General features: G+C 63.7%; 214 protein-coding genes, 2 tRNA genes and 1 pseudogene (2 of these 217 cut by a window edge). 102 read left to right on the forward strand and 115 right to left on the reverse strand.

Features of this window, described 5'->3' with window-relative positions; translation table 11 throughout:
• Positions 1–1,101, reverse strand: the beginning of a protein-coding gene (locus tag C793_RS0110945; protein ID WP_017430987.1) for an LPS-assembly protein LptD. Its footprint begins 1,344 nt before the window's first position; the window shows 1,101 of its 2,445 coding nt (coding positions 1–1,101); its start codon is at positions 1,099–1,101; the stop codon falls past the left edge of the window.
• Between the two features lie 70 nt (positions 1,102–1,171).
• Between C793_RS0110945 and C793_RS0110950 the strand changes: the two genes are divergently transcribed.
• Genes C793_RS0110950 through C793_RS0110960 form a run of 3 tightly spaced genes read left to right on the forward strand, consistent with a single transcriptional unit; the run spans position 1,172 to position 3,314 of the window.
• Entirely contained in the window at positions 1,172–2,188 is a 1,017-nt protein-coding gene (locus tag C793_RS0110950; RefSeq protein WP_017430988.1) for an aminoglycoside phosphotransferase family protein, read from the forward strand.
• A complete protein-coding gene (gene murU / locus C793_RS0110955) occupies positions 2,185–2,844 on the forward strand; it encodes an N-acetylmuramate alpha-1-phosphate uridylyltransferase MurU (RefSeq protein WP_017430989.1) in 660 nt (219 codons plus the stop codon). Before C793_RS0110950 ends, murU begins: the two co-directional genes overlap by 4 nt.
• A gap of 47 nt (positions 2,845–2,891) precedes the next feature.
• Positions 2,892–3,314: an OsmC family protein gene (locus C793_RS0110960; RefSeq protein ID WP_017430990.1), complete on the forward strand. Its 423-nt coding sequence runs from the start codon at positions 2,892–2,894 to the stop codon at positions 3,312–3,314.
• Positions 3,315–3,328: 14 nt separating this feature from the next.
• On the opposite strand, the gene lpxL is transcribed toward C793_RS0110960, so the two are convergent.
• From lpxL to ftsB, 10 genes are all read right to left on the reverse strand, one after another.
• Positions 3,329–4,243, reverse strand: coding sequence for an LpxL/LpxP family Kdo(2)-lipid IV(A) lauroyl/palmitoleoyl acyltransferase (lpxL, locus tag C793_RS0110965; protein WP_017430991.1), 915 nt, complete (start codon positions 4,241–4,243; stop codon positions 3,329–3,331).
• 70 nt (positions 4,244–4,313) lie between these two features.
• Positions 4,314–5,432: an alanine racemase gene (gene alr, locus C793_RS0110970; RefSeq protein WP_017430992.1), complete on the reverse strand. Its 1,119-nt coding sequence runs from the start codon at positions 5,430–5,432 to the stop codon at positions 4,314–4,316.
• 42 nt (positions 5,433–5,474) lie between these two features.
• Entirely contained in the window at positions 5,475–6,458 is a 984-nt protein-coding gene (gene rpoS / locus C793_RS0110975; protein ID WP_017430993.1) for an RNA polymerase sigma factor RpoS, read from the reverse strand.
• A 244-nt stretch (positions 6,459–6,702) separates the two neighbouring features.
• Positions 6,703–7,743, reverse strand: a complete 1,041-nt coding sequence (locus tag C793_RS0110980) for a peptidoglycan DD-metalloendopeptidase family protein (RefSeq protein ID WP_017430994.1) — start codon at positions 7,741–7,743, stop codon at positions 6,703–6,705.
• Positions 7,744–7,759: 16 nt separating this feature from the next.
• Entirely contained in the window at positions 7,760–8,761 is a 1,002-nt protein-coding gene (locus C793_RS0110985; protein WP_017430995.1) for a DUF368 domain-containing protein, read from the reverse strand.
• Between the two features lie 4 nt (positions 8,762–8,765).
• The gene (locus C793_RS0110990; protein ID WP_017430996.1) at positions 8,766–9,452 is read right to left on the reverse strand and encodes a protein-L-isoaspartate(D-aspartate) O-methyltransferase; all 687 of its coding nucleotides are present in this window, start codon (positions 9,450–9,452) and stop codon (positions 8,766–8,768) included.
• Positions 9,453–9,628: 176 nt separating this feature from the next.
• Entirely contained in the window at positions 9,629–10,777 is a 1,149-nt protein-coding gene (gene truD / locus C793_RS0110995) for a tRNA pseudouridine(13) synthase TruD (RefSeq protein WP_017430997.1), read from the reverse strand.
• The gene (gene ispF, locus C793_RS0111000) at positions 10,774–11,256 is read right to left on the reverse strand and encodes a 2-C-methyl-D-erythritol 2,4-cyclodiphosphate synthase (protein ID WP_017430998.1); all 483 of its coding nucleotides are present in this window, start codon (positions 11,254–11,256) and stop codon (positions 10,774–10,776) included. The genes truD and ispF overlap by 4 nt, the downstream gene beginning before the upstream one ends.
• Before the next feature lie 86 nt (positions 11,257–11,342).
• Positions 11,343–12,071, reverse strand: a complete 729-nt coding sequence (gene ispD, locus C793_RS0111005) for a 2-C-methyl-D-erythritol 4-phosphate cytidylyltransferase (protein ID WP_017430999.1) — start codon at positions 12,069–12,071, stop codon at positions 11,343–11,345.
• Entirely contained in the window at positions 12,068–12,445 is a 378-nt protein-coding gene (gene ftsB, locus C793_RS0111010) for a cell division protein FtsB (protein WP_245550224.1), read from the reverse strand. Before ftsB ends, ispD begins: the two co-directional genes overlap by 4 nt.
• A gap of 386 nt (positions 12,446–12,831) precedes the next feature.
• On the opposite strand from ftsB, the gene C793_RS0111015 reads away from it, so the two are divergent.
• From C793_RS0111015 to C793_RS0111030, 4 genes are all read left to right on the forward strand, one after another.
• On the forward strand, positions 12,832–15,417 hold the full coding sequence (locus C793_RS0111015; protein ID WP_017431001.1) for a GAF domain-containing protein: 2,586 nt from the start codon (positions 12,832–12,834) through the stop codon (positions 15,415–15,417).
• 50 nt (positions 15,418–15,467) lie between these two features.
• The gene (locus C793_RS0111020) at positions 15,468–17,210 is read left to right on the forward strand and encodes an EAL domain-containing response regulator (protein ID WP_017431002.1); all 1,743 of its coding nucleotides are present in this window, start codon (positions 15,468–15,470) and stop codon (positions 17,208–17,210) included.
• Positions 17,211–17,233: 23 nt separating this feature from the next.
• The gene (gene hexR / locus C793_RS0111025) at positions 17,234–18,118 is read left to right on the forward strand and encodes a transcriptional regulator HexR (protein WP_017431003.1); all 885 of its coding nucleotides are present in this window, start codon (positions 17,234–17,236) and stop codon (positions 18,116–18,118) included.
• A gap of 83 nt (positions 18,119–18,201) precedes the next feature.
• Positions 18,202–18,585, forward strand: coding sequence for a YkvA family protein (locus tag C793_RS0111030; protein ID WP_156805046.1), 384 nt, complete (start codon positions 18,202–18,204; stop codon positions 18,583–18,585).
• 116 nt (positions 18,586–18,701) lie between these two features.
• On the opposite strand, the gene C793_RS0111035 is transcribed toward C793_RS0111030, so the two are convergent.
• The 5 genes from C793_RS0111035 to C793_RS0111055 all read right to left on the reverse strand — a co-directional run bounded on the left by C793_RS0111035 (position 18,702) and on the right by C793_RS0111055 (position 23,194).
• Complete coding sequence (locus C793_RS0111035; RefSeq protein ID WP_017431005.1) at positions 18,702–19,505, reverse strand: 3-hydroxybutyrate dehydrogenase; 804 nt, start codon at positions 19,503–19,505, stop codon at positions 18,702–18,704.
• 97 nt (positions 19,506–19,602) lie between these two features.
• Positions 19,603–20,931 (reverse strand): TRAP transporter large permease, encoded by a 1,329-nt coding sequence (locus C793_RS0111040; protein WP_017431006.1) that lies wholly within the window; start codon positions 20,929–20,931, stop codon positions 19,603–19,605.
• On the reverse strand, positions 20,928–21,431 hold the full coding sequence (locus C793_RS0111045; RefSeq protein WP_017431007.1) for a TRAP transporter small permease subunit: 504 nt from the start codon (positions 21,429–21,431) through the stop codon (positions 20,928–20,930). Before C793_RS0111045 ends, C793_RS0111040 begins: the two co-directional genes overlap by 4 nt.
• A 104-nt stretch (positions 21,432–21,535) precedes the next feature.
• Positions 21,536–22,639, reverse strand: coding sequence for a TRAP transporter substrate-binding protein DctP (gene dctP / locus C793_RS0111050; protein ID WP_017431008.1), 1,104 nt, complete (start codon positions 22,637–22,639; stop codon positions 21,536–21,538).
• Positions 22,640–23,109: 470 nt separating this feature from the next.
• Positions 23,110–23,194: transfer RNA gene (locus C793_RS0111055), tRNA-Leu, on the reverse strand.
• Positions 23,195–23,339: 145 nt separating this feature from the next.
• Between C793_RS0111055 and queA the strand changes: the two genes are divergently transcribed.
• The 5 genes from queA to secF all read left to right on the forward strand — a co-directional run bounded on the left by queA (position 23,340) and on the right by secF (position 28,981).
• Positions 23,340–24,392 (forward strand): tRNA preQ1(34) S-adenosylmethionine ribosyltransferase-isomerase QueA, encoded by a 1,053-nt coding sequence (gene queA, locus C793_RS0111060; protein WP_017431009.1) that lies wholly within the window; start codon positions 23,340–23,342, stop codon positions 24,390–24,392.
• A gap of 93 nt (positions 24,393–24,485) precedes the next feature.
• Positions 24,486–25,604, forward strand: coding sequence for a tRNA guanosine(34) transglycosylase Tgt (gene tgt, locus C793_RS0111065; RefSeq protein WP_026106256.1), 1,119 nt, complete (start codon positions 24,486–24,488; stop codon positions 25,602–25,604).
• 96 nt (positions 25,605–25,700) lie between these two features.
• Positions 25,701–26,033 carry a preprotein translocase subunit YajC gene (gene yajC, locus C793_RS0111070; protein ID WP_017431011.1) on the forward strand — a complete coding sequence of 111 codons (333 nt, stop codon included), beginning with the start codon at positions 25,701–25,703 and terminating at the stop codon, positions 26,031–26,033.
• Between the two features lie 132 nt (positions 26,034–26,165).
• Positions 26,166–28,019: a protein translocase subunit SecD gene (gene secD / locus C793_RS0111075; protein ID WP_017431012.1), complete on the forward strand. Its 1,854-nt coding sequence runs from the start codon at positions 26,166–26,168 to the stop codon at positions 28,017–28,019.
• A gap of 35 nt (positions 28,020–28,054) precedes the next feature.
• The gene (gene secF, locus C793_RS0111080) at positions 28,055–28,981 is read left to right on the forward strand and encodes a protein translocase subunit SecF (RefSeq protein WP_017431013.1); all 927 of its coding nucleotides are present in this window, start codon (positions 28,055–28,057) and stop codon (positions 28,979–28,981) included.
• A gap of 135 nt (positions 28,982–29,116) precedes the next feature.
• Here secF and C793_RS14520 read toward each other — a convergent pair.
• A pseudogene (locus C793_RS14520) lies at positions 29,117–30,470 on the reverse strand (IS3 family transposase).
• Between the two features lie 148 nt (positions 30,471–30,618).
• Complete coding sequence (locus C793_RS0111095) at positions 30,619–31,413, reverse strand: inositol monophosphatase family protein (RefSeq protein WP_017431014.1); 795 nt, start codon at positions 31,411–31,413, stop codon at positions 30,619–30,621.
• Between the two features lie 267 nt (positions 31,414–31,680).
• Between C793_RS0111095 and trmJ the strand changes: the two genes are divergently transcribed.
• The 14 genes from trmJ to der all read left to right on the forward strand — a co-directional run bounded on the left by trmJ (position 31,681) and on the right by der (position 45,448).
• Positions 31,681–32,457, forward strand: coding sequence for a tRNA (cytosine(32)/uridine(32)-2'-O)-methyltransferase TrmJ (gene trmJ / locus C793_RS0111100; RefSeq protein ID WP_017431015.1), 777 nt, complete (start codon positions 31,681–31,683; stop codon positions 32,455–32,457).
• A gap of 78 nt (positions 32,458–32,535) precedes the next feature.
• A complete protein-coding gene (gene cysE, locus C793_RS0111105; RefSeq protein ID WP_017431016.1) occupies positions 32,536–33,426 on the forward strand; it encodes a serine O-acetyltransferase in 891 nt (296 codons plus the stop codon).
• A 74-nt stretch (positions 33,427–33,500) separates the two neighbouring features.
• Complete coding sequence (locus C793_RS0111110; protein ID WP_017431017.1) at positions 33,501–33,968, forward strand: Rrf2 family transcriptional regulator; 468 nt, start codon at positions 33,501–33,503, stop codon at positions 33,966–33,968.
• Positions 33,969–34,010: 42 nt separating this feature from the next.
• Complete coding sequence (locus tag C793_RS0111115; protein ID WP_017431018.1) at positions 34,011–35,195, forward strand: aminotransferase class V-fold PLP-dependent enzyme; 1,185 nt, start codon at positions 34,011–34,013, stop codon at positions 35,193–35,195.
• Positions 35,196–35,264: 69 nt separating this feature from the next.
• Entirely contained in the window at positions 35,265–35,591 is a 327-nt protein-coding gene (locus C793_RS0111120) for a HesB/IscA family protein (protein ID WP_017431019.1), read from the forward strand.
• Positions 35,592–35,751: 160 nt separating this feature from the next.
• Complete coding sequence (gene ndk, locus C793_RS0111125; RefSeq protein ID WP_017431020.1) at positions 35,752–36,177, forward strand: nucleoside-diphosphate kinase; 426 nt, start codon at positions 35,752–35,754, stop codon at positions 36,175–36,177.
• 82 nt (positions 36,178–36,259) lie between these two features.
• Complete coding sequence (gene rlmN, locus C793_RS0111130) at positions 36,260–37,444, forward strand: dual-specificity RNA methyltransferase RlmN (RefSeq protein ID WP_017431021.1); 1,185 nt, start codon at positions 36,260–36,262, stop codon at positions 37,442–37,444.
• A gap of 143 nt (positions 37,445–37,587) precedes the next feature.
• Positions 37,588–38,337 carry a type IV pilus biogenesis/stability protein PilW gene (pilW, locus tag C793_RS0111135; RefSeq protein ID WP_017431022.1) on the forward strand — a complete coding sequence of 250 codons (750 nt, stop codon included), beginning with the start codon at positions 37,588–37,590 and terminating at the stop codon, positions 38,335–38,337.
• Positions 38,338–38,365: 28 nt separating this feature from the next.
• The gene (locus C793_RS0111140; RefSeq protein WP_017431023.1) at positions 38,366–39,514 is read left to right on the forward strand and encodes a RodZ domain-containing protein; all 1,149 of its coding nucleotides are present in this window, start codon (positions 38,366–38,368) and stop codon (positions 39,512–39,514) included.
• Positions 39,515–39,522: 8 nt separating this feature from the next.
• Positions 39,523–40,638: a flavodoxin-dependent (E)-4-hydroxy-3-methylbut-2-enyl-diphosphate synthase gene (ispG, locus tag C793_RS0111145; protein ID WP_017431024.1), complete on the forward strand. Its 1,116-nt coding sequence runs from the start codon at positions 39,523–39,525 to the stop codon at positions 40,636–40,638.
• 31 nt (positions 40,639–40,669) lie between these two features.
• Positions 40,670–41,989 carry a histidine--tRNA ligase gene (gene hisS / locus C793_RS0111150; protein ID WP_017431025.1) on the forward strand — a complete coding sequence of 440 codons (1,320 nt, stop codon included), beginning with the start codon at positions 40,670–40,672 and terminating at the stop codon, positions 41,987–41,989.
• A 104-nt stretch (positions 41,990–42,093) separates the two neighbouring features.
• On the forward strand, positions 42,094–42,870 hold the full coding sequence (locus C793_RS0111155) for a tetratricopeptide repeat protein (RefSeq protein WP_017431026.1): 777 nt from the start codon (positions 42,094–42,096) through the stop codon (positions 42,868–42,870).
• Complete coding sequence (gene bamB, locus C793_RS0111160; protein WP_017431027.1) at positions 42,867–44,048, forward strand: outer membrane protein assembly factor BamB; 1,182 nt, start codon at positions 42,867–42,869, stop codon at positions 44,046–44,048. The genes C793_RS0111155 and bamB overlap by 4 nt, the downstream gene beginning before the upstream one ends.
• Positions 44,045–45,448, forward strand: a complete 1,404-nt coding sequence (der, locus tag C793_RS0111165) for a ribosome biogenesis GTPase Der (protein ID WP_017431028.1) — start codon at positions 44,045–44,047, stop codon at positions 45,446–45,448. Before bamB ends, der begins: the two co-directional genes overlap by 4 nt.
• Here der and C793_RS0111170 read toward each other — a convergent pair.
• The 3 genes from C793_RS0111170 to C793_RS0111180 form a co-directional block, all read right to left on the reverse strand.
• On the reverse strand, positions 45,445–46,146 hold the full coding sequence (locus tag C793_RS0111170) for a glutathione S-transferase N-terminal domain-containing protein (RefSeq protein ID WP_017431029.1): 702 nt from the start codon (positions 46,144–46,146) through the stop codon (positions 45,445–45,447). The genes der and C793_RS0111170 overlap by 4 nt on opposite strands.
• A 63-nt stretch (positions 46,147–46,209) precedes the next feature.
• On the reverse strand, positions 46,210–46,581 hold the full coding sequence (locus C793_RS0111175) for an MliC family protein (protein ID WP_169330554.1): 372 nt from the start codon (positions 46,579–46,581) through the stop codon (positions 46,210–46,212).
• A gap of 55 nt (positions 46,582–46,636) precedes the next feature.
• Entirely contained in the window at positions 46,637–47,563 is a 927-nt protein-coding gene (locus C793_RS0111180; protein WP_017431031.1) for a LysR family transcriptional regulator, read from the reverse strand.
• Between the two features lie 182 nt (positions 47,564–47,745).
• On the opposite strand from C793_RS0111180, the gene wrbA reads away from it, so the two are divergent.
• The 3 genes from wrbA (at position 47,746) to C793_RS0111195 (ending at position 50,134) form a co-directional block, all read left to right on the forward strand.
• Entirely contained in the window at positions 47,746–48,345 is a 600-nt protein-coding gene (gene wrbA / locus C793_RS0111185; protein ID WP_017431032.1) for an NAD(P)H:quinone oxidoreductase, read from the forward strand.
• A gap of 96 nt (positions 48,346–48,441) precedes the next feature.
• Positions 48,442–49,404, forward strand: coding sequence for a glutathione S-transferase family protein (locus tag C793_RS0111190; RefSeq protein ID WP_017431033.1), 963 nt, complete (start codon positions 48,442–48,444; stop codon positions 49,402–49,404).
• Between the two features lie 40 nt (positions 49,405–49,444).
• Positions 49,445–50,134 carry a pirin family protein gene (locus C793_RS0111195; RefSeq protein ID WP_017431034.1) on the forward strand — a complete coding sequence of 230 codons (690 nt, stop codon included), beginning with the start codon at positions 49,445–49,447 and terminating at the stop codon, positions 50,132–50,134.
• Positions 50,135–50,335: 201 nt separating this feature from the next.
• On the opposite strand, the gene C793_RS0111200 is transcribed toward C793_RS0111195, so the two are convergent.
• Positions 50,336–51,211, reverse strand: coding sequence for an ATP-binding protein (locus C793_RS0111200; protein WP_017431035.1), 876 nt, complete (start codon positions 51,209–51,211; stop codon positions 50,336–50,338).
• Positions 51,212–51,367: 156 nt separating this feature from the next.
• Between C793_RS0111200 and C793_RS0111205 the strand changes: the two genes are divergently transcribed.
• Together C793_RS0111205 and C793_RS0111210 are read left to right on the forward strand one after the other, a co-directional pair.
• Positions 51,368–52,195: a M48 family metallopeptidase gene (locus C793_RS0111205; protein ID WP_017431036.1), complete on the forward strand. Its 828-nt coding sequence runs from the start codon at positions 51,368–51,370 to the stop codon at positions 52,193–52,195.
• Between the two features lie 41 nt (positions 52,196–52,236).
• On the forward strand, positions 52,237–52,497 hold the full coding sequence (locus C793_RS0111210) for a hypothetical protein (protein WP_017431037.1): 261 nt from the start codon (positions 52,237–52,239) through the stop codon (positions 52,495–52,497).
• Between the two features lie 9 nt (positions 52,498–52,506).
• Here the strand turns inward: C793_RS0111210 and aroE are convergent, their stop codons facing one another.
• The 5 genes from aroE to C793_RS0111235 form a co-directional block, all read right to left on the reverse strand.
• Positions 52,507–53,328: a shikimate dehydrogenase gene (gene aroE / locus C793_RS0111215; protein WP_017431038.1), complete on the reverse strand. Its 822-nt coding sequence runs from the start codon at positions 53,326–53,328 to the stop codon at positions 52,507–52,509.
• Positions 53,329–53,332: 4 nt separating this feature from the next.
• A complete protein-coding gene (gene hemF / locus C793_RS0111220; RefSeq protein WP_017431039.1) occupies positions 53,333–54,271 on the reverse strand; it encodes an oxygen-dependent coproporphyrinogen oxidase in 939 nt (312 codons plus the stop codon).
• 58 nt (positions 54,272–54,329) lie between these two features.
• Positions 54,330–54,911 carry an L-threonylcarbamoyladenylate synthase gene (locus tag C793_RS0111225; protein WP_017431040.1) on the reverse strand — a complete coding sequence of 194 codons (582 nt, stop codon included), beginning with the start codon at positions 54,909–54,911 and terminating at the stop codon, positions 54,330–54,332.
• Between the two features lie 112 nt (positions 54,912–55,023).
• A complete protein-coding gene (dprA, locus tag C793_RS0111230) occupies positions 55,024–56,133 on the reverse strand; it encodes a DNA-processing protein DprA (protein ID WP_017431041.1) in 1,110 nt (369 codons plus the stop codon).
• Positions 56,134–56,304: 171 nt separating this feature from the next.
• Positions 56,305–57,396 (reverse strand): LysM peptidoglycan-binding domain-containing protein, encoded by a 1,092-nt coding sequence (locus C793_RS0111235; RefSeq protein WP_017431042.1) that lies wholly within the window; start codon positions 57,394–57,396, stop codon positions 56,305–56,307.
• 207 nt (positions 57,397–57,603) lie between these two features.
• Between C793_RS0111235 and def the strand changes: the two genes are divergently transcribed.
• The 7 genes from def to C793_RS0111270 all read left to right on the forward strand — a co-directional run bounded on the left by def (position 57,604) and on the right by C793_RS0111270 (position 65,718).
• Positions 57,604–58,116, forward strand: coding sequence for a peptide deformylase (gene def / locus C793_RS0111240; RefSeq protein WP_017431043.1), 513 nt, complete (start codon positions 57,604–57,606; stop codon positions 58,114–58,116).
• A gap of 159 nt (positions 58,117–58,275) precedes the next feature.
• Entirely contained in the window at positions 58,276–59,280 is a 1,005-nt protein-coding gene (gene fmt / locus C793_RS0111245; protein ID WP_017431044.1) for a methionyl-tRNA formyltransferase, read from the forward strand.
• Positions 59,277–60,674, forward strand: coding sequence for a 16S rRNA (cytosine(967)-C(5))-methyltransferase RsmB (gene rsmB, locus C793_RS0111250; protein ID WP_017431045.1), 1,398 nt, complete (start codon positions 59,277–59,279; stop codon positions 60,672–60,674). The genes fmt and rsmB overlap by 4 nt, the downstream gene beginning before the upstream one ends.
• A gap of 4 nt (positions 60,675–60,678) precedes the next feature.
• Positions 60,679–62,052 carry a Trk system potassium transporter TrkA gene (trkA, locus tag C793_RS0111255; RefSeq protein WP_017431046.1) on the forward strand — a complete coding sequence of 458 codons (1,374 nt, stop codon included), beginning with the start codon at positions 60,679–60,681 and terminating at the stop codon, positions 62,050–62,052.
• A gap of 51 nt (positions 62,053–62,103) precedes the next feature.
• A complete protein-coding gene (locus C793_RS0111260) occupies positions 62,104–63,552 on the forward strand; it encodes a TrkH family potassium uptake protein (protein ID WP_017431047.1) in 1,449 nt (482 codons plus the stop codon).
• Between the two features lie 36 nt (positions 63,553–63,588).
• Positions 63,589–64,824, forward strand: coding sequence for a TraB/GumN family protein (locus C793_RS0111265; protein ID WP_017431048.1), 1,236 nt, complete (start codon positions 63,589–63,591; stop codon positions 64,822–64,824).
• Positions 64,825–64,827: 3 nt separating this feature from the next.
• The gene (locus tag C793_RS0111270; RefSeq protein WP_017431049.1) at positions 64,828–65,718 is read left to right on the forward strand and encodes a DMT family transporter; all 891 of its coding nucleotides are present in this window, start codon (positions 64,828–64,830) and stop codon (positions 65,716–65,718) included.
• Positions 65,719–65,734: 16 nt separating this feature from the next.
• On the opposite strand, the gene C793_RS0111275 is transcribed toward C793_RS0111270, so the two are convergent.
• Together C793_RS0111275 and C793_RS0111280 are read right to left on the reverse strand one after the other, a co-directional pair.
• The gene (locus C793_RS0111275; RefSeq protein ID WP_017431050.1) at positions 65,735–66,697 is read right to left on the reverse strand and encodes a bile acid:sodium symporter family protein; all 963 of its coding nucleotides are present in this window, start codon (positions 66,695–66,697) and stop codon (positions 65,735–65,737) included.
• 53 nt (positions 66,698–66,750) lie between these two features.
• Complete coding sequence (locus C793_RS0111280) at positions 66,751–67,467, reverse strand: tRNA-uridine aminocarboxypropyltransferase (protein ID WP_017431051.1); 717 nt, start codon at positions 67,465–67,467, stop codon at positions 66,751–66,753.
• A 192-nt stretch (positions 67,468–67,659) separates the two neighbouring features.
• Here C793_RS0111280 and bioB point away from each other — a divergent pair, with 192 nt between their 5' ends.
• The 8 genes from bioB (at position 67,660) to C793_RS0111320 (ending at position 75,610) form a co-directional block, all read left to right on the forward strand.
• Complete coding sequence (bioB, locus tag C793_RS0111285) at positions 67,660–68,718, forward strand: biotin synthase BioB (protein WP_017431052.1); 1,059 nt, start codon at positions 67,660–67,662, stop codon at positions 68,716–68,718.
• Between the two features lie 106 nt (positions 68,719–68,824).
• Entirely contained in the window at positions 68,825–69,907 is a 1,083-nt protein-coding gene (gene bioF, locus C793_RS0111290; protein ID WP_017431053.1) for an 8-amino-7-oxononanoate synthase, read from the forward strand.
• Entirely contained in the window at positions 69,904–70,650 is a 747-nt protein-coding gene (locus tag C793_RS0111295) for an alpha/beta fold hydrolase (RefSeq protein ID WP_017431054.1), read from the forward strand. Before bioF ends, C793_RS0111295 begins: the two co-directional genes overlap by 4 nt.
• Positions 70,647–71,465, forward strand: coding sequence for a methyltransferase domain-containing protein (locus tag C793_RS0111300; RefSeq protein WP_017431055.1), 819 nt, complete (start codon positions 70,647–70,649; stop codon positions 71,463–71,465). Before C793_RS0111295 ends, C793_RS0111300 begins: the two co-directional genes overlap by 4 nt.
• Positions 71,462–72,169: a dethiobiotin synthase gene (gene bioD, locus C793_RS0111305; protein WP_017431056.1), complete on the forward strand. Its 708-nt coding sequence runs from the start codon at positions 71,462–71,464 to the stop codon at positions 72,167–72,169. Before C793_RS0111300 ends, bioD begins: the two co-directional genes overlap by 4 nt.
• Positions 72,166–73,455: an adenosylmethionine--8-amino-7-oxononanoate transaminase gene (bioA, locus tag C793_RS0111310; RefSeq protein WP_017431057.1), complete on the forward strand. Its 1,290-nt coding sequence runs from the start codon at positions 72,166–72,168 to the stop codon at positions 73,453–73,455. Before bioD ends, bioA begins: the two co-directional genes overlap by 4 nt.
• A gap of 133 nt (positions 73,456–73,588) precedes the next feature.
• Complete coding sequence (locus tag C793_RS0111315; protein WP_017431058.1) at positions 73,589–74,434, forward strand: AAA family ATPase; 846 nt, start codon at positions 73,589–73,591, stop codon at positions 74,432–74,434.
• A 3-nt stretch (positions 74,435–74,437) separates the two neighbouring features.
• Positions 74,438–75,610, forward strand: coding sequence for a vWA domain-containing protein (locus C793_RS0111320; protein WP_017431059.1), 1,173 nt, complete (start codon positions 74,438–74,440; stop codon positions 75,608–75,610).
• On the opposite strand, the gene C793_RS0111325 is transcribed toward C793_RS0111320, so the two are convergent.
• The gene (locus C793_RS0111325; protein WP_017431060.1) at positions 75,605–76,537 is read right to left on the reverse strand and encodes a prenyltransferase; all 933 of its coding nucleotides are present in this window, start codon (positions 76,535–76,537) and stop codon (positions 75,605–75,607) included. The two genes, C793_RS0111320 and C793_RS0111325, sit on opposite strands and share 6 nt — an antisense overlap.
• A gap of 349 nt (positions 76,538–76,886) precedes the next feature.
• Between C793_RS0111325 and C793_RS0111330 the strand changes: the two genes are divergently transcribed.
• On the forward strand, positions 76,887–78,029 hold the full coding sequence (locus tag C793_RS0111330) for a NapC/NirT family cytochrome c (protein ID WP_017431061.1): 1,143 nt from the start codon (positions 76,887–76,889) through the stop codon (positions 78,027–78,029).
• Positions 78,026–80,491 carry a molybdopterin guanine dinucleotide-containing S/N-oxide reductase gene (locus tag C793_RS0111335; RefSeq protein ID WP_017431062.1) on the forward strand — a complete coding sequence of 822 codons (2,466 nt, stop codon included), beginning with the start codon at positions 78,026–78,028 and terminating at the stop codon, positions 80,489–80,491. The genes C793_RS0111330 and C793_RS0111335 overlap by 4 nt, the downstream gene beginning before the upstream one ends.
• Before the next feature lie 103 nt (positions 80,492–80,594).
• On the opposite strand, the gene C793_RS0111340 is transcribed toward C793_RS0111335, so the two are convergent.
• Together C793_RS0111340 and aceK are read right to left on the reverse strand one after the other, a co-directional pair.
• On the reverse strand, positions 80,595–81,323 hold the full coding sequence (locus C793_RS0111340) for an SIR2 family NAD-dependent protein deacylase (RefSeq protein WP_017431063.1): 729 nt from the start codon (positions 81,321–81,323) through the stop codon (positions 80,595–80,597).
• Positions 81,324–81,423: 100 nt separating this feature from the next.
• A complete protein-coding gene (gene aceK, locus C793_RS0111345; protein WP_017431064.1) occupies positions 81,424–83,190 on the reverse strand; it encodes a bifunctional isocitrate dehydrogenase kinase/phosphatase in 1,767 nt (588 codons plus the stop codon).
• Between the two features lie 295 nt (positions 83,191–83,485).
• On the opposite strand from aceK, the gene C793_RS0111350 reads away from it, so the two are divergent.
• A complete protein-coding gene (locus C793_RS0111350) occupies positions 83,486–84,103 on the forward strand; it encodes a class I SAM-dependent methyltransferase (RefSeq protein WP_017431065.1) in 618 nt (205 codons plus the stop codon).
• 47 nt (positions 84,104–84,150) lie between these two features.
• Here C793_RS0111350 and C793_RS14885 read toward each other — a convergent pair whose 3' ends face one another.
• The gene (locus C793_RS14885) at positions 84,151–84,741 is read right to left on the reverse strand and encodes a phenylacetic acid degradation protein PaaY (RefSeq protein ID WP_017431066.1); all 591 of its coding nucleotides are present in this window, start codon (positions 84,739–84,741) and stop codon (positions 84,151–84,153) included.
• A 1,080-nt stretch (positions 84,742–85,821) separates the two neighbouring features.
• On the opposite strand from C793_RS14885, the gene C793_RS13910 reads away from it, so the two are divergent.
• Entirely contained in the window at positions 85,822–86,700 is an 879-nt protein-coding gene (locus C793_RS13910; RefSeq protein WP_017431068.1) for a DcaP family trimeric outer membrane transporter, read from the forward strand.
• A gap of 330 nt (positions 86,701–87,030) precedes the next feature.
• Positions 87,031–88,230, forward strand: a complete 1,200-nt coding sequence (locus tag C793_RS0111370) for a DcaP family trimeric outer membrane transporter (RefSeq protein WP_017431069.1) — start codon at positions 87,031–87,033, stop codon at positions 88,228–88,230.
• A 169-nt stretch (positions 88,231–88,399) separates the two neighbouring features.
• Here the strand turns inward: C793_RS0111370 and C793_RS0111375 are convergent, their stop codons facing one another.
• The 4 genes from C793_RS0111375 to C793_RS0111390 form a co-directional block, all read right to left on the reverse strand.
• Positions 88,400–88,618 carry a hypothetical protein gene (locus C793_RS0111375; RefSeq protein WP_017431070.1) on the reverse strand — a complete coding sequence of 73 codons (219 nt, stop codon included), beginning with the start codon at positions 88,616–88,618 and terminating at the stop codon, positions 88,400–88,402.
• Between the two features lie 64 nt (positions 88,619–88,682).
• A complete protein-coding gene (locus C793_RS0111380) occupies positions 88,683–88,898 on the reverse strand; it encodes a DUF1653 domain-containing protein (protein WP_017431071.1) in 216 nt (71 codons plus the stop codon).
• Positions 88,895–89,785 carry a tRNA cyclic N6-threonylcarbamoyladenosine(37) synthase TcdA gene (gene tcdA, locus C793_RS0111385; protein WP_017431072.1) on the reverse strand — a complete coding sequence of 297 codons (891 nt, stop codon included), beginning with the start codon at positions 89,783–89,785 and terminating at the stop codon, positions 88,895–88,897. The genes C793_RS0111380 and tcdA overlap by 4 nt, the downstream gene beginning before the upstream one ends.
• A gap of 174 nt (positions 89,786–89,959) precedes the next feature.
• Entirely contained in the window at positions 89,960–91,039 is a 1,080-nt protein-coding gene (locus tag C793_RS0111390) for an alpha/beta hydrolase (RefSeq protein WP_156805049.1), read from the reverse strand.
• Between the two features lie 220 nt (positions 91,040–91,259).
• Between C793_RS0111390 and sodC the strand changes: the two genes are divergently transcribed.
• The gene (gene sodC, locus C793_RS0111395) at positions 91,260–91,820 is read left to right on the forward strand and encodes a superoxide dismutase family protein (protein WP_017431074.1); all 561 of its coding nucleotides are present in this window, start codon (positions 91,260–91,262) and stop codon (positions 91,818–91,820) included.
• Between the two features lie 77 nt (positions 91,821–91,897).
• Here the strand turns inward: sodC and bfr are convergent, their stop codons facing one another.
• The 5 genes from bfr to lptF all read right to left on the reverse strand — a co-directional run bounded on the left by bfr (position 91,898) and on the right by lptF (position 95,766).
• Positions 91,898–92,383, reverse strand: a complete 486-nt coding sequence (gene bfr / locus C793_RS0111400) for a bacterioferritin (protein WP_017431075.1) — start codon at positions 92,381–92,383, stop codon at positions 91,898–91,900.
• 325 nt (positions 92,384–92,708) lie between these two features.
• Entirely contained in the window at positions 92,709–92,915 is a 207-nt protein-coding gene (locus C793_RS0111405; RefSeq protein WP_017431076.1) for a (2Fe-2S)-binding protein, read from the reverse strand.
• A 71-nt stretch (positions 92,916–92,986) separates the two neighbouring features.
• Positions 92,987–93,559: an RDD family protein gene (locus C793_RS0111410; protein WP_017431077.1), complete on the reverse strand. Its 573-nt coding sequence runs from the start codon at positions 93,557–93,559 to the stop codon at positions 92,987–92,989.
• Between the two features lie 69 nt (positions 93,560–93,628).
• Complete coding sequence (gene lptG / locus C793_RS0111415) at positions 93,629–94,693, reverse strand: LPS export ABC transporter permease LptG (protein ID WP_017431078.1); 1,065 nt, start codon at positions 94,691–94,693, stop codon at positions 93,629–93,631.
• The gene (lptF, locus tag C793_RS0111420) at positions 94,693–95,766 is read right to left on the reverse strand and encodes an LPS export ABC transporter permease LptF (RefSeq protein WP_017431079.1); all 1,074 of its coding nucleotides are present in this window, start codon (positions 95,764–95,766) and stop codon (positions 94,693–94,695) included. The genes lptG and lptF overlap by 1 nt, the downstream gene beginning before the upstream one ends.
• Positions 95,767–95,966: 200 nt before the next feature.
• Between lptF and C793_RS0111425 the strand changes: the two genes are divergently transcribed.
• The 12 genes from C793_RS0111425 to C793_RS0111480 all read left to right on the forward strand — a co-directional run bounded on the left by C793_RS0111425 (position 95,967) and on the right by C793_RS0111480 (position 112,416).
• On the forward strand, positions 95,967–97,487 hold the full coding sequence (locus C793_RS0111425; RefSeq protein ID WP_026106259.1) for a leucyl aminopeptidase: 1,521 nt from the start codon (positions 95,967–95,969) through the stop codon (positions 97,485–97,487).
• 211 nt (positions 97,488–97,698) lie between these two features.
• On the forward strand, positions 97,699–98,835 hold the full coding sequence (locus C793_RS0111430) for a branched-chain amino acid aminotransferase (RefSeq protein ID WP_017431081.1): 1,137 nt from the start codon (positions 97,699–97,701) through the stop codon (positions 98,833–98,835).
• 38 nt (positions 98,836–98,873) lie between these two features.
• Complete coding sequence (locus C793_RS0111435) at positions 98,874–99,317, forward strand: DNA polymerase III subunit chi (protein WP_017431082.1); 444 nt, start codon at positions 98,874–98,876, stop codon at positions 99,315–99,317.
• 23 nt (positions 99,318–99,340) lie between these two features.
• Positions 99,341–100,519 carry an MFS transporter gene (locus tag C793_RS0111440; protein WP_017431083.1) on the forward strand — a complete coding sequence of 393 codons (1,179 nt, stop codon included), beginning with the start codon at positions 99,341–99,343 and terminating at the stop codon, positions 100,517–100,519.
• Positions 100,520–100,625: 106 nt separating this feature from the next.
• Entirely contained in the window at positions 100,626–103,526 is a 2,901-nt protein-coding gene (locus C793_RS0111445; protein ID WP_017431084.1) for a valine--tRNA ligase, read from the forward strand.
• A 210-nt stretch (positions 103,527–103,736) separates the two neighbouring features.
• On the forward strand, positions 103,737–104,777 hold the full coding sequence (locus C793_RS0111450) for an aminoglycoside phosphotransferase family protein (protein ID WP_017431085.1): 1,041 nt from the start codon (positions 103,737–103,739) through the stop codon (positions 104,775–104,777).
• A 26-nt stretch (positions 104,778–104,803) separates the two neighbouring features.
• The gene (locus tag C793_RS0111455; RefSeq protein WP_017431086.1) at positions 104,804–106,039 is read left to right on the forward strand and encodes an ABC transporter substrate-binding protein; all 1,236 of its coding nucleotides are present in this window, start codon (positions 104,804–104,806) and stop codon (positions 106,037–106,039) included.
• A gap of 2 nt (positions 106,040–106,041) precedes the next feature.
• Entirely contained in the window at positions 106,042–107,751 is a 1,710-nt protein-coding gene (locus C793_RS13915) for an ABC transporter permease (protein ID WP_017431087.1), read from the forward strand.
• Entirely contained in the window at positions 107,744–108,448 is a 705-nt protein-coding gene (locus C793_RS0111465; protein WP_017431088.1) for a TIGR04283 family arsenosugar biosynthesis glycosyltransferase, read from the forward strand. Before C793_RS13915 ends, C793_RS0111465 begins: the two co-directional genes overlap by 8 nt.
• Positions 108,438–109,127, forward strand: coding sequence for a TIGR04282 family arsenosugar biosynthesis glycosyltransferase (locus tag C793_RS0111470; protein WP_017431089.1), 690 nt, complete (start codon positions 108,438–108,440; stop codon positions 109,125–109,127). The genes C793_RS0111465 and C793_RS0111470 overlap by 11 nt, the downstream gene beginning before the upstream one ends.
• Complete coding sequence (locus tag C793_RS0111475) at positions 109,124–111,289, forward strand: dihydrolipoyl dehydrogenase family protein (RefSeq protein ID WP_017431090.1); 2,166 nt, start codon at positions 109,124–109,126, stop codon at positions 111,287–111,289. Before C793_RS0111470 ends, C793_RS0111475 begins: the two co-directional genes overlap by 4 nt.
• Positions 111,286–112,416 carry an FAD-dependent oxidoreductase gene (locus C793_RS0111480; protein WP_040475453.1) on the forward strand — a complete coding sequence of 377 codons (1,131 nt, stop codon included), beginning with the start codon at positions 111,286–111,288 and terminating at the stop codon, positions 112,414–112,416. Before C793_RS0111475 ends, C793_RS0111480 begins: the two co-directional genes overlap by 4 nt.
• On the opposite strand, the gene C793_RS0111485 is transcribed toward C793_RS0111480, so the two are convergent.
• The 9 genes from C793_RS0111485 to rho all read right to left on the reverse strand — a co-directional run bounded on the left by C793_RS0111485 (position 112,413) and on the right by rho (position 120,360).
• Entirely contained in the window at positions 112,413–112,904 is a 492-nt protein-coding gene (locus tag C793_RS0111485) for an META domain-containing protein (protein ID WP_017431092.1), read from the reverse strand. The two genes, C793_RS0111480 and C793_RS0111485, sit on opposite strands and share 4 nt — an antisense overlap.
• 21 nt (positions 112,905–112,925) lie before the next feature.
• Positions 112,926–113,366 carry a lactoylglutathione lyase gene (gene gloA / locus C793_RS0111490; RefSeq protein ID WP_017431093.1) on the reverse strand — a complete coding sequence of 147 codons (441 nt, stop codon included), beginning with the start codon at positions 113,364–113,366 and terminating at the stop codon, positions 112,926–112,928.
• Positions 113,367–113,438: 72 nt separating this feature from the next.
• Positions 113,439–114,203 (reverse strand): MliC family protein, encoded by a 765-nt coding sequence (locus tag C793_RS0111495; RefSeq protein ID WP_017431094.1) that lies wholly within the window; start codon positions 114,201–114,203, stop codon positions 113,439–113,441.
• 27 nt (positions 114,204–114,230) lie between these two features.
• Positions 114,231–114,746 (reverse strand): DUF3087 family protein, encoded by a 516-nt coding sequence (locus C793_RS0111500; protein ID WP_017431095.1) that lies wholly within the window; start codon positions 114,744–114,746, stop codon positions 114,231–114,233.
• Positions 114,747–114,804: 58 nt separating this feature from the next.
• On the reverse strand, positions 114,805–115,905 hold the full coding sequence (locus tag C793_RS0111505) for a 3-deoxy-7-phosphoheptulonate synthase (RefSeq protein ID WP_017431096.1): 1,101 nt from the start codon (positions 115,903–115,905) through the stop codon (positions 114,805–114,807).
• Between the two features lie 573 nt (positions 115,906–116,478).
• Entirely contained in the window at positions 116,479–116,604 is a 126-nt protein-coding gene (locus tag C793_RS14795; RefSeq protein WP_017431098.1) for a hypothetical protein, read from the reverse strand.
• Between the two features lie 129 nt (positions 116,605–116,733).
• On the reverse strand, positions 116,734–117,471 hold the full coding sequence (locus tag C793_RS0111520) for an FAD-binding oxidoreductase (RefSeq protein ID WP_026106264.1): 738 nt from the start codon (positions 117,469–117,471) through the stop codon (positions 116,734–116,736).
• A 48-nt stretch (positions 117,472–117,519) separates the two neighbouring features.
• Positions 117,520–119,022, reverse strand: a complete 1,503-nt coding sequence (gene ubiD / locus C793_RS0111525) for a 4-hydroxy-3-polyprenylbenzoate decarboxylase (RefSeq protein WP_017431100.1) — start codon at positions 119,020–119,022, stop codon at positions 117,520–117,522.
• Positions 119,023–119,100: 78 nt separating this feature from the next.
• Positions 119,101–120,360 carry a transcription termination factor Rho gene (rho, locus tag C793_RS0111530; protein WP_017431101.1) on the reverse strand — a complete coding sequence of 420 codons (1,260 nt, stop codon included), beginning with the start codon at positions 120,358–120,360 and terminating at the stop codon, positions 119,101–119,103.
• A gap of 526 nt (positions 120,361–120,886) precedes the next feature.
• Between rho and C793_RS0111535 the strand changes: the two genes are divergently transcribed.
• The gene (locus C793_RS0111535) at positions 120,887–121,909 is read left to right on the forward strand and encodes a Ppx/GppA phosphatase family protein (RefSeq protein WP_017431102.1); all 1,023 of its coding nucleotides are present in this window, start codon (positions 120,887–120,889) and stop codon (positions 121,907–121,909) included.
• Here C793_RS0111535 and tilS read toward each other — a convergent pair.
• From tilS to rpsB, 18 genes are all read right to left on the reverse strand, one after another.
• Entirely contained in the window at positions 121,845–123,158 is a 1,314-nt protein-coding gene (gene tilS / locus C793_RS0111540; protein WP_026106265.1) for a tRNA lysidine(34) synthetase TilS, read from the reverse strand. The two genes, C793_RS0111535 and tilS, sit on opposite strands and share 65 nt — an antisense overlap.
• On the reverse strand, positions 123,139–124,095 hold the full coding sequence (locus C793_RS0111545; protein ID WP_017431104.1) for an acetyl-CoA carboxylase carboxyltransferase subunit alpha: 957 nt from the start codon (positions 124,093–124,095) through the stop codon (positions 123,139–123,141). Before C793_RS0111545 ends, tilS begins: the two co-directional genes overlap by 20 nt.
• 117 nt (positions 124,096–124,212) lie before the next feature.
• The gene (gene dnaE, locus C793_RS0111550; protein WP_017431105.1) at positions 124,213–127,713 is read right to left on the reverse strand and encodes a DNA polymerase III subunit alpha; all 3,501 of its coding nucleotides are present in this window, start codon (positions 127,711–127,713) and stop codon (positions 124,213–124,215) included.
• 81 nt (positions 127,714–127,794) lie between these two features.
• Positions 127,795–128,442: a ribonuclease HII gene (gene rnhB, locus C793_RS0111555; protein WP_017431106.1), complete on the reverse strand. Its 648-nt coding sequence runs from the start codon at positions 128,440–128,442 to the stop codon at positions 127,795–127,797.
• A complete protein-coding gene (gene lpxB / locus C793_RS0111560; RefSeq protein ID WP_017431107.1) occupies positions 128,439–129,620 on the reverse strand; it encodes a lipid-A-disaccharide synthase in 1,182 nt (393 codons plus the stop codon). The genes rnhB and lpxB overlap by 4 nt, the downstream gene beginning before the upstream one ends.
• A 23-nt stretch (positions 129,621–129,643) precedes the next feature.
• The gene (gene lpxA, locus C793_RS0111565; protein ID WP_017431108.1) at positions 129,644–130,411 is read right to left on the reverse strand and encodes an acyl-ACP--UDP-N-acetylglucosamine O-acyltransferase; all 768 of its coding nucleotides are present in this window, start codon (positions 130,409–130,411) and stop codon (positions 129,644–129,646) included.
• Positions 130,408–130,851, reverse strand: a complete 444-nt coding sequence (gene fabZ / locus C793_RS0111570) for a 3-hydroxyacyl-ACP dehydratase FabZ (protein ID WP_017431109.1) — start codon at positions 130,849–130,851, stop codon at positions 130,408–130,410. Before fabZ ends, lpxA begins: the two co-directional genes overlap by 4 nt.
• A 138-nt stretch (positions 130,852–130,989) precedes the next feature.
• Positions 130,990–132,033 (reverse strand): UDP-3-O-(3-hydroxymyristoyl)glucosamine N-acyltransferase, encoded by a 1,044-nt coding sequence (lpxD, locus tag C793_RS0111575; RefSeq protein ID WP_017431110.1) that lies wholly within the window; start codon positions 132,031–132,033, stop codon positions 130,990–130,992.
• Positions 132,034–132,079: 46 nt separating this feature from the next.
• The gene (locus C793_RS0111580; protein WP_017431111.1) at positions 132,080–132,589 is read right to left on the reverse strand and encodes an OmpH/Skp family outer membrane protein; all 510 of its coding nucleotides are present in this window, start codon (positions 132,587–132,589) and stop codon (positions 132,080–132,082) included.
• A 103-nt stretch (positions 132,590–132,692) separates the two neighbouring features.
• Positions 132,693–135,038, reverse strand: a complete 2,346-nt coding sequence (gene bamA, locus C793_RS0111585) for an outer membrane protein assembly factor BamA (protein WP_371827782.1) — start codon at positions 135,036–135,038, stop codon at positions 132,693–132,695.
• A 99-nt stretch (positions 135,039–135,137) separates the two neighbouring features.
• Positions 135,138–136,526: an RIP metalloprotease RseP gene (gene rseP, locus C793_RS0111590; protein WP_017431113.1), complete on the reverse strand. Its 1,389-nt coding sequence runs from the start codon at positions 136,524–136,526 to the stop codon at positions 135,138–135,140.
• 33 nt (positions 136,527–136,559) lie between these two features.
• Positions 136,560–137,765, reverse strand: coding sequence for a 1-deoxy-D-xylulose-5-phosphate reductoisomerase (gene ispC / locus C793_RS0111595; protein WP_017431114.1), 1,206 nt, complete (start codon positions 137,763–137,765; stop codon positions 136,560–136,562).
• Positions 137,762–138,574, reverse strand: coding sequence for a phosphatidate cytidylyltransferase (locus C793_RS0111600; RefSeq protein WP_017431115.1), 813 nt, complete (start codon positions 138,572–138,574; stop codon positions 137,762–137,764). The genes ispC and C793_RS0111600 overlap by 4 nt, the downstream gene beginning before the upstream one ends.
• Positions 138,567–139,388: a polyprenyl diphosphate synthase gene (gene uppS / locus C793_RS0111605; RefSeq protein WP_017431116.1), complete on the reverse strand. Its 822-nt coding sequence runs from the start codon at positions 139,386–139,388 to the stop codon at positions 138,567–138,569. The genes C793_RS0111600 and uppS overlap by 8 nt, the downstream gene beginning before the upstream one ends.
• 48 nt (positions 139,389–139,436) lie before the next feature.
• Positions 139,437–139,994 (reverse strand): ribosome recycling factor, encoded by a 558-nt coding sequence (frr, locus tag C793_RS0111610; RefSeq protein WP_017431117.1) that lies wholly within the window; start codon positions 139,992–139,994, stop codon positions 139,437–139,439.
• Between the two features lie 16 nt (positions 139,995–140,010).
• Complete coding sequence (gene pyrH / locus C793_RS0111615) at positions 140,011–140,805, reverse strand: UMP kinase (protein ID WP_017431118.1); 795 nt, start codon at positions 140,803–140,805, stop codon at positions 140,011–140,013.
• A gap of 118 nt (positions 140,806–140,923) precedes the next feature.
• Positions 140,924–141,793 (reverse strand): translation elongation factor Ts, encoded by an 870-nt coding sequence (tsf, locus tag C793_RS0111620; protein WP_017431119.1) that lies wholly within the window; start codon positions 141,791–141,793, stop codon positions 140,924–140,926.
• A 91-nt stretch (positions 141,794–141,884) separates the two neighbouring features.
• Entirely contained in the window at positions 141,885–142,646 is a 762-nt protein-coding gene (rpsB, locus tag C793_RS0111625) for a 30S ribosomal protein S2 (protein ID WP_017431120.1), read from the reverse strand.
• A 387-nt stretch (positions 142,647–143,033) separates the two neighbouring features.
• Between rpsB and map the strand changes: the two genes are divergently transcribed.
• From map to C793_RS0111650, 5 genes are all read left to right on the forward strand, one after another.
• The gene (gene map / locus C793_RS0111630; protein ID WP_017431121.1) at positions 143,034–143,825 is read left to right on the forward strand and encodes a type I methionyl aminopeptidase; all 792 of its coding nucleotides are present in this window, start codon (positions 143,034–143,036) and stop codon (positions 143,823–143,825) included.
• Positions 143,825–146,533: a [protein-PII] uridylyltransferase gene (locus tag C793_RS13920; protein ID WP_017431122.1), complete on the forward strand. Its 2,709-nt coding sequence runs from the start codon at positions 143,825–143,827 to the stop codon at positions 146,531–146,533. The genes map and C793_RS13920 overlap by 1 nt, the downstream gene beginning before the upstream one ends.
• A 118-nt stretch (positions 146,534–146,651) precedes the next feature.
• Positions 146,652–147,677, forward strand: coding sequence for a 2,3,4,5-tetrahydropyridine-2,6-dicarboxylate N-succinyltransferase (dapD, locus tag C793_RS0111640; protein WP_017431123.1), 1,026 nt, complete (start codon positions 146,652–146,654; stop codon positions 147,675–147,677).
• Positions 147,664–148,836: a succinyl-diaminopimelate desuccinylase gene (dapE, locus tag C793_RS0111645; protein ID WP_017431124.1), complete on the forward strand. Its 1,173-nt coding sequence runs from the start codon at positions 147,664–147,666 to the stop codon at positions 148,834–148,836. Before dapD ends, dapE begins: the two co-directional genes overlap by 14 nt.
• Entirely contained in the window at positions 148,836–149,213 is a 378-nt protein-coding gene (locus C793_RS0111650) for a hypothetical protein (RefSeq protein WP_017431125.1), read from the forward strand. The genes dapE and C793_RS0111650 overlap by 1 nt, the downstream gene beginning before the upstream one ends.
• Before the next feature lie 103 nt (positions 149,214–149,316).
• Here the strand turns inward: C793_RS0111650 and C793_RS14800 are convergent, their stop codons facing one another.
• From C793_RS14800 to radC, 6 genes are all read right to left on the reverse strand, one after another.
• Positions 149,317–149,886 (reverse strand): cold-shock protein, encoded by a 570-nt coding sequence (locus tag C793_RS14800; RefSeq protein ID WP_026106266.1) that lies wholly within the window; start codon positions 149,884–149,886, stop codon positions 149,317–149,319.
• A gap of 239 nt (positions 149,887–150,125) precedes the next feature.
• Positions 150,126–151,316, reverse strand: coding sequence for a class I SAM-dependent rRNA methyltransferase (locus tag C793_RS0111665; protein ID WP_017431128.1), 1,191 nt, complete (start codon positions 151,314–151,316; stop codon positions 150,126–150,128).
• A gap of 46 nt (positions 151,317–151,362) precedes the next feature.
• Positions 151,363–152,184, reverse strand: a complete 822-nt coding sequence (mutM, locus tag C793_RS0111670; protein ID WP_017431129.1) for a bifunctional DNA-formamidopyrimidine glycosylase/DNA-(apurinic or apyrimidinic site) lyase — start codon at positions 152,182–152,184, stop codon at positions 151,363–151,365.
• 196 nt (positions 152,185–152,380) lie between these two features.
• On the reverse strand, positions 152,381–152,536 hold the full coding sequence (gene rpmG, locus C793_RS0111675) for a 50S ribosomal protein L33 (RefSeq protein WP_017431130.1): 156 nt from the start codon (positions 152,534–152,536) through the stop codon (positions 152,381–152,383).
• 91 nt (positions 152,537–152,627) lie between these two features.
• Positions 152,628–152,864 carry a 50S ribosomal protein L28 gene (rpmB, locus tag C793_RS0111680; protein WP_017431131.1) on the reverse strand — a complete coding sequence of 79 codons (237 nt, stop codon included), beginning with the start codon at positions 152,862–152,864 and terminating at the stop codon, positions 152,628–152,630.
• Positions 152,865–153,208: 344 nt separating this feature from the next.
• On the reverse strand, positions 153,209–153,883 hold the full coding sequence (gene radC, locus C793_RS0111685) for a RadC family protein (protein WP_017431132.1): 675 nt from the start codon (positions 153,881–153,883) through the stop codon (positions 153,209–153,211).
• A gap of 111 nt (positions 153,884–153,994) precedes the next feature.
• On the opposite strand from radC, the gene coaBC reads away from it, so the two are divergent.
• From coaBC to slmA, 5 genes are all read left to right on the forward strand, one after another.
• Positions 153,995–155,260, forward strand: a complete 1,266-nt coding sequence (coaBC, locus tag C793_RS0111690; RefSeq protein ID WP_017431133.1) for a bifunctional phosphopantothenoylcysteine decarboxylase/phosphopantothenate--cysteine ligase CoaBC — start codon at positions 153,995–153,997, stop codon at positions 155,258–155,260.
• A 57-nt stretch (positions 155,261–155,317) separates the two neighbouring features.
• Positions 155,318–155,782: a dUTP diphosphatase gene (dut, locus tag C793_RS0111695; RefSeq protein ID WP_017431134.1), complete on the forward strand. Its 465-nt coding sequence runs from the start codon at positions 155,318–155,320 to the stop codon at positions 155,780–155,782.
• A 102-nt stretch (positions 155,783–155,884) separates the two neighbouring features.
• The gene (locus C793_RS0111700; RefSeq protein WP_017431135.1) at positions 155,885–157,291 is read left to right on the forward strand and encodes a phosphomannomutase/phosphoglucomutase; all 1,407 of its coding nucleotides are present in this window, start codon (positions 155,885–155,887) and stop codon (positions 157,289–157,291) included.
• Positions 157,292–157,393: 102 nt separating this feature from the next.
• Positions 157,394–158,293 (forward strand): acetylglutamate kinase, encoded by a 900-nt coding sequence (gene argB / locus C793_RS0111705; protein WP_017431136.1) that lies wholly within the window; start codon positions 157,394–157,396, stop codon positions 158,291–158,293.
• A gap of 17 nt (positions 158,294–158,310) precedes the next feature.
• A complete protein-coding gene (slmA, locus tag C793_RS0111710; protein ID WP_017431137.1) occupies positions 158,311–158,919 on the forward strand; it encodes a nucleoid occlusion factor SlmA in 609 nt (202 codons plus the stop codon).
• 112 nt (positions 158,920–159,031) lie between these two features.
• Here the strand turns inward: slmA and rpoH are convergent, their stop codons facing one another.
• The 4 genes from rpoH to ftsY form a co-directional block, all read right to left on the reverse strand.
• A complete protein-coding gene (gene rpoH / locus C793_RS0111715) occupies positions 159,032–159,904 on the reverse strand; it encodes an RNA polymerase sigma factor RpoH (protein ID WP_017431138.1) in 873 nt (290 codons plus the stop codon).
• Positions 159,905–160,073: 169 nt separating this feature from the next.
• Complete coding sequence (ftsX, locus tag C793_RS0111720) at positions 160,074–161,099, reverse strand: permease-like cell division protein FtsX (RefSeq protein WP_017431139.1); 1,026 nt, start codon at positions 161,097–161,099, stop codon at positions 160,074–160,076.
• Positions 161,096–161,767, reverse strand: coding sequence for a cell division ATP-binding protein FtsE (ftsE, locus tag C793_RS0111725; protein WP_017431140.1), 672 nt, complete (start codon positions 161,765–161,767; stop codon positions 161,096–161,098). Before ftsE ends, ftsX begins: the two co-directional genes overlap by 4 nt.
• The gene (ftsY, locus tag C793_RS0111730; protein ID WP_017431141.1) at positions 161,764–162,975 is read right to left on the reverse strand and encodes a signal recognition particle-docking protein FtsY; all 1,212 of its coding nucleotides are present in this window, start codon (positions 162,973–162,975) and stop codon (positions 161,764–161,766) included. Before ftsY ends, ftsE begins: the two co-directional genes overlap by 4 nt.
• Before the next feature lie 180 nt (positions 162,976–163,155).
• Between ftsY and rsmD the strand changes: the two genes are divergently transcribed.
• Together rsmD and zapB are read left to right on the forward strand one after the other, a co-directional pair.
• Complete coding sequence (gene rsmD / locus C793_RS0111735) at positions 163,156–163,764, forward strand: 16S rRNA (guanine(966)-N(2))-methyltransferase RsmD (RefSeq protein ID WP_017431142.1); 609 nt, start codon at positions 163,156–163,158, stop codon at positions 163,762–163,764.
• Between the two features lie 122 nt (positions 163,765–163,886).
• Positions 163,887–164,072 carry a cell division protein ZapB gene (gene zapB / locus C793_RS0111740; RefSeq protein WP_017431143.1) on the forward strand — a complete coding sequence of 62 codons (186 nt, stop codon included), beginning with the start codon at positions 163,887–163,889 and terminating at the stop codon, positions 164,070–164,072.
• Positions 164,073–164,142: 70 nt separating this feature from the next.
• Here the strand turns inward: zapB and C793_RS0111745 are convergent, their stop codons facing one another.
• The 7 genes from C793_RS0111745 to C793_RS0111775 all read right to left on the reverse strand — a co-directional run bounded on the left by C793_RS0111745 (position 164,143) and on the right by C793_RS0111775 (position 170,687).
• Entirely contained in the window at positions 164,143–164,616 is a 474-nt protein-coding gene (locus C793_RS0111745) for a GNAT family N-acetyltransferase (RefSeq protein WP_017431144.1), read from the reverse strand.
• A complete protein-coding gene (locus C793_RS0111750) occupies positions 164,609–165,442 on the reverse strand; it encodes a hypothetical protein (protein ID WP_026106268.1) in 834 nt (277 codons plus the stop codon). The genes C793_RS0111745 and C793_RS0111750 overlap by 8 nt, the downstream gene beginning before the upstream one ends.
• Before the next feature lie 11 nt (positions 165,443–165,453).
• Positions 165,454–165,762: a BolA family protein gene (locus tag C793_RS0111755; protein WP_017431146.1), complete on the reverse strand. Its 309-nt coding sequence runs from the start codon at positions 165,760–165,762 to the stop codon at positions 165,454–165,456.
• A 191-nt stretch (positions 165,763–165,953) separates the two neighbouring features.
• On the reverse strand, positions 165,954–166,340 hold the full coding sequence (locus C793_RS0111760) for a hypothetical protein (RefSeq protein ID WP_017431147.1): 387 nt from the start codon (positions 166,338–166,340) through the stop codon (positions 165,954–165,956).
• A 120-nt stretch (positions 166,341–166,460) separates the two neighbouring features.
• Positions 166,461–167,972 carry a lysine--tRNA ligase gene (gene lysS / locus C793_RS0111765; RefSeq protein WP_017431148.1) on the reverse strand — a complete coding sequence of 504 codons (1,512 nt, stop codon included), beginning with the start codon at positions 167,970–167,972 and terminating at the stop codon, positions 166,461–166,463.
• A gap of 87 nt (positions 167,973–168,059) precedes the next feature.
• Positions 168,060–169,158, reverse strand: a protein-coding gene (gene prfB / locus C793_RS0111770; RefSeq protein ID WP_156805053.1) for a peptide chain release factor 2 whose coding sequence is annotated in 2 segments (ribosomal slippage) — positions 168,060–169,082 and positions 169,084–169,158 — 1,098 coding nt in all. Because the reading frame shifts where the segments join, the coding sequence is not laid out codon by codon here.
• 155 nt (positions 169,159–169,313) lie between these two features.
• Positions 169,314–170,687, reverse strand: coding sequence for a TonB-dependent receptor domain-containing protein (locus C793_RS0111775; protein ID WP_017431150.1), 1,374 nt, complete (start codon positions 170,685–170,687; stop codon positions 169,314–169,316).
• A gap of 467 nt (positions 170,688–171,154) precedes the next feature.
• Between C793_RS0111775 and C793_RS0111780 the strand changes: the two genes are divergently transcribed.
• Entirely contained in the window at positions 171,155–171,568 is a 414-nt protein-coding gene (locus C793_RS0111780) for a MerR family transcriptional regulator (protein ID WP_017431151.1), read from the forward strand.
• Positions 171,565–174,168: a heavy metal translocating P-type ATPase gene (locus tag C793_RS0111785; protein ID WP_017431152.1), complete on the forward strand. Its 2,604-nt coding sequence runs from the start codon at positions 171,565–171,567 to the stop codon at positions 174,166–174,168. The genes C793_RS0111780 and C793_RS0111785 overlap by 4 nt, the downstream gene beginning before the upstream one ends.
• A 114-nt stretch (positions 174,169–174,282) precedes the next feature.
• On the opposite strand, the gene C793_RS0111795 is transcribed toward C793_RS0111785, so the two are convergent.
• The 12 genes from C793_RS0111795 to ffh all read right to left on the reverse strand — a co-directional run bounded on the left by C793_RS0111795 (position 174,283) and on the right by ffh (position 187,385).
• On the reverse strand, positions 174,283–175,479 hold the full coding sequence (locus tag C793_RS0111795) for an MFS transporter (RefSeq protein WP_017431153.1): 1,197 nt from the start codon (positions 175,477–175,479) through the stop codon (positions 174,283–174,285).
• Positions 175,480–175,504: 25 nt separating this feature from the next.
• The gene (locus tag C793_RS0111800) at positions 175,505–176,821 is read right to left on the reverse strand and encodes a nucleobase:cation symporter-2 family protein (protein ID WP_017431154.1); all 1,317 of its coding nucleotides are present in this window, start codon (positions 176,819–176,821) and stop codon (positions 175,505–175,507) included.
• A gap of 162 nt (positions 176,822–176,983) precedes the next feature.
• The gene (locus C793_RS0111805) at positions 176,984–178,780 is read right to left on the reverse strand and encodes a single-stranded-DNA-specific exonuclease RecJ (RefSeq protein WP_017431155.1); all 1,797 of its coding nucleotides are present in this window, start codon (positions 178,778–178,780) and stop codon (positions 176,984–176,986) included.
• On the reverse strand, positions 178,777–180,168 hold the full coding sequence (thrC, locus tag C793_RS0111810; protein WP_017431156.1) for a threonine synthase: 1,392 nt from the start codon (positions 180,166–180,168) through the stop codon (positions 178,777–178,779). The genes C793_RS0111805 and thrC overlap by 4 nt, the downstream gene beginning before the upstream one ends.
• Positions 180,169–180,172: 4 nt before the next feature.
• Entirely contained in the window at positions 180,173–181,489 is a 1,317-nt protein-coding gene (locus C793_RS0111815; protein WP_017431157.1) for a homoserine dehydrogenase, read from the reverse strand.
• A gap of 98 nt (positions 181,490–181,587) precedes the next feature.
• A complete protein-coding gene (locus tag C793_RS0111820) occupies positions 181,588–182,340 on the reverse strand; it encodes a DsbC family protein (protein ID WP_017431158.1) in 753 nt (250 codons plus the stop codon).
• A gap of 10 nt (positions 182,341–182,350) precedes the next feature.
• Positions 182,351–183,232 (reverse strand): site-specific tyrosine recombinase XerD, encoded by an 882-nt coding sequence (xerD, locus tag C793_RS0111825; protein ID WP_017431159.1) that lies wholly within the window; start codon positions 183,230–183,232, stop codon positions 182,351–182,353.
• 139 nt (positions 183,233–183,371) lie between these two features.
• Positions 183,372–183,725, reverse strand: a complete 354-nt coding sequence (rplS, locus tag C793_RS0111830; RefSeq protein WP_017431160.1) for a 50S ribosomal protein L19 — start codon at positions 183,723–183,725, stop codon at positions 183,372–183,374.
• 181 nt (positions 183,726–183,906) lie between these two features.
• Complete coding sequence (gene trmD, locus C793_RS0111835; RefSeq protein ID WP_017431161.1) at positions 183,907–184,704, reverse strand: tRNA (guanosine(37)-N1)-methyltransferase TrmD; 798 nt, start codon at positions 184,702–184,704, stop codon at positions 183,907–183,909.
• A 2-nt stretch (positions 184,705–184,706) separates the two neighbouring features.
• The gene (rimM, locus tag C793_RS0111840; RefSeq protein ID WP_017431162.1) at positions 184,707–185,276 is read right to left on the reverse strand and encodes a ribosome maturation factor RimM; all 570 of its coding nucleotides are present in this window, start codon (positions 185,274–185,276) and stop codon (positions 184,707–184,709) included.
• A gap of 33 nt (positions 185,277–185,309) precedes the next feature.
• A complete protein-coding gene (gene rpsP, locus C793_RS0111845; protein ID WP_017431163.1) occupies positions 185,310–185,558 on the reverse strand; it encodes a 30S ribosomal protein S16 in 249 nt (82 codons plus the stop codon).
• 402 nt (positions 185,559–185,960) lie between these two features.
• On the reverse strand, positions 185,961–187,385 hold the full coding sequence (gene ffh, locus C793_RS0111850) for a signal recognition particle protein (protein WP_017431164.1): 1,425 nt from the start codon (positions 187,383–187,385) through the stop codon (positions 185,961–185,963).
• A gap of 486 nt (positions 187,386–187,871) precedes the next feature.
• Here ffh and C793_RS0111855 point away from each other — a divergent pair, with 486 nt between their 5' ends.
• On the forward strand, positions 187,872–188,669 hold the full coding sequence (locus tag C793_RS0111855; protein ID WP_017431165.1) for a cytochrome C assembly family protein: 798 nt from the start codon (positions 187,872–187,874) through the stop codon (positions 188,667–188,669).
• Positions 188,670–188,776: 107 nt separating this feature from the next.
• Positions 188,777–190,060, forward strand: coding sequence for an HlyC/CorC family transporter (locus tag C793_RS0111860; protein WP_017431166.1), 1,284 nt, complete (start codon positions 188,777–188,779; stop codon positions 190,058–190,060).
• 19 nt (positions 190,061–190,079) lie between these two features.
• Here C793_RS0111860 and C793_RS0111865 read toward each other — a convergent pair whose 3' ends face one another.
• Together C793_RS0111865 and C793_RS0111870 are read right to left on the reverse strand one after the other, a co-directional pair.
• The gene (locus tag C793_RS0111865) at positions 190,080–190,772 is read right to left on the reverse strand and encodes a 1-acyl-sn-glycerol-3-phosphate acyltransferase (RefSeq protein WP_017431167.1); all 693 of its coding nucleotides are present in this window, start codon (positions 190,770–190,772) and stop codon (positions 190,080–190,082) included.
• Entirely contained in the window at positions 190,769–191,383 is a 615-nt protein-coding gene (locus C793_RS0111870; RefSeq protein WP_017431168.1) for a TetR/AcrR family transcriptional regulator, read from the reverse strand. Before C793_RS0111870 ends, C793_RS0111865 begins: the two co-directional genes overlap by 4 nt.
• A gap of 262 nt (positions 191,384–191,645) precedes the next feature.
• Between C793_RS0111870 and C793_RS0111875 the strand changes: the two genes are divergently transcribed.
• Both C793_RS0111875 and C793_RS0111880 read left to right on the forward strand, forming a co-directional pair.
• Positions 191,646–192,320, forward strand: a complete 675-nt coding sequence (locus tag C793_RS0111875) for an SOS response-associated peptidase (protein ID WP_017431169.1) — start codon at positions 191,646–191,648, stop codon at positions 192,318–192,320.
• Between the two features lie 31 nt (positions 192,321–192,351).
• Positions 192,352–195,228: an insulinase family protein gene (locus C793_RS0111880; RefSeq protein WP_017431170.1), complete on the forward strand. Its 2,877-nt coding sequence runs from the start codon at positions 192,352–192,354 to the stop codon at positions 195,226–195,228.
• A gap of 192 nt (positions 195,229–195,420) precedes the next feature.
• On the opposite strand, the gene sbcB is transcribed toward C793_RS0111880, so the two are convergent.
• From sbcB to minC, 4 genes are all read right to left on the reverse strand, one after another.
• On the reverse strand, positions 195,421–196,914 hold the full coding sequence (gene sbcB, locus C793_RS0111885) for an exodeoxyribonuclease I (protein ID WP_017431171.1): 1,494 nt from the start codon (positions 196,912–196,914) through the stop codon (positions 195,421–195,423).
• 111 nt (positions 196,915–197,025) lie between these two features.
• Positions 197,026–197,277, reverse strand: coding sequence for a cell division topological specificity factor MinE (gene minE, locus C793_RS0111890; RefSeq protein WP_017431172.1), 252 nt, complete (start codon positions 197,275–197,277; stop codon positions 197,026–197,028).
• The gene (gene minD, locus C793_RS0111895) at positions 197,274–198,092 is read right to left on the reverse strand and encodes a septum site-determining protein MinD (RefSeq protein ID WP_017431173.1); all 819 of its coding nucleotides are present in this window, start codon (positions 198,090–198,092) and stop codon (positions 197,274–197,276) included. The genes minE and minD overlap by 4 nt, the downstream gene beginning before the upstream one ends.
• A gap of 96 nt (positions 198,093–198,188) precedes the next feature.
• Positions 198,189–198,941, reverse strand: coding sequence for a septum site-determining protein MinC (gene minC, locus C793_RS0111900; protein WP_017431174.1), 753 nt, complete (start codon positions 198,939–198,941; stop codon positions 198,189–198,191).
• 282 nt (positions 198,942–199,223) lie between these two features.
• On the opposite strand from minC, the gene C793_RS0111905 reads away from it, so the two are divergent.
• Together C793_RS0111905 and C793_RS0111910 are read left to right on the forward strand one after the other, a co-directional pair.
• Complete coding sequence (locus C793_RS0111905; protein WP_017431175.1) at positions 199,224–202,139, forward strand: DUF349 domain-containing protein; 2,916 nt, start codon at positions 199,224–199,226, stop codon at positions 202,137–202,139.
• A 37-nt stretch (positions 202,140–202,176) separates the two neighbouring features.
• Positions 202,177–202,253 (forward strand) — tRNA-Met (locus tag C793_RS0111910).
• Between the two features lie 260 nt (positions 202,254–202,513).
• Here the strand turns inward: C793_RS0111910 and C793_RS0111915 are convergent.
• Positions 202,514–203,881, reverse strand: coding sequence for a YjiH family protein (locus C793_RS0111915; RefSeq protein WP_017431176.1), 1,368 nt, complete (start codon positions 203,879–203,881; stop codon positions 202,514–202,516).
• A 211-nt stretch (positions 203,882–204,092) separates the two neighbouring features.
• Positions 204,093–204,989: an AraC family transcriptional regulator gene (locus C793_RS0111920; RefSeq protein WP_017431177.1), complete on the reverse strand. Its 897-nt coding sequence runs from the start codon at positions 204,987–204,989 to the stop codon at positions 204,093–204,095.
• A 289-nt stretch (positions 204,990–205,278) separates the two neighbouring features.
• Here C793_RS0111920 and C793_RS0111925 point away from each other — a divergent pair, with 289 nt between their 5' ends.
• Positions 205,279–206,655 carry an NAD-dependent succinate-semialdehyde dehydrogenase gene (locus tag C793_RS0111925; RefSeq protein ID WP_017431178.1) on the forward strand — a complete coding sequence of 459 codons (1,377 nt, stop codon included), beginning with the start codon at positions 205,279–205,281 and terminating at the stop codon, positions 206,653–206,655.
• Between the two features lie 225 nt (positions 206,656–206,880).
• Here the strand turns inward: C793_RS0111925 and C793_RS0111930 are convergent, their stop codons facing one another.
• Positions 206,881–207,435, reverse strand: coding sequence for a cytochrome b (locus C793_RS0111930; protein WP_017431179.1), 555 nt, complete (start codon positions 207,433–207,435; stop codon positions 206,881–206,883).
• Positions 207,436–207,672: 237 nt separating this feature from the next.
• Positions 207,673–207,951 carry a hypothetical protein gene (locus C793_RS0111935; protein WP_017431180.1) on the reverse strand — a complete coding sequence of 93 codons (279 nt, stop codon included), beginning with the start codon at positions 207,949–207,951 and terminating at the stop codon, positions 207,673–207,675.
• A 203-nt stretch (positions 207,952–208,154) separates the two neighbouring features.
• Between C793_RS0111935 and C793_RS0111940 the strand changes: the two genes are divergently transcribed.
• From C793_RS0111940 to C793_RS0111970, 6 genes are all read left to right on the forward strand, one after another.
• Entirely contained in the window at positions 208,155–208,817 is a 663-nt protein-coding gene (locus tag C793_RS0111940) for a response regulator (RefSeq protein WP_017431181.1), read from the forward strand.
• Positions 208,814–210,220 carry an ATP-binding protein gene (locus C793_RS0111945; RefSeq protein WP_017431182.1) on the forward strand — a complete coding sequence of 469 codons (1,407 nt, stop codon included), beginning with the start codon at positions 208,814–208,816 and terminating at the stop codon, positions 210,218–210,220. The genes C793_RS0111940 and C793_RS0111945 overlap by 4 nt, the downstream gene beginning before the upstream one ends.
• A gap of 288 nt (positions 210,221–210,508) precedes the next feature.
• A complete protein-coding gene (locus tag C793_RS14360) occupies positions 210,509–210,916 on the forward strand; it encodes a PepSY domain-containing protein (RefSeq protein WP_017431184.1) in 408 nt (135 codons plus the stop codon).
• Positions 210,917–211,034: 118 nt separating this feature from the next.
• Positions 211,035–211,511, forward strand: a complete 477-nt coding sequence (locus C793_RS0111960; RefSeq protein ID WP_017431185.1) for a DUF2271 domain-containing protein — start codon at positions 211,035–211,037, stop codon at positions 211,509–211,511.
• Positions 211,512–211,539: 28 nt separating this feature from the next.
• Positions 211,540–213,765 (forward strand): PepSY domain-containing protein, encoded by a 2,226-nt coding sequence (locus tag C793_RS0111965; protein WP_017431186.1) that lies wholly within the window; start codon positions 211,540–211,542, stop codon positions 213,763–213,765.
• 277 nt (positions 213,766–214,042) lie between these two features.
• Positions 214,043–214,477, forward strand: a complete 435-nt coding sequence (locus C793_RS0111970) for a universal stress protein (RefSeq protein ID WP_017431187.1) — start codon at positions 214,043–214,045, stop codon at positions 214,475–214,477.
• A 269-nt stretch (positions 214,478–214,746) separates the two neighbouring features.
• On the opposite strand, the gene C793_RS0111975 is transcribed toward C793_RS0111970, so the two are convergent.
• The 3 genes from C793_RS0111975 to C793_RS13925 form a co-directional block, all read right to left on the reverse strand.
• Positions 214,747–215,079 (reverse strand): monooxygenase, encoded by a 333-nt coding sequence (locus C793_RS0111975; protein WP_017431188.1) that lies wholly within the window; start codon positions 215,077–215,079, stop codon positions 214,747–214,749.
• Between the two features lie 16 nt (positions 215,080–215,095).
• The gene (locus C793_RS0111980) at positions 215,096–215,572 is read right to left on the reverse strand and encodes a PACE efflux transporter (RefSeq protein WP_017431189.1); all 477 of its coding nucleotides are present in this window, start codon (positions 215,570–215,572) and stop codon (positions 215,096–215,098) included.
• 110 nt (positions 215,573–215,682) lie between these two features.
• On the reverse strand, positions 215,683–216,021 hold the full coding sequence (locus tag C793_RS13925; RefSeq protein WP_017431190.1) for a PepSY domain-containing protein: 339 nt from the start codon (positions 216,019–216,021) through the stop codon (positions 215,683–215,685).
• Positions 216,022–216,238: 217 nt separating this feature from the next.
• Between C793_RS13925 and C793_RS0111990 the strand changes: the two genes are divergently transcribed.
• The 8 genes from C793_RS0111990 (at position 216,239) to C793_RS0112025 (ending at position 222,807) form a co-directional block, all read left to right on the forward strand.
• Positions 216,239–216,898: a response regulator gene (locus C793_RS0111990; RefSeq protein ID WP_017431191.1), complete on the forward strand. Its 660-nt coding sequence runs from the start codon at positions 216,239–216,241 to the stop codon at positions 216,896–216,898.
• Positions 216,898–218,238 carry a sensor histidine kinase gene (locus C793_RS0111995; protein ID WP_017431192.1) on the forward strand — a complete coding sequence of 447 codons (1,341 nt, stop codon included), beginning with the start codon at positions 216,898–216,900 and terminating at the stop codon, positions 218,236–218,238. The genes C793_RS0111990 and C793_RS0111995 overlap by 1 nt, the downstream gene beginning before the upstream one ends.
• 140 nt (positions 218,239–218,378) lie before the next feature.
• A complete protein-coding gene (locus C793_RS0112000) occupies positions 218,379–218,654 on the forward strand; it encodes a PepSY domain-containing protein (RefSeq protein WP_017431193.1) in 276 nt (91 codons plus the stop codon).
• Positions 218,647–219,198, forward strand: a complete 552-nt coding sequence (locus C793_RS0112005) for a cytochrome b/b6 domain-containing protein (protein ID WP_017431194.1) — start codon at positions 218,647–218,649, stop codon at positions 219,196–219,198. Before C793_RS0112000 ends, C793_RS0112005 begins: the two co-directional genes overlap by 8 nt.
• A gap of 322 nt (positions 219,199–219,520) precedes the next feature.
• Positions 219,521–220,036 (forward strand): iron transporter, encoded by a 516-nt coding sequence (locus C793_RS0112010; RefSeq protein WP_017431195.1) that lies wholly within the window; start codon positions 219,521–219,523, stop codon positions 220,034–220,036.
• Positions 220,037–220,135: 99 nt separating this feature from the next.
• The gene (locus tag C793_RS0112015; protein ID WP_040475455.1) at positions 220,136–220,492 is read left to right on the forward strand and encodes a cupredoxin domain-containing protein; all 357 of its coding nucleotides are present in this window, start codon (positions 220,136–220,138) and stop codon (positions 220,490–220,492) included.
• A 27-nt stretch (positions 220,493–220,519) separates the two neighbouring features.
• A complete protein-coding gene (locus C793_RS0112020; RefSeq protein ID WP_017431197.1) occupies positions 220,520–221,383 on the forward strand; it encodes an FTR1 family iron permease in 864 nt (287 codons plus the stop codon).
• Positions 221,383–222,807 (forward strand): 4Fe-4S binding protein, encoded by a 1,425-nt coding sequence (locus C793_RS0112025; protein ID WP_017431198.1) that lies wholly within the window; start codon positions 221,383–221,385, stop codon positions 222,805–222,807. The genes C793_RS0112020 and C793_RS0112025 overlap by 1 nt, the downstream gene beginning before the upstream one ends.
• 107 nt (positions 222,808–222,914) lie before the next feature.
• Here the strand turns inward: C793_RS0112025 and C793_RS0112030 are convergent, their stop codons facing one another.
• The 3 genes from C793_RS0112030 to C793_RS0112040 form a co-directional block, all read right to left on the reverse strand.
• A complete protein-coding gene (locus tag C793_RS0112030; RefSeq protein WP_017431199.1) occupies positions 222,915–223,796 on the reverse strand; it encodes a glycine betaine ABC transporter substrate-binding protein in 882 nt (293 codons plus the stop codon).
• 87 nt (positions 223,797–223,883) lie between these two features.
• Positions 223,884–224,552, reverse strand: a complete 669-nt coding sequence (locus tag C793_RS0112035) for a cysteine hydrolase family protein (RefSeq protein WP_017431200.1) — start codon at positions 224,550–224,552, stop codon at positions 223,884–223,886.
• Positions 224,553–224,601: 49 nt separating this feature from the next.
• On the reverse strand, positions 224,602–225,168 hold the full coding sequence (locus tag C793_RS0112040; protein WP_017431201.1) for a GbsR/MarR family transcriptional regulator: 567 nt from the start codon (positions 225,166–225,168) through the stop codon (positions 224,602–224,604).
• Between the two features lie 267 nt (positions 225,169–225,435).
• On the opposite strand from C793_RS0112040, the gene C793_RS0112045 reads away from it, so the two are divergent.
• Complete coding sequence (locus C793_RS0112045; RefSeq protein ID WP_017431202.1) at positions 225,436–226,008, forward strand: hypothetical protein; 573 nt, start codon at positions 225,436–225,438, stop codon at positions 226,006–226,008.
• A gap of 25 nt (positions 226,009–226,033) precedes the next feature.
• The gene (locus tag C793_RS0112050; RefSeq protein ID WP_017431203.1) at positions 226,034–227,482 is read left to right on the forward strand and encodes a phospholipase D-like domain-containing protein; all 1,449 of its coding nucleotides are present in this window, start codon (positions 226,034–226,036) and stop codon (positions 227,480–227,482) included.
• Positions 227,483–227,529: 47 nt separating this feature from the next.
• Here C793_RS0112050 and C793_RS0112055 read toward each other — a convergent pair whose 3' ends face one another.
• Positions 227,530–227,976, reverse strand: partial view of a vWA domain-containing protein gene (locus C793_RS0112055; RefSeq protein ID WP_017431204.1) — the end only. Its footprint extends 825 nt past the window's final position; the window shows 447 of its 1,272 coding nt (coding positions 826–1,272); its start codon lies off the right edge, out of view; it ends in the stop codon at positions 227,530–227,532.

A 227,976-nucleotide genomic window follows, 5' to 3' on the forward strand; every position in this document is an offset into this window, starting at 1 on the left:
CATGCGGTTGCGCTCGCTTTCACCGAAATTGCCGCTGAAGTCGTTGAAATAGCGCCCGTCGCTGGCCGCGCCGTAGCGCAGCCGATAATCGCTGCGCGAACTGACACGGCCGGTATGCCGGGCATCAATATACCAGCGGTCGTCGCCTTCGTAGCGATTGGCATCACCGCCGGAGCCGCCGCGGTCATTGCCGAGCCAGGCGCCTTCGACACTGCCCTTTCCGTTATCCATGAGGTAGCGGTACTCGCCCCCCAGCAGCAGACCCCGGTCGCTGACCCAGCGCGGGGTAATGGTGGCATCGCGATCGGGCGCGATGTTCCAGTAAAACGGCTGGGCATAGTCCAGCTGGTCGCTGGAAAAGCCGATCGTCGGCGTCAGCAGACCGGTGTGGCGGCGATCGTCGATGGGAAAACGCAGCCACGGCGAATAAAAGACCGGCACGTCCTTGACCTCCAGACGCGCATTCCGGGCGGTACCAAAACCGCTGGCCTGATCCAGGCGAATGTCACTGCTTACCAGCTGCCAGGTGTTGGCCCCTGGCGCGCAGGTGGTAAAGCTGGCATCGTGCAGACGATACTGCTGCTCGCCGGTTTGCTCGAGCCTGTCGGCCTGACCGCGCAAGCTCTCGTCGTAGAGCACGTAATGGCTGTTTTCGACTTCGCCGCGGTCGCTGTTCAGCGACAGCGTGGCTTCGCTGCCACGCACCAGAGCACGGCCGTCGCGCAGGGCCAGGTCCCCCCGCGCCTCGACCCGTTCGCGGTTGGCGGGTACGAAAATGCGCTCGGCTTCCAGCTGGGTGTCACCGCGTCGCAGCACCACGTCACCGCGCAGCAGCGCTTCGCCGTCGGTCGAATAGTTCGATTCGCGGGTAGCAGCAGTCAGTTCCCGAGGGTCGCGGTTGGCCGGCAGGCGGTAATCCGGCATGACGTAGCGCCCGCCGCAGACATGCCCGGCGGCCTGTTCATCGTCCCAGGGCTGCCAGTCCAGGGCTTCGGCCGGCAGCATCTCGCCGTCCGCCTGCACCGGCAGCACCGCCCCCATCAGCAGCATGGCGGCGAGCGTCGGCGTAATTGGCGCGGTGCGCATCAATCGCTTGCCCATCTTCATTATCCTTGGCGTCGAGAAGGCGTATTATACAGCCCGCATGATGCCCGACCAGCAAGGAGCTTGCATGTCCCCCGACCGGTTTGATGCCCTGATTCGCTGGGCAGCCGCGCATATCGGCCTGGCGCCGGAAAAAATGGATGTACCTACCGTAAGCGGCGACGCCAGCTGTCGCCGCTACTTCCGTCTGAGGCTTCCCGATGGCAACAGCCGCATTGTCATGGATGCCCCGCCCGAACAGGAGGACAGCCGCCCCTTTGTGGACATGGCGCGGCGACTCGCTGCCGCCGGCCTGCCCGTGCCCGTGGTTCACGCGGCCAGCCTCGCGGACGGCTTTCTACTCCTGGACGATCTCGGCGACACGCCACTCCAGACGCGGCTGACCCACGAAACCGCCGTGCTGGCGGAATACGACGCGGCTCTCGAATTGCTCGCCGAGCTGCAAAACCGCGTCGCCCCCGACAGCCTGCCGGCCTACGAGACAACACTATTGAACCGCGAACTGGCGCTGTTTCCCGAATGGTGCCTGCGTGCCTGGCTGGGCATCGAGGCACCGGACGGCTGGGACTCATTGTGCCGAACGCTGCTTGACCAGGCGCTCGCCCGGCCGACCGTTACCGTCCATCGGGACTTCGATGCCATGAACCTGATGTGCCACCGCGACACACTCTACATGATCGACTTTCAGGATGCCGTGGCCGGCCCGCCGAGCTACGACCTGGTGTCACTGCTGCGCGGGCGCTACTGGCGCCTGACGCCCGAGCAGTTTGCCCGCCTCACCGGGCAGTTTTACCGCCAGGCCCGCGCCGATGGCCGGCTGCACGGCCATATCAGCGAGAGCGCTTTTCTATACCAGGCCAATGCGGTGGCCGCCCAGCGCTCGCTCAAGGTACTGGGAATTTTCTGCCGGCTGACGCTGCGCGACGGCAAAAGCGGCTACCTGGCGCGGCTGCCCCATTTCCTCGACCATCTGGCCGATAGCCTGGCGGCACTGCCCGAGCACCGGAACATCGCAGGCTGGGTCGACACCACGCTGCGCCCGGCGATCTTGAAGCAGCTGACCGCCAGCGAGGCGCCGACATGAAAGCCATGATTCTGGCCGCCGGGCGGGGCACGCGCATGCGCCCGCTGACCGACACCTGCCCCAAGCCACTGCTGACAGCCGGCGACAGGCCGCTGATTGAGCATCACCTGCAGCGGCTGGCAACGGCCGGCATCAGCGAAGTGATCATTAACGTCAGCTACCGCGCCGAGCAGATTGTTCGCGCGCTGGGCGATGGCCGGCGCTTCGGTCTGTCGATCCGCTACAGCCGCGAGGCCACCCCGCTGGAAACCGGGGGCGGCATCCAGGCAGCGCTGCCGCTGCTGGGAGACGCGCCGTTTCTACTCGTCAACGGCGACGTCTGGTGCGATGCGCTGCCCGAGCCGAGCGCGCTGCATGACGGTGACCTGGCGCACCTGCTGCTGGTAAATAATCCCGACCATCATCCGACCGGCGATTTTGCCCTGAGCCAGCGCCGGGTCAGCGCCTCGGGCTCCCCCCGGCTGACGTTTTCCGGTTTGAGCCTGATCGATCCGGCGCTGGTCAAGGATCAACCAGCCGGCGCCTTTGCCCTGGCCCCGCTGCTCAGGGCCGCCATGCAGCAGGGGCGCGTCAGCGGCGAATCCTTCAGCGGCCGCTGGATCGACGTGGGAACCCCCGAACGGCTGGCCGAACTGGATGCACATCTGCAAAGCTGATGAACCCAATCAATCGCTACAAATCCACGATGCAAACGGAGAATGACATGCAAGCACGGGTAAAATGGACCGACGGCCGCCAGTTTCTGGCGGAATCCGGCAGCGGGCACAGCGTCGTCATCGACGGCCCACCCGACCACGGCGGACGCAATACCGGCGCGCGCCCCATGGAAATGCTGCTGATGGGCACCGGCGGCTGCAGCGCCTTCGACGTGCTGAACATTCTCGAAAAGGCCCGCGCCGATGTCACCGACTGCGTGGCCGAGGTCAACGCCGAACGCGCCGACACCACGCCATCGGTGTTCACCCGGATTCACCTGCACTTTATCGTCACCGGCCGCGCGCTCAGGGAAAAACAGGTGCAGCGTGCCGTGGAGCTGTCCGCCGACAAATACTGCAGCGCCTCGATCATGCTGGCCGGCGGCGGTGTCGACATCACGCACTCGTTCGAGATTATCGCAGCCGACTGAGCGCCAGGCGCAGGTCAGTAAACGCTCGCCTCGCCTTCGGGGCGGGTCTTGAAACGCCGATGAAGCCACAGGTACTGCTCGGGCTGCCGACGAATCGCCTGCTCGATAATGGCATTGATACGCGTCGCATCGGCGACATCATCGCCGGTGGGGAAATTCTCCAGCGCGGGCAGCGCTTCGAGGGTATAGGTGGCGTTATCCGGGTTGCGATGAAACATCAGCGGGACCACCGGCGCGCCGGTCATGCGGGCAATTTTCGCCGTGAGCTTGATGGTCGCCGCCTGGTGGCCAAAAAACGGCGCGAACACGCTGGCCTCGCGGCCGAAATCCTGATCCGGGGAATACCACACGGCATGGCCGGCCTTGAGCCGCCGCACCACGCCGCGCAGATCGTGGCGATCAATCGTCGCGCCAAAAATGCGCTGGCGTGCACGGGTCATGAAGCGCTCGAACAGCGGGTTGTCGTGGGGCCGGTACACCGCATCGGCGGGGAAAAACAGCGAGTGCAGGGCGCCGCCCATATCCAGCGTCGAGAAATGAATACCGATAATCAGCACGCCCTTGCCCTGCGCCCGGGCACGCGCCATGTTGTCCTGCCCCAGATACACCGCACGATGGCGCAAGGCGTCGGGGTTGGTACACCAGGCGGTAGCGGTCTCGATCAGCCCGATCCCGTTGGCGATAAACGCCTCTTTAACCAGTCGGCGCCTGTCTTCGGCGCTTTTTTCGGGAAAGCACAGTGCAATGTTGCTGGCCGTAATATCCCGACGCCGCCGGGCAAAACGCCACGCCAGCCGACCAATGCCGCTGCCCAGCCACATTTTCAGCCGCCACGGCAGCCGCGCCGCCGCGTGCATGGCAGCAATCGCCAGCCAGGTGGGCCAATAGCGCGGATGAGCAAACGAGCGGGGATACTGCGATTTTGCCATTGAAAGTTAAACGCCTGTAGAAAATCCTGACGCTGCGCATCAGCGATGCGAGCAGAACGCCGTGTTGACATCAGGGAGCCGGCGCGGGCTGCCGGAGCGAATCGTGATAGCGCCGTGGCACCCGGGGCAGCACACCGGTGAGCAGCGTATAGCTGATGGTATCGCAATGACGCGCCACCTCATCCACGGATAGCACCGCGCCGTTTGTCGCCCGGCCCCACAGGACCACTTCGCTGCCGATGTCGACGCCGTCCAGGTCGGTCACGTCGACAGTCAGCATGTCCATGGACACCTTGCCCGCCAGGGGCGCACGCTGACCGTTGACCAGTACCGGGGTGCCGTCGGCCGCGTGGCGATCGTAGCCGTCGCCGTAGCCGGCCGCGACCACCGCAATGCGTGTGGGTCGATCGGTACGAAAGCGGCCGCCGTAGCCCACCACCTCGTCGGGGTCAATGTCGCGCAGGGCGATCACCGCCGAGCACAGCGTCATCACCGGTGCCAGCGATGCCGATACGGCATTGCCCTTTTCCAGCGGATCACTGCCGTAGAGCATCACCCCGGGCCGATTGAACGCCGCGTGGGCATCCGGATGGGCCAGGGTGGCCGGCGAATTCGCCAGGCTCAGGGGCGCGCCCAGCCGCCTGGCCAGATCGTGCACGCAGGCCAGTTGGCGAGCGTAATGCTCGCTGTGGCGGGCATCGGCGGTGGCCAAGTGGCTCATCAGGTGCAGCTCACCCGCCTGGGGCGCTTCGCGCAACATCGCCCAGGTGCGATCGGCCTCGTCGGGCGTAAAGCCCAGCCGATGCATGCCGGAATCCACCTTGAGCCATACCGGAATCGGCGCGTCCGGGGTGAACGCCAGCAGCGCGTCCAGCTGCCAGCGGCTGTGCACCGCCATCCACAGGCGATAGGCATCCACCGCCGCCAGCTCATCGGCGCTGAAGATACCCTCCAGCAGCACAATCGGCGCCTCGATGCCGCCGTGGCGCAGGACGAGAGCTTCTTCCAGGCTGGCCACGGCAAATGCGGGGGCATGGACTTCCAGCGCCCGGGCACACGCCAGCGCGCCGTGACCGTAACCGTCGGCCTTGACCACCGCGACGGACCGGCTTTGCGGGGCACAGTCACACGCCAGGCGGTAATTCTGCCGCAAGGCATCAAGGTCAATATGGGCGATCAGCGGGCGCATGGGAGGTTCTCGACAGGTTGACGCGGAGAATCAGCAGTGGCGTCAACTTTCAAAAATGGATTCAAGTGAAAGCCCTTGTTTTTCCAGCAATCGGCGCAGTTTCTTCAGCGCCTCGACCTGAATCTGGCGCACGCGTTCACGCGTGAGGCCGATCTCGGCGCCGACGTTTTCCAGGGTGGCCGCATCGTGGCCGCGCAGGCCAAAGCGCCGCACAACGACCTCGCGCTGTTTGTCGTTCAGCGACTCCAGCCAGTGATCGACGTGCTCCTTGACGTCGCCGTCCACCAGCGACCCCTCGGGGCCGATCTCATCGTTGTCGGCCAGGGTATCCAACAGGGGCTTGTCGCTGTCGCCGCCGACGGGATAATCCACCGACGATACCCGCTCGTTGAGCCCGAGCATTTTCTTGACCGTGGCGACCGGCTTGTCCAGATGCTCGGCAATTTCCTCGGCCGTGGGTTCGTGGTCAAGCTGCTGGGTCAGCTCGCGGGCGGCACGCAGGTAGATATTGAGTTCCTTGACGACGTGAATCGGCAGGCGAATCGTGCGGGTCTGGTTCATCAGCGCCCGCTCGATGGTCTGACGAATCCACCAGGTCGCATAGGTGGAAAAGCGGAAGCCGCGTTCAGGATCAAACTTTTCCACCGCGCGAATCAGCCCCAGGTTGCCTTCCTCGATCAGGTCCAGCAGCGTCAGCCCACGATTGAGATAGCGCCGGGCAATCTTGACCACCAGCCGCAGGTTGGACTCGATCATGCGCGAGCGCCCCAGGGCGTCCTGCTGGCGCGCCAGGCGGCCGTAGTAAACCTCTTCGTCGGGGGTGAGAAGCGGCGAAAACCCGATTTCATCCAGATACATCTGGGTCGCATCCAGACTCTGGTGGGGGTTCTGCGACCGGTTTTCGCGCCCCAGGGCCTTTTCAAAGGCATCGTCTTCGGCGGCCGTCTGCTTTTCATCCAGCTCGCTTAGCGCTTCTTCCACCTCATGCAGGTCGACGTCCTGCAGCTCCTGCTCCAATGTGCTCATCGCTATTGCTTCCCCCTGAACCCACCAGTCGCTTTCCGGCCCGGTTGCGGCCCTGTTCCGGCGCTTGCCACGCTGGACAAGGACGCTGCGCGGTTACGCACGCCGACCGGGTGAAAAAGCGGGATTGTTGGCGAGCCGGACAGCTCGCCTTGTTGTTGTATGTCCGGGTTGTTGCCTGTTGGCGCCGCTGACCGGCACCGTCAGCCGTGCGTCGGGCACGGCTGTCAGGGGCGCAAAGTACGGTTCAGCGCGAAGGCAGATACGTCATCGGGTCCTGAGGCTCGCCGTCCTTGCGCACTTCAAAATGCAGCTTGACGCTGTCCGCATCGCTGTCGCCCATGGTGGCAATCACTTCTCCCGACCGGATGACGTCGTTTTCGCTGACGTTGAGGCTGTCGTTGTGCGCGTAGGCAGACAGGAAACGGTCGTTGTGCTTGAGCAACACCAGCTTGCCGTAGCCGCGCACACCGCTGCCGGCATACACCACGATGCCGGGGCCGGCCGCCTTGACAGACTGCCCCTTTTCCCCGGCGATATCAATGCCCGCGGTGATACTGCCCTTCTCGTCAAACTGCGCTGCCAGCTTGCCGTCAGCGGGCCACTGCCACTCGATATCCTCGGCGGGCTCGTAGCTGCGATCCTGCCGCTGTTTTCCGGTGTCGCCGGCCGCGGCGGTGTTGTCCGCCTTGTCCCGGGAATCCGCTCCGGCAACCCCGGTCTTGTTCGACGCTGGGTTATCGGTCTCGCTGCCGGTTTCGCTGCCTTTGTCATCGCTGCCGGCATCCGCTGATGCGGTACCGTCGGCGCTGCTTTTTTGATCCTTGGATGTGTCACCGCCGGCTTTATCGTCGTCTGCCGTGTCTGCCGGCTCGTTGGGCAGCAGCCAGTCAACCTGCTGAGAGTCGCTACCGCCCTGCCCGGCAGACTTTTGCCCCTGATTGAGGCCGGCGGCCACCGCACCGCCGGAGACCGCGGCGGTTTGCGTCCGGTTTGCCTCATCGCTGCCGTTCGGCTCAATGCCGCCCGGCTGCAGGCGAATTTCCTGGCCCGGATAGATGTTGTACGGCGCGTCAATATCGTTGATCTCGGCCAGATCGCGATAGTCGCGGTTGTGCTCCCAGGCAATACCGTAGAGGGTATCTCCCGCCTTGACGGTGTAAGACGGCACACTCTCGGCTACCCCGGGGGTATCGCTCAGATCACGCACTTCGGGGCGGGAATCCTGCTGGTTGGCGCAACCGGCAATGGCCAACGCCAGCACCGACATCACAAAAATCCTGCGCATGGGACTATGTCTCCTGTTATTCCGCGCTTGTTGGGGTAGCGTTTGATGTGGAGCGAAGCGTGCGGCGTTTGGTCTGGCGATGCAATGCCACCACCAGCACCGCGCCGACCAGCATCAGCGCCAGCACGCCCAGTGTCTGCGCTGACCCACCGATCAGCGTGGCGTAGTCGCCGGGCAGCAGATAACGGTGCGCCAGCGGGATCCGCTGCCCGTCCGGGCCCAGCTGGTAGCGTACCAGCTCGCGCCAGGGCCAGAGAAGCGGCAGCGCGCCGAGGATAAACCCCAGCAACAGCTGCATGGTGGCCGCATGATAGCGATCCAGCAGCCATGATAACAGGCGCGAAAACAGCATGATCCCAACGACACAGCCGCCCCCGAACAGCGCCATGACCTGAAGATCGAGACCGCGTACGGCCTGCATGACCGTGCCATAAAGTCCCATGGTCAACAGCAGAAAGCTGCCCGAGACGCCCGGCAGCAGCATCGCACCAATCGCTATACTGCCGGCCAGCACCAGCGCCAGCGACGAGCTGCCGACCTGGAGCACCAGCGGCATCAGCGACGGCAGCGCCTGCGCCAGCCACAGCCCCAGCCCCAGCGCTATCAGATAGCGCCACTTGAAACGCTCGCGGGCCTCATTGACCACCAGCGCCGAGGCCGCTACCAGGCCGAAAAAGAAGCCGTCCAGCAACAGCGGCCAGGTATCCATCAGCCAGACGGCAAGATGGGCAACGCTAAAGGCAGCCAGCGCTACCCCGGCCAGCAGCGGGATGAGAAAGGCCAGATTCAAGTGGCGACACAGCCCCGCCAGCCCCTGGCGCCGCCAGACGCCCAGCGCCCCGGGGCCAAAGCGGCGCAGGGTGTGAATCAACTCGGTATAAAAACCGCTGATAAAGGCAATGGTGCCGCCGGAAACACCGGGCACGGCATCGGCGGCGCCCATACCCGCGCCGGTCAGAAAAACACGCCATGTGCGACGCTGGCCCCCTGGTAAGCTCACGGCATTATCCTGTTCCATAAGTTTATCCTGTGCCTTGCACGACGCCTTCGAGCAGGGGCACAAAGCGCACGGGTTCAAGACGCTGCTGCTCAAGGGTATGGCCGTGGCGGCGCACCCGGGTCAGCCACTGCTCGCCGTCGGCCGTTGCCAACGGAGCAATCAGCACGCCACCATCGCTGAGCTGTTCCAGCAGCGCCGAGGGCAGCGCGGAAGCGCAGGCGGTCAGCAAAATAACGTCAAAGATTGCCGCACCGGGCCAGCCCCGGCGACCGTCGGCGGCGCGCAGCCGTGCCGGCGCGCCCAGCGACTCAAGGCGCCGGGCCGCGCGCTGATACAGCGCCGGAATCCGCTCCACGGAATGCACGCCGGACACCAGCCGCGACAGAATCAGCGTCTGATACCCCGAGCCGGTTCCCAGCTCCAATACGCGCCCGGGCGCTTCTCGATGCACCAGCTCGCTCATCCGGGCCACGGTGACCGGCCGCGACAGCGTCTGGCCAAAACCCAGAGGCAGCGACGTATCCTCATAGGCGCGATGCGCCAGCGCCTCATCCACGAACAGATGACGCGGTTCTTCCGCCATGACCGCCAGCACGCGCTCGTCGACAATGCCCTGATCCGCCAGGCGTTCCACCATGCGGTCCCGGGTTCGCTGCGAGGTCATGCCCCGGCCGCGCCGTGCCCGATGGGTCATGTCAGACGCCAGCATCCGAGCCGTCCCGGGTGTGGTGGCAAAAGCGTCTCATGTATCTTTCCTTACCCAACATTCGTCCTTGCCCAAAATTTCGTCCTTGTTCAGTATTCATCGTTGTCCAACATCCGTCTTTGTACACATCCGTTAAGCCGCATCCCGCGGTTCCGGACTGCCGTAGAGCCCGCTGATGCTCATTGCCGCGCCGAGCTGTCAGCCACGGTGACAGGGGCAAAATCCGGGTGGTCGATCAGCTCGCGCAGCACCGCCGTGGCAAAGCTGCCTTTCGGCAGGGAGAATGTCAGCTGCATGCCGTTGTCCAGCGGCACCCGCTGAGGGTCGCCCAGACGCAGCCGCAGTGCCCGACGAGCCGGTTTGGCGCCGGCCTGTTCAATGCCGTCGCAGAGAGCCGGATAGTCGCGGCGGAGCTGCTTCTCAAAGCGCTCGGCCGGGGCCACGGTGTCGCTGTCAGCGTCGTCAGCCGAGATGCCTTGCGTCACTGAGCCACCATTGACTCCTGGGCCAGCCTTGCTCCCCGACGCATCCCGGCCCCATAAAAGTCCCGCCGGGTGGAGATCCAGCTCGGCGGCGCGACGCTGCAATGCGCCGTCGATGTGTTCGGCGGTAAAAAGGCTTTGAGTTCCGTCGAGCATCAGGGTGTCGCCGTCCAGCGGGGTCGCCCAGCAGCCCGCCGCCATACGCGCACTCAACAGCTCGTTGAACAGAAAACTCCGCGCGCTCGACAGCAGCATGCCCTGGCGGTCATCGCGCTTGCGCCAGCCCCGGGCAAACAGCGCCTGCGCCCGTAGCAGATTGCGCCCGCCGGCACCGAAGCGCTGGGGGCCAAAATAGTTGGGTACGCCATGCTCGCACAGCGCCTGCCAGCGGGCGTCAAAGTGGCCTGACTGCACCGCTTCGCCGGTCACTTTGAGGCAGAAGCGGTTGGCACGATGCACGCCGCGCTTGAGCTTGCGCGGGTGACGCGCCTGCTCCAGCACCCGGCACCCCAGGGCGTCCAGCCGCTTTTCCAGCGCCGGCGGCGCGTCAAGACCGGGCAGATGCACGCTGAGCCATTGGCGGGTAATCGCCGAGCGGTCTTTCATGCCCGAATAGCCCACGTCCCGGGGCGTCACATCGCACAGTCGCGCCAGCGCTCTTACCAGATCCCGGGTGGTTTGGTCACGTTTCTCGATACGCAGCCAAAGGTGCTCACCGTGGCCTTCCGGAGTGAAATCCAGCACTTCATCGACGACGAAGTCCTCGGGCACGGCACGATAGCCCCCGGGGCGCGGCGGGCCGAAGTCCGCCGTTAGGCAGCGCTTCCCGTCGAGTACCAGGCTCATGAGCCGCTGCGGCGCGTCAGCAGCACCACCGCTTCGGCGGCAATACCCTCACCGCGGCCGGTAAAGCCCAGGCGCTCGGTAGTGGTCGCCTTGAGGTTGACCTGGCCCGAGGACAGCCGCAGATCGTCCGCCATGTTGGCGCGCATGGCCGCCAGATGCGGCGCCATTTTTGGTGCCTGAGCTATCAGGGTGGTATCCAGGTTCACCGGCGCGAAGCCTTCGCTGTCTACCAGCATCAGCACTCGGCGCAGCAGATCGCGGCTGTCTGCGCCCTGCCACGCCGGATCGGTATCGGGAAAGTGGTAGCCGATATCACCCAATGCACAAGCGCCCAGCAAGGCGTCACATAGCGCGTGCAGCAGCACATCGCCGTCGGAGTGAGCGACAAACCCTCGATCAAACGGCAGCTGCACGCCGCCGATGGTCAAATGATCGCCGGGGCCGAAGCGGTGAACGTCAAAGCCGTGGCCGATGCGCATGGCAAACTCCTGGTAGCCAAAAAGGATGCGAAATCCTGTCACAAAAAAGGGCAAAAATCCTTGCGGGCCGCGAATGGCCGGGTAACTCAGCCATTGGCGGTACCGGCCGCCGCATGATGCTCCGGCAGCTCCTGTGACGCGAGAACAGCCGCCGCCAGGGCCAGGTCGTCGGGATGGGTCACCTTGAGGTTGTCCCGCCGCCCGCTGACCAGTCGGGGCCGGCCCCCGAGCGATTCTACCGCCGAGGCTTCATCGGTCACCAGGGTGCCGTGGGCGCGCGCGTCTTCCAGCGCCCGGCGCAACACGCCGCAGCGGAATCCCTGGGGCGTCAGCGCGTGCCAGAGGCCGTCGCGGGGCTCGGTGCCCGCGCAGTCACCGCCGGACGTGGCGCGTTTCATGGTATCCGCCACGGGCATGGCCAGCAGGGCGCCATCGACGCTGTCGTGCGCCGCAGCGGCAAGTGCGCCAACGTCTGCCGGCATCACACAGGGGCGGGCAACGTCGTGGACCAGCACAATGTCGTCATCGTCGGCGGGTAGACTGCGCAGCGCATTGAGTACGCTATCCATGCGCTCGGCTCCGCCGGTCACTCGCTGCCAGCGGGCAAAGGGCACCTGCTCCGGGGTAAAACGCGCGTCGTCTTCATCCAGGCATAACGCCAGCCGAGCGTCGGGCAGCGCCAGATGCAGGCGCTCAAGGGTCCGCGCCAGCATCGTCTCACCGGCCAACGGCAGGTATTGCTTGGGCCGGTCGGCGCCCATGCGCCGGCCCTGCCCCGCCGCCGGCACCACCAGCCAGGTCGTCACGGAACTCATGAGCCCTCCCCGCCGGAAGTTGACGCCTCCGGGTTGGGGGGCGCCGTTGTGTCGTCTGCGCTGACGCCCGGCACCCAGAAAAACTGCTCGTCGGCGCGCACCATGCCCATGTCGCTGCGGGCACGCTCTTCCACGGCATCCAGGCCGGTCTTCAGGTCTTTCACCTCGGCCGCCAGGCGGGCATTTCGCTCGCGCATCGGCGCATTGGCCGCCTCCTGCGCTTCCACCCGGGCGCTGACCTGTTCGAGTTCCTGCCAGCCACCGCGCCCCAGCCAGAGCTTGTACTGCAGCAGTATCAGCAGAGCCAACGCCCCCAGCGCGAGCCATTTGCGAAACGGCCAGACACCGGTTCCGTTCTTCATTGCACGCGTCATTACACACGGACTCCCTGCATCGGTATTCGCGGCACTCGCCCATTCCCTCCGGCCCCATCAGCCCACGAGCGGCCAGCGCCGCGCTCGGATCAAAGCCCGCCGGTAGGGTGAAAACCCGTTATTATGCCATCAAGCACCTGGGTGGGACCACGCCGTTTGCGGATTATCCCCGGGCCGGCGGATATCGAGTTCAGTCACGGGCTCAAGCCGGCGATCAATCTGCCGTTATTGTAGGGAGTCTTTATAGTAGAGGGTCTTTATAATAGAGGAACTTTATGTTGCCAGGTGCCAGCAGCCCCGAGCTATAGCCCTTGTTGCCCCGGCATTTATTGCCCCACCCTTTGTTGCCACAACATTTGTTATCCAACCACTTGCCGGAGATGCCCATGCAAGCGCCCGATCAACCTGCCAATGAAGCCCGGCGCTTGCAGGCGCTGCGCAACCTCAGGGTGCTGGATACCCCGGCAGAAGAAAGCCTGGATCACCTGACCGAGCTGGCACGGGAGCTGTTTGGCGTCCCCGTGGCGCTGGTATCGCTGGTGGATGAAAACCGCCAGTGGTTCAAGGCCAAAGCCGGCCTTGACGTCTCCGAAACCGGTCGCGACGTCTCCTTTTGCGGGCACGCCGTCGCCGCCAACGATGCGCTGGTGGTAACCGATACGCATACCGACCCTCGCTTTGCCGACAACCCCCTGGTGCAGGATGCGCCCCACATCCGCTTTTACGCCGGCCACCCGTTACGCCCGCTGGACAACATGCCGGTGGGCACCCTGTGCCTGATCGATTATCGGCCACGCTCGTTCAGCGATCGCGAACGGCGCCTGCTGGCGGGGCTCGCCGGCCAGGCCGAGGCGCTGCTGCGTGAAACCCGACTGACCGCCGAAATGACCTACACGGCCAAGCGTTTTGAAACCATTTTCTTTACCAGCGCCACCGCCAAGATCCGTATTGACCGCCACGGGCGAATCATCGCCATCAACCCCTTCGCTCTCAACCTGCTGGGCTATGAGGAGGCGGACGTCGTCGGCCATAACGTGGCCATGCTCGCTCCGCCCGATATCCGGCCGCACCACGACGGCTACATCGACCGCTACCTGGCCGGCCACGAGCCCCGGGTGATCGGCAAGGGCCGCGAAGTCGACGCCATGCACAAGGACGGGCACCTGATCCCCGTCCACCTGGCGGTCAACGCGATTCATGACGACAACGGCCAGGTGGACGAATTCCTCGGCGTGCTGACCGACCTCAGCGAGATTCAGGCCGCCAATCGGCGCACGCAGAAGGAGCAGGAGCTGCTCAGCGTGCTGCACCAGGGCATTACCGACTACCAGGCACTGATGTCGGGCAAAAAGCTCTGGTCGTTTCTGATGGAGGCCCTGCGCGACCTGACCAACAGCGACTACGCCCTGATAGGCGAAGTGCTGCACGGCAATGAGGGCAACGCGCTGAAAATCCACGCGATTACCGACCTCTCCTGGAATGCGGCGTCGCGCCGGCTGATGGAGCAGCTGCGCAGTGGCGACATGACGCTGAGCCGCGCCGATACGCTGCTGGGCCGTGTGTTCGCCCACGGTGAAGTGGTAATGACCGACGACCTTTACCACCATCCCAAGCGCGGCGGCTTCCCGCCCGGCCACCCTCGAATCGATAACTATCTGGGCGTGCCGATTTACAGCGGCAACGACCTGATCGGCATGTACGCGATTGCCAACAGCCACCAGGCCCCGGATGAGGCACTGCTCGAATGGCTGGCGCCGTTTACCGCCACCTGTGCGCTGTTGATCAACCTCTACCGGCAAATGGCCGAGCGCGACCGCAACCTCGAAGACCTGGCCCTGGCCAACGACCAGGCCCAGCGCGCCAACCGGGCCAAGAGCGAGTTCCTCTCGTCCATGAGCCATGAGCTGCGCACCCCGCTCAACGCCATTCTCGGCTTTGCCCAGCTGCTGGCCAGCGGCCGACGTAACCCGTTGAGCGACAAACAGACGCGTCAGGTCGGCCAGATCGAAAAAAGCGGCCAGCACCTGCTGAGTCTGATCAACGAAGTGCTCGACCTGGCAAAAATCGAATCCGGGCGCATGACGCTGTCGCTTGAAAGCATGTCACTGGCGCATGTCATGGAAGATGTCTGTCAGACCCTCGAACCCAACGCCGACGCGTCGGGTATCCGCATTCTCTTCACCCCGCCGCCGCCGGAATGGCAGATCCACGCCGACTACACCCGCGTCAAGCAGGTGCTGTTCAACCTGATCTCCAACGCCATCAAGTACAACCGCGCCGACGGTCAGGTGGCCGTGTCCGCCACCGAGCACGACGACGCGCTCTGTATCAGCATTGCCGACACCGGCCCGGGCATTGCCGAGCACCGTCAGCACGAGCTGTTTGAGCCGTTCAACCGGCTGGATGCCGAGAACGGCGCCGTCGAAGGCACCGGTATCGGGCTGGCCATTACCCGGGAACTGGCCGAACGCATGGATGGCAGCATGGGGGTGGAAAGCACGCCGGGAGAGGGCTCGACGTTCTGGTTTACCCTGCCCCGCAGCTACCGGGCATCCACGGCGGATAGCGGCGATGATACCCGACAGCCGGCCGGCGACTTTCAACAGCAAACGCTGATCTACGTCGAAGACAACCCCGCCAACCAGCGGCTGATGGAAGACATCATCGACGACGTCGACGGTCTCTCGCTGCGCATTGCGCCCAGCGCCGAAATGGGGCTGGAAATGCTGCGCACGACTACGGCCGCGGTGATCATCATGGACATCCACCTGCCGGGCATGGACGGCTACGAAGCGCTGGCCGCGCTCCGCCGGGACCCGGTGCTGGCGCACCTGCCGGTGATAGCGCTGTCCGCCAGTGCCACGCCGCGCGACATCAACAGGGCGCTGGACGCGGGATTCAACGACTATCTCACCAAGCCGCTGGAAATTGTTAAACTCATGGAAACGCTGGAACGTTACGTTGTTACCTAGAGGCCGGCAGCCGATGCACACCGCGCCCGCAACCCAACCAGGGAAGAACCATGACGCTCGCTACCAAACACCTTCTTGTCGTTGACGATAATCCCGTCAACGTGGAGATGATGCAGGATCTGCTGGATGACCACGGCTTTGACCACGTTCATGGCCTCAGCGATCCGCGCGAGGTGCTGGGCTATTGCCGATCAGCACGACCCGACCTGCTGCTGCTCGACATCCGCATGCCGCACCTTGACGGCTACGGCGTCATTGAACAGCTGCGCGACCACTTCGGTAACGACATGCCCCCGATCATCGTGCTGACGGCGCAGGTTGACGACGCCACTCGCCACCGCGCGCTGGCCATGGGCGTGCGTGACTTCCTGACCAAGCCGTTCAAGCACGACGAGGTGCTGCAGCGCATCCGTAACACCCTCAACGTTGAAGAGCGTTTCAGCATTCGCGATCAGCAGGCGGCTACCCTGGAGCAGATGGTGGCCAGGCGTACCCGAGAGCTCGATCGCGAATCGCACACCGACCCGGTGACCCGGCTGGCCAACCGCCGCGGGCTGGCGCGGACGCTGAGCGAAGCGGCCTCAAACGCCGACCCGACGGGGCTGCTGTTTCTCGCCGTGGACGGCATTGACGACGTTATCCGCCTGCACGGCTATGGCGTCGTCGAGCGCCTGCTCGAACGGCTGGGCAACGCCCTCCACCAGACGCTCGACAACCCTCGGGAAGTCGGGCTCTGGGGCGGCAGCGAATTTCTCGTGGTAGCGCCGGGGCTGGCCGGCGACGAGCTCGATGAGCTGGCCACCGAGCTGCTGCGGATCTTCGAGCAGAGCCTGCCCGTGGACGACCTGCTGCTCAACGTTACCGCGCGCATCGGCATCAGCGAATCCGCCGGGCATTTCGACCCCGACCGGCTGGTGCAAATGGCCGCACTGGCGATACCGCAAGGCGATGGCGACCACGTTCAGCACTACAGCCAGGATCTGGAAGACCAGCAACGCCAGCGGCTGAAGGTGCAGCGTGCGCTGCGGGGCGCGCCGGCGCGCGAGGAAATGTCGCTGGCGTTTCAACCCAAGATCTGTTCCCGGGAAAACCGCATCATGGGCGCCGAAGCGCTGCTGCGCTGGTACCACCCCGAGCTGGGCCAGGTGTCGCCGGGACTGTTCATTCCCATGGCCGAGGCCAGCGGTGACATTTTGGCCATCGGCAGCTGGGTCATCGAACAGACGCTGGGTTACCTGGCACAATGGCAGGCAGGCGGCTGGCTATCGCCGGATTTCAACATTGCCATCAACGTCTCGGCGCACCAGCTCAGCCGCCCGGACTTTGCCGACACCCTGCTCGCGCGGATACGGCAGCACGGCGTCGCCCTGAGCCATCTGAGTATCGAAGTCACCGAGTCCGGCCTCATGAGCGACCTGCACAACGCCCGCCGACAGCTGGAGCAGCTCCACGACGCCGGCATTGCCGTGGCCGTGGACGACTTCGGTACCGGGCACTCCTCGCTGACCTATCTGAAAACCCTGCCGCTCTCGACGCTCAAGATCGACCGCGCCTTTGTCATGGATCTGGAGCAAAGCCCCGTTGATCGCCAGCTGGCCCTGACCATCACCCAGCTGGCTCACGGGGTGGGCTGCAACGTCGTCGCCGAAGGCATTGAAACCCGGGAACAGGCCGACTACCTGGGCTCCATTGGCTGCGAAATCATGCAGGGGTACTACTATGCCAAACCGCTGCCCGCCCCCGACTTTGTCGAGCTGTGCCACCGTCGCGATGACGCTCCCCGACCCGCCTGACGCCCACCGCTATGGAGACCCCGATGGCCCACGACCTGCTTGACCGCGTACGCCAGCGTCAGGAAGACCTCAACCGCTCGGAACGCAAGGTCGCCTGCGTGATAATCGACGACCCGGCCGCCGCTACGAGCCTGAGCATTGCCAGCCTGGCTCAGGCCGCCGGCGTCAGCGAGCCCACCGTCAACCGCTTCTGCCGCAACTTCGGCGCCAAGGGCTACCCGGACTTCAAGATCAAGCTGGCGCAGAGCCTGGCCGGCGGCACGCCCTACGTCACTCGCGCGGTCGAGCCCGGCGACAACGCCAGCCAATACACCAACAAGATTTTCGGCGCCACCATTGCCGCGCTGGACGAAGCCCGCCGCGACATCAACATGGACGCCGTTGAACGCATGGTGGACTACCTCACCCAGGCCAAGCAGATCCACTTTTTCGGCCTCGGCGCCTCCGGTGCCGTCGCCCAGGATGCGCAGCACAAGTTCTTCCGCTTCAACCTGCCGGTGATGGCCTACGTCGACGTGCTCATGCAGCGTATGGTGGCCGCTGCCTGCCACACCGGCGACGTTGTGGTGGTGATTTCCTACACCGGCCGCACCCGGGAGCTGGTCGACATTGCCCGAGTGGCCCGCGAAGCCGGCGCGGTGGTATTGGGGATTACCGCGCCCCGCTCACCGCTGACCCACGAATGCAGCGCCACCCTTGATGTTGCGACGCCCGAAGACACCGACCACTACATGCCCATGACCTCGCGCATGATCCAGCTGGCGCTGGTCGACACCCTGGCCACCGGCGTTACCCTGCGCCGGGGTGAGGTATTTCTGCCTCACTTGAAAAAGATCAAGGATAGCCTGCGCGATACCCGCTTTCCGGCGGAGAAAGCGCGTCAGGACACACAGCCGCCGAACGGCTGATCCCGGAGTGCCATGCCGGCAAGGGCCAGCAACGGCGCCTGCCGGCCGTACCAGCGGAGGTTCACCGAATGCCGGACGATAAAATGACGGACTCAGCTCGCTGTACCGACCAGGAGGCATCACTGGACGACACCACTCGCGCCTATCAGGCCGAGTATTCGGACAGAGGCTTCTGGCGGAAAGTCGCCCAACACGCACAAAAGGCGGGCAAAGCCACGCTGTCGCCCGCCCTGACGCTGTATTACGCGGCACAGGACGCGGACACCCCTGTCTGGGTCAAAACCACGATTTACGGCGCGCTGGGCTACTTTGTCTCGCCCATCGACGCCATTCCCGACGTGATCCCGATCACGGGGTATACCGACGACATGGGCGTTCTGGCCGCGGCCATCTGCGTGGCCGCCGCGCATATCAAGCCGGAACACCGGCACAAGGCGGGGCAGTCGCTAAAACGCTGGCTGGGATAGGTCACCCAGGCAGGGAAGAATTACCGTGCTCAACCCCGCCTACTGCTCACCCATCAGTGTGAAGCAGCAAACGGGGCAACATTCATCCGGAAACGGTCGCATCCGGAAAACAGGCGTTACTGGCATGTCCAGCCACTGTCTATGGGTATGGCAGTACCCGTAACATTGTCGGCCACATCACTCGCCAGGTAAGAAGCCAGCCCAGCGATGCGCGATGGATCAATCAGCGTTCCACTAGGCTGCTTTTCAATCACCAGGTCATATATGGCTTCATCTCTTGAAACACCCAGCTCTTCTACCCTGGCATTAATTTGTGGTTCGAGCAGCGGAGTTTCCGTCCAGCCGGGGCAAATGGAGTTGGCAGTAATACCCTGCTTGGCATTTTCCAGTGCAACGACCTTGGTCAACCCTACTACGCCATGCTTGGCAGCGACGTAAGCGGCTTTATGGACTGACCCTACCAGACCATGTGCAGAAGCTATATTAATGATGCGTCCCCACTGGCGTTTTTTCATGGCAGGAACAACATGATGAATACAGCGATACACGGCTGTCAGATTAACGCTCAGCACACTGGACCATGTTTCGGCATCAAAGTCTTCGATGGGCATTGTTTTTTGTATACTGGCGTTATTAACCAGAACATCAACTGAAACACCATCTTTATCAAGGCCGTGGAACATGGAGTCAATATCATCCATGGAGCTCAAGTCGGCCTTGCAGTATCGTACTAAAGAAGCACCCTGCTCCTTCAACGTATGCAAAAATGAAGTAACTGAACCCGACGTCTCCTCATGGATATCATGAACAACAACCGAAAAAGCCTGCCTGGCAAACATGCTGCAAAGAGCTTGCCCGATGCCGCCCATCGCACCGGTTACCAGAACTGTACTCGCATTACCTTTTACTTCTTTATTCATACCTACCTCACGATATATTCAAAAGTTCGCGACGTTTTTCGTGAAACTCCAAGCCAGAAACCAAGCTTCGGCCATCTGATCATACTTAAAGTTAACATTATCGGCTCAGCAACACGGATGGTAAGCCAGTAGCCAAAACAGGGAAGAAAGCGATAAGCATACAAGCCAGGACTATCAGCAGACAAAACGGCACTACTGCGCGGTAAAGATCAAGCGTTTCCACACCATCGGGTGCCACTCCTTTCAGATAGAAAAGTGCGTAACCAAAAGGTGGAGTAAGGAAAGATGTTTGCAGCACGACTGCCACCATAACCACAAACCAAAGCATATCCACGCCCATGCTCTCTATTATCGGCAACATGATAGGAAAACTCAGCAGCACAATGCCTGTCCAATCCAGAAACATTCCGAGAATAAAGATCAGGAAAAACATTAGAATCAATGCACCGACATTACCGCCAGGCATTGCCATTACCACCGTATGGATAACATCCATGCCCCCGCCTATGGAAAATACGCCGGTAAAAGCCGTAGCACCAACCAGCACCAACATAACCATAGTGGTAGTTTTACTGGCTTCAATCATGGTGCGATAGCAAGTTGAAAGCTTTCGATCACCAAAAATCAGAAATAACAGGAAGGCTATGGTCACACCGATGGCCGATGCTTCAGTAGCAGTTGCAATACCGGTAAACAGTGAGCCCAACACCCCAAGAATGAGAGCCATGGGTGGCAACACGTACGTAACCAGCATTTTCAACAACTTGCCTGAACTAATTTCAGCCTGTTCTTCGGCAGGCACCAGCGGCCCATACGAAGGTTTTATATGGCAAATAATCAAAACGTAGAGTGCATACATAAAGCCCAACATCAAGCCGGGCACCAACGCTCCCGCAAAAAGCTCACCAACCGATACAGGTGAGTAGCTAGCCATTAATATAAGCATGATACTCGGTGGGATAAGAATACCCAGGCAGCCACTGGCCATAATAACACCAGCACTCAGGTGTTTGTTGTATCCATATTTAAGCATGGGAACCAGAGCAATCATCCCCATCACAGCAATTGATGCACCAACAATGCCTGTTGTAGCAGCTAAAAGCACCGAGACAATAACGACAGTAAGCGCCAGGCCACCTCGAAGATTTGCCAGCAGCAAACGCATTGTTTCAAACATCTTCTCTGTCACGCCCGAATCATTGAGAAAGCGTGCCATAAGAATAAACAACGGTATTGCTACCAAAACGTAATTATCCATGGCATTGCCATAAATATTGTTAATAATTATCCCAAGCGTCTTGGCACCAGGGCCCAGCCAGGCGCCAAGTACGGCCACACCCCCGAGTACAAAAGCAAGCGGATGGCCCATAAAGAGCCCCAAAAGCAAACCACTGAACATGAAAAGTGTCAGAATTTCAGGGCTCATACAGCCTCCTCTTCACGCAGCTTCTGTAATGCACGAATAACAACTGCGAAGGCCTGGAGAAGTAGCATTATGGCAGTCAGTACCAGTGCTGCTTTAACCGGATATACCGGAATGGCCACCATGCCGTAGGTGGTTTCACCTCGACTGAAGGAACGCTCGAAGAAAGCCCAGCCGTAGGTAAGCAACATCCAGATAAAAGGAACAAAGAAAATCAGATAGCCTGCAAGCTCAATACCGGCCTGTTTACGGCGCGTTAGCAGGCGTTTCAGAACATCTACCTCAACATGCACATGATGACGGAGCCCATAAGCTGCCATCAGCATGAAGTGGACACCAAAGAGCATTTTGGTCACATCAAAGGCCCAGTCACTCGGTCGTCCGAGAAAAAAACGCAGAGCGATATCATATACAACAATTCCGGCAATTATGGCAACAAGAGGAGCCACAAGACGGCCAAATGCTTCATTAAGTGCATCAATAGCCTTTGCAATAGCATTCATGAGCAAGACTCTCTTGAATCAACTATAAATTTCTTATCGCCCCTGTCAGGGAGAAAGATTGAACCCACAAAACGAGGCCCTCTAAAAGAGGGCCTGAAAGTAAGTTACATGCAATCTTCAATCTTTTCGAGTGATGGCAAATCGTCAGTAACGCGACTCATATTGTAAGGCACTGAAAGGTCGCGCCAATTGGAGTAGTTTTGCAAATAGCTGATCATCGAATGATAGACTTCCGCCTGCATGGGATTTTCGCAGGAACCCTTGACTATCATTTCGTTTGTTACGCTCTGAATTTTTTCAAGATCCTCATCAGATAGCTGATTGATCTCTGTACCATCCTCAATGAACTTTACGGTTCCCTGAGTGGACTGACGCTCTGACCATGCTATCGACCAGCTCATGGTGGCCTGAGCAGCAATTTTCAGCTTCTCCTGTGTTTCTTGAGAAAGTGCATCCCAGGCATCCTGATTAATCATTACGCCGAAGACACTGGCAGACTGGTGCCAGCCTGGAACGGACCAGTAGTCAGCGACTTCGGAAAACCCTGCCTTGTAATCTACACCCGGCGTTGAAAACTCGGCCCCATCCACGACACCTCGTTCAATACCCTGATATATCTCACCACCAGCCAGAGTCACCTGAGTACCGCCCAGCTCTTCAAGAACGCGACCCTGGTCACGTCCTGAAAGCCTAAGGCGCAAACCTTCCAGGTCAGCTATGCTTTCGATAGGAGTGTTTCCCCGGAAGCCCGACTCATTGTTGGTAATACCATACGGCAAGTAGACCATGTTATACTTGCCATAAACCTTTTGATAAAGCTCAAAGCCTCCCCACTCATTTATCCAGTTTAGATAGTCAACACCATTAAACAGGCTGGTGGTAGTTGCTAATGGCGAGAATGCAGAACTTCGACCTGCCCAATAACCGGGCCAGTCACCTGCTGCTTCAATGCTACCGGTTTCGGTGGCATCAAACACTTCCGTACCCGGCATCAACGTACCACCGGCACGGAAATTGATCTTTACATCATCACCGGCAAGTTTGTTAACCAACTCGGCCCAGTGGCGATCAATCTGAATCAGGTCAAGATTATCCGGCCATGTGGTAGTCATGGTCCACTGATCTTGGGCTTGTGCGCTGGACACCATGCCGATCATGGCAACGCCTGCCGCAAGACCAGTTAAAGCAAACTGGTTAAGCCTTTTCATTGCATTGCTCCTTGTAAGTATTGTTGTTCTTACTGAAGCCTCGCATGGAGCGCTCTTCAACACCGACTGGACGTTTTTATTCTGGGTTTTTGAGCGGCCGAGGACAAAACGATCTATAGCATGGCCATATTTTTTGAGTCAAACGATAAATGACCTTTCCATACCTGCAACCATGACAGGAAACATGGCTTTTCATCCAGCCAAAAATACCGAAAAAGGCTTTCTCCCCCACACCACATATACGTTCTGCCTCTCCCTGCGCTAACAGCCCGGTGGCGAACTACCTGCTCGTCCTGTTGGGGATCCTGAGCTCAGGGAGTCTATGCCACTCCATATGCTCTCGGCACCCTACCGGCACGGCTTGGCACGATAGGCAGGCCTATCATTTTGCTCATGACCTCAGGCATGGTGCGCCCAGCCACAAAAAAAGGCCCGACGCCTGAAGCGTCGAGCCTTTTTCGGATATTCAATGGTGCCGGTGGCCGGACTCGAACCGGCACGCCCGAAGGCGGCGGATTTTGAATCCACTGCGTCTACCAATTCCACCACACCGGCAACAGCCGCGCATTATACGCTGCCCACTTATCAGGTCAATTATTCCGCCTGACTTTATCGCTCTGACGCGCTATCCTGTGCGGCCGATTTTAGAACGCCGCTGTGCGTTCCGCGACGCCTTCCCGAATGACAGACGAGCCTTGCCATGCAGCGTGCCGACTTTGCCTACGAGCTACCCGAAGAGCTGATTGCCCGCTACCCGTCGGAAAAGCGCAGCGACTGCCGCCTGCTGTGTGCCGGCCCGGATGGCGACGTGGCCCACCGCCGCTTTCCCGACCTGCTGGAGCTGCTGGAGCCCGGGGATTTACTCGTTTTCAACGACACCCGGGTCATTCCCGCCCGGCTGCACGGCCACAAGACAAGCGGCGGGCGCGTGGAAATGCTGCTGGAGCGCCCTCTGGATATCCACCGCGGGCTGGCCCACCTGCGCGCGAGCAAATCGCCCAAAGCGGGCACCGAGATCGTTTTTGAAGGCGACGTTCACGCCGTGGTAGAAGGCCGCCAGGGCGCGCTGTTTGAGCTGCGCTTTACCGGCGATACGCCGATGATCACGCTGCTGGAACGCCACGGGCACATGCCGTTGCCGCCGTATATCACCCGGGACGACGAAAGCAGCGACCGCGAACGCTACCAGACGGTGTACGCCCGCCGGGACGGCGCCGTGGCAGCCCCCACCGCCGGCCTGCATTTTGACCAGCCGCTGCTGGACGCCCTGGCGGCGAAGGGCGTGGAAAGTGCCTTTGTCACCCTGCACGTGGGCGCCGGCACCTTTCAGCCGGTGCGCGCCGACGACATACGCGACCACAGCATGCACAGCGAATGGATCGACGTTGACCAGACCGCCTGCGCCAAAGTTCGCGCGGCGCGTGCTGCGGGCAGGCGCGTGATCGCCGTGGGCACCACCGCCGTGCGCTGCCTGGAAAGCGCCAGCGAGCAGGCAGCGCACGGCGAGATCACACCCTATCGCGGCGAAACCGCTATTTTCATTTATCCCGGCTATGAGTGGCGCTGCGTGGACGCGCTGATTACCAACTTCCACCTGCCGGAATCCACGCTGTTGATGCTGGTCTCGGCGTTTATCGGCTATGAGGCCACACTTGCTGCTTACCGTAAGGCGGTGGCCGAGCGCTACGCCTTTTTCAGCTACGGCGACGCCATGCTGCTGTCCCGCCACCGCGCTCCAACGCCCGCCGGATAGCACGCTGCCGAATGGGCCGGGTACGCTTTTTAGTCTCCGTTTTCTCCACGAGTTTTTGTCATGCAAAACCCCTACAAACGCAACGAATGCGCCATGCGCTTTGAGCATCTGGCCAGCGATGGCCGCGCCCGCCGCGGGCGGCTGCAATTCCCCCGAGGCGCTGTGGAAACCCCGGCCTTCATGCCGGTCGGCACCTACGGCACGGTCAAGGGCATGACACCGCAATCCGTCCAGGACATCGGCGCCGATATTATCCTGGGCAACACCTTCCACCTCTGGCTGCGCCCCGGGGTCAAGGTCATCGAAACCCACGGCGACCTGCACGACTTTGCTCAGTGGGACAAGCCCATTCTCACGGACTCCGGCGGTTTTCAGGTATTTTCTCTGGGCAAGACGCGCAAGATCACCGAAGAAGGCGTGCATTTTCGCTCGCCGGTGGACGGCGCCAGGGTCTTCATGGGGCCGGAAGAGTCCATGGCCGTACAGCGCTCGCTGGGCTCCGACGTGGTGATGATCTTTGACGAATGCACGCCCTACCCCGCCACCTACGTTGAAGCCGAGCGTTCCATGGAGCGCTCGCTACGCTGGGCGCAGCGCTCGCGCGATGCCCACGGCGACTCCTCCTCGGCGCTGTTCGGAATTATCCAGGGTGGCATGCACGCGGATCTGCGTGAGCGCTCGCTCAAGGGGCTTCTGGATATCGGTTTTGATGGCCTGGCCATCGGCGGCCTCTCCGTGGGCGAGCCCAAGGAAGACATGCTCGCGGTGCTCGACTACCTGCCCGGCTGGATGCCCGACGATACTCCCCGCTACCTCATGGGCGTGGGCAAGCCCGAGGACCTGGTGGAAGGCGTGCGCCGCGGGGTGGATATGTTCGACTGCGTCATGCCCACGCGCAACGCCCGCAACGGCCACCTGTTCAGCGCCGAAGGTACGGTCAGAATCCGCAACGCGACCCACCGCTTCGACACCCGGCCGCTGGAAGACGACTGCGACTGCTATACCTGCCGGCACTTTTCCCGGAGCTATCTGCATCACCTGGACCGCTGCAACGAGATGCTCGGTTCAATGCTCAATACCATCCACAATCTGCGCCATTACCAACGCCTTATGGCTAATTTGCGCGCGGCAATCGAAGCGGGTACATTGACGCCCTTCGTGGAGACATTCTACGCCAGGCGTGGCCTGCCCGTACCTCCGGCGCCAGACTGACCGGCCACTCGGCACGTCATTCCCGCATGACAGTTTTATCGGCCTGTTGTCAGGCCAGTCCAATGCTTGTTTATCGTCAAATCAGGAGTGCTTTGAATGCTGGACTTCCTTATCTCCCAAGCCCACGCCCAGGACGCCGGTGGCGCTGCCGGCGGCGGGATCGCCCAGATTGTCATGCTGGTCGGTTTCGTGGTGATCTTCTACTTCCTGCTCTGGCGTCCCCAGGCCAAGCGGGCCAAGCAGCACAAGCAGCTGATCGGCAACCTCGACACCGGTGACGAAATCGTCATCGGTGGTGGCCTGGTGGGCCGTATCACCAAGGTCAGCGACGAGTTTCTGACCATGGAAGTGGCGGACGACACTACCGTCAACGTGCAGAAAAGCGCCGTTGCCGCCGTGCTGCCCAAGGGCACCATCAAGTCCATCTAACCACCGTTCTGCCCCTGCCGGACACCGCCTTCACCCCGGCGGGGATGCCAGGGTAAACGATGGCACGCCTTGCTGCGCGCTGCACCGACTGCGGCGCGCAGCGTTCCGTTCGTTATTCAAGGCAGGGCTTACATGCTCAACCGTTACCCCCTGTGGAAGTATTTACTGATTGTGGCTGTTTTACTGACCGGCCTGATTTACTCGCTTCCCAACCTCTTTCCCCAGGACCCCGCCGTTCAGATCAGCACCCAGGGCGACAGCGCGCTATCCCAGCGCCGGGTCGAGCGCATTACCCAGGCCCTGAAAGACCGCGAGATTCCCGTCAAGGGCGTGGAAAAACAGGGCGATCAGTGGCTGCTGCGGCTTGAAAGCACCGACGATCAGTTACCTGCCCGCGACCTCATCAGCGACCGGCTGGGCAACGACGCGACCGTTGCGCTCAACCTGGCCGAAGCCACTCCGGGCTGGCTCGAAGCGTTCAACGCCTCGCCCATGACCCTGGGGCTGGATCTTCGCGGCGGTGTCCACTTCCTCCTCGAAGTCGACATGGACGCGGCTCTGACTCAGCGCCTGGAAGTCAACGCCAGCGCCATGCGCGAGCTGCTGCGCGACGAGCGCATCCGTTATCGCAATACCGAGATCAACGACCGCTCGCTGTCTCTCGAGTTTACCGGCGCTGACGACCGCGACACCGCGCGTGGGTTGATCCGCCGCGAGTTTCCCGACTTCGACTACCAGAACGACGGCGAGGGGCGCGGCGCACGCCTGGTCATGACGCTGACCGACCAAAAGGTCAAGGAAATCCAGGACTACGCCGTCGAACAGAACCTCACCACGCTGCGTAATCGCGTCAACGAGCTGGGCGTGGCCGAACCCAAGGTTCAGCGCCAGGGCCCCAGCCGCATCGTGGTCGAGCTGCCCGGCGTTCAGGACACCACGGCGGCCAAGCGCATCGTGGGTGCCACGGCCAACCTCGAGTTCCGTCTGGAGGCGCGCTCCGATACCCCCGAGCGCGAGACCGAAACCATCGCCTTTCGCAACAACCCGCAGCGCGACGCCACGCTGCTGCGCGACGTGATCATCACCGGCGACAGCGTCTCCAGCGCCAACCAGAGCTTCGACAAGAACGGCGGCCCCCAGGTCAGTATCGACCTCGACGGCACCGGCGGCACGCTGATGAATCGCGCCACGCGGAGCAATATCGGGCGCAGCATGGCGGTCGTGTTCATCGAGCATAAAAGCCGCGACCGTGTCGAGGAAGACCCCGAGACCGGCGAAAAAACCACCGTCCGCGACACCTACGTCGAGCGCGGCATCATCAGCCTGGCGACCATCCAGAGCGCCTTCGGCAACAGCTTCCGCATCACCGGGCTGGACTCCACCTCGGAATCCTCGGAGCTGGCCCTGCTGCTGCGCTCGGGCTCGCTGGCCGCACCGATCTACTTTGCCCAGGAACGTACCATCGGCCCCAGCCTCGGACAGAAGAACATCGATCGCGGCCTGCTCTCGGTACAGCTGGGTCTGCTGCTGGTCGTGGCCTTCATGCTGGTGCGCTACAAGGTGTTCGGCATTTTCGCCAACATTGCGCTGGCCTTTAACCTGACGCTGCTGGTGGCGGTGATGTCGATGCTGGGCGCGACGCTGACGCTACCCGGCATTGCCGGTATCGTGCTGACGCTGGGCATGGCCGTGGACGCCAACGTGCTGATATTCGAGCGCATCCGCGAAGAGCTGCGCAACGGCCTTTCGGCCCAGCAGGCTATCCATGCCGGCTACGAGCGCGCCTTTACGTCCATCATCGATGCCAATATCACCACGCTGCTGGTCGCGGTGATTCTCTTCTCGATCGGCACCGGGCCGGTCAAGGGCTTTGCCGTTACGCTGTCCATCGGCATCCTGACCTCCATGTTCACAGCGCTTCTCGTCTCGCGCGCCATGGTCAATCTGACCTACGGCGGCAAGCCGGTGAAAAAGCTCCGGATCTGACTCCCGGCGCATAGCCCAGACTTCAAGAGGTGGTAATGAAATCCCTGACAAACCGGCATATCGACTTCATGGGGCGGCGCCAATGGGCGCTGACCCTCTCGGGCATCATGCTGCTGGTGTCGATTGGTGCCATGATTATCCAGCAGCTCAACCTGGGGCTGGACTTTACCGGCGGCACTCTGGTGGAAGTTCGCTACGCCAACGCGCCGTCGCTGGATACCGTTCGCCAGGTGCTGGAGCAGAACGGCTTTCAGGACATCGCCGTGCAGACCTTCGGCGCCACGACCGACGTGCTCATCCGGCTGAAACAGGCCTTTGACGCCGAGGTCGGCCACAATATCGTCGCCCTGCTGCGAGACAGCGGTGCCAGCGTTGACCTGGTGCGCGCCGAATTCGTCGGCGCCCAGGTAGGCGATCAGCTGCGCGACCAGAGCGGCCTGGGCATGCTGGTAGCGCTGGGCGTGGTCATGCTCTACGTGGCATTTCGCTTTCAGTACAAGTTTGCCATCGGCGCGCTTTTGGCCCTGGTACACGATGTCATCATCGTTATCGGCCTCTTTGCGCTGTTCGGTCTCGAGTTTGATCTGACGGTGCTGGCCGCGATTCTGGCGGTGATTGGCTACTCGCTTAACGATACCATCGTGGTTTACGACCGTATCCGCGAAACCATTCGTACCTCGCAGATCACCGACATGGGCAAGATCATCAACGAGTCGATCAACGCCACGCTATCGCGTACCCTGGCCACGTCAAGCACTACCCTGCTGGTGCTGCTCGCCCTGCTGTTTCTGGGCGGCGACATGATCGAGAACTTTGCCATCGCCCTGCTCATCGGCATCGTGGTGGGCACCTTCTCCTCGATCTACATCTCCGGCGCGCTGCTGATTCCGCTCAAGCTGGGCCGCGAAGACCTGATTCCGCCGCAGAAACCCAGGGACGAAGAAGAGGAAGAGCTGCCATAATCCGGCCCGCTTTTTGATACAGCGCCTCCCTGTAGCACCAAAAAGCAAAAGAGCACCAAAAAGCAAAAGAGCACCAAAAAGCAAAAGCCCCTGCCGATATATAATGAACTGACCCCATAAAGTTGGACGGTTCATTTAGCTGGCACCCAAGGCCTGAGTCCTGTACTGCACAGGGCTCAGGCCTTTTAGCGTCAACTTAATGCGTTCGTGATTATAGTAGTGGATGTAGTGGTCGAGTCCTCGCTGCAGTTGCTCAAGCGTCTCGAAACCGATTCAGATAAAAGTACTCGGCCTTGAGGGTGCCAAAAAAGCTCTCCATCGCTGCATTGTCCAGGCAGTTGCCTTTACGTGACATGCTTTGAATCAGGGATCGCTCCTTCAGCAAGCGCCGGTAAGCCGGGTGCTGATAATGCCAGCCTTGATCGGAGTGCAGCTGCGGCTTGTCCGCTGGCTCCAACCGAGTCAACGCCTTGTGCATCATATCGATCACCAGGGAGAGCACGGGGCGCTTGCCGGTCTGGTAGGCCACGATTTCGCCGTTATAGAGATCCATGACCGGCGATAGATAGAGCTTCTGGCCGTTGACGCTGAACTCCGTGATATCGGTGACCCACTTCTGGTTCGGACGTTGTGCCTGGAACTGACGATCGAGCAGATTGGGCGCGATTCGTCCTGCGCTTCCTCGATAGGATCGGTATCGTTTTCGGCGTACCAGTGACCTCAGGCCCAGACTCTTCATCAGTCGCTGCACGGTCTTGTGGTTGACTGTCTCGCCCGCCTGTTTCAAGGCCGCGGTGATGCGACGGTAACCGTAACGCCCCGATGGTGGTCGTAGATTTGGCGTATACGCGTTTTCAGAGCCGCGTATTTGTCACCGGTGTTCTGGGCCTTGCGTTGATAGTAAAACGTGCTGCGCGAGAGACCGGCCGCTCGCAGCAGCAAGGCGAGGGTGTGCTCATGCCTTAATCCCTGGACGACTTGCGCTTTTTGCCTCGCGCCACGTCCTGCTCTGCCTGGATCAAGGCATCGAGCTTTTTAGATAGGCGTTCTCGGCACGCAGGTAGGCGAGTTCTTTCAGCAACGCCTCTTGAGAGCGCTCTTTATCAGGTAGGGGCGGTGAAGGAGGCTTCTTTGACATCGGGCGGCGTCCTTTGCGCTGAGGTTCCAGGGCAGTCAGACCCCCACTATGGTACTGACGCTCCCATCTGCCAATAGCGCTGCGCTCACGGATATCGAACAGGGCCGCAGCCTGGCGTTGTGACAAGCCATCCCGCCACATTCGCTCAAGCACCTCCCGCTTGAAGGCCGCACTGTGGTGACTGTACTTCTTGCGCAGGCCCGACACGCCATGCTGTCGATAGGTTGCCAGCCATTGCCGGATGGTGGACACATCCACGCCATACTGGCGAGCCACTTCCCCCTGGCTGATGTCCTCGCGTAAACACTGCTGAATAACCCGCAGCTTGAAGCTCTCGTCATATTTCGCCATCAAAAACACCCCGAAGGTTGGATGATGTCCAACTTTCGGGGTGCAGTTCATAATCGACAGGGGCTTTTTAATGCGACGCTTATACGACCCGGCGGATTACAACTATTGGTCGGTTTACGTCTACCGGCGGATCAGGACTACCGGCGGATTAAAAATGCGGCGTCAGCTGCTTGACCAGGGCCTTGTAAAGACGCGGACCGGCGGCCATCAGCACGCCTTCGGGCTTTAGCGCCGGCTGGCCGTCGGGGGTGCCCATCAGCGCGCCGGATTCCTTTAGCAGCAGCATCCCCGGGTACATGTCCGATTCGCTGAGTCCGGTCACAAAGGCGCTGTCCACGCGGCCGGCGGCCACTTCGCAGATATCCAGCAGCCCGCTGCCGGTCGCTACCATGGCTTCGACGGTCGGTCCCAGCTGCTGGGTCAGCGTCATATAAGCGGGCAGATGGCGCTGGCGCAGCCAGGTGGGCGGCAGGCTCAGCGCGGTGCGGGTGCCGCCCAGCGCCGTGGCCTTGCTGACACGCATGCGCTTGTCGTTGTGCTGGGCACCGCCGCCGCGGGTGGCGAGGTACTCATCATCTGAAAACGGGCAGATAATCACCGCGTGTTCAGGCCTGCCTTTAACCCGGCACACAACCGAAATCGCGAAATTCACGCCGGCAACGGCAAGGCTGGAATCGCCGTGCATGGGTTCAATGTGCCAGACGGTATCCTGACCCTCGCCCTCGCCGGCGCGGTACTGGGTAAAGCGGCCGACGATGCCGTGCTGCGGGTAGCCGCGCTCCAGCTGCTGAACGATAGTCGCTTCGGCCTTGCCGGCGGTATCGGTCAGCAGCTGCGTCAGGTTGGTGGCATCGTGAGCGTTTTCAATGCGCTCGCGGATACGGAGAAATTGATCAGCGGCCTTGCGCGTTGCGCGCAGCGTGAACTGAACCATCGGATTCATGGGCGAGCCTTGTGACGGTTAAGGTTAAAGACAGGACTGTTAAAGAACGGTGAAGCCGGGAGCGAACGCGCAAAATACATCGCGGACGCAAACAATAAGGGAATAAAGCACGACGGCGAACGGCGTACTCGCGGCGGGATTCTAGCAGAGCTCGTGCCGGGGTGCCATGCAGACATGATAGACTCGGGCCCTCTCGCACAGCGCTTTTCATTTGTCCGGGCCCGGATTTGTCCGGCAATTTACTGACACTCACTACCGAGTCACCCCATGCTTGAGCGTCTTCGCATCGTCCTTATCGGCACCAGCCACTCGGGCAACATCGGCGGCGTTGCCCGCGCCATGCACAACATGGGGCTGGCCGATCTGGCCCTGGTCGCCCCACGCTGCCAGGTTATCGACCAGGAAAGCATTTCCCGAGCCTCGGGCGCCGACCACCTGCTGCACAGCGCCAGTGTCAGCGAGACGCTGGACAGTGCCGTGGCCGACTGCACCCTGGTCGCAGGTGCCAGCGCTCGCTCGCGCACCCTGCCCTGGCCTATGCTCTCGCCCCGACAGCTGGCCGATCGACTGCCCGCGGAATGCGAGGCAGACAGCGCGCGGGTCGCGCTGGTTTTCGGTCGCGAAGACAGCGGCCTGACCAACGATGAGCTCCACCGCTGTCACGCCCACATCCATATTCCCGTGAACGCCGACTTCAGCTCGCTGAATCTGGCGTCAGCGGTGCAGGTGATCGCGTATGAATGCCGCATGAAATGGCTGGAACAGCCGTCGGCACCCACCGCCGACGCGCCCGACAGCACGCTGCCGCCGGAGCAGCGCCCGGTATCCCATGCGGATCTGGAGCGCTATTTCACCCACCTTGAGCAAACGCTGACAACCATCGGCTTTCACGATCCGGACAAGCCACGCCAGCTGATGGCGCGCCTGCGGCGGCTGTACCTGCGCGCCCGCCCCGAAGCGCTCGAACTCAACATACTGCGTGGCGTCCTGACGGCGACCGAGAAAGCCGCCACCGACCGGGCCAGCCGGCCGCCACGCCCTTGAATCCGGTCATTGGCGCCGCCAGTGTTGACCTGCCGGCACCCTGCCGCCGGACGCCCCACCCATTGAAGGAAAGGCCGCATGTTTCAACGCCTGCGTGAAGATATCAACAGCGTGTTTGTCCGCGATCCGGCGGCACGCAACTTTTTTGAAGTCCTGACCAACTACCCGGGGCTGCATGCGCTGCTCATGCACCGCTGCCATCACTGGCTGTGGAACAAGCGCGCCAGGTGGCTGGCACGCACGCTGTCGACCTTTGCCCGCTTTCTGACCGGTATCGAGATTCACCCCGGCGCCACCATCGGCCGACGCTTTTTCATCGACCACGGCATGGGCGTCGTCATCGGCGAAACGGCGCTGATCGGCGATGACGTGACTCTCTATCACGGCGTTACCCTGGGCGGCACCAGCTGGCACAAGGGCAAGCGCCACCCAACCCTGGGCGACGGCGTGATCATCGGCGCCGGCGCCAAGATTCTGGGGCCGCTGACCCTCGAAGCCGGCGTCAAGGTCGGCTCCAACGCCGTGGTTACAAAGGATGTTCCCGAAGGTGCCACCGTGGTCGGCATTCCCGGCAAGATCGTCAAGAGCGCCGAGCCGGATAGCGAGCAGTCGCTGGACGTGGACCCTGACAGGCGCGAAGCCATGCGTCAGAAGTTCGGCTTTGACGCCTACGGCGTCAGCCAGGACATGCCCGACCCGGTAGCCCGCTCGATGCAGGCCATGCTTGACCACATGCACGCGGTTGACGAACGCGTCGAGCAAATGTGCTCAACGCTCAGTCGGCTGGATACCAGCTACCGCAATGGCGATCTGCCCGAACTGCACAACGAGGATTTTGCCGCCGTGCTGGGCGAAGCCGCGGTCAACTGCGCCGACCACGCCGCCGGCGAGAACCAGCGCCATGATGACAACCCGGCCGACGACAAGCCGGATCATGACAAGGCGGATACCTGCGACGGTAAAGGTTGACCCTGACGCTCGGGCTTTCCCATAATAGCCGTGTTTTCATCTTTAACGCGCTCAGACGAGCGTCGGGGGTCGTCATGCGCTTGACCACCAAGGGCCGCTACGCCGTTACTGCCATGCTGGACCTGGCGATCAACGCCGACACTGCGCCCACCAGTCTGGGCGATATCGCTCGGCGCCAGGGGATTTCGCTGTCCTACCTCGAGCAGCTGTTTGCCCGTCTGCGCCGCTCGGGCCTGGTCAAAAGCATACGCGGGCCGGGCGGCGGCTATCTGCTGACCCGGGCCCCCGATGCCATCAGCGTTTCCAGCATCGTGGACGCCGTGGACGAAAGCGTGGACGCGACCCGCTGCCAAGGACTCTCGGACTGCCAGCAGGGCAATACCTGCCTGACGCATCACCTCTGGTGCGAGCTGTCCGACCAGATTCGCCGGTTTCTTGAAGACGTAACTCTCGAGCAGCTTCGCTCGCGCTCCGATGTTCAGCAGATCGCCATACGCCAGCAGACCGGGCAGGATACCGGCATCCTGGCCTCCGCGCCCTAGCCGGCGCCCTTCCACGCCTTTCCTTACGCGAAGTCAACCGCCATGACCGATGTCACGCCCTCGCTACCCGTTTATCTCGACTATGCCGCCACCACGCCGGTGGACGATCGTGTTGCCGCCGTCATGCAGCGCTACCTGACCGTCGATCAGCTCTACGCCAACCCGGCATCGCGCAGCCACATGCTCGGCTGGCAGGCCGAGCAGGCCGTGGAACAGGCGCGTCGTCAGGTCGCCGATAGCCTTCACGCCGACCCGCGTGAAATCGTCTGGACCAGCGGCGCCACCGAGGCCGACAACCTCGCGCTGACCGGCTTCATGCGCGCCAATCGCGAGCGCGGCATGCACCTGGTGACCTCGATCATCGAGCACAAGGCGGTGGTGGATACCGCCAGCGCGCTGGAGCTCGAAGGCTTCGAGGTGACCTGGCTGACGCCGGGAACCGACGGCTGTATTACCCCGGAGCAGCTGCGCCACGCCATGCGCGACGACACCGCGCTGGTGTCGCTGATGGCGGTCAACAACGAGCTGGGCAGCGTCAACGACATAGCCGCCCTGGCCGCCGTGGCCCACGAGTTCGGCGCCGCCTTTCATAGCGACGCCGCCCAGGCCATCGGCCGCATCCCGCTGGACGTGGAGGCGCAGGGCATTGACCTCATGTCGCTGTCGGCGCACAAGGCCTACGGCCCCAAGGGTGTCGGCGCGCTGTACGTCCGGCGTCACCCGGATATTCGCGTGGAAGCGCTGATTCACGGCGGCGGCCACGAGCGCGGCATGCGCTCGGGCACGCTACCCACGCACCAGATTGCCGGCATGGGCAAGGCTTTTGCGCTCATGGCTCAGGAAGGCGACGCCGACCAGGCGCACATCGCCGGGCTGGCCGAACGTTTTATGGCCGGCATTGCCCAAACGGGTGGTATCTACCACAACGCCGGCGACGGCCACCACGTCCCCAACATCATCAATCTGGCGTTTGACGGCATTGACGGCGAGTCGCTGCTGATGGCGCTGCGCGACGTGGCGGTATCCACCGGGTCGGCGTGCAACTCGGCGAGCGTCGACCCGTCCTACGTGCTGCTGGGCGCGGGTGTGCCGCGCTCGCTGGCGCTGTCGTCACTGCGCTTCAGCTTCGGTCGCTTTACCACCGAAGCCGATATCGACCACGCTCTGGGCGTGCTGCAACACGCCGTAAGCGGCCTGCGGGCGCCTGCCCCCGCAGGCTCCGGATGACGCCGCCAACACTCGGCGTTTTTCACGTTACGTTTTTCACAGCAGGACGGTTTCAACAGGAGGTCACTCATGGCCACACTCAATATCACGCCGGCTGCTGCCGAGCAGATTCAGCATGTGCTTACCGAACGCGGCGAAGGCCTTGGCCTACGCGTATCGGTCAAGCCGTCGGGCTGTTCCGGCTACAGCTACGTGCTTGACTTCGCTGACGATACCGCCGCGGACGACATCAGCTTTGAAGACCACGGCGCCCGGGTGTTTGTCGCTCCGGATGCGCTGGAGATGCTCGACGGCAGTGAAGTCGACTACGTCAACGAAGGGTTGAACCGCTATTTCCGCTTCAATAACCCCAACGTCACCGACGAATGCGGCTGCGGCGAAAGTTTCACCGTTTAACCCCGCCGACGCCGGCAGTATTCACGGCCACGCTGAAACGCTATAATTGCTCCTCCCGCTGCCTGCCGGCCAATGCCCGGCGGGCAGCGGCGCAATTTGTCTGCCGCCCTGCCCGCCGGGGCGGCCTTCTTTTACGTCCCCCAGCTGGAGAATGCTTAACATGGCGAACGAACGTACGCTTTCCATCATCAAGCCCGACGCCGTCGCTCAGAACGCCATCGGCGAGATCGTTGCCCGCTTCGAGAAAGCGGGCCTCAAGGTCGTCGCCAGCAAAATGCTGCACCTGAGCGAAGAAAACGCCGGCGGCTTCTATGCCGAACACAAGGAGCGTCCGTTCTACGGTGCTCTGGTCGGCTTCATGACCTCGGGCCCGGTGATCGTTCAGGTGCTGGAAGGCGAAGACGCCATTGCCAAAAACCGCGACCTGATGGGCGCTACCAACCCGAAAGATGCTGAAGCCGGCACCATTCGCGCCGACTTCGCCGAAACCATCGACGCCAACGCCGTTCACGGCTCCGACTCCGTGGAAAGCGCCGAGCGCGAGATTGCCTACTTCTTCGGCAACGACGAAATCTGCCCGCGCTGATACGCGCCGCAGGGCAACCTTTTCCGTTGCCGGCCATTTTTGCGGGAGCCCGGCTCCCGCCTTTATTCCGACGCTGAGCACCATGACCACTGCCGCCCCCCGAGACGCTACTTCCGCCACCGCCTCCGAGGCTGCCACCGCAACGCCGGAGGCAACCGCCGAGCGGGTCAACCTGCTGGGTATGTCCCGGGCACAGCTGGAGGCCTTCTTTCTCTCCATCGGCGAGAAAAAATTCCGCGCGACCCAGCTGATGAAGTGGATGCACCACGAAGGCTGCGACGACTTTGCCGCGATGACCAACCTGTCCCGGGCGCTGCGGGAAAAGCTGGAACGCCTGGCCGAGGTGCGTGGCCCGGGCGTGGTGTATGAAGGCAGCTCCCGGGACGGCACGCAGAAGTGGGTGCTGGAAGTGGAAGACGGCAGCTACGTGGAAACCGTGCTGATTCCCGCCGACAACGGCAAGCGCCGTACCCTCTGCGTCTCCTCGCAGGTGGGCTGCTCGCTGGACTGCAGCTTCTGCTCCACGGGCAAGCAGGGCTTTCAGCGCAACCTGACCGCGGCCGAGATTATCGGCCAGGTCTGGGTTGCTTCGCGCAGCGATGTTCCCCGCGCCGACAGCCGCCAGCGCCCGGTCACCAACGTGGTGATGATGGGCATGGGCGAGCCGCTGATGAACTACGACAACGTGGTCGCGGCCATGCAGCTGATGCTCGAGGATAACGGCTACGGCCTCTCCAAGCGCCGGGTCACACTGTCCACCTCGGGCGTGGTGCCCAAAATCGACAAACTCAGCGACGACATCGACGTCAGCCTGGCCATTTCGCTGCACGCCGCCAACGACGAGCTGCGCAACGAACTGGTCCCGCTGAATCGCAAGTACAACATTCGGACGCTGCTGGACGCCTGCAGTCGCTATCTGGAAAAAAGCCCGGAAAACCGCCAGGTCACCATCGAATACACGCTGATCGCCGGTGTCAACGACCAGCAGGAACATGCCCGGGAACTGGCCGAGGTTCTGCATGACCTGCCGTGCAAGATCAACCTGATCCCGTTCAATCCGTTCCCCAACTCGGGCTACGAAACGCCGTCGCGCAACCAGGCCGTGCGCTTTCAGCGCTGGCTGGACGAACTGGGTTACACCGCGCCGATCCGCACCGCGCGGGGCGATGATATCGACGCCGCCTGTGGCCAGCTGGTAGGACGGGTCAAGGATCGCACCAAACGCCAGGCGCGCTATATCCAGTCGGTGCAGCTGGATGCGCCCTGATGCTGTCCTGACTTGTGCACGGCCTTGACTGGTGCCTGTCTTGACTTATGCCGAGCACAGCGCTTTGATGAACACCCGCGCCCGGCACCCTGCAACCGATTATCGACGACATTACCACTGACTTCACCGCCATGAGACCCACGATGCGCTTTCGCCGACTGCTGGCAGCTTCCCCGGTTACGCCGGTTATCTGGCTACTGCTGGGCACGCTATCGCTCGGCGGCTGCGCTTCGTCTCCGTCGCTTTCCAGCGCTGACGGGGCCAACGCCAACCGTGCCTACACGCGGCTGGGCGTTGCCTATCTGGAAAACAACAACCTGACACGCGCGCTGGACGCCCTCGACCGCGCCCAGGAGCTCGACGACGACAACGCCGAAACCCTGCAGGCGCTGGCGATGGTGTATCAGCGCCAGGGCGAAAAGCCGCTCGCCCGGGAGTATTTTCGCAAGGCGATTGCCGCCGATCCCGACTTCACCCGGGGGCGCAACAATTTTGCGGCGTTTTTATACCAGCAACAGGATTACCGGGGCGCCTGCAACCAGCTGGAAAAGGCCTCGAAGGATGCCGGATACGAGCATCGCGCGCGGCTTTTTACCAACCTGGGCCAGTGTTATATGGCGCTTGACGAAACCCGCAAGGCCCGGGAGAGTCTGACCCGGGCAAGTCATATTGATCCACGCCATGCCGCCAGCTATTTTCACCTGGCCAAACTGGAACTGTCCCGGAAGCGTTACGACCGGGCCGATGATGCCCTGGCAGAGTTTTTCAAGCTTGCCCGGCCAACCCGCAAGGCCCTGGAGATGGCCGTGGAGCTGGCTTATGCCCGTGGCGATGATGCGCTTGCCGCCGACTACGAGCAAAAGCTTGAGCGCATGAACACCACACGGCCCTGATCACCGTCTTGATGAAGGATGCTCAGCCATGAGCGACACACACACCGACGAACACGCTGACGAGCAGCCTGCCGCTTCCCCCGGCAGGCTGCTGCAACAGGAGCGCGAGCGCCAGGGCATCTCCCTGGACGCTGCGGCGCTGGCACTGCACCTGCGCCAGGCCGTGGTAAGAGGTCTGGAACAGGATGATTACAGCGAAATTCCGGTGGTCACCTACCGCCGCGGCTACCTGCGCACCTATGCCAAGTACCTGGAAATCGACAGCCAGCCGATCATGGAGGCCTATAGCGCGCGCCACGGTGAGCCCGAATCCATACATGAGGTCAAGCCGGTCGCGGTGTCGCGCCCGCCTTCGCGGCTGGGCGGGCTGCTGTTCAAGCTGGTAACCCTGGTGGTCATCGCCGGGCTGATCGGTGTCACCGTGCTCTGGTGGCAAAGTCGCGGCGGCGGTATGCCGCCGGGTCTGGGGGGCGATAGCACCCCGGCCACGCAGGAAGCCCCCGGCGCCGCCGAGCCTTCCCGCGACAGCCTGACGTCCGACGACACCGTGGCAACCTCGGGCCGGGAAGACGCCGACGCGCCGCGCCGGGATGGCAGCTCCCCGGATGACAGCCCCGTGAATGAAAGCGCTCTGGATGAAAATACTCTCGACGATAACGCTATCGACGAAAACGCTCTCGACAAAAGTTCTCGGGACGACGCTGCCCTGAATGAGGCTGCCCCGGACGAGGACGCCCGGAGTGACGGCATCCAGGATAACGGCGCTCAGGACGACAGCGCCCGTAATGACCGCGACATGCCGGCCACCGGCGATGCGGCCGTGGCCGATAACAGCCCCCGTCAGGATGCCGAGGATTCGGCAGACACGGACACCGCCCCGGCCGCCGATAACGACGCCGGGACCGCTGAAACCGTCAACGATGGGGAGGGTGACACCCGCACCCTGTCGCTGACGTTCAGCCAGCAATCATGGACGGAAATATTCGATGCCCGCGACCAGCGCGTCTTTGTTGGCCTGCAACAGCCCGGCACCGAAGCCAGTGTGGAAGGTCAGCCGCCGTTTCGTTTAACCGTCGGCAACGCCAGCGGCGTCGAGCTGCGCTATCAGGGCGAGAATATCGACCTTGCCGAGCGCGCCGGTGCCAATAACGTCGCCCGCTTTATCCTGGGAGAGTGACCCGCCGTATGCACGCGCAATCCCCGATTCAACGCCGCACATCGCGTCAGATCCATGTCGGCAACGTGCCGGTTGGCGGTGGTGCGCCGATCTCGGTGCAGAGCATGACCAACACCGATACGCTGGACGTTGAAGCCACCATCGGCCAGATCCGCCAGCTGGAAACCGCCGGCGCCGATATCGTCCGCGTATCGGTGCCCGACATGGATGCCGCCGAGGCGTTCGGCCGCATTCGCCAGGCGGTCAACGTACCGCTGGTGGCCGATATTCACTTTGACCACAAGATCGCCCTGCGCGTGGCCGAGCTGGGCGTGGACTGCCTGCGCATCAACCCCGGCAACATCGGTCGCGAAGACCGCGTGCGCGCCGTGGTCAGCGCCGCCCGCGACAAGGGCATTCCCATGCGCATCGGCGTCAACGCCGGCTCGCTGGAAAAGTCGCTGCAGCGCAAGTACGGCGAACCCACGCCGGAAGCGCTGGTGGAATCCGCGCTGCGCCATATCGACCACCTTGACCGGCTCGACTTCCCCGACTTCAAGGTCAGCGTCAAGGCCAGCGACGTCTTCATGGCCGTGGACGCCTACCGCGACCTCGCCAGCCGCATCGAGCAGCCGCTGCACCTGGGGATCACCGAAGCCGGCGGCCTGCGCTCGGGCACGGTCAAGTCCTCGATCGGTCTGGGAATGCTGCTGCGCGACGGCATCGGCGACACTCTGCGCGTGTCGCTGGCGGCCGACCCGGTCGAAGAGATCAAGGTCGGCTTCGACATGCTCAAGAGCCTCAAGCTGCGCTCCAAGGGCATCAATTTCGTGGCCTGCCCCAGCTGCTCGCGCCAGAACTTCGACGTTATCGGCACCATGAACCAGCTCGAGGAACGCCTGGACGACGTGCGCACGCCGCTGGACGTGTCGATCATCGGCTGTATCGTCAACGGCCCGGGCGAGGCCAAGGAAAGCGACCTGGGCCTGACCGGCGGCAGCCCCGCCAACCTGGTGTATCTCGACGGCAAGCCGGCGCAGAAGTTGCGCAACGACCACCTGGTCGACGATCTTGAGCGCCTGATCCGCGACAAGGTGCAGGAAAAACAGCGCCGCGAACAGGATACCATCGCCCGCAGCGTGTAAACTGCCGCCCGCGCCCGACAAGGAGTTTTCATTGAGTCCGTCCGCTGACCAACCCGTTAAAAAGATTCAGGCGATTCGCGGCATGAACGACCTGCTGCCCGATGCAAGCCCGCGCTGGCAGTTTCTTGAAGCCCGAGTGCGCGATCTCATGGCACGCTACGGCTTTGCCGAGATCCGCACGCCGATTGTCGAGCAGACGGCGCTGTTTGCCCGCTCCATCGGCGAAGTCACCGATATCGTCGAAAAGGAAATGTACACCTTCGACGACCGCAACGGTGACAGCCTCACGCTGCGCCCGGAAGGCACCGCCAGCTGCGTGCGCGCGGCCATGCAGCACGGCCTGCTCCACAACCAGACCCAGCGGCTTTGGTACCAGGGGCCGATGTTTCGCCACGAGCGCCCGCAAAAGGGTCGCTATCGCCAGTTTCACCAGGTAGGCGTGGAAACCTACGGGCTGGACGGGCCGGACATTGACGCCGAGGTGATTCTGCTTTCTGCCCGCCTGTGGCAGGAGCTGGGGCTGGCCGAGCACGTTACCCTGGAGCTCAACTCGCTGGGCTCGGCCGAGGCTCGCGCGGCCTACCGCGATACCCTGACGGCCTACTTCGAGCAGCACGGGGAGGTACTCGACGACGACTCCCGACGCCGCCTGACCACCAACCCGCTGCGCATTCTGGATTCCAAGAACCCCGAAATGGCCGAGGTCATCGCCGGCGCGCCGCAGCTGATCGACCATCTGGACGAGGCCTCCCGGGAACACTTCGAGCGCCTCAAGGCCCTGCTGGAGGCCGCCGGAATCGGCTATGTGGTCAATCCCCGGCTGGTCCGCGGTCTGGATTACTATTCTCGCACCGTGTTCGAATGGACCACCGATGCGCTGGGCAGCCAGGGCACCATCTGCGCCGGCGGCCGCTACGACGGCCTGGTCGAGCAGCTGGGCGGCAAACCCACGCCGGCGGTAGGCTTCGCCATGGGCATCGAGCGGCTGGTACTGCTGCTGGAAACCCTCGACCTGGTGCCCGCTGAAGCGCTGGGCGGTTGCGATGCCTACCTGGTGCCCATGGACGACGCCTCGACCCCGGAAGCACTGGCGCTCGCCGAATCCTTGCGCACGGCCCTGCCCGGGCTCAACCTGACGCTGCACTGCGGCGGCGGCAGCTTCAAGAGCCGCATGAAAAAAGCCGACAAGAGCGGCGCACCGCTGGCGATTCTGCTGGGCGAGGACGAGCGCGCCGACCAGGCCGTGACACTCAAGTTCCTGCGCGATGATCGCGAGCAGCAGCGCGTGGCACAGTCGGGGCTGGCCGACACCCTGGCATCGCTGACAGAACATCCCCGACACAACACCTGAGCCGCTACCTGCCGGTGCTGATGCGTCAGCTGCCGGCATTTGCCGCCATCGCCGGGAGCCGGCATGGCCGGCGTTCGGGACGCAACATTTCAAGGAGGCCGCCCGTGGCGGAGCTGAGATCCGAAGAAGAGCAGATTGACGCCATCAAGCGCTGGTGGAAGGAAAACGGCACCTCGCTGGTCGCCGGCCTGGTGCTGGCCGGGGCCGGGGTATTCGGCTGGAATGCCTGGCAGGACCACCAGGACAGCAAGGCCGAAAACGCCTCGCTGCGCTATCAGCAGCTGGTCGCCCAAACCGCCGGTCTGGAATCCGCCGACGACAGCAACGCCCAGGCACTGGCCAGCGCCCGAACCGCCGCCGAAGAGCTGGTGGACAAGAACGACGGCTCGCTGTACGCCGAGCTGGCTCTGCTGCTGGATGCACGTCTGGCGGTACAGGAAGACGACACCGACGGCGCCCGCGCCTCGCTGGAGCAGGTGCTCGACGACTCGCCGCGGCAGTACCTCAAAAGTCTGGCTCGGCTACGCCTGGCGCGCCTGGATGTGGCCGCCGACCGCGGCGACGCCGCGCTTGACCAGCTCGACGACAGCCTCGTTGAGCCGCTGGCGGCCCAGCGTTACAACGTACGCGGCGACGCCTACTACGCCCTGGGCCGCGAGGACGACGCCCGGGACGCCTGGCAGCAGGCCCGGCAGCTGGCCGACGACCAGGATCAACCGCTGTACGGCGTGGCGATGAAGCTCGATGACCTGGGCACCCGGGATCTGGATGTCGAGCGTCCGTCTTCCGGCACTCGCCTGCCCGGCAATGCCGCACCCGGCGAATCCCTGCCCGCGGCATCCACTTCCACCCTTCGCGGCACCGACGAGGCAACGCCATGACCGCTCCCCGTTTTTTCCGCACGTCGCTATCGCTGACGCGCCGCCTGACGCTGGGCGCCGGCCTGGTGGCCGTACTCAGCGGCTGCGCCAGCCAGGGCGACCCCGTGTATCCGCCCAGTGAACTCACCGACATTGACGCCTCGTCGAGTCTCGACACCCGCTGGTCGACCGGCATCGGCGACGGCCTCGGGCGGGCGCGCTATCCCGTCGCGCCGGCGCGCGACGGCGACCGGCTGTTTGCGGCCGATGCCCGCGGGCTCGTGGTAGCGCTGGATACGCAAAGCGGCAAACGTGACTGGGAAGTCGAGCTCGACGCGGATGTCTCCAGCGGGCTGTCGGCGGTGGCCGAACACGTCTACCTGGGCACTCGCAACGGCAGGATTATCGCCCTGAACCAGAAAGACGGCAGCGAAGCCTGGCACGCTCGGGTTTCCAGCGAAGTGCTGGCCGCGCCCCAGGCCAACCGCGACCTGCTGCTGGTGCAAAGCACCGACGGCCAGGTAACCGCGCTGGACCGCCGCACCGGCGAATCGCGCTGGACCTATACCAGCAGCACGCCGTCGCTAACGCTGCGGGGCACCGGCACGCCGCGCACCATCAACCCCGTGACCTTTGCCGGCTTTGCCAACGGCCGCCTGGTCACCCTGGACAACCGCAGCGGTGAACCGCTGTGGCAGCAGCAGGTCGCGATTCCCGAGGGGCGTAGCGAGGTTGACCGCCTGGTGGACCTCACCGGCCAGCCGCGGCTCACCCAGGACGGCCGACTCTACGTCACCAGCTACAACGGCCGCCTGCTGGCGCTGAACGCCACCAACGGCGAGCTGATGTGGGAGCGCCCGCTATCCAGCCGCAAGACACCGCTGCTGGTGGGGGATTACCTCTTTGTGGTCAGCGACGACAGCCGCGTCATCGCGCTGGATGCCGGAAGCGGCGACCGCCTCTGGGAAAACGACGACCTCACCGGCCGCTGGCTGACCGCGCCGGCGTTTGCCGACGGTCGCATCGCCGTGGGCGACCATGAGGGCTATCTGCACCTGATCGACGCCCGCAAGGGCGAACTGGTGGGCCGCACCCGCGTTGACAGCTCGGGCATCAGCGTCGCGCCGGTCACCGACGACAGCACCATCCACGTGCTCGCCAACGACGGCAGCCTGGAAACTCTGGACGTTTCGCCATGACGCCGGTTATAGCCCTGGTCGGCCGCCCCAATGTGGGCAAGTCCACCCTGTTCAATCACATGACGCGCTCCCGCGATGCGCTGGTAGCCGATTTCCCCGGGCTGACCCGCGACCGTCAATACGGCAATGGCGTGCTCGGCGGCAAGGACTACACGGTCATCGATACCGGCGGCATCAGCGGTGATGAACAGGGCATCGACGGCGCCATGGCCGAGCAGTCGCTGGTGGCTATCGACGAAGCCGATATCGTGCTGTTCATGGTCGACGGCCGCACCGGGCTCAACGTCGCCGACGAGGCCATTGCCAACCACCTGCGGGTCAACCGCAAGAAAACCTGGCTGGTGGTCAACAAGACCGACGGGCTCGAAGAACACTCGGCCATGGCCGACTTCTGGACGCTGGGCATGGGCGACCCCAATGCCATTGCCGCGGCCCACGGGCGCAACGTCGCCGGACTGATCGACCGGGTGCTGGCGCCGTTTCCCGAACGCGACGAGTCGATCCCCGTGGATACCGGCCACAGCGGCATCCACATCGGTGTGATCGGCCGCCCCAACGTGGGCAAGTCGACGCTGGTCAACCGCCTGCTGGGCGAAGACCGCGTGGTGGTCTACGACGAAGCCGGCACCACCCGGGACGCCATCGAGATCCCCTTCGAGCGGCGCGGCAAACCCTACGTACTGGTGGATACCGCCGGCGTGCGGCGGCGCAAAAGCGTGCGCGAAGCCACCGAGAAGTTCTCGATCATCAAGACGCTGGATGCGATCAAGCAGTGCCACGTCGCCGTCATGGTGCTCGATGCCCGCACCGGGCTGGTCGAACAGGACCTGCATTTGCTCGACTACGTGCTCACCAGCGGTCGCGCCCTGGTACTCGCGGTGAACAAGTGGGACGGGCTGGAAAGCGAAGCCAAGGATAGAATGCGCGCCGAAATCAAGCGCCGGCTGGGTTTTGCCGACTACGCCGAGCTGCACTTCGTCTCGGCGCTGCACGGCACCGCCGTGGGCGATCTGTATCCGTCCATCGAGCGCGCCTTCGAGGCCGCCCACGCCCACTGGTCGACCAACCGGCTGACCACGCTGCTGCAGGATGCCGTCGCCCAGCACGCACCGCCGATGATTCACGGCCGACGCATCAAGCTGCGCATGGCCCACCAGGGTGGCACCAACCCGCCGGTTATCGTGGTGCACGGCAACCAGACCCGCTCGCTGCCCGACGCCTACCGCCGCTACCTGACCAACACCTTCCGCAAGGTGTTGAAGGTGCGCGGTACGCCCATGCGCTTCGAGTTCCGCTCCGGAAAGAACCCCTACGACAACATGGCCGGCGCCAGCGACCAGCGCAAAGCCAAAAAGCGCGAGCTCAACCGCACCAAGGAGGCGCGCAAAAGCCGCCGCTAGGCGGCCCCGACATCGCTGATGCGCCGTGCGTTTCGCCCCAGCCCGCCGTGCCGGTCCAGCATGCGCTCCTGCCAGCCGTGAACCGGGTCGGTCTCTGCGATCAGGTCAGCGTTTGAAGCGCAGCGCGCCCACATAAAGTGGCCGAAAACCAGATAGTCGGCACCAGCGGGGGCCTGTCCGTCGAGAAAAGGCGAGGCCTTTAGCTGGCCCCGGAGCGGTTCCAGCGCGGCATCCAGCTGGCCAACCCCCCTGGCCGGAGAGTGGAATGCTTCCAGCGTGCAGCCAAGGCGCTTTTCCCGATTCTCACGGAAGTAGGCTCGGTCAGCGGGATGGATGGCGCTGAACAGGTCCATCATGATGATCTGCATGATGGACGGAGCCAGGGCACGCTCGGCGTAGTGCTTGAAAAACCGCGCCCGCGCCTCGGTCATGCCTTCTCCCAGCAGCGACGCCTCGGGATAGTGATGATCCAGGTAGCGCATGATGTCGTAGCTATCGGTAACGACTTCGTCTCCGTCGACCAGCACCGGCACCTTGTCGTGGTGAGCAAAGGCCAGCGCCTCCTTCTCGGTGAAACGCCAGGGTCGCGTCTTGACCTCAAGCCCCTTGTGCGCCAGCGCATAGCGAATTCGCCAGCAGAAAGGCGAAAAACGCAGCGCGTCTTCGATACCGCAGAGTTCATAGAGTAGCCGGGCCATACGCCCTCCTGTGGTTCTGTCTGTATGCTGCGATGACTTTCACGGCCCCAATTTCCTATCGGCTCAAGAGGCCGTACAGAGCTCCATCCGCTCGCCGGTGGTGCCGTCCGCCTTGTGCTGGAAAAGAACGCCCTCGGCCCCAGATCCGGCTCCCTTTGTCCACCATTCCAGCTCGTCACCGACGTAACGCGCGCCGCTACCGGACACCGCGATTTGCAGGTCGTAACGACGGTTTTCATATTTGACGCGGGCGGTGTCCGCGGTGGGATAGCTTGCGGTGATCGTGGCGCCGCTTTCGCAGCGGTACTGCTGGGCGGACACCGCGCTGGAATCAGGCGCCGGGGTATCGGCGTTATCCGGCGGCGCGCCGGCGCAGGCAGAAACGAGCAGGGCACAGGCAAGCGTGACAAACGCCGGGCGGATCATGGAGGACATGGGACCTTCCGATTCGGTAGTACGTAAAATAGCGCAATAGCGCGGGTAAAAAATATCAGCTTGGCGTGCAGCGTAACATGGCATTTTGCCACTGCCGTCCGGCCGTTTGCAGGGTTGTGGCCAGCGCCTGGGTCGCCGGGCCTGCGGCATTGCGGTCGGCATGCACCAAAAACAGCTTTTCCTGGCGCTGGCCGCCTTCTACCAGCGGGAGCGGCTTTAGGCTGCCCGCCTCCAGCTCCCGACGAATATGCTCATACGGCAGCCAGGCAAACCCCAGCCCGTCGGTGGCAAACTGAATCGAGGTGCTGAGTTGGGACACGGTCCAGCGCTGCTCGGCGTCAAGCCAGCCCGCATCCTGGCGCCGCTTGAGCCCTGAGTCCCGCACCACAAACTGGCGATGCGCGCGCAGATCGTGATGGGTCAGCTCACGCTCAAGCTGATGCAGCGGATGCTCGGGGTGCGCTACCGCCAGAAACGACACGTCAAGCAGCGGCTGGCCGAGAAAACCGGGCGGAGGACGGTGGGTAATAACCAGATCCGCTTCCCCGTTAAGCAGGGCCTCCTGAGTGCCGGACAGCACCGACTCGATGAGCTGCACCCTTGACGCCCGGCTCTCGGGCACAAAGGCGGCCAACGCCTGGCTCAGCAGAGCGGTGGGAAAGATGGCTTCTACGGCCAGCCGAATTTCGGTTTCCCAGCCTTCGGCCAGGTTGCTGGCCAGATACTCAAGGCTCAAGGCGTCATCGACCAGGGCGCGGGCCTGCCGCAGCAGCGTTTTGCCCGCCGGCGACAGCGTTGCCTTGCGCCCCTGCATGGTCAATACCTCCACCGGCAGCTGCTCCTGCATGCCTTTCAGCACATAGCTTATCGATGACGGGCTGCGGCTGAGCGCCTCGGCGGCCCTGGCGTAGCTGCCTTCATCCACTACCGCCTGCAAGACGGCCCACTGCTCCAGGCTGATACGGGGAATTCTTTGGGTCATGTCATCCTCTTGTAGCGATACACCCGGCCGGCGTTAGCCCCCGAGAACGGCCGAACGTTACGCGATCAATCTAATTATTCGTTCTTTTTGCGCTAAATAATGCCATTTTTTAGCGCAATAAAACAGGTAAGGTATTTTCTGTAAACCAAACAGCGGGGGATATTCCCCGGGAGGCAGCAACAATGACCAGGGTACTGGTGCTTTATCATTCCATGTACGGCCACATCGAAACCATGGCGAACACCGTCGCCGAAGGCGCGTGTCAGGTAGACGGCGTCGAGGTTACGGTCAAACGCGTTCCGGAAACCATGCCGGCTGACGTCTTTGAATCGGCCGGCGGCAAAACCGATCAGGAGGCCCCGGTCGCCTCACCAGCGGAGCTTGCCGAGTACGACGCGATTATCTTCGGTACGCCGACCCGCTTTGGCAACATGTCCGGCCAGATGCGTACCTTCCTTGATCAGACCGGCGGCTTGTGGGCCAGCGGCGGTCTGGTGGGCAAGGCAGCCAGCGTATTTACCTCGACCGGCACCGGCGGCGGTGAAGAAACCACCATCGCCTCTACCTGGACCACACTTGCTCACCACGGCATGGTGATTGTGCCGATCGGCTACGCGACTTCCGAGCTTTTTGATATCTCCCAGGTGGGTGGGGGCACGCCTTACGGCGCCTCGACTATCGCTGCCGGCGACGGCTCGCGTCAGCCCGACGAGCGCGAGCTTACCATTGCCCGCTTCCAGGGCGAGCACGTAGCCAGGGTGGCGGCAAAGCTCAGCCGCTAAGCCCGACGGGCGGAGGGAGGGCTGCGCTCTCCCTCTCCTTCGCTGGCTCTGGCCTGATATCCCACGCAGCTGATTTTGCATACGGAGTGAATCATCATGGGTCTTTTGATCAACGGCGAATGGCACGACCAGTGGTACGACACCAAAAAGCACGGCGGTGAGTTTGTGCGCGAATCCGCAAAGCTGCGCGACTGGGTGACCGCCGAGGCGGATCGTTTTCATCTTTACGTTTCGCTTGCCTGCCCCTGGGCGCACCGGTTGCTGATCATGCGCAAGCTGAAGGGCCTGGAAGGTCTGATCGGCGTCTCCCACACCAGCCCGCTGATGCGGGAAAACGGCTGGACGTATCACGTCGATGAAGGCTCCAGCGGCGATGCGGTCAACGGCGTTGCCTACCATCACCAGCTCTACACCCTGACCAGTCCGGACTACACCGGGCGGGTAACGGTGCCGGCATTGTGGGACAAAAGCGACGGGCGCATCGTCAACAACGAATCGGCAGAGCTTGTGCGCATGCTCAACGGGGCGTTTGACGAGCTTACCGGCAACCGGCTGGATTTCTACCCCGACGACCTGCGCGAAACCATCGATGCGGTCAACGCCGACGTTTACGATCACATCAACAACGGCGTGTATAAAGCCGGCTTTGCTACCGATCAGGGCGTATATGAAGATCACGTTATAGCGCTGTTTGAGGCGCTTGACCGCATGGAAGCACGGCTCGCCGAGCACCGTTATCTTGCCGGCGAATGGCTGACCGAGGCGGATATTCGCCTGTTTACCACGCTGATTCGCTTTGATGCCGTCTACCACGGGCATTTCAAGTGCAATCTGCGCCGGATTGAAGACTACCCCAACCTGTCGAACTACCTGCGCGAGCTGTACCAGTGGCCGGGGGTCAAGGAGACGGTCAACTTCGACCATATCCAGCGCCACTATTACATGAGCCACGACACCATCAACCCCAACGGCATCGTGCCCAAGGGGCCGCTTCTTGATCTTGACCGCCCCCACGATCGCGATCGCCTGACCGGTCAGGGCGTGCGTGAAAAGGCATGAAAGCCAATAACCAGGCCAGTAGCCAAGAAAGGAGTGTCTCATGCTGATCCGCGCCGGCAATGAACGTGGCTATGCTGATCACGGCTGGCTGCGCTCGCGCCATACCTTTTCCTTTGCCAACTACTTCGACCCTGAACACATGGGCTTTCGCACGTTACGCGTGATCAACGAAGACCGTGTACAGGCAGGCCAAGGGTTTGGCACCCACGGCCATGAAGAGATGGAAATCATTTCTTACGTGCTCGACGGCGAGATGGCCCACAAGGACAGCACGGGCAACGGCGCGGTGATGCGCCCGGGAGATGTCCAGCGCATGTCGGCGGGCACCGGCGTTCTGCACAGCGAGTTCAACCACTCAAGCGAGCAGGAACTTCATTTTCTGCAGATATGGATCATGCCCGCGCGGCACGGCATTGCGCCCAACTACGAGCAAAAAGCCTTTCCGCCCGAGCAGCGGCAAGGCCAGTGGAGGCGGGTACTTTCCCCGGACGGGCGCAACGACTCCGTGAGTATCAACCAGGACGTCAACCTCTATCTGGGCCGCTTTGCAGCCGGTGAACAAGCCGAGCTGCCCCCGGTGCGCCATGCCTGGCTGCATGTGGCCAAAGGAGAGGCGGTCATCAACGGCGAGAGGCTTGCCGCCGGCGATGCGGCCGCCTTCAGTCCCGGCGAGCCGATTGAGGTTGCCGGCCAGCGGGACGCCGAACTGCTGCTGTTTGATCTTGCCTGACCTGGTCTGAGCCGTCAGTTTCGCCTCTCTGAACGTTATTCGGCTTGGCCGTGGGCTGAGCCATCTACCTGAAAGGCAGTGCGCTGAGCAATACTGAAACAAACCCCGCTTTGTTCGAGTCGCGCGAATGCCCCGTTGTTGACGGCCGCCGGGTGATTCAGCATTTTTCGCCGCGGTCGGCCGAGGTGGGCGGCATTCCGATCAACCGGATGCTGCCGCGTGCAAACGCCGGGTGCCGACCCAGTGGTTGGCAAACTGCCAGGCCACGCGACCGCTGCGCCCGCCGCGCAGGGTGGCGTAGCGCACGGCCTCGGCGCGGGCGGCGCTGTCCCAGTCCTGCGGTGAGCCCAGCTGCGATACCCACTGGGCACAGGCCTGGAGATAGACATCCTGCTGAAACGGATGGAACCCCAGCCAGAGGCCAAAACGGTCCGACAGCGAGATTTTTTCTTCCACGGCATCGCCGTGATGCAGCTCATCCCCAACCAGACGCGATGCCTGATTATCGTCCATGGATTCCGGCAGCAGATGGCGGCGGTTGGACGTGGCGTACAGCAGCACGTTATCCGGCGGGCCGGTGAGCGCGCCGTCGAGTACGCTCTTGAGCGCCTTGTAGGCATCGTCGTGGCCCTCGAACGACAGGTCGTCGCAATACACCACAAAGCGCTGCGGCAGATAGCGCAACTCTTCCACCAGCGCCGGCAGCCGGCTCAGGTCGTGGCGGTCAATCTGGATCATGCGCAGCCCCTCGGGAGCCAGCGAGTTGAGCAGCGCGCGCACCAGCGATGACTTGCCGCTGCCCCGAGCGCCCCACATCAGCGCATGGTTGGCCGGCAGACCCTGGAGAAACGCCCGGGTGTTATCCAGCAGCGCGAGCTTCTGGCGCTCGATCCCCAGCAGGTCGTCCAGCGCCACACCGTCGCGCACGGGCACCGGCACCAGCTGCCCGCCCAGCGGATGACGCTGCCACAGAGCGGCAACATGGGTCGTCCAGTCAACCTGCTCCGGCGCGGGCGGCAGCCAGTGTTCCACGCGTTCCAGCAGCTGCATCAATCGCTGCGTCAACTCGGCATCCATCGAAATTCCTCCGTTGTGATTTATACTCGCCATGTCTTTAAAGGCTGCCCTTAAGGACTGTATTCAAGGGCCATGTTCAAGGGCCGTGCTGAAGCGCTATGCTCAACGCCGGTGATCCCGCCGACCTGTCGCCGACTTATCAACCAGGAGACGCTTATGCGAAACGTCCGCTCCCTTGCCGTGACCGCTCTAAGTACCACGCTCATGGGTACCATGATGATAACGGCGCTTGCCGGCTGCGCCACCTCGCCTACCGGGCGCTCGCAGCTGCTGCTGATGTCGGATGACGAGCTCAACCAAATGGGCGACAAGGCGTTTGACCAATACCAGCAGGAGCTTCCTGCCGCCGACGAAAACAGCCAACGCTACGTGCAGTGCGTGGCCCGTTCCATCGTCAACGAGCTGCCCGCCGAGCAGCGCCGGCAAAGCTGGGAAGTGGAAGTCTTCAAGGCGGACGAACCCAACGCCTTTGCCCTGCCCGGTGGCTACATCGGCGTCAACAGCGGCATGCTCGACGTCGCCGACAACCCGGCCCAGCTGGCCACGGTGCTGGGGCACGAAGTCGGCCACGTACTCGCCAACCACGCCAACGAACGCGCCTCGACCGAAAGCGCGACCCAGCTGGGGCTCTCGGCGCTGTCGAGTGCGGCCGGGGTGGAATCCGCCGGCGGCGAGCAGCTGATGGGCCTGCTGGGCATGGGCGCGCAGTACGGCATTCTGCTGCCGTTTTCGCGGCGCCATGAAAGCGAGGCCGACCGCATCGGCCTGCAGCTCATGGCCGGCGCCGGTTTTGACCCGCGCGAAAGCGTGAATCTCTGGCAGAACATGCAGCGCGCCGGCGGTGGCGGCCCGCCCGAATGGATGTCGACTCACCCCAGCGAAGGCCACCGCATCAGCGGACTCCAGGCCGATATGCCCCGGGCGCTGGACGCCTATGAAAACGCCCGCAATCGCGGACACACGCCGGACTGCCCGCGCCCCTGACGCTGCCGGCCCCACCCGCTTCTGCTTAACCGAGGAATGTGATGATACGTCTGGGATTGCTGTTACTGATTCTGCCGCCGCTGCTGATGCTCGGCCTGTACTTCTGGGAGCTGGGAGACGTGCGCGCCTGCCAGCTCGACGGCGGCCACTGGGACTACGTCGCCGGCGTCTGCCGCGAGTCGGCCCAGGAATTTGCGCCCTGGATCGAACGCGCGCCCTTTCTGGTCAACGGCGGCCTGATGGCCTCGGTGATCGGCCTGCTGATGTGCATGGTCGGCCTGGCGCAGCGGCGCCAGGGGTAACGCCACGCTTCAGCCGTCGGCCAGCGCCTGGCGCAGCGAGGCGCGCACGGCGGTTGTGTCCGGGCGCACGCTGCGCCAGAGAAAGAACGACTCGGCCGCCTGCTCCACCAGCATACCCAGCCCGTCGATAGTGCGTGCGCCACGAGCCTCGGCCCAGCGCAGAAACACCGTGGGCTCGGCGCCGTACATCATGTCGTAGGCGCTGGCGCCAGCGGCAAACAGGCCGTCGGGCAGCGGCGGCATATCGCCGGAAAGGCTGGCGCTGGAGCCATTGATCACCACGTCAAAGGCGCCGTCAATATCCTCAAGGCCGCCGCCGCTGACCTGTCCGGCATCGGCGAACGCCTCGGCCAGCGCGACGGCCTTGGCTGCAGTGCGGTTGGCGATCATCAGCTCCCGGGGGCTCTCGGCCAGAAGCGGGGCCAACACCCCGCGTACCGCTCCGCCGGCGCCGACCATCAACACACGCTTGCCTTTCAACGTGACTTCGTGATGCGCGAGATCACGCGCCAGCCCGATGCCGTCGGTATTGTCGCCGTAGGTGCGCCCGTTGCCGCCCATAATCAGCGTGTTCACCGCGCCGGCCCGCTGCGCGCGATGGCTGAGGGTATCGCTCAGCGCAAAAGCGTCACCCTTGAACGGCACGGTGACATTGGCGCCGCGCCCGCCGTCTTGCACAAAGCGCTGCCAGGCGCCGGCAAAATCGTCTTCGGGCGCCTCGACCGTGGTATAGCGCAACGACTGGCCGGTCTGGTCGGCAAAGGCCGCGTGAATCTGCGGCGACTTCGAATGGGCTACCGGATTGCCGAATACGGCATAGCGATCAGCCATGAGATTACTCCTGTACCGAGTCTGCAAAGGGCGTGTCCGAGAGCCAGTCCCGGGGCGTCAGAAAGGCCTCCAGCCGGGCTTCCGCGCTGGCTTCCTGCGGCTGGTAGGCGTATTCCCAGCGGACCAGCGGCGGCATCGACATGAGTATCGACTCGGTGCGCCCGCCGCTTTGCAGGCCGAATAGAGTGCCGCGATCCCAGACCAGGTTGAATTCCACGTAGCGCCCCCGGCGATACAGCTGAAAGTCGCGCTCGCGCTGCCCGTACGGCGTGTCGCGGCGGCGCTCGACAATCGGCACATAGGCATCCAGAAAGCTGTCGCCCACCGCGCGCATGAAGGCAAAGCAGTCGTCAAAGCCGCCGGTGTTCACGTCGTCAAAGAAGAGCCCGCCCACGCCGCGGGTTTCGTCGCGGTGCTTGAGATAAAAATAGTCGTCGCACCAGGCCTTGTAGCGCGGGTAAACATCCTCGCCGAAAGGCTCGCAGGCGGCCCGAGCCACGCGATGCCAGTGGCGTACGTCCTCGAGCACCGGGTAGAACGGCGTCAGGTCAAAGCCGCCGCCAAACCACCATACCGGTGCCTCGCCGTCTTTCTCGGCGATCAAAAAGCGCACGTTGCCGTGGCTGGTGGGAACGTGGGGGTTTTCCGGGTGCAGCACCCAGGAAACGCCCACGGCATGAAAACTGCGCCCTGCCAGCTCGGGCCGCGCGGCGGTAGCCGAGGGCGGCAGCGTCGCCCCGTAGACGTGGGAATAGTTGACGCCGCCCTTTTCAAAGACGTTGCCGTTTTCAATCACTCGGGAGCGGCCACCGCCGCCTGCCTCGCGGTCCCAGCTGTCTTCCCTGAAGGCCGACTGGCCGTCGGCCTCGGCGATGCCGTCGCACAGGCGCTCCTGCAAATCGAGAAGATAGCGTTTTACATCGTCAAGGTGTTCATGCGCCACGGTGTTGCTCCAGGGCTAAAACGGAGGATGGAAAGCCGGGGTTAACAGGTCGGCCGGGTCAGTCACGCAGCACACGGCCGCTGGCCAGATCCCGGATGCTGGAAGGGCGCTCGTGCCCGCCCAGCTCGCCGGCGAGTACCACTGCCGGCTCGTCCCGCTGATCGGTGGCGAACAGGGCGCCGGCTTCGGCAGCGCTCATGGCCGGCGGCTCGCCGGCGCGATTGGCCGAGGTAGACACCAGCGGCCCGCCGAACGCTCTGCACAGCGCCTGCATCCCCGGGTGATCGGTTACCCGCAGGGCGACGGTCGCGTGGTCACCGCGCACCAGCGCATGAGCCGTGCCGTTATCCGGCACCAGCCAGGTCACCGGCCCCGGCCAGCTGGCCAGCAGGGGCGCGTACAGCCGGTAGTCGAGCCCCGCCAGCCAGGCCGTCAGCTGGTCGATATCGGCGGCCACCACGATCAACCCCTTGGCCGGCGCTCGGGTCTTCATGCGCAGCAGGCGGGTCAGTGCCGACGGGTTGTGCGGATTGCAGCTGAGCCCCCAGACAGCTTCGGTCGGGCAGGCAATAACATCGCCGTCGCGCAGCGCGGTCACGGCGTTTTCCAGCGTAGCGGTCCCGGGGATAACCGTCGGCATGAGGAGCTCCTTCGCGGCAGTAGCCAGACACCCGTCGCCGAGCGCCAATAGCAGGCGGCGATCGCGGGCGAGGATTATCGTATCACAGCCGCAGGGGCCATCGGCACGCGCGTCAGCGGCGTACCCAGCCGCCCGGCTGCTGACCGACCAGACCTTCCAGCTCGAGCATCAGCAAGCGCTGCTGAACGTCTCCTACCGTCATTTCGGCCTGCTCGACCAGCACATCCAGCGGCGTGGGCGTGGCACCGAGAGCGCCCAGCAGCGGGTCCGACGGCGGCACCGGCGATGGGGGTTCCGGCGGCGCTGACGGGGGACTGACGGCCCCTGCCCGACAGGCAGCGTAGTGGTCGCCCCAGTGGGCCAGCTCGTCGACAATATCGTCGGCAGTGCATGCCAGACTGGCCCCGGTGCGCAGCAGCTGCAGCGACCCGCGCGCCTGGGCGTTGTGCAGCGAGGCCGGCAGGGCAAACAGCTCGCGCCCCTGCTCAAGCGTCAGGCGGGCGCTCACCAACGAGCCGCTCTTTTCGGCCGCCTCGACCACCAGGGTGCCCAGCCCCAGGCCGGTCACCAGGCGGTTGCGGCGCGGGAAAAACGCCGGATGGGCCCGGGTGCCCGGCGGGTGTTCGGCGAGCAGCAGCCCGCCGGGGGCTGTGGCCAGCTGCTGGTAAAGCTCGCGGTGGCGGGCGGGGTAAATCACGTCGATACCGGTCGCCAGCACGGCAATGCTGGGGCCGCCGGCATCCAGCGCGGCACGCTGGGCCTCGGCGTCAATGCCCAGCGCCATGCCGCTGGTCACGCAAAAACCGCGCTGCGCCAGTTCCCGGGCAAAGGTACGGGCATTGGCGGCTCCTTCGGCCGTGGGCCGGCGGCTGCCGACCATGGCGATGCCGGCCGGGTGCAGCGCGCTCAGGTCACCCTGCGCCCAGAGTATCGCCGGCGGGTCGGCAATCTCTTGCAGAAGCGCGGGAAAGGCCGGATGGTCGGGATGCAGCAGGGTGCGCTCCGGCGCCGCCTCTTCCCAGGCCAGACTCTCTTCGATGGCAGGCGTCAGCGGGCTTTTCGCCGGGTGCTCCAGCCACAGCCGTAGCGCCGCAGCGGCGTTGCGAGGCAACAGCGCCAGCCAGTCGTCGGGCCAGGTCGGCGCCTGTGCCATTACTGCGGCCAGTCGCTGGGGGCCCAGCCCCGGCAGCGCAAAAACGGCCAACCATTCCCTGGCGTTCACTTTTTCATTCCCTGCATTCTATTAGCATACTCTCAACATACTCCCTGAATACTCCCAGCATACTCCCCGCTCAGTCCCTGAGCCCATTCCTTGAGCCCATTCCTTGAGCCTATTCCTCGAGTCCACTCCTTGAGCTCATGACCCTGCCCAATTCTCGAAGAGCCGTCATGTTCAACGCGGCGGGTGCACGCTGTCACCCACTGCCAGGGTGTTGGTGGCGGCCATTACGATGGCATAGCTGGCCCGGTCGTACGGCCGAAACACCACCAGAGACCCCTCCGCTTTCCCCGGGAGCGTAACCGGCTCCTGGGTGCGCGGGTCAATAACGCTTTCGCCCTGCGGCTCGATGCTCAGCACATGCCCCGGCTGAATGCCGTCCTCGGTGCCCAGGTCGATCGCCACGATCTGCATGCGGCCGATAAAGCGCACGCCTCCCGGCACGCCGATAATATGCCCGCTAACATCGCGCTGCGGTACGGCGGGTGTCAGGTTATCGGCTCGTAGGTGCGGCTCCGGCGGCAGCAGGATATCGTCGTTGCGTACTTCCCGGGCCGCCTTGTTGATGCGCAGACTGATGACATCGTCATCGCGGCCGGTGGTAACGCCCTCGCCGATGCCGATCAGTTCTCTGCCCAGCGAGGTGCCGTCCGCGTCATGGTAGTGCTCACCGGTGCGCAAAATGCTCAGCGTCTCGCCCGGCGCCAGCGCGGCACTCGCCGATGCCTCGGTGACACGGGCAAATACCCGATCGCCGGCACCGCTGACCAGCCGCTTGTTGTCGCCGGCGATTACATACGCCAGCTCGTCGGGCGGATTGGCGTCATCCACCAGGCGGTGCTTGCGCAAAAACGCCTGCAGCACGCTCATTGGCAGCGGCGCTATCGCCTTGCGGCGCGGCAGCTTGCGCATCTCGGGGGACAGCTTCACCACGCGGCGGCCGCGCTCGCGGCTGAGACAGGGGCGGCCGCCGCAGCGGTCCAGCGTCAATACGTCGCCGGGATAAATCCGCTGTGGATTGTCGATTTGCGGGTTATTCCGCCAGAGACGCGACCAGTGCCAGGGCGATTGCAAAAACTCGCCGGCGATATCCCAGAGCGTATCGCCGTCCTCGACCGTGTAGCGCGACGGGGCATCGCCGCGCATCTGCATATCGTCGGCCGCAGCGGCCGTGCCCACCAGCGGGGTCAGCATCAGCCCGAGCAGGGCCAGCCCCACCGCCGCCGGGCCCCAGCCCGATCTGCTACGCTGCTTGTGTCGTGCCATGCCGTGTCCTTGAGTCCAGTTGGTGCGGCTGTCGATTGGTGTGACTGTCGATTGGTGCGGCTGTCGGCCTGCCTGACGCCGGGCCGCTGTCGGCACGCCCGGGCGGGCATGATATAATAGCCGGCAGCAAAGCACACAAACCGGTCCCGACTTTTGTGCCCGGTTTGGATGCCCTAACAGAATCAGCATAACGGTAACGATAACGTCATGGCTAAACTACCCATACTCACCTTTCCCGACGATCGGCTGCGCAACAGGGCAGCTCCGGTCGAGCAGGTTGACGACGAGGTGCGCACCCTGGTCGACGACATGCTGGAAACCATGTACGAGGCGCGCGGTATCGGTCTGGCTGCTACCCAGGTCGATGTTCACCGCCGCATTGTGGTGATGGACGTCAGCGAGTCCGGCAACGAGCCGCTGGTGCTCATCAATCCGAGCTACGTCGCCCTGGGTGAGGAAAAGGAACCGCTGTCGGAAGGCTGCCTGTCGATCCCCGAATACTACGCCGAGGTGCCGCGCTACCTGCGCATCCGGCTGAACGCTACCAACCGCGACGGTGAAGACTACGAGCTGGAGGCCGACGACCTGCTGGCCCACTGCATTCAGCACGAGCTGGACCACCTGGAAGGCGTCCTCTTTGTGGACTACCTTTCGCCGTTGAAGCGCGAGCGCGTCGCCAAGAAAATGCAGAAACACCACAAGCCGGTGCAGAACGCCTAGCCCATCCGGCGTTAACCGGGCGGGCAGGCGGAAGCGCCCGGCGCCATTGCGCTGTCGGCCGATCACCTTCTCCGGCGCCCTCTTTTCCGGCGCCCGTTTCATTTCCGGTTGGCTTGCCGGGCGTTTCTTCCAGCGCTGTTTTCTTCAGGGACCCTTTTCATGTCAGCACTGCGCGTTGTGTTCGCCGGCACGCCGGATTTTGCCGCCGATAGCCTCAAGGCACTCCTGCAAAGTCGCCACGAGGTAATCGGCGTTTATACCCAGCCCGACCGCCCCGCCGGCCGTGGCCGCAAACTCACGCCGAGCCCGGTCAAGGCGCTGGCGCTGGATCACGGCCTGGACATCTACCAGCCGACCACGCTGAAAGACGCCGAGGCGCAGGCAGAGCTTGCCGCCCTCGACGCCGACGTGATGGTCGTGGTGGCCTACGGCCTGCTGCTGCCCCGGGCAGTGCTGGACATTCCGCGCCTCGGGTGCATCAACGTCCACGCCTCGCTGCTGCCGCGCTGGCGCGGTGCCGCGCCGATCCAGCGGGCCATCGAAGCCCGAGACGCCGAATCCGGCGTAGCGATCATGCAGATGGATGTCGGGCTGGATACCGGCGATGTGCTCCGGGAGGCGCGCACTCCGATCACGGCGACGACCACTAGCGGCGAGCTCCACGATACCCTGGCCGGGCTCGGCGCCAAGACGCTTACCGAAACGCTTGACGCCATGACCGAGGGCCGCGCCGAGGCCAGCCCCCAGCCGGAAAGCGGCGTCGTCTACGCGGCCAAGCTGTCCAAGGCCGAAGCCGAGCTGGACTTCTCCCGCCCCGCCGCCGAGCTGGCCGCCAAAGTATGCGCCTTCAACCCCTGGCCGGTGGCCTGGTGCGCGCTCGATCAGGACGGCGCCCGCCTGCGGCTGCTGCTGGCCAGCGCCGAGGACACCGCCGGCACGCCACAAACGCCCGGCACGCTGCTCGCGCCGGACGCCGATGCGCTACGCATTGCCTGCGGCGAACGCGGCGATGAAGTGCTGCGCGTTACCCGCGCTCAGCTGCCCGGGGGCAAGGCCCTTTCCGTCCGTGAGCTACTCAACGCGCGCCCGCCGCGCCTGGCCGAGGGCAAACGCCTGGGGTGCCCCGCCGAAGCCTCGAATCAAACGCAGGGAGCTGCCCAATGAATGCCCCACGGGATAACGCCACCGGAACAGCCGTCCGCGCCGCAGCGGCCCGCGCTCTGACACCGGTGCTCAAGGAGCAGGGCTCGCTTGCCGGGCTGGACGAGACGGGCGTCGCCCCGCGCGACCGCGCCCTGCTCAAGGAGCTGTGTTTTGGCACCTGCCGCTACCTGCCGCGTCTGGAAGCGCTGGCCGGCGAACTTTTGCGCCAGCCGCTGAAAAAGCGCGACCAGGACATTCAGGCGCTGCTGCTGCTGGGCATCTACCAGCTGCTGTACATGCGCATTCCCGCCCATGCGGCGGTAGGTGAAACCGCCGGCGCGGCGCGACTGCTGGACAAGGCCTGGGCCACCCGGGTCCTCAACGGCTGCCTGCGCCGCCTGCAGCGGGAGTCGGCCGCCTTGCAGGCAAAAGTCGACCGCTCGCCCGGCAACGCGCTGGCCCACCCGACCTGGCTGCTGACCGCGCTGCGTCAGGCCTGGCCCGAACAGTGGCGCGCGCTGGCCGACGCCAATAACCACCCCGGCCCCATGACGCTGCGGGTCAACGCGCGCCACGGCCACCGAGACGCCTATCTGGCCACGCTCGCCGAGCAGGGCATGAGCGCGCGGCCATGCCCTCATGCACCGGATGGCATTACGCTGGACAGCCCCTGCGACGTAACCGCGCTGCCCGGCTTTGACCAGGGGCGGGTCAGCGTGCAGGACGAAGCCGCCCAGCTCAGCGCCGTTCTGCTGGGGCCGGCGCTGGCCCCGCGCCCCGGCGCCCGGGTGCTGGACGCCTGTAGCGCTCCCGGCGGCAAAACCGCGCACCTGCTTGAGCAGTTCGACGTGGCGCTGACCGCGCTGGATAGCGATAACGAGCGGCTGGGCCAGGTGGACAGCACCCTGGAACGGCTCGGGCTCAACGCCGAGCTGCGCCATGCCGATGCCGCCGGTCAGGGTGACTGGCGCCATGCCGACTTCGACGCCATCCTGCTCGACGCGCCCTGTTCCGGCAGCGGCGTCATTCGCCGCCACCCCGATATCAAGCGCCTGCGCCGCCCCGCCGACATTGCCTCGCTGGCCGGCCTGCAGGCCCGGCTGCTGGACAATCTCTGGCCGCTGCTGGTGGAAGGCGGCACGCTGGTCTACGCCACCTGCTCGGTGCTCCCGGAAGAAAACGCCGACGTCATCCGGGCGTTTCTCGCGCGTACGCCGGATGCCAGGGCGACCACTCCGGACGATGTGGCCTGGGGGCAGGTCAGCGGCGACGGCCGGCAGCTTTTCCCGCAACTTGAAAGCCATGACGGCTTTTTCTATGCTCGTCTGCAAAAGTGCGCCCGCCCCGCCGCTCCGGCTGACGCCGAAGGGTACGCAGCGCCTTCCTCTCCCGGCCCGGTAACGGACCCTCGATAACCCGATGAAGATCATTATTCTTGGCGCCGGCCAGGTCGGTGGCACCCTGGCCGAACACCTGGCGCACGAAGAAAACGATATCACCGTGGTGGATACCGACAGCGAGCGGCTGCGCGAACTGCATACTCGCCTGGATATCCGCACCATTACCGGTCCCGGCTCGTACCCCGTGGTGCAGCGCGAGGCCGGCGGTGAAGATGCCGACATGCTGATCGCGGTGACCAATACCGACGAAATCAACATGATCGCCTGCCAGGTGGCCCATACGCTGTTCCGCACCCCGACCAAGATCGCCCGGGTGCGCACCACCGCCTACCTCACACGCAAGGGACTCTTTGCCCACGAAGCCATCCCCATCGACGTGCTGATCAGCCCCGAGCAGGTGGTCACCGACCATGTGCGCCGCCTGATCGAACACCCCGGCGCGCTACAGGTGCTGGAGTTTGCCGGCGGGCTCGTCCAGCTGGTCGCGGTCAAGGCGTTTTACGGCGGCCCGCTGGTGGGTCAGAACCTCGCCTTTCTGCGCCACCACATGCCCAACGTGGATACCCGGGTGGCGGCGATTTACCGCCGCGACCGGCCGATCATTCCCCGGGGCGACAGCGTTATCGAGGCCGACGACGAGGTGTTTTTCCTCGCTGCCCGGCGCGATATCCGCGCGGTGATGAGCGAGCTGCGGCGCGTGGAACGCACCTTCCGCCGGGTAGTCATTGCCGGCGGCGGCAACATCGGCGAGCGCCTGGCCGAGCATCTGGAGCACAACCACCAGGTCAAGATCATCGAACGCACGCTGAAACGCTGCACCCAGCTGTCCGAGCGTCTGGATCGCACCGTGGTGCTCCACGGCAGCGCCACCAGCAAGCGCCTGCTGGAAGAAGAAAACATCGAGGACTGCGATATTTTCTGCGCGCTGACCAACGACGACGAGGTCAATATCATGTCGTCGCTGCTGGCCAAACGCCTGGGCGCCAAGAAGGTGCTGACGCTGATCAACAACGCCGCCTACGTGGATCTGGTGCAGGGCGGCGAAATCGACATCGCCATCTCGCCCCAGCAGGCGACTATCGGCAGTCTGCTGACCCACGTCCGTCGGGGCGATATCGTCAACGTCCACTCGCTCCGCCGGGGCGCGGCCGAAGCCATCGAGGCCATCGCCCACGGCGATCCGCAGTCGTCCCGGGTGGTAGGGCGCAGCATCGGCGATATCGACCTGCCCGAGGGCACGACCATCGGGGCCATCGTGCGCGGCAAGAACGTGATGATTGCCCGGCGCGATGTCGTCATCGAATCCGGCGACCATGTGATTCTGTTCGTGATCGACAAGCGCCGCATCCGCGATGTGGAACGCCTGTTCCAGGTCGGGCTGAGCTTTTTCTAGCGCCGACAACCGGCATCTGCGCCACCATGACCACAAGGAGCCACGCTGACCATGAGCCTGCGGGTGATTCTGCGTATTCTGGGGCTGTTGCTGATGCTGTTCAGCCTCACCATGCTGCCGCCGATGCTGATATCGCTCTGGTTTCGCGACGGCGTGTGGGATGCCTTTGCCCTGGGCATTGCGATTACCGTGATCACCGGCCTAGCGCTTTACCTGCCCAACCGCCGCGAGCGCAAGGAGCTGCGCATCCGCGACGGCTTTCTGATCGCGGCGATGTTCTGGACGGTACTGGCGCTGTTCGGCTCGCTGCCGCTGATGCTGTTTGGCGACGCGGCGCTGTCGTTGACCGATGCGGTATTCGAGTCGTTTTCGGGGCTGACCACTACCGGCGCGACGGTGATCACCGGCATCGACTTTCTGCCCGAATCCATCCGCTACTACCGCCAGCAGCTCCAGTGGCTCGGTGGCATGGGGATCGTGGTGCTCGCGGTGGCTATCCTGCCGACGCTGGGCGTCGGCGGCATGGCGCTGTACCGCACCGAAATCCCCGGTCCGCTCAAGGATTCCAAGCTCACCCCGCGCATCACCGAGACGGCCAAGGCGCTGTGGTATATCTACGCCACTCTCACCGTCAGCTGTATGCTCGCCTACATGGCGGCGGGCATGGGCTGGTTTGATGCTCTGGGCCACAGCTTTTCCACCGTGGCCATCGGCGGTTTTTCCACCCACGACGCCAGCATCGGCTTTTTCGACAGCGCCGCTATCGAGCTGATCTGCGCGGGTTTCATGCTGATTTCGGCGTTCAGCTTCAGCCTCCACTTCATTGCCTGGCGGGAAAAGCGCCTGCTGCACTACCTTGAAGACCCGGAAGCCCGCTTTCTGATGCTGTTTCTCCTCGGGCTGGTGAGTATTGCCAGCGTCACGCTCTGGCTGACCCACACCTACCAGGGCAGCCTGGGGCTGCGCCACGCGCTGTTTGAGGTCGTCTCGGTGGCCACCACCTCGGGATTTTCCGTGGCCGACTTTTCCACCTGGCCCGGCGCCCTGCCGTTTTTGTTATTTGTGGCGGCCTTTGTCGGCGGCTGTTCCGGCTCTACCGCCGGCGGGATGAAGGTCATCCGCATTATTCTGATTCTCAAGCAGGGCATGCGCGAGATCATGCGCCTGATCCACCCCAACGCCGTTATCGCGGTCAAGATCGGCAAGGTCAGCGTGCCCGACAGTATCGCCCAGGCAGTATGGGGCTTTTTCTCGGTCTACGTGATGCTGTTTTTCCTGATGCTGGTCGGCGTCATGGCCTCCGGCGTCGACCAGGTCACCGCCTGGTCGGCCGTGGGCTCGGCACTCAACAATCTGGGCCCGGCGCTGGGCGAGGCCAGCTCCCACTATGGCAACATGCCTGATCTGGCCAAATGGGTGCTGGTCGTGGCCATGCTGCTCGGTCGCCTGGAGATATTTACCGTGCTGGTGCTGTTTACGCCCGCTTTCTGGCGCCGCTAGCCACCCTTTTCATTTATGGATAATCGAGACTCCTGCATGAGCGAAGACCAGGTTTTATCACCTGCCGACGCAACGCTGCCCGCCACCAGCGGGCCGTTGCAAACCATCAGTGCCGGCGACACCCGCTACACGCTGCTGGGCACCGCCCACGTCTCACGGGACAGCGCCGACGACGTTCAGGCGCTGCTGGATTCCGGCGCCTTTGACGCCGTGGCCATCGAGCTGTGCGACGCCCGCCACCAGAGCATGACCCAGCCCGACGCCATGGGAGAAGAAGACCTGTTCAAGGTTTTCAAACAGGGCAAGGCCGGCATGGTCGCCGCCAGCCTGGCACTGGGCGCCTTCCAGCAGCGCATTGCCGAGCAGTCGGGTATTCAGCCCGGCGCTGAAATGCGCGCCGCCGTGGAGCAGGCCGAGCATCACCGGCTCCCGCTGCTGCTGATCGACCGCGACGTGGGCACCACGCTCAAGCGGGTCTATCACAGCGTGCCCTGGTGGCAGCGCCTGGGCCTGTTATCGGGGCTTTTGGGCAGCGTGATGTCGCGTCAGAAGATTTCCCCCGAAGAGATAGAAAAGCTCAAGGAAAGCGACATGTTGGAAGCCACTTTCAGCGAGTTTGCCGCCGAATCCGAAGCGCTTTACACGCCGCTGATCCGCGAGCGCGACCGCTACATGGCGCTGCGCCTGGCCGAAACCACGCCGCCCGGGCGCTACCGCAACGTGCTGGTGGTTATCGGCGCCGGCCACCTACAGGGCACCGGCGATCACCTATCAGCGCCGCTGCCGGAAAGCCCGGCGGAAGAGCGCGAAAACCTCGAAGCCACGCCGCCGCCGTCGCGGCTGTGGAAGGCGCTGCCCTGGGTAATCTCGTTGCTGGTGATTGCCGGCTTTGCGCTGGGCTTTTCGCGCAATAGCGAGCTTGGCTGGCAGCTGGTCAGCGAATGGTTTCTGATCAACGGCGTGCTCTCCGCCGGGGCTACCGTTGCCGCCCTGGCGCATCCGGTCACCGTGGTGGCAACCTTCTTTGCCGCCCCGCTGACCTCGCTCAACCCCACCATCGGCGCAGGCTTCGTGGCCGCCGGCGTGGAGCTGTATATCCGCCGGCCCAAGGTCCGCGACTTCGCCACGTTGCGCCACGACGTCACCCGGCTGCGGGGCTGGTGGCACAACCGGGTATCGCGCACCCTGCTGGTCTTTCTGCTCGCTACCCTGGGCTCTGCCGTCGGCACCTGGATCGCCGGCTTCCGCATAGCCGGTGCGCTGTTTGGCTAGCGCATGAGCCAGCCGCGTTCCCTGTGGCAGGCCGATGCCCTGCTGCTGTTGACCACGCTAATTGCCGCCGCCGGCTGGCTTTTCTCCAAGGAGGCGCTTGCCGGCATGCCGCCGATCGGCTTTATCGGCATGCGCTTTTTGCTCGCCGGTGCCGTGCTGGCCATGCCTGCCTGGCCGGGTCTACGTCAGCTCTCCACGCCAGCACTTTACCGCGGCTTACTGGTGGGGCTGCTGTTCAGCACGGCCATCGGCTTTTGGGTGCTGGGGCTGGCCCATTCGCATCACCTGGGTGAAAGCGCCTTCATCAATAGCCTGGGTATTCTGCTAGTCCCCGTAGTGGCACTACTTTTGTTTGGTGAGAAACCACCGCGTCCCACCTGGGTAGCGCTACCGGTCGCGCTCGCCGGTTTCGCTCTGCTGTCGTTGAATAACGGCTTTCGGCTCGAATCCGGGCAACTTTTCATGCTGGGATCTGCCAGCTGCTTTGCGTTACTGATCAATGCCAATATTCGCGTGGTACGCCACCTCCCGGCGCTGCCCCTCACCGCTCTGCAGCTGCTGGTGGTCGGTATCGTGCTCACGCCGCTTTCGTTTGCCGTGGAAAACGCCGACTACGCGCTGACACCCGGCATATGGGGCTGGTTTATCGCCAGCGCCATCCCGGCCACCGCGCTGCGCTTTTTCCTCCAGGTTAAGGGGCAAAGCCTGACAACGCCCAGCCACGCTTCGGTGATTCTAATGCTGGAAGCCGTATGGACGGCACTTTTTTCCGCCCTGTGGTTCGGCGAAACCATGACGGCTCTACAGCTTGGCGGCTGCGGACTGATTTTTACCGCCTTGCTGATCAGCCGCTGGCATTGGTTCGCCTCAGCCTTGCGCCGCCGGCAGACGTAGAGCCGGTGCCGGCTATTTATTCGTTTACCTCACCCGACTCGCGGGCATCCGGCTCTTGCACCTCAAGAACGGCACGGCGCTTCCACCAGCCGGCAAGCACCGAGCCCGAGACGTTGTGCCAGACCGAAAAGATCGCCCCGGGCAGCGCCGCCCCGGCGGTGAAAAACTGCCCGGCAAGGCTGACCGCCAGCCCGGAGTTTTGCAGCCCCACTTCAAAGGCAATGGTGCGCGCGGTGCGTTCATCAAAATGCGCCGCCTTCGCCATGCCGTAGCCGCCGGCCAGCCCCACACCGTTGTGCAGCACCACGGCCAGCGCCACCACGGGGCCTAGCGTGGTCAGGCGATCCACATTCAGCGCCACCACGATGGCGATAATCAGCACGATGGACAGCATCGCCAGGGTGGCCAGCACCGGCTCAACCGGCTTTATGCGATCGCCCAGAAAGTGATGCACCACCACCCCGACGGCCACCGGCACCACCACCAGCTGGGCGATGCTCATAAGCATGCCCAGGGTGGGCACATCCACGCTTTGCCCCAGCAGCATCCAGGTGAGCAGCGGCGTGGCAACCACCGACACCAGCGTGGATACCATGGTCATCGACACCGATAGCGCCACGTGCCCGCCGGCAAGCCAGGTCATCACGTTGGACGAGGTGCCGCCGGCCGTGGCCCCCACCAGCACCATGCCCAGGGTGATCTCAGGCGATAGCGACAGCGCCAGCGAGATCAACAGCGCCGCCAGCGGCATAATCAAAAACTGCAGCGCCACGCCTACCAGGATCGGCGCCGGGGATTTCACCACCCGGGCAAAGTCACGCCCGGAGAGCGTCAGCCCCATGGAAAACATGATGACCGTCAGCAGCAGCTGGATCTGGTCGGCAAGTCCGCTGAACCAGTCCGGCACCAGCACGGCAACCGCGGCCAAAAGCACGGCCCAGACGGGGAACAGGCGATTAAAATACGTTAAATAGGACATCGGGGTTCCTTGGCCAGAACGTTGTTGAGCGTATGTTTTAGAACGACAAGCGCTTAAGCAGACGCTTGGCGCGCTAAAAGCCGCTGCATGGCGGGCGTCGGCGTCTCGATTTTACGGTGGCCACGGCTGGCAGCGTAGCTTTGGTTGAACGCCTCGAAGTAGTCGTCGAGTGTGTCAGCCGCGTCAACATCGCCGTTCTGGCGCAGAAGCTCGGCGGCGACTTCGGCGGTGCTTAAATGCTCGGCGGCAGCGGATTTGCGCAGCCGGTAGCGGCTTTGCCGCGCGGTGCGCAGCGGCAGCACCGGCAGGGCGTCGAGATAGGGGCTTTTGCGAAAGATCCGTCGCGCCTGACGCCAGGTGCCGTCGAGCAGGATATACACCGGCACGCGGTCGTCTTCCAGCGCCAGGCCAACCGCTTCGTTACCCACCACGCGGCTGTGATCGTAGTCCGGCTGATCATCGGGAAATACCACAAAGGGCGCGTAGCGGGGGTCTGCCAACAGCGCCAGCAGCTTGGCGTCGGGCTCGGTGCGGTGCCAGGTAAACACTCGGGTGTCATCCAGCACGTCACCGATCAGCCGGCCGGTGTTGGTGGGCTTGAAGTGCTCCATGCGGTGGGTAATCAGCCATACCCGAGCACGGCTTTGGGCGCTTACCCGGTACGGGCAGAGGCAGTTCAGCGCGGGCAAGTTGCAGCCCTCGCAGCGCACCACGAAGCTGCCGCGCGCCTTGAATTCGCCCCGGGTAAAGGTGGCGTCGGGCGTCTCCATATGGCCTCCGAGCGGGTAAAAGGCTGGCAGTATAAAGCAGCTGCCGACCGCTGACGAAGCCTTTGCCCTTTCGCATAATCGTCGTACCTGAAACCACGCCAACCTAGTAAACCATAAACATATTTAAAGTTGACACTAAAGCCGGCGCGTCGCTAAAGTCCCGTCAACTTTAAAAACGAAATAGGTTTACCCGTGTCCGAAGCCGCCCTCCAACGCCACGACTGGTCCATCGACGAGATCAACGCGCTGTTCGCCCTGCCGTTCAACGACTTGCTGCTGCGCGCCCAGCAGACCCACCGCGCCCATTTCGAGCCCAACGCGGTGCAGGTCTCGACGCTTTTGTCGATCAAGACCGGTGCCTGCCCCGAGGACTGCAAGTACTGCCCCCAATCCGGCCACTACAACACCGGGCTGGGGAAGGAAAAGCTGATGGAGGTAGAAAAGGTGGTCACCCAGGCACGCGCCGCCAGGGACGCCGGCGCCAGCCGTTTTTGCATGGGGGCGGCGTGGAAAAGCCCGCGCGAGCGCGATATGCCGGTGGTGGAAGAAATGGTCCGCCAGGTGAAAGCGCTGGGGCTTGAGACCTGCATGACGCTCGGCAGCGTAAGCGATAAGCAGGCCGGCAAGCTCGCCGAGGCGGGGCTCGACTACTACAACCACAACCTCGATACCTCGCCGGAGTACTACGGCGAGATTATCACCACCCGCACCTTCGGCGAGCGGCTGGAAACCCTCGACCACGTGCGCAGTGCAGGGATGAAGGTCTGCACCGGCGGGATTCTGGGCATGGGCGAAAGCGAGCGCGACAGAAGCGCCCTGCTTCAGCAGCTGGCAAGCCTCAACCCGCATCCGGAATCCGTGCCCATCAACATGCTGGTCAAGGTGCCGGGCACGCCGCTGGAAAACGTCGAAGACCTCGACCCGCTGGAATTTATCCGCGCCATCGCCGTGGCGCGGATCATGATGCCCCAAAGCCACGTGCGGCTGTCTGCCGGACGCGAGAACATGAGCGAATCGACCCAGGCGCTGGCGTTTATGGCCGGAGCCAACTCGATCTTTTACGGCGACAAGCTGCTAACCACCGACAACCCCCAGGCCGACCGCGACCGCGCGCTGTTTAACAAGCTCGGCCTGCACCCGGAAACCCGCGACGCCGTCCACGCCGGCGAAGACGACGCCGAGGCCGCCCAGCTGGCCCGGCAGATGCACCTGGCCAAAGCCCGCGAGCTGGCGGTGGACGCCAGTGCCTGAGCCAGTCGCAGAACGCTCAGCCAGTGCCCCACAGCCGTGGCACGACTATTTCGTCGCCGCTAAACAGACGCGCAAGGCCGCCAGCCGCTGGCGCACCCGCTGCGTCATGCTGGATGCCGCGCTGGACTTCGCCGGCAACGACTACCTGGGGCTTACCCAAGACGCACGGGTGCGCGAAGCCGCCGCCGACGGCGCACGCCGCTTCGGTGCAGGGGCTGCCGCCTCGCATCTGGTCAGCGGGCATCTGGCCGTGCACGACACCCTTGAGCAGGAGCTTGCCGAGTGGCTGGGCCGCGAGCGGGCATTGGTATTCTCCACCGGCTACATGGCCAACCTGGGCGTGATTCAGGCGCTGGCCGACCGCGATACGGCGATTTTTCAGGACCGGCTCAACCATGCCTCCCTGATCGACGGCGCGGCCCTGGCCGGCGCGCGCTCCCGGCGCTTTCACCACCGCGACGGCGAAGACCTTGAGCGGCTGCTGTCTCGCAGCGAGGCCATTCGCGATGCCTCTCACGACGCCCCGCGCAAGCTAATCATCAGCGACGGCGTATTCAGCATGGACGGCGATATCGCCAACGTCGCCGAGCTTGCCGCCATCGCACAGCGCCACGACGGCCTGCTGATGATCGACGACGCCCACGGCGTCGGCGTGCTGGGGGAGACCGGCGGCGGCTGCACCGAAGGTATGAGTGCGGCTGAGGTGCCCGTGCTGGTGGGCACCTTCGGCAAGGCGCTGGGCACCGGCGGGGCCTTTGTCGCCGGCGACGCCGCGCTGATCGAGCATATCACCCAGTTCGCCCGCAGCTACGTGTACACCACCGCTCAGCCGCCCGCGGTCACCGCCGCGACCCTTGAGGCGCTGAATATCGTGCGCGGCGAGCCCGAACGCCGGGCGCGCCTTGAGGCCAACGTCGCGCTGTTCCGCCGGGAAGCCGCGCGGCTGAACCTGCCGCTTTCGCACTCTACTACCCCCATTCAGCCGCTGATGCTGGGCGATGAGGCGCGCACCCTACGCTGGGCGGCAACTCTGGACGCCTGCGGCATTGCGGTCGGTGCGATTCGCCCGCCCACGGTGCCCAGCGGCCAGGCGCGGCTGCGCATTACCCTGAGCGCTCGGCACACGGAGGCCGACATCGAGCGGCTGCTGGACGGCCTTGAGCGCTGCCGGCGGGAGGACACCCCATGAGCCACAATATCAACCTCACCCTGCTTCACGGCTGGGGCGTGGACGCCCGAGTCTGGCAGCCTTTGCAGCCCCACTGGCCCGAGGGCGTGCGCATTACCGCGCCCAGCTGGCCGGGCTATTTCGACAATTCTTGTGCCGACAGCGCTGCGGTGGCTGACCCAACAAGCCTTACCGCCACGGCCCACGCCATGGCCGCGAGCCTTCCCCAAGACAGCGTGTGGGTGGGCTGGTCGCTGGGCGGGCTTTTAGCCGTGGCCATGACCGAGCACCTGCCGCCGCCCAGGGGGATTATTCTGCTGGGCGCCGGCGCGCAGTTCTGCTCGCCTGACGGCGTTACCCCCAGAGCCCTTGCCGAGTTTACCTCCGCTTTTGAACGCAGCCCCGCTGCCGCCTGGCGGCACTTTTTGCGCTGGCAGAGCAGCGGCGAGCCCCGAGAAGCCCTGAAGCGGTTGCACGCGCTTTTAGGCAAAACGCCGCCGGCGGATACCGCGACGCTCGCCGCGGGGCTTGGCTGGCTGGAAACGCTGGATAACCGCGCGCGGCTAAACGCACCGCCCTGCCCGGTGGCGGCGCTTGCAGGGGAAAACGACCCTTTCCTAAGTCAGCCGCTCGCTGTTGAGAGGGCATCAAACGAGCGGCTGGCACACGCCGGTCACTGCCCCATGGTGTCTCGGCCCGCGGCGCTGGCTGATGCGCTACGGCGCATCGCCGCCGATATGACCCGGCCGGCGGAGGTTTTATGAGTTCCCTTGCGCTAAGCGATATCAGCCGTAACGCCAGCGACGATGCCTACCATAGCGTGCAAAGCGACTGGCAGGCTCGAGTAGCGCGGGCGTTTTCCCGCGCCGCTGCCCACTACGACCGCCGCGCCAGTGCTCAGCGCCATATCGGCGAGGCACTGTGGCAAATATTGCCTGACGAAGCGGCAAGCGTGGTGGACGTGGGCTGCGCCACCGGCGACTGGACCCGCCGGCTGGCCGCGCGCTACCCCGGGGCCTGCGTCACGGGCGTGGACATCGCCCCGGGCATGCTCGTTGAAGCGCAAAAGCGCGGCGGGCGGGTGAACTGGCGCGAAGGCAGCGCCGAGGCATTGCCGGCGGATGCCCAAAGCGTGGCGCTAATCTTTTCCAACCTCGCCCTGCAGTGGTGCCGGGACATGGACGCGGTCATGGCCGAGTTCGCTCGGGTGCTAGCCCCCGGCGGGCGCGCAGTATTCACCACCTTGCTTGACGGCACTCTTGAAGAAATCGGCGCGGCCTTCCAGCGCCCCGGGGCGCTGCTGGCCTACTCAAGCCAAGCCGACCACCGCCGCGCAGTCCGCGCCGCAGGGCTCAGGGTGACCCGCGAGCACACCCACCTTGAGCGCTTTTACTACCCCGACATGGCCGCGGTGATGGCCTCGATCAAGGGCGTAGGCGCGCAGATCGCCCGCCCCCAAGGCGCGGGGCTGACCCGCCGCGATCTCAAGGCGGCCACCCAACGCATGGAGCAACGGCGCACGCCTGAAGGGCTGCCCGTGAGCTACCGTTGTTTAACGCTGACCCTGGAGCGCCCGTGAACGCCTACTTTGTGACCGGCACCAACACCGACGCCGGCAAAACCCTAGTCACCAGCGCCCTGCTGTACGCCGCCCGCCGCCAGGGCTTGAGCACGCTGGGGCTAAAGCCCGTGGCCTCGGGCAGCGACGCCACCCCCGAGGGCTTGCGCAACGCCGACGCGCTGGCGCTGCAGGCCCAAAGCGCGCCTGGGGTGAACTATGACACCGTCAACCCTCAGGCCTTCGCCCCGGCCATTGCCCCGCACCTGGCGGCGAATGAGGCCGGCTGCACGCTCAGCGCCGGCGGCCTGGCCAACGGCATACACATCACCCTTGAGTGCCACCCACGGGATTTGTGCCTGATCGAAGGCGCCGGCGGCTGGCGGGTGCCGCTCAACGCGGCCGAAGACTTTGCCGACCTGGCCGCGCGGCTGGATATTCCGGTGATTCTCACCGTGGGGCTAACCCTTGGCTGCTTGAACCACGCGCGGCTCACCGCGGAAGCCATCGCCGCCGACGGCCTGACGCTTGCCGGCTGGGTGGGCAGCGTGGTGGATGCCGACTTTGCCGCCGACACGCCGCGCTTTGTCGCCAACCTTGAGCTGCTGGAGCAAAAGCTCGGCGCGCCCTGCCTGGGCGTGATTCCCCATCTTGAAGATCCAAACGCCGAGGCGGCCGCCGGCTACCTTAGCCTTTCTCGTCTGACCTTAAAGGAGCCCGCATGACCTCCCCCGTCTGGCATCCCTATCAACGCCTGAGCCCGCGCACCGAGCAGGACCCCGCCGTGCCCAAAGTCATCGGCGGCGAGGGCGTTTATTTTGAGCTTGAGGGCGGCGAGCGGCTGCTGGACGCCTGCTGCTCCTGGTGGTGCATGATCCACGGCTACCGCCACCCGCGCCTGGTGCGCGCCATCGCCGAGCAGGCGGATACCTTAAGCCACGTAATGCTCGCAGGGCTGAGCCACGACCCCGCCGAAAAGCTTGCCCGAGCGCTGGTACGCATTACCCCCGCGGGGCTGAACCACGTGTTTTTCATCGACAGCGGCTCGGTGGGCATGGAAGTGGCGATGAAAATGGCGCTGCAGTACCACATCCTCACCGGCAGCCCCGAGAAAACCCGCATGCTCGCGCTCAAGCGCGGCTACCACGGCGATACCGGCGGTTGCATGGCGGTGTGCGATCCGGATAACGGCATGCACAAGCTGTTCAGCTCGCTGCTGCCCCAGCACTACTTTGCTCCTGCGCCCACGTCCCCCTTTGACGCCGCCCCCGAAGACGTGGAAGACGACCTCGCCGCCCTGCGCGAGGTGCTGGATGCCCACCATCACGAGATCGCCGCGCTGCTGATGGAGCCTTTATTGCAGGCCGCCGGCGGGCTCAATATGACATCGCCGCACTACCTGCGCGGCGCGCGCGAGCTGTGCGACGAGTTCAACGTGCTGCTGGTGTTTGACGAGGTGGCCACCGGCTTCGGCCGCACCGGCAAGATGTTCGCCGCCGACCACGCCGACGTGACGCCGGATATCATGGTGCTGTCCAAGGGGCTCACCGGCGGCTATATCGGCCACGCCGCAACGCTTGCCACCGACCGGGTCCACGACGCCTTCAAGGGCGAAAGCGACATCCACGCCTTTATGCACGGCCCCACCTTCATGGGCAACCCGCTGGCCTGCCGGGTGGCGCTTGAGAGTCTGGCGGTGTTTGAAGAAGAGAACTATCTGGAAAAGATCGCCCGGCTCAGCCAGGTGCTGACCCGAGAGCTTTGCGAGGACGCCGAGCTTGCCGCCCACCCCGCGGTGGCGGACGTGCGCGTGCTGGGTGCTGCGGCGGTAATCGAAGTCCACGACGCCGCCGCGCTCGACGGCCTGCGCGACTTTGCTCGGGACCGCGGCGTGTGGCTACGGGCGTTCAACCGCTACCTCTATACCATGCCCGCCTACATCACCACCGAGGCGCAAATGACGACCATCACCGATGTGATGAAGGCGTGGTTCGTGGCCTCCGATGCCTGAAGCCGCCAACGCGCGTGCGCTTACCCACCGCCTGTGCCCGGATAATTTGTCCCCGTGACGCGGCTTTCGTACACTTGTTTGACTTCAGCGACATGCCCCGTCATTTTCTGACACTTTAACCGGAATACGATTCATGGCCTTTGATTCCACCGCTACCTATGTAGCGACCGATTCTCTCAAACAGGCGGTTGATGCCGCCGTTACCCTGGCGCGCCCGCTGCTGATCAAGGGCGAACCCGGCACCGGCAAGACGCGGCTGGCCGAGGAGCTTGCCGCTTCGCTGGATACTCGGCTGCTGACCTGGCACATCAAATCCAGCACCAAGGCCACCCAGGGTCTGTACGAATATGATGCGGTGAGTCGCCTGCGCGATTCCCAGATCGGCGTGGAAGGCGTCGAGCACGTCGGCAACTACATCAAGCCCGGCAAGCTCTGGGAGGCGTTCAGCGCCGACAAGCGCGTGGTGCTGCTGATCGACGAAATCGACAAGGCCGATATCGAGTTTCCCAACGACCTGCTGCAGGAACTCGACCGCATGACGTTTTACGTCCACGAAACCGGTGAGACCATCAGCGCCCGGCACCGTCCGATCATCGTGATCACCTCCAATAACGAAAAGGAACTGCCCGACGCTTTTCTGCGCCGCTGTTTCTTTCACTACATCGAGTTTCCCGACCGCGACACCATGCAGGCGATTCTCGACGTGCACTATCCGGAGCTGGCCCCGGAGCTGGCCAGCGAAGCGCTGCAGGTATTTTTTGACCTGCGCGAGGTTCCCGGGCTCAAGAAAAAGCCCTCCACGTCCGAGCTGGTCGACTGGCTGAAGCTGCTGATGGCCGACGATCTGGCCCGGGAAGCGCTCTACCAGCGCGATCCCGGCAAGGCGCTGCCGCCGCTGGCCGGTGCGCTGATCAAGAACGAGCAGGACACCCAGCTGCTGCAACGGCTGGCTTTCATGGTCCGCCGCCGGGGGCGCTAAGCCATGTTTATCGGTTTATTTGACACACTGCGCCGCTACGAGGTGCCGGTTTCCCTGCGCGAGCTGCTGGACCTGCACGCCGCCGTGGCCCAGGGCGTGGTCTTCGCCGACATGTCGGCGTTTTATCAGGTGGCGCGCACGATCATGGTCAAGGACGAACGTCACTTCGACCGCTTCGACCGTTCCTTTTCCAGCTGGTTTGAAGGCATCGAGGACATGGACGCCGCCATCGACGCGCTGATTCCCGACGACTGGCTGCGCCGTGAATTCGAGAAGCAGCTCAGCGAGGAAGAAAAAGCCGAAATCGAGTCGTTGGGCGGCCTCGAAAACCTCATCGAGACGTTCAAGAAACGCCTCGAAGAACAGAGCGAGCGCCACGCCGGCGGTAATAAATGGGTGGGCACCGGGGGCACCAGCCCCTTTGGCGCCTACGGCTACAACCCCGAAGGCATTCGCATCGGCCAGGACGGCTCGCGCCATCGCCGGGCGGTGAAGGTGTGGGACGAGCGCCGCTTCCGCGACTACGATGACGACTGCCAGCTGGATAACCGCAACATCAAGATGGCGCTGCGCCGGCTGCGTCGTTTCGCCCGCTCGGGCGCCGCCGACGAGCTGGACCTCGACGCCACCATCCGCGACACCGCCCGGGACGCCGGCCTGCTCAACGTGCAGATGCGCCCGGAGCGCCACAACACGGTCAAGGTACTGCTGCTACTCGACGTGGGCGGTTCCATGGACGACCACATTCATGCCTGCGAGGAGTTGTTTTCGGCGGCGCGTGCCGAGTTCAAGCACCTGACGCATTATTACTTTCACAACTGCATCTACGAAGGGCTTTGGCAGGACAACGCCCGCCGCTACCAGCGCCCCATACCCACTATGGACGTGCTGCATACCTACGGCGCCGACTACAAGGTGGTGATCGTCGGCGATGCCGCCATGTCGCCGTACGAAATCACCCACCCCGGCGGCAGCGTCGAGCATCTGAACCGCGAGGCCGGCGGCGTCTGGCTCAAGCGGGTGGTCGACGCCTTTCCACACCTGGTGTGGATCAACCCGTCGCCGCCCGACAGCTGGGCGTTGACCGATTCCACCCGGCTGATACGCGAGCTGATTCACGACCGCATGTTTCCCATGACCCCTGCCGGGCTGGAAAACGCCATGCATACGCTATAGGCCCGGCGCGTCGGCCGGCCCCGCCGGCTGACCGCCGCCGATGATCAGCCCCAGGCTTAACAGCGCCAGCGTGCCCAGCAGCGTGGCGACGTTAATCCCCATCCAGAACGGCAGCTGCGACGGTTTCTCGGCGTCGGCAAGGAGACCGCGCCCCAGCCACACTGCCAGCGGCAACGGCAGCAGTGCCAACCCGGCCCACCCGGGAAACCAACCGGCCCACAGGGCCAGCGCCACCACCGCATAGCTGCCCAGCAGCAGCGCCAGCGCCCGACGCGCCGCACGCGGCCGGCCGATTTGAATGGGCAGGTGCCGCCGCCCGTGCCGGGCATCCGCCTCCACGTCCGGAAACTGATTGACCAGCAGCAGCTCGCTGGTCAACAGCCAGGCAACCAGCGAGGCGCAGAGAGTGGCGGCATCCAGCCGGCCGCCCAGCGCCATGACGCTGCCCGCCACCATGACCGGACCAAACCCCAGCCCCGGCGCCAGCAGGCAGAGGACCGGCGAACGCGTCAGCCAGCGGGTATAGGCGATGACCAGCGCGATGCCCAACAGCCCCGGGTAGAGCAGCGCCGCGCCGCGCACCCAGATGAAATAGATGCCGATCAGCACCACGCCCGCCAGGCTCAGCACCCCCGCCGCAAGCACCCAAACGGCCGCTGACGGCACCAGCGGCAGGCTACCGCTGCCGCCGGAAAACGGCGTCCGCGCGGTGGCAAAATCCAGCCCCGAGCGATAGTCATCGTACTCGTTCAGCCAGTTGACCGACGCATGGGCCAGCAACCCTGCCACCATGACCAGCGCCAGCTCGTGCCCGGCCGGGCCGGCATCCTGAGTGATCGCCAGCACCATGCCCAGCATGATGCACAGCGGGGCCAGCACCAGAAAGCTGGGACGCGACGCATGCAGCATCGCGGCAACGTTGTTCATAGGAGTCTCCCTTCCCGGAAATTCACACGAAATTCCCATCATAAGTGAAGCGGCCGTGCCCCGGCCGGCGCCGCGATAATAGCGCTCTGACGCCATTTTGCCAGACAATCCATAGTCGCGGCGCCCTGATATGGATCAACACCGGCGCGCTGACGGGGTGCTACCTTGCCGGTCTGGATACCCGCAACACAGGCGTCATGGCGCAGACAGCAGCACAGACAACCAAGCCGCACAGCAGTGCATACCACGTTTAATACAGCGATCCATATAGCGATCTATATAACTATCCACATAGCTATCCATATAGCGATCTATATAACTACCCATATAACAACGACAGGGGCCGGTGATGAAAACGAGTCGCGCAAGGCGTAAAAGTCTGATCTGGTTTATCGGTATTCTGGCGCTGGGAGCCGGTATCGGTGCAGCCGGTCTGTACGCTACCCAGTGGTCTCTTGACGCTACGTCAACCACGTCATTCTGCGTCAGCTGCCACTCCATGGATGTGCCCCATCAGGAGTGGCAAAACACGCCCCATTTTGCCAACGCCGAAGGCATTCAGGCCGGCTGCGCCGACTGCCATATTCCCCATGAGGGTGTGGCCTACCTGAAAAAGAAAATGACCAGCGGCATCAGCGACGTTATCGCCGAAATAACCGGCGGCATTCCCGATGCCGAGACTTATGAGGCCCGACGCGCCGAGATGGCCAAAGAGGTCTGGGCCGAGATGGAAGCCAACGACTCGCGCACCTGCCGCAGCTGCCACGATACGGATCACTGGGACCTTTACGAGCAAAGCACCAAGGCGGCTGAAAAACACCGCAGCATGGCGGAAAGCGGCGATACCTGCATCAGCTGCCACCGCGGTATTGCCCACTTCCCGCCGGACCTCAGCGAAGAAGCCGACGCCGCCGCCAACGAACTCAGCCAGCTCGCCGACGAGACCCCCGCCGACGCCGATCAGCTCTACCCCGTCGAGCCGCACGGGCTGTTTGCCGCTCAGGGCGACAGCACGCCCGTGGCGCGCATTATGCCCAGTGCGCCGCTGGAGGTCACCGACCGCGAGGGTGACTGGCGCAAGGTCCGGCTGGATGGCTTTCAGCCCCCGGAGGTCGAGCGGGTGATCTACCGCCGCCCCGGCAAACGCATCGTAATGGCCGCCATCGAAGAGCCGGAGTCGCCGCTGCTGACCCACAGCGCCGGCGATAACGCCCCCGGCTGGCAACGCGCCCGCCTTTCCGGCTGGGTCCGAGCCGACGCCATGGTGGCGAGCGCAGCCCCGATCTGGGACTACGGCCGGGAACTCAACAACGCCTACTGTGGCAGCTGCCATAGTATCAAGGAGGCCAGCAGCTACACCGCCAACCAGTGGCCTTCCATGGTCAATGCCTATACCGGCCGCACCTCCATCACCGAGGCCGATAAAACGCTATTGACCTTTTACCTGCAAACCCACGCCAACGACATGCCCGAGCAGGAGGAACAACAATGAATACCAGCTGGAACATGAAGCGGCGCACCTTTCTCAAGGGCGGCAGCACCTTTGTCGCCGCCGCCGCCATCGCCTCGCCGGCCAGCGCGATACGCGCATTTGCCCGGGAGCCCGACAAGACCGTGATCACCGCGGCGCACTGGGGACCGCTTTCGGTCAACGTCGAAGACGGCCGCGTCACGGCCTCCGGCCCGGCTCTCGCCGACCGCCGGGAAAACTACCTGCAAAGCGTGGTTGCCGACCAGGTGCACCACCGCGTGCGGGTCAAGCAACCCATGGTACGCAAGGGCTTTCTCGACAACCTGGACGATATCGAGAACCCTGACGGCCGACGCGGCAAGGACGAATTCGTCGCCGTCAGCTGGGAGCGCGCCTACGACCTCATCGAGGAACAGCTCAAGCGCGTACGCCAGGAGCACGGCGCCAAATCGATCTGGGGCGGCTCCTACGGCTGGCGCTCGGCGGGCAGCCTGCACACCGCCTTCACGCTGATGCAGCGCTTTCTCTGGCTGACCGGCGGCTACGTTGACCATCTCAATAACTATTCCAACGCGGCCATGAGCGTGATCATGCCCCACGTCATGGGCAATGCCGAAACCTCGGTCCCGCAGACCAACTGGCCGGTGGTCCTGGAACATTCGGACGTGGTCATGCTGATGAGCGCCAATCCGATGAATACGCTGGAAATCGCCTGGACCAGCTCGGACGAGGAAGGCCGCCGCTATTTCGAGAAGCTCCGCGACAGCGGCAAGCGCGTGATCATCATCGACCCGATGTATTCGCAAACCGCACGCTTCTTCGGCGACAAGGCCGAGTGGATCGCCCCCAATCCCACCACCGACGTACCCATGATGCTGGGCATCGCCCACGAGCTGATCGCTACCGGGCGCCACGACAGCGAGTTTCTGGACAAGTACACAGTCGGCTTCGAGCGCTTCGCCGCCTACCTCAAAGGCGATTCCGACGGCACGGAAAAAACGCCCGAATGGGCCGCCGAAATCTGTGATGTCCCGGCCGACAAGATCCGCGAGCTCGCCGCGCTGTTCGCCGACAACCGCACCATGCTCATGGGCGGCTGGGCAATGCAGCGCGCCGACAAGGGCGAGCAGACCCACTGGACACTGGTCACGCTGGCCGCCATGCTCGGCCAGATCGGCCTGCCCGGCGGCGGCTTTGGCTTCAGCTACCACTACTCCAACGGCGGCGCACCCGCTCACGAATCCATCGTTGTGCCGGGCATCAGCGCCAGGCCCGACGCGCCGCACCTGGCAGACCGCGTTGAAGATACCAGCGAGTACGAAATTCCCGTCTCGCGGATCGTCTACGCGCTGGAAAACCCCGGCAATCAGATCGACTACAACGGGCGCAAGGTCACCGCGCCGGATATCCGCCTGATCTGGTGGTGCGGCGGCAATCCCTTCCACCACCACCAGGACACCAACCGCCTGCGCCGCGCCTGGCAGAAACCCGAGGCGATCATCGTCTCCGAACCCTACTGGACGGCCACCGCCAAGCATGCGGACATCGTGCTGCCGATCACCACCAGCTACGAGCGCGACGACATCACCATGACCGGTGATTTCTCCAACATGCATATCGTGCCCATGAAAAAGGTCGTTGAACCCCGGCACGAAGCGAAGGATGACTACGAAGTCTTTCGCGCGATGTCGGCCCGCTTTGGCGTCGAGCAGGAATACTCGCAAGGCCGCACGCCAATACAGTGGCTCAAGCACTTCTATGACCAGGCCGCCGAGGTGGCTCAGGCACAGCGTGTTCGCATGCCGCGCTTTCAGCAGTTCTGGGAAGACAACGCCATCGTCAAAAACCCCGTGGACAAAGGCCGCGCGGACTGGATACGCCATGCCGATTTCCGCCAGGACCCGATTCTCAACCCGCTGGGCACGCCGTCGGGCAGGATCGAGATTTTCTCGGAGACCGTGGACGAGATGAACTACGACGACTGCCTCGGGCATCCGTCATGGCTCGAGCCGGTGGAATACCTGGGCAACGCCACATCGGACTATCCCGCGCACCTGATCACGCCGCACCTGGCCTACCGCCTGCATTCGCAGCTCAACTACACCCGGCTGCGCGATGAATACGCCGTGGCCAACCGCGAACCGGCGTTCATCCACCCCGACGATGCCGCCAGCCGCGACATCGCCGACGGCGATCTGGTGCGGGTGTTCAACGACCGGGGGCAAATTCTGTGCGGCGCCGTCCTCGATGACGGCATCAAGCGTGACGTTATCGCCGTGCACGAAGGGGCCTGGTACGACCCGGCCGACGACAGCGACAACGCGCTGTGCAAAAACGGCTGCATGAACGTACTGGTCGTGGATCGCGGCACTTCGAAGCTCGCCCAGGGCAACTGCGGCTATACCGCGCTGGTGGATTTCGAGAAATACACCGGCCCGGTCCCCGAACTGACGGCGTTCGAGCCGCCCGCCGGCGCCGCCTAGCGGTCACTCGGCTTCAACTCAGGAAGCCATGAACCGTTCGATGCAGCCATAAACCGTTGAATATTGCCACGCGCCCGACATCGGGCGCGTTTTTTATCCGCGATCAGCGCATCGTCCCGTCCGGCGGCGCCAGCGCCTGTTCGCGCTGCCACTGATCGACAAGGGCCGGCACGCCTTCGCCGGCCTTCATGTCCACCGGCACCACATCCGGCGGCGCCAGCGCCCGAGCGTCGGGGTCGACCAGCACGCAGGCGGCATCGTCTGCCAGGTAGTCGAGCAGAAAGGCCGCCGGCATCACCGCCAACGACGTGCCCACCACCAACAGCAGATCCGCCTCGGCGACCAGCTCGCAGGCGTCGTCAAACAGCGGCACCGCCTCGCCGAACCACACCACGTCGGGGCGCAGCTGGCTGCCCTTGTCGCACAGGTCACCCAGCGCGATACCGCTTTCAGGCACCGGATAGTGCATTTGCGCATCCACGCTGGAGCGAGCCCGGGCCAGCTCTCCGTGCAGGTGCAAAACGTTACCCGACCCGGCACGCTCGTGGAGGTCGTCGATATTCTGGGTAATCACGCTGACCCGGAATCCGGCACGTTCCAGTTCGGCAATGGCCCGGTGGGCGGGGTTGGGTGCGGCGCGGCGCACCTGCTCGCGGCGATCGTTGTAAAAGTCGAGCACTCGGGCCGGATCGCGCTCAAACCCTTTGGGCGTGGCGACCTCCGCGACCGGATGGTTGGCCCAGAGGCCATCGCTGGCGCGAAAGGTCTCGATACCGCTTTCGACACTGATACCCGAACCGCTGAAGACCACCAGGTGCGGTGCTTTGCTCATGGTTACCTCGTGTTCACGACGTTTGGCTGCAAAACGGGCTGGCGCGGGCCAGCCACCGTGCCCGGCGCCGGTTTCCGGGAGTGACTTCCCGGGGCGGCGCTCAGTGTACCAGGGTGCCGCGCACGCCGTGAAACCGCTGCTTGTTACGGTACGGATACACGTCGATCACGCGCCCGGCGCGTATGTCGTCCTGCAGTCCCTGCCAGTAAGCAGGGTCGAAAATTTCCGGGTGCAGTCGATAAAACTGCTCGCGGCGGGTGGGATTGGCGATCAGGAAGGGGCCGAATTCCTCGGGGAAGATATCGTCCGGGCCGATGGAAAACCAGGGCTCGCCGGCCATTTCCTGCTCGGGATATTGCGGCTTGGGAATCGCCCGGAAGTTGCAGTCGGTGAGGTAGTTGATCTCGTCGTAGTCGTAGAAAATCACGCGCCCGTGGCGGGTCACCCCGAAGTTTTTCAGCAGCATGTCGCCGGGGAAGATATTGGCCGCGGCCAGCTGCTTGATGGCATTGCCGTAATCCTTGAGCGTAGCCAGCTGCTCATCCGGGTCGCAGTCTTTGAGATAGAGGTTCAGCGGCGTCATCATGCGCTCGGTATAGCAGTGGCGAATGATCACCTTGTCATCCTTCAGCGCCACCGTGGATGGCGCCACCTCCAGCAGATGCGCCAGGCAGTCCGGGTCGAAGTGGTCCTGACGCGAGATAAAGTTGGAAAACTCCTGGGTATCGGCCATGCGCCCGACTCGGTCGTGGCGCTTCACCAGACGATACTTATCTCGTACCTGTTCGTGAGTCAGGTCCTTGGCCGGATCAAAGGTATCCTTGATCACCTTGAATACCGTCTGGTGCGAGGGCAGCACAAAAACCGCCATGACCATGCCGCGCACGCCGGGAGCGATGATAAAGCGATCCTCCCGGGTTGCCACCTGATGATTCAGCGCGCGGAAAAACTCGGTCTTGCCGTGCTTGAAAAAACCGATGGCGGCATACAGCTCGCTTTCCGGCTTTTGCGGCATCAGCTCCTGCAGGTAGTCAACAAACTCCCCGGGTACCGGTACGTCGACCTGGAAGTAGGCCCGGGTAAACGAAAACAGAATCGAGACTTCATCGGGTTCGATCAGCACGGTATCCAGATGCAGATAACCGCCGGCGGCTCGGCTTTCGTCCTCGTCGTCGCTGTGCAGCACCGGCAGCACCAGCGGCACCTGCTCACCGCCGCCGCGGATCCGCCCCACCAGATACGCGCCCTTGTTGCGATAAAACACGCTTTGCAGCAGCTCTATTTCCGCGTCCTGCGCGTTCAGAATGGCCGCGGGCAAATACTCGCGCAGAAACGCTGCGCCCAGCCGGGTGTCTTCCTCCGCCTCGGCGAAAGGGTTGTCGAACGGGGCCTCCCGCAACGCCCAGAACAGCGCACGCTGCCAGTCATCATCCACGGCACGCCGGCGGCAAAGCTCAATGCCCGAACGCCGCACGGCGTCATCCCGCGAGCTATACACAAACATCCAGTCATTGCGGATATGGCGATGATGAAAAATCGAGCAAAACAGCGAGTTGAAAAACGTCTCGGCGAGTTCGTAATCCAGCCGCTCGCTGATCAGTTCGGCATAGCGATTGCGTGCTTCGCGCCAGTATTCGCAGTTGGCCAGCACCTCCTGGGTAAAGGTGCGCTGCAGACGAGCCAGGGTACTCTTGACCTTGACGTCGTAGAGGTCGATCCGCTCGGCGCTGACCTGCTGGGTTTCCTGCCAGGCCGCATCGTGGAAGCGTCGCGACGCATCGCGGGTAATCGACTGAAAGCGCGTGCGATATTCATCAAAACCGTGCAGAACGGTCGCGGCAAGACGGTAGGCGGCAGAAAGTTTCACGGGCATCTCCTGAGCGTTTTGCCAAGCCTCGCCCAACACCGGGCTACACGCGAGACGACCTTTGGTGGATGGTGGATGGTGGATGGTGGATGAAGAATGATGAGTGATGGATAGCCAGGCCGGCTTTGGCCCAGACGGCTCGCGGCTTTCCCACCGTGCCCGCCGCCGACCTGACCACCGATCAGCGACGTAAGCGACAATACGCACAGGCCGGTTATCCATCCCGGGGTCGGGTTGACTCGGGCCTGCTTAACCCCGAAAACTGCCTCACAGAGAGCCGCAAAACGGGATAGCCATGTTCAACACCACTCGCTGGAACCGCCGGCGCTACAACGCCTATGCGCCCATATACGACGCGGTCGCGGCGCGCCTGCTGCACGAGCCGCGCCAGGCATCGTTGCGCCAGGTGACGTGGAAGAGCGGCATGCGCGTCCTGCTCGACGGTGCCGGTACCGGGCTGGATCTGCCGTTATTGCCGCGCGATGTCGAGGTTGACGCGACCGACCTGTCAGCGGCGATGATACGGCGCGCTGTCCGCCGAGCAGCAGGTCTCGAGCGCGACGTTGACTGCCGCGTCATGGACGCCGAGGCGCTCGACTATCCGGATGACAGCTTCGACGTCGTGGTCATGCACTTTATCGTCGCGGTAATGCCCGATCCGGCACGCGGGCTTGCCGAAGCCTACCGCGTACTCAAACCCGGCGGCCGGCTCTGCCTGCTGGACAAATTCCAGCCCGACCACCGCCCCGCCGGCACCGGACGGCGGCTGCTCAACGCGATGACGTCGGCGCTGGCCACCGATATTACCCGCCAGGCCACACCGCTACTCGACAGCGCCGGCTTTATCATCGAGCGTGATACCCCGGTGATGCTGGGCTCGGTTGTTCGAGCGATCACGGCGACCAAACCCTGACGCCGCAGGGTAACGCTTCCACATCGCACCGGTCCGTTTTAACCGCGTTACTGCCCCTTGGGCTTGTGCCCGCCCACCTGAAGCGCCGGCCGATCCGCCTCCACTTCGGCAAGCGGCGCGCACGCCTTCATGGTCGCCTGGCTACGCTGCGTCAGCCGCTGGTATTCCCGGGTTCCGCTCTGCTTCCAGCTCACTTCCTCGTGGCTCAGCTGTCGAAGCACCTTGGCCGGTGCTCCCACAATCAACGAGGCGGGATCACAGTGAAAACCGGTTTTCACAAAAGCCGCCGCGCCGACAATCGAACGCTCAGCGATAATCGCCTCGTCCATCACCACAGCGTTCATGCCCACCATCGCGTCTTCCTCGATCACGCAGCCGTGCAATACGGCGCCGTGCCCGATATGACCGTTCCGATGAACCACCGCATCGCGGCCGGGAAACGCATGTACCACACAGGTATCCTGCAGGTTCGACCCCTGCTCCATGACGATGCGGCCAAAATCCCCACGCAACGACGCGCAGGGGCCAATATAGCAATCCGGCCCGACATGCACATCGCCGATCAGCACGGCCGTTGGATGAATATAGGCCGTGGCATCTACCACGGGTGTTACGCCATCAATCTGATAACAATACATAAATCTCCTTGCAGGAACAGCGCTTGCGGGAGCAGTAAATGGTTTGGCGACGGGGCTCTTTTTGCTTTCTCTTTCCCAGGCCTTCCATTTCTTCCAGACCTTCAATTTCTTCCGGATCTTCCATGCCAAGGCCTTTTCGCCATTTACCAGGCAACACGCTTCAACCAAATCATTCAAGCACAGGCCATGCAGAAAGTCTTTTTTATGCGCCTCTGCAACACCTTCCCCAACATGGCTTTTCCCGGAACGGGTTTTGGCTATGCCACTCTGACCGAATAGTTTCCATACCCTGGTTGTAGTATTTCTCTTACACCCCAACCTCGAAGCGTTAATTAATGTACAACATATATACACCGTTTTCATGTCAAACTCTCGACCCGCCGCCTTCCTGCTCTCACTAATTCAAGTTTTTATAGCACGCAGCAAGCCAGTGATTTCGTATAGAATACTGTAAAAAGGCAACTCAAGGCTCTATAAAACAACCCACACTGCATCAGTTTCACTTTTTAAAACTCAGCAGCACCAAAAAAACTGTAGAAAAAGACTTAACGCTTACACCTTATAAAAATATTTACTTACGACTCTCGTCTTACAATCCATCTCTACCAACCCAAAATAAGCAAAACTGCATAAAACCATGTGCAGAAAGTTAGACGCAAAACAATGACCTCTAAAGTAACTAAACAATAGTATTAAACTCCGAATTAGTTTTTGAAAACTTAAAAAAGAGTGGCTCCTTTTATTTCCGGGTTAAACAAAAAGTGAACACAAGGGAATCATTATCATGCCAACGACCAACAATCTGAAATTTGTGATTCAGGCCGCCGCTGCCACGGCAGCACTGGGTGTTGCCGGCCAGGCGAGCGCCGTCGACCTGAACGTTACCGACGACGTTGATGCCAGCATTTACGGCTTCGCTCGCATGAACATGAGTTATGACCTCGACGGCAAAAATGCTGTTTCAACCCGTGCTGGTTCTTTAGTACACTCGACGACGATGACAAGGGTCATTTCGGTGCCGACGTTTACCAAAGTCGTTTGGGCGTCAAGGTTAACCACGCATCCGGGGTATCCGTTACCGTGGAAGGTGACTTCCGCGGTAACGGCGGTGGCGATCTGCGCATGCGCCACGCCTACGGTGAGTACAAGGGCTTTCTGGCCGGCCGTACCTGGTCCAACTACAACAGCTTCGTTGGCAGCACACCCACACTCGACTTTGACAGCCTGGCCGGCACCGCAGTTCTGCAGGATCGTATCGAGCAGCTGCGTTACACCACTGGTCCGGTATCATTTTCCATTGAAAATCCGGGTTCCGGTGACGTGACCAATGGTATTTGTGGTAAATCGAACAATACTTGTAAACCAGGCACATATACCACCATCACAACACGCAAATCAGCACCGGCGTTGACGGCGCGTATTCAGGACTCAGGCGGTAATGTTGCCTATTCAGCTGCCGGCGTGGTCAATCGCCTGACCGCAGAAGGCTCCTCAAATGACGATAGCGCCATGGGCTATGGCGTTTTTGGCGCCATGTCAATTGATATCAGCGATATGTTTTCCATTCAGGGCGCTCTCAACTTTACCGACGGCGCCAACGGCTATCTGTGGCACTCGGGTGAGAACTACTACGCCCCCAGCGCCTACGTGGACGGCAATGATATTGAAACCATCAAGGGTTACGGCGGCTCACTCGGCGCCAGTCTCAAACTCGGCAACGACAACAGCATTAATTTGGGCTACGGCATGACCAAGTTGGACCTGAACGACGCCTATGATGATGGCGCTGTTACCGGCGCGGCAGCCGAGAAAAACCAGAACGTGATGCTGAACTACAAGATGACGCCAATAGATAACATCATGGTGGGTATCGAGTATGCCTACTTCAAGCAGGAACACCAAGGCGGCGAATCCGACGACGCCAACCGCGTGATGTTCGCCACGCAGTACAACTTCTAGCCTGCCAACCAGTCTGTCTCTCTTCTCGCAAGCTCGCATGCCCCGCTTCAGGCGGGGCTTTTTTATGGCCGATTGATGACCGAATGTTCCTCTTATCAGCGTTCCTCAAACCCGTTGCACTCAAACGATACGCAGCCACCTGGCCACTCCAGAAGGCAGCGGAATTTGCGATGCCCCAAAGCTGTTTATAAAGCCAGATTCATAAAAACGAGACGAACGTAGCAATCATGCCGCTCTTTGAAACCCATACGCTTTTGGGTTAGATTGTGCACGTCGCAACCCATAAAAATATAATAAAAAAATCATAAACACCGAAAGGGAACAGCAAAAATGCAAGCAAAAAACACTCTCAGGCTGGCCATTCAGGCAGCCGCCGCTACGACTGCACTGGGCGTCGCCACTCAGGCAAGCGCCGTCGACCTGAACATCAGCGAAGATGTTGACGCCAGCCTTTACGGCTACGCGCAAATGAACATGAGCTACGACTTCGACGGTGACAACGCTGCTACAACTCGCGCCGGCTCTTTCAGCACGCTTGACGAAGATGATGATGACGGTCACTTCGGCGCCGACGTTTACCAGAGCCGCCTGGGCGTCAAGGTCGACCACGCTTCCGGCGTATCCGTTACCGTGGAAGGCGATTTCCGTGGTGGTGAAGGTGGGGATTTCCGCATGCGCCACGCCTTCGGTGAATACAAGGGCTTCCTCGCCGGCCGTACCTGGTCCAACTACAACAGCTTCGTCGGCGCTACCCCGACGCTGGACTTTGACACCCTAGCGGGCACACCGGGTCTGCAGGACCGTACCGAGCAGCTGCGCTATACAACCGGCCCGGTGTCATTCTCGGTTGAGGACTCCGTTCGTGGTCCCAACATTGCCGATGGATCAGGTCCTGATCTCGACACACGCAAGTCGGCGCCGGTACTCACCGCACGCATTGAAGACTCTGCCGGCTCGATCTCCTACTCCGCAGCGGGTCTCGTTAAACGTATTAGTGCCGACGGTAGAGCCCAAAGCGCAAGCCTCAATCCCGACGGCACTACCAGCACAACCCCGGGTAGCGATGTTGATGACAACGCCATGGGCTACGGTGTTTTCGGCGCCATGACGATCGACCTGACCGACATGCTCGCCGTTCACGGCGTGGTGAACTACACCGACGGTGCCAACAGTTACCTTTATCGCTCCGGCAACAACTTCTATGGCACCAGTGCCTATGTAGATGGCGGTGACATTGAAACCATCCAAGGTTACGGCGGTTCGCTGGGTACCAGCCTGGATCTGGGCAACGGCAACAGCATCAACCTCGGTTACGGCATCACCAAGCTGGACCTGGACGATGCGGTTGACGACGGCGCCATGACCAACGCTGCAGCCGAAAAGAACCAGAACGTCATGCTCAACTACCAGATGACGCCGGTTGACAACGTCATGGTTGGCGTTGAGTACGGCTACTTCAAGCAGGAAACCAAGGGTGGCGACTCTACCGATGCCAATCGTCTGATCTTCGCTACTCGCTACAGCTTCTAATAGACCGGCTTCCGATAAAACGATAGTCTGTCTTGCAGAACGCTCGAATGCCTCGCCCTGTGCGGGGCATTTTTTTGTACTCGACGTTCTATTATTCCCCGATATTCAGCCGTTGGCTGACAAGCGGGCGACTGCCCTGCCCCCTTGCCCTTCAATCAGCCCCATTCCATCAACACCCTCCAATTAACACCTTGTTCCCATACGCATCTCGCCATACGCGCTCTTCCCGCGCATGCACCTCGATGTGGGCCGCTTCCTGTACCGCCCCAGCATTGGCGCTTGTGTTTTCATCGGCATGGCTTTCGCCGGCAAAAAAGCGCAGAAATACCATGATGATCAGCGACAGCACGATATAGAAGGTCAGTCGCTTCCTGAAGCTGATGTGCATAGACCTGTTCCTGTCTGAGGGAATTGAAAGAAGGTTGAAAGACGATAGCCGCACTCTGCCCGCCTCAAAAAGCCTTTTCCAGAGCAAAACGTGGCTGTCTCTCGCCGTCCTTTTCCACCGTTTCGTTGAACATGGCCAGTGGTCGCACCCAGAGGCCGTACTCGCCGTACAGAGCGCGGTAGACGACCAGCCTTTCTTCGGTTTCGCTATGCTGGGCGCTGCCCATCACTTCGTACAGCGGGCCTTTATAGTGGCGGTAAATACCGGGAACAGGCGTCATGTTGAATTCTCCGAAGTCGCTTTAAAGGCGGCACTCATAGCCGGTTTCTCATCCCGGTTGCGGGTCGATTTAGCCAATTTGGCCAGCGCTTGCGACGCAGCGACAAACCCAAAGGTGCCGGTTAGAAACGTCGCCGCACCAAAGCCGCTTTCGCAGTCCAGCCGAGTAGATTCGCCGTCATCGGGCTTTTGCCGACAGACTTCACCATCAGCACCCGGATACACCATCTGCTCGTCGGAATACACGCAGGGCACCGAGAAGCGCCGTTTGGGATTGCGCGAAAAGCCGAAATCCCGGCGCAGCCGCGCACGAACGCTGGCCAGCAGCGGGTCCTGATGCGTGCGCGTGAGGTCGGCTACCTGGATGCGCGTGGGGTCGGTCTGCCCGCCCGCCGCGCCGGTGACGGTGATGGGTAGCTTGCGTCGCTTGCAGTAGGCAATCAGCGCCGCCTTGGCCACCACGCTATCGATGGCGTCGACCACGTGGTCGGCGTCCGCCGGTATACGCTCGGCCAGGTTGGTTGGCGTGGCAAAGGCCACATCGGCTACCACATCAATATCGGGCGCAATCAGCCGGCAGCGCTCGGCCAGCACCTCCACCTTGGGGCGGCCCACAGTCCCGTCCAGAGCGTGGAGCTGGCGATTGACGTTGGAAAGACAGACATCGTCCAGATCAATCAGCGTCAGCCTGCCAATTCCCGAGCGGGCCAGCGCTTCCACCGCCCAGCTACCGACACCGCCGACGCCGACCACCACCACATGGGCCTGGCGAAAGGCCTCCGCCGCCCGGCCGCCGTACAGCCGACGAATGCCGTCAAAACGCAGGCGGTCGTTATCGAGCTGCGGATTGTGATCGGCAACGGATGGAGCGGTATCAGGGTCGGTCATCAGGCATCCCGGTGGCTATCGTGGCGCTGCGGTCCGGAAGGCATCATACCGGGGCACGCAGGCACTGTGGTGGGTGGTGGATCGTGAATGATGGATCGTGGGTGGAGCGTCGTTTCAGACTTTTCCCGGCGGCGGCTCGGCGGCTGGGCTTCTCTCGAGTCACCCCGGGCGAGGTTAACGCGGCTCGGCGTTACCCTCGCCCTCGTCTTCGTCAAGCGCGTTGATGAAGGCAGCCACTTCGGTAAACGCTTCTTCGGCTTCCGGCAGCAACGGGGTGAACATTTGCCAGACGTGTACCATACCCGGCCATAGCTGTAGCGTCACCGGTGACCCGGCGGCGCGGGTTTTGGCCGCATAACGGCAGGCGTTATCGCGGAGCATCTCGGTACTGCTGGCCTGAATCAGCACGGGCGGCAAACCGGCAAGATTACCGCGCAGCGGCGACAGGGTCGGATTGGCCGGAGAAACCCGGAAAACCAGCAGCACCATCCACCAGACCAGCGGCCGTGGCAGCCGCGCCAGCCGGCCGAACATGGGGCCCAGCATGGCATCCGTGGCAATGTTGGCCCGGTTGCTGGGGGCTGTCAGGGTCAGGTCAGTGGAAGGCGCAAACGCCACGGCGCCGTCCGCCTGGCGCAGCCCGCTGTCGCGCAGCCAGGCCAGCAGCGCCAGCGTATGGCCGCCGCCGGCGGAGTCCCCCGCCACCAGCATGAATGCCGCCGGCGCGGCCTCGTCAGGGCCATGAGCCAACAACCAGCGGTACGCCTCTCGGCAGTCGTCGACGCCGTCCATAAAGCGGTGCTCGGGCATCAGTCGGTAATCCACGGCAAAGACCGCGGCGCGGGCCAGATGAGACAGGCGATCAGTGATAGCGCGGTGGCTGCGGGGGCTGCCGGCGGTCCAGCCACCGCCGTGAATATACAGCACACGCCGACGCGTATCCGCTCCCGGGGCGATCACCCACTCCCCTTGAGGCTCCTGAACGATGCGACATGCCGAAGCCAACTCCAGGCCGTCGCTGAGGCTATCCATATACCGGCGCAAGGCCCTGAGCCGCGCCTTGCCATGGTGCCCATCGGTAACCTCGGATACCTGATCAATCAGCGCCAATACCCTGCTGTTCTCCTCGCTGGGTGCCCGGTGGTGTACCAGTGGGGTCGGCGAATCCAGGCCCGACAGGTCTTCCAGGCGCGACAGGCGCCATAGCGGCAGAACCACCCCGATTCCTGCCAGCACAACGAACAAAACGGCCATAATGGCGAGCCACCACACAGGGCATCTCCTGTTTCCTGTTTCGGACAGTACACAATTCAACAACGCGCAACAGCCACGCAGCCCTGGGGCATTATCAACACCGCCACACTCCTTCGCGGCATTGGGTTTGCCGTTGCAGTTTTGCTAGCCTGTTAATCGGCGTTTCCGCCGGAGCGACCCGCTTTCCGGGTCAGCTCCTCTCTCGCAAGGAGGTATCATCATGCGTCACACTCTATCCCTTACGGCTCCTACTGGTCCCCTCGCGACTTTTACCGGCGTTGCCGCATCGCTGCTGCTGGCCACATCGGCCCATGCCGCCGATACGCTTGAGGTTGATGTCCACAGCGTCAGTGCCGACGGCGTCGGCGACTCGCTGGGCACCGTGACTCTGGAGCAGACCGATAACGGCCTGCTGCTGACGCCGTCTCTCGAGGGTCTCGAAGCCGGCATCCACGGTTTCCACGTTCACCAGAATGCCAGCTGCGACGCCCGGGAAAACGACGACGGTGACATGACGCCGGGGCTTGCTGCCGGCGGCCACTACGACCCCGAATCTGCCGAGACGCACCAGGGCCCCTATGCCGAAGGCCACCTGGGCGACCTGCCTGCGCTGGCTGTCAATCAGGAAGGCCAGGCCAACCTGCCGACGCTGGCACCGCGCCTAAGCCTTGACGACATGGACGGGCGCAGCCTGATGATTCACGCCGGCGGCGACAACTATTCCGACGAACCGCACCTGGGCGGCGGCGGAACCCGCGTTGCCTGCGGCGTTGTTGAATAAAACGGCATACCAATCGCCTACAGCAAAACGGGCAGGCCTGGCGGCCTGCCCGTTTTGTATGGGGTAACCGGGCGTGTTTACGCTTCGTCGCCGGCCATTTGCATCTGGCGCTGCATGTAGTTCTGCAGGCCAACCTGCTCGATGAGCCCCAGCTCGGTTTCAATGTGATCGATGTGGCCTTCTTCATCAGCCAGCAGATCGCGGAGCATGTCGCGGGTGACGTAATCCTTGACGCTTTCCGCATAGGTAATGGCGGTAATATAGTCCTTGCGGCCGTCATGCTCGATTTTCAGGTCGCATTCGAGCATTTCCTTGACGTTCTCGCCGATATGCAGCTTACCCAGATCCTGCAGGTTGGGAATACCTTCGAGAAACAGGATGCGCTCGATCAGCTTGTCGGCGTGCTGCATTTCCTCGATGGATTCGTCATATTCCCACTTGCCCAGCGCCTTGAGGCCCCAGTCCTGGTACATCTTGGCGTGCAGGAAGTACTGGTTGATGGCCACCAGCTCGTTACCCAGCGCGATATTGAGGTGTTCAATAACTTTCGGATCGCCTTTCATGACGGTATCTCCTGCTCTCATGATGGACATTGCCCGCAGCAATGCCGGGATAGCACTTTATTTTACCGGTCAGCGTTTCAGGATATAGCGCCGCCGGCTATTCTCGCCAACAGCACCACCGGCAACGGCCATGTGTCCACGCTACGCTGTGCCGGTAATGGCGTCTTGCGGCAGGCTACATGAAAACCGTGCCCCGACGTAAATCACGCAAATGGGGCACGGGCACGCTCGCCCGCTGCGGTTACCCGAAAGTATAGGGGATAAGCACGAAAACTCAACTAAATCATAAAGTTGCTAAAGGCAACAAAAACAAGAGAGATTCGCGTCACACAGCGTAGGCCAGCCCGGCGGCAACTTCAGCGCGCGCCTCGCTCACCGCGTCGCGGGTTACCGCCTTGGCCGTGCAGGCGCACTTGCCGCACTGGGTAGAGCAACCCGTTGCCTCGCGGACCTCATGAAAGCTGCGGGCGCCGTCTGCCACTTCACGGCGAATCCGGTGGTCGGTTATTCCTTTGCACATACAGACGTACATGGCAACACCTCGCTTGATACACGAGGTTAATGTAAATGATTCCCATAAATAATTGCAAGTGGTAACGGCCTTTATTTTCGTCCAGCCGCTTGTCGTCCCTGTTTATCCTTTTTGTTCCCTTTATCCTCTTTACCCTCGCCACCCTCGCCACCCTCGCCGCCTTCGGTAGACTTTGTCTTTTTGGGCAGCACAACCGTCCGCGTGCCGGATGCCATGTCCGGCCAGCTGCGCTTTTCCGGGTCGAATATCACCCACCAGTAGCCCAGCCCGAAGGCAGCCAGCGACACCCACGCCGCCATACAGCGAATCAGGCTTTGCGTCAGGCTGATGGACGTGCCCTGCGGCGTTTGCACCCGCAGCCGCCACACCTGCATGCCCAGCGTCATGCCCGCCCGGCGCCAGCAGTAGGCAAAAAACGCCGCCGCCGAACACACCAGCAGCAGCCGCAGCGAGGCCACCGCCAACCTGCCGGTGCCAATGCTTTCTGCGTCGTGGCCCAGCACAAAGCGCATGAACAGCAAATGCGCCACGGCAATCAGTAGCCAGATCGCCAGCACCAGAAAGCCGTCGTACAGCATGGCCGCCAGACGCCGTGGAAGGGTGGCGGGGGTAACGCTATCCAGCTGGGTAAAGTGTCGTTGCATCGTGGTCTCGATTGAAAAAGGATTAAGGGAGCGGGGGGCACCGAATTCGAGCGTCAGGGCCGGCGCGGGTCAGCCATTACGCCGCAGCAACAACAGCCCCACCGCGGCACAGGCCATAATGGGCACCAGCACCGCCCAGACGGGGGAAAAACCGAAAATGGTCGAGGCCGGCGCCAGCAGATCCTGGGTGTACTTGAACAGCAGCCCGGTCACCACGCCGTAGAAAATCCGCGTTCCCGCGGCAACGGTGCGCATCGGGCCAAACACAAAGGAGGCGGCAATCAGCACCAGCGAGCCCATGGTCAGCGGCAGCAGCATCTTTTGCCAGAAATACAGCAGCGGCTGCTCAGCGTTCTGCCCTCGAGAGTGCAAAAACTTCGCGTAGGCATACAGCTCGCTGGGGGACTGACTGTCGATATCCCGCAGCAGCCGTTCCAGCTGTGACGGCGTCATGGCAGTCTGCCAGGGCTCGGTCGCCTGATGCGAGGTTTGGGTATGGTCCGGGTAAAAGCGCGTCGTGGAGACATCCTCCAGCTGCCAGTCACCGTCCTGCCAGCGCGCCCGGCGGGCAAACGACGCCTCAACCAGCTGGCGGCCGTCAAAACGATAGCGCAGCAGGTTGAGCACCACATCGTCGGCGCGAATGGCTCCGAAGCGATACACCCGGTCGCCTTCACGCTGCCAGGCGCTATAGCTGGTCAGCAGGGCGCCCTCTCCCATGCGCTGCTCCAGCTGCCAGGCCTCGGCAAACTGCTCGGTACGTGGGCTGACAAACTCGGCCACCACCAGCACGACGGCCACTACCAACAGCACGGGCTTCATCACGCCCCAGATAATCCGCGCCAGCGAGCGGCCGGATGCGCGCATCACCGTCAACTCGTTGCTCGAGGCCATGCTGCCCAGCCCGACCAGCGCGCCGATCAGCACCGCCACTGGGGCGTATTGATAAAACCGCCAGGGTAGCCGCATGCCCAGATACAGCAGCACGTCCAGACTGCTGTAGGCGCCCTCGACGTCGTCCAGGTCGTCGATATAGCCAATGATCAGATCAAGGCCCAGCAACACCACCTGCACCACCACAATGGAGGCCAGCACGTTGCGCGCGATATAGCGGTCGAGTCGATCCATCAGCATCAGCGCATCCCCTTGCGTTGCGAGTGCCACAAAAGCCCCAGCCCCAGCGCAATGAACGCCGCGTGAACCGGCCAGACGCCCACCAGCGGCAGAGAACCGCTGCCCACGGCATCCACCCCGGCCAGTAGCAGGCTCAGGTAGGTCACATACAGAAATATCGCCGGCAGCAGTTTGGCAAAGCGCCCCTGACGCGGATTGACCCGGGATAGCGGCTGCGCCATGAGCCCCAGCACAAACACCATCAGCGGCAGGCCCATGCGCCACTGCCACTGGGCGCGGGCTTCGGGATCAGCGCTTTGCCACAGCGCTGCCGTGGTCTGATATTCCGCGTCGTCCGGCGCGTTCTGAACCCGGCTCCTTCCCAGCCGGATAGTGTAACGATCGAACCCCAGATGCTCGGCCTTGTGCTCGCCCGGCGTCACACCAAAGCGGTCGCCGTCTTCCAGCACCAGAAAGCGACTCGCGGTCTTGTCACGAATTTCCTGATGCCCCTGTTTGGCCCGGGTCACATAGTTGGGGATATCGTCACTGCGGTTGCCCAACTCATGGACAAAGACGTTCTGCATTTGCGTGCCATCGTCCGAGTAGCCGCTGATGTAGGCCGTGCGCCCCTGGCCAAAGTCCTGAAAGCGCCCCGGCGCCAATACCGACGTATCCAGCCGGCTTTGCTGCTCCTGGATGATATCCTCGGTTTCCATGCTGCCCCAGGGCGTCAGCCAGATACTGCAGATGCCCACCAGCACCGCTACCACAAGAGAAGGCAGCAGAGTTATCTGTAACAGCCGCACGGGGCTCATGCCGCAGGCCACCATCACGGTGATTTCGCTGTTCATGTAGAGCTGGCCGTAGGCGAGCAGGATGCCGAGAAAAAACGCCAGCGGCAGCACCAGCTCCATGAATCCCGGCATGTGGAACAGCATCAGGCTGCCCAGCACGGTGAGGGGAAACTCGCCTTCCGCGACGTCGGCAAAGTAACGGATAAAACGCCCGCCCATGATCACCAGCAGCAAAATGCCGGCCACCGCCGACATGGTGAGCAGCACCTCGCGAGTCAGATAGCGAAATAAAATCAATGCGGTCTCCGGCCAGTCCTGCGTGTTGCCATGCAATGCGCCTTCTGCTTGAGTACACTCAAAACAGGTACTTTTGAAACAGGTACTCTGTAAGCAAGTGCTCTGAAAACAAGTACTGCTAAAATAAGTGCTTTGAAAAACGGTACACTGAAAACGCTATTATCCTGATTCACCCAATGCTTGTCTTGTTTGGAGACGCCATGCAATTTGCCGTTCAGACTGCCAACCCCGCCAAAGCCGAAACCGACTGCGTTGTTGTCCCCGTGTTCCGGGATGGCGACCTGCTGCCCGCGGCAGGCAAGCTGGATGACGCCAGCGAACGGCTGATTGGCCAGCTTATCGAGCGCGGCGACTTTGACGCCCACCTGGCCAACGTACTGATGGTGCCCTTCGCTCCCGGCCTCTGCGCCGCCCGGCTGATGCTGGTGGGTCTGGGCGAACGCGCAGAGTGCCGCGAAGCCGGCTTCCTCAAGGCACTGGACGCCGCCAGCGAAGCACTGATGAAGCTGCCCGCCGATGACGCCGTTATCACCTTTGCCGACGTTCCGCTGCCGGGCCGAGGCAGCGACTGGAAAGCGCGCAAGGTGCTCGAGGCCATTACCCGCGCCGGCTACCGGTTTGAGCGCTTCATGTCCTCCCCCGCTCCCGCACCCAGGCTCCAGAAGCTCACGTTGACCGCGGCCGACAATGACGACGCCCGCCGTGTCGACGCCGGCGCACGCGAAGGCCTGGCCCTGGGCGAAGGCATCAACTACACCCGCACGCTGGCCAACCTGCCCGGCAACGTCTGCACGCCGCGCTATCTGGCTGCCGAGGCCGAGGCGCTGGCCGACGAATCCGGCGGCATGCTGACCGCCGAGATCCTCGACGAAGACGCCCTGACAACGCTGGGCGCCGGCTCCCTGCTCTCGGTAGGGCGCGGCAGCGTCGAGCCCACTCGGCTGATCGTGATGCACTACCGCGGCGCCGACAACCCGGATGAGGCGCCCCACGTCCTCGTGGGCAAGGGCATCACCTTTGACTCCGGCGGTATATCGCTCAAGCCCGGCGCCGGCATGGACGAAATGAAGTTCGACATGGGCGGTGCAGCCAGCGTATTCGGTACGGCCAAAGCGATCCTGGGCCTGCGCCCCGAAATGAACCTGGTCTTCATCGTCGCCGCGGCGGAAAACATGCCCGGCAGCGCGGCCACCAAACCCGGCGACATCGTCACCACGCTCAAGGGTCTGACCGTCGAAGTGCTCAATACCGACGCCGAAGGCCGCCTGGCGCTGTGCGACGCCCTGACCTACGCCGAGCGGTTTGAGCCGGCCAGCGTCGTGGATATTGCCACCCTCACCGGCGCGGCGATCATCGGCCTGGGCCATCATGCCAGCGGGCTGCTGGCCAACGACGACGGCGTCGCCAGGGCAATGCTTGACGCCGGCGAGACCGCCCAGGACCGCGCCTGGCAGCTGCCGCTGTGGGACGAATATCAGCAGCAGCTGGATTCCAACTTCGCCGACCTGGCCAACATCGGCGGCAAGCCGGCCGGCACCATCACCGCCGGCTGCTTTCTCTCGCGCTTTACCGAGGCCTACCCCTGGGCACACCTGGATATCGCCGGCACCGCCTGGCACTCCGGCGACAACAAGGGTGCTACCGGCCGCCCGGTGGGGCTTTTGACCCAGTATCTGCTGGACCGGCAAAACGAGGCTGACGCAGCGCCCGACGAGCGCTAGGATGGAAAGTCAGGATTCCCCGGCGGGCTCGACGCCGAACGCTTTACGCGGCGGCTCGCCGGGATGACCCATTACCATTCGCTGTTTTAAAGACCTATCTCAAGGATCTGTCTCAAAGACCTGTCTCAAGGACCTATCTCAAAGACATGTTTCAAAGGTCCATCAGGATCCCATTTTATACCAGCGTCCGCGCTGGACTTTAGCGGAGACCATGCTCGTGCCTTCAGATGACCACTTTTCGGACTCGCATTCCGCCGACGCCTTTCATCTTCAGCCGTCCAGCCAGCCCACGGCCGACAGCGCCCGCGACGCTATTTTGCAGGCGCCCGGCTTCGGTCAGCATTTCAGCGACCACATGGCGCATATCCGCTGGACGCTCGACGACGGCTGGCACGCCCACGGCGTACGCCCCTACGGGCCGCTGAGCCTGGACCCGGCCGCCGCCGTGCTGCACTACGCCCAGGAAATTTTCGAGGGCATCAAGGCCTACCGCCACGCCGACGGCTCGGTCTGGACCTTCCGCCCCGAGAAAAACGCCGAGCGCTTTCGCCGCAGCGCCCGCCGTCTGGCGCTGCCGGAGCTTTCCGACGAGGATTTCATTGGCGCCCTGAAAGCGCTGCTTGCCCAGGATCACGCCTGGGTGCCCACGCCGGCGGACGCCAACGACGAGTGCAGCCTCTACCTGCGGCCGTTCATGATCGCCTCGGAATCCTTTCTGGGCGTACGGCCGTCCCACGAAGTCGACTTCTACGTTATCGCTTCGCCCGCGGCGGCCTACTTCAAGGGCGGCGTGGAGCCGGTGTCGATCTGGCTGTCCAGCCACTACAAGCGCGCGGCGCCCGGCGGTACCGGCTTTGCCAAGTGCGGGGGCAACTACGCCGCCTCGCTGGCGGCGCAGAAGGAAGCCTCGGCGCAGGGCTGCAGCCAGGTGGCGTTTCTCGACGCGGCGGAAAACCACTGGATCGAAGAGCTGGGCGGCATGAACCTGTTCTTTGTGTTCAGCGACGGCCGGCTGGTCACCCCGCGCCTCACCGAGACGATTCTCGACGGCGTTACCCGGAACTCCGTGCTGACGCTTGCCGAGGACGAAGGCCTGACACCCGAAGAGCGCCCGGTCAGCCTGGACGAATGGCGCGCGGGTGCCGAGTCCGGGGACATCACCGAGGTCTTTGCCTGCGGTACGGCGGCGGTGATTACCCCGGTCAGCGAGCTGGTCACCGAAGACGAGCGCATTCGTCTGAGTGCCGGCGGCGACAACGCCGTGGCCACCAAGCTGCGCACCCGGCTGCTGGACCTGCAGTACGGCCGTCGGGAAGACACCCGCGGCTGGCTGACCCGGCTGGTTTAAGCGTCCGCCGGCAACACGGCCAGTAAAACGGAGCCCTCATGGCGCGCATCGATTTCTACATTCTGCCGGACACCACCCTGGAAGCGCGCCTGATGTTTGCCTGCAAGCTGGCCGATACCATCTGGCGCAAGGGCTATCGGCTGCACCTGCACTGCGAAGACCGAACGCTTGCCGAGCAGGCCGATGCGGCGCTCTGGGATTTCCGCCCGGAGGCGTATCTCCCCCATGCGCTGGACGACAGCGACATGGCAGCGGAAGTGCCGGTCACCCTGGGGTGCGGCGCGCTGCCTGCCCTGCGCGGTCAAACGGCGCTGTTGAACCTGCACCCCGATATCCCCGACGGCGTCGAGCGCTTTGCGCGCGTCGCCGAAATCATCAACCAGCACCAGGACGTGCTCATGGCCAAACGCGCCTGCTGGCAGCGCTACAAGGCACTGGGGCATGACGTTGTTCCCCACAAGCTCGGCCGGGCCGCCGACTGACGCTACGACCACGGGGCCGCTTCATGCTGCAACTGGCACGCTTCCCGCTCGTTACCATTGTTATTGCCCAGCTCTTCGGCACCTCGCTGTGGTTCAGCGTCAATGGCGTGGGTCAGGCGCTGCAGCAGGCCGTGGGGCTCAATGAAAGCGATCTGGGGCTTTTGACCATCGCCGTTCAAGCGGGTTTTATCAGCGGCACCCTGGTTATCGCCACCACCGGGCTGGCCGATCGGATTCGCGCCAGCCGCCTCTTCGCCGCCGCGGCGCTGGCCGGCGCGCTGGTCAACGGCGCCTTTATTCTCACCGCCCATCACCTGGCTTTCGGCGCGGCGCTGCGCTTTTTGACCGGGCTGTGCCTGGCGGGTATTTATCCGCTGGGCATGAAGCTGGTGGTCAGCTGGACGCCCCACCAGGCGGGCGCCGCGCTGGGCTGGCTGGTGGGCATGCTGACGCTGGGCACCGCCTCGCCGCACCTGCTGCGCGGACTGACGCTGGACCTGCCGTGGCAGTGGCCGCTGCTGCTGTCTTCACTGCTGGCGGTTATCGCCGCCGCGCTGATATTCACCCTGGGAACGGGGCCACATCTGCCGCGAAAGCCGCCCTCGGGGCCGCCCTGGGCCGCCGCCAACGCTTTCCGGCAGCGTGATTTTCGCGCCGCGGCGCTGGGCTATTTCGGCCATTCCTGGGAGCTTTACGGCTTCTGGGCGCTGGTGCCGCTGCTGGTGACCCGGGAGCTGGGCCGCCTGAACGGCTCACTCGACGACGTCGCCTGGCTCAGCTTTGGGGTGATTGCCCTGGGCACCCCCGGGTGCATTCTCGCCGGTCGCGCCAGCCGGCGCTTCGGCAGCGCGGCGGTAGCCCGAGTGGCGCTGGCCATTTCCGGGTCGCTCTGCCTGGTCTACCCCTTGCTCAGCGCCGCCCCGCCGCCGCTGCTGCTGGCGCTACTCGGCGTCTGGGGCCTGAGCGTCATCGCCGACTCGGCGCAGTTTTCCGCGCTGGCGTCGCAAAGCGCGCCGCCGGACCGTCTCGGGGCCGCCCTCGCCGGCATGAACGCCATCGGCTTTGCCCTGACTATTCCCGCTATCGCGCTGGTAACCACGCAGTGGGCCGATCACGGCCCGGCGGTGCTCTGGTGGCTGCTGCCCGGCCCGGTTTTCGGGCTTGTCGCCATGCGCGGCAGCGGCCGACGCAGCCAGGCCTGACGCACGCCCGCCTCAGGGGTTATACTCGTCCCCATTTTGCGCTTTCTGCCCAACGACATGAATGCGGTGCCCGCTTCGGCGCGGCATCCTTGCTGTGAGTGATTCCATGGAAAAGACCTACCAACCCGAAAGCATCGAAGCCCGCTGGTACCAGCGCTGGGAAGCCGACAACCGCTTTGCGCCCTCCGGCAGCGGCGCGCCGTTTTCCATGATGATCCCGCCGCCCAATATCACCGGCAGCCTGCACATGGGCCATGCGTTTCAGGACACCATCATGGACACCCTGACTCGCTACAAGCGCATGCAGGGCAACAACACCCTATGGCAGATCGGCACCGACCACGCGGGTATCGCGACGCAAATGCTGGTGGAGCGCAAGCTCGCCGCCGAGGAGGGCAAAACCCGCCACGACCTCGGTCGCGACGCTTTCATGGACAAGGTGTGGGAATGGAAGGAAGAGTCCGGCGACCACATCACCCGCCAGCTGCGCCGCATGGGCGCCAGCGTCGACTGGTCGCGGGAGCGCTTTACCATGGACGACGGCTTCTATAAAGCCGTTCAGGAAGTCTTTGTCCGCCTGCACGAAGACAACCTGATCTACCGCGGCAAGCGACTGGTCAACTGGGACCCGACGCTGCACACCGCGATTTCCGATCTGGAAGTGGAAAACCGCGACCAGCAGGGCAGTTTCTGGCACTTCCGCTATCCGTTGGCCGACGGCGTCAAAACCGACGACGGCCAGGACCATCTGGTGGTCGCTACCACCCGCCCGGAAACCCTGCTGGGCGACACCGGCGTAGCGGTTAACCCGGAAGATCCGCGTTACGCCTCGCTAGTCGGCAAGTTCATCGAGCTGCCGCTGGTAGGCCGGCGCATCCCCATCGTCGCCGACGAGCACGCCGACATGGACAAGGGCTCGGGCTGCGTGAAAATCACCCCGGCCCACGACTTCAACGACTACGAAGTCGGCAAGCGCCAGAACCATCTGCTGATCAACGTCTTCTCCCAGGACGCCACCGTCCTCGAGAACGCCGAGATCTACAACCTCAAGGGCCAGGCTCAGCCCGACGAAGATGCAAGCCTGCCCGCCAAATACGCCCGCCTCGACCGCTTTGAAGCGCGCAAGCTGATCGTCGACGACATGGACGCCGCCGGACTGTTGCAGGAAGTCGAGACGGTCAACAACACCATGCCCTTTGGCGACCGCTCGGGTGACATCATCGAGCCGCTGCTCACCGACCAGTGGTTCGTCGCCGTGGACGAACTCGCCCGCCCGGCGATCAAGGCGGTGGAAGACGGTGATATCGAGTTTGTGCCCAAAAACTACGAGAACATGTACTTCTCGTGGATGCGCGACCTCCAGGACTGGTGCATCTCGCGCCAGCTATGGTGGGGCCACCGCATCCCCGCTTGGTACGACGAGAACGGCAATGTGTATGTCGCCCGCACCGAGGAAGAAGCGCGGGAAAAACACAACATCGCCGCCGACGTGGCGCTGACCCAGGACGACGACGTTCTCGATACCTGGTTCAGCTCGGCGCTGTGGACGTTTGGCACGCTTGGCTGGCCCGAGCAGACCGAAGAGCTTGCCACCTTCCACCCCACCAGCGTGCTGGTCACGGGCTTTGACATCATTTTCTTCTGGGTCGCGCGGATGATCATGATGACGCTCAAGTTCACCGGCGATGTGCCGTTCAAGACGGTTTACGTCCACGGGCTGGTACGCGACGGTCAGGGCAACAAGATGTCCAAGTCCAAGGGCAACGTGCTTGACCCCATCGATCTGATCGACGGCATTAGCCTCGATGACCTGGTGGAAAAGCGCACCGGCAACATGATGCAGCCGCAGAAGGCCAAGGCCATCGCCAAGGCGACCCGCGCCGAGTTCAAGGACGGCATCGAGCCCCACGGCACCGACGCGCTGCGCTTTACTTTTCTTTCCCAGGCGACCACCGGGCGCGACATCAAGTTCGACATGAGCCGGCTCGACGGCTACCGCAACTTCTGCAACAAGCTGTGGAACGCCTCGCGCTACGTGCTGATGAATGCCGATGGCGAAGACTGCGGCCAGGTTTCTCCAGAGCAAGGCGGCGGCGACGTCATCCTGTCGCTGGCCGACCGCTGGATTCTCTCGGCGCTGCAAAAAACTGCGGCCAGCGTCACCCGCTACATCGACGACTACCGCTTCGACCACGCCTCCCAGGCGCTTTACGACTTCGTCTGGAATGAATACTGCGACTGGTACCTGGAGCTATCGAAGCCGGTATTGTGGGAAGAGGCAGAAGGCATGTCGTCGGTCGCGGCAGCCGAGCTTGTAAAACGCAAGCGCGGCACCCGTCAGACGCTGGTCCGCGTGCTCGAAGCCGTGCTGCGCCTGGCCCACCCGATGATGCCCTACATCTCGGAGGAGATCTGGCAGCGCGTGGCGCCGCTTGCCGGCACGCTTTCGGATACCCAGGCAGGCGAAAGCGACTCGATCATGGCCAAAGCCTGGCCCGAGGCCGACGAGCGCCTGATCGACGACAGCGCCAGCCGAAATATCGAATGGCTCAAGGGCGTCATCGTCGCGGTGCGCAACGTCCGCGCCGAGATGAACATCGCCCCGGGCAAGCAGATCGACGTGCTGCTGACCAAGGGCAGCGCCGAGGACGCCGAGCGGCTAGAGCAAAACCGTCCCTTCCTGATGAAGCTGGCCAAGCTGGAAAGCGCGGCCTGGCTGGATAACCCCGGTGACGCACCGCTGTCGGCCACCCAACTGGTGGGCGATATGGAAGTGCTGGTGCCCATGGCCGGGCTGATCGACAAGGACGCCGAGCTTGCCCGGCTGCAAAAGGAAATCGACAAGCACGACAAGCAGATCGGCGCCGTCGAGAAAAAACTCGGCAACGAGAGCTTTACCGCCAAGGCGCCCAAAGCCGTGGTCGACAAGGAACGCGGCAAGCTTGCCGAAGCGCAGTCGGCGCGCGCTCTGCTGGAAGAGCAGCGCCAAAAGATTGCCGCGCTATAGCACCAACGCCGACTTCATGACCCTCACCACGCCCGCCACGCGCGGGCGTTTTGCTGAGCGTTGAAAGCCGGCGGTTCAACCCGGTAGGCTTTTCCGTGTATACTTCGTAAAACTTTTGTACTAAATTTTCCGACCGCATACGGCTCTCGTCAAACGTTTACCCGATGCCAGAAAGCGTAAAAACCACCGCCCCGGAGCCAAGGAGCGCTCATGCCTATCGCCCTCGCCCCGCTTGAGGCCGCCCTGCACCACGCCGGCATCGACTACCGCTCGCTGGCGCCCATGGCGGATACCGGGCTGGCCCACGACCACGTCTGGCTGTACCGCGACGACGGCGACCGGGTAGCCCGACTGCCCAAGCAAAGCCAGATGAACCTGGCACCGGAAACCAATCTGGCCTACCAGGCCGCCTGCTACCGCCGCACGGCGGCAAGCGGCCACACGCCGCAGCTGGAAGCGGTACTGCAACCCGGTAACGATCTGCCCCGGGGCGGGCTGGTGGTTGAGGCTATTCGCGGCCGGCCGGCGCAGCTACCCGACGACCTGCCGCACATCAGCCAGGCGCTGGCCGCTATTCACCGCCTGGCGCTGCCGCCCGTGAGCCAGCGGGAGCCGCTTCTCGCGCCGGAAGACCCGTGGCACGCCATGCGCCGCGAAATCGCCGAACAGGTCGACTTTGTCGACACGGCCCGGCTGCCCGACGCCGTCAGCCGGCGCATTTACGCCGCGTTGGACACCTTGCCTGCCAGGCTGGACGACTCCGTCACCAGCCTGATCAGCTTTGATGCCCACCCGGGCAACTTCCTCATCGACGAGCGCGGGCGCGCGGTATTGGTGGACCTGGAGAAATGCCGCTACGGCCTGGCCGGTTTTGATCTGGCCCACGCCAGTCTCTACACCTCGACCACCTGGGATGTGAATAGCCGCGCGGTGCTTGAGCCGCAGCAGGTCGCCGACTTTTACCGCCACTGGCAGCGCGCCATGGGCGATACGACGGACGGCGACGCGGCCACGTTGCTGGCCTGCCGCCGCGCCATGTGGCTATGGTCGCTGACCTGGTGCGCCAAGTGGCGTACCCAGTACCTACAGGAAAGCGATGCCAACCATGGCGGCGAAGACTGGTCGGCGGAGCTTAGCGACCCGGCGCTGATTGAACACGTGCGCGAGCGCGTCGAGCACTATCTGTCGTTGGACGCCATCGAACACGTGGAAGCCGAGTTTGCCTACCTCGAAGACGCGCTCACCGCCTAGCCGCATACCGACACAAGGATACCGCCATGCCCCGCCCGTACCGCCGGACCGCACTGCTGAGTGCCGGCCTCACGTTAGCTCTGTCGCTACCCGCCGCCGCGCAGCCCAAGATTGACGACTGGGACGCCGTGCTGAAGCGCGCCGAAGGCCAGACCGTCTACTGGAATGCCTGGGGCGGCGACTCGCGCACCAACCGCTATATCGACTGGGTGGCCGGGCAGATGCAGGAGCGTTTCGACGTCGAGGTGGAACACGTCAAGCTGGAAGACGCCAGCAGCGCCGTCTCGCGGGTGCTGGCGGAAAAGCAGGCGGGCAACGACGCCGACGGCAGCATCGATGCCATCTGGATCAACGGCGAAAACTTCGCCGCCATGCGCGAGCATGACCTGCTGTTTGGCCCCTTTGCCGAGTCGCTGCCCCACTTCGCGTTGACCAACCCGGCAGACAACCCCGAAGTGGTCACCGACTTCACCCTGCCCGTTGAGGGCCATGAATCCCCCTGGGGCCGCGCACAGATCACCTTTTATTACGACAGCCAGGCCGCCGGGTTTGGCACGAGACAAACGCCGCCGGGCACCATGCACGAGCTGCTCGACTGGGCGCGGGAAACCCCCGGACGCTTTACCTACCCGCGCATCCCCGACTTCACCGGCAGCACCTTTTTGAAGCAGGCGCTGATTGAGCTTACCGACCAGGACGAAGCGCTCTACCAGCCGGTGTCCGAAAGCGACTTTGACGCCGTCACCGCGCCGCTGTGGGACTATCTGGATAAGCTGCACCCGCACCTGTGGCGCAAGGGCGAAAGCTTCCCCGCCTCGGGGCCCAGGCTACGCACCCTGATGAGCGACGGCGAGCTGGACCTGGCGTTCTCGTTCTACCCCACCGACGCCGCCGTGGCGGTGAAGGAATACCAGCTGCCGCCGAGCGTGCGCAGCTACGTGCTCGACGGCGGCACCCTGGGCAACGTGCACTTTGTGGCGATTCCCTACAATTCGCCGCACAAGGCCGGCGCCATGGCGCTGGCCAACTTTTTACTCTCGCCGGCGGCCCAGGCGAAAAAGCAGTCGCTGGACTACTGGGGCGATCGCACCGTGCTGGACGTAAGCCGGCTGAGCGAGGCGCAGCGGGCGCTGTTCGAGACGCAGAACGACAACCCGGCGCTGCCCCCGGCCGACGCCTTCGACAACACCCTGGCCGAGCCGCACCCCAGCTGGATGACCGCGCTGCAGGATGCCTGGCTTGAGCGCTACGGAGCTCAATAAGCATGCTGCGGCTGGCACCCCTCCTGGTCATTGCCCTGCTGACGCTGCCGGTGGCGGCGGGGCTTGCCATGATTGCGCTGCCGGCCTTTGGCTACCTGCCGGTGCTCGGCGGCGACACGTTCAGCCTGGCGCCCTGGCAGGAACTGTTTGCCCAGCCGGGGCTATGGCGTTCGGCCGCGCTGAGCCTGGCAAGCGGGCTTATCACCCCGGCCGTGGCGCTGGTTGCCGTGGTGCTGTTTCTCGCCGCCGCGCAAAACGGCCGCCTGGCCCGGGGCGTACGCCGGCTGATCTCGCCGCTGTTGGCCATTCCCCACGCCGCGCTGGGCTTTGGCCTGGCGTTTTTAATCGCGCCGTCGGGGCTCGCCATGCGCGCTGCCTCGCCCTGGCTGACCGGTGCCGAACGGCCGCCGGACGCGCTGATCGTCAACGATCCGCTGGGGCTTTCACTGATGGCGGGGCTGATACTCAAGGAAATCCCCTTTCTGCTGCTGATGAGCCTAGCCGCGCTGAATCAGCTCAGACCGGAAAAGCACGTCGAGATCGCCCGGTCGCTGGGCTACGCACCGACGACCGGCTGGCTGAAAACCGTGCTGCCCGGGCTTTATCCGCTTATTCGGCTGCCGCTGTACGCCGTTATCGCCTACGCCAGCGCCAACGTGGATATGGCGCTGATTTTGGGCCCGTCGCTGCCGCCGCCGCTTGCGGTATCCATTCTTGAATGGTTCAACGACCCGGATCTCAACCGGCGCTTTATGGCCTCGGCGGCGGCGATGATGCAGCTGGGCGTCACGCTTACCGCCCTGGGGCTCTGGTGGCTGGGCGAGCGGCTCACCGCATATACGCTGCGCCCCTGGCTCAGCGCCGGCGGCCGCCAGCGTGGCGAGCGCGTGCTGACGTTGACCGGTCGCACGCTGCTGACCGGCGCGGGACTTGTCGCTCTCGCGGCACTGGCCGGGCTGGTGATATTTTCCGTGGCCGGCTTCTGGCGCTTTCCCGACGCCCTGCCGCAAGGCTTTACCCTGGATCACTGGCAGCGCTTTACCCCGATGCTGGGTGAGGCGCTTGGCAGCACCGCGACCATTGGGCTGGTCGCTACGCTGGTGGCGACGCTTCTGGTGCTGGCCGTGCTGGAAAACGAACACCGCCGACATATTCGTCCGGCGCGGGCGCTGTGGCTTTTGTACCTGCCGCTGATCGTGCCGCAGATTGCGTTTCTCTTCGGCCTGGTGGTGGCCGCCGAGAGCGCCGGCATTGCCCCCCAGATGGGGCTGGTAATTGCCGGACACCTGCTGTTTGTGCTGCCCTATGTGTACCTGTCGCTTGCCGAGGCCTACCGCCGGCTGGACCCGCGCTGGCTGGAAATCGCACGCTCGCTGGGCGTAACGCGCAATGCCGCGTTCTGGCGGGTGCGCCTGCCGCTGCTCGCCGCGCCGCTGCTAACGGCGTTTGCCGTGGGACTTGCCATCAGCATTGGCCAGTATCTGCCCACCCGGCTACTCGGCGCGGGCCGCGTGGAAACCGTGACCACCGAGGCGGTAGCGCTGGCCTCCGGCGGCAACAGGCGGCTGATCAGCGTCTGGGCGCTGGTTCAGGCGCTGCTGCCGCTGGCGGGCTTTATGCTGGCCGCCACGCTGCCGACGCTGTTTACCGCGCCCCGGCATCGCCCGCGATGCGCCAAATCCACTCCGCAAAAGGACGCAACGCTTGCCTGAAACCGACGTCTCTGCAGCGCCGGGCATCAGCATTGTCATGCCGGTGCTGAACGAAGCCGCGACGCTTGCCACCGCCCTCGACACGCTTGCCCCCCTGCGCCGGCGAGGCGTGGAGCTGGTGGTGGTCGACGGCGAAAGCACCGATAACAGCGCCTCCATCGCGCTGCCGCGGGCCGATACCGTGCTTGCCGGCCCGCCCGGGCGCGGCGTCCAGATGAATCTCGGCGCCAGCGCCGCCGACGGCGATACGCTGGTATTTCTCCACGCCGATACGCATCTGGCCGAAGACGCCCCAAAGCAGATTCAGCGCGCGCTTGCTACACGCCGCTGGGGCCGCTTTGACGTCACGCTTGCCGGCCGGAGCCGCTGGCTTGACGTCATTGCCGCGCTGATGAACGCCCGCTCGCGCTTCACCGGCGTCGCCACCGGTGACCAGGCGATGTTCATGACGCGTGCCGCCTTTGCCGCCGCCGGTGGTTTTCCCGAGCAGCCGCTGATGGAGGACATCGCGCTTTCCAAACGGCTGAAAAAGGCCGGCCGACCCGCCTGCCTGAAAAGCCGAGTGACAAGCTCGGGCCGGCGCTGGGAGGAGCGCGGCATCTGGCGCACGATATGGCTGATGTGGCGGCTGCGCTGGCGCTACTGGCGCGGCGAAGATCCCGCACGCCTGGCTCGGGAATACCGCGATGCCCACTGACTATGGCCACCAGCGCCGCCCGATAGCGCTGCATCTGCTGGCCAAGGCGCCGATTCCCGGCAAAGCCAAAACCCGGCTGAATCCCCGTCTCGGCGCTTACGGGTCGGCCAGCGCCCACGCCGAGATGGTCAAGCGCTGCGTGGTTCACGCCTGCCGGGCGCTGCCGGCAGCGCAGGTGACCCTGTGGACCGCGCTCGACCACGAGCACCCGCTGTTCCTGGCGCTGCAACAGCGCCTTGGCATCAACCTGGCGCCCCAGCCCGAGGGGGATCTTGGCGTGCGCATTCGCCACGCGCTGGCAAGCACCTTTCCCAGCACCCCAGGCCCCGCGATGATCATGGGTAGCGACTGCCCCTCGATTACGCCCGAACTCATCCAGACCTGTGCGGCGCGGCTGGCGACACATCCCGTGGTGATTCTGCCCGCCGAGGACGGCGGCTACGGGCTGATCGGCACGAACGATGACTACCCGGCGCTGTTTCGCGATATTCCCTGGGGCGGCGGCGAGGTGCTGAACGTGACCCGCAAACGCCTTGACGCGCTGGGGCTCAAGGCGGCCTTCCCCGCTACCGTATGGGACGTGGACCGCCCCGAAGACTGGCAGCGCTACCGCCGCCTGTACCCCCGCGCGCCGTCCCTTGCACCCTCTTCTTTTTCCTCAAGCCGGAACTGCTCATGACACAAAAGACGTCCGTGAACCGCAAACGCCTGCTGCTTCTCGCGTTACTACTGGTAGCCGTCGCCGCCTTTTTTGCCACCGGCGCCCACCAGTGGTTCAGCCTGGAGACGCTCAAAACCTACCAGAGCAACTTTCAGGCGGCCTTTGACCAGCACCCGTGGCAGATCGCCGGGGCGTTTTTTATCGCCTACGTGATCATCACCGCGCTGTCGCTGCCCGGCGCGGCGATCATGACCCTGCTGGGCGGGGCGCTGTTCGGCCTTGCCGTGGGTTTGGTGCTGGTGTCCTTTGCCAGCGCCATCGGTGCCACGCTTGCCTTTCTTATCTCGCGCTACCTGCTGCGCGGCCCCATCGAACACCGCTTTCCCGGGCGCCTGACGGCGATCAACCGCGGCGTGGACCGCGACGGCGCGTTCTATCTGTTCAGCCTGCGGCTGGTGCCGGCGTTTCCGTTTTTCGTCATCAACCTGGTGATGGGCCTTACCCGGCTCAAGGCGCGGACGTTTTACTGGGTCAGCCAGGCGGGAATGCTTCCCGGCACCGTGGTGTTCGTCAACGCCGGCGGCCAGCTGGGCGAGATCGAGCGCCTGGGCGACGTGGTGTCGCCGGGGCTGGTGGCTTCCTTTGTGCTGCTGGCGATATTTCCCTGGCTGGCGCGAAAAATCATGCGGCTGGTCCAGCGGCGCAAGATCTATCAGGGCTTTGAGCGGCCCCAGCGCTTTGACTATGACATGCTGGTGATCGGCGGCGGATCGGCGGGGCTGGTGAGCGCCTACATCGGCACCGCGGTGAACGCCAAAGTGGCGCTGGCAGAGGCCGGCGACATGGGCGGTGACTGCCTGAACACCGGCTGCGTGCCTTCCAAGGCGCTGATACGCGCGGCACGCGCCGCCCACGAGGTGCGCCACGCCGAGCGCTTCGGCATTCTCACCGGTCAAGACGCCGGCGCTCCCGAGGTGGACTTTTCTCGTGTCATGGGCCACGTGCACAGCGCCATCGCCGACGTCGCCCCCCACGACAGCGTCGAGCGCTACACCGATCTCGGCGTGGACGTGCTCCAGGCCAAAGCCACGCTTGCCACGCCCTGGGAGGTCGACGTTGGCGACAGGCGCGTAAGCGCTCGGCACATCGTCATCGGCACCGGCGCGCGCCCGGCGATACCGCCGCTGCCGGGCATCGACCAGGCGCGGGTGCTGACCTCGGAAAATCTCTGGCAGCTGGAAGAGCTGCCCGGGCGGCTGGCCATTCTCGGCGGCGGCGCCATCGGCTGCGAGCTGGGCCAGAGCTTTGCCCGGCTGGGTAGCCAGGTCACGCTGGTTGAAGGCGACGAGCAACTGCTGGGCCGCGAAGACGTAGAAGTCGGCGAGCACATGGCCACGACCCTGGAGCGGGACGGCGTCACCGTACTAACTCAAGCTCGCGCCGAACGCATTAGCCACGACGGCGGCCAGCGCCTGCATATCAGCCGCGCTGACGGCAGCAAAGACAGCGTCGAGTTCGACTACCTGCTGGTGTGCGTGGGCCGCCGTGCCAACGTCGAAGGGCTGGGCCTCGAGGCGCTGGGCATCGCCACCGATACCGGCACCCTGGAGCTCAACCGTCAGCTGCAGACCCGGCTGCCCAACGTCTGGGCCTGCGGCGACGTCGCCGGCCCCTATCAGCTGACCCACGCCGCCGCCCACCAGGCCTGGCACGCCGCGGTCAACGCGCTGTTCGGCGAGCTCAAACGCTTCAACGTCGACTACCGCTTTATCCCCGCGGTGGTGTACACCCAGCCGGAAGTCGCCCGGGTGGGGCTCAACGAGCGCGAGGCTAAAGAGCAAGGCATCGCCTATGAGCTGACTCGCTACGCCATGAACGAGAGCGACCGCGCCATTGCCGAAGGCGCCACAGCGGGCTTTATCAAGGTACTCACCGTGCCCGGCCGCGACAGGATTCTGGGCGCGACCATCGTGGCCGAAAACGCCGGCGAGTGGCTGGGCGAGTTCAGCCTGGCGATGAAGCACAATCTGGGGCTAAACAAGCTTTTGGGCACCATTCACCCCTACCCCACCCTAAGCGAGGCCGCCAAGGCCACCGCCGGCGCATGGAAAAACGCCCACAAGCCCGAGCGCGTGCTTAAATTACTGAAACGCTACTTTACCTGGCGGCGCGGCGCATGAAAGAGCTTGTATTGACCGGCGGCGGCCACACACACGCCTTTGTGCTCGAAGCCTTTGCCCAAAGGCCCGAGCCCGGCGTGCGCCTGACCGTGATCAGCGAAAGTTCGCTTGCCGCTTATTCCGGCCGCGTGCCGGCCTGGCTTGGCGGCGAGTGCACGCTCAGGGAAACACAGATCGATATCGCCGCGCTGTGCCGCCGCGCCGGTGCGCGTTTTATCGAGCAGCGTGCGGCTGCATTCAGCGCTGCGAAGCGGGAGGTCACGCTTGAAAACGGCAAGCAGTTGGGCTTTGACATAGCCTCGATCAATGTCGGCGCCACCCTGGATAAACCGGCGGCAGAGGCATCAGCGCCCTGGCTTCTGGCCATGCGCCCGCTTGCTGCGCTGCCGTCGCGCTGGCAGGCGCTTTGTGAACGCGTGGACGCCCTGCCGTCGGGCAGCCGCCAGAAGATCGTCAGCGTGGGCGGCGGCGCGGCCGGATGCGAAACCTTGCTTTCCGTGCTGGCCGAGCTGCGCGCCCGCCGTCCGGACCTGGTCTTTGACGCCGAACTGTTAAGCGCCGGCAATACGCTTTTGCCCGAGGCGGGCCGGCTGCCCCGAGCGCTGGTGGCGCGGGCGCTGAACAACGCCGGCGTGATGCAGCGCACCGGCGTGCGAGCAAACGGGCTCGGTGAGAGAGCGGTAACGCTTGCGGAGGGGGCGCCGGTGCCGGCGGATATCGTGCTCTGGGCCACCGGTGCGGTGGGCCACGGCTGGCTTGAAGACAGCGACTTAACGCTTAACGAGCGCGGGTTTATCGAGGTGGGCAAAAGCCTTGAAGCCAGGGGCGCGCCCGGAGTGTTTGCCGCCGGCGACTGCGCGGCGTTCCCTACCGCGCTGCCCAAGGCCGGCGTTTACGCCGTGCGCGCGGGGCCGCATTTGGCCGAGAACCTGCGCCGGACATGCCGAGGCGAGCCGCCCGTAGAGTGGCAGCCGCCCCGGCGGGTACTGGCGCTGATCGGCACCGGCAATGGCCGCGCGGTAGCAAGCTACGGCTTACTGGGCGCCTCGGGCCACTGGGCGTGGCGCTGGAAGGAACGCATCGACGGGCGCTTTATTGACCGTTTTAACCCCGGGATCCGAGGCTAATCCGCCTTGTGCCAGCCGCCGATCACCCGGCTATCCCGGCCGAAAAACACCAGACGGTCGTGGTCGATCAGGTAGCGGTAGGCGTTTTCCAGCATGTCGGTGACGCGCTTAGCGTCATCAAGCTGCGGGCAGGCCTTGCGCGTGGTGGCAAGCTCCTCGACGTCGATGCGCTGTTTGTCGCCAAGCGTGGCCGTACCGGTAAAGCGGTTGCAGCCGTCGCTGCCGCTGATTTTGCCATCCTGCGACAGGCGAAAATACGCCGGCTCGGGTAGATCAAGATGCTCATGGGTGCCAAGCAGCAAGAGGTTCCAGCGCTTGCCGACGATGTCGCCGGTGAGCGGGCGGCTCGTCTCGCCTTTATTGTCCACGTCGTCGGGTTCCGGGGACGATGGCGTGCTCGAGCAGGCTGCTAACACCATCATCGAGACAGCCAACCCGGCAGCCGCCAGGCGCCGGGGTTTAAAAGCAGGCTTGAGGGGAACGGTCATGTTGTTTCCTTGCGGCGGCGCCTACCAGGTGCCGGTGTTTTCCATGGAAGCCCAGGGCTCGGTCGGCTCCAGCGGCTCGCCCTTTTGCAGGAGCTCCACCGAGATACCGTCCGGCGAGCGCACAAAGGCCATGCGGCCGTCACGGGGCGGACGATTGATGGTGACGCCGTTGTCCCTGAAGTGTTGGCAAAGAGCGTAAATGTCGTCTACCTCGTAGGCCAGATGGCCAAAATTGCGCCCGCCGTCGTAGGTTTCCGGGTCCCAATTGTGGGTCAACTCGATTTCCGGCGCCTTGAGCCTCGCCGAGCGGGTCTCGTCTTCCGGCGCGGCAAGAAACACCAGGGTAAAACGGCCCTTTTCGTTGTCCTTGCGGCGCACCTCGGCAAGGCCCAACAGATCGCAGTAAAAATGCAGCGCGGCGTCCAGGTCGCTGACGCGGACCATGGTGTGCAAATAGCGCATGACGTACCTCACCGATCAAAAAGTTGGTGCAAAGAGGCTAACCCCACGACCGGCGCCTGACAAGCGCGGCGTTCAGGGCGCGATGCCTTCGCCGCAGCCGCTATACTGCTCGCCGTCGATGGAGACGGTGACCCGGGCCGGGTGCGGCCTGCCGCTCATGTCGTCAAAGCAGGCGCCGGCTTCGATACGCACGCGGAAAAACCGTGCGGCGTCGGCGTTTTCCAGCACGACTCGGCCGGCATCGTTGTCCATGACGCTCATCATGTACTGCCGCGTTGCGGTGCTGTCATCACCGCTGGCGGCATTGGTATCAAGCTCGAGCACGGGGTCGTGATTATCCAGCTTGAGAGTCCAGCCCGGCTCGTTGCCGTGGGCAAAAAACATCACGCCGGGATGATCCTCGCGGGTACGAGCGTCGCGCTTGTGCGCCAGATGGCACTGGAGCTGACCGCGCGGGGTTTCTACCTGCGCTTTTTTGCCCCGGTTCCAGAAGCTGATCTCGCCGTTCTGGTAGCGCGCACCGCTGGCCACCACCGCCTGGGGCAGCTGCCAGGCACCGTGCAGCGACCAGAGTTTCAGCGTTTCATCGCCAAAGGCGGTGACCAGATTCTGATTGGCCGGCGAACAGCGCCAGGCGTCAAACCTGTTGGCCTCGCCGGGAAACAGCGATGGCGGCAATAGCGGGGCATCAAGAGCGACATCGGATGACGAATCGGGCGTGCCGGCGGTATCAGCCGCCGGGTCGCTCGCCGGCGTGGTGCCGGTACTCATACAGCCGCTTAGTAGCGCCAATGCCGCTACCACGGCGACCGGCCGGACATGGCGATGAATTCCCATGCAGTCTCCCTGTAATGGATCGTTAACTCAGGCGGGCCTATAGCGATGCAGCTTATCGGGGTCGAAGCCTTCGACCTCATCGGGCAGGTCCAGCGCTTCGCGCTTGAGCTGGACCTGCAGTTTTTCCGCCAGGCGTTCGGCATCATCGTCGGTGGTGCGGCCGTTAAGCTCGGCCAGCTGTTCCATCCCCTGATGATAAAAGGTCAGAATATCCAGCGCCTGACGGTCATCCTCTTCCACCGCCTGGCGCAGCGACGTCAAGTAGCCGCTGATCTGCCCCAGGTGGTGCTTGAGCTGCCAGGCATAACGCATTTCGACCATCCAGGGCCGATCCTTGAGCGCGGCAAACATCGCGCTGGTGGCCAGCAGCCCGAGCACCACGCCGAGGGCATTAAGTGCCAGGCTGCTGCCAAAAGCGGCGGTCAGAATAACCGCAAACAGCATGCCGAGCACCGCGAACTGCCCCGCCATCAACAGACTGATAATACGCGACTTGCGCCGATAGGCATGACCGTCCTGGTGGTGCAATGTAAAGCGCGCCATGCGCAACTCCCTGATAGCGTTCAACAATAGCGGCAGTAACCGCTGAAACAAAGCGTCCTCAGCGCTGACCTGCCAGCCGCTCGGCAGCGGTCCTGATCAGATGTTCGGTCGTATCCCAGCCGATGCAGGCATCGGTCACCGAAACGCCGTGGCGCAGCGCCCCGGGCTGGAGGGGCTGCTTGCCCGGATGCAGGTGGCTTTCCAGCATCAGCGCGGCCAGATTCGGGTTGCCCGCTTCGCGCTGGGCCAGCACGTCGAGCATCACTTCGCTCTGGCGGCGGTGATCCTTGCGCGCGTTGGCGTGGCTGCAGTCGACCATCAGCCGCGGGTTGTGCCCGGCGTCTACAAGCGCGCGGGTAGCCGCCTGTACGTGGGCCGCCTGATAGTTGGGCTCGCCGCTGCCGCCACGCAGCACCAGGTGAGTATGCGGGTTGCCTGAAGTTTCTGCCACTACCGGCCGGCCTTCGGCGTCCATGGCCAGGCGTTGATGCGGGTGCGCCGCCGCGCCCATGGCATCCACGGCGACCTGAACGCCGCCGCCGGTGGCATTCTTGAAACCCACGGCGGCCTCCAGACCGCTGGCCAGCTCGCGGTGCAGCTGGCACTCGGTAGTACGCGCGCCGATGGCGACCCAGCCAAGCAGGTCGTCCAGATACGGCGCCAGCATGGGCTGCAAAAGCTCGGTGGCCACGGGCAGACCGCACTCGGCCACGTCGCGCATCAACTCCCGGGACAGCGCCAGCCCCCGAGCGATATTACCGCTGCCGTTCAGGTCCGGATCGTAGGCCAGTCCTTTCCAGCCAACGGTGGTGCGGGGTTTTTCCACGTAGACGCGCATCACCGGCAGGACCTGCCCGGCCACGTCGTCGGCGAGCCGGGCAAGCCGTTCGGCATACTCCCGGACAGCACGAGGATCGTGCACCGAACAGGGCCCCACCACCATGAGCAGGCGCGAGTCGTCACCGGACAGGATGCGTTTCACCGCCGTGCGCTGATCGCGGATACGCTCGGCCAGCGCCGGTGCAAGCGGGCAGGCGGTGCGCAGTTCGGCGGGCGTCGGCAGTGGCCGAGCAGCGGCCGGCGTGTGGGTCGACGAGAGGGGGTCGGGCTGTGTCGTATCAAGCGTGGTCGTATCGAGGGCAGTCGCAATCGCACTCATGGGTTAGCTCTCCGCAGGCAGGGGACATCGTGGGCTTTCGCCACCGCTATGCACACGATCGGAGGTGGCTACTGCTACCGACCGCGCGAGGCTAAATCGCCACCCATCGCCATACGCCGGATAGCCGTATGCCACGGGGAAAGCGGTATGAACCAGTGCGCGGTAACTCATGGTGCAGCTCCTGTTGAGTGTGATCTTGATACCGGGCCAAACGACCTGCCGGCCTGCGCCGAAAAGCCAACCCGATGCCGGAAAGCAAAAAGCCCCGGCGGGAGAGAACCCACCGGGGCTTTTCGCGGCAGGCAATCCGTTGGGGAATGCCCGTTGGCACGACTCAATCGCCGGCCACGGCCATCCCCTGGCCAAACCAGTATCCATAACCCGGGCAGCCGGCTGCCGCGGCGCCGTTCAGCGGCGTCGTGGACATCGGGTCGACAGGGGAATCGAATAGCATGCGGCGGTCCTGCAGTCTGAATATCGATCAAGGAAATAGCGATCAAAGGCTTGGCCGGGCTGTCGGGCCGTATCGAGTCACAGCTTAGCCCGCTGGCCGGTTGGCTGACAAGCGGCGGTTCAGCCGGTAAACAGCTGAATCCAGCCGATGGTAGCCGGCAGGCAGGTCATGCCGACCAGCACAATCAGTCCCATCAGGATGGAAAAGAAGCCTGTATTGTCGCCTTGGTGTTCATCGTGGGCCATATCAAGCCTCCTGATATCGGTTGGGCGCGGTTGAAAACGATACTGTCCGCCGCCCGGTGCAGCAGCGCTGACGTCCCGGGCGGCGGATTTCGTCTTCAGTGTAGCAAATGTCCTACCGATATTTCAGCTTTAATCGCGGGGCGCGTAGCTGAAGACATCGGAAAAGACCCGATCGGCGTCGATATCCTTGCCTTTCAGCACGTCGAGGGTGGCATACACCATACCCGGCGATCCGGACAGGTAGACATCGCACTCCGACGGCGCCAGGTCGGCCTGCTCCAGCACTTCGTCGATGCGCCCGCGGTGGTGGTAAAGCCGATCACCGGCGGCGAGCGGCTCGTTCAGCGGCTGCTCGGTCACCGCATGGAAAGTGAAGCCCGGGCAGGTCCGGGCCCAGCGGCTGGCCAGCGGCTCCAGATACAGCTCGCGGTGTTCGTACGCGGCCCACCAGAGGTCGATCCGGCGGTCGGGGTTCTGCTCCAGCGCGGCCTCGACGATGGCTTTCATCTGGGCAAAGCCGGTGCCCGCAGCAATCAACAGCAGCGGGCGGCTACTGGCGTGATCCAGCACGCAGTCGCCGCCGGGCAGGCGTACGGTGAGCTGATTGGCTTCCCGCAACAGCTCGCGCAGCTGCGCCGAGTTGCTGCGCTCGGGCCAGTGCTGTACGTGCAGTTCCAACCGGCCGTCGCCGCGAGTGGCGCTGGCGATGGAGAACGGCACCCAGGTCGATTCGTCAAGCGCCAGCTCCAGATACTGCCCCGGCGCGTGGCTCATGACTTCGGCGCGTCCCTCCAGGGTGACGCCAAACACATCGGGGGTCAGGTTTTCCACCTCGGTGACCTGAACGGTCATCGTCCTTGCGCTCATGCAAACCTCTTGTCCAGCGTCTCATGTCAGGGGCGACGCAATGTATACTCAGTGGCTGCCGCCGCTGCGTGCCGGCGGCAGGGGAATGCCGATACCCAGCGACGCCCAGCGCTCGTCTACCCGCGCCTTGACGTCGCTGTTCATGGCGATGGGGCTGCCCCACTCGCGATCGGTCTCGCCGGGCCATTTGTTGGTGGCATCAAAGCCCATCTTGGAGCCCAGCCCCGAAACCGGCGAGGCAAAATCCAGATAGTCGATGGGGGTGTTGTCTACCATTGTGGTATCCCGCGCCGGGTCCATGCGCGTGGTCATCGCCCAGATTACGTCTTCCCAGCGGCGGGCGTCGACATCATCGTCGAGCACCACCACAAACTTGGTGTACATGAACTGGCGCAGAAAGCTCCACACGCCCATCATCACCCGCTTGGCGTGGCCGGGATACTGCTTTTTCATGGTCACCACCGCCATGCGGTAGGAACAGCCTTCGGGCGGCAGGTAGAAGTCGACGATTTCGGGAAACTGCTTGCGCAGAATAGGCACAAACACTTCGTTGAGCGCCACGCCCAGAATCGCCGGCTCGTCGGGCGGGCGACCGGTATAGGTGGAATGATAAATCGCGTCCCGGCGCCGGGTCAGCCGCGTCACGGTAAAGACCGGAAACCATTCGACCTCATTGTAGTAGCCGGTATGATCGCCGAAGGGGCCTTCGGGCGCGGTGTCGTCGGGGTAGATATAGCCTTCGAGGATGATTTCCGCCGAGGCCGGGACTTCCAGCTCGGCGTGGCCGCACTTGACCAGCTCTGTACGCGACCCGCGCAGCAGGCCGGCAAAGGCATATTCCGAGAGCGTATCCGGCACCGGCGTGACCGCACCGAGGATGGTCGCCGGGTCCGCGCCCAGCGCGACCGCCACGGGAAAGGGCTCGCCGGGGTGCGCCTGCTGAAACTCCTGAAAGTCCAGCGCTCCGCCGCGGTGGGACAGCCAGCGCATGATCAGGCGGTTGTTGCCGATTTTCTGCTGGCGGTAGATGCCCAGGTTCTGGCGCTCTTTATGTGGGCCTTGGGTCACCACCAGCGACCATGTCACCAGCGGCGCCGCGTCGCCCGGCCAGCAGTGCTGAATCGGCAGGCGGTCGAGGTCCACATCGTCGCCCTCTTCTACCACTTCCTGCACCGGGGCGCGCTTGACGCTTTTGGGCCCCATGCTCAGCACCTGCTTGAAAATCGGCAGCTTCTGCCAGGCGTCTTTCAGCCCCTTGGGCGGGTCGGGCTCTTTCAGAAACGCCAGCAGCTTGCCGATCTCGCCCAGCGCCTCGACGCTGTCTTCGCCCATGCCCATGGCCACCCGCTCGGGCGTACCGAACAGATTACCCAGCATCGGCATGTCGTGGCCCTTGACGTTGTCGAACAGCAGCGCCGGGCCGCCCGCGCGCAGGGTGCGGTCGCAGATTTCGGTGACTTCCAGATAGGGATCGACCTCGGCGCTGACCCGGACCAGCTCGCCCCGGGCTTCCAGCGCCTGGATAAACTCACGCAGATCGCGGTATTTCACGACGGGCTCCTGTGCTCTACAGCATGGCCGACGGCGGCAGCGCTGTGTGCGGCGCTCGCCGGCGAAACAGCGTCCGGCTTAACGGCGCTTCATCGCCTCGAAGAATTCCAGGTTGGTTTTGGTATCCTTCAGGCGGTCGATCAGGAACTCGGTGGCACCGGTATCGTCCATCGGATTCAACAGCTTGCGCAGAATCCACATGCGCTGCATTTCTTCTTCCGAGGCGATCAGGTCTTCACGGCGGGTGCCGCTACGGCGGATATTGAACGCGGGGAAAACGCGCTTTTCGGCCAGTTTACGGTCCAGGTGGGCTTCCATGTTGCCGGTGCCCTTGAACTCCTCGAAGATGACTTCGTCCATCTTCGAGCCGGTATCCACCAGCGCCGTGGCCAGAATCGTCAGGCTGCCGCCCTCTTCAATGTTGCGCGCCGCACCGAAAAAGCGCTTGGGCTTTTCCAGCGCGTGGGCGTCAACGCCGCCGGTGAGCACCTTGCCGGAGCTCGGCACCACGGTGTTATAGGCCCGGGCCAGGCGGGTAATGGAGTCGAGCAGCACCACGACGTCCTTCTTGTGCTCGACCAGCCGCTTGGCCTTCTCGATCACCATCTCGGCGACCTGAACGTGGCGCGCCGGCGGCTCGTCAAAGGTCGAGGCCACCACTTCGCCGCGCACGGTACGCGCCATCTCGGTGACTTCCTCGGGGCGTTCGTCGATCAGCAACACAATCAGGTGGCACTCGGGATTGTTGCGCGTGATCGAGGTGGCGATATTCTGCAGCATCAGCGTCTTGCCCGCCTTGGGCGGCGATACCAGCAGCCCGCGCTGGCCCTTGCCGATGGGCGCGGTGAGATCGAGAATCCGTGCCGTCAGGTCTTCCCGGGAGCCGTTGCCCATTTCCATGCGCATGCGCTCGTCGGGGAACAGCGGCGTCAGGTTCTCGAAGAGAATCTTGTGCTTGGCGTTTTCCGGCCGATCCAGGTTGATCTGACTCACCTTGAGCAGCGCAAAGTAGCGCTCGCTGTCCTTGGGCGGGCGGATCTTGCCGGCGATGGAGTCACCCTTGCGCAGGTTGAAGCGCCGAATCTGCGACGGCGAGACGTAGATATCGTCCGGGCCGGCCAGATAGGAGCTGTCGGCGCTGCGCAGAAAGCCAAAGCCATCCTGGAGAATTTCCAGCACACCGTCGCCGTAGATGTCCTCACCGCTCTTGGCGTGCTTTTTGAGGATGGCGAAAATGATGTCCTGTTTGCGCGAACGAGCCAGGTTGTCAATCCCCATCTCGCGGGCGATCTTGAGCAGCTCGGGAACAGTTTTTTGCTTGAGTTCGGTAAGATTCATCGGTGTGTCAGAACATTGCTCATGGAAGCAAGGCGCCAGGCGCCAAGAAGAAGAAAGGGGGCGCGAAAGTTCGCCGTATGATGCGTTCAGATTCCGCCAGGGGGCGTGTTCGACATGCAAGGATTCAGGCTGAACCGGGGAAACCGGAATTCAGCTCGACATGCCAACGCCTGTAAACAGGGCCCAGCGCCGGGAATGCGGGTGCAACGGATCATCTGACGACTTGGACATCAGGCCAGCTCTATCACTGCTGCAGATCTGACTCTGAAGCGACCTTATCACGAAATAAAGCCGATTCTGCAAGATAACGCTTGATACACATCATGCTGGAGGTTGGGTAGTACCGGCTCGATAACACCCGGGTGGGCCGGAGCCGATGCGGTAGAACGCTTGCGATGCGTCAATTCGGCTCGAACCGGCACTGATATTAGTCAAGCCGGGCGCTGAACGCAAGGCCCGCCGGATTGACAAGGCTGGCCGCGCCACGCAGCCTTGTTGAGAGATCTTTCAAGGAAAGCCCCTGCCCATGGCAATACCCCCGGCCAGCCACACCCCGCCTCGCCCCGCTTCGTCCCGTCTGGCCTCGCTTCGCGCGCCGCTGGCCGCGATGGATCTGGGCTCCAACAGCTTTCATCTGCTGGTCGCCGACGTCATCGGCGGACGGCCGCGCGTGATGGCCCGGCGCGGGGTCAAGGTACAGCTGGCGGCGGGGCTTGATGCCGACGGCAATCTCGACGAGGCGGCCATGCAGCGCGGACTCGACTGCCTGCAGGAATTTGCCGGCATGCTGGAGCAGATAGCCGGCCCCCGGCTGCGCATTGTGGGCACCAACGCGCTGCGCGAGGCGTCCAATCGGCAGGTGTTTCTGGCGCGCGCCGAAACGCTGCTGAACCATCCGGTCGAGGTTATTTCCGGCCGCGAGGAAGCCCGCCTGATCTATCTTGGCGCGGCCCGGGCCCGCGCCGTCAGGGGGCGGCGCCTGCTGATCGATGTGGGCGGGGGCTCCACCGAGATGACCCTCGGCAAACGCATGACGCCGCAAAAGTTGGAAAGCCTGGCGATGGGCTGCGTTACCTATTCCCGTCGCTTCTTTGCCGATGGCGTTCTCGGCGAGGCGCAAATGCAAGCCGCCGAACAGGCGGCGCTGGAGCAGCTCGCGGCTGTTCGAGGGCCGTATCGGCAGGCAGGGTGGCACGAAGCCGTGGGCACCAGCGGCACCGTCAAGGCCATTGCTCGCGTGCTCCGCGCCAGCGGCGATACCCGGGAAAAGGGCCTGATCACCCGGGCGGGTCTTGAACGGCTGCGCACCCGGATACTCGGCTACCCGCATATTGACGCCCTGGCTCTCAAGGGGCTGAAAGCCAACCGGGCGGGAATTTTCCCCGCCGGCGTCGCCATTGTAACGGCGATATTTGACGCCCTGGGGCTGGATAAACTGCGCTTTGTCGATGGCGCCCTGCGCGAAGGCATACTGTATGACATGCTCAGCGCGCTGCCCGCCCAAACTGCCAGCCAGCGGCCTGGCAAAGCCGCTCAGCGGGCGCCCTGAACGCGGCTACACAGGTATCTCCCGCCCATAGCACCACGACGGCATCGCGCTGCCAGGGCGGCACGTCGGCCTCGGCCAGCAGCCGCTTGAGATCGCGCCGGCCGCGTCCGGCCAGGCGAATCACCTCGCCACCCCGCCGCCAGGTGGCTACCAGCGTAGTCGCAGCGCCGGCGTCCTGCCGCTCCATCCACACCGGTCCAAGCGGGGTGGCCAGCGGTGCTCTGCCGTCCCACGCCACCTGCCAGTCACTTGCCGCGGGGTTTGCCCACGGCGCGTCGGGCAGCAGGTACAGCCGCCCGCGCCAGACCCGGGCGCAGGCGCCGGGCCAGGCGACACGCACCCGGGCATCGGGCGCCGCGTCCAGCTGATCCAACAGCGTTTCCAGCCGCTTTTGCGGCGGCGTGGCAAGCTCCAGCTGGCGGCAGAACGTACGTACCAGCAGGCGCTGACGGGCGCGCTCGCGGGCCGCCAGGGCAGAGGCGTCGAGCTGATCGACGTCCACTCTCAGCGTTTCCAGCTCTTCGGCGGCGTAGGCTTCCAGCAGCGCGTCGGCATCCTGGATATGCCCGGCAGCGGTAGCCAGCGCGCGTTCGGCCTGGGGCCAGCGCGCTTCCAGCGCGGGGAGAATACGATGACGCAGATCGTTGCGCGCCAGGCGGGTATCGGCATTGGTGGGGTCGTCGCACCAGCAGAGTCGGCCGTCACGCTCAAGCGCGCGGGCATGATCGACAAGCGTGCCGTGCGGCACGTCGAGCCAGGGGCGAGCCAGCGCAATGCCCCGATAGTCGCGCCGGGGCGGCATCGCCGCCAAGCCGCGCACACCACTGCCGCGCATGGCCGCCAGCAGCCAGGTCTCCGCCTGATCGGTTCGGTGCTGCGCCAGCCACAGCGTATCGCCGGCGGGCACCTGTTCGGCAAAGGCGGCGTAACGAGCCTCCCGGGCGGCCCCTTCCACGCCCTTGCCCGCGGTATCCACGCTGACCGGAACCACGGTTAGCGCTACGCCCCATCGCTTGCAGAGCGCACGGCAGTGACGTTCAAAATCGGCAGCGGCTGCCTGCAGGCCGTGATTGATATGCAGGGCACACAGCCTGCGCCCTCGGGCTCGACAGGCCTCGGCGGCCAGCGCGAGCAGCAGCGAAGAATCCATACCGCCTGACAGCGCTACCCAAACGCAGCGCCCCGGCGGGACATCCGCTAGGGCGCGTTCCAGCAGTGGCTCGAGGGTCTTATGCGGCGGGGGCGCCATAGCTCATCAGCCGCTCATAGCGCCGTGCCAGCAGCGCGTCGGTATCCAGACCCTGCAGCCGCTCGAGGCTCTGGCTCAGCGTTTCCCGGACCCGCTCGGCGGTCTGCTCGTAATAGCAGTGGGCGCCGCCCAGCGGCTCGCGGATCAGCGAATCGACGAACCCGAGCTCCTGCAGCCGCTCGGCGGTAATGCCCATGGCCTGTGCTGCTTCGGAGGCTTTCTCGGCGCTTTTCCACAAAATCGAGGCGCAGCCTTCCGGCGAGATCACTGCATAGGTCGAATACTGCAGCATCGCCAGCTCGTCGCACACGCCGATGGCCAGGGCGCCGCCGGAGCCACCCTCGCCGATCACGGTGGAAATGATCGGGGTTTTCAGCCGCGACATCACCGCAAGGTTATGGGCAATCGCTTCGGACTGACCGCGCTCTTCGGCATCGATGCCCGGATAGGCACCGGGGGTGTCGATAAAGGTGAACACCGGCAGGCGGAAGCGCTCGGCCATTTGCATCAGGCGGCAGGCCTTGCGATAGCCTTCCGGGCGCGGCATGCCGAAGTTGCGCCGTACCTTCTCCTTGACGTCGCGGCCTTTCTGATGGCCGATGACCATCACCGGCTTGTCGTCGAGACGGGCGATGCCGCCAATCAGCGCGGCGTCGTCGGCGAAGCGGCGGTCGCCGTGAAGCTCGTCAAAGTCGGTAAAAACGTGCTCGATATAGTCCCGGGTATACGGCCGCCGGGGGTGGCGCGCCAGCTGGGTAACCTGCCAGGGCGTCAGGTCCTTGAAGATGGACTCGGTCAGCTTGCGGCGCTTGGCCTCCAGACGCTCGACCTCATCGGCGAGGTTGACCTGATTGTCGGAGCTGACCAGTCGCAGCTCTTCAATTTTTGCCTGCAGCTCGGCAATCGGCTGCTCAAAATCGAGGTAGTTGGGGTTCATGGGCGTCGCCTGTAAAAGAAAACCTGAAAAACCGGTAAGAAAGAAGTCTGCATGGGCGCATTATCGCAGCTTGCCCCTGCCAGACAAGGCGGTCGCGCAGCGGCAATGGCTCCGGCGTCAGCGGTAGCGCAGTTTAACCCCGGCCTGACCCTGAACATCGCGCAGGGCCAGCAGCAGCTGATCGCAGGGCGCTACCCGCCATGTATCGTCCAGCGCCAGCCAGGCCGTCGCCTCCGGGTGGCGGTATTGCAAGCGCACCGGCAGGCCGGTGGTATCGCAGTGGGGCGTCAGGCTATCACGCAGGCTGTCCACCAGACGACCGTTCACCCGGGTGGCGTCCAGCGCAATATCCACCGACTGCCCATAGCGCACCCGCGCCGTGACCATGGGCGTAACGTCCTTGCCACGAAGTTTGACGCCGCCGGAATAGTCATCGTTGGCGACCTCGCCTTCGACGATAATCACTTCATCGGTGTCGATCTGCCCCCGCAGGGCGTCATACACTTCGCCAAACAGCGATGCCTCGATGCGCCCGGTCCGGTCGTCCAGGGTGATAAACGCCATGGTATCGCCGCGTTTGGACTTCATGGTGCGCATACCGATGACCAGCCCGGCCACGCGCTGAGGCTCCCGCGACGGGTTGAGATCGGCGATGCGCGTCGATACAAAGCGCTTGAGCTCGGACTCGTATTCATCGATGGGGTGCCCGGTGAGATACAGCCCCAGGGTGTCCTTTTCTCCGGCCAGGCGTTCGCGGTCGGTCCAGTCGCGGACGCCGCGATAGTCGGCGTAGACGTCGCGGTCGGCCGCCGGGGCAAAGGCTTCACCGAACATGTCGGGCATGCCCGCGCTCTGGTTGGTATGGTTTTGCGCCGCCGCCTTGAGGGCATCTTCCATCGACGCCGCAAGCGCGGCGCGAGTAGCGCCCAGGTTATCCAGCGCGCCAGCGCGAATCAGCGCTTCCAGGGTGCGCTTGTTGATGCGTTTGGGGTCCAGCCGGCGACAGAAATCGAAGAGGTCGGAAAAAGCACCGCCGTCTTCCCGGGCCTCGACAATCGCACCAATGGGCCCTTCGCCCACCCCGCGAATGGCGCCCAGGCCGTAGACGACTCGGCCGTCTTCGTCGACGTTGAACTTGTAGGCGCCGACGTTGACGTCCGGCGGCGTGACGGTCAGCCCCAGGTAACGGCACTCCTCGATCAGCGGCACTACCTTGTCGAGGTTGTCCATTTCGGTGGACATCACCGCCGCCATGAACGGGCCGGGATAGTGGGCCTTGAGCCAGGCGGTCTGGTAGGACACCAGCGCGTAGGCCGCCGAGTGCGACTTGTTGAAGCCGTAGCCGGCAAACTTCTCGACCAGATCGAAGATGTTGCCCGCGAGGTCTTTTTCGATACCGTTTTCCGCGCAGCCTTCCATGAAACCCGCGCGCTGCTTGGCCATTTCCTCGGGCTTTTTCTTGCCCATGGCCCGGCGCAGCATGTCCGCCTGCCCCAGCGTATAGCCGGCCAGCACCTGGGCGATCTGCATCACCTGCTCCTGATACAGAATGATGCCGTAGGTGGGGCCGAGCACGGGTTTCAACAGCTCGTGCTGGTAGTCCGGGTGTGGATAAGACACTTCGGCACGGCCGTGCTTGCGGTTGATAAAGTCGTCGACCATGCCCGACTGCAGCGGGCCCGGACGAAACAGCGCCACCAGCGCGATCATGTCGTCCAGCGAGTCCGGCTGTAGACGCTTGATCAGCTCCTTCATGCCCCGGGATTCGAGCTGGAACACCGCCGTGGTCTCGGCCTTTTTCAGCTTCTCGAAGGTGGGTCTGTCATCCAGCGGAATGGCGTTGATATCCAGCGGCGCTTCGCCCTCCGCGGCGCGCACCTGATCCACCATTTCCAGCGCCCAGTCGATGATGGTCAACGTGCGCAGGCCCAGAAAGTCGAACTTGACCAGACCGGCGTCCTCGATGTCGTTCTTGTCGAACTGGACCATCAGCCCCGAGCCGTCGTCGTCGCACAGCAGCGGCGAGAAATCGGTAAGTTTGGTGGGAGCGATCACCACCCCGCCGGCGTGCTTGCCGGTGCCCCGGGTAATGCCCTCCAGCTTGAGCGCCATGTCCCAGATTTCCTCGGCCTCGTCGTCGGCGTCGAGAAACTCCTTGAGCGCAGGCTCGGCTTCGATGGCCTTGCCCAGGGTCATGCCCACGTCAAACGGGATCAGCTTGGAGAGCTTGTCGCCCAGTGAGTAGGGCTTGCCCTGGGCCCGGGCCACGTCGCGCACCACGGCCTTGGCCGCCATGGTGCCGAAAGTGACGATCTGGGAGACGGCGTCGCGCCCGTAGCGTTCGGCGACGTATTCGATGACCCGGTCGCGCTTTTCCATACAGAAGTCGACGTCAAAGTCGGGCATGGACACGCGCTCGGGGTTCAAAAAGCGCTCGAACAGCAAGTCGTAGCGGAGCGGGTCAAGATCGGTAATCTTCTGCGCGTAGGCCACCAGCGAGCCGGCGCCCGAGCCGCGCCCCGGTCCCACCGGCACGTCGTTATCCTTGGCCCACTGGATAAAGTCCATGACGATCAGGAAATAGCCGGGGAACCCCATCTGCAGGATGATATTGAGCTCGAAGTCCAGCCGTTCGCGGTAGCGGGCATCGATCTCGCGCCAGGCATCGCTGTCGCGCGGGTGCTCAGACTTCGGGTAGAGAAAATCCAGCCGCTCGGTCAGGCCGTCGTGAGAGACCTGGCGGAAGTACTCTTCCTGCGTCATGCCCTCGGGGATGCCGAATTCGGGCAGGAAAATTTCGCCCAGGCGCACGTCGACGCTGCAGCGACGCGCGATCATGACGCTGTTTTCCAGCGCTTCGGGAATATCGGCAAACAGCTCGGCCATTTCGTCCGGCGTTTTCAGGTATTGCTCTTCGCTGTAATGCTGCTCCCGACGCGGATCCGCCAGCGCCTTGCCCTCGCCGATGGCAACCCGGGTTTCGTGGGCGCGAAAGTCATCGCGCTCAAGAAAGCGCACGTCGTTGGTCGCAACCACCGGTGTGTCGGTGTCCAGCGCCAGCGTCACGCTGGCGTGGACGCAGTCTTCCTCCAGCGCCCGGCCGGTACGCACCAGCTCCAGATAAAAGCGCCCGGGGAACGCCGCCTGCCACTGTTCGAGCTGCTGGCGAGCGTCGCGCTCATGCCCGGCCAGCAGGTGGCGGCCGACGTCGCCGTCGCGGCCGCCGGACAGCGCAATCAGCCCGTCGCTTTGCTCGAGCACCCAGCTTTTTTGCAATAGCGCCCGGCCCTGATGCTGACCTTCGACCCAGCCACGAGAAATCAGCTCGGTGAGGTTGCGGTAGCCGGTCTCGTTCATCGCCAGCAGCGTCAGGCGGTATGGGTGCGCCTCGTCATGGGGGTTGGCCAGCCACAGATCGCTACCGATAATCGGCTTGAGCCCGGCGCCCTGAGCGCCGGTGTAGAACTTGACCAGCCCGAAGAGATTGGCTTCGTCGGTAAGCGCGACCGCCGGCACCTCGCGCTCGGCGGTAGTACTCACCAGCGGTTTGAGCGTCACCAGGCCATCCACCAGGGAAAACTCGCTGTGAACACGCAGATGAACAAAGGGAACGGTCATGGAAGTCTCGGCAAAAAGTCTCGGCAAAATGCGGAAAGGAATAACAGTGGTACGAATCACGCCGGGCAGGCCCGCCCCGGTTCAGCCCGGGGCGGACGCCTGACACTCGGCCAGCCGGCGTGCCACCGGGGCAAAGCTGCGCCGGTGTTCGGCAAGCGGCCCGAACCGTTGTAGCGCCGCCAGGTGTGCCTGGGTCGGATAGCCCTTGTGCCGGGCAAAGCCGTAGTCGGGGTGGCGCGAATCCAGCGCCAGCATCTGCGCATCCCGGGCGACCTTGGCGAGTATCGAGGCGGCGGCAATGGCGTCGTGGCGGGCGTCGCCCTTGACCACGGCCTGGCCAGGTAGCGCATGGCCCGGCAGACGGTTGCCGTCCACCAGCAAATACTCCGCCTGTGGCGTCAGGGCGTCAATCGCCCGGCGCATGGCGAGGTGGGTGGCGTGATGAATATTGAGCGCATCGACCTCGTCGGGCGTCGCTTCGGCCACGGCGAAGGCCAGCGCGCGCTCGCGAATCTCTCCATCCAGCGCCTCCCGGCGGCGCGCGGTGAGCTTTTTGGAGTCCGTGAGCCCGTCTATCGGCCGCGCCGGATCGAGGATCACCGCCGCAGCGACGACGCTGCCCACCAGCGGGCCGCGGCCGACCTCGTCGACACCCGCCAGCCGTTCGCCGTGGTAGTCCATCTCCAGCGGCGGCCATTGGGGTTTCGCGGCGTTGGCGGGGGTGCTCATGGCAACTCCTGCTCAAGACGGCCCGCGGCGGCGAGGGCCTCGATGGCGTCCGCCGCCCGGGCACTGGCGCCGCGCTGCAATTCGGCGTGCATGCGGGCAAAGCGGGCTTCCAGCGCGGCTCGCTCGCCGGCGTCGTCGAGCATCGCGCCCAGGCGGTGGGCCATGGCTTCGGGCGTGGCGGCGTCCTGGATAAGTTCGGGCACCAGCGTCTCCCCGGCAATGAGGTTGGGCAACGAAATCCACGGCGTCCTGACCAGCCGGCGGGCCAGCCAGTGGGTCGCCGGCGCCATGCGGTAGGCCACCAGCATGGCACGGTGACAGAGCATGGCTTCCAGCGCGGCGGTGCCCGAGGCCAACAGCACCGCATCAGAGGCGACCATGGCATCGCGCGAGCCGCCGTCGGTCAGCGTGACGCGACCTTTCAACACCGAGCTCTCGGCCAGCTGCGAGGCCAGCAATCGCTCCAGCTCTTCCCGCAGGCCCGGCGTGGCCGCCGGCACGACAACCTGCAGGCCGTCATGGCGTTGGCACAGCTGTTCGGCTGCCGCCAGAAAGGCGGCAGCGTGAAAGCGGATTTCGCTGGCGCGGGAGCCCGGGAGCAGTGCCAGCGTCAATGCCTCGGGGTCAAGCGCCAGGGCGTCTCGGGCAGCCGCTCGGTCATTTTCCAGCGGCAGCTCATCTGCCAGCGGATGGCCCACAAAGGCCACCGGCACGCGGTGCTCGCGGTAAAAATCGGCTTCAAACGGCAAAAGCGTCAGCATGGCATCGACCGAACGGGCGATGCCCTTGACCCGGCCCTGACGCCAGGCCCAGACCGAGGGGCTGACGTAGTGGGCGGTGGTAATACCTGCGTGTCGCAGCTGGCGTTCCAAGCCGAGATTGAAGTCCGGGGCGTCGATACCCATCATGACATCGGGCTGCCAGGCCAGAGCGTCGGCGCGCAGCTCACGGCGTACGCGCAGCAATCGCGGCAGGTGTTTGGCGACCTCGACCAGACCCATAACGGAAAGCGTATCCAGCGGAAAGCAGCCGTGCAGGCCTTCGGCGAGCATGCGCGGCCCGCCGATGCCGCGGAAGGCGATGTCGGGATGGCGCTGCTTGAGCTCGCGCATCAGACCAGCGCCGAGAATATCGCCGGAGAGCTCGCCGGCCACGATGTAAACTCGCCGAAGTGCCATGACGACCCCGCCCGAAAAATCGCTTAACGCACGATGCCGCGCTGCGAACGCTCAATGGACTCGGCAAAGCGCACTACCGCATCGTGGGCATAGCGCTCGCGCATGGTGTCGAGCGCCTGCTCCACGGTCAGGCCCTGGCGATATACCAGCTTATAGGCCTCGTTCAGCGCCTTGATGACGTCGCGGTCAAACCCTCGCCGCTTGAGCCCCGTGGCATTCAGGCCGTGCGCCTGGGCAGGGTTGCCGTTGATCATGATAAACGCGGGCGTATCCTTGGTAATGATCGCCCCGCCACCGGCCATGGCGTGCTCGCCAAAGTGGCAGAACTGATGAATCGCCGACAGGCCGCCGATAATCGCGAAGTTGCCAAGGCTGACGTGGCCGGCAAGCGTCACCTGGTTGGCCAGAATACATTCGTCGCCGATAACGCAGTCGTGGCCGACGTGAACGTAGGCCATGAACAGATTGCGCGACCCGATGGTGGTTTCGCCGCGGTCCTGAACCGTGCCGCGGTGCAGAGTTACGCCTTCACGAATGACGTTGTCATCGCCGAGCACCAGCCGGGTGGGTTCGCCGGCGTACTTCTTGTCCTGGCAGTCTTCGCCCACCGAGGCAAACTGGAAAATGCGCGTGCGCGCGCCGAGAACGGTCGGCCCCTTGATCACCACGTGCGGGCCGATCACCGAGCCGGCACCGATGGTGACATCGGGCCCGATCACGCAGAACGGACCCACCTCGACGTCATCGGCCAGGTGCGCCGACGGATCAATCAGGGCAGTGGGATGAATCAAGCTACCTTCCTCTCGGCACAGGTGATTTCAGCCTCGCAGGCCGGCTCGCCGTTGACCGTGGCATGGCAGTCGAACTTCCAGATGCCCCGCTTGCCGCGAATCACGTTGGCTTCGAGTATCAGCTGGTCGCCGGGCATGACCGGACGTTTGAAACGCACCTTGTCGCTGCCCACCAGATAGTAGACGTAGCCGTCGGCCGGGCGCTTGTCCACGGTCTTGAAGCCCAGAATACCGCAGGCCTGAGCCAGCGCTTCGATGACCAGCACGCCGGGCATGATCGGATGATGGGGAAAGTGCCCGTTGAAGAAGGGCTCGTTGATGCTGACGTTCTTGTACGCCACGATGGTTTCGCCTTCCACCAGCCGAGTCACCCGATCCACGAGCAGAAATGGATAGCGGTGGGGCAAATATTCGCGAATGTCGTTGATATCCATAACCATCGTAGCGATCTCCAAATGACAAAATACCCGGGGCCATCCCGGGTGACTCCAGCGCTGCCGCCGGCAAAAAGCAGTGAATTATACCGCCCTGCCCGGCGGCCTCAAGCAACCCGAGGCAAAAATCCCGGAGCCTTTTTGTCAGCGGCTGCCTCCGTCACGGTGTTTTTCCAGCCGCGTCAGTCGTCTGGCCATATCGTCGAGCTGCTTGAAGCGTACGGCGTTTTTGCGCCACTGATGATTTTCCATGGCACCGGTGCCCGACGAATACACGCCGGGCGCGTGAATCGAGTTGGTCACCAGGCTCATGCCGGTCACCTGAACGCCGTCGCACAGCGTCAGATGGCCCGAAAGCCCCACGCCACCGCCCAGCATGCAGTGGCGGCCCACACGCGTGGAACCGGCGATGCCCACGCAGCCGGCCAGCGCGCTGTGATCGCCGATCCGGACGTTATGGGCAATCTGGACCTGGCTGTCGATCTTGACGTCGTCGCCGATCAGGGTGTCGCCGAGCGCCCCGCGATCGATGCTCGAACCGCTGCCCACTTCAACGTCGTCGCCCAGCACCACGCCGCCCAGCTGGGCGATCTTGTGCCAGCCGCTGCCATCATGGGCAAAGCCGAAGCCGTCGCCGCCGATCACGCAGCCGCTCTGGAGAATGACCCGCCGGCCGATTACGACACCGTGGCACACCGTGACGTTGGCATGCAGACGGGTGCCTTCGCCCAGCACGCTGTCGGCGCCGACCACGCTACCCGGCCCGATTACCACGCCGCTGCCCAGCACCACGCCGGATTCCACCACGGCGTTGGCCGCCACGCATGCGCCCTCGCCCAGGCGGGCATCGTCGGCCACCACCGCAGCGGGATGTATGCCCGGCTGATCGCGTCTGGGCACCGGGTCAAAGAGCCCGGAAAGCCGGGCATAGCCCAGGTAGGGGTTGTCCAGCTCCAGGCGCGGCACCGGGCATTCGTGGCCGTGGTCGGGATGCAGCACCACGGCTCCGGCGCGGGTATCGGCCAGATCCTTGAGGTAGGCGCGATTGGCCAGAAACGCCACCTGATCGGGCCCGGCGTCCCGGAGGGTTGCCAGGCCACGGATGGGAGTCCGACCGTTGCCGTCAAACGGCACATCAAGGTGGCGGGCAATGTCGGCCAGGGTCAGGGAATGAAAAGCGTGCGTCATAAAGGCCCGGGTTGCTGGCGGTGCGGTAGTTGCGCACCGGATAAAGTTAATTCAGCGCGTTGAATTCCTGCGTTACCTCATCGGTGAGGTTGGGCAGGTCCATGGAAGAGTGCAGCACGCCCCTGGGCTCAACCACGATATCGATGCCGTGGCGCTCGATGACCCGGTCGACGGCCCTTTCGAGCTTGGGTTCGGCCTGGTCGAGGAACTGCTTTTCCGAACGCTGCCGCGCCGACAGGACTTCCTTGCGCAGGCTTTCAAAGCGCTGCCCCTTTTCCTGCAGCCGGCTGGTCAGGCGCTGGCGTTCGGCATCGGACATCACGTCGCCTTCATTCCGGAGGCGCTTCTGCAGATCCTGCAGCTCGTTACCCAGCCGCTTGGCCTTGCTTTGCCGATCGCCAACCTGCCCTTCCAGGTCACTCAGCGATGACTGCGCCGACTCGGTGTTCATCAGCGCGGCGCGCCAGTCCAGCACCGCAACGTCGGCCGCCAACACCGGCGCCGCACTGGCGGCGGATGCCACGGCGAAGACAGCAGCTACAACCCATTTGCGCATATTATCTCACTCCTTATGAAAACAACCCGGCCCACAGCGGAAAACATTACGCTGAATTCATGATGCTGAAATCAGTACGCTGCAAAAATGCCGTGCCGACGGATCAGAACGACTGTCCCAGCGAGAATTGGAAGAACTCGGTGTCATCCTCGCTTTTATCATTGATCGGTTTGGCAACGCTGAAGGTCAGCGGGCCTACCGGCGTTAGCCAGGAAAGCCCCATACCCGCGCTGTAGCGCAGGTCGCCCATGTCGATCCCCGAGCTGCAATTCTGGCGTGCCTTATCGCCGTCGAGGACGTCGTAACAGGACGTCAGGAAGGTATTACCCCCGTCGACAAACAGCGATGTCTGCATGGAGTCCTGATCCTCGATAAAGGGCAGCGGGAACAGCACCGCGGCGCTGCCTTCAATCCGCGCGTTGCCGCCCAGGGTGCGGTCGCGTCCGCCCTTGCGCTTGGGTGTGGTGCGCTGCCCCAGGGTGTTGGAGGTAAAGCCGCGCACCGACCCCAGACCGCCGGCATAGAAGTTTTCATAAAACGGGAAGGGGTCACCGCCGAAGGCATCGGCATAGCCCAGATTACCCGAAAACTTCAGCGACCACAGATCGTCCTCATCCAGCGCAAACAGCTGCTTGACCTTGGCGCGCAGCTTGTAATAGCCCACATCGCTGCCGGGCGCGGCGGTTTCCAGGGCGATACGCTGATAGCTGCCGTCGGTGGGCATGGTGCCGCGGTTGAGGTTGTTGCGCGTCCAGCTGGCGGTCAGCTTGACCGTACTCGCGCTGTCGCCCTCGTCATCAACGTAGCGTTCGATTTCCGAAGCCGTGTCGTAGTAGGTCTTGACCTTGAGGTCCTCGGCGCTGGCGCCGAAATTGAGCCGCGACAGCTCGCTGATCGGATAGCCGAAGTTGATACCGGCACCGAAGGAGTCGGTGGAATAGGTCGAGATATCCGAGTCTTCATAGTCGGTTTCGCGGTAGAAGACGTTATAGCCCCGGGATACCCCGTTAATCGTCCAGTAGGGGTCGGTAAAACCGAAGTTGACGCTGGTAAAGGTATCGCTGCGCTGGGCGCCGAGGTTGACGCGGTTACCCGTGCCGAGGAAGTTTTTCTGCGACAGCGAGGCGCCGTAGATGACCCCGGCGCTCTGCGAGAAGCCGATGCTGGCGGAGATCGATCCCGAAGGCTGCTCTTCAACGTCATAGGTGACGTCGAGCTTGTCGGGCTCGCCGGGCACGCGCCGGGTATCGACCTCGACCTGGCTGAAGAACCCGAGCCGGTTGAGGCGCTGCCGCGACTGGGTAATCGAATCGGTAGACGCCGGCGCGCCTTCCATCTGGGTCATCTCCCGGCGCAACACCTCGTCCTGGGTGGTGGTGTTGCCCCGGAACTCGATGCGGCGCACATAGGTTCGCCTGCCGGGCTCCACATTGAGCACCAGGTCCACGGTACCGTCGGCGTTCATCTCGGGCCGACTGTTGACCTCGGCAAAGGCGAAGCCTTCAGCGCCCAGCCGCTGACGCAGCGCTTCGCTGGAATCATTGAGCTTGCTGCGCGAGAACCGCTGGCCGCGCTCGACCTGCAGCAACTTGCGGGCTTCGCTCTCGGCAATGGTCAGGTCACCGTCAAAACGGATGTCTCCCACCTGATACTGCTGGCCCTCATCCACGTTGAGGGTGATATAGATATTGGTTTTTTCCGGCCCGATGGAAACCTGGGTCGACGTGACCTCGAAGTTGGCGTAGCCGCGATCGAGATAGTACGAACGCAGCCGCTCGATATCGCCGGACAGCGCTTCGCGGGAATACTCGTCGCTGGAAAACCAGCCGAAAAACCATCCCGGCCTGTCCTCGAGCTCGAACAGATCGCGCAGGGTGTCGTCGTCAAAGGCGCTGTTGCCGACGATGTTGATCTGGTGGATTTTGGCTACGTCGCCCTCATTGATATCGATGTTGACCTTGACGCGGCCGGTATCGACCTCTTCAACATTGGCATCAATGCGCGCGCTATAGCGCCCCTGAGCCTGATAGACGCTTTCGAGTTCGCGCTGGATTTCTTCCAGGGTGGAAAGCTCAAGCACCTGGCCTTCGGACAGGCCGGCCTCGCTGAGCCCCTTGCGCAGATCCTCTTCCTTGATCTGGTCGTTGCCGCTGATATCCAGGCGGGCGATGGTCGGGCGCTCGACCACCTTGACCACCAGGACGTCGCCTTCGCGCGCCAGGGAGACGTCGTCGAACAGTCCGGTGGCGAACAGCTCGCGGGCGGCATCGGCCAGCTCGCGCTCGCTGACGGTATCGCTGGCGCTTACCGGAAAAGCGTTGAAGACCGAGGCGGCGGAGACCCGCTTGAGTCCTTCTACACGAATGTCGGAAACGTCAAAGGGTTGTGCCTGGGCGCTGCCGGCAGCCGCCAACAGAAATGCCGCCATTCCAAGGGTCTTGATTTTCATGCAATCAGTTCGCTCGCGTTGGTCTGCCCACCGTGTCAGACAGGCACCATATACATTTGTGCAGGCAGATGACAATACACGCTGCCTTTGCACGCGTCGTTACCACAGGCGCATCACATCAAAATACAGCGCCATGATCATCAGGGTACCCACTACCGCCAGCCCGATTCTCAGGCCTACGCCCTGGGCACGCTCGGAAACCGGGCGCCCACGCACCAGCTCCACGACCTGGTAAAGCAGGTGGCCGCCGTCCAGTACCGGAATGGGCAGCAGGTTCAGCACCCCGAGGCTGATGGACAGATACGCCAAAAAGCCCACAAAGGCGTCGAGCCCGGCGCGTGCCGAATCGCCGGAAATTCGGGCAATGGTCACCGGCCCCGACAGGTTGGATGGCGAAATCAGCCCCGTCAGCATCTTGCGGATCGAATCCAGCGTCAGCCGGGTCATTTCCGCGGTGCGCGATACCGCCTTGCCCACCGACGCCAGGGGGCCGAAACGAATGCTGCGACGCATCTCGTCGGGCCACTCGGCGGACGCCACGCCGGCACCGATATAGCCGATGCCGCCGTCGGCGCTGCCCGCCTCACGACGCCTTGTATCGCTGTCCGGGCGCTGACGGCCGGGCGTCAGTTTGACGCTTCGGACATCGCCATCGCGCTTGACGCCGAGCGTCAGCGTCTCCCCCGGACTCTGTCGAATACGTCGGACAAAGGCCATCCAGTCCTCGATGGGCTCGCCATTGACGCCGACGATGCGGTCGCCGGCCCGGAGCCCGGCCTGCGACGCCGCCTCACCGTCGACAATCTGTCCCAGCACCGGCGGCAGTGCCGGCTGCCAGGGCGTAATGCCCAGACTCTTCAGCGGCCTGGGCGGATCCTGCTGTACCAGATAGCGCTCTACCGGCAGCGTATAGCGCCGAGCTTGCCCGGCATCTTCCGAACGCGCCCTGATAACCAGCTCGCCGTCGTGACCGATCAGGCTGACCAGCGCCAGGTTGACGTCTTCCCAGGACCGGACCGCTTCGCCCTGAATCCCGGTCAACTCGTCGCCCGGGTGCAGACCGGCCTCGTCAGCTGGAGAATCCGGCGCCACCGTGCCGACCTGGGGCACAACAACGCTGGTCCCCATGACAAACAGCGCCCAGTAGGCCACCACGGCGAGGAGGAAGTTGGCCGCAGGACCGGCCGCCACCACCGCCATACGCTGCCCGACGCTCTTGCGGTTAAATGCGCGGTGCTGCTCTTCCGACGGCACGGGCGCTTCGCGCTCGTCGAGCATTTTGACATAGCCGCCCAGCGGAATCGCCGCTACGGCGAACTCGGTGCCGTAACGATCCACCCGGGACCAAAGCGGCTTGCCGAAGCCCACGCTGAAACGCAACACCTTGACGCCGCAGCGGCGCGCCACCCAGAAGTGGCCAAACTCGTGAAAGGTGACCAGCAGGCCCAGCACCACGATAACCGCCAGCACGTTTTGTATCAGATCCATCGGGGATGTCCTCCTGTACGCGTGCCGCGCGGGTCAAGCGGGTGGTCGGGCATGGCGCACCAGCTGCTGCTGTGCCGATTCCCGGGCTCGACGATCGGCGTCGACCACGGCGTCGATACTGTCGGCCCGGGCTACCGGCTGGCTTTCCAGCACGTCTTCGACGACCCGGGCGATATCGGTAAACCCCAGCTGGCCGTCAAGAAACGCCGCCACCGCGACTTCGTTGGCCGCGTTGAGCACCGCGGGCGCCGTGCCGCCGGCCAACATGGCCTCTCTGGCCAGCCGCAGGCAGGGAAAGCGCGCCTCGTCGGGGGACTCAAAGTCGAGCCGCGCGACCTTGAACAGGTCCAGCGCGGCGACCCCGGCGTCAATACGCTCGGGCCAGGCCAGGCCGTAGGCAATCGGCGTGCGCATGTCGGGATTGCCCATCTGGGCAAGTACCGAGCCGTCGTCGTAGGCGGCCATCGAGTGCACCACGCTCTGCGGATGCACCACCACCTGTATCTGCGCCGGGTCGGCGTCGAACAGCCAGCAGGCTTCGATCAGCTCGAGGCCCTTGTTCATCAGGGTGGCGCTATCCACGGAAATCTTGCGGCCCATGGACCAGTTGGGGTGCGCGCAGGCCTGGTCGGGCGTGACCTGCTCAAGCGCTGCCGACCCCAGATGCCGAAATGGCCCGCCCGAAGCGGTCAGCAACAGCTGCGAGACGCCGTGACGGGACAGCCCGCCGCGATATCCGTCTGGTAGACACTGGTAGATGGCATTATGTTCCGAGTCGATCGGCAGCAGCGTGGCGCCGGCAGCTGCCACGGCGTCCATGAACAGCGCGCCGCTCATCACCAGCGCCTCCTTGTTGGCCAGGAGTACGCGCTTGCCGGCCCGGGCAGCCGCGAGAGACGGCAACAGCCCCGCGCTGCCGACAATGGCCGCCATCACGGTATCCGAGGCGCCGTCCCCGGCCACGTCGCAAAGCGCGTCTACGCCGGCCGCCACATCGGTAGGCACCGCGGCCGTCGCCAGCTCGTGGCGCAGCCAGGCGGCATCCTCTTCATCGTCGAGCACCGCCACCGCCGGGCGATGCGTCAGGCACTGGGCCAGCAACGCCTCGCGGGAGGTATGAGCGGTCAATGCCTGCACCCGGTAGCGCTGTGGGTGGCGGGCAATGACATCCAGCGTGCTTTGGCCGATGGAGCCCGTGGAACCCAGTACGGTAACCCGGCGAACGGTGGCGTGGGTCATATCGGCAGCACCTGCAGGTACAGGAGAGCAAATATCGGCACCGCCGCCGTCAGGCTGTCAATGCGGTCGAGCACCCCGCCATGACCGGGCAGGATGGCGCTGGCATCCTTGATGCCGCGCTGACGCTTGAGCATGCTTTCCAGCAGGTCGCCCAGCACCGACACCAGGGTAACGCCGGCGGTAGCCATCAGCAGGGCAATCGTGGGCGCCATAGCCGCAAGCTGCCAGACGCCAAAGCCCAGCGCGACAAGCGCCGTGGCCGCCATACCGCCGAACACGCCCTCCCAGGATTTCCCCGGGCTGACGCCGGGCGCCAGCTTGCGCCGGCCAAAAGCGCGGCCGGCAAAATAGGCGCCGATATCCGCGGCCCAGACCACCAGCAGCACAAAGAGTAGCCAGATGCCGCCCGGCTCGCTCTCGCGCAGGGCATTGAATCCCACCCAGCACGGCACCAGCACCCAGAGCGCCATGCACAGCTGCACCGGCGTGGTGTCCCAGCGGGTGCTGTCGGCCGGATAGCGCGACACCCAGTAACCGTTGGCCATCCAGCCCAGCGCGCCGACAACCAGCGGCCATACCGCCGTGCCGGCCCCGGTCAGCCACAGCGCCAGCAGCACCAGCGCCAGCGCCGCGACGGCCAGCCCCCGGTGGCGTAGCGAGGAGAGGCCGGCGAGGTTGGTCCACTCCCAGCCGCCCAGCAGGACAACAGCGGCCGCAAAGAGCGCAAAAGCGCCGCCTTCCAGGCCAAAAAAACCGGCCAGCACCAGCGGTGCCAGCCAGGCGGCGGTAATGATTCGTTGTTTAAGCACCCCGGGTCTCTACCTGTTCGTCGGTCATGCCAAAACGCCGTTGGCGTCCGGCGAAGCTGTCGAGGGCCGCATCCAGCGCTTCGGCGCCGAAATCCGGCCACAACAGCGGGGAAAAATACAGTTCGGCGTAGGCCAGCTGCCAGATCATGAAGTTGGAGAGGCGCTGCTCGCCGCTGGTACGAATGCACAGATCCACCGGCGGCACGCCGCTGGTGGCCATGGTCTGATCCATGCGCTCGGCGTTGACGTCGGAGGCGTCGATGTCACCCGCCGCCACCTGCTCCGCCAGGCGCCTTGCCGCACAGGCAATATCCCATTGGCCGCCGTAGTTGGCGGCCACCACCAGGTGCATGCCGGCGTTGTCCCGGGTCAGGGTTTCGGCGTCCTCGATACGCTGCTGAATGGCGTGGGAAAACGCCTGGCGATCGCCCAGAATGGTCAGTCGTACACCGTGACGGTGAAGCTTTTTGACCTCGCGCTTCAGCGCCAGCAAAAACAGCTCCATCAGCGCGCTGACCTCGGCCGCCGGGCGCTTCCAGTTCTCGCTGGAAAAGGCAAACAGGCTCAGGGTTTCCACACCCCGCTCGGCAGCGCGGCGGATTACCGTGCGCACCGACTCGACGCCGGCGCGGTGGCCGCGAACGCCGGACAAACCTCGCTGCCTGGCCCAGCGGTTGTTGCCATCCATGATAATGGCCAGGTGCGACGGCACGCCGGCGGGCCTGGCGGAAGCCGGAGAAAAGGAAGGCGCATTGGTTTCCGTGCAGGATTCACCGGCATTGGCCGGTGCTGCATCAGGCTGCGGTGGCGTCATGGCGTCTCTTGCCCGGAGTCATGCGTAAAAACGACGTGCAGGAGCACGCTATACTTGCATCAGGTCGTCTTCCTTGGACGCCAGCGCCTTGTCGATATCGGCAATATGCTTATCGGTCAGCTTCTGGATGTCCTCTTCTCCCCGGCGCTGATCGTCTTCGCTGAGGTCTTTTTCCTTGAGCATGGTCTTGAAGCTGCCGTTGGCGTCGCGGCGTACGTTGCGCACGGCAACCCGCGCGTGTTCGGCTTCGCTGCGCGCCTGCTTGATGTAGCCCTTGCGCGTTTCCTCGGTGAGCATGGGCATGGGCACACGGATGACCTTGCCGGCGCTGGCCGGGTTCAGTCCCAGATCGGAGGTCATGATGGCCTTCTCGACCTTGGGCACCATGCTGGCTTCCCAGGGGCTGACGGTGAGGGTGCGCGCGTCTTCCACGTTGATGGAAGCAACCTGATTCAACGGCACATTACCGCCGTAGTAGTCCACGGTCACCGAGTCCAGAATGCTCGGGTGCGCCCGCCCGGTACGAATCTTGTTGAAGTTGGTGTGCAGCGCTTCAACGCTCTTGTCCATGCGCGATGCTGCATCTTTGCGGATATCTTCGATCACGTCTTTATCCTCCTGTTTACCCTTTGTTTATCAGCGTGCCTTCCTGGCCCCCGACCACCAGGTTCAACAGGGCACCAGGCTTGTGCATATCAAACACCCGCACCGGCATCTCATGGTCACGTACCAGACAGATAGCGGTCAAATCCATCACGCCCAGCTTCTGATCCAGGGCGTCATCGTAGCTCAGCTGCTCATACTTGACCGCATCGGGGTGCCTGGCCGGGTCCTTGTCGTAGACGCCGTCTACCTTGGTGGCCTTGACCACCACATCCACGTCGACTTCGATGCCGCGCAGGCAGGCGGCCGAGTCGGTGGTAAAAAACGGGTTGCCGGTTCCCGCGGAGAAAAGCACGACATCGCCCGAGGTCAGATAGCGGATGGCCGAGCGGCGGTCGTAATGCTCGACGACACCGCTCATGGGAATCGATGACATGACCCGCGAGCGGATATTGGAGCGCTCCAGCGCATCGCGCATGGCCAGCGCATTCATGACCGTGGCCAGCATCCCCATGTGATCACCGGTCACGCGGTCCATACCGGCTTCGTTGAGCGCCGCGCCGCGAAACAGGTTGCCGCCGCCAATCACGATCCCCACCTGCACGCCGATACCCACCAGCTGGCCGATTTCCAGCGCCAGGCGATCCAGCACCTTGGGATCGATCCCGAACTCGTGCTCGCCCATCAGCGCCTCACCCGAGAGCTTGAGCAGTATGCGCTTGTAGTTCTTGTAGTTCGACTTGGAACCGGCGGGCTTCGCGTCTTCGGGCCTGGGCGCGACGGGGGATTGGGGTTCGTTTGTCTCACGGGTCATGGCAGCTCTCCTGAAGCGGGCCTGATGGCGGATGGAATGGCGATGGCTCCCGGCCAGGGGAGCAGACACACGAAGGCGTGCGCCGGGACGCACGCCTCATGCGATGGAACGTCTGACCTTAAGCTCGGCCGGCCTGTTCCATGACTTCCTGGGCGAAGTCGACTTCCTCGACCTCGATGCCTTCACCCACTTCAAAACGGGTAAAGCTGTTGACCTCACCGCCGGCGGCCTTGACGTACTCGGCAACCGTTTGATCCGGGTCCTTGACGAACGCCTGCTCGGTCAAGCTGTTTTCCGCCAGGTACTTCTTGAGGCGGCCTTGAACCATCTTCTCGGCGATGTTCTCCGGCTTGCCCGCCATGTCCGGCTGCGCGAGGATAACGGCTTTTTCCTCGTCCAGCTGGTCCTGGGGCATGTCGTCCGGGCGTGCCGCCTTCGGGTTGATGGCCGCTACGTGCATGGCCACATCCCGCGCGGCTTCAACGGTGCCGCCGTCGAGAACGGTCAGCGCGCCGATGCGGCTGCCGTGCACGTAGGCGCCCACGGTGTTGCCTTCGCCGGCATCGACCACCACGGCACGACGCACGCTGATGTTTTCGCCGATCTTCTGCACCAGCTCTTCGCGTGTCTTCTCCAGCTCGCCGTCCATTACCGCGGCGACGTCTTCGCTTTTGGCGTCGAAGAAGGCGTCCACGATGGTATTGGCAAACGTCTTGAAGTTGTCGTCGCGGGCCACGAAGTCGGTTTCGGAGTTGATCTCGACCATCACGCCGTAGCTGCCGTCGTCGGCAATCCGGGTGACTACCGCGCCTTCGGCGGCGGTACGGTCGGCTTTTTTCGCGGCCTTGAGGCCGGAGTTCTTGCGCAGGTTTTCAATGGCGACTTCGATATCGCCGTCGGTTTCGGTGAGTGCCTTTTTGCACTCCATCATGCCAAGGCCGGTGCGCTCGCGCAGTGCCTTGACCTGAGAGGCGCTGATAGCTGCCATGGGAATTCACCTCTGGTAAGTCTGACTGAATGATGAAACGCCATGGCCGGGAAGCGCTGGCTCCCCGGCCGGTACCACGGGCGAGCTGTGTTTACTCGGCGGCGGCACTCGGGTCGGCCTGGTCGGCGGCCGGTGCGGCTTCGTCGGTGACTTCGACGAATTCTTCCGGGTCGCCTTCCTTCGCGCTGGCGCAGGCATCGGCGATGGCCTTGACGTAGATCTGGATGGCGCGGATGGAGTCATCGTTGCCCGGAATCACGTAGTCAACGCCGTCGGGGTTGGAGTTGGTATCCACTACGCCGATCACCGGAATGCCCAGCTTGTTGGCCTCGTTGATCGCCAGGCGCTCGTGGTCAACATCCACAACAAACAGCGCGTCCGGCAGGCCGCCCATGTTCTTGATGCCGCCGATGGAGCGCTCGAGCTTGTCCTGCTCGCGGGTTGCCGTCAGCACCTCTTTCTTGACCAGCTTCTCGAAGGTGCCGTCTTCGCGCATGGCTTCCAGGTCGCGCAGACGCTTGATCGACTGACGAATGGTCTTGAAGTTGGTCAGCATACCGCCGAGCCAGCGGTGGTTGACGAACGGTTGGCCCACGCGATTGGCTTCTTCCTTGACAATCTTGCTGGCGCTGCGCTTGGTGCCCACAAACAGAATCTTGTTGTTGGCGGCGGCCATTTTGCCCACGATGTCGATGGCGTCGTTCAGCGCCGGCAGCGTGTGCTCAAGGTTGATGATATGGATCTTGTTGCGCGCACCGAAAATGTACCGGCCCATTTTGGGATTCCAGTACCGCGTCTGGTGGCCGAAGTGAGCGCCTGCCTTGAGCAGGTCACGCATATTGACGTGTGCCATGGTAAAACTCCTGAAACTCGGGTTAGGCCTCCATGCACCCCATGGATCCGACCGACGCCGCCGCAAGGCGTTCATCGGCACCCGGGACCATGTGCCGGTGCATGTGTGTTTTCAAGGCTTGCTTTGGTTGTCCTGCAGCGCGCCGCCGGGCGCCACGCTGCAACAGTGCGATTTCCCGCCGGTCCGGCTGCCCGGTATTTCGACTTCGGGCTGGCGGACGATTGCAGGAAAGCGCGCGGCTTTATACCATAGATCCCCGTCAAGATGAAGTCGAAGCGCCCGGGTGTGCCGAGCAGCAGGCGTGTTTGAACGTCTGCGCTATGCCTTCTATTAAGTGCTGGCTTCAGCTTTTGCCACCCTCCTCCTGCCCAACGTAACCGAGAGTCCATGAACGTCCCGATCAAAACGCCCGCCGAAATCGAAAAGATGCGCGAAGCCGGCCGCCAGGCCGCCAGCGTCTTTGAAATGCTCACGCCTCACGTCAAGGCGGGCATCACCACCGGTGAAATCGACCGCCTGTGCCACGACTACATCGTCAACGAGCTGGGCTCCACCCCGGCACCGCTGAACTACCACGGTTTTCCCAAAGCGACGTGCACCTCGATCAACCATGTGGTCTGCCACGGCATCCCCGATGACGCCAAGAAGCTCAAGAAAGGCGACATCATGAACCTCGACATCACCGTCAAAACCGCCGACGGCTACCACGGCGATTCCAGCGTGATGTTCATTATCGGCGAAAGCATCAAGGGCGAACGCCTGAGCCGCGTTACCCGGGAATGTCTGTACAAAAGCATGGCGGCGATCAAACCCGGCGTGCACCTGTCGGAGCTGGCGCGGATTATCCAGCGCCACGCCGAGGATTACGGCTACTCGGTGGTACGCGACTTTTGCGGCCACGGCATCGGCGCCGGCTTTCACGAAGAGCCGCAGTTTCTCCACTACGACGGCTACTCCCCGGACGCCGATATCGAGCTTGCCGCCGGCATGTGCTTCACCATCGAGCCGATGATCAACACCGGCAGCTACCAAACCCGAGTGCTGCGCGACGGCTGGACGGCGGTCACCCGCGACCGTGGCCTGTCCGCCCAGTGGGAGCATACGCTGCTGGTCACCGAGACCGGCGTGGAAGTGCTCACCGCCCGCAGCGACGAAGACCTGAGCTTCATCGAGGGCTGATGCTCCTCCATCATTACCGGTTTGTACCGGACACCACCCTGCTCGACCTTGATACTTTCCGCGCCGAGCTTGCCGGCTCACGCTCGCCGCTGGCGCCGTTCAAGGCCGCGCTGGAGTCGCTGCAGTCGCGGCTCGACGCCCGGTTCCGCAACGGCGCGGACATCCGCGACCTGGTACGCGGGCGCGCCTGGCACCTTGATCATCTGCTGGCCATTGCCTGGGCGCAATACGCCTGGCCCGACGACGGCGTTGCCCTGCTGGCGGTGGGCGGCTACGGGCGCGGTGAGCTGCACCCCTGTTCGGACATCGACCTGCTGCTGCTGCTGGAAAGCGACGACGACCGCCCCTACCGCGAGCCGCTGACGGCGTTTATCACCTTTCTGTGGGATATCGGCCTGGAAATCGGCCACAGCGTGCGCTCGCTCAACGACTGCGAGCGCGAGGCCGGCGCCGACGTCACGGTCATGACCAACCTGCTGGAAACCCGCCTGATTGCGGGCCCCGAGCCGCTTCGCGAGGCCATGCGCGAACGGCTCGACCCCGACCGTCTCTGGCCGGCCGACCGTTTTTTTGCCGCCAAGCGCGACGAGCAGGTAGCCCGCCACGAGCGCTACAACAACTCGGAATACCACCTTGAGCCCAATATCAAGCACTCGCCGGGCGGGCTGCGCGATATCCAGATGATCGGCTGGGTGGCCAAGCGCCATTTCGGCACCGAACAATACGCCGACATCGTTGCCAACGGCTTCATGAACGACGCCGAACTGCGCATCCTCAGCCAGGGGCAGGCGTTTCTGTGGCAGGTGCGCTACGCCCTGCACATGCTCGCCGGGCGCGCCGAAGACCGCCTGCTGTTCGACCATCAGCGCAGCATCGCCGAGCTGTTCGGCTTCAGGGACACCGCCGAACGCCTGGCGGTTGAGCAGTTCATGAAGCGCTACTACCGCCATGTAACGGCGCTTGCCGGACTCAACGACATGCTGCTGCAGCACTTTGACGAGGTGATTCTGCGCGGCGAGCAGTCGCTGGCCACGGTGGCGCTCAACGAGCGTTTTGAAACCCGCGGCGGCTATATTCAGGCGCGCTCACGGAGCCTGTTCCGCGAGCACCCCGAGGCACTGCTGGAACTCTTCCTGCTCATGGCTCGGCATCCCGACATCGAGGGCGTACGTGCCGACACCATCCGTCTGATTCGCGATCACCGCCACCTGATCGACGACAACTACCGCGACAACCCCGACCATCAGCAGCTGTTCATGGCGCTGCTGCGCTCGCCCGGCAACGTGCCGCGCCAGCTCAGGCGCATGAACCGCTACGGCATTCTGGGCAAGTACCTGCCCGAGTTCGGCCAGGCGGTAGGGCTGATGCAGCACGATCTTTTCCACCTCTATACCGTGGATGCGCATACGCTCAAGCTGCTGAAACGCCTCCACCGTTTTCGCAAGCCCGAAGCCCGGGAAGAGTTTGCCGTGGCCGCCGAGCTGATGCCGCGACTGCCCCGGCTGGATGTGCTCTGGATCGTCGGGCTGTTTCACGATATCGGCAAGGGCCGCGGCGGCGACCACTCGATTATCGGCGCCCGGGACGTGGAGACCTTCTGCCAGCGCCACCGGCTTTCGACCCACGATACGCGGCTTGCCAGCTGGCTGGTGGAGCACCACCTGCTGATGTCGATGACCGCGCAGAAGCGCGATACCACCGACCCCGACGTGATCCGCGACTTCGCCCTGACGGTGCAGAACGAAACCCGGCTGGACTATCTCTACGTGCTCACCGTGGCCGATATCAACGCCACCAATCCGACGCTGTGGAACGGCTGGCGGGCGACGCTTCTGCGCCAGCTGCACGCCGAAACCAAACGCGCCCTGCGCCGGGGGCTGCACAACCCGCCGGACCGCGACGACTGGGTGCGCGAAACCCGCGACGAGGCCCGCGCGCTGCTGCACGACGCCGATATCGACGACGCCCGCATCGACCCGCTGTGGGATTCACTGGGTGACGACTACTTCCTGCAGTACGCCCCCGGCGAAATTGTCTGGCAGACCCAGGGCATTCTCGCCCACCGCGAGCCGCACCTGCCGCTGGTGCTGATCAGCGCTCCCGCCGACGACATGACCGCCGGCGGCACCCAGGTGTTTATCCATACCCGCTCGGTCGACGATCTGTTTGCCGCGACCGCGGCGGCCATGGAGCAGTTGGGGCTGTCGATCCATGACGCTCGTATCGCCACATCGCGCAACAACTGGACGCTGAATACCTTTATCGTGCTGGACAATCAGCACCAGGCGATCCGCGATGGCGAACGTATCGCCGAAATGCACCGCCACCTGGTCGAAGAGCTCGACGACCCCGACGACTACCCGCGTATTGTCAGCCGCCACACGCCGCGCAAGCTCCGGCATTTTCAGGTCGCCACCCACGTCATCATCGAGCAGGACCCGGCCAACGAGCGCACCCTGCTGGAGCTCACCGCCCCCGACCGCCCCGGGCTACTGGCGCGCGTGGGGCGGATTTTCATGGAGCAGGATATCGCCCTCTCCGCGGCCAAGATCGCCACCCTGGGCGAGCGCGTGGAGGACGTGTTTTTCATTACCACCAAAGCCGGCGAGCCGCTCACCGACCCCCGCCGCCAGACGCTGCTGCGGGAGCGACTGATCGACGTTCTCGACGTCCGGAGCGGCGCGTCGGGCTCGCAACGTCGGGTTTGAGACCGCGCCGGGGCTTGCCTATAATCATCCGCCGCTCGGCGCATCAGGACACATGGCCCATCATGGCGCTCTCATGCGCCATGCTATCCGACACATTTCACGGCTAAAGGACAATCACATGCTCAGCTTTGCACTCGGTATCGGCACCCAGAACAACCAGGGCGACTGGCTGGAAGTTTACTACCCCGCGCCGCTTCTCGACCCCGCCAACGACGTGGCCGCCGCCGCCCGCCAGGCACTCGATGCCCCGCAAGGCAACGCCGCCGTGAGCTTTCTCCCCGAGGACTGCGCGCGCCTGGCCGCCGACCTCCGGGCCGCCGGTGATGCGGAGCAGGCCGAGTTTGCGGATTCGTTGGCCGTCAGCCAGCGCCCGCTGGTCGCCGTGTTTCTCGACACCGACCAGCCGCCGGAAACCGTCCCCGAGGTCTATCTCAAGCTGCACTTGCTGTCGCACCGCCTGGTCCGCCCCCACGGCGTCGATCTGACCGGCATGTTCGGCCTGCTGCGCAACATCGCCTGGACCAACGAGGGCGCCATCGACGTCGAAGAGCTGCCGGCGCGGCGCCTCAAGGCACGCCTGGCCGGTCGCGCGCTGACCGTGGATTGCGTGGACAAATTCCCCAAAATGACCGACTACGCGGTGCCCACCGGTATTCGCATCGGCGACACCTCGCGGGTCCGCCTGGGCGCTTACCTGGGCAAGGGCACCACGGTCATGCACGAGGGCTTTGTCAACTTCAACGCCGGCGCCGAAGGGCCCGGCATGATCGAAGGCCGCATCTCGGCCGGCGTGGTCGTCGGCAGCGGCTCGGATCTGGGCGGCGGCTGCTCGACCATGGGCACGCTCTCCGGCGGCGGCAACATCGTTATCCGGGTCGGCGAAGACTGCCTGATCGGCGCCAACGCGGGCATCGGCATCCCGCTGGGCGACCGCTGCACCGTGGAAGCCGGGCTCTATATTACCGCCGGCACCAAGGTCACCCTGATCGACGCCGAGGGTCAGACGGCCGATACCGTCGCCGCCCGCGAGCTGGCCAACCAGAACGACCTGCTGCTGCGGCGCAATTCGCAGAACGGCCGCATCGAATGCCTGACCAACAAGAGCGCCGTCGCGCTGAACGAGGCGCTGCATGCCCACAACTGAGCCGGCGGCGCTGTCACCGACCCTGGAGCTGGCTTTCGAGCTGATGCGCCGCCCGTCGGTCACCCCCGACGACGAGGGTTGCCAGGCGCTGCTGATCGAGCGTCTGGCGGCGCTCGACTTTCATATCGAGCGTCTGCCCTTCGGCGACGTGGACAATCTCTGGGCCGTGCGCGGGCACCACGGCCCGGTGCTGGCCTTTGCCGGCCATACCGACGTTGTCCCCAGCGGCCCGGAAAGCAGCTGGGACTACCCGCCGTTTGAACCCCGCATCGACGCCCAGGGCATGCTTTGCGGCCGGGGCGCATCGGACATGAAAGGCAGTCTGGCCGCGATGGTCACGGCGGTGGAGCGTTTTGTTGCGGCCCACCCCGACCACGACGGGGGCATTGCCTTTCTGCTGACCTCCGACGAGGAAGGCCCGGCGGTGGACGGTACCCGCGCCGTGGTCGAACACCTGCGCGAGCGTCACGAACGGCTGGACTACTGCATCGTCGGCGAGCCCTCGTCCACCGCCCGGCTGGGGGATGTGATCAAGAACGGGCGGCGCGGCTCTCTGGGCGGCGTGCTGCGGGTGCAGGGTATTCAGGGCCATGTGGCCTACCCGCACCTGGCGCGCAACCCGGTGCACCAGGCAATGGCGGCGCTCGATGCCCTGACCCGCGAACCCTGGGACAGCGGCAACGCCTTTTTTCCCGCTACCAGCTTCCAGATTTCCAACCTGCGCGCCGGCACCGGCGCCACCAATGTGATTCCCGGCGAGCTGGAGGCGGTCTTCAACTTCCGCTTCTCTACCGAAGTGACCCACGAAGCGCTCCAGGCGCGCACCGAAGCGCTACTCGACGCCCACGGGCTCACCTATGAACTCGACTGGACGCTGAACGGCAGGCCCTTTCTTACCGCCGAGGGCGCACTGATCGACGCCACCATAGCAGGCGTCACCGCCGTTACCGGCGAGCATCCGGCGCTGCTGACGTCCGGCGGCACCTCGGATGGCCGCTTCATTGCCACCCTGGGCGCCCAGGTGGTAGAGCTCGGCCCGCTCAACGACACCATTCACAAGGTCAACGAACGGGTCCACGCCGCCGATCTGGACACCCTCAGCCGGATCTACACCACCACGCTCGAAGCGCTTTTATCGCCCGTGCAGGAGCCCGCCTGATGGAACGCTACCCGGATATCGAGATTTACCTGGCGCAAACGCCATCGGAGGCGCTCAACACCTGGCTGGCCGACACCCTGGCGGCCGAGCCGCTGGTCCCGGCCGGCAAGGGGCGCTGGCGCACCCGGGGCGTCTGCAACGGCCAGCCGGTACCGGTCCTGCTGGTCGACAACGCGACCCAGCACTTTGCCTGCCTGTGGTTCAACAGCGACAGCACGCCCTGGCCCACCGACCGCCAGGCGGCCCACAGCGCCGCTCGCGCCCTCGACAGCGAAGTACGCTGCTCGACGGGCAGCTGGCAACCCGGCGACGATCCCGACCTCTTCTGGCAGGTGCTGCCGGACGGCAGTGAAAGCCGGGTGCACTGGCCCGATTAGCCCGGCGCTGACCGCCCCCACCATACAAAGTCCATAACGCACTGCATTAAAAAACCCCGCCGAAGCGGGGTCCCGAGCACGAGCACTTTACGACGGCTCGATACTATTCTTCGATGATACTCACGTCGTCGGCCTGAAGACCACGTTCGTTTCTGATGATCTGATAGCGTACCACCTGCCCTTCGTGCAGCATGCGCGGGCCGCGGCCGCGAATCGCGCGAAAATGCACAAAAACATCCTCGCCGCTGTCGCGGGTAATAAAGCCGTAGCCCTTGTTGGTGTTGAACCACTTGACGTCGCCTTCCTCGCGCCCGTCGTCCGGGTCAATGACGTTGTCTTCGTGGTCCACTTCCTGCTCGGCCGGCTCGGCGGCTGGCTGAGGCGCTGCCGCCGGGTCGGCATCCGGCGCCGCGCTCCGGCTGGCCGCCGCCTGCACAACCATCGGCGGCGCCAGCACGGCGGCTGACAGCGTGCCGATACACAGCAGCACAAAGCACCCCAGCGCCGCGGCGAGATAAACGCCGGAAACTCCGCCGACGCGGACAAGCCCGGCCACCCATTCATCAATGAGCGGCACATCCGCCAGGTGAAAGACACCCACCAGCAGCAACGGTGCCGGTGCAGCCAGTAACAGACTGATCAGAATACAGCGCAACACAACTTTTGGATTCATGGATAGAAACAGCTCGCTTGTTACAGAGATGACAAAAAAGGGACAAGGCCATGTCCCGATACGCGGCGCCAGGACCGCTGCCATGGCGGCCATCGCCGCTTATTCCACCGGTGCCGGCCTGGCGGCACCGGCGATACCCTACAAGACCCTGATGTTACCATGTACGACCCAGCGTCGCCTGCTGCTCTATTGACTCAGTTAACTCAGCCGACTCAGTTGACTCGGCCGGGCCAGCGGAGCTAATCGCGGAAAACGCGCACCCCCAGCGCCTTGAGATAGGCAGTCTCGGGGATGGCCGGGTGTATCGGGTGATCCGCTGCCTGGTGTCCCTGAAAAATGACCTGACCCTGGCGATCCTGATGGCGTAGCGCGCCGCGCACCACGTTTACCAGCCGCTCGGGGGCCAGGTGCATCGAGGACGAGCTCGACAGCAGCATTCCGTCGCGGCCCAGCAGGCGCATGGCTTCGCGGTTCAGCTTGCCGTAGGCATGCTCACCGCCGGCCTGATCCTTGCGCTTGTTGATGAACGCCGGCGGGTCCAGCACGACCACATCAAACTGCTCGCCGTCGGCCTTGAGCGCGGCCAGCGCTTCAAAGGCGTCGCCCTCGCCAACGGCCACCTGCTCGTGCAGGCCGTTCAACTCGGCGTTGCGCGCCACGCCTTCCAGCGCCGTCGCTGAGGAGTCCACACAGAGCACCTCGCTGGCGCCGCTGGCCGCGGCCTGGACGCCAAAGCCACCCACGTAGCTGAAAAGATCCAGTACACGCTTGCCGGCAACGTGACGGTTGAGCCAGCGGCGATTATCCCGATGGTTGAAGAACCAGCCGGTTTTCTGGCCGTCGAGCACCGGCGCCGCAAAGCGCACGCCGTTTTCCTCGATCAGCACCTCGTCGGGCAGCGTTCCCGCGACCACCTCGACCCGGGCGTCCAGCCCTTCCTGGCGGCGGCCGCCGGTATCGTTGCGAAACACAATCGCCGCAGGTTTGAGCACTTTTTCCAACGCTTCAACCACGGCCTCACTCTGTGCCTGCATGCCCGCGGTATTGAGCTGTACCACCGCCACGTCGCCAAAGCGATCGATCACCAGGCCGGGCAGCAGATCGCCCTCAGCGTTTACCAGGCGATAAAAGGGCGTGTCGTAGAGCTGCTGGCGCAGCGCCAGCGCCTGCTTGAAGCGGTGCACAAACAGCGAGCGGTCGACCTGCATCGCCGGGTCCCGGGACATGATCCGAGCACAGATCAGCGAACCGGGGTTGACGCAGGCCACACCCAGGGCTCGGCCGTTGGCGGCTTCCACCCGCGCCAGATCGCCTGGCTGAAAGGCTTTCAGCGGTGTGGCCCGGGTGTCCACTTCGTTGGAATAAATCCAGAGATGCCCCGCCTTCAGGCGGCGGTCGGCGTTTTTCCTGAGTCGCAGGGGTTGGCTCACGGTTCTCTCCCGTTCAGGGGTTGGGGGCAGGCGTAGACGCCGTTGGCTAGCGCTGGCAGACCGGGCAGAAAACGCTGGCCCGCTGGCCCAAAACGGCGTGTTTGAGCTGTGCGCCGCAGCGCCGGCAGGGCTCGCCCTGGCGCCCGTAGACGTTCAGCTGCTGGGCAAAATAGCCCGGTTCACCCTGGCCGCTAACGAAATCGCGCAGCGTGGTGCCGCCCTGATCAATCGCGGCGGCGAGCACCTCGCGGGCGGCGTCGGCCAGCCGCGCGTAGCGCACCCGAGCAATACGCCCGGCGGCCCGTCGCGGGTCGATACCCGCCATGAACAGCGCTTCGGCGGCGTAGATATTGCCCACGCCCACCACCACGCGGTTGTCCATGAGAAACGGCTTGACCGCCATGCGCTTGCCCCGTGATCGCTGGAACAGCCGCTCGCCGTCAAACGCTTCCGACAGCGGTTCCGGGCCCAGGTGCGCCAGCCGCGAATCCTGCTCGGCCTCCCCGTCCAGCCAGTCAACAAAGCCGAAACGGCGCGGGTCGTGATAGCGCAGCACGTCGCCGCTGTCCAGCACCAGGTCAATGTGGTCATGTTTTTTCGGCGCGTCGCCCAGCCGGGCAATACGCAGGCTGCCGGACATGCCCAGATGCCACAGCAACGTGCCCGAGGCATCCGCCAGCGGCACCATCAGGTACTTGGCGCGCCGCGCCAGCCGGCCGATGCGCGCGCCGGTCAGCCGTTCGGGCAAATCATCGGGCACCGGTACCCGAAAGCGCGTATGCCGCACGCATACCCGGGTAATTTCCCGGCCTTCAACGTAGGGGGCAATACCGCGTCGGGTAGTTTCCACTTCAGGCAGTTCGGGCATGATCGAGCCGTGCAAAAGCCGCCGGGGCCATGATGGAAAATGCCGCCGGTACCCAGGGGGTTGACCGGCCCGGGCGATTCATACAGCTGTCGTACAGGACGCAGCCGTAATACAGGACGACAGGCATGCAAAAACCCGGCGCGAAGCCGGGTTCTTGAACAGGCCCTCGCCTGCGGAGAAAGCCGGTCACAAGCGTTTACTTGATCTTGGCTTCCTTGTACATCACGTGCTTGCGTACCACCGGGTCGTACTTCTTGAACTCGAACTTGTCGGGCGTGTTCCGCTTGTTCTTGTCGGTGGTGTAAAAGTGACCGGTACCGGCGCTGGATACCATCTTGATCTTGTCGCGCATGGTTCAACTCTCCCAAACCCTGCTGAATGAAAACTGCTGCCGAAAACCCGACACGGCCCGCTGGCCGGTCGGCTGCCTGCCGAGCGTCGACCTAGAAGGACTCGCCGCGCTTGCGCATGTCGGCCAGCACGCTGTCGATGCCTTTCTTGTCGATGATGCGCATGCCCTTGGAGGAAACGCGCAGCTTGACGAAGCGGTTTTCCGACTCGACCCAGAAACGGTGCGAGTGCAGGTTGGGCGCGAAACGACGGCGCGTTCTGCGCTGAGAGTGTGAAACGTTGTTACCGTAAACCGGACGCTTGCCGGTCACTTGACACATATTGGACATGAGAGCCTCCAACCGCTTGGCGAGTTGTTCAAATCTGTTTTCGAACCTGTTTCGAAACCGGCGGGCAGACCGAATCTGAGGAGGGAGATGACGCGCCAGGACCGCGATCTGATACCAACCTCTCGGATTTCAAGCCTCAAGCCCCTGTTCCGATTTCGGACCCCGGCACGATGGTTGCCGGGGTTTACCGGAGTCTGTCTCGGGCCCGATACTCAACCCGGGTTCGTTCGACCCGGGCCCAGTGATTCAACCCAAGTTCAAAGGGGGCACTTTATACCAGAGACGCCGGATAACGGCAAGCCGGTTTGCGCTTTTCGCCCGGCCGGCGGCGTGGCATGGACGGCTTACAGCCAGCCGCGTTCGACAAACGATGTCACTTCGCCGTCGCCTACCACAAAGTGGTCCAGCACGCGGACATCCAGCAGCTCGAGTGCATCCTGCAGCTTCCGGGTGATGCGCCGGTCGGCGTCGCTGGGCTCGGAAACGCCCGACGGATGATTGTGCGCCAGGATAACCGCGCCGGCATTGAGTTCCAACGTGCGCTTGGCGACTTCCCGCGGGTAGACCGAAGCGCTGTTGAGCGTGCCGCGAAACAGCGACTCAAACCGCAGAATACGGTGCTGGGTGTCCAGAAACAGCGCGGCAAATTCCTCGTGGCCGAGATGGCGCATCCGCGAGGTGAGATAGTGGCGCACCAGCGCCGGCGAGGTCAGCGCATTGCCCCGGGCCAGCTGGCTTGCCAGGTGCCGGCGTGAGAGTTCCAGGGTTGCCTGCAGCTGGGCGTACTTGGCCGCGCCCAGCCCGTTCTCCGCACAGAAGTGCTGCTGGTCGGCCTCCAGCAGCGGGCGCAGCCCGCCGAACGCCGACAATAGATGCCGCGCCAGATCTACCGCAGAATACCCGCTCACACCGGTGCGAAGAAAGATGGCCAGCAGCTCGGCATCCGACAGCGCCTCGGCGCCCAGATCCAGCAGCTTCTCGCGCGGCTGTTCGCCTTCCGGCCAATGGTTGATGCCCATATCACCCTCCCTGGTGGTTGCGCCCCGGGTGTTCCCCGTAGCGGCAGCATGCCAAAGCTGCGGCGCAAATGGTATGGTAGCGTCCCTGAAAATCGCAGAGGCAACCCTGATATGGCGGCCATGAGTTTATCGGGCAAGCGGGTTCTGCTGGGCGTCAGCGCCGGCATTGCCGCGTATAAAAGCGCATTGATCACACGCCTGCTCAAACAGGCCGGCTGCGAGGTGCGCGTGGTCATGACCGAGGGCGCCCGGGCCTTCATCGCGCCCATGACGCTACAGGCGCTGTCCGGCGAACCGGTACGCACCTCGCTGCTGGATACCGCAGCCGAAGCCGGCATGGGCCATATCGAGCTGGCCCGCTGGGCCGATGCGGTCGTCATTGCCCCGGCCACGGCCGATGTCATGGCACGGCTGGCCAACGGCTTCGCCGATGATCTGCTCACTACCCTGTGCCTGGCCAGCGACGCCCCCGGGCTGATCGCCCCGGCCATGAACCAGGCCATGTGGCGCAGTCCGGCGACCCAACGCAACCTGGCCACCCTGGCAGACGACGGCTGGCGGCAGGTCGGCCCCGCTGCCGGCGACCAGGCCTGCGGCGATACCGGGCCCGGGCGCATGAGCGAGCCGGAAGAAATTCTGGCGGCGCTGACTGACTGCCTGCCGCCGTCGACGCCGGCGCCTGACGACGACGCAGCGCATCTGGTGATAACCGCCGGGCCGACGCAGGAAGCGCTGGACCCGGTGCGCTACCTCACCCGGCACGCCCTCTCCAACCACAGCTCGGGGAAGATGGGCTACGCGCTGGCCGCCGCCGCGCTGGAACAGGGCGCCCGGGTGACGCTGATCAGCGGCCCGGTAGCGCTGCCCACTCCGGCGGGCGCCCAGCGCATCGACGTGACTTCCGCCGCCGACATGCACCAGGCGGCTCTGCAGCTGGCGCCCGACGCCGATATTTTCATCGGCTGTGCGGCGGTATCGGACTATCGCGCCGCCGAACCGGCCGCGCACAAGCTCAAGAAAACCGCCGACGACGACACCCTGACCCTGACGCTGGTCAAGAATCCCGACATCATCGCCGACGTGGCCGCGCTGCCTTCCGCCCAGCGCCCGCCGCTGGTGGTGGGCTTTGCCGCGGAAACCCGCGACGTCGAGCAATACGCCGACGACAAGCTCGCGCGCAAGGCGCTGGACATGATCGTGGCCAACGACGTCTCCGCCGCCGGCCTGGGCTTTGGCAGCGACGACAACGCCGCTTGGCTGCTGTGGCGCACACCGGCGGGTAGCGCCTCCGAACACCAGCCACCGCAGCCCAAGACACAGCTGGCCCGGGCCGTGATCGCGCGCGCCCTGGTGCAACGCTCTGCCCTTTTGCCCTGACATCGCTTTGCACTGACACTGCTTTCCACTGACATCGCTCAACACAGAGGAATCCCGATGACCGCCAATCCCCGCCCGCGCCTTGAGTGCCGGCTGCTCGACGAGCGCATGCGCGATTATCTGCCCGCCTATGCCACCGCCGGCTCGGCGGGCATGGACCTGCGCGCCCTGCTGGATGCACCGCTGACGCTGGAACCGGGCGACTGCGAGCTGGTGCGCACCGGCCTTGCGGTTTACATCCGCGATACGGGGCTGGCCGGCATGATCCTGCCGCGCTCGGGTCTGGGCCACAAGCACGGCATCGTGCTGGGCAACCTGGTCGGGCTGATCGACGCCGACTACCAGGGCGAGCTGATGATCTCGGTGTGGAACCGCGGTCAGCGCGCCTTCACCGTCGACCCCTTCGAGCGTTTGGCGCAGTACGTACTGGTCCCCGTGGTACAGGCCGAACTGGCGCTGGTGGATCAGTTCACCGACAGCGAACGCGGCAGCGGCGGCTTTGGCAGCACCGGCGCGCAGTAGCCGGGCGGCCGATGACGCTCCCGCGTCAATGCCGTCCCGCCGAGGCTGCCACGCCCTTATTTGCTCCGGTTTTATTGCCCCTGAATGGACACGCAGACGACCATGACTCACGCCTCACTGAACGCTTCCATTTTCCGCGCCTATGACATTCGCGGCATCGTTGACGACACCCTCACCGAAGACGGCGTCACGCTGATCGGCCACGCCATCGGCAGCGAAGCCGCCGCCCGCGGCGAAACCACCGTGGTCGTCGCTCGGGACGGCCGCCTGTCCGGCGAGCGCATGCAGGCCGCGCTGATTCGCGGGCTCACCGCCGCCGGCCGGCAGGTGATCAACGTCGGCATGGTGCCCACGCCGGTGCTCTACTTTGCCACCCACGTACTCGACGGCACGACCTCGGGCGTGATGGTCACCGGCAGCCACAACCCACCGGACTACAACGGCTTCAAGATCGTACTCGGCGGCGAGACACTCTCCGGCGATGCCATCACCGCGCTGTATCAGCGCATCGTCGACGCCGACCTGGTGCAGCCCGGCGCCGGGGGCGAAGGTCACGTCAGCGAACGCGATCTGCGCGAGGCCTATCTGTCCCGCATTACCGACGATATTCGCCTTGAGCGCCCGCTCAAGGCCGTGGTCGACTGCGGCAACGGCGTGGCCGGCGAGCTGGGCCCCGAGCTGATCCGCCGGCTGGGTGTGGAGACCGTCCCGCTGTTTGACGATATCGACGGCACCTTCCCCAACCATCACCCCGACCCCGGCAAGCCGGAAAACCTCACCGACCTGATCGCCAGGGTGAAAGATACCGGCGCCGACATCGGCCTGGCGTTTGACGGCGACGGCGACCGCCTCGGCGTTATTACCCCCACCGGCCGGCTGATCTACCCCGATCACCTGCTGATGGCCTTTGCCACCGACATGCTGGGGCGCAACCCCGGCGCCAGGGTGATCTTTGACGTCAAGTGCACCGGCAACCTGACCGGCGTTATCGAGCGCGCCGGCGGCGAGCCGGAAATGTGGCGTACCGGGCACTCGCTGATCAAGGCGCGGATGAAGGCAACCGGCGCGGCGCTGGCCGGGGAAATGAGCGGGCATGTGTTCTTTCAGGAGCGCTGGTACGGCTTTGACGATGGCCTATACGCCGCCGCCCGGCTGGTGGAAATTCTCTCCGGCCAGGCGGAGGCCGCCGACGCCTTTTTCGACGGCTTCCCTCAGGATATCGGCACGCCGGAAATCAACATCGAGGTCACCGACGACAATAAATTCACTCTGGTGGACAAGCTTGCCCGGGAAGGTGACTTCGGCGAGGGTATCAAGACAACGCTCGACGGCATTCGCGTGGACTACCCGGACGGCTGGGGGCTGTGCCGCGCTTCCAACACCACGCCCATGCTGGTGCTGCGCTTTGAAGGCAAAAACCGCGAGGCGCTGCACCGCATCCGCACGCAGTTTCAGCACGCGCTGCAGCAGCTCGACGAGACGCTCACGCTCCCCGCTGCCGAACCATGAAACGCGCCGGCCAACCATCGCCGCCGAGCCATAAGCGGCGATGGCAGGGGGTCAGCTCATATAAAAACCGTCAGCGCATAAAAAACCGTATAAGGGATCACCATGAACGCAGCCAATCACGCGCCGCGGGATATTGTCGAAGTGCTGTCCGAGGCGCTGCCGTATATCCAGCAGTTTTCCGGCAAAACCGTCGTGGTCAAGTACGGCGGCAACGCCATGACCGAAGACCACCTGATCGACTCCTTTGCACGCAATATCGTGCTGATGAAGGAAGTCGGGATCAATCCGGTCGTTGTCCATGGCGGCGGCCCGCAGATCGGCGAGCTGCTGGGCAAACTCAACATCGAGTCACGCTTCGTCAACGGCATGCGCGTTACCGACGCCGAAACCATGGACGTGGTTGAGATGGTGCTGGGCGGGCTGGTCAACAAGAGCATCGTCAACCTGATCAACCAGTGCGGCGGCAAGGCCATCGGCGTCACCGGCAAGGACGGCGCCCAGATCCGCGCCCGCCAGCTGCAGGTCCAGTCGAAGGAGCCCGAGCACAAGGCCTCGGAAATCATCGATATCGGACACGTCGGCGAGGTGGAGTCCATCTCCACCGACCTGATCGAAATGCTCGCCGCGCGGGACTTCATTCCGGTTATCGCGCCCATCGGCGTCGACGACAGCGGCAAGAGCTACAACATCAACGCCGACCTGGTGGCGGGCAAGGTCGCCGAAGCGCTGGCGGCCGAAAAGCTGATGCTGCTGACCAACGTCGCCGGGCTGTTGGACGACAGCGGCGAGGTGCTGACCGGGCTGACCACCGCGCAGGTGGACGACCTGATCGCCGACGACACCATCCACGGCGGCATGCTGCCCAAGATTCGCTGCGCGCTGGACTCGGTCAAGGGCGGCGTACAAAGCGCCCATATTATCGACGGCCGCGTTCCCCACGCCGTGCTGCTGGAAATTTTTACCAATGCCGGGGTAGGCACGCTGATCACCGATACCGAATAACCGCCAGGGAGGGGCTCATGAGCGATCAACACAAACCGCGCCGCCGCGAGCAGATTCTTCAGGCGCTGGCGCAGATGCTGGAGGATGACAGCGGCCAACGGATTACCACCGCCGCACTGGCGCGCCAGGTCGGCGTCTCGGAAGCTGCCCTGTACCGGCACTTTCCCAGCAAGGCGCGGATGTTTGAGGGGCTGATCGATTTTATCGAGGAAAGCATCTTTGCCCGGGTCAGCCGGATCATCCACGACATCCCCGAGACCACCGAACGCTGCGGCACCATCCTGTCGTTGCTGCTGGGCTTTGCGGAAAAGAACCCCGGCCTGGCCCGGGTGATGGGCGGCGACGTACTCACCGGCGAAACCGCCCGGCTGCGCCAGCGCATCCATCAGCTGTTCGAACGCCTCGAACTGCAACTCAAACAGCTACTGCGCGAAGCCGAACTTTACGAAGGCCAGCGCCCCGCCATTCCGGCGTCGGCGGCGGCCAACCTGCTGATGGCCCACGCCGAAGGGCGAATTTCACAGTACGTGCGCAGCGATTTCACCCAGCTGCCAACCCAGGGCTGGGAAGACCAGTGGGCGCTGCTGTCGGCCGGTTTGATGCGCCCGGTGGCACAGAGCGCCTGAAGGCCGAACGCAAAAACGGCGCTCCGGAATCCGTGAGCGCCGTTTTGCGTTTTACGTGGAGAGTAGGACACCAGGCGGCTGACAGCCGCCGATCGTTGACGACCGGCGTCGATCAGGCGAAGAGCGTATCGCCCATCTTGTGCCGCAGCTTTTTCATGGCGTTTTTTTCCAGCTGGCGAATACGCTCGGCCGATACGCCGTAAACGTCCGCGAGGTCGTGGAGCGTATCCTTGTGCTCGGCGAGCCAGCGACGTTGGAGAATATCCTTCGACCGCGCGTCCAGGCCCTCAAGAGCCGACTGCAGCCGGCGCGAGGCATCCTGCTCGTAATCGCTGCTTTCCAGCTGGGTGGCCGGGTCGGCGGCGGCATCGTCGAGGAAGTGAACCGGCGCGCGATAGGCGCTGGCGCTGTCCTCGTCGTCACCCGGCGAGGCATCGTAGCCGGCGTCAAACGATGACAGGCGCCCCTCCATGTCACGCACGACTTCGGGCTTGACGTCGAGGTCCCGGGCAATCGCGCTGACCTCGTCGTTGTTCAACCAGGACAGTCGCTTTTTGGCGCTGCGCAGATTGAAGAACAGCTTGCGCTGGGCCTTGGTCGTGGCGATTTTGACGATGCGCCAGTTGCGCAGTACAAACTCGTGAATTTCGGCCTTGATCCAGTGCACGGCAAAGGACACCAGGCGCACGCCCTGGTGCGGATCAAAGCGCTTGACGGCCTTCATCAGGCCGACGTTGCCTTCCTGAATCAAATCCGCCTGAGCCAGGCCGTAGCCGGTATAGCTGCGCGCAATATGCACGACGAAGCGCAGATGCGACAGCACCAGGCGGCGCGCCGCTTCCAGGTCGCCGTCGTCGTACAGGCGCCAGGCAAGCGAGCTCTCTTCTTCCGCGCTCAGCACCGCAATGCTGCCGACCGCGTTGATATAACCGCCCAGATCGTGTCCCGGAGAAAGCTGACCCACCGGTAGAAGACTGTTGCTCATGTGCAGATGGTCTCCGTGATAACCCTGATGTGGTTGACTGAAACTATAGAGGTTTTAACCGGCAAAAAGTTCCCTTCGCGCCATGTTTCCACGTGTGTCGGGTGATTCAGGGCAGCACGCCGCAAAAGCGTTGTTTTGCCTGTTTCACCGCCGCCTCCTGCTGGCTGACTTACCCCGGCTTGATGCTCGATAGGTGCCGAGTCACCGCCACCCAGGCACCAAGCCAGCCGAGTAGTGTACTACAGGATAGAAGAATTGTAGAGCCCCCGACGCCCAGCGCGGGCAGCGCAAAGGAAGCGCCGTAGCTTTGCGCCAGCGCCTGCACCGGCATGGCCAGCCAGTGGCGCCCCAGGGTTAAAAGTCCCAGCGCCAGTACGCCGCCGCCCAGCCCGAACCAGGCGCCGCTATAGAGAAATGGCCGGCGCACGAACGCATGGGTGGCACCGATCAGCATCACCACTTCGATTTCCCGCCGGCGGCTTTCCACGGCCAGGCGGATGGTATTGCCCACCACCAGCAGCACGCCCAGCCCGAACAGCGCCCCCAGCGCCAGGGTGATACGCTGACCCAGCTCCGCCAGGTGGCGAAGACGCTCGATCCAGGCAAGGTCCACGCGCGCCTCGTCCACGCCGGCAAGCTCGCCCAGCCGACCGGCCAGCGCCTCCATTCTCTCGGGCGAGGCTTCAGCGGGCGTTACCACGATACTCGCCGGCAGCGGGTTGTCTTCCAGGCCGTCAAGCGCATCCTCCAGCCCCAGCGCCTGCTGAAAATCCGTCATGCCCTGGTCGGCACTGATCAGTCGCGTCTGCTCCACGTTCGACTCGGCCGCCACGGCTTCGCGGATGCGCCCGGCTTCGGCCGCGGCAATGTGTTGCTCGAGATAGACCGTGAGGGTTGCGCCGTCGTCGACTTCGGCATCCAGCAGACGGGCGCTGGAAAGCGTCAGCCAGAGCCCGGCGGGCAGCACCAGCGCAATGCCGATCGCCAGCATGGTCAACAGGCTGCCCGCCGGGTAGCGCAGCAGGCGTCGGACGCTATCGAGGCTCATGGCCGCATGATGACGCCCCCAGGCGCGCAGGCGACTGCCGGCTGCCGGCCCCGACGCTGCCGTAGCGGTCGTGCGAGGCGAAGGGGGCGGAGAAGACGCGGCGGGGCTTTCACGGCGCGTGGCCGCGGATTTGCGGGGCTGGGTCATGACGCGGCTCCCTCATCGGAGACAAGGCGCCCGTCGACCAGGCGGAGTATACGGTGGCGCAGCCGGCTGATCAGCGCCAGGTCGTGGCTGGCGATCATCACCGTGGTGCCGATGCGATTGAAGTCTTCAAACAGCGCCATGATGTCCGCCGACAGATCGGGATCGAGGTTCCCCGTGGGCTCGTCGGCCAACAGCAGGGCCGGCTTGCTGACCACGGCCCGGGCAATGCCCACGCGCTGCTGTTCGCCGCCGGAAAGCTCCACCGGCAGCGCGCGTTCGCGGTGCAGCAGCCCGACCTTGTCCAGCGAGGCCCGCACCCGGCGCGCCGTTTCCCGCGGCGGCGTGCCCTGAATCTCCAGCGGCAGCGCCACATTGTGAAAAATCGAGCGGTCAAACAGCAGCTGATGATCCTGAAACACCACGCCGACCTGGCGACGGTAAAACGGCACCTGGCTGGCGTGAAGCCGGGCAATATCGTGCCCGGCGACGATAACGCGCCCGCGGCTGGGACGCTCCAGGCGCATGACCAGGCGCAGCAGCGAGCTCTTCCCCGCGCCGGAATGGCCGGTGAGAAACACCATTTCGCCGCGCCCGACGCGAAAATTCAGATGCGACAGCGCCTCGAAGCGACCGCCGTAGCGCTTGCCGACGTGATCGAACGCGATCATGCGGGGCCGTCGTCGTCCCGGCGATCAAACAGCGCGTCGACAAACTCCCGGGCGGCAAAGGGCCGCAGATCATCCAGCCCCTCGCCCACGCCGATAAAGCGAATCGGCGTTTGCAGCTGGTTGGCTAGAGCGAAGATCACCCCGCCCTTGGCGGTGCCGTCGAGCTTGGTCAGGGTAATACCCGTGACCGGCACCGCTTCGTTGAAGGTTGTCGCCTGGCTGATGGCGTTCTGGCCGGTGCCGGCATCCAGCACCAGCATGACCTCGTGGGGAGCTTCGGCGTCGAGTTTTTGCACCACGCGATGAACCTTTTTCAGCTCCTCCATCAGGTGGCCCTTGTTGTGCAGGCGGCCGGCGGTATCGGCAATGATGACGTCGATGCCCCGGGCTCTGGCGGCGGCGACGGCATCGTAAACCACCGAGGCGCTATCGGCGCCGGTGTGCTGGGCCACCACCGGCACATCGTTGCGCTCGCCCCAGACCTTGAGCTGCTCCACCGCGGCCGCGCGGAAGGTGTCCCCGGCGGCCAGCATCACGCTTTTGCCTTCGCGCTGAAAGCGCTGGGTCAACTTGCCGATGGTAGTGGTCTTGCCCACGCCGTTGACCCCGGCTACCAGCATGACGAAAGGCTCGCCGCTGCCGGTTTGCGGTTCCAGCGGCGTGGTCACCGGCTCCAGCATGGCCGTCAGTTCTTCCTGAAGCCCCTGGTACAGCGCCTGCGGATCGTTGAGCTCCTTGCGCGATACGCGCTCTTCCAGCCGCTCGATAATCGTGGTGGCGGCCTCGATGCCCACGTCGGCCATCAGCAGCTGGGTTTCCAGGTCTTCCAGCAGCTCGTCGTCGATCTGTTTTTTGCCCAGAAACAGATCGGCCACGCCGTCGGTAAAGCTTGCTCGGGTCTTGCCCAGCCCGGCCTTGATGCGCGCCAGCCAGCCCTTCTTTTCCGGGCGTGCCGCCGGCTGCGCAGGCGTTTCCGGTTCGGGCTCCGGCTCGGCTTCAGGCGCAGGATCGGCATCGGGTGCCAACTCCGTGTCAGCGTCCGAACCGGCTTCAGGCGTTGCGTCCGGTTCGGGCCGCACATCGGCATCGCTGTCGGACGAGTCGGCCGGGGCCTGCGAGGTCGCGTCCTCTTGCGCCGGGGCGGCCTCGTCGTCGCGAGAGGCGTCGTGACTGTCGTGTTTGTTCTTGCGCTTGAAAAAACCAAACATGGGCAAATATCCGGGCAGGTCGTCGTCAAAAACCGATCATCGTGAAACACCGTCAAAGCCGAGAGCGCCAGGCCGTTCGGCATCGCGTCGGGAGTGCGATCACGGTGAACGATGAATAGGGAGCCATCCTACCACCACGGATCAAGACTTTGGACACGCAGGGCGCTATAATCGCCGACCATGACACGTAAACGCTCTTCACGCTCCGCAACGCCTCGCCGCAGCCGGCAAGGCGGCAAGCTTCGCGTTATCGGCGGCGAGTTTCGCCGCCGTCAGCTGCCCGTGCCCGAGCGGCCGGGGCTACGCCCGACGCCCGACCGGGTGCGCGAGACGCTGTTCAACTGGCTGGGCCAGACGCTTGACGGCAAGCGCGTGCTCGACGCCTTTGCCGGCACCGGCGCGCTGGGGATCGAAGCGCTGTCACGCGGCGCCGCCCGGGTGGAATTCATCGAACACGACGCCAAAGCTGCGGCTCAGCTGCGGGATAACCTGGCAACGCTGAAGACCGACGGCGGCCGGGTCACATGCGGGGAGGTCGGCGCGTTTCTGGCCGCCTCCCCGGCTACCGATACCTTTGACCTGGTGCTGCTGGACCCGCCGTTTCATCAGGGGCTGGTGGCGAGCTGCTGCGCGGCGCTGGAAGATGGCGGCTGGCTGTCGCCCCGGGCGCTGATCTACGTGGAAGCCGAATCGTCCGGCCTCCCGGCAGTGCCCGACAGCTGGGAGCTGTACCGCGAAACCCGGGCCGGCGATACTACCGCCCGGCTCTACCGGCGCGGCGACGGCTGATCCCGGCTTGCCGCTGCGCGGTGCGAGCGTTACGCTCGGCCGGATCCCGTCGCTGCCGCGTCCGGCACGCACAACCAATCGCGCTATCATGTCATGACACATCGACCCAGGGGGAGAAACGCATGAGCCAGGAACTGTTCAATCAGCTGGAGCAAAAAGTCACCGCCACGGTGGAAGCGCTGGAGCTTGCCCGACTGGAAAACGAGGAGCTGCGCGATGAAAACCGCACCCTCAAGCAGGAACACGAAGAGTGGGAACGCCGGCTGAACGGGCTGCTGCAGAAATTCGACGAAGCGGCGGAAAGCTGAAGCGGCGGAAAACCGAGCTGATGTAAGGCTTTCGCCAGGGACCTTTTACCGGGCATATTGCCCGAATAACCTACAGACAGCGCGACATCAGCAGGGCATCTTCCCTCACGCTATCCGGCGTCGCCGGAGGGTAATACCCCCGGCGGCGACCGTCCACGTCGAGGCCGTGGCGCCGGTACAGGGCAATCGCGGCGGCATTGCCTTCGCGCACTTCCAGCAGCAGGTGCTCACACTGCCAGTCGCAGGCGGTTTCCAACGCGGCGCGCATCAACGCATCGCCGACGCCCTGGCCGCGCCGCTCCGGGTGTACCCCCAGCGCCTGGATTTCCGCGTCAAACGGCAGCCGTGCCAACCACAGATATCCGGCAAGCTCGGGCGACGGCCCGGCTGCGTCGCCGTCCATGACACCCAATATCCGGCCATCCTTCGCTTCCAGTGCGTCGCACAGCGCGCCGGCCATGGCGCCGCTGCCGGTAATGCTGCCGCCCGACACCACGCTGGCGGCATGGCGCCCGGTGAGCGTTGTCACCCGCCAGCTAGCCATGACCGGACTCCCGGCCATGCCCTGCCTCCTCGCGCCACTGCTCGCCCAGCGCCTGCAGCGCCGGCCAGAGCGCGCGCTTGGCGCTGCCGTCGTGCAGCAGCGACGCCAACGACGGTGCCTGCCAGACATCGTGCGCCAGGGCGCGCGCCACAATCCGGCCGCTGTCTTCTTCCGGCCCCAGCACCTGCGCCAGCGGCGAGGCATCGTCGTCGGCCCACCAGAGCAGCCGGGTCGGCGCCCAGTCGTTGCGGCTGGCCGCCCCGTCGATAAAGGCCCGCAGCCCTTCCCGCGCCTCGGCTACAGGGTCCGCGGGCTCGGGGCCGCCGGCCAGCGGCGGCCAGTCAAGCGTATGCCAGGCCGAGAGGGCTGACGGATCCATGCCCGCTGCACGACAGATATTGGCCAGCAGACGGCGCTGCGCCGGAGAGATTTCGCCCTCGTGCAGGCTGAGCCAGCGTCCGCCGAGACACACGCAGGACAGCGTAAAGCGCAGCGGCTGCGAGGGCGCGGCCGGCGCGTCGGCCACCGGCGCAGCATCCTCGGGCGACGCTTTCCGGGACGGCGCAGCGTCGTTGTGCAGCAGCGCCTTGAGCGCTGCCGGGTCCGCCGACGCCTCGGGCGGAGCGTCGGCCCGGCGGTCGGCCTCGGCCTGGTGGGCATCGTCAATCAGCGCGTGCAGGCGCTCCCCGTGGGACGGGGTAGCGGGCGGCGTCGCGTCCCACTCGCAGGCCGGTGTGGGCAGCGCATTGGGCAGGCAGTAACGCGAGGCGAAGGTGGCGATTCCCATCGCCTCCAGATACTGCCGGCGCGCTACTTCAGAATTCACAACTTCATGGCTCACTTGCCGCCGCCGCGGCAGTCGGGAGAATCCGGGCGTCGGGCGTTGCGAGCCTCCCACTCGGCGGGCGTGTACAGGTGCAGCGCCAGGGCGTGCACCGGGCCGGCCAGCTCATCGGCCAGCAGCTTGTATACCTGCTGATGGCGCTTGACCGGCATAAGGCCGTCAAACTGCTCACTGACCAGCGTTACCTTGAAATGCGTCTCGGAATTCGGCGGCACGTTATGGCGATGGCTTTCGTTTTCCACGTCGCGTACCGAAGGCGCCAACGCTTCCAGCTTGTGTTCGATCTGTGTCTTGAGCGTCACGGTTCTCTCCTGGACGACATACATCACGGATAAGCGCCTATTGTACGCGCTTACCCACGACGCGACGATCCGTCCGCCGGCATTTGCCCTCGGGCCGGCGGACGGGGAAAACACAGAAACCGGCCGTAGCCGGTTTTTTTCCACATCGATGCCGTTGGGCGAAGTTCGCTCAGGGGTGAAACTGCTCCCGGCTATTCGGGGTCGTTGTCGAGCAGCAGCGCGTCGTCCACTTCGGACACTTCCAGCGCCGACTCGTCGTCGAGATCCACCGCCAGAAAGCTGTGCTCGATGCGCAGAAAGTCCTCGAACAGCGCCCAGTCAAGATTGTCCGGCCACTGGCGCTCGTCTTCTTCCCAGGCGCGCAGCTCGGTTTCAAAAATCTCCAGGTAGCGCTCGCGCACGTAGGCCTCAAGCGCTTCAGGCGTATCCATTTCGGGAATCAGATAGACGGTGCTTTCGCGCTCGACGTCGTCAAGCGTGAGGTCTTCGTCTCCCATGGCCGGCTCAAGCGCGTTGATCCAGTCGACAAACTCCTGCGTCGGGCGAACGCTCAGGGCAGAGCGGTTAAGCAGTTTCATGGGAATCTCCTCGCGCAACGATGCTTCACTGACAAAAACCTCAGGGCACGATCTGCCACGTCGAGGCGGCCCAAGTATGGGCCTTTATAACCCGGGTTGCCAACGTCCGGCCAACCGCCACTAAGCCTCCGCTTCCGGACGCATGGCCGGGAACAGCAGCACATCGCGGATCGAGGGGCTGTCGGTAAACAGCATTACCAGCCGGTCGATGCCGATGCCCTCGCCCGCCGTGGGCGGCAGGCCGTACTCCAGCGCGCGCACGTAGTCGGCGTCGTAGTACATGGCTTCGAGGTCGCCGGCGTCTTTCTCGGCGACCTGCTCCCTGAAGCGCTCGGCCTGGTCTTCGGCGTCGTTGAGCTCGGAGAAGCCGTTGGCAATCTCGCGGCCCCCGACAAAGAACTCGAAGCGATCGGTGACAAATGGATTGGCGTCGTTGCGACGCGCCAGCGGGCTGACCTCGGCCGGGTATTCGATAATAAACGTCGGCTGATCGAGCTTGTCCTCGGCGACTTCCTCGAAGATTTCGGTTTGCAGCTTGCCCAGCCCCCAGCTGTCCTTCACCGCCACGCCGAGCTTTTGCGCCAGCGCCGCGGCCGCGTCACGGGTGTCAATATCGGCGTCGGCAATGCCGTCACCGTGGGTCAGGATGGCGTCGCGCAGGGTCATGCGCACAAACGGCTTGCCGAAATCGTACTCGGCGCCCTGGTACGGCACCGTGGTGGTGCCCAGCACCTTTTCCGCGGTGGCGCGCAGCATCGCTTCGGTAAGGTCGAGCAGCTGATGGTAATCGGCGTAGGCCCAGTAGAACTCGACCATGGTGAATTCGGGGTTGTGCCGGGTGGAAAGCCCTTCGTTGCGGAAGTTGCGGTTGATCTCGAAGACCTTCTCGAAACCGCCCACCACCAGCCGCTTGAGGTACAGCTCCGGGGCCACGCGCAGGTACATGTCGATATCCAGGGCGTTGTGATGGGTCACAAACGGCCGCGCCGTGGCCCCGCCGGGAATCTGCTGGAGCATCGGCGTTTCGACTTCCATGAAGCCGCGATCCTCGAAGAAGCGCCGCATGGCGCTGATGATCGCCGCCCGGGCCTCGAACACCCGACGCGAATCGGGGTTCATGATCAGGTCCACGTAACGCTGGCGGTAGCGCGCTTCCTGATCGGTCAGGCCGTGGAACTTGTCCGGCAGCGGGCGCAGGCTCTTGGTCAGCAGCGTGGCCTCGTTCATCTTGACGTACAGATCGCCCTTGCCCGACTTGTGCACCGGTCCACTCCCGGCGACGATATCGCCGATATCCCAGCTTTTTATATCATCCAGCACGTCTTCGGGCAGGCCCTTCTTGTCCACGTACAGCTGGATCTGCCCCGCCGCGTCCTGGATGACAATGAAGGGGCCGCGCTTGCGCATGATGCGCCCGGCCACCGCCGCCTGCTGATCCAGCGCCTCGAGCTCGGCCTTGTCCCTGTCACCCAGCGACTGCTGCAGATCGGCGCTCAGGCTATCGCGGCGAAAGTCGTTGGGAAACGCGCTTTTGCCCCGGGCGTGGGCCTGGTCACGACGCTCGGCCAGCTTGGCGCGGCGCTCGGCAATCAAGTGGTTTTCGTTGTCGGAAGACGCGTCCTGGTTGGCCATTCGGGCACCCTTGCAATAATGAACCTTGAAAAATCGGACAAACCCTGACGCCCGGCCGTACATAGCGCCGGCCGGACGCGGAAAGCGCTACAGCCCCTGCTTGAGGCTGGCAATCATGAACGGATCCAGATCACCGTCCAGCACCTTTTCGCAGCTGCTCGACTGCACGCTGGTACGCAGGTCCTTGATGCGCTGGTCGTCCAGCACGTAGGAACGAATCTGGCTGCCCCAGCCGATATCGGCCTTGGAGTCTTCCGCCGCCTGCTTGGCCTCGTTGCGCTTGGCCATTTCATGCTCCCAGAGCCGGGCCCGGAGCTGCTTCATGGCAAAGTCGCGGTTGGAATGCTGACTGCGCTGGCTCTGGCAGGCCACCACGATGCCCGTGGGCTCGTGGGTAATGCGCACGGCGGAATCCGTGGTGTTGACGTGCTGACCGCCGGCGCCGCTGGAGCGGTAGGTATCGGTACGCAGATCGGACGGATTGATCTCCACCTCGAAGCTGTCGTCCACTTCGGGCGATACAAACACCGAGGTGAACGACGTATGCCGCCGGCCGCCGGAGTCGAACGGGCTCTTGCGCACCAGGCGATGAACGCCGGTTTCGGTCCGCAGCCAGCCGAAGGCGTAGTCGCCCTGAATATGGATCGTCGCCGACTTGATACCCGCGACATCGCCCGCCGACGCTTCGAGCAAATCCGCCTTGAAGCCGTGGTGTTCGGCCCAGCGCAGGTACATGCGCAGCAGCATGTTGGCCCAGTCCTGGGCTTCGGTGCCGCCGGAGCCGGACTGAATATCCAGGTAGGCGTTGTTCTCGTCCATTTCGCCGGAAAACATCCGCCGGAACTCGAGCGTTTCCAGGCGCGCCTGCATGCTGTCGAGTTCCCTGCAGACCTCATCGACCGTCGCCTGGTCGTCTTCCACCTCGGCCAGCTCCAGCAGATCTTCGCTGTCACCCAGCCCCTGCTGCAGGGTGTCGATGGTGGTAACGACGCGATCCAGCGAGGCGCGTTCCTTGCCCAGCTTTTGCGCATAGTCCGGATCGTTCCAGACGTTGGGGTCTTCCAGCTCGCGGGTTACTTCTTCCAGCCGTTCCTTGCGTTCGGCATAGTCAAAGATACCCCCTAAGAATCTCTGTCCGCTCCGACAGATCCTTGATTTGTTGATGAATCGGGTTGGTTTCCAGCATGGATGTGCCCCAATGGTTTGGCTTTGAATGTGGCCTTGGCCAAAAGCGCCATTGTAGCGAAAGCGGGCGCGCCCCGCATCCATCACGCCCGCCGCCAACATGTAAAAACCCGGCCGTAGCCGGGTTTTTGGTGCATGCGAGGTGCGGCCTGGCGTCTAGAAGCGATACGTCAGCTGGGCACCGAAACCGTGGGCCTCGTTGTCGTAGTCAGCTGAATACGTGGCTCCCCCGACCGGTTTACCACCCGTCTGCGAGCTGGCCAGGTGATCGTGGCGCTCGTGCTCGATTTCCGTTGAATGCTCGGTCAGGTAGGAATACGCCAGATCGATGGTCAGATCTTCCATGGGTGTCCAGCCCGCGCCCAGCGAGAAGATCCGCCGGTCGTCGGACGGAATCCGCACGCTGCGGTGTTCGTCGTTGCTCGGTGTTTCATCCAGGCTCACGCCGGCGCGAAGCGTCCACTGCGGATTCAGCTGGTATTCGCCGCCCACGGCAAACGCCCAGGAGTTGCTGTAATTCTGGGTTTCGTTGGTAATTTCATCAAACTTGTCGCCAGTCACGCGGATTTTCTCGAACTGACTCCAGCGTACCCAGGACGCACCGAACATCAGCTTGAGATTTTCCGTCATCTGCTGGGTCAGCGAGAAATTGACGGTTTCCGGCGTCGTCACATCCAGATAAGCATTATCGGACCGAACCGTATTACCCAGCGGGTCTACCGCCGAAAAGTCGCCCTCCAGGTTATAATCGACCTTGGAACGGTACGCCAGCCCCAGCGACGTTTCCGGCACCGGCCGGTACATGACGCCAATATTATAACCCCAGGCCTCGTCGTCACCGTCAACGCGCGCATCAACGTCCTTGGCCGCGTTATACCCAGGCTCGCTGGGAATCTGGCGATGCAGCTTGCCCTTGACCTTGTTATAGGTAACCCCGGCGCCCACCGACCACTGATCGTTAAAGCGGTAGGACACCGTCGGCTGGGCGGTTTTGACCTCGACTTTCGTGTAGTTGCCGAAATAGCGCCCCTGAAAGCTGTCTTCGTAGTCGGTTTCGGCACCGAACGGAGCGTAAACGCCGAAGCCGAAGGCGAGCTTGTCGGTAACCGGATGGGCATAGAAGGCAAAGGGCACCAGAGTCCCCGGCACCATATCGCCGTCATTGCTACCGGGCGAACTGCCGGCCGGCACCTGGGTGCCGCTCGGCGGCTTGTTTTGAGCGATACCGGAGTCGATATACCGCGTGCCCTGTGCATTGGTGATATCGGTTTTGGCTTTCACGTAGGTGGCGCCGGCAGAAAACTGCGCGCGTTCAAGAAACGACATCCCCGCCGGGTTGCCGTACACGATGGTGGCATCCTCGACGTTGGAGCTACGCCCGGCGTGGCCGTAGCCCTGGCCGCTGACACTTTGTTCGTTAAGTTGAAAACCGCCGGCCTGCGCCTGACCGGCGGCCAGGGTGGCCGCTGCCACGGCGGCGGTTAAAGAGAGCCTCTTGAGGCGGGTATTGGCATTATTGTTCATGGTCATCCCCTTTTCCCGATTTTTCTCGTATGGGCCTTCGGCTGCCTGACGCACCGTGCCCGATTGACGTTGAATAGCAGCCCGGCAATATAAGGGCTTATATTAGCAATCGTCGGCCAGGCGCCAATTTCATACGCACGTTTAGCCTGTTGCCTTTTTCTCGCACACGGCCCGGATGTTCAATAGCAAACGATCGTTTTATGAGCTTTTTTTATCATACTTTGGTTGAATATTTGTTTGCCGGCTCAGCGAACCGGCTGATGCACGGCGTTGACCCATGTGTAACACAAGGGTTTTATGCTGGCCCTAAAGGGTCACAAGCAACAAGCTCAGGGCCAATAAAACGCCGCACCGGTACAAGACCAAGGCATGAGCAAGAAGAAATAATGAGCAAGGAGTACACAGGGAATAAAAGGCATAAAAGACATAAAAGGCATAAAGGGCCTATAAGGCACAGGAAAAAGGAGCCGTCCATGAAAGTCAGCGAGATTGCCCGGCAAGCCGAGGTTACCGCTGAAACCGTACGCCATTACGTACGAGAGGGGCTGCTGACGCCCGAGCGCGACCCGGATAACGACTACCAGGTATTCCACGCCCGGGACCTTGAGCGGCTGAAATTCATTCAGCGAGCGCGCCAGCTGGGCTTCAGCGTGTCCGACATCCGCGACATTCTCAGCCAGGCCGACCGGGGCGACTCTCCCTGCCCGCTGGTACGCGACATGCTCGCCGCCCGCCTGCCGCAAATCCGCGCGCGGATTGCCGATCTCGAAGCCCTGGCCGCGCGGATGGAACAGGCCATGGACAGCTGGCAGGCCATGCCCGACGGCACCCCCGACGGCCACAGCGTATGCCGTTTGATCGAAAGCTTTCCCGAGGAGGCAAAATGACTCAGCAAACCCTCACCCGCACCGTGCCCGGCATGAACTGCCAGGGCTGCGTCAAACGCATGCGCGAGGCGATCCAGGCGCTGGACGCCAACGCCGAGGTGATCGGCACCCCCGACGAGAAGCGTCTGGACGTCAGCGTTGACCCCGACAGCACCGCCCTCGACGACGACGCGCTCGACCAAGCGCTGACCGACGCCGGCTTCCCCCCCGGCGAGCCGGAAAACGAGTCGAAAAGCCAACCGGAAAGCGACGACGCGTCCCGGACATCCGGCGATAGCGTCGACGCCACACCCACCGCCGCACCTGCCGCCGATGCAACGGCGGACGCGACCACAACCCGACTGGCGGTAAGCGGCATGACCTGCGCCGGCTGCGTGAACAGCGTGCAGAAAGCGCTGCAAGGCACTGCGGGCGTCACCTCGGCGATGGTCAACTTTGGCACCCATACCGCCGAAGTCACGGGCAACGCCAGCGAAGACGCGCTTGTCAGCGCGGTGCAGGGCGTGGGCTACGACGCCAAACCCATCGTCGACGTGCGCGAGGCTGAAGAGACCCGCGCAGCGCAGGAGGCCCGCGACTACAAAAAGCGCCTCCAGGGCAGCGTGGCCGCGCTGGTACTCGCTGTTCCGCTGATGGCCAGCATGTTTTTTTTCCACCCCGAGCCCGTGGGCGCGGGCAGACTTTACTGGCTGGTGATCGGCGCGCTGACGCTGGCCGTGATGGCCTTTCCCGGCCGGCACTTTTTTACCGGCGCGTGGAAAAACGCCCGGCGCCACCAGGCCAACATGGACACCCTGATCGCCATGGGCACCGGCACCGCCTGGCTGTATTCCATGGCCGTGGTGTTCTTTGGCCCCTGGCTGCCCGAGGCCGCTCGGGGCATCTACTTTGAAGCCTCGGCGATGGTCATCGGGCTGATTCTGCTCGGCAATGCCATGGAGCTTAAAGCCCGCGGGCGCACCAGCGACGCACTCAAGCGCCTGTTGGATCTGCAAGCCCGCACCGCTCGGGTAATCCGCGACGGCGAGGAGCAGGAAATCGATATTGACGCCGTACGCGAAGACGACCGGGTCCGCGTGCGCCCGGGCGAGCGTCTGGCGGTGGACGGCGAAGTGACCGAGGGCGAGAGCTACATCGACGAATCCATGCTCACCGGCGAGCCGGACCCCATCAACAAAACCTTGGGCGATGACGTCAGCGCCGGCACGGTGAACGGGAAAGGCGGGCTGGTGTACCGCGCCACCCGAGTGGGCAACGATACCCGCCTGGGGCAGATTACCCGCCAGGTCGCCAGCGCTCAGGGCTCGCGCCCGCCGATTGGCGATCTCGCCGACAAGGTCTCCAGCGTTTTCGTCCCCTCGGTAATGATCATCGCCGTCATCACCGCCCTGGCGTGGTTCAACTTTGGCGTTGAGGCGCGGGTGATTCACATGCTGGTAGCCGCCACCTCGGTATTGATTATCGCCTGCCCCTGCGCGCTGGGCCTGGCCACGCCGATTTCCACCATGATCGGCGTGGGCAAGGCGGCCGAGCACGGCGTGCTGGTGAGAAACGGCGAGGCGCTGCAGACCGCGAGCAAGCTTACCGCGCTGGTGGTCGACAAGACCGGCACCCTGACCGAAGGCAACCCCCGGGTTACCGAGGCGGAAGTGCTCGCCGACAATGAACAGCATGTACTGGGGCTGGTAGCGGCGCTGGAACGCGGCTCCGAGCATCCGCTGGCCACTGCGTTAACGGCCTACTGCGAGGAGGAAAAAGGCGCGAAGGCAGCCGCCATCCGCGACTTTGACAGCGTCACCGGCGGCGGCGTGAAGGCGCAAAGCGACGCCGGCGAGCTGCTGCTGGGCAACGCCGCGCTGCTGGAAGACGCCGGTATCGACCTCGCCGCCGGCAGCGACAGCGCCCAGGCGCTGGAGGACAAGGCCCGCACCATCGTCTATCTGGCGATTGGCGGCGAGCTCGCCGCGCTGTTCGGCGTCAGCGACCCGGTGCGCATTGATGCCAAAAGCGCCATTGCCCGCCTCCAGAAAGACGGCCTGCACCTGATCATGCTCACCGGCGACAACCGCCACACCGCCCGCGCCGTGGGCGATGCGGTGGGAATTGATGACTTCCGCGCCGGGCTCAAGCCCGAGGACAAGCACGCCGAAATCGAGCGGTTGCAGAAGGAAGGTCACACCGTCGGCATGGTCGGCGACGGCATCAACGACGCCCCGGCGCTGGCCCGCGCCAACGTGGGCTTTGCCATCGGCCAGGGCACCGACGTGGCGATCGAAAGCGCGGGCATGACGCTGATGCGCGGCTCGCTGCACGGCGTCGCTACCGCGATCGAACTCAGCCAGGCGACACTCACCAACATCAAGCAGAACCTGGCCGGGGCCTTTGGCTACAACGCGCTGTGCATTCCCATCGCCGCCGGGGTCTTCTACCCGCTCACCGGCGCGCTGCTCTCGCCGATGATTGCCGGGGCAGCGATGTCGCTGTCGTCGATCACCGTGGTAAGCAACGCCAACCGCCTGCGGCTGTTTGCTCCTCGCGGCACGGCCGACGGGAGCACCGACACACAAGCTCATACACAGCCAAAGGAGGAAGCAGCATGAGCGTACTCGTCAACCTGGCAGGGCTGGGGCTGATCGGTTTTATCGTCTACTGGTTCTGGCTGAGCGAGCCGGGTAGCGGTTAACGCCCCCAGTTCCCAGCCCCCAGCCCTCTACCTATACCAGCTGCCGGGTAATACGCCGTACCTTCACCAGTGCGACCACGCACAGCAGCGCGGCGAGCCCGGCAAACCCCGTACCGGTGGCTTCCAGCCCCAGCCAGTGGGTTGCAAGGCCAATGCCGACAACCGGAATGGACAGCGCGACGTAGGCCACGACAAAAAACGCCGAGGTCACGCTGCCGCGCTGATCCGCCGGCGAGGCCGCTGCGATGGCGCCCATGCCGGCACGGAAGCCAAGCCCCTGCCCCGTACCCGCGAGCAGGGCCCCGCAGCCGAATACCGCCATCAGGTGGGTAAAAATCCCCGTGCCGATCAGCGCCACCCCGGCCAGCAGTGTGAGACAGCCCAGCGGCAACCGCCAGGCCGGCGGGACGCGCCCCTGCAGCGACTGCCCCGCTGTCGAGGCAAAAAACACCAGACATACCACCAGGCCGATTACCGCGAGATTTTGCTCGCCCAGCACTGTCTGCATGAACGCCGGCGCCATGGAGCTGAAAAAGCCCAGCACGGCAAAACCGGCAAACCCCACCAGCGCGGCGGGCACAAACACTCGACGAACCTCCGGCGGGATGTGCAAACGCTGGACGCGCAGATCAAGCTTCGCTGCCCGATTCACGGTTTCCGGCGCGCGCCAGACCAGCGCCATCCCCACGCCCAGCAGTATGAAATGCAGCGCGTACGGCAGCGTCAGCGGCGTCGGCAGCCAGGTCGCCAGCACGCCGGCCACCAGCGGACCCAGCCCCAGCCCGCCCATGTTAACCGCCGTTGCAGCCAGGGTCGCCCGGGGCTTCCAGGCGTTCGGGGCGAGCTCGATCACCGCGACGGTGGCCGTGCCGGTAAAGATCCCCGCCGAAGCGCCCGAGATCATCCGCCCCAGCAGCAGCCAGCCGAGGCTGTCGCCAAGCCAGAAGACGACATCGCTGACGGCGGCGATCAGCATTCCGGCGAGCAGCAGCGGGCGGCGCCCGAGCTGGTCGGACCAGCGCCCGGCGACCACCAGCGCGCCGATCACGCCGATGGCGTAGACGGCGAAGATCAGCGTGATTACCAGCTGGGAAAAGCCGTACTCGGCCTGATAAATCGGGTACAGCGGCGTGGGCAGCGTGGTACCCAGCATGACCACCAGAAAGGCAAACGCCGGCCCGAGAAAGACCAGCGGCGACGGAGCTTGCGAGGACGACAATGCGGACATAAGCCGCTCCCTGGGTGAAAGTTGGTCACTCACGCTCTGTTTCGTCCTCCAGCACGACGGCTTCACGCCCGGGCAAAATACCGCTCAGAACCAGTGCCACCAGAGAGCCTGTGGTAATGCCGGATGCCAGCGCTACCCTGGCAAACTCCGGCAGATGGTTGAGCAGTTCCGGGCGCACGGTTACCGCCATGCCGGAGCCGATGCTGACCGCGATAATCAGCATGTTGCGCTTATTGAACTCAATCCGTGACAACATGCTGATGCCAGCCGAGATAATCATGGCAAACATCACCAGGCCAGCACCCCCCAGCACCGGCAGCGGAATAGCCACCACCAAAGCCCCCAGTACCGGGAACAGGCCCGCCAGAATCAGCATGCCGCCTGTAATGGCCACAACATGGCGGCTGGCCACGCCGGAAATCGCCACGATGCCGACGTTCTGCGAGAAGGAGGAAAATGGCGTCGTAGAAAAAACAGACGCCAGAGCGGAACCCAGACCGTCGCACAAAATGCCGCTGGACAGCTTCTTGCCCGTTAGTTTGCGGTGGGTAGCGTCGGACAACGCCATAAAGTCGCCGGTGGATTCCATAATGGTCACCAGATAAGCAACGCTCATGCCAATAATGCCGCTAACGGGAAATTTCAGGCCAAAGTGCAGCGGGCTGGGCAAGGCCACCGCCGAGGCTTCCTTGACCGGACTAAAATCCACCAGCCCAAACGCCATGCACACCACAAAGCCCACGACGATACCTATTACCACCGCCGCCGCTGCCAGAATGCCGCGCCCCCACTGTGACAAGGCAATCACCAGCGCCAACACAAAGAGTCCAACCATCAGATTAGCGGGTTTGGCATATCCCTCGTCCCCCACTTGGCCGCCGGCCAGCCAGTCGACCGCCACCGGGATCAGCGAAAGGCCAATGAGGGTAACCACCGTGCCCGTCACAACCGGCGGAAACAGTTTGCGGATAAAAGGCATGAAAAAACTACCCGCAATCATCACCAGCGACGCCACCAGGGCCGAGCCCAGAATACCCGCTACACCATGCTCAAACCCGATGGCAATGGATACACCCACGAAGGTAAAGCTGGTGCCCATCACGCACGGCAACCGAATGCCTACCGGCCCTGCCCCCTTGCACTGCAGAATCGTGACAACCCCCGATACCAGCATCGCCGCATTCACCAGAACTACCATATCCTCGGTAGGCAGCTCCAAAACGCCGCCAACCACCAAAGGCACGGCAATAATAGCGCCCAGAGCAGCAAGCAAATGCTGAGCGGCCAGCAACATGGAGATGGGCAGGGGTGGCTTATCTTCTACTTTATACAACAGCTCCATCACTGACTCCTTGAACGCCGGAACGCCCGGCATTGTCGTGTTTAGTGGTCAGGCATTCTGGGCCACGGCCTTTTGAGCCTTCCAGTACCTCGCGTGGGCCACATTGGGCTAAGAGGTAGCCACCGCATCAGGATCACGTCACGGCCGGTATAAAACACCACGTCATACCGGCTCGGCGTGTTCCACCATCAGCTGCAGGCTTTCGCGGCCGCGAAAACGGTTGCGGTTGAGCTTGTAGGCGCAGTGCAGCGTATCGCCCATGCCGAACGCCGGCAGCTCGCCGGGGGTGAGCGCGCGGAACCAGATGGCCTTGAGCGTCACCGGCCCCGACGACAGCTCCATCATCAGGTGAGTGCCGTCGCCGCCCACCGGCCGCAGCGACTCGACGATAAACTCGCCCTCAAACAGCGGCGGGTCGAACTCGCGGCCGTAGGGGCCCAGGGCTTCCAGCTCGTCAAGGGTGGCCAGCTCGAGCTGGCCGGGGTCGAGCTCGCCGTCGGTCCAGAGGCGGGGATACAGCGGCGTATCGCCGAGCTGTTCGCCCACCGCGCGCAAAAACGCCGCCTTGAATTCGGTCAGGCGATCTTCGGGCAGGCCGATACCCGCCGCGCCGCTGTGGCCGCCAAAACGCGGCAGCGCCTCGGGGGCCAGCTCAAAGGTACGCTGGAGCGCGTCGCGCAGGTGCAGGCCGTCGACGGAACGCCCGGAACCGGTGAGCATGCCCGGCGCGGCGGCGCGGGTAAGCACCAGCGCCGGACGGCCGAAGGCCCGTACCAGCCGCGAGCCGACGATGCCCTGCACGCCGGGGTGGCCGTCTTCGACAAACACCACCAGCGCCTTGTCGTCGGCGGCCAGCGCCGGAGCCGCCAGCGTGCGCGCGGTGGACGCCATCTCGGTTTCGATGGCTTTGCGCGACTGGTTGTCGTCTTCAAGAATGCCCAGCTGTCGGGCCGCCACGGCGTCGCTTTCGGCGAGCATGAAATGCAGCGCGGCGTAGGGGTCGTCCAGCCGCGAGCGGGCGTTGATACGCGGCCCCATCTGAAACGCCAGGGTTTCGGCATCAAACGGCACGCTGTCCGGCCCCAGGCGCTCGGCCATGGCGCGAAAGCAGGGCGCGTCCATGCGGTTGATGAGCTTGAGCCCTTGAGTCACCACCGCGCGATTGGCCGGGCTGGCCCCGAGCGACACACAGTCGGCCACGGTGCCCAGCGCCACGTACGACAGCCAGGGCGAAAGCTTGGGCGTCGCTTCAGGCACCGCGCCCCATTCGATCAGAACGCCGCGCGCCAGCGACATAACCAGCCAGGCGACCATGCAGCCGGCGATGGTGGCGTCGGGGTAGTCGCAGTCGCCCCGCGTGGGGTTCACGCAGGCATAGGCCGAGGCCGGCGGGCCTTCTTCGGGCAGCGCGTGGTGGTCGCTGACGACGACATCGATGCCCTCGGCGGCCAGGCGCTCAATGCGCGGCTCATCACTGCTGCCGCAGTCGGCGGTGATCACCAGCGACGGCCGTGGCGTGAGCTTCAGGGTACGCTCCACCAGCGGCAGGCTGATGCCGTAGCCGTCATGGATGCGGTGGCCGATCAGGCTGTGCAGCTGCCCTTCCGGCACGCCGAACAACTCCACCAGGGTACGCCGGATCACGACGTGGGAGGTGATGCCATCGACGTCATAGTCGGTAAGAATGCCGATATGCTCGCCGTCGACCACCGCCTGGGCGATGCGCTCGGCGGAGCGGCGGCCGTCGGCGAGCTTTCCCGGGTGCGCCAGATAGCGCAGCCCCGGGGTCACCAGCGGCGCCAGCGGCTCGGAGTAGCCCGGCAGGCGCGAGGCCAGCAGCCGCGCCTGGAGTTCGCTGAGCCCTTCGCGTCTGGCCCGATCGTAAACGGCTGAATCCTGCGGGCGCGGTTCCAGACGCGGCCGAGTCATGCCGTCGGGCAGCTCTTCGAGTACGCTCATCCGCGACGCTGTTCCGCCACGAAGCGCTGCACGGCGTCGAGCTCGGCGGGCAGCACGCTGTAGCGCTCCTCGCGCTCGAGCAGATCGCTCATGTGCGGCGGCAGCGCCACACCGTCAAAGCCCGCCTGAATTACCGCATCGGCAAACTTGGCCGGGTGCGCGGTAGCCAGGGTAATCACCGGCGTCGCGGCATCCGCCCGAGCGCGCTCGGCGGCGCGGTAGCCGGTGGCGGTATGCGGGTCAAGCACCTCGCCGGTGCGCCGGTGGGCCTCGCGGATCACGTCCAGAATGGTGGCGTCGTCCACGCTGTAGCTTGAGAACTTCTCGCGCAGCTTGTTGAGCGGCACCTCGGCCAGCGCGGCGGGCTCGTGCCGGAAGCGCTCCAGCAGCTCGGCCACCGCCTTGCCGTCGCGGCCGTAGGCGTCGAACAGCAGCCGCTCGAAGTTGGACGACACGACGATATCCATCGACGGCGCCAGCGTTGCGGCCAGCTCCTTTTTGGAAAAGTCGTTGTCGGCCAGCGTGCGGTGAAGAATGTCGTTGGCGTTGGTGGCGACGATGAACTGCTTCACCGGCAGCCCCATCTTGTTGGCCATGTAGCCGGCAAAGACGTTGCCGAAGTTGGCCGAGGGCACGCAGAAGCTCACCTCGCGGTGCGGCGCCCCCAGCGCCACGCCGGCAGCGACGTAGTAGACCATCTGCGCCATGATGCGCGCCCAGTTGATCGAGTTGACCGCTACCAGCCGGGTGCCGTTGAGAAACGCCTGATCGGCAAAGCTCGCCTTGACCATCGCCTGGGCGTCGTCGAAGTTGCCCTCGATGGCGACGTTGAAGACGTTATCCGCCAGCACCGAGGTCATCTGACGGCGCTGCACCTCGGACACCCGCTCGTGCGGGTGGAGGATGAAGATGTCCAGGTTATCGCAGTGGCGGCAGCCCTCGATCGCCGCCGAGCCGGTGTCGCCCGAGGTCGCGCCCATGATCACCGCGCGCTCGCCGCGCTTTTTGAGAAAGTGATCGAGAATGCGCCCCAGCAACTGTAGCGCCACGTCCTTGAACGCCAGCGTCGGCCCGTGGAACTGCTCGAGCAGAAAGTGGTTGGCGTCCAGCTGTTTAAGCGGCACCACCGCATCGTGACTGAAGGTCGAGTAGGCATCGACTACCAGCTCGTAAAAGGTGGTGTCGTCGATTTCGCCGCCGACAAACGGGCGCATCACCCGGAAGGCGATATCGGCGTAGGACAGCCCGGCCATGTCGGCCAGCGCCTCGCGGGTAAACGACGGCAGCGTTTCAGGGACGTAAAGGCCGCCGTCGCTGGCCATGCCGGTCAGCACGACTTCTTCAAAGGAAAGCGCCGGGGCCTGGCCCCGGGTGCTGATATAGCGCATGGCGTTACTCTCCTTCGTCGAGACTCTCGACCCGGATGCGCGTGACCGAACCGGCGATATCGGCCATGGATTCGATCTCGCGGATGGCGTCGTTCATCTGACGCTCCTTGGTGCGGTGGGTCATCAGGATAATCGGCACCAGCTCGCCCTCGGTGATGTCCTGCTGAATCAGCGCCTCGATGGAAATGCCATAATCCGACAGCGTTGTGGTAACCCGTGCCAGCACGCCGGGGCGGTCCACCGCCAGCAGGCGCAAATAGTACGCCGTGGTGATATCTTCCATAGGCATGATTGCGGGCGCGTTCATGTCCTCGCTCACGCCGCTGAACGCCAAGTAGGGCACGCGGTACGGATGCTCGGTATTGATGTCCCGGGCGACGTCGAGGATATCCGAAATAATCGCCGACGCCGTGGGTTCGGCACCTGCCCCCGGCCCGTAATACAGCGTAGGGCCCACGGCATCGCCCATCACGGCGATGGCGTTTTTCACCCCGTTGACGTTGGCCAGCAGGCGACCCTTGGGCACCAGCGTGGGGTGGACGCGCAGCTCCAGGCCGCTCTCGGTGCGCTTGGAAATGCCCAGGTGCTTGATCATGTAACCCAGGTTGTCGGCCTGCTCCACGTCCTCGGCGGTAATCCGGCCGATGCCTTCGGTGTAGGCCTTGTCGAACTGCAGCGGCACGCCGTAGGCGATGGACGCCATGATCGTGAGCTTGTGCGCGGCGTCGATACCTTCCACGTCAAAGGTCGGGTCGGCTTCGGCAAAGCCCAGCGCCTGAGCTTCGGCCAGAACGTCGTCAAAGGCGCGGCCTTCGTCGCGCATGTGAGTCAGGATGTAGTTGCCGGTGCCGTTGATGATGCCCGCCACCCACTCGATGCGGTTGGCGCCGAGGCCTTCGCGCAGCGCCTTGATCACCGGAATGCCACCGGCCACCGCCGCTTCAAAGGCCACGATGACGCCCTTCTCGTGGGCGGCCTGGAAAATCTCGTTGCCGTGCACCGCAATCAGCGCCTTGTTGGCGGTCACTACGTGCTTGCCGTTGTCGATCGCAGCCAATACCAGTTTGCGGGCAGTCTCGTAGCCGCCGATCAGCTCAACGATGACATCCACATCGGGATTTTCCGCCACTTCGAAAACGTCGCCGGTGGCCTTGATACCGGTGATGTCGCAATCCGGATGGATGCTGCGATGCCCGACCTGCTCCACCACAACCGGGCGCCCGGCGCGGCGGGCAATATCCTCGGCGTTGCGCGTGAGTACGTTGAAGGTGCCGCCACCGACGGTGCCCAGTCCACAAATGCCTACTCTCACCGGCTTCACAATACCTCTCCTTGTGGTAATGCGCCTGGTGGCCAGGCGCCGTTAGCGTTATATAAAACCATGTTTGGCCATACTGGCCGACGGGATGCGCTCAGGCGTCAGCCGTTCAGGCCGAGCATCGCCGCCAGCCGTTCGGGCGGTACAAAGCCCGGTACCATCCTGCCGTTGGGCAGGATAATCGCCGGCGTGCCTTCAACGCCCAGCTCCAGGCCCAGCTGATGCTGCTCGGCCACGGGGTTATCGCAGTCGGCAGCGCCCGACAAAGTCTCGTCGTCAAACGCCGCGCTCATCGCCTCGCCGGGATTGTCGCTACACCAGGCCTGCTGCATGACCCGAGCCGCCGGGCTTTGCATGCCCCCGCGAGGAAAGGCCATGTAGCGCACCGCGATACCGCGGTCATTGAGCTCGGGCAGGCTCTCGTGCAGCCGCGTGCAATAGGGGCAGCTGGTATCGGTAAAGACCGTCACGGTCGCTTCGGGCTCGTCCATCCCGCGATAGATGATCTGTTCGCTTTCCGGCACGTCGGCCAGGGCATCGGCGCGCTCGCGGTTGTTGGCCTGTTCGGACAGGTTGACCAGGTCATCGCCCTGGTTGCGATACAGATCGCCCACGATGAAGTGGCTACCATCGGCGTTGGCATAAAACGACTCGCCGCCTTTGAGCTGTACATGGTACATGCCGTCCAGCGGCGTTTCGCTGACGCTTTCCACCGGCACCTGCCGGCCGTTGATTTCCAGGGCGTCGGTAAGCGCCTCGGGGGCTGACTGCGCCTCGGCCAGAGAAGGCAGCAGGGCGCCGGCCAGCGCCATGGCGGACAGAATCGCAAGGCCTCGAATACGTGTGTATCCCATAGCGTGTCGTTCAACCTCGTGGATGGTGGTCGGCGTGCAGCTGCTCCAGGCGTGCCTGGGCAACGTGCGTGTATATCTGCGTCGTGGACAGGTCGCTGTGTCCCAGCAGCAGCTGTACGACACGCAAATTGGCCCCGTGATTCAATAGATGCGTGGCAAAGGCATGGCGCAGGGTGTGCGGCGACAGCGGCGTGGCAATGCCCGCGCGCAGCGCGTGCGCCTTGATGCGATGCCAGAACGTCTGGCGCGTCATGGCCTTGTCGCTTCGACCGGGAAACAGCGCCGGGCGCGTGACATCGTCCATCAGCGCCGGACGCGCGCTGTCGATATAGCGCGCTAGCCACCAGGCGGCTTCATCGCCCAGCGGTACCAGGCGGTCCTTGTCGCCCTTGCCGCGCACCCGCACCACGCCCTGGCGCAGGTTGAGCGCATCAACGCTCAAGCCTACAAGCTCGGAGACACGCAGGCCACAGGCATAAAGCAATTCCAGCATGGTGCGGTCGCGCAGGCCCAGTGCGGTAGCGGTATCCGGCGCGATCAGCAGCTGTTCGACTTCGTCTTCGTCGAGCACCTCGGGCAATGCCGGGCGCACCGGCGGCAGACGAATGCCCGCCAGCGGGTCGCTGTTGACATGGCCATACAGACGCGCCCAGCGATAAAAACTGCGCAGACTCGACAGCAGCCGAGCGTTGCTGCGCAGCTGATACCCTTGCGCGCGGCGCGCCTCGAACCAGCCGGTCAGAACGTCCGGCGGCGGCGACGCCAGCGTATCGGCGGTAGCCGCCAGCGTATCACGCCAGGCCTCCAGGTCGCGCCGGTAAGCCGCGAGCGTATGTTCACTGGCACCGCGCTCAAGCCACTGGGCGTCGAGAAAGGCATCAATCAGGTCCATGGGCGCCGGCCTTGGGGTTCAGTGCCGCGCGGTGACGGCATGTCGGACAAACAAAACCCCGCCCCGCTGAGCGGTGACGGGGTTCGACAGCGGATCGGCAAGGCTGCCATGCGGGCAGCCTGCCGGCCGGTAGGCTGTCTTAGTTCAGCTTTTCCTTGATGCGTGCGGACTTGCCGCTGCGCTCGCGGAGGTAGTACAGCTTGGCCTGACGAACGTCACCGCGACGCTTGACGTGGATGGAATCCACCAGCGGGCTGTAGGTCTGGAAGGTACGCTCAACGCCAACGCCGTGGGACGTTTTACGCACGGTGAAAGCGGAGTTCAGACCGCGGTTGCGCTTGCCGATGACCACTCCTTCAAAGGCCTGCAAACGCTCGCGGTTACCTTCCTTGACCTTGACATCCACGGAGATGGTGTCGCCCGGGGCAAAAGCCGGGATTTCCTTCTCCATCTGCTCGGCTTCAAGCGCCTGGATCACCTTGTTCTTGCTCATCGTTCTGCTCCTGATATGTCGTGGTGGTTTGCCGCTTGCGTCAATGGGTGGGCAAACCGTGATCCCGGCGCTCAAAGCGAGTGCGCGGGAGTCGCTGTGGGTGACACAGGTGCGCGGCTCTGGCCGTCGCCCTGCACCGCCGCGCTGCCCGTCCGGCTTACGCCTCACGCCGAGGTGAGCGTTACCTGACCTGCCGGGCGGGCAGCCCGTGTTCGCCGATGAATTCATCCAGCAGCTGTCGCCGCTCCCTGTCCAACGCCTGTTCATCCACAAGCTCGGGACGCCGAAGCCAGGTACGACCCAGCGACTGTTTCAGGCGCCAGCGCCTGATGGCCGCATGGTTGCCGCTCAACAGCACCTCGGGCACGGATACGCCGTCAATCACTTCCGGGCGCGTATAGTGCGGGCAATCCAGCAGGCCTGCGTTGAATGAATCCTCGGTGGCGGAGTCCTGATGCCCGAGCACCCCGGGAATCAGCCTTGCCGCCGCGTCAATCAGCACCATCGCCGGCAGCTCGCCGCCGCTCAGCACATAGTCGCCGATCGACCACTCTTCATCGATATCATGCTCGACCACGCGCTCGTCGATACCTTCGTAGCGCCCGGCCACGACCACCAGCGGCCCCTGCTCCACCAGCGTTCTGACGCCCTGCTGGTCGAGCGTGCGGCCCTGGGGCGACAGATAAATCACCCGCGGCGCCTGGCCCGTGGCCGCTTCTGCCCGGTGGCGGGCATCGGCAATCGCGCCGCGCAGGGTATCCACCTTCATCAGCATGCCCGGCCCGCCGCCGTAGGGGCGGTCGTCCACGCTGCGGTGGCGATCGGTGGCGTACTCGCGCGGGTTCCAGTACTCCAGGGTCAGCCGGCCCTTTTCCACCGCGCGGCCGGTGACACCGTGCTCGGTGAGCGCCCCGAACATCTCGGGAAACAGCGATACCACGCCAACCCAGAGATTGTCCTCTGCCTGCGTTGCCGACACGGCTAAAAGTCCGGATCCCAGTCGACGCGCATCCAGCCGGCCTCCGGGTCCACCTCAACGATCACGTCGTCGGGCAGGTACGGCAACAGCCGCTCGCGCCGGTCGATGGACTCGCGGTCGCCGCGCACGATCATGACATCGTTGGCGCCGGTCTCGAACAGGCCCGTGACCCGTCCCAACCGGTCGCCGGCACGGGTGAAGACCGCCAGGCCCTCAAGCTCGTGCCAGTAGTACTCGTCGTCGGCCAGCTCGGGCAGTTCGGCCTTGGGCATGACGATTTCCGCCTGCACCAGCGCCTCGGCGGCATTGCGGTCGGCCACGCCGTCAAGCGATACCACCAGCGCCTTGCCCTGCCGACGCCCCTGAATGACCGGGTAGCGCGTCAGGCGTTGGCCCTGGCGCAACCACCATTCAGAGTAGTCAAAAATGCTGTCCACGGGGCTGGTATAGGCGTACACCTTGAGCCAGCCGTGAATACCGTGGGGGCTGGTCAGCTTGCCCAGCACGACACAGTCTTCCGTCGCGGCGTACTCGGCGCCGGAAGACGACGTATTGCGTACGGGATCGGACATCAGCGCACCTCGGCCGACAGCATGGCAGCGGGCTTACGCCTGCTTGCCGGCTTCCTTGACCAGCTCGGCAACGCGGTTGGAGAGCTGCGCGCCCTGACCCTGCCAGTGGGCGATGCGATCGAGATCGATACGCAGACGCTCCTGCTGACCGCGGGCGACCGGGTTGAAAAAGCCCACGCGCTCGATAAAGCGGCCGTCACGCGGCTTGCGCGAATCGGTCACGGACAGGTGATAAAAGGGACGCTTCTTGGCGCCGCTGCGTGCCAGACGAATAGTAACCATACGATAAACATCCTTCGGTTGCGGTTACGAGAGCGCCACCCTGCGGGGCTATCCCCCACACCGGAAAAAACCGGACGCTCTGTAAAAAATCAAATTCTCGGAATGAAGCGGGCTGCTTCAACCTTCAGGGGCGACGCCAAGGACGCAACGCCCACGCATGAAGGGGCCGCATTCTACGCAAATGCGCCGCTTTTGGAAAGCCTGACGCAAGAAAAGCCAAGGAGTTCTCAATCACCCGGGGAGCCGTCAACAGGTCGGCGAGGGGCGCTATCAATCCCTCCCTGGACGCTATCTACGCCATCCCTGGCGTAGAACCCCTCTTCGACCTGTCCTCGGCTCCCCGGCATAGCCAGCGGCAATACCCTTTCACGAAAAGCCCGTTCACGAAAAGCCCGGTGCCGGCTAGCGCCGCGGCAAACCACCCGGGCCGCCCATGCCACCGGGGCCACCAGGGCCACCCATACCGCCAGGGCCGCCCATGCCGCCGGGCATCTGTCCGCCCATGCCGCGCATCATTTTCTGCATGCCGCCTTTCTTGCCGGCCTTTTTCATCATTTTCTGCATCTGCTTGTGCTGCTTGAGCAGACGGTTGAGATCGGGCACCTGAAGCCCGGCGCCGGCAACAATCCGGCGCTTGCGCGAGCCGTTGATGATCTCGGGCTTGTGGCGCTCCCCGGGCGTCATGGAGTCGATCAGCGTTTCCAGCTTGCCCAGCTCCTTTTCCGGCCCAGGCCCCTGCGCCATTTCGGCCATCTGGCCCATGCCCGGCATTTTGCTCATCAGGCCGCCCATGCCGCCCATCTTCTTGAGCTGCTGGAGCTGTTCGCGGAAATCTTCCAGATCAAAGCCGTTGCCCTTTTTGACCTTTTTGGCCAGCTTGTCGGCCTTGTCCTTGTCGACGGTGCGCTCGGCTTCCTCGATCAGCGAGAGCATGTCGCCCATGCCCAGAATCCGCGAGGCCACGCGATCCGGGTGGAACGGCTCCAGAGCATCGACCTTCTCGCCCATGCCCATGAACTTGATCGGCTTGCCGGTGACATGGCGCACCGACAGCGCCGCACCGCCCCGGGCGTCGCCGTCGGCCTTGGTCAGAATAACGCCGGACAGCGGCAACGCCTCATGGAAGGCCCTGGCGGTATTCACCGCGTCCTGGCCGGTCATGGCGTCGACCACAAACAGGGTCTCATCCGGGGTCACCGCCTGATGCAGCGCCTGGATTTCGTCCATCATCGCTTCATCGATGGCCAGCCGGCCGGCCGTGTCGATGAGGACCACGTCGTGGAACTGGATTTTGGCGTGGTGCATCGCCGCTTTGACGATATCCACCGGCTTCTGGCTCGAATCCGAGGGGAAGAAGTCGACCTCGACTTCCTTTGCCAGGGTTTCCAGCTGATCAATCGCCGCCGGGCGGTAGATGTCGGCAGAGACTACCAGCACCTTGCGGTTCTCGCGCTCGCGCAGATAGCGCGCAAGCTTGGCCACCGAGGTGGTTTTACCCGCGCCCTGGAGTCCGGCCATCAGTACCCCGGCCGGCGAGCCCTTGAGCGTCAGGCCTTCGTTGGCCTCGCCCATGATGGTTTCCAGCTCCTGCTGGACGATCTTGACGAACTGCTGGCCCGGCGAGAGGCTGCTGGAGACCTCCTGCCCTACGGCGCGCTCGCGCACGCGATCGACAAAGGCCTTGACCACCGGCAGAGCCACATCGGCCTCCAGCAACGCACGGCGCACCTCGCGCAGGGTATCCTTGATGTTATCGTCGGTCAGGCGCGCCTGACCCTTGACGGTTTTCAGCGTCTGCGACAGACGCTCGCTGAGATTCTGAAACATGGGGCTAACGCTCTGATAAAATTATGACGATGATTATACGCGCTGGTGCCGCTAGTCTCCATCCGCAGGGCAATCGCACGTAAATAACGCTTCTCATTTACTTGAGGCTAAATAGCGAAATTGATCGATAGCTGACCAATTTAAATAACCTCTAGCTATCGGTTATTTCTATTCTATTCCGAAGTTTGATTGATAGTGCGGAGTAAGGCGATCAAACGCTGACCTAATTGAGAACCGTTCTAGTTATGCGATAGCCCTATCTCCATCCGTCACCGCTGTGCGAGACCGCGAGGATTCGTTATAGTAGCGGCTTGGAGAGTAATGGCCCGGTCAGCCCATACCGGCATCGCACGGCCGGCGTGCCGGCGGCGACCGTGATTATTTCCACGACACCATTTTTTACGAGACTAGTGCCACAAGTTTTACGAGACCAGTGTCACAAGACCCGTCTCACAACACTGCGCCACCGGGCGCACGGATTGCATCATGCAGGCGCTGCCTTTCGCCACGATAGCTCTTGTTCTCTATCTTGCCGCTGCCATCTGGCAGGGCATGACGCTGCTGCGCCGCGTACCACCCCGCCGGGGTATCGTGCGTGTGATGGGCGCTCTGGCGCTACTGCTTCACATCCCGGTGATCGTCGAGCTGCTTGAACGCACGCCGGGCTTTTTGCCCGGCTTTACCACCAGCGTGGCGCTGTTCATGGCGGTGGCCGCCAACCTGGTGCTGGTGGCCAGCCTGTTCAAGCCGGTGCTCAACGCGGGGATCGCGCTGTTTCCGCTGGCCGGAATAGCACTGTTAATCGCCACCGGGCTCCCCAGCCACGGCATCGAAGGCGGCATTACCCCGGGCATTCTGTTGCACATCGTTACCTCCACGCTGGCCTTTGCCCTGCTCGCCATTGCCGCCGTTCAGGCCGTGCTGGTGGGGCTGCAGAACCAGGCGCTGCGCCACCATCACATCCGCGGCATCGTCCAGTCGCTGCCGCCGCTGACCACCATGGAGCGGCTGCTGTTCGAGCTGATCTGGGCGGGCATGGTGCTGTTGACCATTTCGATGGTCAGCGGCGCCATCTTCATCGACAACCTCTTCGCCCAGCACCTGGCGCACAAAACCGTGCTCTCACTGGTGGCCTGGGGCGTGCTGGCGGCGCTGCTGATCGGCCGCCACCGCTTTGGCTGGCGCGGCATGCGCGCGGTCAAATGGACGTTGTCCGGCTGCGGCCTGCTTCTGCTGGCCTACTTCGGCAGCAAGTTCGTGCTGGAAATTCTGCTCACCCCCTGATCCGGCCGCGCCCACCTCTCCGATGGATCAACGCTGCTTGACACGCCATGCCGGGCTTTTGAAAATCAGGCGCCGAAACGCGCTTGCGACCAAAAAGGAATTTCACCTTGAGCGACGACTTTCCCGCGGGGTTATTGTTCAGTCTGCTGGTTTTGCTGATCGTGCTGTCGGCGTTTTTCTCCAGTTCCGAAACCGGCATGATGTCGATCAATCGCTATCGCCTGAATCACCATGCCGGCGCCGGCGACAGCCGCGCACAGCGCGTGGTGCGCCTGCTCTCGCGGCCCGACCGCCTGATCGGCATGATCCTGATCGGCAACAACTTCATCAACAACCTCGCGGCGTCGATCGCCACCATCATCGCCATTCACTTTTTCGGCGAAGTCTCGGGGCCGGCCATTGCCACGGCGCTATTGACCATTGCCATCCTGATTTTTTCCGAGGTAACGCCCAAGACCTACGCCGCTATCAAGCCCGAGCGCATCGCCTATCCGGCGTCGTATATTCTCGAACCGCTGCTCAAGCTGCTCTACCCGCTGGTGTGGCTGGTCAACATGATCTCCAACGGCCTTTTGCGGCTGGCCGGGGTCAAACGCGTCGACGGCGGCGCCGAAAACCTGACCCGCGACGAGCTGCGCACCGTGGTTCACGAAGCCGGCACGCTGATTCCCGACCGCCACCAGGCCATGTTGCTGTCGATCCTGGATCTGGAAAATGTCACCGTCAACGACATCATGGTGCCCCGCCACGAGGTGGTCGGCATCGACCTGGACCACAGCCTCGAAGAGATTCTGACCCGTATCCGCACCAGCCAGCATACGCGGCTGCCGGTCTTCAAGGGCGATATCAACAACATCATCGGCATGCTGCACCTGCGCAACGCCGCGCGCTTTCTGTCCCGCGGCGAGGTCACCAAGGCCGCCATTGTGCAGGAAGCACGGGAACCCTACTTCATCCCCGAATCCACTCCGCTGCATACCCAGATGCTGAATTTCCAGCAGCAAAAGCGCCGCATCGGCATCGTGGTGGACGAATACGGCGACGTGGAAGGCCTGGCGACCCTGGAAGACATACTCGAGGAAATCGTCGGCGAGTTCACCACCGACGTGTCGGAGTCCCGGGTTATCTACCCGCAGGACGACGGCAGCCACATTATTGAAGGCACCGCGCACATCCGCGAGATCAACAAGGCGCTGGGCTGGCAGCTACCCACCAACGGGCCCAAGACGCTGAACGGGCTGATTCTGGAACACCTGGAGGCCTTTCCTCGCGGGCCGGCGAGTCTGGAAATCGGCAACGTGCGGCTGGAAATCCTCGATATCCGCGACAACCTGGTAACCTCGGCGCGCTGCTGGAAGCCCGCACGGCGCCAGGCCCGGGTATCGCACTAGCCACCGCCGGGCCAGCGCGTTAGCGGTCGCCTGCCCGCCGGCGATCTTCGACGCTTTCCCCCGCGGCCGCTCTGAGAACCCGCACCCGGGCTTCAAGATAATGGCGCAGCGCCTGGTGCTCGACGCTGCCGGGTGCCGCCGGCTCGCCGAAGTGCAGGCTGACCCGAGCGCGAAAGCGGCGCGGCCGCGTCGCCAGCGCCGGGCCGCCCCGGTGCGATGTCCATGAGCCCCAGAGCCCGGCCAGCCCGGCCGGGACTACCGGCACCCGGTTGCGCGCCAGAATCGCCTCCAGCCCGCGGCGGAACCGGTGCATTTCGCCGTCGGGGGTCAGGCGGCCTTCGGGAAACACCATGACCACCTCGCCGTTGGCCAGCGCGGTGCTGATGTCGTCGAGCGCGCGCCGCAGCGAGCCGGGGTCACGCCGTTCGGACTCGATGGGAATCGCTCCGACCAGGCAAAACAGCCACTTGAGCCAGGGCGAATCGTAAATCGGCTGGTCCATCACGAAGCGCAGCGGACGCGGGCAGGCGCCACCCAGCACCAGCGCATCCATATAGCTGACGTGATTGCACACCACCAGCGCTGCCCCCTCGCGGGGCACATGCTCGCGGCCGCGCACCCTGAGCCGATAGCACAGGCGCACCAGCGCCAGAAACACATAGCGAATGCAGCGGCGCACAACCAGGCGCGGCTTGCGGGGGCGATCCCTCACTCGGCCGGCCCCCGTGCGCGCAGCCCGGCCAGTACCGTGGTCAACAGCTGGTCGATCAGCCTGTCCATCTGCAGCTGCTCTCCCTGCCAATAGCCCAGCCGCTCGTTCAGCCCCAGCTGCACCAGGCCGTGAACGCTACCCCAGAGCATACGGCCCATCTCGCGCGCTTCCAGCTCGCCCAGCGCCGGCTGATAGCGGCGCAGGCAGGTCTCGACCTCGACAAACAGCGCTTCGATCAGGCCGCTCTGGCGCTGATTCAGCTCGCCGCCCTCGGCCAGCGGGTAGTCAAACAGCAGCTGCCAGCGGTAGCAATCCTGCTCGGCAAACTGCCAGTAGGCGTGGGCCAGCGAGCGCAGCCAGGGCTCCGGCGCGTCGGTCTGGAGATTGCTGATGGCGTCCTGCAAGCGCGCGAGGGTTTCGACGTTGACGTACTGGAGCAGGTAGTGAAAACTCCCGTACAGCTTGAGCAGCGTGCTCGGCGCGCAGCCGATCTCCCGGGCAATGGCGCGCAACGACAGGCCGTGTATCGGCTGCGTGGCCAGCCAGCGGTCGCAGGCCGCCATGACCTGCGCGTGAAGGGCGTCGGGCGCATGCTGTTTCGGGCGGGCCATGGCAATCTCTTTCGGTTGGCGTCGGCGGCATCACAAGCGCAGAAAAGCGCGTCACGCCCGGCAGGGCGCACGGCACTTTAACGCAGGCGGTCGAGCGCTTAGGATACCCCACATCAAACAGCGTTTTCGACCCGTTCCGCGTGCTTTTGCGCCACCGCCAGCCGGAACGGCGCCATCCGAACCCGCCGGAAGCGCCCCGGGCCCGCGCGGGCTTTATCCGCCAACCTCCGCAATCCCTCTGGGAGCCACCACCGAGACGCACATGACCGGACGCCTGTACATCGCGCCCATTGAGCTGCCCCGACTGCTGCCCGGCCTGCAAAACGGCCAGTGCCTGGTCACCTCGCCCAACCTGGCGCCGCGCCAGCCGGTCGCCGCCGTGCGCCGGGTGCAGGGCGAACACCGCCTCGACCCGCTGTTCTGGGGGCTTACGCCGCCCTGGCTGGAAGTGCTGGACCACGCGCCCCATTGCGCCCGGGCGGAGTCGCTGTCATCCCGGGCCATGTTCCGCGAGGCCTTTCACGAACGGCGCTGCCTGATCCCGGTCAGCGGTTTTTACGCCTGGAAACCCCGGCCGCGCGGCAAGCAGCCCTATCTGATCACCCGGGTCAACCGCGCGCCCATGCTGCTCGCCGGGCTCTGGTGCCGCTATTACACCACGCTGACCGCGTTCAACGACTCCACCGCGCTGATTACCGTCCCCGCCACTCCCTGGCTGGCGCCGCTAAGCGACCGCCTGCCGGCGGTTATCGCCCCGGAGCACGCCGAGCAGTGGCTGCATCCGGACACGCCGCTCGACGTGGTGGAACAACAGTTGACGCCGGCCCCGCCGGAACTTTTGGGCACTTTTCCGGTATCTCGAGAGGTCAACAATCCCGCCAACCAGTCGCCGGCCTGCGCTCATCCCGTCGGCCCCATGCTCACCCGGCAACCCTGATACGACTGCCCTGACCCCCACAGGAGACACCATGCTGTCACGCTTTGCTTCGCTTTCACCGCTGCTCTCGACGGGCGGCCGATGCGCCCGCACGCCGCTGGCCATCGGCGCTGCGCTGGCGCTGGGTAGCGCCGGGCTCAACGCCCACGCCGCCGCTGACGACCCGGTCGCCGACACCCAGGCGCCGGTAAAAAGCCCCTTTGACAGCCGGGACTATCGCGTCCTCACGCTGCAAAATGGCCTCACTGCGCTGCTGGTCAGCGATCCCGAGGCCGACAAGGCCGCCGCGTCGATGAACGTCGGCGTGGGCAGCAGCCAGGACCCCGACGATCTTCTGGGGCTGGCTCACCTGCTGGAACACATGCTGTTTCTGGGCACCGAGCCATATCCCGAGCCGGATGCCTACCAGGGCTATATTGCCCGCCACGCCGGCTCGCATAATGCCTTCACCGCCGACCGCGATACCAACTACTTTTTCGACGTCGAGCCCTCGGCGCTGCCCGGTGCGCTGGACCGCTTCAGCGCCTTTTTCCTTTCGCCGCTGTTCAACGCCGACAAGCTGGAAAGCGAACGCAACGTCGTGGATTCCGAATACCAGGCGCGCCGCCGCAACGAAAGCCGGCGGGAAAACGACGTCCTCAACCAGGTGCTCAACGCCGACCATCCCGGCACGCGCTTTGCCGTGGGCAACGTCGACACCCTGGCCGACCGGCCGGAAGACGAGCCCTCGCTGCGCGAGCGGGTCATCGATTTTTACCGCGACCACTACGACGCCAACGTCATGCACCTGGCCGTGGTCGCGCCGCAGCCGCTGGACGAGCTGGAGCAGCTGATCACCAGGCGCTTTGCCGAGCTGCCCGACCGCGACCTGAAGCGCGCGACCATCGAAACGCCGCTGGTCGCCGACGACACCCTGCCCGCCTACCTGGAGCGCCAGACGCTCAAGGACGGCCGCCAGGTGCGCTTTCAGTTCCCGGTGCCCGACCCGCAGGATGAATACGCCAGCAAACCGACCCAGCTGCTGGCGCATTTACTCGGCGATGAAGGCGAAGGCAGCGTACTGGCGGTGCTGCGCGACGCCGGCCTGGCCGATGGCCTGTCCGCCGGCATCAACCGCAGCGACGGCGAGCACGCGCTGTTCAACGTCAACATCAGCCTGACCCCCGACGGCGCGCAACGCCTCGACGACATCCAGGCGACCCTGTTTGCCGCCGTGGACAATATCGCCGCCGACGGCCTTGAAGAATGGCGCTACGACGAACAGGCCGCGCTGGAGCAGCAGGATTTCCGCTTTCAGCAGCACGGCGCGCCCCAGCATGAAGCGACTCGGCTGGCCATGCGCCTGTCGCATTTCCCGGTCAAAGACGTCCAGTACGCGCCCTACCGCATGGACGACTTTGACGCCGACCGCACCCGTACCTATCTCAATGCGCTGTCAGCGGACAACATGATCCGCGTATATTCCGGCCCCGACGTCGACAGCAACCGGGTTTCGCCGTGGTTTGATACCCAATGGCAAACCACCTCGCCATCCACCGGCGGCACCGCGCTGCCGGGGCTGGCGCTGCCCGACCGCAACCCCTTCATCGCCCAGGACCTCAGCCTGCAGGACGGCCAGGACGACAGGCCCACCGCCATCGTGGAAGGTGACCACCTCACGGCCTGGCACATGGCCGTGGAGCGCTTTGATACGCCTCGGGTGGAATGGCGTGTCAGCCTGCAGCACCCCGGCGTGCGCCGCTCGGCCGAGGAAGCCGTGCTCGACCGCCTGCTCGCCGGCTGGCTCAACGACAGCCTGAACGAAACGCTCTACCCGGCCCGGCTGGCCGGCCAGTCGTTCAACGCCTACGCCCACGCCCGGGGCATGACGCTGGCCTTTTCCGGCTGGCGCGACGGCCAGGCACCGCTGATCGCCAACGTGATCGGCCAGCTGCAACAGGCCGATATTGCCCGGGGAAGCCTTGAGCGCGTACAGGACCGGCTGGAACGCCAGTGGCGCAACGCCCCTGACGCCAAACTTTCAAGCCAGGCGCGGTCCACGCTGAGCCAGGCGCTGCTGACGCCGCAATGGTCCAGCGAAGAGCTGCTGGCCGCCAGCCAACGACTCGAACGCCATGACCTGGAAGACTTCCGCCGGCGCTTTCTCGACGGGCTTTACGTCGATGTCATGGCGGTGGGCAACCTCACCGCCGACCAGGCCCGCGAGCAGACCAACGCCATCCGCAACGCCCTGCTGCCGCGCCTCACCCGCGCCGACATCCCGCCGCTCACGCCGCTGGCGGTGAGCGCGGATAACAGCGTACTGCGCCCCGACAGCAACCGCGACGAATCGCTGGTGCTGCGCTACCTTCAGGGCAATCGCAACACCCCGCGCCAGCAGGCGGCCGCCAGCGTGCTGGCCCAGTGGCTACAGACGCCGTTTTATCAGCAGCTGCGCACCCGGGAACAGCTGGGCTATATCGTCAACGCCGGCTACTACCCGCTGCTGGACACCCCGGGGCTGGCGCTGCTCGTCCAGTCGCCCGGCAGCGATAGCGCCACGGTCGCCGAACGCATGGAAGCCTTTATGCAGAAGGCCGGCGAACGCCTCGACGCCCTGGACGACGCCGACCTGGCTCCCTACCGCCAGGCCGTAAACAGCCGGCTGACCGAGCGCGCCACCGGCCTCGGGGCGCTGACCCGGCGCTACTGGCAGGCCACGGCGCTGGAAAAACCCGGCGAGCGTGTGCGTTTTGACCGCCGCCAGCGCCGCACCGACGAAGCCCTCGACGTCAGCGTTGACGACCTGCAACAGCTCTGGAACACGCTGCGAGAACGTCGCCTGGATATTCGTTTCGACCCCGACGATACTCCCAGCGACGTAAGCGACTACCGCGAAGGGCTCAAAGCGTTTAACCGCGACGACTGACGGCGCCCGCCTTCCGGCAGCAAAAAGGCCTGAGCCCTGTGCAGTACAGGACTCAGGCCTTGGGTGCCAGCTAAATGAACCGTCCAACTTTATGGGGTCAGTTCAAAGGTAGCGGCCTTTTTTATCGCCAAACCGGAATGTAGAAGCGGACTTCAGTCCACGATGACAGTGTTTCGATGCCCTGGCAGGCCTTTATCCCTCAAACGCCTGGGCGGGCAGCATGGCTTCCACGTACATCACCAGCTCTTCGAGTATCTGCCGGGAACGGTCGTCCAGCGTCTGCTGGTTGTAGTGCTCGATCTCCCGGGCGAAGTCCTTGAGGGTAAAGCCGGACAGCGCCGGGTTGTTCAGGCGCTCCCAGCGAAACGCTTCCCACTGCGCCAGCTCGTCGCCTTCGAGGGTTTCCGGGTAGCTGCGCGCGCGATAGCGAAACAGCATCTCTTCCAGGCGGGGGTCCTGAAAGGCAAAGCGCTGGCCAACCAGATCCCAGGCCGGCGTCTGGCGCACGCGCTCCATCTGCTGACGGTCGGCGGGGGAGAAAAAGCCGCCGGAATACAGCATCAGGTCCGGGTCGGCGACCTCTTCGGGGTAGGGCGCGGCAAACACCTCGGCTACCCTGGCCGCCACGTCCGGCGCCTCATGCAGCGCTTTCCAGTGGCGTCGACAGGCGGCCATGTTCATCCCCAGGCGCGCGACAATATCGCCGTACTCGCCCTTGTGCGGGCCGTCCACGTCCTTGAGAAAGCCCGCGGGAAACACCACCGGGCAGCGGTTGATCTGAATAACCTTGAGCGGGATGCGGGTTTCGCCTTCGCTGAGGTCGGCCTGGCTGACAAACACCCGTTCGCGTATCTGCTCCGCCGTCATCGCCAGCATGTCACCGGGGTCCACGCTCAGGTCGTAGACGATCACGCCGTTGGCATTGGTGGGATGTTCGGCCAGCGGCATCACCAGCGCGCTACAGGCACGGCTGGCCGGGTAGCGACGGGACACATGCAGCAGCGGTTTGGCGCCGGGCAGGTCCAGCTGACGCGCCACGGCGCGCTTGCCGCGCAGCGCCAGCAGGTAGTCGAACAGCCCGGCGTTCTGCTCGCGCAGCAGCCGGGCCAGGGCAATGGTGGCTCGCACGTCGGCCATCGCATCGTGAGCGCCGGCGTGGTCGATACCGTTGGCCGCGGTCAGGTCTTCCAGCTTGAAGCTGGGCGCTCCGTCATCGCGCAACGGCCACTCGATGCCGTCGGGGCGCAGCGCATAAAACGCCCGCACCACGTCGATGAGATCCCAGCGCGAATTGCCGTTCTGCCACTCTCGGGCATAGGGGTCGATCAGGTTACGATAAAACAGCTGCCGGGAAATCTCGTCGTCAAACCGCAGGCTGTTGTAACCCGCCACGCAGGTGCCCGGCTCGCTCATGTGGCGCAGCACCTCGGTGGCAAATTCGGCTTCGGGCAGGCCGTGGCGCTGCGCCTTTTGCGGGGTAATGCCGGTAATCAGGCAGGCCACCGGATGCGGCAGGTCGTCATCGGCCGGGCGGGCGTACAGCTCCACCGGCTCGCCGATTTCATTGAGCTCGGCATCGGTGCGTATGGCGGCAAACTGCGCCGGGCGGTCCCGACGCGTATCGGCACCGAAAGTCTCGTAATCGTGCCAGAGAAAGCTGGCCGGCGCGGTATTGGATGTCGCCATGAAAAGTCGCCTCTCCCTGTTCAAACTTCAATCTGTCAAATGAGGGTCAACCTCCAACCCGGGGTCCAGCTCAAACCGAGGGGCAAGCGCAGAGCCGGCCCCCGGGCAGGCTCATTCCCTGGGCAGGGTTACGTTCAATTCCAGCACCGAGCAGCTATCTTCGCTGTCCATGGAAATCTGCACGGCATCGTCGTCAACGTCGACATAGCGCCGAATCACTTCCACCAGCTCGCGCTCCAGTTTGGGCATATATTCCGGCTGGCCCTGCTGGCTGCGCTGGTGCGCCACGATAATCTGCAGACGCTCTTTTGCCACCGGCGCCGATTGTTTACGCTCGCGTTTCAGGAAATCCAGCAGCTTCACCGGTGACCTCCTCCAAACATACGGCTCAACAGGCCCTTTTTCCGGGCTTCGTGAAAGCGCAGCGGCACATCCTCGCCGATCAGCCGCGATATGGCGTCGGCGTAGGCCAGGCCAGCATCGCTTTCGGCATCATGGGTGACCGGCACGCCCTGGTTGGAGGCGCGCAACACCGCTTCGGACTCGGGAATCAGCCCGAGCAGGTCAATTGCCAGAATCTCGCGGATATCGTCCAGCGTCAGCATATCCCCGCTATCCACCCGGTCGGGGTTATAGCGAGTAATCAGCAAGTGCTCCCTGACCGGTTCATCCGCCTGCTCGGCGCGCCGGGTCTTGGCCGACAGCAGCCCCAGGATACGGTCGGAGTCGCGCACCGAAGAAATCTCGGGATTGGTCACCACCACAGCTTCGTCAGCATGGTACATGGCCAATTGCGCGCCGCTTTCAATCCCCGCCGGCGAGTCGCAGATCACGTAGTCAAAATCTTCCTTGAGCTGCGCCAGCACCTCGGCCACGCCTTCCGGCGTCAGCGCTTCCTTGTCGCGGGTCTGCGAAGCGGGCAGGATAAAGAGATTATCCACTCGCTTGTCGCGGATCAGCGCCTGATTCAGTCCGGCCTCGCCCTGGATGACGTTGACCAGGTCATACACCACGCGGCGCTCGCACCCCATCACCAGATCCAGGTTGCGCAGCCCCACATCAAAATCCAGCACCACGGTTTTCTTGCCGCGCAGTGCCAGACCGGTCGACATGGCCGCTGCGCTGGTGGTCTTGCCGACCCCGCCCTTGCCTGACGTTACTACAATGATTTTAGCCAAAGTTTATATCCTTTAACGATGCAATGACCTCGACGGTATGGCCGTTGTTGATAGCGCTGTTATGTCGTTGGGTGCTTCTTTGGTTAAGCGCGGCGCTCAGCCCAGCGGCTTGATCTCAAGCTGCTGGCGATGAAAGTGGACCTCCACCGACGCATGCAGCAGCTGCGGGTCAATATCTTCCAGACGCTTGTAGTTGCCGGCCACGGAGAGCAGCTCGGCTTTCAGCTCGCGGCAGAAAATGCCCGCGTCCGGATTGCCGTGAATCCCCGCCAGCGCGCGCCCGCGCAGTGCGCCATAAACATGGATATTGCCCGCCGCCAACACCTCGGCTCCGGCGTTTACCGCACCGACGACCACCAGATCCCCTTCCGCCGCGCTGACCTGTTGACCGGAGCGCACGGTGCCACGATACAGCCGAGTCGCTCCCTCGGCGGGGGCCGCCTCTTGCTGTGCCGGCGGCTCGGTGTCGTCTTCCGGCGGCTCGGTGGCCTGGTCAACGCTCGCCAGCGAACGCACGCGCTGGGTCTCAAGGGGCGCAAACCAGCCCAGCCCCAGCGCCCAGGCCGACTGACGAACCGGATCGGCGCCGCCGCGCACGGCCACCGGCAGCAGTTTGTGATCCCGGCAGACCGCGCAGATACGCTCCAGCGCCAGATGCGGCTCGTCGAGCTTTTCCACGCTCAACACAACCGGCGTATGCTGGAAAAACGCCGGCGAATGGGTACGCTTGTTCCCCAGCTGCAGGCGAATGCGCTCGGGATCGCCCGTCTCCAGCTCCATGATGGTCATGGGCAGCATACCGCCTTTAAAAGTAAACGCCTCGTCGGCACTATCCCTATGAAGACTCATGGCCGAAACTCCGTAGCTGGGTGGATAAAAGACAGGCAGCCTGCCCGTGGCGCGGTACACATTGCCGGCTGGGGCCTGCACACTGGCTGACTGTTCTACACGACGGCGCGCTGCCATGATACACAGGACCCTGAGACTCAGGATAATAACGCCACCGGACAACGCTCACCATAAACGCCGACCATGCCAGGGGCAAAGCTAAGCGAGAGCGTCGGTGTCTGCAACCGCCGCCCCGGATTCGCTGATTTTTTTCACGTTTTGTCTTATTTCGCAGGATACATCATGCAAGGACTGTTTCGCCGCCTGTTTGCCCCTCGCTGGCAGCACCCGCGCGCCGACATACGCCGCCAGGCACTCGACCAGCTGGACCCCGAGCGGGCCGACCAGCGCCGAGCACTGGAAGCCCTCGGCGACGACCGCCAGGCCGATATCCGGCTCGCCGCGCTGTGCCGCCTTGAGGATCTTGATGCCCTGCTGCGTGCTTTTCTCCAACAGCGCGACACGCTTTCGGACCGGCACGATACCCCGACCGCTACCCGGGACTCTGCTGATACCCACACCTCAACGAATACCGACATCCAGGCCTGGCGCGACACCCTGGCCCGGCGGCTCAGCGGCCGCGACGGCCAGCACGATCTGGCCACACGCCAGGCCCGGGTTGGCGAGCTCGACGACACCCCGCTGCTCATCCGCGTGGCGCTGGAAGGCGACAACCTCGATTTACGCCTCACCGCGCTACAGCGCCTGAGCGCGGAAGGCGACCTCATCCATCAGGCCTGCCACAACCGCATCGCCGCGGTTCGCCGGGTAGCGGCGGAGCGCGTCACCAGCGAAGCGGGGCTCAAGCGGCTGCAGAAGGAATCGCGCCGCGACCGCCATGTCACGCGGCTCGCCCGGGAGCAGCTGAATCGCCTCAAGGCCGACGCCCAATGGGCCAACGAGCAGCAACAGCGCCGCACCGAGCTGCTGGAACGGCTGGAGCAGCACGCCCGCGCCGTCTGGGACCCCGCGTACGACGCCCGGCTGCGCCACATCAAACACCAGTGGGAAGCGCTATCACAGCGCCCCGATGCCGACCAGGAAGCGCGCTACCAGCAAGCGCTCCAGCACTGCGACAAAACCCTTCATGACCACGCCGCCGACGAGCACGCCCGGGAGCAACAGGCCCGGCGCCAGCGCGACGCCGACCAGGAGCGCGAAACGCTGCTGAATGCGCTGGAAACCGCGCTGGACGACCTTGGCCAGAGCCCCGCGCCCAACGCCCAGACATTCGACAGCCTGCGCGCCCAACGCCAGCTGGCCGGGCAACGCTGGCAAGCGCTTTCCGATACCTACCCGCCCAGCGACGCGATAAACGCCCGCTACGCCAGCGCGATTCAGCGCTACGAACGCGACAGCGCCGCCTGGCTACGCTACCTGGACGCCTATCCCGAACTGGAAACCGCGCTGGACAACGACGATACCGCCGCCCTCGATCGCCTCGACCGCGCCTGTCAGTGGCCCGACGACCTGCCGCGCCCGGCGCTGCTGGCACAGGCCCGCTCGCGCCTCGACGCCCGGCAACGTCAGGACGCCAGCGATGCCGCCAATGCGGACGACAGCCGCGCCACGCTCGAACAGGCGCTCGACCGCCTGGAAAAACAGCTCGGCAACGGCGCCTTTACCGAGGCCAACCGGCTGCACCAATGGCTCAAACCGCGGATTGACGCCCTCCCCCGGGGCAACGGCAATGCCCTCGGCTCCCGTCTGAAGCACCTTGGCGCCCGGCTGGCCGAACTCCGCGACTGGCGTGGCTTTGTCGCCGGCCCCAAACGCGAACAACTCTGCGACGGCATCGAAGCTCTGGCCGACAACACCGACCTGGCCGACGCCGCGCTGGACCGCCGCCATCGCCAGCTGATCAAGGAATGGAAAGCCCTGGGCAACGCCGCCGCTACCCGGATACTATCGCACCGCTTTCGCACCGCCTCCGAGCGCATTCACGAGCGGCTCGCCCCCTGGCGCGAACGTCTCGACCAGCAGCGCGACGCCAACCTCGCCGCCCGGCAAGCGCTGTGCGACCAGTTGGAAATGCTACTGGAGCAGCCCGCCGACAACGCCGACCCCGACGCCCTGCGCCAGATCCGCGACCGCTCGCGCCAACAGTGGCGCGATGCCTCCCCGGTGCCGCGCCGCCAGGCAGATGCCACCGGCCGCCGCTTCACGCACCTGCGCCACCGCCTGCAAGCGCTGATTGACCGCCGCGCCCGGGATATCGCCGCGCACAAGCGCAACCTGGTCGAACAGGCCGACGTCCTGGCCGCCAACACCCGGGAGCCGCTTGACGACCGCATAGCTCAGGCCAAGGCGCTCCAGCGGCAATGGCGCGAACTCGGCCGAGCCCCCAAAGGCGACGAACAAACGCTGTGGCACGCCTTCCGCAGCGCCTGCGACCGCCTGTTTGCCGAGCGCGACGCCTATCGCCACGAACGCGCCGAGCACCAGCAGCAACGCCTGATCCAAATGCAGACCCTCATCGACCGTCTCGACGCCTGGCAACCCGACAGCGCCGCCGACGTCGATACCCTGGACGCCTGGCAGCAGGAGGCCGCCGCGCTGGAACCGCTGCCCCGCGGCCGGCGCAGCGACGGTATGCGCAAACGCCTGGACGGCATCGTGCGCCAACGGCGCGAACGCCTCGCCCAGTTGGAAACCGACGCCGTCATCACCCGCTGGCAGCAAAGCATCCCGCTGCTCAACGCCCACCTGGACGCCGATCAGCAAGCGCTGGAAGGCGGCCCGGCCCAGGATGTCGCGGCCCGGCAAACGCCGGACACCCCGCTGACCTCACGCCTCAACGAGGCCCATCAGCGGCGCAACGCCAGCCGCCAGGCCGCGGCCAACCTCGACGCCGACAGCCGCGAACAGCAGCGTCAGCGCCTTGACCGGCTGCGCGTCCACCTTTCGCTGCTGGCCACCGGCCAGGTGCACCAGGACGACGAACCGCTGCGCCTCGCCATCCAGGTCGAACGCCTCAACCACGGCATCCACGCGGCGCCGCACCCCGCCGACGAGCTGAGCGCCCTGCTTGCCGACCTGCTCGCCCTCGGGCCCATGCCCCGCGACCTCTGGGACGCCAGCGTCAACGACCTCGACGGCCTGGTGCACCGGCTCGCCAGCGACCCTGCTCCCGCCACCGATACAGCAGACAATAGTTGACAGCTGAAAAATAACCGGTATAGTACGCTTCTGTTGATGCGGGGTGGAGCAGTCTGGTAGCTCGTCGGGCTCATAACCCGAAGGTCATCGGTTCAAATCCGGTCCCCGCTACCACGATTTTGAGAGGCAGATCAGTAACTTACTGGTCTGCCTTTTTTGTTGCCTATCCCCTCGATTCTCTCTGTGCCCAAATTGTGCCCGTGCTGTGCCCAAAGGTTATTTTTACTCGGGTGGACCCAATCAGTTGCCGGTCGATTTCGATCAGATCCGGTGGCATTACGCCGGCATACATGACCTCAAAAACTTGGCTGAAGGCATCCGGAATCCGGCAGGTGGTGGGTTTTCTCGGAATACAGCCCGGCAGAGCCACTCAGTCAGAATACCGCGTGTGCGACAAGTGCGATAACCGGCAAGGTGACCAGCGTACGCAGCAAAAAGATGACAAAGAGCTCAATCACGTTGACCGGCAGCTTGCTGCCCAGCAGCAAGGCGCCCACTTCCGACATATAGATCAGCTGGGTGACGGAGAGCGAAGCAATCACAAACCGGGTCATCTCGTTGTCGATGGAGCTTGCCAGAATCGCCGGAATAAACATATCGGCAAAGCCGACCACGATGGTTTGCGAGGCAGCGGTGGCTTCGGGAATGTGCAGCCACTCAAGCAGCGGCACAAACGGCACACCCAGCCAGCTGAACAGCGGCGTTGTTTCAGCGATAATCAGCGCCAGGGTGCCAAACGCCATCACCACAGGCAGTACGCCCAATACCATGTCCAGCGCATTACGAATGCCGGTAAGCCCCACTTGTTTCAGGCTTTCGACCTTTCCCGCCCGCGCCAGGGCAAGCGCATAGCCGTGGCTTAATCGCGAGTATCCTGCCGGCGTGACTTCGTTATCAGTCGGGCGAGACTCGCCGTTGATAAAGACGTCCTTTTTCCAGCTGAGCGGCGGCAAGCGCGGCACGACGATGGCGGCAACAATACCCGCCAGACACACGGCAAAATAGAAAGGTAAAAACAGGTGTTCCAACCTGACCTGCGCCAATACCACCAGGCTGAAAGTGATCGACACCGCCGAGAACGTAGTGCCGATAACCGCCGCTTCGCGCTGGGTATAATGGCGTCCTTCATACTGTTTGCTGGTGAGCAGAATGCCTACGCTGCCATCCCCCAGCCAGGAGGCAATGCAGTCGATGGCTGAGCGCCCGGGCAGACCAAACACCGGCCGCATAATACGAGTCAGCAAGGTTCCCACCAGCTCGAGCAGGCCAAAATCGAGCAAAAGCGGCAGCAGCAAGCCGGCAAACACAAACACGGCAAACAATACCGGCAAAAGGTCGTTGAGTACCAGGCCGCCGGTATCATCACCATACAAGATATCGGGCCCTATTCGCGCGTAAACCAGCACGACAAATACCGCGCCCACCAGTCGGCTGATCAGCCACACCGGGCTGGTATTGAACAGAGCGTTTGGAAAGGGACGCTTTACTACCGACTTCGGCTTGAACACCGTGGCGAATAAAGACAACACCGCCGACACGACGATCAATGCCGTGACAATACTTGGCAGCGCGCCTGCCAACACCGCCTGAAGAATTTTTGCCAGCACCGCTATCATGATAGTGAGGTCGCCATCGTAGTTGACCGGCGTCATGAACAGGAAAATACCCAGCAGTGAGGGCAGGAAAAACATCAGTACGTTACGCTTGCCGGGCTTCTGCTGTTCGGCCGGTGTCTCTTTCATGGTTACTCCCTCAAACAGGCTCGGCCCACCAGCCCGGGCAAATATCAAGCATGTTGGTTTATTCAAATCATGCACGATGACGCATAAAAAAGGCACTGGGCATCGAGCCACAATGCCGAATAATATGCTGTAAAATCATTATTTTATATCAAATATTATTTTCCATAAAGGGAAAGCGAGAGTTTGGCCGCAGAAACTGTAGTCCGTCCGCTCATGATACTTGCAGGGCACGCTCTGCCTTGCGGTGCCGCAGAGGCGAGGTGCCGAAACAGCGTTTGTAATCACGGCTGAACTGGGAGGCGCTGCGATAACCGACTGTCTCGGCAATCTGATTGACATTATGTCTATCCTGAACAAGCAGCTGCTGCGCTTTTATCAGACGCAACCGCTTGAGATATTGCAGCGGCGAGGCCTGGGTAATCTGCTTGAAATGCTGATGGAAAGTCGAAGGGCTCATATTGGCCTGACGTGCCAGGCGCTCCACCGACACTTCCTCCGCATAGCTGGCGTGGAGGCATGAGAGTACCTGGACAATTTGCGAATAGTGCCCCTGATGATGCACCAGCGCACGCAGTGCCGCGCCCTGTTGCCCCTTCAACGCCTCAAACACCACGTCACGCACGCGCAGTGAGCCCATGGCTGCACTTTCGCCGGCATCATGCAGCGTCTGTAGTAGCCGCACCACGGCACCCTGCATACGGTCGTTCATCGACACCGACGCCATGGGCTCGGGCGATATTTCATCCGGGGCATCGCTGTCCCCCATGGCCGCTACCAGCTCTCCCAGCAGCGCCGGCTCAAGGCGTATTGACACACCCAGTAACGGCGACTCGACTGACGCCCGGGTTTCGCACTCGAAAGGCAGCGGCAACGTCTGTACCAGATACTGCCCCGGGCCGTAGTGAATCTCGCGATTGCCAAGATAACCGACCTTGTCGCCCTGGGCGACGATATGCAGGCCAGGTTCGTATATCAGCGGTGTTCGTGGAACGGGCCGATGTAGCGCCATCAGCGTCACCGATGGCAACGACGTCGCGGTGTATCCATCACGCTCGACCAATGGGGTGATCAAATCGATCAGCACATCGCTCGGTGCGGTTGTGGCCATTATGGACTCCTTGATGCGGGGCGGGACGATTATGCCAATTTTACCGCGCATCACCCTAAAGGTCGCCTTCATTTCGTAGAAACGTGCAAAAAGCCCGTAGAAACGTGGCTCACATTATCCGACGCCACTGCCTATAATGCTTGTCATTACCGCCTGATCATCAACACGGCATCGCTTGGATACTGAGGCGGCCGGCTTCAGATGGAGTGCCGTATTCGGGAGAACGGGGATGACGTCAGAACCCCGTTCCAGGCGGATTCCATAAACCATTGCCAAAAGGATGAATGACATGGCGAAGACGCATCAGACCATCAACCCAGCCTCCGGCGAGGTGATCGCCACCTACGACCTGATCAGCGACGACCAGGCAGTGCAGGCAGTGCGTGACTCGCACCAGGCTTTCCTCGAATGGCGCACGACCAGCCTTGAAGAGCGTGGCAACATCCTGCGTGAGATTGCCAGGCGACTGCGGGCGAAAAAGGATGAATATGCCGCATTGATGACGCGGGAAATGGGCAAGCCGATTGCCCAGGGCGGTGATGAAATCGAACTCTGTGCCGCGATCTGCGAGTACAGTGCCGATACCGCTCCCGATGAATTGGCGGACGAAGAGCGCGAACTCGACGGCGGCCGTGCGCTGGTCAGCTATCAGCCGATGGGCGTGATTCTGGGTATCCAGCCCTGGAACTTCCCGTTTTATCAGGTCATTCGCTACAGCATTGCCAACATCATGGCGGGCAACACCGTGCTGCTGAAGCACGCCCCCAACGTCTGGGGATCGGCGCTGGAGATTGAGAAAGTCTTCATGGAAGCCGGTCTGCCGGAGAACGTCTTCCGCAATCTGCTCATCGACGCGGACCAGGTCAATCAGCTTATCGAGCACGAACACGTGCGCGGCGTGACTCTGACCGGCAGCCCGCGCGCCGGCAGCGCCGTAGGGGCCAAGGCGGGCGAGTACCTGAAGAAATCCGTACTGGAGCTGGGCAGTAACGACGCCTTCCTGGTGCTGGATGACGCGGATATCGACCTGGCAGTCAATACCTGCAGTCAGGCACGTACCTTCAATAACGGCGAAACCTGCGTGGCCGCCAAGCGCTTTATCGTGGTGGATGCCGTCTATCAGCAGTTCCGCGACAAGTTCGTCGAGAAAATGCGCCAGATCGAATACGGTGATCCCGCCGACAGGAACACCATGCTTGGCCCCATCGCACGCGACGACTTGCGGGATACGCTGCATGACCTGGTCAAGCGCTCCGTTGACGCTGGAGCAACCTGCGTCTTCGGCGGCGAAATCCCCAACGGCCCGGGTTATTTCTACCCCAGTACCGTACTGGAAAATCTGAAGCCCGGCATGCCCGCCTACGACGAGGAACTGTTCGGCCCGGTCGCGTCACTGATTCGTGTAGCTGACGAGGATGAAGCCATTCGTGTCGCCAACGATTCGCGTTACGGCCTCGGCGGCGGCATTTTTTCCAGCGACGAGAAACGTGCCATCCATATCGCCCGCAACCTGTTCGATACCGGCATGGTGAACGTTAACGGCTACCGTCTCGCCCAGCCGCAACTGCCCTTCGGCGGTGTCAAGGACAGTGGCTACGGCCGTGAGCACGGCGGCTTTGGCATGAAGGAATTCGTCAACATCAAGTCGGTGATGATAGTGGAATAAATCATCTGGATGTGTGGCTCCGGAGGGCAATGGTTCAGGGTATAAACCCTTGATCATGGTGATGGCTGAAGCATTTCACCGGCGCCCCGACATTCGGAAAGATATATGGTGGTCCAGTGTGACGGCCACGATTTCCCGGCGCCATACACCTGAAGCCCGCTCATGCACCATAGGCTGAGCGGGCCAGTTTTATATAGGTCATTGATCTTGATGAATTAGACCACTTCAATTCGTACCGAAGCGCCCTGAGGTCATACGCACAAGCGTATCGTCATGCTTGATGAAATGGTGATAAAGCGCAGCTCCCAAATGACCTATCACCAGAGCCACGAATAGCCAGGAAATCGGTGCGTGCGACTCGCCTAACAGGATCGCCCAGGACATTTCGGCATCGCGCTCGGCGAGAAGCTGGAAGCCGAAAAACGCCAGGGAGTGGCCCTCGCCCACCATAATCAAAAGGCCCGTCAATGGCATCAATACCATGCAGGTATATAGCAAGAGATGCCCGCCTTTCGCCAGCAGCTGCATTGGACGATGACCATGGGGTTCGGGGCGCTGCTCCCGCTGCCCGAGCATCCAGAGGAGACGAAGCGATACCAGGACGAGGAGCAATAAACCAATATCGACGTGCCAGGGAACAATGGTGTTGCCGATCCAGTGTTCACCGTCATTGATATAGCCGCCAAGCGCCATGAATTGGGCAATAATGAGAAGCGCCATCGTCCAGTGAAACAAAAGGCTAACGGCGCCGTAACGCCGAGGGGTATCGTGAAACGTCATTTATTCCTCCTGTTGCAGATACCATTTTTCATAGCAGAATGAAATTAAAGACCGCTACATGATGGACTTTAATAATAGCTATACTCACTGCCTCAGAGTGCACAACTGTTGGCATAGCCAGCATCGAAACACATCAATCTGACGCGAACCTTAACGCGAAAAACCCAGGGCCGATCGCCGTTTCCGGGTGATAGGGCGCCGGTGAGAAAGTCGCATCGGCTGTTTGTCATAACCGGCTCAGGCGAGCAAGTGCAGCACGGCGATGGTAGCCAGTGTTGCCATTGCCAGAATTTGCAATTCATCTGCCAGCTGCGAGGTGTCGGGCGACCTGGCAAGCTGCAGAGAGCAAAGGCTGGTCAGCATGGCCATTATCAGCAATTCGCCCTGGATGGTGCCCGGGGTGAACAGGGAGCCGTACAGCAGTGCCAGTATCGCGATAGGCAACATGACAATGCTGTCGCCTTGGTCCCATCGCCGACCGACCGGCAAGTCAGGGGAACAGCTGAGCATGGGCATGTATCGTCTCCTTGGTCGAAAGGCGGTAGCCTTCAGACTAACCGGCGTTACTTAACAAAAGCTTAGGACCTGTCTCGGTCTCGCGATTGCTCTGTACGTGTCGCGCGGCATGCATCGCAAGAGCATGACCATGCAAAACGTATGCTTAAGCAAACCTTAAGCCCGCCAGCCGACAATCGAGCCGGGACTCGCGAGGATAGACAATGCGCATACTGCTGATAGAGGACGATTCTCTACTGGGAGACGGTGTCAAGTGTGCCCTGGAGCGCCAGAGCTATGTGGTTGACTGGCTTTCTCGAGGACGCGAGGGCCTTACCGCTCTGGAAAACGAAGACTTCTCGGCGGTAATACTGGATCTGGGACTGCCGGATATCGACGGTCTGGAGGTGTTGGCGAGCTTGCGCCGCAAAAGCAATATGCCCTTGCTGATTCTGACCGCTCGAGATGCCGTAGAGTCGCGTATTCGCGGACTCGATGCCGGCGCAGACGATTACGTGCTCAAGCCTTTTGATCTGCAGGAACTGCTGGCTCGCTTGCGGGTCGTGACGCGGCGCGCCTCCGGTCGCAGCTCTTGCGAACTCAAGCTTGGCGATCTGTTAATCGATGAGGCCAGCCACAAAGTGTACTGGCGTGACCGGGAAGTTAACCTAAAGCGGCGCGAATACGCCTTGCTGCTCGAACTGGTACGCCATGCCGATAAAGTCCTCTCGCGTACGCGCCTGGAAAGCCTGCTCTACGGCTGGGGCGAGGGAGTGGAATCCAACGCTCTGGAGGTTCACGTGCATCACTTGCGCAAGAAACTCGACAAGCAACTGATTACCACCGTACGGGGTATCGGCTACCGGCTGGACAGCCAGGCGACATGATTTCGATACGCCGCTATCTGATTCGCACGTTGGCTATCACGCTTATAACGATTAGCGCGCTGTCCGTTATCGCGGCATACCTGATTTCCGAGCACGAGCTTGAAGAAATTCTCGACGCTCAGCTTAGCCTCGAAGCGCGTGTTGTGACGTCTTTTCTGCCATCTTCCCCGGATACCCAGGTGTATCGCGCACTGTCCCGGCAGCTGAGCCAGCCGGATCATCCGGCTCAGCTAAATGACGATCAGTTGACCGGTACAACAACGCAGACACCAGCAGGCGACCTTTTTCATCATGAAGAAAAGAAGATGGGCCTGGGCTTCTGGAACGCGCAGGGCCGTCCGCTCATGATCGGGCCACGCTGGCACGCAACGTCCGCCTTCCCCGCCCCGCAGGAAGAAGGTTTTCGCTGGGTCGACTATGAAGGCCAGCGCTGGCGAGTCTTCAGCCTATTTGATAGCAACAGCCAGACTTGGCTACGTATCGGCCTCCAGCAGCGCTTTCATCAGTCCATCGTCAACCGCATCACGATCAACCACCTCTGGCCGATGCTTTTGCTCATGCCGCTGGCGCTGTGGTTGATGATGCGCGCGATTCGACGTGGGCTTATCCCCATTGAGCAATTATCACGACAGGTAAACGGCCGGGATCAAATAGATCTGAGTCCCATCCAGCTGTCGGTACCGCGCGAGCTTGGCGGCCTGCATCGCGCCCTCAACGATTTTATCACCAGGCTCGGCGAAGCCTTGCAAAAGGAGCGCCGCTTTACCGCCGACGCCGCTCACGAACTGCGCACGCCCCTGGCCGGACTGAAGATCCAGCTGGATAACGCCGTCGAGGGCGAAGCGGCATCGCTGGACAAGGCCAGGATCGGTATCGAGCGATTACAGCGCGTGGTCGAGCAGCTATTGATATTGGCGCGTTTGGATCAGCGTCAGCAGCACAACGTCGAGCAGGTTGACCCGGGGCTACTAGTGGAAGACCTCGCAGCGGAACTCTGGCCGTTGGCCGAGTCGCGCGGGCAGACATTGGAAATCGCCGGGACGACTCGCGCCAGGGAAGCGCAGTGCTATGTAACGGCCAATGCCACCGAGATTGGCATTCTGATACGCAATCTGTTGGACAACGCGCTGCGCTACACGCCGGATCAAGGCCGCGTCACGGTCTCTCTCGACAAAGCGCCTCAGGGACTCCAGCTGATCATACGCGATACCGGACCGGGGATACCCGAGGCTTTGCTTGGCGCAGTGACCCAGCGTTTTCGGCGCGCCTCTTCGCAGGACATTGGCGGCAGCGGCCTGGGGCTATCGATCGCCGTCGCGTTGGCGGAGCGGCAACATGCCGAGTTGCGGTTGAGAAACCACGAGTCGGGAGGTCTTGAAGTGCGAATAACGTGGTACGACTGAATGCCTCCGATTCCCCCTGAGTATCCCGATAACCGTCAACTTCCATGTGCAACACGGCTCTTCCTCGATGGGAAGCCAAACCGTCATACGTGCCATGACGGCCTATGGGCGTTGTAGACCCTCCTGGTGTCACCGAACACGCTGCTTTCAGCGGTTTCGCGGATTGTATGGACCCGGCGCTTGAGCAGCTGAAAGAAATCTTCATGAACCGGGAGTGATTCAGGCTGCTGTCAGGAGATCGACCTACTCTGCAAGCGTTGATCCAACTGAACGCACTCGGAGAAAACCATGAAAACGCCCCTGGTTATCACCACCGCGCTGGCCGCCACCCTGACGGCCGCCATAACCCTTGCCGATGACGACTGCCACGACCCGGCAGCCGACTGGCAGCCTCGCGACGTCCTGCGCCAGCAGGTCGACGCCAGGGGCTGGGAGGTTCACGGCATCAAAATCGACGATGGCTGCTATGAGGTCAAAGGCTTCGATCAGGACGGCAACAGGATCGAAGGAGAATTTGCCCCGGCATCGCTACGCCTGCGCAAGCTGGAAACCGAATATGACTATAACGACGAGGAAAACGACAGTTTCGATAACGATGATGACGACAGCAGGGAAGATACCCGTCGACGCACGGAGTCCCGTCCCACTTCCAATAGCGGCATCGTCAGCGACAAACGATCCGTGAGCATCGACTGATTCATTGTGCCGCAGCCCTGGGCCGACGACGGACCAAACGGATTTTCTTCCCGCCTTCAGGCGGCCGTCAGCCAGCGGTGCCAGATTGTCCCTATCCACTCGTCATGGAGAACAAACGATGAAAAAGCTCACTCTTGCTCTGGCACTCGGCCTTGCCGCCGCTATCGCGCTGCCGGCCCTCGCCCAGGCACGCGAGGTAACCTTCACCACCGAGCTGCAAGACTACAACGGCGATGGCGCCTACACGGCGCTCTACCTGACCGATGCCAACGGCCGCTACCAGGGCACGCTCTGGGTCGCCGGTGAAAAATCAAAATACTACAAGCACCTGCGTGGCTGGGCACAGGGCAGCGGCTTGCGCAGCAATGAATACGATGGCCTGACAGGAGCTACCGTCGGCAGTGGCCGTTCCATGACCCTCACTCTCGATCTTTCCGACGAGCTGATCGATGCCGGATACGAAGTGCGTGTGGATACCGCTGTCGAGGACAGGCGCGACAATCGCGCCGACGCCGTCATCCCGCTGACCACCGATGGTGCGGGCCAGCCGGTCTCGGGCCGCGGCTACGTTCAATCGCTCCGCTACACCTTCTGATGCTGATCGAACAGGGAGCATAAATACCATGCTACGCCAGCTTCATTCGCTGCCCGGCCTGATCGCGTCGCTATTCGCCATTGTCCTCACGGTAACCGGAGCGGTCCTGTCGCTCAATCCGGCGCTTGAGCGGGCGGGAACCGCGGTGCCCGATGCCGGACAGATTAGCGTCGCCAAGCTGGCCGGCAGAGTAGCGCAGCATTACCCGGGGGCCGAGCAGATCGAACGCACGCCCTCGGGAACTCTCATCGTCTACTACACTCGCGACAACCAGGTAGGCGCCGATCGCGTGGATCCGCGCAACGGGCAGGCCATCGCGGCCTACGAGCCCTCGCAATTCTCGCGCTGGGTAAAGAATCTGCACCGCTCACTGCTGCTCGACACGCCCGGTCGCGCAGCGGCGGGCACCGCGGCACTGGCGATCGTCGTGCTGGCGATCTCGGGCGCCACGCTATTGATGACTCGCCTGGGCGGATGGCGCCAGCTGCTGCGCCCGGTGCGCGGCAGCCTGAGTCAGCGGCTGCATATCGAACCGGGCCGCGCGGCGCTTCTCGGCCTGCTGCTGTCGGCGCTAACCGGAACCTATCTTTCCGCCACCACTTTCGGCCTGGCCCCTGAGGGCATGGAGGCCGAGCCCGACTTCCCGTTGGAGGTCAGCGGTGGCACCCCCGCCGCTATTGACACCCTGACGGCCTTGAAGGCAACGGACCTGAGCGACCTGCAAGAGCTGGTCTACCCCTATCCGGGCGACCCCACCGGGACGTACTCCCTGAACACCGATCAGGGCGCCGGCTATATCGACCCGGCCAGCGGCGAATGGCTCTCCTACCAGCCTCATGGCACCACCCACAGGCTCCATGAGCTCATCTACAGGCTTCACACCGGTGAAGGCTTCTGGTGGCTCGGCCTGACTCTTGGCTTGGCCGCTCTGACAGTGCCGGTAATGGCCGTAACCGGCCCGCTTATTTGGTGGAAGCGCCAGCGCTCGAAGCCCAGGATCGCCGCCAACAGCAGGCCGAACGCCGCGGACAGCGTGGTCCTCGTCGGCAGCGAAAGCAACACCACCTGGGGGTTTGCCAGGGCCCTGCACGACAGCCTGACCAGTGCGGGCCAGCGCGTGCATACCGCCCCCATGAACCAGCTGGCCCCGCACTACCGCAGCGCGAAACAGCTGTTCATCCTCACTGCGACCTATGGGAACGGCAAGGCGCCAGCCTCGGCCAGCCGCTTTCTGGCGCGTCTGAAGAAGATCACCAAAACGCCCGAGCTTCCAGTGGCCGTGCTGGGCTTCGGCGATCAGCAGTTCCCGCATTTCTGCGGCTTCGCGAAGGACGTCGAGGTGGCACTCACTGCCAGAAATTGGCCGCGGCTGCTGCCACTCGACACGATCGACCGACAGTCAGCCCAGGCATTCGCCCGCTGGGGCCACGCCGTGGGCAAGGCGCTCGGCATCGACCTGACACCAGTCCATACCCCGGTACATCCGCGCACCACCGCGCTGAAACTCGCCGAGCGGATCGATTACGGCGCCGACGTTCACGCCCCCACCGCTGTGCTGCGTTTCACGGCGCCCGGCGGTGGCAGAAAGAGCGGCTTGCCAAGCCGCTTGCCGGGACGCAGCGGCCTACCGCACTTCGAGGCCGGCGACCTGGTCGGTATCCTGCCGCCGGGCAGCCCGGTGCCACGCTTCTATTCGCTGGCCTCGGCCTCAAAGGATGGCGTACTGGAGATCTGCGTACGCCAGCATCCCGGCGGCCTGTGCTCGAACTTCCTGCATGCGCTGCCGGTAGGCGACACCATCGACACCTTTATTCAGCCCAATCCCGACTTTCGCCCCGCCTCCAGCAAAGCGCCGGTGGTGCTGATTGGCGCGGGCACCGGCATTGGGCCGCTGGTCGGCTTTATCCGGCGCAACAGAGCGCACCATCCCATGCACCTCTACTGGGGCGGGCGTAATCCGCAATCGGACTTCCTCTATGAAACCGAACTGAATGCCTATCTCGCGGACAGGCGACTAACAGAGCTGAACGCGGCCTTTTCCCGCGTCGATGAGGGTGCCTATGTGCAGGACAGGATTGCCGTGGACGGCGTGGAACTGCGCCGGCTGATCGAGAAGGGCGCGCAGATCCTGGTCTGCGGCGGCAGAGACATGGCGGCAAGCGTCCTGGCGACGCTGAACGAGGTCATCGCGCCGCTCGGCATGGACGTGGCGACGCTCAAGGCCCAGGGGCGCTATCGTGAAGACGTTTATTGACCTCCCAAATAGGCGCAAAACCGTGCATGTCCATGCTGTGCCCAAGGTTGTTTTTCGACTGCAGTTGCCACTTTCTACCCCTATCTTCGAAAGTCCTTGTCGACGCGCTCTCGCCAGCTGGGTCACTGCCCCGGCCTGACGTGTGAATCGTACGTATGAGTGATTCGGCCAGGCAGCACAGGCCTTGCTGTGGTAGGTTGGTGGCCAACACCAGCGATCATGACGCTGGATATCCCGATGTCAGAAACCCAAACGACAGAGATACCGGAGGCCATGTATGTATCAGTCCATTTTGGTGCCCGTTGACGGTTCGGATCAGTCCCGCGCCGCGCTTGAAGTTGCTGCCAAGCTGGTAGCGAGCGAAGCCGGCAACCTGTACGTGCTGAACGCTCAGGAAGCACCGCCTGCCGAGGATGGCATTGGCAAGGTCGCCGGGATGCCCGCACTCAACGCCGATGAGCTCGTACAAAAGCAAGGGCAGGAGGTTATCGAGCAGGCGTGCCGGCAGGTCAAGCTCGACAGCGAGCAGGTGGAACCCATTGTGCGTGCCGGCAAGCCGGCGCATGTCATCCTCTCGGAAGCCAAGCGCCTGGGCGTTGACGCCGTGGTGATGGGCAGCCGTGGTAACAGCAACATCAAGAGCCTGGTGGTCGGCAGCGTTTCCTATCGCGTGATGCACGTTGCGTCCTGCGCGGTGATGGTAGTCGGGTGAAGCGCTGTCGGCGCGGGACGCTTCCCGGCATTGCCGATAGCATTCAGGGGCGGTGACGCCCCTGATCATGCGTTTTTATCTTTCTGTTTTAGAACCCGTTTTTATACGCCCCTCTTCTCCCTTTGCTAACTCCCCGTTTCTATACCCGTTCCTATCTCCCCGTTCCTGCCTATCCCCCTTGCCTATTACGCTATTTCTCTCATGCGCCTTTTTCTCATGGACTCTGTCCCGCACGCTTCCTGTGAAACCGCCCTTTCAGTGCGCAATAACTATTCTGGCTGATCAACAGGGTCTCGCTGATCAACAGGGCCGTGATTGATCCGCGACAGGGGTTCGTTGACGGTAAAAATCCGTGCTTCGATGCCGGCCACGCCCATGTCGTTCAAACGCGCGCGGTGTTTTGCCAGATAGGCCTCGGCACTGGCGATATCGTCGAACAGGTAGACGCCACCCGCTTCATATCGCTCGGGCGACTCGGTCCACAGCTTCCAGCGCAGGCCGGGCTCGTCATTGATGCTGGCGGCGAGGTCGGCCATCGCCTCGCTCATGGCGTCGCCAAAGGGGCCATTGAAGGGGAAATGAATTTGCAGTATGGCAGGCATGGGCAGCTCCAGTGAGTCACAGTCGTTTTACCGTCGGCTGTTTGCGTTGGCGGGTATCGTCGGCCTTGCGGTTTGCGTGGCCGGCACCGACGGGAAACAGGGCATCGTACGCCCAGTTGAAGACGAAGGCGTAGACCACATAAAACATCGAAAACGAAATATCCATGCGGAAGGCCTCCACCACGCCAACGCCGAGATACCAGGCGATAAAGGGCAGCAAGACAATCAGCAGGCCGGCTTCAAAAACAATGGCGTGAAAGACCCGAATCGCCAGGGTTTTGCGCACATCGCCCCGCAGGCGCTGCATGGCGTGGTCAAACCCCAGGTTGTAGAGGTAATTCCAGCCGGTAGCCAGGGTCGCGCCCACCACAGCGACCATGCCGATCGCATCCACGGGCTGGTCGAACAGCCAGGCGCCCATCGGCGTCACCAGCAAAAGGCCGATGATTTCAAACGAGAGCGCGTGGCGAATACGATCCTTGACGGTGCGCATTATGGGGTCCTCCTTATTGGGGGCCTCCTGGTGAGGCCCTCCACGTTGGCGCCCCATTCTGCCCGGATTGGCGCGTTCTGTCACAAGGCACGGCGCGAGTGTCCGGCAGTTCAGTCGGCGTCCGTCTGCTCCCTGATGCGGTAGCGTTCAAGGCCATCGGGCAGGGTTGCACCCGGCGATATCTCCAGCTCCAGCTTGCGCAGGTGCAGCGAGGCCGGGGCGTATTTGGCTTCAACGTCATTGCCGTGAGCATCCTGCCCCCGGGCCTCGTAACAGCCGTCATCGACCTTGATACGGCGCACATCCCAGCCGCTGGCCTCAAGCGCCTGGCGCAAGGTGTCTCGTGGCTGCCAGTCGGCGACCGGGTCGTGGCAGTCATCGTCAGCGTGGCCGACAACCGCGGTCAGCGTGGCCGCCAGGGCGGCAGCGAATATCAGGGGTGTTTTCATGGTCGTTATCTCCCGGGTGATAATGGCAATAGCGGTGTTGATAACCGATCATACTGGCGACTTAACCTGACTGTCAGCTGAACGACAGCGGCGAGACAACGGCATTGGCAGCCTTCAGCTTATCGTCAGCCTGTGTCGTTAGCCTGTGGCGCGGAAAGCCTGTTTTTTGGATCAGCTCAAGGCCCCGGATCAGCAAAGGGCAAAAGGGAGAAAAACGATGCGTGTGTTGCTGGTGGAGGATGCCGCGCTACTCGGCGAGGCGGTGCGCGATCAGATCAGCGAAGATGGCCATGCGGTCGACTGGGTGCAGTGCCTTGATCATGCGACGGCGGCGCTGGCCACCACGGCTTACGACCTGATACTGCTGGATTTGATACTGCCCGACGGCCAGGGGCTGGATCTGCTCAAGCGCCGGCGCCGGGGCGGCGACAGCACGCCGGTGATCATCCTGACGGCGCGGGATCAGCTATCCGACCGTATCGACGGTTTGAACGCCGGGGCGGACGATTACCTGGTCAAGCCCTTTGATCTGTCGGAGCTTTCCGCGCGGGTAGCGGCCGTGGCGCGACGCTATGCGGGCAATCCGAACCCGCTGATCCAACTGGGCGAGCTGGACATTGACCTGGCCAACCATTCGCTGACGCGTGCCGGGCAGAACGTGGCGCTGACCGCCCGGGAGTGGGCCTTGCTGGAAGCGCTTCTGCAGCGCCCCCACGCCCTGCTGTCGCGGTCGCAGCTGGAAGACCGGCTCTATGCCTTCGGCGCCGAAATCGAGAGCAACACCATCGAAGTGCATGTCAGCCGCCTGCGCAAAAAGCTCGGGCGCCACGTTATCGAGACCGTACGCGGCATGGGCTATCGGCTGGGGCAGGCCTGATGCGCACGCCCAGCCTGCAACGTCGTCTGGGCCTGGGCCTGACGCTGGGCGTCACCCTGCTATGGCTGGTGGCGACCGCCGTGACCACGCTGATTGTGGAACGCACCCTCGATAAAACCCTGGACAGCGCCCTGGAAGAAACCGCCCAGCGCATCCTCTCGCTGGCGGTGGTCGAGATCATCAACCGCGAGGATAGCGACCTGCTACAGCAGGTGGCGTCGTTCAGCGCCCACGAGGAATACATTACCTACCTGGTGCGCGGAATGGACGGCGAGCCGCTGCTGGTGTCCCACGATATCGACCTGTCGGTCTTCCCCGAAACGCCCCAAACCGGGCTGCGCAGTACCGCCACCCATCGGATTTACGGCATTTCGGCGGTCAGCGATACGTTTTTCATCGAGGTGGCCGAGCCCCTGTCGTCACGGCGCCAGGCCAAGTGGCAGACCATCGGCCTACTGCTGTTGCCGCTGGCGGGGCTGATTCCGCTGATGCTGGCGGGCATCTGGTGGCTGGTGCGCTACAGCCTGCGCGGCGTTCGAGCGTACCGCGACGCCCTGGAATCCCGCGGGGCGGGCGATCTGTCGCAGGTTGCGGGGCAGGATCTGCCCGCCGAGCTGCTGCCGGTGGCCAACGCCGTGGATCACCTTCTGGAGCGCTTGCGCCGCACGCTCGAGGCCGAGCGCAGCTTTACCGCCAACAGCGCCCACGAGCTGCGTACGCCGCTGGCCTCAACGCTGGCTCAGCTACAGCGCCTGCGCCGCGAGGCGCCCGACGGCCCGGTGCAGGAACGAGCCCGGCATATCGAGGCCTCTCTGCACGACCTGTCGCGGCTGTCACAAAAGCTCATGCAGCTGGCCAGGGCCGATAGCGGCCGCTTTCTCAGCGGCACCCCTCAGGATGTCGTGCCGCTGGTGGCTCATCTGGTGGACGATTTTCAGCGCACCTCGGCGTCGCCCGTGGAGCTCTCGCTGCCCGACGACGGGCCGGTGATGGCCGCCATCGAGGCGGACGCGCTGGCGATTCTGCTGCGCAACCTGATCGAAAACGCGCTCACCCACGGCCAGCCGGACTCCCCTGTTGAGGTGTCGCTGAACGCTACCGGCAGGCTGCGCGTGGTTAACGCCGGGCCGGTGGTGCCGGGCGCCGAGCTGGCGCGGCTAACAGAGCGTTTTCAACGCGGCGGAAGCCCTGCCGGCGGGTCCGGCCTGGGGCTTGCCATTGTCCGGGCGATTGCCGAGGGCGCGGGAGCCGAGCTGACGCTGATGTCGCCGGCAGCGGACCGCTCCGATGGCTTTGAGGCGCGTCTGCAGCTGGCGATGCCCGCGTTCAGCCTCCCGTAAGGTCGGGATGTTGTGATGGTGACCATGCCGAAACGGCATACAGGATCCTCTACCGGGATCACCACACAAACGCTGCCAAAAAACGCGCCAAACAGGCCATCAAACCCGGCCTGCGCGAACGGCCCTCGAAGGAGATTCCCATGAAAATCGATGCCATCATCGCGGCTGCCCTGTTGACCACCGCTGCCGGCGCTGCCGTTGCCGGCCCGCAGTGCACCGAGGCGCCGTCATCGGACTGGATGGACCAGGACGCCTTTCAGCAGGACCTGAAGGATCAGGGCTACAGCATCGACAAATTCAAGGTCACCGACGGCCAGTGCTTCGAGATCTACGGCGAGGACAAGGATGGCGTCAAGGTCGAGATCTACTTCAACCCGGTCAGCGGCGATGCCGTGAAGGCCTACCGCAATGAGTAAAGCGCAACAGCCAAACGCCTCCGCCGATGGCAGCCAGGTCAAGGTCTGGGACCCGGCGGTGCGCCTCTTTCACTGGGGGCTGGTGGCGGCGTTTGCCGCCGCCTGGTTCACTGCGGATGACTATCGCAGCATCCATGAGTGGGTCGGCTATGTCGCGCTGGGGCTGGTGGCCTTTCGCCTGGTTTGGGGGCTGATCGGCAGCCGCCATGCACGCTTCGGCGATTTTGTCCCCGGCCCCGGGGAGCTGACGAGCTACCTGCGGCGCACCCTGAAACACCGGCAGCCGCGCTACCTGGGCCACAACCCTGCCGCTGCCGTGATGATTCTGTTTCTGCTGCTGGCGGTTATCACCATTGGCGCCAGCGGCTGGCTAATGACCACCGACTGGGGCTGGGGCAGCGAAAGCCTCGAAGACTTCCACGAAACGGTGGTGAACATCACCCTGGTGGCGATTGCGCTGCATGTCGCGGGCGCGATTGTGGAAAGCCGCCACCACCGGGAAAACCTCGTCCGCTCGATGGTGACCGGCTACAAACGCCGCTGAGATGCGCCGGTAGCGATTACCGATCGCAAGGCGTAAGGCTGCCTGGCTGTTTCGGGCAGCCTCCGGCGCGCTCATCATTTCTCAAGTTCGCTTTCTCACGCTTGCTTTCTTCTCGTCTGCCTTTCCCCACCCGCTTTTCCCCACCCGCTTTTCCTCGCCGGCCTTTCCTCACAGGCTTTGCCGCGCCGCCTGCGCTAATCCTGATTTATCCGTTTCCGGTGTCCGCGACCCGCCGGTTTGAAAATAATGTTGCGACTGACTCTCATTTATAGGTATGATCATTTCGTAATCACTATGATAACCGTTATCATGAGGAGTCCGGATGAAACGTCTTGCACTTGTCGCACTGCCGCTGACCGCGTTTGCCACCCAAGCGCTGGCGCTTGAATATCCCATCGGTGAGCCGAAGCTGGAACATGGCATGGAGATCGCTGCGGTCTACCTGCAGCCGGTAACCATGAAACCGGCCGGCGAGCTGCAGGCGGACCAGGCCGACATACACCTGGAAGCGGATATCCACGCGCTGGAGGATAACCCCAACGGCTTTGCGCCGGGCGCCTGGGTGCCTTATCTGGACGTCGACTACGAGCTGACCAAGAAAGGCAGCGATAGCGTTATTGACGGCAGCTTTATGGCGATGATGGCCAACGACGGCACCCACTACGGCGCCAACGTCAAGCTGGATGGCCCGGGTGAGTATCACTTGACCTACACCATCCAGGCGCCGCAGCTGCAGCGCCATATCGACAAGGAAACCGGCGTCGCCGAATGGTATGACACCTTTGAAGTGGACTACGACTTCGTTTACGCCGGCACCGGCAAGAAAGGCGGCTACTAAAGCCTGACCCGACGGCAAAGCCGCTGATTCTCGCCTTATCACCCTTTTGACTCGGCGTGGCCGATGCGCGCCGAGTCTACCGCACCCGGGCACAGACGCATGAAAACACCGACTCTCGCCCCCACTGGATTGCAGGCCGCACTATGCGGCCTGGCGCTGCTGGTGTTCGCCGCCGTGGCTCAGGCCGGCAGCTTGCCGGCCTACGACCTGGACCTGCACAACGGCGAGCTCAAGCCCGACGAGCTGCATGTCGAGGCCGGCGAGCGCTTCAAGATCAACCTGCACAATACCGGCAACACACCGGTGGAGTTTGAAAGCCGTTCCCTGCGCAAGGAGAAGGTGATGGGGCCGGGCGTTGACTCCTTTGTGGTGATTCACCCGCTCAAGCCGGGGGAATATGATTTTTTTGACGAGTTTCATCTGCCGGACGCTCGCGGCCTGGTCATCGCCGAGTGACCTGACCGCCACCCATAGGAGGCACGCATGAACGAACAGGTTCTGTTTATCGTCTGGCGCGAGAGCGTCGAGGCGATTCTGGTCGTGGGGATTGCCTACGCCTGGCTCAAGCAATCGCAGGCGCGCATGGGGCTACGTTATCTGTGGCTCGGGGTGCTGGGCGGGCTACTGCTCGCCGGGCTGATGGGCGTGGGCCTGATGAGCGCCGGCAGCTTTCTGCAGGGCCAGGCGCAAGAGGTCTTTCAGGCCGCGATGGTGTTGATTGCCTGCGTGCTGATTGTGCAGATGGTGGTGTGGATGCGCACGCACGGGCGCACGCTCAAGGCGGAGATGCACCAGGGGCTGGCAACCTCCATGGCAGAGTCGCGCTATTGGGGCATTGCCCTGCTGGTGGCCATCGCCGTGGCTCGGGAAGGCTCCGAAACCATGGTATTTCTCTACGGCATGGGCATGGTGCAGCTGCAGGCCGGCGGGATAACCGGCTTTGTGCTCTCCGCGCTGGTCGGCTTCGGGCTGGCGCTGGTAACCTTCTGGGTGCTGCAGATGGGCACGCGGATCTTTTCCTGGAAGCTGTTTTTCCGCATTACCGAAGTGCTGCTGCTGTTTCTTGCCGCCTCACTGTTTGTCTCCGGCCTGGAACGGCTGTTGGGGCTGGGCGTGCTGCCCGCCGGCCCGGACCCGCTGTGGGATACCAGCGCCTTGCTGGATGACGGCAGCGGCATCGGCGGTATTCTGGCAGCCTTTGCCGGCTACCGCGCCTGGCCGCCGTTCACCGTGGTGGCCGGCTACGCGGCGTATTGGCTGGTGGTCGTGGGCCTGTTGCGCTGGCAGCGCCAGCGTGCCGCGCCGGCTTCCTCCGGCTCGCATCGGGTAAGCGCGGAGCAGGCCTGATGGGCGCCTGTCAGGCTCAAAGCGCCGGCGCCGCACCGCGCAACCCCAGGCTGGCAGCGCTGGGGCACGCCATGCAGCGCAACCGCAAGACCATCCAGATCATTCAGTGGGTGGTGGTCGCCTTTTATGCGTTTCTGCTGCTGGTACCCGCCTGGCTGCCTCTGCCGGGCTATCAGGCGCATATCCTCTCCAATCTGACCGTGTTTGCCGCCTTTGTCTTCTGGGGTATCTGGTGGCCGTTCGTGCTGGTCAGCATGGTGCTCTTCGGGCGCCTCTGGTGCGGGGTGTTCTGCCCCGAGGGCTCGCTTTCCGAAGCGGCCAGCCGGGTGGGTCTGGGCCGGCCCATTCCGCGCTGGATACGCTGGAAGGGCTGGCCGTTCGTGGCCTTTCTCGGCACCACGCTGTACGGCCAGATGGCCAGCGTTTACCAGTACCCGACCGGCGCGCTGGTGGTGCTCGGCGGCTCCACCGTCGCCGCCGTGGTCGTGGGACTGATCTACGGCAAGGGCACCCGGGTATGGTGTCGCCACCTTTGCCCGGTCAACGGCGTGTTCGCGCTGCTCGCCAAGATAGCCCCGGTGCACTACCACACCGACAAGGCCGCCTGGGAAGACTTCAACCGCCGCGCCCGCCAAGGCGAGGTGGCCCGGCATGCCGCGCCGGATTGCGCACCGCTGATTCCGCTCAAGCAGCTCGACAGCACCAGCGACTGCCACATGTGCGCGCGCTGCAGCGACTACAAGGGCGCCATTCAGCTACAGGCGCGCAAGCCGGGCAGCGAGCTGGTCACGCCCAGCCGCGACCGCCCCGCCACCGGCTGGGAGTTTGCGCTGCTGGTCTTCGGCTTGCTGGGCATCGCCATCGGCGCCTTTCACTGGACGGCCAGCCCCTGGTTTGTGCAACTGAAACAGCTCAGCGCCACCTGGCTGGTCAGCCACGGCTGGCTCTGGCCGCTGGAAACCACCGCACCCTGGTGGGTACTCACCAACTACCCGGGGCAGAATGACGTCTTCAACCTCCTCGACGGCACCCTGCTGGTCGGCTACATCCTCGCCACGGGGCTGGTCATGGGGACGCTGTTGAGCCTGAGCCTGTCGCTCGCCAACCGCACGCTGGGCGCCTGGTCCTGGCAGCGGCTGTGGCACCTGGGCTACGCGTTGATCCCGCTGGGCGGGCTCGGGGTGTTTCTCGGCCTTTCCACCGTGACGGTAACGCTGCTGCGCGGCGACGGCCTGAGCATGCTCTGGGTCAACGACGCCCGAGCGGCACTGCTGGCCGCCACCAGCAGCTGGTGCCTGTATCTGGGCTGGAAGATTCTCGGTCATTACGCGGCGGGGCTACGCCGCGTGCTCGCCCTGAGCGGCATCGCGCTGGCCATCGGCGTGGTGCTGTTTGCCTGGTGGCTGCTGTTCCTGGGCTGGTAGCTTTTACCGGGCTGGAAAAGGTCTCCACACAGGGCAGCTGGACCTCGCACAAAAAACGGCGGCAGGCCGAACCTGCCGCCGTCGCGGTGGTAACGCTCAGCGATATATTACTTGCCCAGCATGGCGTCTACCCGTTCGCGGTTGTCGTCGATCCACTCGGCGGCAGACGTCTCGAATGGCACGCCGTCATCTTCGTATGCGGCCATCATGGTTTCCAGCGCTTCCACGCTGATGTGCCACTGAGACATGATGTCGTAGGCGCGCGGATATTTGTCCTCAAGGCCTTCGTAGGAGAGCACAAAGACGCTGTCGTATTTGAAGTGGCCTTGGGTATCTTCCAGAAACTTGAGGTCGAACTGGGAGAACATGGAGTGCGGCCGCCAGCCGGTGATAATAAACGGCTCCTCGTCGGGCACCTTCTCGCGGATCACCCCCATCATCGCCGCCTCGCTGGTATAGGCGTGCTGATAGCCGTCGAGGTCGTAGTCCTCGTCCGCCATGACCTCTTCGGAGATATCCACGATCCCCGCGCCGACGCCGATGGTCACCACGCGGCCGTCAAACTTATCGGCCTTGCCCGCCAGATCGTCGATGGTTTCCTCTTCTACGTAGTCGGGTACTACCCAGCCCAGCGGCACATCTTCATAGCTTGTGGCGACTTTTTGCAGGTCGTCCTGGTAGTCATTCCACAGCGCTTCCTCGGTGTAGGGCAGCCAGGCATCCATGAAAAAATCGATCTGCTCGGCCTGCATGCCCTGAAAGATCGCCGGCTGGGCAAGCAGCTTGGTTTCGACGTTATAGCCGGCTTCTTCCAGAATCTGCCTGGCGATGGTCGTCGGGGCTTCGGTGCTGGTCCAGGCCGGCATGCCGAAGGTGATGGTCTTGTCGTCAACGCCTTCGGCGGTCAGCGGCGGCTGCTCGGCAGCGTGGGCGCCCGCGGCGATCAGCGCCGAGGTGAGAAGCGTGGCGGATAAGCGCAAGTAAGGCATGGTATCTCCTCTTTTTGCTTGTCTTGACTACTGTTGATCTTCGGCTTTTGCGTGTTGTGATCGGTTGTCGTCGTGAAAGGCGCTGGCTTACGACGAGGGCGCGACGAGCTTGCCGAACGTCTCGCGTAGCGTTTCCGGCTCGAAGGGCAGCGCGTCGGCCTCGCTTGCCTGCCAGGCGGTATAATCGCCGCCGCCCACCCGAGCGATTGCGTTGTCGGTATCCAGCACTTCCAGGGCATATACCCAGTTGGCCATGATCGTCAGCGCGGCCATGTGGGCGCCCTCGTTGGAAGCGGTGCACATGTCGTGAACCAGCTGGAGACGGTAGTCGCGGAAATAGGCATCGAATACCGACGTCATCAGGCAGCCGTCGGTCACCACGCCGCCGATGATCAGATGTTTCACGCCGAGGCTTTTCAGCATCAAATCCAGGCTGGTGTCGAAGAAGGCGCTCCAGCGGTATTTATCGATCACGATATCGCCGTCCTCGGGCGCCACCTCGTCCAGAATGTCGATGCTGTCGCGGTTATCGGCGTAGAACTGCGGTTCACCGCTGGCGTGCCGGGGCTCGTCGAGCGAAAGCCCGACGCCGTCGTGGCGGTTGATCTGGCGGGTATAGATCACCGGAATGCCCGCCGCGCGGCAGGCCGCGATCGTGCGCCGGGTATTGCGCACCACCGCGTCCATGCCGAACAAACCAAATCCGCTTTCCTTCTGCAGGTCGATGACCACCAGGGCCGTGTCGGTTGTCGTCATGCTGTCTTGTCTCTTGTCAGAATCGTCTCTTTGTCAGAGTCGTTGCTTTTCAGGATTCGCGCCCCGCAGAGCCTTCGTCGGACTCGGGCCGGGGAAAGTGCGCAAAGATATCGCCGGACTCCATAGCGTTGGCCAGCCGCATGATCCACGTCAGATAGGCTTTCGAGCCGTTCACCAGCTCGGCGTCCTTCGCCGCGATTTCCCGGGTCTCGCTGTCGGCGGCGTTGTCGGCCAGATCGCGCATCTGCGGCTCTACCTGCTCGACCGCCTTGTAGAGGACACCGCGCTCAAGGCGCAGCATCTTGACCATGAAGCTCAGAAAGTTCTGAAAGAAATCCCGCTCGGCGATGTAATGGTCCTTGCGATCGCCTTTCTTCCACACCTTGACCACCATGCCGGTATCCATCAGTTCGCGGATGCCGGTGCTCACGCTGGCCTTGCTCATGGCGACTTCGTCCTTGATGTCATCGAGGGTCATCGGCGCCTCGGCGAAATAGAGCACGGCGTAAATTCGCCCGACCGAAGGCGTCACGCCATAGGCCACCATGCTCTGGGCAATGGCGCTGATCATCACGTCGCGCGCTTCCTGCAGGCGCTGGGCATCGGTTTCGGGCATGGCACTCACTTATTCAATAATTATTGAACATTTTGAACAAAGTAAATAAAGAGGCGCACTCGGTCAACAGCATCGCGCGGCTGGCACCGGGACAGAGACAAGTCGACTTGCAGCGGCATCCACGCTGACGGGGACTAAACAGGCGCGTACGCGCCGTGGCTGATAGACTGGGCGCTTTCCACCATCGGGCGGCTGCCTTGCTTCGTCCCGCTTTCATGACAATCAACCCATGCAGGAGACCCCGTCCATGCGCAGGAGAGCCACGCCATGCGAGTGATTCAAGTCCACGATGCCGATCAGCGTGAAGCCTGCCTGGCGCGGCTGTGCGCCGAGGCGTTCGGCGATAACGCCGGCCTGACGCCGCTGCTGCGCTTTGCCGGGGTGACCGCTGTGCTGTTTGAACAGCAGGCGGCACGCGTCTTTGCGCTGGCGGACGATGATGGCCGACCGCTGGCGCTGGCTCTACTGGTGCTGGACAAGGACAACCAGGGCATGACGCCCGTGCTGATGGGGGATCTTGACGCTGCGAACGGCGAATCACCTGCCATGCGGCTACTCGGTGAACTCGCCCGGCGCGCCCCGCTGTGCATGGAGGCCGGCGATGCCGCCGAGCAGACACGCCTCGAAAGCGCCGGCATCACCCGCTGGTTTGACGACTCCCGGGGGCGCCGTATTGGCCTGAATGCCCGACACCCGGCCACCACACGCGAAGAGATCGCTCCCGTGCTCGGCGTCGATGACGCCGCCGTGGCCCAGAACCTCAAGCAGAACCGCCCGCTGTTCGACGACTATAAGCAGCGTTTTATCAACGGCCTGGCGGCATTTCCGGCGACGTTGTAAGCACCAACACCGGCGAGGACCCCGCATGTGGCGATGGCTACTACTGCTACTGCTTCTGGCCTGGCTGGCCATGGGCATCTGGCAGCGTTACAAGCCCCTGCCCGACGGCACGGGCGTGGCCTGGCCTCAACGCGAGGCCGATAATGTCCGCCTGCTCACCAATGAAACCTGGTACGACGCCAACGGGCAGCGGCATTATCAACAGGCCATTTTTGATGAAGCGCTGGCCATGATTGGCCAGGCCCGGCGGCGGGTCATGGTGGACATGTTCCTGTTCAACAATTTTGCCGCCGACGCCAACAACGCCGACATGCGCCCGCTCTCCGGCGAGCTTACCGAGGCGCTGATAGCGCAGAAAACCCGGCACCCGGGCATGACCGTGACGCTGATCACCGACCCGCTCAATACGCTTTACGGCGGCCTGATGCCGAAACATCTGGCGCGGCTCAAGGATGCCGGCGTTGAGCTTGTAATCACCGACGTCGCGCGGCTTCGGGCCTCCAATCCGCTGTGGTCGGGCCTTTGGCATCTGGGCCTGAACCGCCTGGGCAACAGCAGCGACGCCGGCTGGCTGCCCAACCCGCTGGGCCAGGGCACCATCACCCTGCGCAGCTACCTGGCGCTTGCCAACTTCCGCGCCAACCACCGCAAGACGCTGGTGGTCGACCACGGCGACAGCTGGGCCGGGCTGGTGACAAGCGCCAACCCTCACGACGCCAGCAGCCGGCACGATAACGTCGCCCTGCGCTTTGACGGCCCCGCCGCTCTGGATCTGCTGGCGTCCGAGCGCCTTCTGGCCCGGTGGTCCGGCGGAAGCGAGGCGGCCATCAAGCCGGCCGCACAGCGCCCCGCCTCTGAGCCGGCGAAGAGCCACGCCCCGCGGCTGCGTATTCTCACCGAAGCGGCCATCCGCGATGCCCTGCTTGACCGTATTCGGCAGGCAGAACCCGGCGAGCGGCTGGATATCGCGGTGTTCTATTTATCCCACCGCCCGCTGATAGAGGCGTTGAAAGCGGCCCGCCGGCGCGGCGTCGAGGTGCGGGTGCTGCTCGACCCCAACCGCCAGGCGTTCGGTATTGCCAAAAGCGGCGTGCCCAACCGGCCGGTGGCCGCCGAGCTGGTGGAGGCCGGCATCAAGGTGCGCTGGTGCCTGACCCGGGGCGAGCAGTGCCACACCAAGCTGCTGCTGCACCGGCCAGGCCCCGAGGCGGCAACCGACCGCGCTTCGATGATCCTCGGCTCGGCCAACTTCACCCGCCGCAACCTGGACAACCTCAACCTGGAAACCAGCGTGGAGCTGACCGGCCGCCCGCACACCCCGGCCATTGCCCGGGCCACCGCGCTGTTTGAACGCCAGTGGCAGCCTCGGGAAGACCACCGCACCAGCCAGGCGTTGGCCCCCGATAAAGCCCCCGGCCCGCTCACCTACTGGCGCTACCGGATCATGGAAGCCACGGGGCTGTCGACGTTTTAGGCCGCCATTAAGCGCCTCTTTATGGTCCCCAGCGCCGTTTTCATCGCCTATAAAACGGCTATCTCGGTGCCCCAGTCCACCGGCCGGCGGCCGCGCTCGGTCAAACACCAGAGCACCGGGTAGCCGGGCACGTTTTCCGGGGCGGCGATGTGGCCGTCGGTGAAAGCCACCAGCACGTCGGGCGGGGTGGTTTTCAGCGCGGTAAACACCGGGCGGATGTCACTGCCGCCGCCCCCGTGGCATTCCCACTGGCTCAGCCGATAAAGTTCGCTTTCATCCAGCGTTGTGCGCCGAGCCACCTCGGCATCAAACTCCAGCACATCGAGGCTGACCCGGTCGCAGGCGCCGAGAATCCCCGCCAGCTCGCTTAAAAAGTGCGGCAACGCCTGCTGGCAGCTGCCGCTGGTATCCACCGCTACCGCCAGCGACAGCGTTTGGCTGCGCTGGCTGGGCAGGTAGAGGCCGGCATGCACATGGCGGCGAGACGGCGGTAG

The sequence above is a fragment of the Vreelandella jeotgali Hwa genome (assembly GCF_000334215.1).
Taxonomy (GTDB): Bacteria; Pseudomonadota; Gammaproteobacteria; order Pseudomonadales; family Halomonadaceae; genus Vreelandella; species Vreelandella jeotgali.

Bases quoted from the DNA above. Each gene is read 5' to 3' on its own strand.
- C793_RS0110950 (WP_017430988.1), top strand. From the start codon at position 1,172: ATGTCCCCCGACCGGTTTGATGCCCTGATTCGCTGGGCAGCCGCGCAT.
- murU (WP_017430989.1), top strand. From the start codon at position 2,185: ATGAAAGCCATGATTCTGGCCGCCGGGCGGGGCACGCGCATGCGCCCG.
- C793_RS0110960 (WP_017430990.1), top strand. From the start codon at position 2,892: ATGCAAGCACGGGTAAAATGGACCGACGGCCGCCAGTTTCTGGCGGAA.
- lpxL (WP_017430991.1), bottom strand. From the start codon at position 4,243: ATGGCAAAATCGCAGTATCCCCGCTCGTTTGCTCATCCGCGCTATTGG.
- alr (WP_017430992.1), bottom strand. From the start codon at position 5,432: ATGCGCCCGCTGATCGCCCATATTGACCTTGATGCCTTGCGGCAGAAT.
- rpoS (WP_017430993.1), bottom strand. From the start codon at position 6,458: ATGAGCACATTGGAGCAGGAGCTGCAGGACGTCGACCTGCATGAGGTG.
- C793_RS0110980 (WP_017430994.1), bottom strand. From the start codon at position 7,743: ATGCGCAGGATTTTTGTGATGTCGGTGCTGGCGTTGGCCATTGCCGGT.
- C793_RS0110985 (WP_017430995.1), bottom strand. From the start codon at position 8,761: ATGGAACAGGATAATGCCGTGAGCTTACCAGGGGGCCAGCGTCGCACA.
- C793_RS0110990 (WP_017430996.1), bottom strand. From the start codon at position 9,452: ATGCTGGCGTCTGACATGACCCATCGGGCACGGCGCGGCCGGGGCATG.
- truD (WP_017430997.1), bottom strand. From the start codon at position 10,777: ATGAGCCTGGTACTCGACGGGAAGCGCTGCCTAACGGCGGACTTCGGC.
- ispF (WP_017430998.1), bottom strand. From the start codon at position 11,256: ATGCGCATCGGCCACGGCTTTGACGTTCACCGCTTCGGCCCCGGCGAT.
- ispD (WP_017430999.1), bottom strand. From the start codon at position 12,071: ATGAGTTCCGTGACGACCTGGCTGGTGGTGCCGGCGGCGGGGCAGGGC.
- ftsB (WP_245550224.1), bottom strand. From the start codon at position 12,445: ATGACGCGTGCAATGAAGAACGGAACCGGTGTCTGGCCGTTTCGCAAA.
- C793_RS0111015 (WP_017431001.1), top strand. From the start codon at position 12,832: ATGCAAGCGCCCGATCAACCTGCCAATGAAGCCCGGCGCTTGCAGGCG.
- C793_RS0111020 (WP_017431002.1), top strand. From the start codon at position 15,468: ATGACGCTCGCTACCAAACACCTTCTTGTCGTTGACGATAATCCCGTC.
- hexR (WP_017431003.1), top strand. From the start codon at position 17,234: ATGGCCCACGACCTGCTTGACCGCGTACGCCAGCGTCAGGAAGACCTC.
- C793_RS0111030 (WP_156805046.1), top strand. From the start codon at position 18,202: ATGACGGACTCAGCTCGCTGTACCGACCAGGAGGCATCACTGGACGAC.
- C793_RS0111035 (WP_017431005.1), bottom strand. From the start codon at position 19,505: ATGAATAAAGAAGTAAAAGGTAATGCGAGTACAGTTCTGGTAACCGGT.
- C793_RS0111040 (WP_017431006.1), bottom strand. From the start codon at position 20,931: ATGAGCCCTGAAATTCTGACACTTTTCATGTTCAGTGGTTTGCTTTTG.
- C793_RS0111045 (WP_017431007.1), bottom strand. From the start codon at position 21,431: ATGAATGCTATTGCAAAGGCTATTGATGCACTTAATGAAGCATTTGGC.
- dctP (WP_017431008.1), bottom strand. From the start codon at position 22,639: ATGAAAAGGCTTAACCAGTTTGCTTTAACTGGTCTTGCGGCAGGCGTT.
- queA (WP_017431009.1), top strand. From the start codon at position 23,340: ATGCAGCGTGCCGACTTTGCCTACGAGCTACCCGAAGAGCTGATTGCC.
- tgt (WP_026106256.1), top strand. From the start codon at position 24,486: ATGCGCTTTGAGCATCTGGCCAGCGATGGCCGCGCCCGCCGCGGGCGG.
- yajC (WP_017431011.1), top strand. From the start codon at position 25,701: ATGCTGGACTTCCTTATCTCCCAAGCCCACGCCCAGGACGCCGGTGGC.
- secD (WP_017431012.1), top strand. From the start codon at position 26,166: ATGCTCAACCGTTACCCCCTGTGGAAGTATTTACTGATTGTGGCTGTT.
- secF (WP_017431013.1), top strand. From the start codon at position 28,055: ATGAAATCCCTGACAAACCGGCATATCGACTTCATGGGGCGGCGCCAA.
- C793_RS0111095 (WP_017431014.1), bottom strand. From the start codon at position 31,413: ATGAATCCGATGGTTCAGTTCACGCTGCGCGCAACGCGCAAGGCCGCT.
- trmJ (WP_017431015.1), top strand. From the start codon at position 31,681: ATGCTTGAGCGTCTTCGCATCGTCCTTATCGGCACCAGCCACTCGGGC.
- cysE (WP_017431016.1), top strand. From the start codon at position 32,536: ATGTTTCAACGCCTGCGTGAAGATATCAACAGCGTGTTTGTCCGCGAT.
- C793_RS0111110 (WP_017431017.1), top strand. From the start codon at position 33,501: ATGCGCTTGACCACCAAGGGCCGCTACGCCGTTACTGCCATGCTGGAC.
- C793_RS0111115 (WP_017431018.1), top strand. From the start codon at position 34,011: ATGACCGATGTCACGCCCTCGCTACCCGTTTATCTCGACTATGCCGCC.
- C793_RS0111120 (WP_017431019.1), top strand. From the start codon at position 35,265: ATGGCCACACTCAATATCACGCCGGCTGCTGCCGAGCAGATTCAGCAT.
- ndk (WP_017431020.1), top strand. From the start codon at position 35,752: ATGGCGAACGAACGTACGCTTTCCATCATCAAGCCCGACGCCGTCGCT.
- rlmN (WP_017431021.1), top strand. From the start codon at position 36,260: ATGACCACTGCCGCCCCCCGAGACGCTACTTCCGCCACCGCCTCCGAG.
- pilW (WP_017431022.1), top strand. From the start codon at position 37,588: ATGCGCTTTCGCCGACTGCTGGCAGCTTCCCCGGTTACGCCGGTTATC.
- C793_RS0111140 (WP_017431023.1), top strand. From the start codon at position 38,366: ATGAGCGACACACACACCGACGAACACGCTGACGAGCAGCCTGCCGCT.
- ispG (WP_017431024.1), top strand. From the start codon at position 39,523: ATGCACGCGCAATCCCCGATTCAACGCCGCACATCGCGTCAGATCCAT.
- bamB (WP_017431027.1), top strand. From the start codon at position 42,867: ATGACCGCTCCCCGTTTTTTCCGCACGTCGCTATCGCTGACGCGCCGC.
- der (WP_017431028.1), top strand. From the start codon at position 44,045: ATGACGCCGGTTATAGCCCTGGTCGGCCGCCCCAATGTGGGCAAGTCC.
- C793_RS0111170 (WP_017431029.1), bottom strand. From the start codon at position 46,146: ATGGCCCGGCTACTCTATGAACTCTGCGGTATCGAAGACGCGCTGCGT.
- C793_RS0111175 (WP_169330554.1), bottom strand. From the start codon at position 46,581: ATGTCCTCCATGATCCGCCCGGCGTTTGTCACGCTTGCCTGTGCCCTG.
- C793_RS0111180 (WP_017431031.1), bottom strand. From the start codon at position 47,563: ATGACCCAAAGAATTCCCCGTATCAGCCTGGAGCAGTGGGCCGTCTTG.
- wrbA (WP_017431032.1), top strand. From the start codon at position 47,746: ATGACCAGGGTACTGGTGCTTTATCATTCCATGTACGGCCACATCGAA.
- C793_RS0111190 (WP_017431033.1), top strand. From the start codon at position 48,442: ATGGGTCTTTTGATCAACGGCGAATGGCACGACCAGTGGTACGACACC.
- C793_RS0111195 (WP_017431034.1), top strand. From the start codon at position 49,445: ATGCTGATCCGCGCCGGCAATGAACGTGGCTATGCTGATCACGGCTGG.
- C793_RS0111200 (WP_017431035.1), bottom strand. From the start codon at position 51,211: ATGGATGCCGAGTTGACGCAGCGATTGATGCAGCTGCTGGAACGCGTG.
- C793_RS0111205 (WP_017431036.1), top strand. From the start codon at position 51,368: ATGCGAAACGTCCGCTCCCTTGCCGTGACCGCTCTAAGTACCACGCTC.
- C793_RS0111210 (WP_017431037.1), top strand. From the start codon at position 52,237: ATGATACGTCTGGGATTGCTGTTACTGATTCTGCCGCCGCTGCTGATG.
- aroE (WP_017431038.1), bottom strand. From the start codon at position 53,328: ATGGCTGATCGCTATGCCGTATTCGGCAATCCGGTAGCCCATTCGAAG.
- C793_RS0111225 (WP_017431040.1), bottom strand. From the start codon at position 54,911: ATGCCGACGGTTATCCCCGGGACCGCTACGCTGGAAAACGCCGTGACC.
- C793_RS0111235 (WP_017431042.1), bottom strand. From the start codon at position 57,396: ATGGCACGACACAAGCAGCGTAGCAGATCGGGCTGGGGCCCGGCGGCG.
- def (WP_017431043.1), top strand. From the start codon at position 57,604: ATGGCTAAACTACCCATACTCACCTTTCCCGACGATCGGCTGCGCAAC.
- fmt (WP_017431044.1), top strand. From the start codon at position 58,276: ATGTCAGCACTGCGCGTTGTGTTCGCCGGCACGCCGGATTTTGCCGCC.
- rsmB (WP_017431045.1), top strand. From the start codon at position 59,277: ATGAATGCCCCACGGGATAACGCCACCGGAACAGCCGTCCGCGCCGCA.
- trkA (WP_017431046.1), top strand. From the start codon at position 60,679: ATGAAGATCATTATTCTTGGCGCCGGCCAGGTCGGTGGCACCCTGGCC.
- C793_RS0111260 (WP_017431047.1), top strand. From the start codon at position 62,104: ATGAGCCTGCGGGTGATTCTGCGTATTCTGGGGCTGTTGCTGATGCTG.
- C793_RS0111265 (WP_017431048.1), top strand. From the start codon at position 63,589: ATGAGCGAAGACCAGGTTTTATCACCTGCCGACGCAACGCTGCCCGCC.
- C793_RS0111270 (WP_017431049.1), top strand. From the start codon at position 64,828: ATGAGCCAGCCGCGTTCCCTGTGGCAGGCCGATGCCCTGCTGCTGTTG.
- C793_RS0111275 (WP_017431050.1), bottom strand. From the start codon at position 66,697: ATGTCCTATTTAACGTATTTTAATCGCCTGTTCCCCGTCTGGGCCGTG.
- C793_RS0111280 (WP_017431051.1), bottom strand. From the start codon at position 67,467: ATGGAGACGCCCGACGCCACCTTTACCCGGGGCGAATTCAAGGCGCGC.
- bioF (WP_017431053.1), top strand. From the start codon at position 68,825: ATGCTGGATGCCGCGCTGGACTTCGCCGGCAACGACTACCTGGGGCTT.
- C793_RS0111295 (WP_017431054.1), top strand. From the start codon at position 69,904: ATGAGCCACAATATCAACCTCACCCTGCTTCACGGCTGGGGCGTGGAC.
- C793_RS0111300 (WP_017431055.1), top strand. From the start codon at position 70,647: ATGAGTTCCCTTGCGCTAAGCGATATCAGCCGTAACGCCAGCGACGAT.
- bioA (WP_017431057.1), top strand. From the start codon at position 72,166: ATGACCTCCCCCGTCTGGCATCCCTATCAACGCCTGAGCCCGCGCACC.
- C793_RS0111315 (WP_017431058.1), top strand. From the start codon at position 73,589: ATGGCCTTTGATTCCACCGCTACCTATGTAGCGACCGATTCTCTCAAA.
- C793_RS0111320 (WP_017431059.1), top strand. From the start codon at position 74,438: ATGTTTATCGGTTTATTTGACACACTGCGCCGCTACGAGGTGCCGGTT.
- C793_RS0111325 (WP_017431060.1), bottom strand. From the start codon at position 76,537: ATGAACAACGTTGCCGCGATGCTGCATGCGTCGCGTCCCAGCTTTCTG.
- C793_RS0111330 (WP_017431061.1), top strand. From the start codon at position 76,887: ATGAAAACGAGTCGCGCAAGGCGTAAAAGTCTGATCTGGTTTATCGGT.
- C793_RS0111335 (WP_017431062.1), top strand. From the start codon at position 78,026: ATGAATACCAGCTGGAACATGAAGCGGCGCACCTTTCTCAAGGGCGGC.
- C793_RS0111340 (WP_017431063.1), bottom strand. From the start codon at position 81,323: ATGAGCAAAGCACCGCACCTGGTGGTCTTCAGCGGTTCGGGTATCAGT.
- C793_RS0111350 (WP_017431065.1), top strand. From the start codon at position 83,486: ATGTTCAACACCACTCGCTGGAACCGCCGGCGCTACAACGCCTATGCG.
- C793_RS14885 (WP_017431066.1), bottom strand. From the start codon at position 84,741: ATGTATTGTTATCAGATTGATGGCGTAACACCCGTGGTAGATGCCACG.
- C793_RS0111370 (WP_017431069.1), top strand. From the start codon at position 87,031: ATGCAAGCAAAAAACACTCTCAGGCTGGCCATTCAGGCAGCCGCCGCT.
- C793_RS0111375 (WP_017431070.1), bottom strand. From the start codon at position 88,618: ATGCACATCAGCTTCAGGAAGCGACTGACCTTCTATATCGTGCTGTCG.
- C793_RS0111380 (WP_017431071.1), bottom strand. From the start codon at position 88,898: ATGACGCCTGTTCCCGGTATTTACCGCCACTATAAAGGCCCGCTGTAC.
- tcdA (WP_017431072.1), bottom strand. From the start codon at position 89,785: ATGACCGACCCTGATACCGCTCCATCCGTTGCCGATCACAATCCGCAG.
- C793_RS0111390 (WP_156805049.1), bottom strand. From the start codon at position 91,039: ATGGCCGTTTTGTTCGTTGTGCTGGCAGGAATCGGGGTGGTTCTGCCG.
- sodC (WP_017431074.1), top strand. From the start codon at position 91,260: ATGCGTCACACTCTATCCCTTACGGCTCCTACTGGTCCCCTCGCGACT.
- bfr (WP_017431075.1), bottom strand. From the start codon at position 92,383: ATGAAAGGCGATCCGAAAGTTATTGAACACCTCAATATCGCGCTGGGT.
- C793_RS0111405 (WP_017431076.1), bottom strand. From the start codon at position 92,915: ATGTACGTCTGTATGTGCAAAGGAATAACCGACCACCGGATTCGCCGT.
- C793_RS0111410 (WP_017431077.1), bottom strand. From the start codon at position 93,559: ATGCAACGACACTTTACCCAGCTGGATAGCGTTACCCCCGCCACCCTT.
- lptG (WP_017431078.1), bottom strand. From the start codon at position 94,693: ATGCTGATGGATCGACTCGACCGCTATATCGCGCGCAACGTGCTGGCC.
- C793_RS0111425 (WP_026106259.1), top strand. From the start codon at position 95,967: ATGCAATTTGCCGTTCAGACTGCCAACCCCGCCAAAGCCGAAACCGAC.
- C793_RS0111430 (WP_017431081.1), top strand. From the start codon at position 97,699: ATGCTCGTGCCTTCAGATGACCACTTTTCGGACTCGCATTCCGCCGAC.
- C793_RS0111435 (WP_017431082.1), top strand. From the start codon at position 98,874: ATGGCGCGCATCGATTTCTACATTCTGCCGGACACCACCCTGGAAGCG.
- C793_RS0111440 (WP_017431083.1), top strand. From the start codon at position 99,341: ATGCTGCAACTGGCACGCTTCCCGCTCGTTACCATTGTTATTGCCCAG.
- C793_RS0111445 (WP_017431084.1), top strand. From the start codon at position 100,626: ATGGAAAAGACCTACCAACCCGAAAGCATCGAAGCCCGCTGGTACCAG.
- C793_RS0111450 (WP_017431085.1), top strand. From the start codon at position 103,737: ATGCCTATCGCCCTCGCCCCGCTTGAGGCCGCCCTGCACCACGCCGGC.
- C793_RS0111455 (WP_017431086.1), top strand. From the start codon at position 104,804: ATGCCCCGCCCGTACCGCCGGACCGCACTGCTGAGTGCCGGCCTCACG.
- C793_RS13915 (WP_017431087.1), top strand. From the start codon at position 106,042: ATGCTGCGGCTGGCACCCCTCCTGGTCATTGCCCTGCTGACGCTGCCG.
- C793_RS0111470 (WP_017431089.1), top strand. From the start codon at position 108,438: ATGCCCACTGACTATGGCCACCAGCGCCGCCCGATAGCGCTGCATCTG.
- C793_RS0111475 (WP_017431090.1), top strand. From the start codon at position 109,124: ATGACACAAAAGACGTCCGTGAACCGCAAACGCCTGCTGCTTCTCGCG.
- C793_RS0111480 (WP_040475453.1), top strand. From the start codon at position 111,286: ATGAAAGAGCTTGTATTGACCGGCGGCGGCCACACACACGCCTTTGTG.
- C793_RS0111485 (WP_017431092.1), bottom strand. From the start codon at position 112,904: ATGACCGTTCCCCTCAAGCCTGCTTTTAAACCCCGGCGCCTGGCGGCT.
- gloA (WP_017431093.1), bottom strand. From the start codon at position 113,366: ATGCGCTATTTGCACACCATGGTCCGCGTCAGCGACCTGGACGCCGCG.
- C793_RS0111495 (WP_017431094.1), bottom strand. From the start codon at position 114,203: ATGGGAATTCATCGCCATGTCCGGCCGGTCGCCGTGGTAGCGGCATTG.
- C793_RS0111500 (WP_017431095.1), bottom strand. From the start codon at position 114,746: ATGGCGCGCTTTACATTGCACCACCAGGACGGTCATGCCTATCGGCGC.
- C793_RS0111505 (WP_017431096.1), bottom strand. From the start codon at position 115,905: ATGAGTGCGATTGCGACTGCCCTCGATACGACCACGCTTGATACGACA.
- C793_RS14795 (WP_017431098.1), bottom strand. From the start codon at position 116,604: ATGGCCCACGATGAACACCAAGGCGACAATACAGGCTTCTTTTCCATC.
- C793_RS0111520 (WP_026106264.1), bottom strand. From the start codon at position 117,471: ATGAGCGCAAGGACGATGACCGTTCAGGTCACCGAGGTGGAAAACCTG.
- rho (WP_017431101.1), bottom strand. From the start codon at position 120,360: ATGAATCTTACCGAACTCAAGCAAAAAACTGTTCCCGAGCTGCTCAAG.
- C793_RS0111535 (WP_017431102.1), top strand. From the start codon at position 120,887: ATGGCAATACCCCCGGCCAGCCACACCCCGCCTCGCCCCGCTTCGTCC.
- tilS (WP_026106265.1), bottom strand. From the start codon at position 123,158: ATGGCGCCCCCGCCGCATAAGACCCTCGAGCCACTGCTGGAACGCGCC.
- C793_RS0111545 (WP_017431104.1), bottom strand. From the start codon at position 124,095: ATGAACCCCAACTACCTCGATTTTGAGCAGCCGATTGCCGAGCTGCAG.
- dnaE (WP_017431105.1), bottom strand. From the start codon at position 127,713: ATGACCGTTCCCTTTGTTCATCTGCGTGTTCACAGCGAGTTTTCCCTG.
- rnhB (WP_017431106.1), bottom strand. From the start codon at position 128,442: ATGAGCACCCCCGCCAACGCCGCGAAACCCCAATGGCCGCCGCTGGAG.
- lpxB (WP_017431107.1), bottom strand. From the start codon at position 129,620: ATGGCACTTCGGCGAGTTTACATCGTGGCCGGCGAGCTCTCCGGCGAT.
- fabZ (WP_017431109.1), bottom strand. From the start codon at position 130,851: ATGGTTATGGATATCAACGACATTCGCGAATATTTGCCCCACCGCTAT.
- lpxD (WP_017431110.1), bottom strand. From the start codon at position 132,033: ATGACGCACGCTTTTCATTCCCTGACCCTGGCCGACATTGCCCGCCAC.
- C793_RS0111580 (WP_017431111.1), bottom strand. From the start codon at position 132,589: ATGCGCAAATGGGTTGTAGCTGCTGTCTTCGCCGTGGCATCCGCCGCC.
- bamA (WP_371827782.1), bottom strand. From the start codon at position 135,038: ATGAAAATCAAGACCCTTGGAATGGCGGCATTTCTGTTGGCGGCTGCC.
- rseP (WP_017431113.1), bottom strand. From the start codon at position 136,526: ATGGATCTGATACAAAACGTGCTGGCGGTTATCGTGGTGCTGGGCCTG.
- ispC (WP_017431114.1), bottom strand. From the start codon at position 137,765: ATGACCCACGCCACCGTTCGCCGGGTTACCGTACTGGGTTCCACGGGC.
- uppS (WP_017431116.1), bottom strand. From the start codon at position 139,388: ATGACGCCACCGCAGCCTGATGCAGCACCGGCCAATGCCGGTGAATCC.
- pyrH (WP_017431118.1), bottom strand. From the start codon at position 140,805: ATGACCCGTGAGACAAACGAACCCCAATCCCCCGTCGCGCCCAGGCCC.
- tsf (WP_017431119.1), bottom strand. From the start codon at position 141,793: ATGGCAGCTATCAGCGCCTCTCAGGTCAAGGCACTGCGCGAGCGCACC.
- rpsB (WP_017431120.1), bottom strand. From the start codon at position 142,646: ATGGCACACGTCAATATGCGTGACCTGCTCAAGGCAGGCGCTCACTTC.
- map (WP_017431121.1), top strand. From the start codon at position 143,034: ATGAACGTCCCGATCAAAACGCCCGCCGAAATCGAAAAGATGCGCGAA.
- C793_RS13920 (WP_017431122.1), top strand. From the start codon at position 143,825: ATGCTCCTCCATCATTACCGGTTTGTACCGGACACCACCCTGCTCGAC.
- dapD (WP_017431123.1), top strand. From the start codon at position 146,652: ATGCTCAGCTTTGCACTCGGTATCGGCACCCAGAACAACCAGGGCGAC.
- dapE (WP_017431124.1), top strand. From the start codon at position 147,664: ATGCCCACAACTGAGCCGGCGGCGCTGTCACCGACCCTGGAGCTGGCT.
- C793_RS0111650 (WP_017431125.1), top strand. From the start codon at position 148,836: ATGGAACGCTACCCGGATATCGAGATTTACCTGGCGCAAACGCCATCG.
- C793_RS14800 (WP_026106266.1), bottom strand. From the start codon at position 149,886: ATGAATCCAAAAGTTGTGTTGCGCTGTATTCTGATCAGTCTGTTACTG.
- mutM (WP_017431129.1), bottom strand. From the start codon at position 152,184: ATGCCCGAACTGCCTGAAGTGGAAACTACCCGACGCGGTATTGCCCCC.
- rpmG (WP_017431130.1), bottom strand. From the start codon at position 152,536: ATGCGCGACAAGATCAAGATGGTATCCAGCGCCGGTACCGGTCACTTT.
- rpmB (WP_017431131.1), bottom strand. From the start codon at position 152,864: ATGTCCAATATGTGTCAAGTGACCGGCAAGCGTCCGGTTTACGGTAAC.
- radC (WP_017431132.1), bottom strand. From the start codon at position 153,883: ATGGGCATCAACCATTGGCCGGAAGGCGAACAGCCGCGCGAGAAGCTG.
- coaBC (WP_017431133.1), top strand. From the start codon at position 153,995: ATGGCGGCCATGAGTTTATCGGGCAAGCGGGTTCTGCTGGGCGTCAGC.
- dut (WP_017431134.1), top strand. From the start codon at position 155,318: ATGACCGCCAATCCCCGCCCGCGCCTTGAGTGCCGGCTGCTCGACGAG.
- C793_RS0111700 (WP_017431135.1), top strand. From the start codon at position 155,885: ATGACTCACGCCTCACTGAACGCTTCCATTTTCCGCGCCTATGACATT.
- argB (WP_017431136.1), top strand. From the start codon at position 157,394: ATGAACGCAGCCAATCACGCGCCGCGGGATATTGTCGAAGTGCTGTCC.
- slmA (WP_017431137.1), top strand. From the start codon at position 158,311: ATGAGCGATCAACACAAACCGCGCCGCCGCGAGCAGATTCTTCAGGCG.
- rpoH (WP_017431138.1), bottom strand. From the start codon at position 159,904: ATGAGCAACAGTCTTCTACCGGTGGGTCAGCTTTCTCCGGGACACGAT.
- ftsX (WP_017431139.1), bottom strand. From the start codon at position 161,099: ATGACCCAGCCCCGCAAATCCGCGGCCACGCGCCGTGAAAGCCCCGCC.
- ftsE (WP_017431140.1), bottom strand. From the start codon at position 161,767: ATGATCGCGTTCGATCACGTCGGCAAGCGCTACGGCGGTCGCTTCGAG.
- ftsY (WP_017431141.1), bottom strand. From the start codon at position 162,975: ATGTTTGGTTTTTTCAAGCGCAAGAACAAACACGACAGTCACGACGCC.
- rsmD (WP_017431142.1), top strand. From the start codon at position 163,156: ATGACACGTAAACGCTCTTCACGCTCCGCAACGCCTCGCCGCAGCCGG.
- zapB (WP_017431143.1), top strand. From the start codon at position 163,887: ATGAGCCAGGAACTGTTCAATCAGCTGGAGCAAAAAGTCACCGCCACG.
- C793_RS0111745 (WP_017431144.1), bottom strand. From the start codon at position 164,616: ATGGCTAGCTGGCGGGTGACAACGCTCACCGGGCGCCATGCCGCCAGC.
- C793_RS0111760 (WP_017431147.1), bottom strand. From the start codon at position 166,340: ATGAAACTGCTTAACCGCTCTGCCCTGAGCGTTCGCCCGACGCAGGAG.
- lysS (WP_017431148.1), bottom strand. From the start codon at position 167,972: ATGGCCAACCAGGACGCGTCTTCCGACAACGAAAACCACTTGATTGCC.
- C793_RS0111775 (WP_017431150.1), bottom strand. From the start codon at position 170,687: ATGACCATGAACAATAATGCCAATACCCGCCTCAAGAGGCTCTCTTTA.
- C793_RS0111780 (WP_017431151.1), top strand. From the start codon at position 171,155: ATGAAAGTCAGCGAGATTGCCCGGCAAGCCGAGGTTACCGCTGAAACC.
- C793_RS0111785 (WP_017431152.1), top strand. From the start codon at position 171,565: ATGACTCAGCAAACCCTCACCCGCACCGTGCCCGGCATGAACTGCCAG.
- C793_RS0111795 (WP_017431153.1), bottom strand. From the start codon at position 175,479: ATGTCCGCATTGTCGTCCTCGCAAGCTCCGTCGCCGCTGGTCTTTCTC.
- C793_RS0111800 (WP_017431154.1), bottom strand. From the start codon at position 176,821: ATGGAGCTGTTGTATAAAGTAGAAGATAAGCCACCCCTGCCCATCTCC.
- C793_RS0111805 (WP_017431155.1), bottom strand. From the start codon at position 178,780: ATGAGCGTACTCGAAGAGCTGCCCGACGGCATGACTCGGCCGCGTCTG.
- thrC (WP_017431156.1), bottom strand. From the start codon at position 180,168: ATGCGCTATATCAGCACCCGGGGCCAGGCCCCGGCGCTTTCCTTTGAA.
- C793_RS0111820 (WP_017431158.1), bottom strand. From the start codon at position 182,340: ATGGGATACACACGTATTCGAGGCCTTGCGATTCTGTCCGCCATGGCG.
- xerD (WP_017431159.1), bottom strand. From the start codon at position 183,232: ATGGACCTGATTGATGCCTTTCTCGACGCCCAGTGGCTTGAGCGCGGT.
- rplS (WP_017431160.1), bottom strand. From the start codon at position 183,725: ATGAGCAAGAACAAGGTGATCCAGGCGCTTGAAGCCGAGCAGATGGAG.
- rimM (WP_017431162.1), bottom strand. From the start codon at position 185,276: ATGTCCGATCCCGTACGCAATACGTCGTCTTCCGGCGCCGAGTACGCC.
- rpsP (WP_017431163.1), bottom strand. From the start codon at position 185,558: ATGGTTACTATTCGTCTGGCACGCAGCGGCGCCAAGAAGCGTCCCTTT.
- ffh (WP_017431164.1), bottom strand. From the start codon at position 187,385: ATGTTTCAGAATCTCAGCGAGCGTCTGTCGCAGACGCTGAAAACCGTC.
- C793_RS0111855 (WP_017431165.1), top strand. From the start codon at position 187,872: ATGCAGGCGCTGCCTTTCGCCACGATAGCTCTTGTTCTCTATCTTGCC.
- C793_RS0111870 (WP_017431168.1), bottom strand. From the start codon at position 191,383: ATGGCCCGCCCGAAACAGCATGCGCCCGACGCCCTTCACGCGCAGGTC.
- C793_RS0111875 (WP_017431169.1), top strand. From the start codon at position 191,646: ATGACCGGACGCCTGTACATCGCGCCCATTGAGCTGCCCCGACTGCTG.
- C793_RS0111880 (WP_017431170.1), top strand. From the start codon at position 192,352: ATGCTGTCACGCTTTGCTTCGCTTTCACCGCTGCTCTCGACGGGCGGC.
- sbcB (WP_017431171.1), bottom strand. From the start codon at position 196,914: ATGGCGACATCCAATACCGCGCCGGCCAGCTTTCTCTGGCACGATTAC.
- minC (WP_017431174.1), bottom strand. From the start codon at position 198,941: ATGAGTCTTCATAGGGATAGTGCCGACGAGGCGTTTACTTTTAAAGGC.
- C793_RS0111905 (WP_017431175.1), top strand. From the start codon at position 199,224: ATGCAAGGACTGTTTCGCCGCCTGTTTGCCCCTCGCTGGCAGCACCCG.
- C793_RS0111915 (WP_017431176.1), bottom strand. From the start codon at position 203,881: ATGAAAGAGACACCGGCCGAACAGCAGAAGCCCGGCAAGCGTAACGTA.
- C793_RS0111920 (WP_017431177.1), bottom strand. From the start codon at position 204,989: ATGGCCACAACCGCACCGAGCGATGTGCTGATCGATTTGATCACCCCA.
- C793_RS0111925 (WP_017431178.1), top strand. From the start codon at position 205,279: ATGGCGAAGACGCATCAGACCATCAACCCAGCCTCCGGCGAGGTGATC.
- C793_RS0111930 (WP_017431179.1), bottom strand. From the start codon at position 207,435: ATGACGTTTCACGATACCCCTCGGCGTTACGGCGCCGTTAGCCTTTTG.
- C793_RS0111935 (WP_017431180.1), bottom strand. From the start codon at position 207,951: ATGCCCATGCTCAGCTGTTCCCCTGACTTGCCGGTCGGTCGGCGATGG.
- C793_RS0111940 (WP_017431181.1), top strand. From the start codon at position 208,155: ATGCGCATACTGCTGATAGAGGACGATTCTCTACTGGGAGACGGTGTC.
- C793_RS0111945 (WP_017431182.1), top strand. From the start codon at position 208,814: ATGATTTCGATACGCCGCTATCTGATTCGCACGTTGGCTATCACGCTT.
- C793_RS14360 (WP_017431184.1), top strand. From the start codon at position 210,509: ATGAAAACGCCCCTGGTTATCACCACCGCGCTGGCCGCCACCCTGACG.
- C793_RS0111960 (WP_017431185.1), top strand. From the start codon at position 211,035: ATGAAAAAGCTCACTCTTGCTCTGGCACTCGGCCTTGCCGCCGCTATC.
- C793_RS0111965 (WP_017431186.1), top strand. From the start codon at position 211,540: ATGCTACGCCAGCTTCATTCGCTGCCCGGCCTGATCGCGTCGCTATTC.
- C793_RS0111970 (WP_017431187.1), top strand. From the start codon at position 214,043: ATGTATCAGTCCATTTTGGTGCCCGTTGACGGTTCGGATCAGTCCCGC.
- C793_RS0111975 (WP_017431188.1), bottom strand. From the start codon at position 215,079: ATGCCTGCCATACTGCAAATTCATTTCCCCTTCAATGGCCCCTTTGGC.
- C793_RS0111980 (WP_017431189.1), bottom strand. From the start codon at position 215,572: ATGCGCACCGTCAAGGATCGTATTCGCCACGCGCTCTCGTTTGAAATC.
- C793_RS13925 (WP_017431190.1), bottom strand. From the start codon at position 216,021: ATGAAAACACCCCTGATATTCGCTGCCGCCCTGGCGGCCACGCTGACC.
- C793_RS0111990 (WP_017431191.1), top strand. From the start codon at position 216,239: ATGCGTGTGTTGCTGGTGGAGGATGCCGCGCTACTCGGCGAGGCGGTG.
- C793_RS0111995 (WP_017431192.1), top strand. From the start codon at position 216,898: ATGCGCACGCCCAGCCTGCAACGTCGTCTGGGCCTGGGCCTGACGCTG.
- C793_RS0112000 (WP_017431193.1), top strand. From the start codon at position 218,379: ATGAAAATCGATGCCATCATCGCGGCTGCCCTGTTGACCACCGCTGCC.
- C793_RS0112005 (WP_017431194.1), top strand. From the start codon at position 218,647: ATGAGTAAAGCGCAACAGCCAAACGCCTCCGCCGATGGCAGCCAGGTC.
- C793_RS0112010 (WP_017431195.1), top strand. From the start codon at position 219,521: ATGAAACGTCTTGCACTTGTCGCACTGCCGCTGACCGCGTTTGCCACC.
- C793_RS0112015 (WP_040475455.1), top strand. From the start codon at position 220,136: ATGAAAACACCGACTCTCGCCCCCACTGGATTGCAGGCCGCACTATGC.
- C793_RS0112020 (WP_017431197.1), top strand. From the start codon at position 220,520: ATGAACGAACAGGTTCTGTTTATCGTCTGGCGCGAGAGCGTCGAGGCG.
- C793_RS0112025 (WP_017431198.1), top strand. From the start codon at position 221,383: ATGGGCGCCTGTCAGGCTCAAAGCGCCGGCGCCGCACCGCGCAACCCC.
- C793_RS0112030 (WP_017431199.1), bottom strand. From the start codon at position 223,796: ATGCCTTACTTGCGCTTATCCGCCACGCTTCTCACCTCGGCGCTGATC.
- C793_RS0112035 (WP_017431200.1), bottom strand. From the start codon at position 224,552: ATGACGACAACCGACACGGCCCTGGTGGTCATCGACCTGCAGAAGGAA.
- C793_RS0112040 (WP_017431201.1), bottom strand. From the start codon at position 225,168: ATGCCCGAAACCGATGCCCAGCGCCTGCAGGAAGCGCGCGACGTGATG.
- C793_RS0112045 (WP_017431202.1), top strand. From the start codon at position 225,436: ATGCGAGTGATTCAAGTCCACGATGCCGATCAGCGTGAAGCCTGCCTG.
- C793_RS0112050 (WP_017431203.1), top strand. From the start codon at position 226,034: ATGTGGCGATGGCTACTACTGCTACTGCTTCTGGCCTGGCTGGCCATG.